215 protein-coding genes and 2 pseudogenes (2 of these 217 only partly in view) are annotated in these 224,095 nt (G+C 70.9%); 105 read left to right on the top strand and 112 right to left on the bottom strand.

From position 1 onward, the window contains the following. The 3 genes from ACIBEJ_RS31185 to ACIBEJ_RS31195 all read left to right on the top strand — a co-directional run. Positions 1-6, top strand: partial view of a Bax inhibitor-1/YccA family protein gene (locus ACIBEJ_RS31185; RefSeq protein ID WP_397186437.1) — the 3' portion only. It extends 777 nt beyond the left edge of the window; 6 of the gene's 783 nt are visible here — the last part of the coding sequence; the start codon falls outside the window, past its left edge; the stop codon is at positions 4-6. Between the two features lie 157 nt (positions 7-163). After that, on the top strand, positions 164-397 hold the full coding sequence (locus tag ACIBEJ_RS31190; RefSeq protein WP_157249374.1) for a DUF4287 domain-containing protein: 234 nt from the start codon (positions 164-166) through the stop codon (positions 395-397). Positions 398-487: 90 nt separating this feature from the next. Beyond that, positions 488-898 carry a PPOX class F420-dependent oxidoreductase gene (locus ACIBEJ_RS31195; protein ID WP_397186438.1) on the top strand — a complete coding sequence of 137 codons (411 nt, stop codon included), beginning with the start codon at positions 488-490 and terminating at the stop codon, positions 896-898. Between the two features lie 399 nt (positions 899-1,297). Here ACIBEJ_RS31195 and ACIBEJ_RS31200 read toward each other — a convergent pair whose 3' ends face one another. The 4 genes from ACIBEJ_RS31200 to ACIBEJ_RS31215 all read right to left on the bottom strand — a co-directional run bounded on the left by ACIBEJ_RS31200 (position 1,298) and on the right by ACIBEJ_RS31215 (position 5,421). Continuing rightward, on the bottom strand, positions 1,298-2,545 hold the full coding sequence (locus ACIBEJ_RS31200) for an acetyl-CoA C-acetyltransferase (protein WP_397186439.1): 1,248 nt from the start codon (positions 2,543-2,545) through the stop codon (positions 1,298-1,300). A 75-nt stretch (positions 2,546-2,620) separates the two neighbouring features. After that, a complete protein-coding gene (locus ACIBEJ_RS31205; protein WP_397186440.1) occupies positions 2,621-2,992 on the bottom strand; it encodes a hypothetical protein in 372 nt (123 codons plus the stop codon). Between the two features lie 44 nt (positions 2,993-3,036). Further along, on the bottom strand, positions 3,037-4,377 hold the full coding sequence (locus ACIBEJ_RS31210; RefSeq protein WP_397186441.1) for a PQQ-binding-like beta-propeller repeat protein: 1,341 nt from the start codon (positions 4,375-4,377) through the stop codon (positions 3,037-3,039). Positions 4,378-4,437: 60 nt separating this feature from the next. Continuing rightward, positions 4,438-5,421, bottom strand: a complete 984-nt coding sequence (locus tag ACIBEJ_RS31215; RefSeq protein ID WP_397186442.1) for an SGNH/GDSL hydrolase family protein — start codon at positions 5,419-5,421, stop codon at positions 4,438-4,440. A gap of 127 nt (positions 5,422-5,548) precedes the next feature. On the opposite strand from ACIBEJ_RS31215, the gene ACIBEJ_RS31220 reads away from it, so the two are divergent. Beyond that, positions 5,549-6,925, top strand: a complete 1,377-nt coding sequence (locus ACIBEJ_RS31220) for a cystathionine beta-synthase (protein ID WP_397186443.1) — start codon at positions 5,549-5,551, stop codon at positions 6,923-6,925. Here the strand turns inward: ACIBEJ_RS31220 and ACIBEJ_RS31225 are convergent. Next, positions 6,922-7,779, bottom strand: coding sequence for an NAD(P)-dependent oxidoreductase (locus tag ACIBEJ_RS31225; protein WP_397186444.1), 858 nt, complete (start codon positions 7,777-7,779; stop codon positions 6,922-6,924). The genes ACIBEJ_RS31220 and ACIBEJ_RS31225 overlap by 4 nt on opposite strands. 63 nt (positions 7,780-7,842) lie before the next feature. Between ACIBEJ_RS31225 and ACIBEJ_RS31230 the strand changes: the two genes are divergently transcribed. Next, positions 7,843-11,163 carry an AfsR/SARP family transcriptional regulator gene (locus ACIBEJ_RS31230; protein ID WP_397186445.1) on the top strand — a complete coding sequence of 1,107 codons (3,321 nt, stop codon included), beginning with the start codon at positions 7,843-7,845 and terminating at the stop codon, positions 11,161-11,163. 25 nt (positions 11,164-11,188) lie between these two features. Here ACIBEJ_RS31230 and ACIBEJ_RS31235 read toward each other — a convergent pair whose 3' ends face one another. Continuing rightward, the gene (locus ACIBEJ_RS31235; protein ID WP_397186446.1) at positions 11,189-12,331 is read right to left on the bottom strand and encodes a sensor histidine kinase; all 1,143 of its coding nucleotides are present in this window, start codon (positions 12,329-12,331) and stop codon (positions 11,189-11,191) included. A gap of 139 nt (positions 12,332-12,470) precedes the next feature. Between ACIBEJ_RS31235 and ACIBEJ_RS31240 the strand changes: the two genes are divergently transcribed. Together ACIBEJ_RS31240 and ACIBEJ_RS31245 are read left to right on the top strand one after the other, a co-directional pair. Continuing rightward, entirely contained in the window at positions 12,471-12,683 is a 213-nt protein-coding gene (locus tag ACIBEJ_RS31240; RefSeq protein WP_397186447.1) for a hypothetical protein, read from the top strand. 109 nt (positions 12,684-12,792) lie between these two features. Beyond that, positions 12,793-13,932, top strand: a complete 1,140-nt coding sequence (locus ACIBEJ_RS31245; RefSeq protein WP_397186448.1) for a cystathionine gamma-synthase — start codon at positions 12,793-12,795, stop codon at positions 13,930-13,932. Between the two features lie 44 nt (positions 13,933-13,976). Here ACIBEJ_RS31245 and ACIBEJ_RS31250 read toward each other — a convergent pair whose 3' ends face one another. Together ACIBEJ_RS31250 and ACIBEJ_RS31255 are read right to left on the bottom strand one after the other, a co-directional pair. Then, positions 13,977-14,405 carry a hypothetical protein gene (locus ACIBEJ_RS31250; RefSeq protein ID WP_397186449.1) on the bottom strand — a complete coding sequence of 143 codons (429 nt, stop codon included), beginning with the start codon at positions 14,403-14,405 and terminating at the stop codon, positions 13,977-13,979. 10 nt (positions 14,406-14,415) lie between these two features. Next, the gene (locus ACIBEJ_RS31255) at positions 14,416-14,541 is read right to left on the bottom strand and encodes a hypothetical protein (protein WP_397186450.1); all 126 of its coding nucleotides are present in this window, start codon (positions 14,539-14,541) and stop codon (positions 14,416-14,418) included. Positions 14,542-14,665: 124 nt separating this feature from the next. Between ACIBEJ_RS31255 and ACIBEJ_RS31260 the strand changes: the two genes are divergently transcribed. Next, the gene (locus tag ACIBEJ_RS31260) at positions 14,666-15,088 is read left to right on the top strand and encodes a DUF6292 family protein (RefSeq protein WP_397186451.1); all 423 of its coding nucleotides are present in this window, start codon (positions 14,666-14,668) and stop codon (positions 15,086-15,088) included. Position 15,089: 1 nt separating this feature from the next. Here ACIBEJ_RS31260 and ACIBEJ_RS31265 read toward each other — a convergent pair whose 3' ends face one another. Together ACIBEJ_RS31265 and ACIBEJ_RS31270 are read right to left on the bottom strand one after the other, a co-directional pair. Further along, entirely contained in the window at positions 15,090-15,302 is a 213-nt protein-coding gene (locus tag ACIBEJ_RS31265) for a hypothetical protein (RefSeq protein WP_397186452.1), read from the bottom strand. A gap of 113 nt (positions 15,303-15,415) precedes the next feature. Beyond that, entirely contained in the window at positions 15,416-16,180 is a 765-nt protein-coding gene (locus ACIBEJ_RS31270; RefSeq protein ID WP_397186453.1) for a GntR family transcriptional regulator, read from the bottom strand. A gap of 107 nt (positions 16,181-16,287) precedes the next feature. Between ACIBEJ_RS31270 and ACIBEJ_RS31275 the strand changes: the two genes are divergently transcribed. Continuing rightward, entirely contained in the window at positions 16,288-16,689 is a 402-nt protein-coding gene (locus tag ACIBEJ_RS31275; RefSeq protein ID WP_397186454.1) for a DUF6292 family protein, read from the top strand. Positions 16,690-16,749: 60 nt separating this feature from the next. Here the strand turns inward: ACIBEJ_RS31275 and ACIBEJ_RS31280 are convergent, their stop codons facing one another. The 3 genes from ACIBEJ_RS31280 to ACIBEJ_RS31290 form a co-directional block, all read right to left on the bottom strand. Further along, entirely contained in the window at positions 16,750-18,708 is a 1,959-nt protein-coding gene (locus tag ACIBEJ_RS31280; protein WP_397186731.1) for a VWA domain-containing protein, read from the bottom strand. A 163-nt stretch (positions 18,709-18,871) separates the two neighbouring features. Beyond that, the gene (locus ACIBEJ_RS31285; RefSeq protein ID WP_397186455.1) at positions 18,872-19,576 is read right to left on the bottom strand and encodes a hypothetical protein; all 705 of its coding nucleotides are present in this window, start codon (positions 19,574-19,576) and stop codon (positions 18,872-18,874) included. A gap of 58 nt (positions 19,577-19,634) precedes the next feature. After that, on the bottom strand, positions 19,635-21,062 hold the full coding sequence (locus ACIBEJ_RS31290; RefSeq protein WP_397186456.1) for a sigma 54-interacting transcriptional regulator: 1,428 nt from the start codon (positions 21,060-21,062) through the stop codon (positions 19,635-19,637). Positions 21,063-21,183: 121 nt separating this feature from the next. Between ACIBEJ_RS31290 and ACIBEJ_RS31295 the strand changes: the two genes are divergently transcribed. Beyond that, positions 21,184-22,353, top strand: coding sequence for an FIST N-terminal domain-containing protein (locus ACIBEJ_RS31295; protein WP_397186732.1), 1,170 nt, complete (start codon positions 21,184-21,186; stop codon positions 22,351-22,353). Further along, positions 22,350-23,297 (top strand): ROK family protein, encoded by a 948-nt coding sequence (locus tag ACIBEJ_RS31300; protein WP_397186457.1) that lies wholly within the window; start codon positions 22,350-22,352, stop codon positions 23,295-23,297. Before ACIBEJ_RS31295 ends, ACIBEJ_RS31300 begins: the two co-directional genes overlap by 4 nt. Here the strand turns inward: ACIBEJ_RS31300 and ACIBEJ_RS31305 are convergent. The 10 genes from ACIBEJ_RS31305 to ACIBEJ_RS31350 all read right to left on the bottom strand — a co-directional run bounded on the left by ACIBEJ_RS31305 (position 23,294) and on the right by ACIBEJ_RS31350 (position 32,329). Next, positions 23,294-24,097 carry a hypothetical protein gene (locus tag ACIBEJ_RS31305; protein ID WP_397186458.1) on the bottom strand — a complete coding sequence of 268 codons (804 nt, stop codon included), beginning with the start codon at positions 24,095-24,097 and terminating at the stop codon, positions 23,294-23,296. The genes ACIBEJ_RS31300 and ACIBEJ_RS31305 overlap by 4 nt on opposite strands. A gap of 14 nt (positions 24,098-24,111) precedes the next feature. Continuing rightward, positions 24,112-24,954, bottom strand: a complete 843-nt coding sequence (locus tag ACIBEJ_RS31310) for a hypothetical protein (protein WP_397186459.1) — start codon at positions 24,952-24,954, stop codon at positions 24,112-24,114. 11 nt (positions 24,955-24,965) lie between these two features. Further along, positions 24,966-26,144 (bottom strand): ABC transporter permease, encoded by a 1,179-nt coding sequence (locus ACIBEJ_RS31315; RefSeq protein ID WP_397186460.1) that lies wholly within the window; start codon positions 26,142-26,144, stop codon positions 24,966-24,968. Beyond that, positions 26,131-26,820 (bottom strand): ABC transporter ATP-binding protein, encoded by a 690-nt coding sequence (locus ACIBEJ_RS31320; RefSeq protein WP_397186461.1) that lies wholly within the window; start codon positions 26,818-26,820, stop codon positions 26,131-26,133. The genes ACIBEJ_RS31315 and ACIBEJ_RS31320 overlap by 14 nt, the downstream gene beginning before the upstream one ends. Continuing rightward, a complete protein-coding gene (locus ACIBEJ_RS31325; protein ID WP_397186462.1) occupies positions 26,813-28,513 on the bottom strand; it encodes a peptidoglycan-binding protein in 1,701 nt (566 codons plus the stop codon). Before ACIBEJ_RS31325 ends, ACIBEJ_RS31320 begins: the two co-directional genes overlap by 8 nt. Before the next feature lie 48 nt (positions 28,514-28,561). After that, complete coding sequence (locus ACIBEJ_RS31330) at positions 28,562-29,458, bottom strand: hypothetical protein (protein ID WP_397186463.1); 897 nt, start codon at positions 29,456-29,458, stop codon at positions 28,562-28,564. After that, positions 29,455-29,769: a PadR family transcriptional regulator gene (locus tag ACIBEJ_RS31335; protein WP_397186464.1), complete on the bottom strand. Its 315-nt coding sequence runs from the start codon at positions 29,767-29,769 to the stop codon at positions 29,455-29,457. Before ACIBEJ_RS31335 ends, ACIBEJ_RS31330 begins: the two co-directional genes overlap by 4 nt. A gap of 63 nt (positions 29,770-29,832) precedes the next feature. Further along, positions 29,833-30,717, bottom strand: coding sequence for a hypothetical protein (locus tag ACIBEJ_RS31340; protein WP_397186465.1), 885 nt, complete (start codon positions 30,715-30,717; stop codon positions 29,833-29,835). A gap of 131 nt (positions 30,718-30,848) precedes the next feature. Then, positions 30,849-31,775: a hypothetical protein gene (locus ACIBEJ_RS31345; RefSeq protein ID WP_397186466.1), complete on the bottom strand. Its 927-nt coding sequence runs from the start codon at positions 31,773-31,775 to the stop codon at positions 30,849-30,851. Continuing rightward, entirely contained in the window at positions 31,772-32,329 is a 558-nt protein-coding gene (locus ACIBEJ_RS31350; protein WP_397186467.1) for a PadR family transcriptional regulator, read from the bottom strand. The genes ACIBEJ_RS31345 and ACIBEJ_RS31350 overlap by 4 nt, the downstream gene beginning before the upstream one ends. A gap of 104 nt (positions 32,330-32,433) precedes the next feature. On the opposite strand from ACIBEJ_RS31350, the gene ACIBEJ_RS31355 reads away from it, so the two are divergent. After that, entirely contained in the window at positions 32,434-32,628 is a 195-nt protein-coding gene (locus tag ACIBEJ_RS31355; RefSeq protein ID WP_397186468.1) for a hypothetical protein, read from the top strand. A 53-nt stretch (positions 32,629-32,681) separates the two neighbouring features. Beyond that, a complete protein-coding gene (locus ACIBEJ_RS31360) occupies positions 32,682-33,776 on the top strand; it encodes an ROK family protein (protein ID WP_397186469.1) in 1,095 nt (364 codons plus the stop codon). Here the strand turns inward: ACIBEJ_RS31360 and ACIBEJ_RS31365 are convergent. Genes ACIBEJ_RS31365 through hppD form a run of 3 tightly spaced genes read right to left on the bottom strand, consistent with a single transcriptional unit; the run spans position 33,773 to position 36,809 of the window. Next, on the bottom strand, positions 33,773-35,185 hold the full coding sequence (locus ACIBEJ_RS31365; RefSeq protein ID WP_397186470.1) for a M1 family metallopeptidase: 1,413 nt from the start codon (positions 35,183-35,185) through the stop codon (positions 33,773-33,775). The two genes, ACIBEJ_RS31360 and ACIBEJ_RS31365, sit on opposite strands and share 4 nt — an antisense overlap. Positions 35,186-35,239: 54 nt before the next feature. Then, positions 35,240-35,674 (bottom strand): RDD family protein, encoded by a 435-nt coding sequence (locus tag ACIBEJ_RS31370; RefSeq protein ID WP_397186471.1) that lies wholly within the window; start codon positions 35,672-35,674, stop codon positions 35,240-35,242. A 34-nt stretch (positions 35,675-35,708) separates the two neighbouring features. Further along, positions 35,709-36,809: a 4-hydroxyphenylpyruvate dioxygenase gene (gene hppD, locus ACIBEJ_RS31375; RefSeq protein WP_397186472.1), complete on the bottom strand. Its 1,101-nt coding sequence runs from the start codon at positions 36,807-36,809 to the stop codon at positions 35,709-35,711. A 67-nt stretch (positions 36,810-36,876) separates the two neighbouring features. On the opposite strand from hppD, the gene ACIBEJ_RS31380 reads away from it, so the two are divergent. Both ACIBEJ_RS31380 and ACIBEJ_RS31385 read left to right on the top strand, forming a co-directional pair. Continuing rightward, the gene (locus tag ACIBEJ_RS31380) at positions 36,877-37,356 is read left to right on the top strand and encodes an Lrp/AsnC family transcriptional regulator (RefSeq protein WP_397186473.1); all 480 of its coding nucleotides are present in this window, start codon (positions 36,877-36,879) and stop codon (positions 37,354-37,356) included. Between the two features lie 186 nt (positions 37,357-37,542). Beyond that, positions 37,543-39,606 (top strand): transglycosylase domain-containing protein, encoded by a 2,064-nt coding sequence (locus ACIBEJ_RS31385; RefSeq protein WP_397186733.1) that lies wholly within the window; start codon positions 37,543-37,545, stop codon positions 39,604-39,606. Between the two features lie 105 nt (positions 39,607-39,711). Here ACIBEJ_RS31385 and nadE read toward each other — a convergent pair whose 3' ends face one another. Continuing rightward, positions 39,712-40,560: an ammonia-dependent NAD(+) synthetase gene (gene nadE, locus ACIBEJ_RS31390; protein WP_397186474.1), complete on the bottom strand. Its 849-nt coding sequence runs from the start codon at positions 40,558-40,560 to the stop codon at positions 39,712-39,714. A 9-nt stretch (positions 40,561-40,569) separates the two neighbouring features. After that, a pseudogene (locus tag ACIBEJ_RS31395) lies at positions 40,570-42,541 on the bottom strand (thioredoxin domain-containing protein). 92 nt (positions 42,542-42,633) lie between these two features. Between ACIBEJ_RS31395 and ACIBEJ_RS31400 the strand changes: the two are divergent. After that, positions 42,634-43,788, top strand: a complete 1,155-nt coding sequence (locus ACIBEJ_RS31400; protein ID WP_397186475.1) for a hypothetical protein — start codon at positions 42,634-42,636, stop codon at positions 43,786-43,788. On the opposite strand, the gene ACIBEJ_RS31405 is transcribed toward ACIBEJ_RS31400, so the two are convergent. The 3 genes from ACIBEJ_RS31405 to mca are packed head-to-tail and all read right to left on the bottom strand — an operon-like array spanning position 43,774 to position 45,159. After that, positions 43,774-44,055, bottom strand: a complete 282-nt coding sequence (locus ACIBEJ_RS31405; RefSeq protein WP_397186476.1) for a GNAT family N-acetyltransferase — start codon at positions 44,053-44,055, stop codon at positions 43,774-43,776. The genes ACIBEJ_RS31400 and ACIBEJ_RS31405 overlap by 15 nt on opposite strands. Next, positions 44,056-44,223 carry a hypothetical protein gene (locus tag ACIBEJ_RS31410; RefSeq protein ID WP_184967652.1) on the bottom strand — a complete coding sequence of 56 codons (168 nt, stop codon included), beginning with the start codon at positions 44,221-44,223 and terminating at the stop codon, positions 44,056-44,058. It lies immediately after the preceding gene. Positions 44,224-44,274: 51 nt separating this feature from the next. Next, entirely contained in the window at positions 44,275-45,159 is an 885-nt protein-coding gene (gene mca / locus ACIBEJ_RS31415; protein ID WP_397186477.1) for a mycothiol conjugate amidase Mca, read from the bottom strand. Positions 45,160-45,293: 134 nt separating this feature from the next. Between mca and ACIBEJ_RS31420 the strand changes: the two genes are divergently transcribed. The 12 genes from ACIBEJ_RS31420 to ACIBEJ_RS31475 all read left to right on the top strand — a co-directional run bounded on the left by ACIBEJ_RS31420 (position 45,294) and on the right by ACIBEJ_RS31475 (position 56,572). Further along, complete coding sequence (locus tag ACIBEJ_RS31420; RefSeq protein WP_397186478.1) at positions 45,294-45,713, top strand: DUF4307 domain-containing protein; 420 nt, start codon at positions 45,294-45,296, stop codon at positions 45,711-45,713. Between the two features lie 100 nt (positions 45,714-45,813). Beyond that, the gene (gene greA, locus ACIBEJ_RS31425; RefSeq protein ID WP_397186479.1) at positions 45,814-46,314 is read left to right on the top strand and encodes a transcription elongation factor GreA; all 501 of its coding nucleotides are present in this window, start codon (positions 45,814-45,816) and stop codon (positions 46,312-46,314) included. Continuing rightward, positions 46,311-47,579: a C40 family peptidase gene (locus ACIBEJ_RS31430; RefSeq protein ID WP_397186480.1), complete on the top strand. Its 1,269-nt coding sequence runs from the start codon at positions 46,311-46,313 to the stop codon at positions 47,577-47,579. The genes greA and ACIBEJ_RS31430 overlap by 4 nt, the downstream gene beginning before the upstream one ends. 74 nt (positions 47,580-47,653) lie before the next feature. Next, a complete protein-coding gene (locus tag ACIBEJ_RS31435; protein WP_397186481.1) occupies positions 47,654-48,160 on the top strand; it encodes a hypothetical protein in 507 nt (168 codons plus the stop codon). Positions 48,161-48,395: 235 nt separating this feature from the next. Then, positions 48,396-50,261: a phosphoenolpyruvate carboxykinase (GTP) gene (locus ACIBEJ_RS31440; RefSeq protein WP_397186482.1), complete on the top strand. Its 1,866-nt coding sequence runs from the start codon at positions 48,396-48,398 to the stop codon at positions 50,259-50,261. Between the two features lie 140 nt (positions 50,262-50,401). After that, positions 50,402-51,358: a TIGR04222 domain-containing membrane protein gene (locus ACIBEJ_RS31445; protein WP_397186483.1), complete on the top strand. Its 957-nt coding sequence runs from the start codon at positions 50,402-50,404 to the stop codon at positions 51,356-51,358. A gap of 43 nt (positions 51,359-51,401) precedes the next feature. Continuing rightward, positions 51,402-52,232: a DUF692 family multinuclear iron-containing protein gene (locus ACIBEJ_RS31450; protein ID WP_397186484.1), complete on the top strand. Its 831-nt coding sequence runs from the start codon at positions 51,402-51,404 to the stop codon at positions 52,230-52,232. A 52-nt stretch (positions 52,233-52,284) separates the two neighbouring features. Beyond that, the gene (locus ACIBEJ_RS31455) at positions 52,285-52,830 is read left to right on the top strand and encodes a hypothetical protein (protein WP_397186485.1); all 546 of its coding nucleotides are present in this window, start codon (positions 52,285-52,287) and stop codon (positions 52,828-52,830) included. A gap of 9 nt (positions 52,831-52,839) precedes the next feature. After that, complete coding sequence (locus ACIBEJ_RS31460; RefSeq protein ID WP_397186486.1) at positions 52,840-53,667, top strand: amidohydrolase family protein; 828 nt, start codon at positions 52,840-52,842, stop codon at positions 53,665-53,667. Between the two features lie 72 nt (positions 53,668-53,739). Beyond that, positions 53,740-54,240, top strand: a complete 501-nt coding sequence (locus ACIBEJ_RS31465; RefSeq protein WP_397186487.1) for a hypothetical protein — start codon at positions 53,740-53,742, stop codon at positions 54,238-54,240. Between the two features lie 49 nt (positions 54,241-54,289). Continuing rightward, the gene (locus ACIBEJ_RS31470; protein WP_397186488.1) at positions 54,290-55,057 is read left to right on the top strand and encodes an isoprenyl transferase; all 768 of its coding nucleotides are present in this window, start codon (positions 54,290-54,292) and stop codon (positions 55,055-55,057) included. Positions 55,058-55,252: 195 nt separating this feature from the next. Beyond that, a complete protein-coding gene (locus ACIBEJ_RS31475; protein WP_397186489.1) occupies positions 55,253-56,572 on the top strand; it encodes a PhoH family protein in 1,320 nt (439 codons plus the stop codon). On the opposite strand, the gene ACIBEJ_RS31480 is transcribed toward ACIBEJ_RS31475, so the two are convergent. From ACIBEJ_RS31480 to ACIBEJ_RS31490, 3 genes are read right to left on the bottom strand one after another with little or no spacing between them, the layout of a single operon-like run. Next, the gene (locus tag ACIBEJ_RS31480; protein WP_397186490.1) at positions 56,562-57,110 is read right to left on the bottom strand and encodes a hypothetical protein; all 549 of its coding nucleotides are present in this window, start codon (positions 57,108-57,110) and stop codon (positions 56,562-56,564) included. The two genes, ACIBEJ_RS31475 and ACIBEJ_RS31480, sit on opposite strands and share 11 nt — an antisense overlap. Beyond that, entirely contained in the window at positions 57,107-58,516 is a 1,410-nt protein-coding gene (locus ACIBEJ_RS31485) for an ATP-binding protein (protein ID WP_397186491.1), read from the bottom strand. Before ACIBEJ_RS31485 ends, ACIBEJ_RS31480 begins: the two co-directional genes overlap by 4 nt. Then, the gene (locus ACIBEJ_RS31490; RefSeq protein WP_397186492.1) at positions 58,516-59,190 is read right to left on the bottom strand and encodes a response regulator; all 675 of its coding nucleotides are present in this window, start codon (positions 59,188-59,190) and stop codon (positions 58,516-58,518) included. Before ACIBEJ_RS31490 ends, ACIBEJ_RS31485 begins: the two co-directional genes overlap by 1 nt. A gap of 322 nt (positions 59,191-59,512) precedes the next feature. Between ACIBEJ_RS31490 and ACIBEJ_RS31495 the strand changes: the two genes are divergently transcribed. Together ACIBEJ_RS31495 and ACIBEJ_RS31500 are read left to right on the top strand one after the other, a co-directional pair. Continuing rightward, positions 59,513-60,148 (top strand): lytic transglycosylase domain-containing protein, encoded by a 636-nt coding sequence (locus tag ACIBEJ_RS31495; RefSeq protein WP_397186493.1) that lies wholly within the window; start codon positions 59,513-59,515, stop codon positions 60,146-60,148. Positions 60,149-60,208: 60 nt separating this feature from the next. After that, on the top strand, positions 60,209-62,203 hold the full coding sequence (locus tag ACIBEJ_RS31500) for a glycosyltransferase family 2 protein (protein ID WP_397186494.1): 1,995 nt from the start codon (positions 60,209-60,211) through the stop codon (positions 62,201-62,203). Here ACIBEJ_RS31500 and ACIBEJ_RS31505 read toward each other — a convergent pair. From ACIBEJ_RS31505 to ACIBEJ_RS31525, 5 genes are read right to left on the bottom strand one after another with little or no spacing between them, the layout of a single operon-like run. Further along, entirely contained in the window at positions 62,193-63,332 is a 1,140-nt protein-coding gene (locus ACIBEJ_RS31505; RefSeq protein ID WP_397186495.1) for an alpha/beta hydrolase family protein, read from the bottom strand. The genes ACIBEJ_RS31500 and ACIBEJ_RS31505 overlap by 11 nt on opposite strands. Beyond that, positions 63,332-64,327, bottom strand: coding sequence for an alpha/beta fold hydrolase (locus tag ACIBEJ_RS31510; RefSeq protein ID WP_397186496.1), 996 nt, complete (start codon positions 64,325-64,327; stop codon positions 63,332-63,334). Before ACIBEJ_RS31510 ends, ACIBEJ_RS31505 begins: the two co-directional genes overlap by 1 nt. Further along, entirely contained in the window at positions 64,324-65,595 is a 1,272-nt protein-coding gene (locus tag ACIBEJ_RS31515; protein ID WP_397186497.1) for an MFS transporter, read from the bottom strand. Before ACIBEJ_RS31515 ends, ACIBEJ_RS31510 begins: the two co-directional genes overlap by 4 nt. 31 nt (positions 65,596-65,626) lie before the next feature. Continuing rightward, positions 65,627-67,498 carry a helix-turn-helix domain-containing protein gene (locus tag ACIBEJ_RS31520; RefSeq protein ID WP_397186498.1) on the bottom strand — a complete coding sequence of 624 codons (1,872 nt, stop codon included), beginning with the start codon at positions 67,496-67,498 and terminating at the stop codon, positions 65,627-65,629. Next, a complete protein-coding gene (locus tag ACIBEJ_RS31525) occupies positions 67,498-68,247 on the bottom strand; it encodes a 3-hydroxybutyrate dehydrogenase (protein ID WP_397186499.1) in 750 nt (249 codons plus the stop codon). The genes ACIBEJ_RS31520 and ACIBEJ_RS31525 overlap by 1 nt, the downstream gene beginning before the upstream one ends. Before the next feature lie 269 nt (positions 68,248-68,516). On the opposite strand from ACIBEJ_RS31525, the gene trpD reads away from it, so the two are divergent. Next, on the top strand, positions 68,517-69,560 hold the full coding sequence (trpD, locus tag ACIBEJ_RS31530; protein WP_397186734.1) for an anthranilate phosphoribosyltransferase: 1,044 nt from the start codon (positions 68,517-68,519) through the stop codon (positions 69,558-69,560). On the opposite strand, the gene dnaE is transcribed toward trpD, so the two are convergent. Then, entirely contained in the window at positions 69,526-73,038 is a 3,513-nt protein-coding gene (dnaE, locus tag ACIBEJ_RS31535) for a DNA polymerase III subunit alpha (RefSeq protein WP_397186500.1), read from the bottom strand. The two genes, trpD and dnaE, sit on opposite strands and share 35 nt — an antisense overlap. A gap of 111 nt (positions 73,039-73,149) precedes the next feature. Here dnaE and ACIBEJ_RS31540 point away from each other — a divergent pair, with 111 nt between their 5' ends. Beyond that, complete coding sequence (locus ACIBEJ_RS31540; RefSeq protein ID WP_397186501.1) at positions 73,150-74,091, top strand: LysR family transcriptional regulator; 942 nt, start codon at positions 73,150-73,152, stop codon at positions 74,089-74,091. Positions 74,092-74,258: 167 nt separating this feature from the next. On the opposite strand, the gene ACIBEJ_RS31545 is transcribed toward ACIBEJ_RS31540, so the two are convergent. The 4 genes from ACIBEJ_RS31545 to ACIBEJ_RS31560 all read right to left on the bottom strand — a co-directional run bounded on the left by ACIBEJ_RS31545 (position 74,259) and on the right by ACIBEJ_RS31560 (position 78,929). Beyond that, positions 74,259-75,653 (bottom strand): class II fumarate hydratase, encoded by a 1,395-nt coding sequence (locus ACIBEJ_RS31545; protein WP_397186502.1) that lies wholly within the window; start codon positions 75,651-75,653, stop codon positions 74,259-74,261. A 27-nt stretch (positions 75,654-75,680) separates the two neighbouring features. Further along, the gene (locus ACIBEJ_RS31550; RefSeq protein ID WP_397186503.1) at positions 75,681-77,105 is read right to left on the bottom strand and encodes a serine/threonine-protein kinase; all 1,425 of its coding nucleotides are present in this window, start codon (positions 77,103-77,105) and stop codon (positions 75,681-75,683) included. A gap of 35 nt (positions 77,106-77,140) precedes the next feature. Beyond that, positions 77,141-78,250: a serine/threonine-protein kinase gene (locus tag ACIBEJ_RS31555; protein ID WP_397186504.1), complete on the bottom strand. Its 1,110-nt coding sequence runs from the start codon at positions 78,248-78,250 to the stop codon at positions 77,141-77,143. 70 nt (positions 78,251-78,320) lie between these two features. Continuing rightward, the gene (locus ACIBEJ_RS31560) at positions 78,321-78,929 is read right to left on the bottom strand and encodes a superoxide dismutase (protein ID WP_397186505.1); all 609 of its coding nucleotides are present in this window, start codon (positions 78,927-78,929) and stop codon (positions 78,321-78,323) included. A gap of 509 nt (positions 78,930-79,438) precedes the next feature. Here ACIBEJ_RS31560 and ACIBEJ_RS31565 point away from each other — a divergent pair. Further along, positions 79,439-79,627: a DUF5999 family protein gene (locus tag ACIBEJ_RS31565; protein ID WP_397186506.1), complete on the top strand. Its 189-nt coding sequence runs from the start codon at positions 79,439-79,441 to the stop codon at positions 79,625-79,627. Between the two features lie 423 nt (positions 79,628-80,050). Here ACIBEJ_RS31565 and ACIBEJ_RS31570 read toward each other — a convergent pair whose 3' ends face one another. From ACIBEJ_RS31570 to ACIBEJ_RS31615, 10 genes and pseudogenes are all read right to left on the bottom strand, one after another. Further along, positions 80,051-80,446 (bottom strand): hypothetical protein, encoded by a 396-nt coding sequence (locus tag ACIBEJ_RS31570; protein WP_397186507.1) that lies wholly within the window; start codon positions 80,444-80,446, stop codon positions 80,051-80,053. An 81-nt stretch (positions 80,447-80,527) separates the two neighbouring features. After that, the gene (locus ACIBEJ_RS31575; RefSeq protein ID WP_397186508.1) at positions 80,528-80,749 is read right to left on the bottom strand and encodes a DUF397 domain-containing protein; all 222 of its coding nucleotides are present in this window, start codon (positions 80,747-80,749) and stop codon (positions 80,528-80,530) included. A 174-nt stretch (positions 80,750-80,923) separates the two neighbouring features. Further along, positions 80,924-81,205, bottom strand: a complete 282-nt coding sequence (locus ACIBEJ_RS31580) for a hypothetical protein (protein ID WP_397186509.1) — start codon at positions 81,203-81,205, stop codon at positions 80,924-80,926. Further along, on the bottom strand, positions 81,202-81,456 hold the full coding sequence (locus ACIBEJ_RS31585; protein ID WP_397186510.1) for a hypothetical protein: 255 nt from the start codon (positions 81,454-81,456) through the stop codon (positions 81,202-81,204). Before ACIBEJ_RS31585 ends, ACIBEJ_RS31580 begins: the two co-directional genes overlap by 4 nt. Positions 81,457-81,610: 154 nt before the next feature. Further along, a complete protein-coding gene (locus ACIBEJ_RS31590) occupies positions 81,611-82,150 on the bottom strand; it encodes a DUF5753 domain-containing protein (protein WP_397186735.1) in 540 nt (179 codons plus the stop codon). Positions 82,151-82,261: 111 nt separating this feature from the next. After that, positions 82,262-82,465, bottom strand: a pseudogene (locus ACIBEJ_RS31595) (helix-turn-helix transcriptional regulator); the annotation flags it as partial. A 20-nt stretch (positions 82,466-82,485) separates the two neighbouring features. Next, positions 82,486-82,932 (bottom strand): DUF6879 family protein, encoded by a 447-nt coding sequence (locus ACIBEJ_RS31600; RefSeq protein ID WP_397186511.1) that lies wholly within the window; start codon positions 82,930-82,932, stop codon positions 82,486-82,488. A gap of 40 nt (positions 82,933-82,972) precedes the next feature. Beyond that, positions 82,973-83,200, bottom strand: a complete 228-nt coding sequence (locus ACIBEJ_RS31605) for a hypothetical protein (protein ID WP_397186512.1) — start codon at positions 83,198-83,200, stop codon at positions 82,973-82,975. Between the two features lie 1,340 nt (positions 83,201-84,540). Beyond that, a complete protein-coding gene (locus tag ACIBEJ_RS31610) occupies positions 84,541-86,187 on the bottom strand; it encodes a fumarate hydratase (RefSeq protein WP_397186513.1) in 1,647 nt (548 codons plus the stop codon). A gap of 22 nt (positions 86,188-86,209) precedes the next feature. Further along, positions 86,210-86,821 carry a DinB family protein gene (locus ACIBEJ_RS31615; protein WP_397186514.1) on the bottom strand — a complete coding sequence of 204 codons (612 nt, stop codon included), beginning with the start codon at positions 86,819-86,821 and terminating at the stop codon, positions 86,210-86,212. Between the two features lie 36 nt (positions 86,822-86,857). On the opposite strand from ACIBEJ_RS31615, the gene ACIBEJ_RS31620 reads away from it, so the two are divergent. Continuing rightward, complete coding sequence (locus ACIBEJ_RS31620) at positions 86,858-87,490, top strand: maleylpyruvate isomerase N-terminal domain-containing protein (protein WP_397186515.1); 633 nt, start codon at positions 86,858-86,860, stop codon at positions 87,488-87,490. Between the two features lie 100 nt (positions 87,491-87,590). Further along, positions 87,591-88,430 (top strand): SDR family oxidoreductase, encoded by an 840-nt coding sequence (locus ACIBEJ_RS31625; protein WP_397186516.1) that lies wholly within the window; start codon positions 87,591-87,593, stop codon positions 88,428-88,430. Here the strand turns inward: ACIBEJ_RS31625 and ACIBEJ_RS31630 are convergent. Genes ACIBEJ_RS31630 through ACIBEJ_RS31640 form a run of 3 tightly spaced genes read right to left on the bottom strand, consistent with a single transcriptional unit; the run spans position 88,420 to position 91,637 of the window. Further along, a complete protein-coding gene (locus ACIBEJ_RS31630; RefSeq protein WP_397186517.1) occupies positions 88,420-89,280 on the bottom strand; it encodes a deoxyribose-phosphate aldolase in 861 nt (286 codons plus the stop codon). The two genes, ACIBEJ_RS31625 and ACIBEJ_RS31630, sit on opposite strands and share 11 nt — an antisense overlap. 15 nt (positions 89,281-89,295) lie before the next feature. Beyond that, positions 89,296-90,225, bottom strand: a complete 930-nt coding sequence (locus ACIBEJ_RS31635; RefSeq protein ID WP_397186518.1) for a Gfo/Idh/MocA family oxidoreductase — start codon at positions 90,223-90,225, stop codon at positions 89,296-89,298. A gap of 47 nt (positions 90,226-90,272) precedes the next feature. Then, on the bottom strand, positions 90,273-91,637 hold the full coding sequence (locus ACIBEJ_RS31640) for a PLP-dependent aminotransferase family protein (protein WP_397186519.1): 1,365 nt from the start codon (positions 91,635-91,637) through the stop codon (positions 90,273-90,275). A gap of 68 nt (positions 91,638-91,705) precedes the next feature. Here ACIBEJ_RS31640 and ACIBEJ_RS31645 point away from each other — a divergent pair, with 68 nt between their 5' ends. Further along, a complete protein-coding gene (locus ACIBEJ_RS31645; RefSeq protein WP_397186520.1) occupies positions 91,706-92,569 on the top strand; it encodes a DMT family transporter in 864 nt (287 codons plus the stop codon). Here ACIBEJ_RS31645 and ACIBEJ_RS31650 read toward each other — a convergent pair. The 3 genes from ACIBEJ_RS31650 to ACIBEJ_RS31660 form a co-directional block, all read right to left on the bottom strand. Beyond that, positions 92,535-92,660: a hypothetical protein gene (locus ACIBEJ_RS31650; protein ID WP_379610684.1), complete on the bottom strand. Its 126-nt coding sequence runs from the start codon at positions 92,658-92,660 to the stop codon at positions 92,535-92,537. The genes ACIBEJ_RS31645 and ACIBEJ_RS31650 overlap by 35 nt on opposite strands. A gap of 70 nt (positions 92,661-92,730) precedes the next feature. Beyond that, positions 92,731-93,312, bottom strand: coding sequence for a DUF1772 domain-containing protein (locus ACIBEJ_RS31655; protein ID WP_397186521.1), 582 nt, complete (start codon positions 93,310-93,312; stop codon positions 92,731-92,733). A gap of 273 nt (positions 93,313-93,585) precedes the next feature. Continuing rightward, positions 93,586-94,746 (bottom strand): MFS transporter, encoded by a 1,161-nt coding sequence (locus tag ACIBEJ_RS31660; RefSeq protein WP_397186522.1) that lies wholly within the window; start codon positions 94,744-94,746, stop codon positions 93,586-93,588. Positions 94,747-94,987: 241 nt separating this feature from the next. On the opposite strand from ACIBEJ_RS31660, the gene ACIBEJ_RS31665 reads away from it, so the two are divergent. Further along, positions 94,988-95,584: a TetR/AcrR family transcriptional regulator gene (locus ACIBEJ_RS31665; RefSeq protein ID WP_397186523.1), complete on the top strand. Its 597-nt coding sequence runs from the start codon at positions 94,988-94,990 to the stop codon at positions 95,582-95,584. Positions 95,585-95,605: 21 nt separating this feature from the next. On the opposite strand, the gene ACIBEJ_RS31670 is transcribed toward ACIBEJ_RS31665, so the two are convergent. Continuing rightward, positions 95,606-96,271: a DUF998 domain-containing protein gene (locus tag ACIBEJ_RS31670; RefSeq protein WP_397186524.1), complete on the bottom strand. Its 666-nt coding sequence runs from the start codon at positions 96,269-96,271 to the stop codon at positions 95,606-95,608. 619 nt (positions 96,272-96,890) lie between these two features. On the opposite strand from ACIBEJ_RS31670, the gene ACIBEJ_RS31675 reads away from it, so the two are divergent. Together ACIBEJ_RS31675 and ACIBEJ_RS31680 are read left to right on the top strand one after the other, a co-directional pair. Then, positions 96,891-97,439, top strand: a complete 549-nt coding sequence (locus ACIBEJ_RS31675) for a hypothetical protein (RefSeq protein WP_397186525.1) — start codon at positions 96,891-96,893, stop codon at positions 97,437-97,439. 59 nt (positions 97,440-97,498) lie between these two features. Next, positions 97,499-98,149, top strand: a complete 651-nt coding sequence (locus tag ACIBEJ_RS31680; RefSeq protein WP_397186526.1) for a DUF1707 domain-containing protein — start codon at positions 97,499-97,501, stop codon at positions 98,147-98,149. Between the two features lie 96 nt (positions 98,150-98,245). Here the strand turns inward: ACIBEJ_RS31680 and glpX are convergent, their stop codons facing one another. Continuing rightward, positions 98,246-99,280: a class II fructose-bisphosphatase gene (gene glpX / locus ACIBEJ_RS31685; protein WP_397186527.1), complete on the bottom strand. Its 1,035-nt coding sequence runs from the start codon at positions 99,278-99,280 to the stop codon at positions 98,246-98,248. Between the two features lie 82 nt (positions 99,281-99,362). Between glpX and ACIBEJ_RS31690 the strand changes: the two genes are divergently transcribed. Together ACIBEJ_RS31690 and ACIBEJ_RS31695 are read left to right on the top strand one after the other, a co-directional pair. After that, complete coding sequence (locus ACIBEJ_RS31690; RefSeq protein WP_397186528.1) at positions 99,363-99,944, top strand: TetR/AcrR family transcriptional regulator; 582 nt, start codon at positions 99,363-99,365, stop codon at positions 99,942-99,944. An 11-nt stretch (positions 99,945-99,955) separates the two neighbouring features. Further along, positions 99,956-100,486: a DUF4245 domain-containing protein gene (locus ACIBEJ_RS31695; protein WP_397186529.1), complete on the top strand. Its 531-nt coding sequence runs from the start codon at positions 99,956-99,958 to the stop codon at positions 100,484-100,486. Position 100,487: 1 nt separating this feature from the next. Here the strand turns inward: ACIBEJ_RS31695 and ACIBEJ_RS31700 are convergent, their stop codons facing one another. After that, on the bottom strand, positions 100,488-101,087 hold the full coding sequence (locus tag ACIBEJ_RS31700) for a TetR/AcrR family transcriptional regulator (protein WP_397186530.1): 600 nt from the start codon (positions 101,085-101,087) through the stop codon (positions 100,488-100,490). 86 nt (positions 101,088-101,173) lie between these two features. Between ACIBEJ_RS31700 and ACIBEJ_RS31705 the strand changes: the two genes are divergently transcribed. After that, entirely contained in the window at positions 101,174-101,581 is a 408-nt protein-coding gene (locus ACIBEJ_RS31705) for a nitroreductase family deazaflavin-dependent oxidoreductase (protein WP_397186531.1), read from the top strand. A gap of 270 nt (positions 101,582-101,851) precedes the next feature. Here the strand turns inward: ACIBEJ_RS31705 and ACIBEJ_RS31710 are convergent, their stop codons facing one another. Beyond that, positions 101,852-102,100 (bottom strand): exodeoxyribonuclease VII small subunit, encoded by a 249-nt coding sequence (locus ACIBEJ_RS31710; RefSeq protein WP_397186532.1) that lies wholly within the window; start codon positions 102,098-102,100, stop codon positions 101,852-101,854. Positions 102,101-102,162: 62 nt separating this feature from the next. Here ACIBEJ_RS31710 and ACIBEJ_RS31715 point away from each other — a divergent pair, with 62 nt between their 5' ends. Then, on the top strand, positions 102,163-102,642 hold the full coding sequence (locus ACIBEJ_RS31715; RefSeq protein ID WP_397186533.1) for a GNAT family N-acetyltransferase: 480 nt from the start codon (positions 102,163-102,165) through the stop codon (positions 102,640-102,642). Here the strand turns inward: ACIBEJ_RS31715 and xseA are convergent. Both xseA and ACIBEJ_RS31725 read right to left on the bottom strand, forming a co-directional pair. Continuing rightward, positions 102,639-103,976 carry an exodeoxyribonuclease VII large subunit gene (gene xseA / locus ACIBEJ_RS31720; protein WP_397186534.1) on the bottom strand — a complete coding sequence of 446 codons (1,338 nt, stop codon included), beginning with the start codon at positions 103,974-103,976 and terminating at the stop codon, positions 102,639-102,641. The genes ACIBEJ_RS31715 and xseA overlap by 4 nt on opposite strands. Before the next feature lie 26 nt (positions 103,977-104,002). Further along, complete coding sequence (locus ACIBEJ_RS31725; protein ID WP_397186535.1) at positions 104,003-105,028, bottom strand: hypothetical protein; 1,026 nt, start codon at positions 105,026-105,028, stop codon at positions 104,003-104,005. 114 nt (positions 105,029-105,142) lie between these two features. On the opposite strand from ACIBEJ_RS31725, the gene ACIBEJ_RS31730 reads away from it, so the two are divergent. Then, a complete protein-coding gene (locus ACIBEJ_RS31730) occupies positions 105,143-106,108 on the top strand; it encodes a 4-hydroxy-3-methylbut-2-enyl diphosphate reductase (protein ID WP_397186536.1) in 966 nt (321 codons plus the stop codon). Positions 106,109-106,216: 108 nt separating this feature from the next. Here the strand turns inward: ACIBEJ_RS31730 and ACIBEJ_RS31735 are convergent, their stop codons facing one another. Together ACIBEJ_RS31735 and rmuC are read right to left on the bottom strand one after the other, a co-directional pair. After that, positions 106,217-106,708 carry a DUF6542 domain-containing protein gene (locus ACIBEJ_RS31735; protein ID WP_397186538.1) on the bottom strand — a complete coding sequence of 164 codons (492 nt, stop codon included), beginning with the start codon at positions 106,706-106,708 and terminating at the stop codon, positions 106,217-106,219. Between the two features lie 41 nt (positions 106,709-106,749). Further along, positions 106,750-108,015 carry a DNA recombination protein RmuC gene (gene rmuC / locus ACIBEJ_RS31740; RefSeq protein ID WP_397186539.1) on the bottom strand — a complete coding sequence of 422 codons (1,266 nt, stop codon included), beginning with the start codon at positions 108,013-108,015 and terminating at the stop codon, positions 106,750-106,752. 87 nt (positions 108,016-108,102) lie between these two features. Between rmuC and ACIBEJ_RS31745 the strand changes: the two genes are divergently transcribed. The 13 genes from ACIBEJ_RS31745 (at position 108,103) to ACIBEJ_RS31805 (ending at position 124,326) form a co-directional block, all read left to right on the top strand. Further along, positions 108,103-108,852, top strand: coding sequence for a hypothetical protein (locus tag ACIBEJ_RS31745; protein WP_397186540.1), 750 nt, complete (start codon positions 108,103-108,105; stop codon positions 108,850-108,852). An 82-nt stretch (positions 108,853-108,934) separates the two neighbouring features. Continuing rightward, positions 108,935-110,011, top strand: coding sequence for a redox-regulated ATPase YchF (gene ychF, locus ACIBEJ_RS31750; protein ID WP_397186541.1), 1,077 nt, complete (start codon positions 108,935-108,937; stop codon positions 110,009-110,011). Positions 110,012-110,084: 73 nt separating this feature from the next. Continuing rightward, positions 110,085-110,429: a hypothetical protein gene (locus ACIBEJ_RS31755; RefSeq protein WP_397186542.1), complete on the top strand. Its 345-nt coding sequence runs from the start codon at positions 110,085-110,087 to the stop codon at positions 110,427-110,429. A gap of 607 nt (positions 110,430-111,036) precedes the next feature. Beyond that, on the top strand, positions 111,037-111,804 hold the full coding sequence (locus ACIBEJ_RS31760; protein ID WP_397186543.1) for a conjugal transfer protein: 768 nt from the start codon (positions 111,037-111,039) through the stop codon (positions 111,802-111,804). Positions 111,805-111,869: 65 nt separating this feature from the next. Then, positions 111,870-112,145: a hypothetical protein gene (locus ACIBEJ_RS31765; protein ID WP_397186736.1), complete on the top strand. Its 276-nt coding sequence runs from the start codon at positions 111,870-111,872 to the stop codon at positions 112,143-112,145. Positions 112,146-112,204: 59 nt separating this feature from the next. Then, on the top strand, positions 112,205-114,799 hold the full coding sequence (locus ACIBEJ_RS31770) for a TcpE family conjugal transfer membrane protein (RefSeq protein WP_397186544.1): 2,595 nt from the start codon (positions 112,205-112,207) through the stop codon (positions 114,797-114,799). 47 nt (positions 114,800-114,846) lie between these two features. Continuing rightward, positions 114,847-117,324, top strand: coding sequence for an ATP-binding protein (locus ACIBEJ_RS31775; protein ID WP_397186545.1), 2,478 nt, complete (start codon positions 114,847-114,849; stop codon positions 117,322-117,324). After that, the gene (locus ACIBEJ_RS31780; protein ID WP_397186546.1) at positions 117,321-119,585 is read left to right on the top strand and encodes a type IV secretion system protein; all 2,265 of its coding nucleotides are present in this window, start codon (positions 117,321-117,323) and stop codon (positions 119,583-119,585) included. Before ACIBEJ_RS31775 ends, ACIBEJ_RS31780 begins: the two co-directional genes overlap by 4 nt. Before the next feature lies 1 nt (position 119,586). Beyond that, positions 119,587-120,213, top strand: a complete 627-nt coding sequence (locus ACIBEJ_RS31785; protein ID WP_397186547.1) for a hypothetical protein — start codon at positions 119,587-119,589, stop codon at positions 120,211-120,213. Continuing rightward, positions 120,210-121,307 carry an NlpC/P60 family protein gene (locus ACIBEJ_RS31790; RefSeq protein ID WP_397186548.1) on the top strand — a complete coding sequence of 366 codons (1,098 nt, stop codon included), beginning with the start codon at positions 120,210-120,212 and terminating at the stop codon, positions 121,305-121,307. The genes ACIBEJ_RS31785 and ACIBEJ_RS31790 overlap by 4 nt, the downstream gene beginning before the upstream one ends. After that, positions 121,304-121,693 carry a (deoxy)nucleoside triphosphate pyrophosphohydrolase gene (locus ACIBEJ_RS31795; RefSeq protein WP_397186549.1) on the top strand — a complete coding sequence of 130 codons (390 nt, stop codon included), beginning with the start codon at positions 121,304-121,306 and terminating at the stop codon, positions 121,691-121,693. Before ACIBEJ_RS31790 ends, ACIBEJ_RS31795 begins: the two co-directional genes overlap by 4 nt. A gap of 60 nt (positions 121,694-121,753) precedes the next feature. Continuing rightward, a complete protein-coding gene (locus tag ACIBEJ_RS31800) occupies positions 121,754-123,091 on the top strand; it encodes a hypothetical protein (RefSeq protein WP_397186550.1) in 1,338 nt (445 codons plus the stop codon). Between the two features lie 113 nt (positions 123,092-123,204). Further along, positions 123,205-124,326, top strand: coding sequence for a hypothetical protein (locus ACIBEJ_RS31805; RefSeq protein WP_397186551.1), 1,122 nt, complete (start codon positions 123,205-123,207; stop codon positions 124,324-124,326). Positions 124,327-124,575: 249 nt separating this feature from the next. On the opposite strand, the gene ACIBEJ_RS31810 is transcribed toward ACIBEJ_RS31805, so the two are convergent. The 7 genes from ACIBEJ_RS31810 to ACIBEJ_RS31840 form a co-directional block, all read right to left on the bottom strand. Next, entirely contained in the window at positions 124,576-125,325 is a 750-nt protein-coding gene (locus ACIBEJ_RS31810) for a succinate dehydrogenase/fumarate reductase iron-sulfur subunit (RefSeq protein WP_397186552.1), read from the bottom strand. Continuing rightward, on the bottom strand, positions 125,322-127,199 hold the full coding sequence (locus tag ACIBEJ_RS31815) for a fumarate reductase/succinate dehydrogenase flavoprotein subunit (protein ID WP_397186553.1): 1,878 nt from the start codon (positions 127,197-127,199) through the stop codon (positions 125,322-125,324). The genes ACIBEJ_RS31810 and ACIBEJ_RS31815 overlap by 4 nt, the downstream gene beginning before the upstream one ends. 9 nt (positions 127,200-127,208) lie before the next feature. Further along, entirely contained in the window at positions 127,209-128,000 is a 792-nt protein-coding gene (locus ACIBEJ_RS31820) for a hypothetical protein (protein ID WP_397186554.1), read from the bottom strand. 185 nt (positions 128,001-128,185) lie between these two features. Next, on the bottom strand, positions 128,186-128,626 hold the full coding sequence (locus ACIBEJ_RS31825; RefSeq protein ID WP_397186555.1) for a response regulator: 441 nt from the start codon (positions 128,624-128,626) through the stop codon (positions 128,186-128,188). Continuing rightward, a complete protein-coding gene (locus ACIBEJ_RS31830) occupies positions 128,623-129,789 on the bottom strand; it encodes an ATP-binding protein (RefSeq protein WP_397186556.1) in 1,167 nt (388 codons plus the stop codon). The genes ACIBEJ_RS31825 and ACIBEJ_RS31830 overlap by 4 nt, the downstream gene beginning before the upstream one ends. Beyond that, complete coding sequence (locus ACIBEJ_RS31835) at positions 129,786-130,916, bottom strand: PP2C family protein-serine/threonine phosphatase (RefSeq protein ID WP_397186557.1); 1,131 nt, start codon at positions 130,914-130,916, stop codon at positions 129,786-129,788. Before ACIBEJ_RS31835 ends, ACIBEJ_RS31830 begins: the two co-directional genes overlap by 4 nt. Positions 130,917-130,953: 37 nt before the next feature. Next, a complete protein-coding gene (locus tag ACIBEJ_RS31840; protein ID WP_397186737.1) occupies positions 130,954-131,910 on the bottom strand; it encodes a LysR family transcriptional regulator in 957 nt (318 codons plus the stop codon). Positions 131,911-132,032: 122 nt separating this feature from the next. Here ACIBEJ_RS31840 and ACIBEJ_RS31845 point away from each other — a divergent pair, with 122 nt between their 5' ends. Genes ACIBEJ_RS31845 through ACIBEJ_RS31855 form a run of 3 tightly spaced genes read left to right on the top strand, consistent with a single transcriptional unit; the run spans position 132,033 to position 135,507 of the window. Next, complete coding sequence (locus ACIBEJ_RS31845; protein WP_397186738.1) at positions 132,033-132,848, top strand: succinate dehydrogenase cytochrome b subunit; 816 nt, start codon at positions 132,033-132,035, stop codon at positions 132,846-132,848. Continuing rightward, positions 132,845-134,770 carry a fumarate reductase/succinate dehydrogenase flavoprotein subunit gene (locus ACIBEJ_RS31850; protein WP_397186558.1) on the top strand — a complete coding sequence of 642 codons (1,926 nt, stop codon included), beginning with the start codon at positions 132,845-132,847 and terminating at the stop codon, positions 134,768-134,770. Before ACIBEJ_RS31845 ends, ACIBEJ_RS31850 begins: the two co-directional genes overlap by 4 nt. Then, a complete protein-coding gene (locus tag ACIBEJ_RS31855; RefSeq protein WP_397186559.1) occupies positions 134,770-135,507 on the top strand; it encodes a succinate dehydrogenase/fumarate reductase iron-sulfur subunit in 738 nt (245 codons plus the stop codon). The genes ACIBEJ_RS31850 and ACIBEJ_RS31855 overlap by 1 nt, the downstream gene beginning before the upstream one ends. Before the next feature lie 38 nt (positions 135,508-135,545). Here the strand turns inward: ACIBEJ_RS31855 and ACIBEJ_RS31860 are convergent, their stop codons facing one another. The 5 genes from ACIBEJ_RS31860 to ACIBEJ_RS31880 are packed head-to-tail and all read right to left on the bottom strand — an operon-like array spanning position 135,546 to position 142,537. Beyond that, entirely contained in the window at positions 135,546-136,178 is a 633-nt protein-coding gene (locus ACIBEJ_RS31860; RefSeq protein WP_397186560.1) for a phosphotransferase, read from the bottom strand. Continuing rightward, positions 136,175-136,855 carry a respiratory nitrate reductase subunit gamma gene (gene narI / locus ACIBEJ_RS31865; protein WP_397186561.1) on the bottom strand — a complete coding sequence of 227 codons (681 nt, stop codon included), beginning with the start codon at positions 136,853-136,855 and terminating at the stop codon, positions 136,175-136,177. Before narI ends, ACIBEJ_RS31860 begins: the two co-directional genes overlap by 4 nt. Next, positions 136,852-137,406, bottom strand: a complete 555-nt coding sequence (gene narJ, locus ACIBEJ_RS31870) for a nitrate reductase molybdenum cofactor assembly chaperone (protein ID WP_397186562.1) — start codon at positions 137,404-137,406, stop codon at positions 136,852-136,854. The genes narI and narJ overlap by 4 nt, the downstream gene beginning before the upstream one ends. Next, the gene (gene narH / locus ACIBEJ_RS31875) at positions 137,403-138,998 is read right to left on the bottom strand and encodes a nitrate reductase subunit beta (RefSeq protein WP_397186563.1); all 1,596 of its coding nucleotides are present in this window, start codon (positions 138,996-138,998) and stop codon (positions 137,403-137,405) included. Before narH ends, narJ begins: the two co-directional genes overlap by 4 nt. 8 nt (positions 138,999-139,006) lie before the next feature. Then, positions 139,007-142,537, bottom strand: coding sequence for a nitrate reductase subunit alpha (locus tag ACIBEJ_RS31880; protein WP_397186564.1), 3,531 nt, complete (start codon positions 142,535-142,537; stop codon positions 139,007-139,009). 45 nt (positions 142,538-142,582) lie between these two features. Between ACIBEJ_RS31880 and ACIBEJ_RS31885 the strand changes: the two genes are divergently transcribed. The 3 genes from ACIBEJ_RS31885 to ACIBEJ_RS31895 are packed head-to-tail and all read left to right on the top strand — an operon-like array spanning position 142,583 to position 147,241. Further along, positions 142,583-143,728, top strand: coding sequence for a nitrate/nitrite transporter (locus ACIBEJ_RS31885; protein ID WP_397186565.1), 1,146 nt, complete (start codon positions 142,583-142,585; stop codon positions 143,726-143,728). Between the two features lie 39 nt (positions 143,729-143,767). Further along, entirely contained in the window at positions 143,768-145,456 is a 1,689-nt protein-coding gene (locus ACIBEJ_RS31890) for an ABC transporter ATP-binding protein (RefSeq protein WP_397186566.1), read from the top strand. Positions 145,457-145,489: 33 nt separating this feature from the next. Further along, on the top strand, positions 145,490-147,241 hold the full coding sequence (locus ACIBEJ_RS31895; RefSeq protein WP_397186568.1) for an ABC transporter ATP-binding protein: 1,752 nt from the start codon (positions 145,490-145,492) through the stop codon (positions 147,239-147,241). Between the two features lie 140 nt (positions 147,242-147,381). Here ACIBEJ_RS31895 and ACIBEJ_RS31900 read toward each other — a convergent pair whose 3' ends face one another. Beyond that, positions 147,382-148,035 (bottom strand): DUF998 domain-containing protein, encoded by a 654-nt coding sequence (locus ACIBEJ_RS31900; protein WP_397186569.1) that lies wholly within the window; start codon positions 148,033-148,035, stop codon positions 147,382-147,384. Between the two features lie 74 nt (positions 148,036-148,109). Between ACIBEJ_RS31900 and ACIBEJ_RS31905 the strand changes: the two genes are divergently transcribed. From ACIBEJ_RS31905 to ACIBEJ_RS31935, 7 genes are all read left to right on the top strand, one after another. Next, a complete protein-coding gene (locus tag ACIBEJ_RS31905; protein WP_397186570.1) occupies positions 148,110-148,427 on the top strand; it encodes a YciI family protein in 318 nt (105 codons plus the stop codon). Then, positions 148,424-150,358 (top strand): sigma-70 family RNA polymerase sigma factor, encoded by a 1,935-nt coding sequence (locus ACIBEJ_RS31910; protein ID WP_397186571.1) that lies wholly within the window; start codon positions 148,424-148,426, stop codon positions 150,356-150,358. Before ACIBEJ_RS31905 ends, ACIBEJ_RS31910 begins: the two co-directional genes overlap by 4 nt. 49 nt (positions 150,359-150,407) lie before the next feature. Beyond that, positions 150,408-151,097 (top strand): TetR/AcrR family transcriptional regulator, encoded by a 690-nt coding sequence (locus ACIBEJ_RS31915; RefSeq protein WP_397186572.1) that lies wholly within the window; start codon positions 150,408-150,410, stop codon positions 151,095-151,097. Positions 151,098-151,159: 62 nt separating this feature from the next. Continuing rightward, complete coding sequence (locus ACIBEJ_RS31920) at positions 151,160-151,897, top strand: SDR family oxidoreductase (RefSeq protein WP_397186573.1); 738 nt, start codon at positions 151,160-151,162, stop codon at positions 151,895-151,897. A 516-nt stretch (positions 151,898-152,413) separates the two neighbouring features. Beyond that, positions 152,414-153,787, top strand: a complete 1,374-nt coding sequence (locus tag ACIBEJ_RS31925) for an MFS transporter (RefSeq protein WP_397186574.1) — start codon at positions 152,414-152,416, stop codon at positions 153,785-153,787. A gap of 9 nt (positions 153,788-153,796) precedes the next feature. Continuing rightward, positions 153,797-154,864 (top strand): SDR family oxidoreductase, encoded by a 1,068-nt coding sequence (locus tag ACIBEJ_RS31930; protein ID WP_397186575.1) that lies wholly within the window; start codon positions 153,797-153,799, stop codon positions 154,862-154,864. A gap of 2 nt (positions 154,865-154,866) precedes the next feature. Continuing rightward, the gene (locus ACIBEJ_RS31935; protein ID WP_397186576.1) at positions 154,867-155,568 is read left to right on the top strand and encodes a DUF2306 domain-containing protein; all 702 of its coding nucleotides are present in this window, start codon (positions 154,867-154,869) and stop codon (positions 155,566-155,568) included. 401 nt (positions 155,569-155,969) lie between these two features. On the opposite strand, the gene ACIBEJ_RS31940 is transcribed toward ACIBEJ_RS31935, so the two are convergent. After that, a complete protein-coding gene (locus ACIBEJ_RS31940) occupies positions 155,970-156,650 on the bottom strand; it encodes a hypothetical protein (RefSeq protein ID WP_397186577.1) in 681 nt (226 codons plus the stop codon). Positions 156,651-157,138: 488 nt separating this feature from the next. Between ACIBEJ_RS31940 and ACIBEJ_RS31945 the strand changes: the two genes are divergently transcribed. Next, positions 157,139-157,543 carry a hypothetical protein gene (locus ACIBEJ_RS31945; RefSeq protein WP_397186578.1) on the top strand — a complete coding sequence of 135 codons (405 nt, stop codon included), beginning with the start codon at positions 157,139-157,141 and terminating at the stop codon, positions 157,541-157,543. Between the two features lie 3 nt (positions 157,544-157,546). On the opposite strand, the gene ACIBEJ_RS31950 is transcribed toward ACIBEJ_RS31945, so the two are convergent. The 3 genes from ACIBEJ_RS31950 to ACIBEJ_RS31960 are packed head-to-tail and all read right to left on the bottom strand — an operon-like array spanning position 157,547 to position 163,306. Continuing rightward, positions 157,547-158,950 carry an alpha/beta fold hydrolase gene (locus ACIBEJ_RS31950; RefSeq protein ID WP_397186579.1) on the bottom strand — a complete coding sequence of 468 codons (1,404 nt, stop codon included), beginning with the start codon at positions 158,948-158,950 and terminating at the stop codon, positions 157,547-157,549. Positions 158,951-158,988: 38 nt separating this feature from the next. After that, a complete protein-coding gene (locus tag ACIBEJ_RS31955) occupies positions 158,989-161,202 on the bottom strand; it encodes an ATP-binding cassette domain-containing protein (protein WP_397186580.1) in 2,214 nt (737 codons plus the stop codon). Positions 161,203-161,233: 31 nt separating this feature from the next. Beyond that, positions 161,234-163,306, bottom strand: a complete 2,073-nt coding sequence (locus ACIBEJ_RS31960; protein WP_397186581.1) for a prolyl oligopeptidase family serine peptidase — start codon at positions 163,304-163,306, stop codon at positions 161,234-161,236. A gap of 45 nt (positions 163,307-163,351) precedes the next feature. Here ACIBEJ_RS31960 and mshB point away from each other — a divergent pair, with 45 nt between their 5' ends. Then, positions 163,352-164,245: an N-acetyl-1-D-myo-inositol-2-amino-2-deoxy-alpha-D-glucopyranoside deacetylase gene (gene mshB, locus ACIBEJ_RS31965; protein ID WP_397186582.1), complete on the top strand. Its 894-nt coding sequence runs from the start codon at positions 163,352-163,354 to the stop codon at positions 164,243-164,245. 11 nt (positions 164,246-164,256) lie between these two features. Beyond that, positions 164,257-164,658, top strand: coding sequence for a DUF6113 family protein (locus ACIBEJ_RS31970; protein WP_397186583.1), 402 nt, complete (start codon positions 164,257-164,259; stop codon positions 164,656-164,658). A 76-nt stretch (positions 164,659-164,734) separates the two neighbouring features. On the opposite strand, the gene ACIBEJ_RS31975 is transcribed toward ACIBEJ_RS31970, so the two are convergent. Continuing rightward, entirely contained in the window at positions 164,735-165,655 is a 921-nt protein-coding gene (locus tag ACIBEJ_RS31975; RefSeq protein ID WP_397186584.1) for a hypothetical protein, read from the bottom strand. 114 nt (positions 165,656-165,769) lie between these two features. Between ACIBEJ_RS31975 and ACIBEJ_RS31980 the strand changes: the two genes are divergently transcribed. Next, entirely contained in the window at positions 165,770-166,162 is a 393-nt protein-coding gene (locus ACIBEJ_RS31980; protein ID WP_397186585.1) for a hypothetical protein, read from the top strand. 31 nt (positions 166,163-166,193) lie between these two features. After that, on the top strand, positions 166,194-167,132 hold the full coding sequence (locus tag ACIBEJ_RS31985) for an MBL fold metallo-hydrolase (protein ID WP_397186586.1): 939 nt from the start codon (positions 166,194-166,196) through the stop codon (positions 167,130-167,132). Positions 167,133-167,137: 5 nt separating this feature from the next. Here the strand turns inward: ACIBEJ_RS31985 and ACIBEJ_RS31990 are convergent, their stop codons facing one another. The 3 genes from ACIBEJ_RS31990 to ACIBEJ_RS32000 form a co-directional block, all read right to left on the bottom strand. After that, positions 167,138-169,627, bottom strand: a complete 2,490-nt coding sequence (locus tag ACIBEJ_RS31990; protein ID WP_397186587.1) for a penicillin acylase family protein — start codon at positions 169,625-169,627, stop codon at positions 167,138-167,140. A gap of 70 nt (positions 169,628-169,697) precedes the next feature. Continuing rightward, the gene (locus ACIBEJ_RS31995; RefSeq protein WP_397186588.1) at positions 169,698-170,450 is read right to left on the bottom strand and encodes an SDR family oxidoreductase; all 753 of its coding nucleotides are present in this window, start codon (positions 170,448-170,450) and stop codon (positions 169,698-169,700) included. A gap of 59 nt (positions 170,451-170,509) precedes the next feature. Beyond that, positions 170,510-170,905, bottom strand: a complete 396-nt coding sequence (locus ACIBEJ_RS32000) for a winged helix-turn-helix transcriptional regulator (RefSeq protein ID WP_397186589.1) — start codon at positions 170,903-170,905, stop codon at positions 170,510-170,512. A gap of 62 nt (positions 170,906-170,967) precedes the next feature. On the opposite strand from ACIBEJ_RS32000, the gene ACIBEJ_RS32005 reads away from it, so the two are divergent. The 8 genes from ACIBEJ_RS32005 (at position 170,968) to ACIBEJ_RS32040 (ending at position 176,077) form a co-directional block, all read left to right on the top strand. Beyond that, positions 170,968-171,621, top strand: a complete 654-nt coding sequence (locus ACIBEJ_RS32005; protein WP_397186590.1) for a DsbA family oxidoreductase — start codon at positions 170,968-170,970, stop codon at positions 171,619-171,621. Between the two features lie 92 nt (positions 171,622-171,713). Beyond that, on the top strand, positions 171,714-172,085 hold the full coding sequence (locus ACIBEJ_RS32010) for a hypothetical protein (RefSeq protein WP_397186591.1): 372 nt from the start codon (positions 171,714-171,716) through the stop codon (positions 172,083-172,085). Then, positions 172,085-172,789 carry a hypothetical protein gene (locus ACIBEJ_RS32015; RefSeq protein ID WP_397186592.1) on the top strand — a complete coding sequence of 235 codons (705 nt, stop codon included), beginning with the start codon at positions 172,085-172,087 and terminating at the stop codon, positions 172,787-172,789. Before ACIBEJ_RS32010 ends, ACIBEJ_RS32015 begins: the two co-directional genes overlap by 1 nt. Further along, positions 172,782-173,639, top strand: coding sequence for an ATP-binding cassette domain-containing protein (locus tag ACIBEJ_RS32020; RefSeq protein ID WP_397186593.1), 858 nt, complete (start codon positions 172,782-172,784; stop codon positions 173,637-173,639). Before ACIBEJ_RS32015 ends, ACIBEJ_RS32020 begins: the two co-directional genes overlap by 8 nt. Further along, the gene (locus ACIBEJ_RS32025) at positions 173,636-174,367 is read left to right on the top strand and encodes a hypothetical protein (protein ID WP_397186594.1); all 732 of its coding nucleotides are present in this window, start codon (positions 173,636-173,638) and stop codon (positions 174,365-174,367) included. Before ACIBEJ_RS32020 ends, ACIBEJ_RS32025 begins: the two co-directional genes overlap by 4 nt. A gap of 2 nt (positions 174,368-174,369) precedes the next feature. Then, entirely contained in the window at positions 174,370-174,708 is a 339-nt protein-coding gene (locus tag ACIBEJ_RS32030; RefSeq protein WP_397186595.1) for a hypothetical protein, read from the top strand. After that, positions 174,699-175,583: a hypothetical protein gene (locus ACIBEJ_RS32035; RefSeq protein WP_397186596.1), complete on the top strand. Its 885-nt coding sequence runs from the start codon at positions 174,699-174,701 to the stop codon at positions 175,581-175,583. Before ACIBEJ_RS32030 ends, ACIBEJ_RS32035 begins: the two co-directional genes overlap by 10 nt. Beyond that, positions 175,580-176,077, top strand: coding sequence for a hypothetical protein (locus ACIBEJ_RS32040; RefSeq protein WP_397186597.1), 498 nt, complete (start codon positions 175,580-175,582; stop codon positions 176,075-176,077). Before ACIBEJ_RS32035 ends, ACIBEJ_RS32040 begins: the two co-directional genes overlap by 4 nt. 1 nt (position 176,078) lies before the next feature. Here ACIBEJ_RS32040 and ACIBEJ_RS32045 read toward each other — a convergent pair whose 3' ends face one another. The 8 genes from ACIBEJ_RS32045 to ACIBEJ_RS32080 all read right to left on the bottom strand — a co-directional run bounded on the left by ACIBEJ_RS32045 (position 176,079) and on the right by ACIBEJ_RS32080 (position 186,255). Continuing rightward, complete coding sequence (locus ACIBEJ_RS32045) at positions 176,079-176,492, bottom strand: TIGR03668 family PPOX class F420-dependent oxidoreductase (RefSeq protein ID WP_397186598.1); 414 nt, start codon at positions 176,490-176,492, stop codon at positions 176,079-176,081. Positions 176,493-176,627: 135 nt separating this feature from the next. Beyond that, complete coding sequence (cysS, locus tag ACIBEJ_RS32050) at positions 176,628-177,998, bottom strand: cysteine--tRNA ligase (protein ID WP_397186599.1); 1,371 nt, start codon at positions 177,996-177,998, stop codon at positions 176,628-176,630. Between the two features lie 14 nt (positions 177,999-178,012). Next, complete coding sequence (locus tag ACIBEJ_RS32055) at positions 178,013-179,857, bottom strand: sigma factor-like helix-turn-helix DNA-binding protein (RefSeq protein ID WP_397186600.1); 1,845 nt, start codon at positions 179,855-179,857, stop codon at positions 178,013-178,015. Between the two features lie 47 nt (positions 179,858-179,904). Beyond that, the gene (locus tag ACIBEJ_RS32060) at positions 179,905-181,725 is read right to left on the bottom strand and encodes a UvrD-helicase domain-containing protein (protein WP_397186601.1); all 1,821 of its coding nucleotides are present in this window, start codon (positions 181,723-181,725) and stop codon (positions 179,905-179,907) included. A 4-nt stretch (positions 181,726-181,729) separates the two neighbouring features. After that, complete coding sequence (locus ACIBEJ_RS32065) at positions 181,730-183,958, bottom strand: hypothetical protein (protein ID WP_397186602.1); 2,229 nt, start codon at positions 183,956-183,958, stop codon at positions 181,730-181,732. 112 nt (positions 183,959-184,070) lie between these two features. Further along, positions 184,071-184,874, bottom strand: coding sequence for a class I SAM-dependent methyltransferase (locus ACIBEJ_RS32070; RefSeq protein ID WP_397186603.1), 804 nt, complete (start codon positions 184,872-184,874; stop codon positions 184,071-184,073). 74 nt (positions 184,875-184,948) lie between these two features. Continuing rightward, positions 184,949-186,007, bottom strand: a complete 1,059-nt coding sequence (locus ACIBEJ_RS32075) for an ABC transporter substrate-binding protein (protein WP_397186604.1) — start codon at positions 186,005-186,007, stop codon at positions 184,949-184,951. A 17-nt stretch (positions 186,008-186,024) separates the two neighbouring features. Then, complete coding sequence (locus tag ACIBEJ_RS32080) at positions 186,025-186,255, bottom strand: hypothetical protein (protein WP_397186605.1); 231 nt, start codon at positions 186,253-186,255, stop codon at positions 186,025-186,027. 105 nt (positions 186,256-186,360) lie between these two features. Between ACIBEJ_RS32080 and fdxA the strand changes: the two genes are divergently transcribed. The 3 genes from fdxA (at position 186,361) to ACIBEJ_RS32095 (ending at position 188,704) form a co-directional block, all read left to right on the top strand. Beyond that, a complete protein-coding gene (fdxA, locus tag ACIBEJ_RS32085) occupies positions 186,361-186,687 on the top strand; it encodes a ferredoxin (RefSeq protein ID WP_305923991.1) in 327 nt (108 codons plus the stop codon). A 204-nt stretch (positions 186,688-186,891) separates the two neighbouring features. Beyond that, on the top strand, positions 186,892-187,962 hold the full coding sequence (dapC, locus tag ACIBEJ_RS32090) for a succinyldiaminopimelate transaminase (RefSeq protein WP_397186606.1): 1,071 nt from the start codon (positions 186,892-186,894) through the stop codon (positions 187,960-187,962). Positions 187,963-188,038: 76 nt separating this feature from the next. Next, positions 188,039-188,704 (top strand): DUF4178 domain-containing protein, encoded by a 666-nt coding sequence (locus tag ACIBEJ_RS32095; RefSeq protein ID WP_397186607.1) that lies wholly within the window; start codon positions 188,039-188,041, stop codon positions 188,702-188,704. Between the two features lie 280 nt (positions 188,705-188,984). Here the strand turns inward: ACIBEJ_RS32095 and ACIBEJ_RS32100 are convergent, their stop codons facing one another. After that, positions 188,985-189,809, bottom strand: a complete 825-nt coding sequence (locus ACIBEJ_RS32100; RefSeq protein ID WP_397186608.1) for a hypothetical protein — start codon at positions 189,807-189,809, stop codon at positions 188,985-188,987. Between the two features lie 37 nt (positions 189,810-189,846). On the opposite strand from ACIBEJ_RS32100, the gene ACIBEJ_RS32105 reads away from it, so the two are divergent. The 4 genes from ACIBEJ_RS32105 to ACIBEJ_RS32120 all read left to right on the top strand — a co-directional run bounded on the left by ACIBEJ_RS32105 (position 189,847) and on the right by ACIBEJ_RS32120 (position 193,600). Continuing rightward, positions 189,847-190,680 carry a 2,3,4,5-tetrahydropyridine-2,6-dicarboxylate N-succinyltransferase gene (locus ACIBEJ_RS32105; protein ID WP_397186609.1) on the top strand — a complete coding sequence of 278 codons (834 nt, stop codon included), beginning with the start codon at positions 189,847-189,849 and terminating at the stop codon, positions 190,678-190,680. Positions 190,681-190,692: 12 nt separating this feature from the next. Next, positions 190,693-191,745: a succinyl-diaminopimelate desuccinylase gene (dapE, locus tag ACIBEJ_RS32110; RefSeq protein ID WP_397186610.1), complete on the top strand. Its 1,053-nt coding sequence runs from the start codon at positions 190,693-190,695 to the stop codon at positions 191,743-191,745. Positions 191,746-191,970: 225 nt separating this feature from the next. Further along, positions 191,971-192,735 (top strand): TIGR00730 family Rossman fold protein, encoded by a 765-nt coding sequence (locus ACIBEJ_RS32115; RefSeq protein ID WP_397186611.1) that lies wholly within the window; start codon positions 191,971-191,973, stop codon positions 192,733-192,735. 280 nt (positions 192,736-193,015) lie between these two features. After that, a complete protein-coding gene (locus ACIBEJ_RS32120; RefSeq protein WP_397186612.1) occupies positions 193,016-193,600 on the top strand; it encodes a TIGR00730 family Rossman fold protein in 585 nt (194 codons plus the stop codon). A gap of 10 nt (positions 193,601-193,610) precedes the next feature. Here the strand turns inward: ACIBEJ_RS32120 and ACIBEJ_RS32125 are convergent, their stop codons facing one another. Next, the gene (locus ACIBEJ_RS32125; RefSeq protein WP_397186613.1) at positions 193,611-193,892 is read right to left on the bottom strand and encodes a hypothetical protein; all 282 of its coding nucleotides are present in this window, start codon (positions 193,890-193,892) and stop codon (positions 193,611-193,613) included. A gap of 28 nt (positions 193,893-193,920) precedes the next feature. On the opposite strand from ACIBEJ_RS32125, the gene ACIBEJ_RS32130 reads away from it, so the two are divergent. Further along, a complete protein-coding gene (locus ACIBEJ_RS32130; protein ID WP_397186614.1) occupies positions 193,921-194,580 on the top strand; it encodes a hypothetical protein in 660 nt (219 codons plus the stop codon). Continuing rightward, positions 194,577-195,134 (top strand): DNA-3-methyladenine glycosylase I, encoded by a 558-nt coding sequence (locus ACIBEJ_RS32135; protein WP_397186615.1) that lies wholly within the window; start codon positions 194,577-194,579, stop codon positions 195,132-195,134. Before ACIBEJ_RS32130 ends, ACIBEJ_RS32135 begins: the two co-directional genes overlap by 4 nt. Here the strand turns inward: ACIBEJ_RS32135 and ACIBEJ_RS32140 are convergent. From ACIBEJ_RS32140 to ACIBEJ_RS32160, 5 genes are all read right to left on the bottom strand, one after another. Then, positions 195,115-196,995, bottom strand: coding sequence for a DUF2264 domain-containing protein (locus ACIBEJ_RS32140; RefSeq protein WP_397186616.1), 1,881 nt, complete (start codon positions 196,993-196,995; stop codon positions 195,115-195,117). The two genes, ACIBEJ_RS32135 and ACIBEJ_RS32140, sit on opposite strands and share 20 nt — an antisense overlap. Then, complete coding sequence (locus ACIBEJ_RS32145) at positions 196,992-199,319, bottom strand: polysaccharide lyase 8 family protein (RefSeq protein WP_397186617.1); 2,328 nt, start codon at positions 199,317-199,319, stop codon at positions 196,992-196,994. The genes ACIBEJ_RS32140 and ACIBEJ_RS32145 overlap by 4 nt, the downstream gene beginning before the upstream one ends. Next, entirely contained in the window at positions 199,316-200,650 is a 1,335-nt protein-coding gene (locus ACIBEJ_RS32150) for a M60 family metallopeptidase (RefSeq protein WP_397186618.1), read from the bottom strand. The genes ACIBEJ_RS32145 and ACIBEJ_RS32150 overlap by 4 nt, the downstream gene beginning before the upstream one ends. An 89-nt stretch (positions 200,651-200,739) precedes the next feature. Continuing rightward, complete coding sequence (locus ACIBEJ_RS32155) at positions 200,740-201,828, bottom strand: LacI family DNA-binding transcriptional regulator (RefSeq protein ID WP_397186619.1); 1,089 nt, start codon at positions 201,826-201,828, stop codon at positions 200,740-200,742. A gap of 17 nt (positions 201,829-201,845) precedes the next feature. Next, positions 201,846-202,844: a hydroxyacid dehydrogenase gene (locus ACIBEJ_RS32160; protein ID WP_397186620.1), complete on the bottom strand. Its 999-nt coding sequence runs from the start codon at positions 202,842-202,844 to the stop codon at positions 201,846-201,848. A 158-nt stretch (positions 202,845-203,002) separates the two neighbouring features. Between ACIBEJ_RS32160 and ACIBEJ_RS32165 the strand changes: the two genes are divergently transcribed. Genes ACIBEJ_RS32165 through ACIBEJ_RS32185 form a run of 5 tightly spaced genes read left to right on the top strand, consistent with a single transcriptional unit; the run spans position 203,003 to position 210,091 of the window. Beyond that, on the top strand, positions 203,003-203,998 hold the full coding sequence (locus ACIBEJ_RS32165; protein ID WP_397186621.1) for an ABC transporter permease: 996 nt from the start codon (positions 203,003-203,005) through the stop codon (positions 203,996-203,998). A gap of 13 nt (positions 203,999-204,011) precedes the next feature. After that, the gene (locus ACIBEJ_RS32170; protein WP_397186622.1) at positions 204,012-204,875 is read left to right on the top strand and encodes a carbohydrate ABC transporter permease; all 864 of its coding nucleotides are present in this window, start codon (positions 204,012-204,014) and stop codon (positions 204,873-204,875) included. 25 nt (positions 204,876-204,900) lie between these two features. After that, positions 204,901-206,559 carry a hypothetical protein gene (locus ACIBEJ_RS32175; RefSeq protein WP_397186623.1) on the top strand — a complete coding sequence of 553 codons (1,659 nt, stop codon included), beginning with the start codon at positions 204,901-204,903 and terminating at the stop codon, positions 206,557-206,559. Continuing rightward, complete coding sequence (locus ACIBEJ_RS32180; protein WP_397186624.1) at positions 206,556-207,902, top strand: M1 family metallopeptidase; 1,347 nt, start codon at positions 206,556-206,558, stop codon at positions 207,900-207,902. The genes ACIBEJ_RS32175 and ACIBEJ_RS32180 overlap by 4 nt, the downstream gene beginning before the upstream one ends. Then, positions 207,899-210,091 (top strand): right-handed parallel beta-helix repeat-containing protein, encoded by a 2,193-nt coding sequence (locus ACIBEJ_RS32185; protein ID WP_397186625.1) that lies wholly within the window; start codon positions 207,899-207,901, stop codon positions 210,089-210,091. Before ACIBEJ_RS32180 ends, ACIBEJ_RS32185 begins: the two co-directional genes overlap by 4 nt. Here the strand turns inward: ACIBEJ_RS32185 and ACIBEJ_RS32190 are convergent. From ACIBEJ_RS32190 to ACIBEJ_RS32205, 4 genes are all read right to left on the bottom strand, one after another. Beyond that, on the bottom strand, positions 210,078-210,770 hold the full coding sequence (locus ACIBEJ_RS32190) for a hypothetical protein (protein WP_397186626.1): 693 nt from the start codon (positions 210,768-210,770) through the stop codon (positions 210,078-210,080). The two genes, ACIBEJ_RS32185 and ACIBEJ_RS32190, sit on opposite strands and share 14 nt — an antisense overlap. Continuing rightward, on the bottom strand, positions 210,770-211,759 hold the full coding sequence (locus ACIBEJ_RS32195; protein WP_397186627.1) for a hypothetical protein: 990 nt from the start codon (positions 211,757-211,759) through the stop codon (positions 210,770-210,772). The genes ACIBEJ_RS32190 and ACIBEJ_RS32195 overlap by 1 nt, the downstream gene beginning before the upstream one ends. Before the next feature lie 77 nt (positions 211,760-211,836). After that, the gene (locus tag ACIBEJ_RS32200; RefSeq protein WP_397186628.1) at positions 211,837-212,613 is read right to left on the bottom strand and encodes an enoyl-CoA hydratase-related protein; all 777 of its coding nucleotides are present in this window, start codon (positions 212,611-212,613) and stop codon (positions 211,837-211,839) included. Continuing rightward, complete coding sequence (locus ACIBEJ_RS32205; RefSeq protein ID WP_397186629.1) at positions 212,610-213,392, bottom strand: PaaX family transcriptional regulator C-terminal domain-containing protein; 783 nt, start codon at positions 213,390-213,392, stop codon at positions 212,610-212,612. Before ACIBEJ_RS32205 ends, ACIBEJ_RS32200 begins: the two co-directional genes overlap by 4 nt. Positions 213,393-213,572: 180 nt before the next feature. Between ACIBEJ_RS32205 and ACIBEJ_RS32210 the strand changes: the two genes are divergently transcribed. Then, a complete protein-coding gene (locus ACIBEJ_RS32210; protein WP_181019706.1) occupies positions 213,573-213,740 on the top strand; it encodes a DUF3117 domain-containing protein in 168 nt (55 codons plus the stop codon). A gap of 80 nt (positions 213,741-213,820) precedes the next feature. Next, on the top strand, positions 213,821-215,227 hold the full coding sequence (locus ACIBEJ_RS32215) for a leucyl aminopeptidase (protein ID WP_397186630.1): 1,407 nt from the start codon (positions 213,821-213,823) through the stop codon (positions 215,225-215,227). Between the two features lie 98 nt (positions 215,228-215,325). Here the strand turns inward: ACIBEJ_RS32215 and ACIBEJ_RS32220 are convergent, their stop codons facing one another. Beyond that, on the bottom strand, positions 215,326-215,964 hold the full coding sequence (locus tag ACIBEJ_RS32220) for an O-methyltransferase (RefSeq protein WP_397186631.1): 639 nt from the start codon (positions 215,962-215,964) through the stop codon (positions 215,326-215,328). 161 nt (positions 215,965-216,125) lie between these two features. On the opposite strand from ACIBEJ_RS32220, the gene sigE reads away from it, so the two are divergent. The 4 genes from sigE (at position 216,126) to ACIBEJ_RS32240 (ending at position 219,909) form a co-directional block, all read left to right on the top strand. Next, a complete protein-coding gene (gene sigE / locus ACIBEJ_RS32225; protein WP_181019707.1) occupies positions 216,126-216,743 on the top strand; it encodes an RNA polymerase sigma factor SigE in 618 nt (205 codons plus the stop codon). A gap of 2 nt (positions 216,744-216,745) precedes the next feature. After that, positions 216,746-217,249, top strand: coding sequence for an anti-sigma factor family protein (locus tag ACIBEJ_RS32230; RefSeq protein WP_397186632.1), 504 nt, complete (start codon positions 216,746-216,748; stop codon positions 217,247-217,249). A 153-nt stretch (positions 217,250-217,402) separates the two neighbouring features. Next, complete coding sequence (locus ACIBEJ_RS32235) at positions 217,403-219,130, top strand: S1C family serine protease (protein WP_397186633.1); 1,728 nt, start codon at positions 217,403-217,405, stop codon at positions 219,128-219,130. 413 nt (positions 219,131-219,543) lie between these two features. After that, positions 219,544-219,909 (top strand): sec-independent translocase, encoded by a 366-nt coding sequence (locus ACIBEJ_RS32240; RefSeq protein WP_397186634.1) that lies wholly within the window; start codon positions 219,544-219,546, stop codon positions 219,907-219,909. A gap of 440 nt (positions 219,910-220,349) precedes the next feature. On the opposite strand, the gene ACIBEJ_RS32245 is transcribed toward ACIBEJ_RS32240, so the two are convergent. Then, positions 220,350-221,489 carry an Mrp/NBP35 family ATP-binding protein gene (locus ACIBEJ_RS32245; RefSeq protein WP_397186635.1) on the bottom strand — a complete coding sequence of 380 codons (1,140 nt, stop codon included), beginning with the start codon at positions 221,487-221,489 and terminating at the stop codon, positions 220,350-220,352. Between the two features lie 107 nt (positions 221,490-221,596). Here ACIBEJ_RS32245 and ACIBEJ_RS32250 point away from each other — a divergent pair, with 107 nt between their 5' ends. Next, positions 221,597-222,058 carry a MarR family winged helix-turn-helix transcriptional regulator gene (locus tag ACIBEJ_RS32250; protein ID WP_397186636.1) on the top strand — a complete coding sequence of 154 codons (462 nt, stop codon included), beginning with the start codon at positions 221,597-221,599 and terminating at the stop codon, positions 222,056-222,058. Here the strand turns inward: ACIBEJ_RS32250 and ACIBEJ_RS32255 are convergent. Next, positions 222,042-222,506: a DUF1003 domain-containing protein gene (locus ACIBEJ_RS32255; protein ID WP_397186637.1), complete on the bottom strand. Its 465-nt coding sequence runs from the start codon at positions 222,504-222,506 to the stop codon at positions 222,042-222,044. The genes ACIBEJ_RS32250 and ACIBEJ_RS32255 overlap by 17 nt on opposite strands. Continuing rightward, positions 222,496-223,710 carry a magnesium transporter MgtE N-terminal domain-containing protein gene (locus ACIBEJ_RS32260; RefSeq protein ID WP_397186638.1) on the bottom strand — a complete coding sequence of 405 codons (1,215 nt, stop codon included), beginning with the start codon at positions 223,708-223,710 and terminating at the stop codon, positions 222,496-222,498. Before ACIBEJ_RS32260 ends, ACIBEJ_RS32255 begins: the two co-directional genes overlap by 11 nt. Before the next feature lie 96 nt (positions 223,711-223,806). On the opposite strand from ACIBEJ_RS32260, the gene ACIBEJ_RS32265 reads away from it, so the two are divergent. Then, on the top strand, positions 223,807-224,095 hold the 5' portion of the coding sequence (locus ACIBEJ_RS32265) for an EamA family transporter (RefSeq protein WP_397186639.1). 650 nt of this gene lie beyond the right edge of the window; the window shows 289 of its 939 coding nt (coding positions 1-289); the start codon lies at positions 223,807-223,809; its stop codon lies off the right edge, out of view.

The following is a 224,095-nucleotide window of genomic DNA, read 5'->3' on the forward strand; positions in this document are numbered from 1 at the left end:
GACTGATCCGCCAGCTCACAGCCGATCACCGAAGGCCCCGCCACCCGGCGGGGCCTTCTCTGTGCGCAACCACAAAGTCACAAAACGCTTCCGATTTGGGGGTTGCACTTCACGACCTCGTCATGCAGTGTCAAGCAAAGGACCCGAATCCGTGGAGGTGCCCATGTCCTTGAACCACTCACCGGAGACGCAGACAAAGCTCATCGCCAGGGTCCCGACGATAACGGGACGCGAACTCCCAGAGTGGTTCCAAGCCATCGACAACGGCCCGGCTTTCCTCAGGTGCGACGAGCGGGCCAACTGGCTTGCCGACGAGCACGGGCTGACCCACGGCTACGCCGCCGCGATCGTGTTCGAGCACGAGCGGCACCGCCGTAACCGGATGGGCTTCATCTAGAGAGCCCGAACCCCAACCTTCGCGCCCGTGCCTCCGGTACGGGCGCGCGAACGTGCGGACACGGGGCCGTGCAGGCGCGATCATGTATCCATGGACCTGGACCAGGCACGTGACTTCCTCCGCAGCCACCACCACGCCGTACTCCTGACCCGGCATCGCGATGGGCGCCCGCAGATGTCTCCGGTGACCGTGGGCGTGGACGCGGACGGCCATGCCGTCGTCAGCACCCGCGAGACCGCCGCCAAGACCCGCAACATGCGCCGCGACCCGGAGGTCGCGCTGTGCGTGTTCACCGACCGCTTCTATGGCGACTGGGTGCAGATCGAGGGGCGAGCGGAGATCATCTCCCTCCCGGAGGCCATGGACTCCCTGGTCGCCTACTACCGCGACATCTCCGGCGAACACCCCGACTGGGACGACTACCGCGCCGCCATGATCCGCGACCGCCGCGTGATAGCCCGCATCACCCTGAACCGAGCCGGCCCCGACACCCACGGCTGACCAGCCAGCCCAGGCCGAAACAGGCCGACCAGGCCGTCCGGCTGAGAGGGGCTGACCGGATTGTCCGGCACGGCGGGCTGGCCGAGCCGCCCGGGTGAGACGGGCCGCGCGGCTGAAACGGGCTGACCGGGCCGTCCGGGTGAGAGGGGCTGGCTGGCTTCGGCACCGCAGGCGGGGTGTGGCTGTGGGGTTAGGGGATTGTGGCCGCAGGGTTAGAAGGCCGTAGGTGTCGGCTCACGTGGCCGTTGCGGTGGGGACCACGTCCGACGTGAGAAGCGACCCCCACGATCGGCGCCCGCCGACGGCGGCGGGTGGCGTGGGGGTGGCTTCGCCGTAACGGAATCTGCGGGTTGTGAGAACCACAACGGATCCGAGGAGTGGAGAGCCGCAGCAGATCCGCTACGAGAGGCGCTCCAGGAGCATGGCCATGCCCTGGCCGCCGCCGACGCACATGGTTTCGAGGCCGATGGACTTGTCGTGGTGCTGGAGGCTGTTGATCAGGGTGGAGGTGATGCGGGCGCCCGTCATGCCGAACGGGTGGCCGACCGCGATCGCGCCGCCGTTGACGTTGAGGCGGTCCAGGTCGATGCCCAGGTCCTGGTACGAAGGGATCACCTGGGCCGCGAAAGCCTCGTTGATCTCGACCAGGTCCACGTCCTCGATGGCCATCCCGGCGCGCGACAGCGCCATCTTGGACGCCTCCACCGGCCCCAGTCCCATGATCTCGGGCGACAGGCCCGTGACGCCGGTGGAGACGATGCGGGCCAGCGGCGTGATGCCCAGTTCCGCGGCCTTGGTGTCGCTCATGACGATCACCGCGGCGGCGCCGTCGTTGAGGGGGCAGCAGTTGCCCGCGGTCACCGTGCCGTCGGGGCGGAAGACGGGCTTGAGGGCGGCGACCGCCTCGTAGGTGGTCCCGGCGCGCGGGCCGTCGTCCTTGCCGACCACGCTGCCGTCGGGGAGCGTGACCGGGGTGATGTCCTTCTGCCAGAAGCCGTCGGCCAGCGCCTTCTCGGCGAGGTTCTGGGAGCGGACGCCGAACTCGTCCTGCTCGCGCCGGCTGATGCCCTTGAGCTGGGCGAGGTTCTCGGCGGTCTGGCCCATGGCGATGTAGATGTCGGGGATCGTCCCGTGGTGGCGGGGGTCCTCCCAGGTCTGGCCTCCGGCGGCGAACGTCGCGGTCCTGCCGCGCGCCTCGTCGAAGATCGGGTTCTCGAGCCTTGGCCGGGGCTGCTCGGTGTCCTGGGGCCACGGCACCGAGTCGGAGTTGCCGTTGACGAAGCGCGAGACGGCCTCGACGCCCGCCGAGACGAACACGTCGCCCTCGCCCGCCTTGATCGCGTGGAAGGCCATCCGCGTCGTCTGGAGGGAGGAGGAGCAGTAACGCGTGATGGTCGTGCCGGGCACGTTGTCCAGGCCGAGCATCACCGACACGACGCGGCCCATGTTGAAGCCCTGCTCGCCGCCGGGCAGGCCACAGCCCAGCATGATGTCGTCGATCGTGGCCGGGTCGAGCTGCGGCACCTTCGCCAGCGCCGCCTTGATCATCTGCACGGTCAGGTCGTCGGGACGGATGTCCTTCAACGACCCTTTGAAGGCACGGCCGATCGGCGAGCGTGCGGTCGCGACGATGACAGCCTCAGGCATGGGAGCCCCTCCTCGGTTGGCATTCCCTAGAACTATATTTCAGTCCCGGTCGGAGGGGCTTGTAGGGTCGGGTCGTCAGAAGGCGCAGGCGCGGGTGACGACCTGCAGCGAGGCGGTGGTCTCGGAGCGCACCTTCTGTACGGCCGCCGCCGGGTCCGTGACCTCGATCTCCTGGTAGGAGCGGGCCAGCGAGCCCAGGGCGTCGTTGAGCGTGGCGTTGCCCGACTCGACGCCGAGGTTCTTCAGCCGGTCCGCCGCCGCGTCGAGGGCCTTGTCCAGCGCGGGCGGATCGCCCGTCAGGCTCGGGATCTTCGTCAGGAGCTCGTCGGCGACCTTGGCCGCCTCGTCGCACGCCTCCGTGGCGCTGAGGATGGCTCCTGCCTCCTGGATCGTGCTGCACCCGGAGCAGAGGACGACCGCAGCGAGAACGGCCGTGAGTCGTCTCATGCGTGTGACCCTACCCAACGGGCGACAGGAGCCAGCCCGGGGATTTATCCGTACATGCCGGGGGCGTCGGGGGTGCCGTCGTTGACGCCGTGCGCGGCGCCCTTCTCGTCACGCCACATGCGCCACCCGTCCTGGCTGCCGGTGAACCAGGACGGCGGGGCCGACGAGCCGGGCACGCGCTTGCCCGCCGCCAGGTCGTACTCGCAGACCGCGGCCACCGAGTAGAAGCCCGTCGCCTGCCCGCGCAGCGGCAGCGGCTTGGGGTCGGTGACGCAGAAGCTCCAGCCGGTCGCGTCCTCGACCGGCAGCGCCCTGCCCGAGGCCAGGTCGTACGTGGTGCCCTTGGTGTTGTGCTTGAGGAAGCCGAGCTTGTCCATGCGGTCGGGGAAGGCCAGCCACCAGCCCGATCCCGGCACCTGGGCGGTGGTGATCTGGCCGACGACGCGGCCGCTGGCGGAGTCGAGGCGGGCGAACCCGCCGTAGGCGCCCTGCTGGTCGACCGGGCGCACGACCGGGGCGTAGCCGGGGTTGCCGCTCGGGTAGACGCGGACGACCGAGGGCCGCATCCAGTTGACGGTGCCGTCGCTGATCCGCATCGAGAACAGCCCGAACGTGGAGACCTTCTTCGTGCGCGGGTCGGTGTAGGGGGCGACGTAGCCCGTCAGGTTGTCACCGGTGGCGCCGAAGGCCCAGCCGCCCGACATGTCGATGCCGGGGCCGAGCGCCTGCTCAAGGGGCTGCTGCCACTGGAGCTTGCCGGTCTTCAGCTCGTAGGACTCGATCATGGGGTTGGCCGCGAGCCTGAGCAGCAGGACCCGGCTGGCGTCCGACCACTCGACCTCGGCGAGGCCGGGCAGCTTCCACATGGTCTTGCCGCTGCTCGGGTCGAGCACGACGAAGCGGGCGCCGCTCAGCGCGGTGTGCTCGGACACGCAGACGTACGGCCCGCAGCGCTGGGCCCCGAACGTCGAGTGCACGGGCCGGGCCCACTTCTGCTGGCCGGTGCGCCCGTCGCGGGCGACGAGGGTGGCGTTCCACCGGGACTTCTTGGCCGGGTCGAGCGCGACCACCACCGGGCGGCCGTCGGCGGCGGGCACGATCGCGGGGGCGGAGACGCCCATGCCGGGCAGGCGGCCGGCCATCGTGGCCGGGTACTGCCAGAGCTTCTTGCCGGTCTTCTGGTCGAGTGCGACGGTCTCAAGGCTGCCGTCGGGCTTCATGGAGGTGGTCGTGACGACGCCCGCGGCGGCGGCCATGCGGCTGACCGCGTTGACGTCGGTGTTGTGCCACGTCGGGAATTCGGCGGTGGCCGCGTCGCTGCCGGAGCATCCTGCGGCGGCGAGCACGGCGAGGGCGAGGGCCGGTTTCGTGAGAGGTCGGAGCACGGGCTATCCATCTCCAGCGGGGACGGGGAGTGGCGGCTCGGCCTCGGAGGGTGACCGGGGTCAGGCGTCGTTGAGCAGCTCTCCCAGCCGCCGGCGGAACAACGTCACCCACTTTCCGTAGGGGCCGGTCGCCCGCCCGGCGACCCGGGTCGCGGTGACCTCGGTCCCGGGTTCCTCCGCGGCCGTGGCCGCCGCAAGGTAGATCGGTTGCAGTTCTTCGCCACGGACGGGTCGCGGCTCGGGCCACAACGCCAACGCAGCGCATACAGAAGGTAGCACCGCGTAAGCGGCCTGTGCGTAACCTCGGTCAGATGGATGGAAACGATCCGGTCCGAACATTTCGCCCGGATTTGTTGCGAATTCGGGACCGAGGATGTCGGCGAAGGCGACCGTCCTGCCGCCCGCCTCCACCACCGCCACCGTCTGCGCCGCGGCGAGCTGGCGGCTCCACCGCCGGGTGACCCAGCGCAACGGCTGCGCCAGCGGGCGTACGGTCCCCAGGTCCGGGCAGGTCCCCACGACCACCTCGGCCCCCGCCTCGCGCAGCCGGCGCACCGCCTTGGACAGATGCCGCACCGCCACCGCCGGCGGCGTCTGGGTGGTGACGTCGTTGGCGCCCACGAAGACGACCGCGATCTCGGGACGGACCCGCAGCGCCTGGTCCACCTGCTCGCCCAGCTCCGCGGAGGGCGCGCCGGAACGGCCGAAGACGTCGAGCCGCACCGGGCGCTCGGCCACTGCGGCCAGGCCATGGGCGAGCAACACCCCCGGCGTCTTGGCCGCGTCGGTCATGCCCAGCCCGACGGAGGTCGAGTCGCCGAGCATGACGAGCCGGACCGGCTCGCCCGAGAAGTCCCCGTACACGCCGTCGGACGGCGGCCCCTCCATCCCGTGCGGGCGGCCGATCATCCTGCGCGCGACCAGGCTCTCCGCCATGAGCAGCCCGTAGGCCGTGGCTCCCAGCGCGGTCAGCCCGCCGCCGCCGAGCGCGGCCGCGGCCGCGATCTTCCGCGCCGCCCGCGCCACCCCCGGTGTCCAGATCACGTAGCGTGCCCCCCTCGAGCCCACTGGCGGTAGCGTTTGTCTGAAACTAGCCGAGCGCCCGCCACCCCCTGGGGATCTCGGCGCCTGGCAAGCTGACCAAGCTTCGGTAAAGAAGGTGAACACCTCGGTGCGCGTTTACGATTCCCTGGTCGAGCTCATGGGGAACACCCCGCTCGTCCGGCTGCACAAGGTATCCGCGGGACTGCCTGCCCAGGTGCTCGCCAAGGTCGAGTACTTCAACCCCGGCGGCTCGGTCAAGGACCGCATCGCCGTACGCATGATCGAGGCCGCCGAGCGCTCGGGAGCGCTGCGGCCCGGCGGCACCATCGTCGAGCCGACCTCGGGCAACACCGGCGTCGGCCTGGCCATCGTGGCCCAGACGAAGGGCTACCGGTGCGTCTTCGTGGTCCCTGACAAGGTCGCCCAGGACAAGATCGCGGTGCTGCGTGCCTACGGCGCCGAGGTCGTGGTCTGCCCGACGGCCGTCTCGCCCGACCACCCCGAGTCCTACTACTCGGTCTCCGACCGGCTGGCCAGGGAGATCCCCAACGCCTGGAAGCCCGACCAGTACTCCAACCAGAACAACCCCGACTCCCACTACCACTCCACCGGGCCGGAGCTGTGGGAGCAGACCGAGGGCCGGATCACCCACTTCGTCGCGGGCGTGGGCACGGGCGGCACGATCAGCGGCACCGGCCGCTACCTCAAGGAGGTCTCCGGCGGCCGGGTGAAGATCATCGGCGCCGACCCGGAGGGCTCCGTCTACTCGGGTGGGTCGGGCCGGCCGTACCTGGTGGAAGGGGTGGGCGAGGACATCTGGCCGGCCACCTACGACACCACGATCTGTGACGAGATCATCGCGGTCTCCGACAAGGAGTCCTTCAACATGACCCGCCGCCTGGCCCGCGAGGAAGGGCTGCTGGTGGGCGGTTCGTGCGGGATGGCGGTCGTGGCGGCGCTGCGCGTGGCGGCCAAGGCCGGTCCCGAGGACGTGGTGGCGGTGCTGCTGCCCGACGGCGGGCGCGGCTACCTGTCGAAGATCTTCAACGACGACTGGATGGCCGACTACGGCTTCCTGACCACCTCCTCCGACGAGGGGCTGGTGGCCGACGTGCTGGCCCGCAAGGGCGCCGGGCTGCCGGAGTTCGTGCACGTGCACCCGCACGAGTCCGTCGGCGAGGCGATCGCGATCATGCGCGAGTACTCGGTGTCACAGCTCCCGGTCATGAAGGAGGAGCCGCCGGTCATGGCGGCCGAGGTGGTCGGCTCGATCGTGGAGCGCGACCTGCTGGAGGCGCTCTACCGGGGCCGCCTCAAGGCCGAGGACCCGATCGCCGAGCACATGTCGCAGCCCCTGCCCACGATCGGCGGCGGCGAGCCCGTGGCGCGGGCGGTCGAGGCGCTGGAGAAGGCCGACGCCGCGGTGGTCCTGGAGGACGGCAAGCCCGCCGGGCTCCTCACCCGGCAGGACCTGCTCGCCTTCCTGGCCAACTCCGCCCACTAGGGCTTCTTGATCGATTCGATCACGGCGCCGAGGCCCTCGGCGCCGTGCCCTTCCCTGTCCGTGCGCGCGAACAGCTCCTTCAGCGCCGCCGGGACGGAGGTCTCCAGCCCGGCGTCGCGGAAGGCGTGCAGGGCGTGCTCCATGCCGACGGCCTGCATGTGGAGGCTGTTCTCCGCGCCCGGGTAGACGCCGGCGTCGATCTCCTCGCTGAGGATCTTCAGGTAGCCCATCGGGCCGTCGCCCGCCATCGAACCGATCAGTCCCTGGAAGAACGGCAGGAACTCGGCCGCCTTCGCACCCGCGCTGCCCAGGAGCGCGGCGGAGTGCATGAACGCGGTCAGCGTGGACCAGAACACGTAGAGCTGCGACTGGTAGTACATCATCGCCAGGCTCTCGTCGGCGCCCACGTGGACCACCTCGCCCAGCGCCGCGAGCGTCGCCCTGTGCCGGTCGAGCACCTCGCGCGGCCCGCTGTAGAAGGCGAACGAGCCGGGCTCGCCGATGCCGGGCGGCGGCACCATGATGCCCGCCGTGATCAGCACGCCGCCGCGCGCAGCCACCCACGCCGCGGCCGCGCGCAGCCTTTCCGGGGTGTCGGAGCTGAGGTTGACCAGCACCTTGCCGTCGAGGTCCACGCCGTCGAGGCTGTCGTACATCGCCTGGTAGTCGATCTGGCTGATCACCATGAGGTCGCCGGTCGGCCGCTCGGCCCGCCTGGCGCCGAGCGCCACCAGGGGGTCGGCCTTGGCGGCCGTCCTGTTCCACACGGTCACGTCGAAACCGGCCTTGAGAAAGGTACGCGCCATCGTGGCGCCCATCGGCCCGAGGCCGACCACTGTCACCTGAGTCGTCATGGCTCCACCCTGCGAGGACCCGCCACGGAATCTCCACGGACCGGCTACGGGTTTAATCGGTACGTGGTGAGATTCGGGGTGCTGGGCCCGCTGGCGGTGTGGGGCGACGACGGTGAGCCGCTGCACGTGGCCGAGCCCAAGGTACGCGCGCTCCTGGCCGACCTGCTCGTCCACCAGGGCCGCCCCGTCTCGGCCGACCGGCTGATCGACGACCTGTGGGGCGAGCGGCCCTCGCGCAACCCGACCGGCACCCTCCAGGCCCGCGTCTCGCAGCTCAGGCGGGCGCTGGGCGATCCCGGCCTGGTCGTGCTCGGGCCCGGCGGCTACCGGATCGTGGCCGCGCGGGTGGACGCGGCCCGCTTCGAGGAACTGCTCGACCGCCGTGCCGTCCCGCCCCGCGAGCGGGCCGCCTTCCTGGGGGAGGCACTGGCTTTGTGGCGCGGGCCCGCCTACGCCGACGTCGCCGACCTCGCCTTCGCCAGGCCCGCGAGCGCGCGCCTCGAAGAGCTGCGCCTGGCCGCCGTGGAAGAACTGGCCGAGGTACGGCTGGCCCTCGGCGAGCCGGTCGAGGTGAGCGACCTGGTCGCCGAGCACCCGCTGCGCGAACGCCTGCGGGCGGTGCACATGCGCGCCCTGTACCGCCAGGGCCGTCAGAGCGAGGCCCTGGCCACCTACGCCGACCTCCGCGACCGCCTGGCCGACGACCTGGGCCTCGACCCCTCACCCGAACTGGCCGACCTCCACACCAAGATCCTCCGCCAGGACCCCGGCCTCCACCCCACCCCACCCCCCGAGCCCCACCGAGACCTGGGACACGCACAACCCCAGAACCCGGAGGCACGCGCGGGGCGCGAGGACCCGGAGGCGCGCGCGGACCAGGGGGTGCGCGCGAGACGCGAGAATCCGGAGGGGCGTGGGGTCCCAGGGGTGCGCGCAGGGCGCGAAGACCCAGAGGCGCGCGAGGACCAAGGGGCGCGCGAGGACCAAGGGGCGCGCGCGGGGCGCGAGGTTCCGGAGGGGCGCGCAAGGAGCCAGGAGCCGGAGGCGGGCGCAGGGCGTCAGGACCCGGGGGAGCGCGCGGGGCGTGCGGGCTCCGAGGGGCGCGCAGGGCGTCAGGGGTCGGGAGGTCAGGAGCCTGAGCAGGTCGGGGTGGGGTTGCCTGCGGCGCTGGTTCCGCTGGTCGGCAGGGATGCGGAGCTTGCCCGGGTCGCCGCGCTGCTGGGGCGTGATCGGCTGGTCACGTTGACGGGTCCAGGTGGGGTCGGCAAGACCAGCCTCGCCTTGGAGGCGGCCCGTCGCCACCCCGACCCGGTCTACCTGGCCGAGCTGGCCGGGACCGCCCACCCGGCCGACGTGCTGGCGGCCGTGGTCGGGGTGCGGGACGACTCCTCGCAGCCCCTGGAGCCGAGGATCGCGCGGGCGCTGAGCGGCAGGCGGGCGCTGCTCCTGCTGGACAACTGCGAGCACCTGGTCGACCAGGTGGCCCAGCTCGCCGCCACCCTGCTGAAGGCCGCGCCCGAACTGCGCGTGCTGGCCACGAGCCAGGAACCGCTCGGCGTGACGGGGGAGCGCGTCCACGTGGTGCCGCCGCTGGCGGAGGACGACGCGGCACACCTGTTCGCGGCACGGGCGGGCATCGAGCCCGGACCGGCGGTGCGCACGATCTGCCGCAGGCTGGACGGCATCCCGCTGGCCCTGGAGCTGGCCGCGACCCGGGTGCGGGCGCTCGGGGCGGAGGAGCTGGCCCGGCGGCTGGACGACCGGTTCCGGCTGCTCAACACCGGCATGCGGGACGCGCCCGCGCGGCAGCGGACGCTCCGGGCGATGATCGACTGGAGCTGGGAGCTGCTGAGCGAGCCGGAGCGGCTGGTGCTGCGGCGGCTGGCCGTACACGCGGACGGGTGCACGCTGGAGGCGGCGGAGCAGGTGTGCGCGGAGCCCGGCCACGACGTGCTCGACCTGCTGGCCAGGCTGGTGGACCGCTCGCTGGTCACGCCTGGGCCGAGGTTCCGGCTGCTGGAGTCGGTGGCGGCCTATGGGATGGAACGGCTGCGGGAGGCGGGCGAGTACGAGCTGGTCAGGGAACGGCACGCGCTCTACTACACGGCGCTGGCCGAACGCGCCGACCTGCGCGGGCACGGCCAGCGCGACTGCCTGGAACGGCTCGACCAGGAGAGCGGCAACCTGCGCCTGGCGCTCGAAGGGCCGCGGCCGCTGCGGCTGGTCAACGCGATGGCGTGGTACTGGTTCCTGCGCGGACGGCTGGGCGAGGCGCGCAGGTCGCTGGCCTACGCCCTGACCAGGGGCGGACCGGCCGGGGAGAGCGCGATGGCGGCCACCTGGCTGGCCGGGTTCACCAAGGTGATCGGCGAACGGCCGGAGGCGGTGCCGTACGCGGACCTGGACCCGCTGGGGCGGGCGGTGCACGACTGGTTCCTCAGCCACGTGGCGTGGGCCTATGGCGACCTGGCCGTCCACGACGACCAGGTGGAGAAGGCGCTGGCGGCGTTCGGCGCGATGGGGGAGCGCTGGGGCGTGGCCGCGGCGCTCGCGCTGCGGGCCAAGCTGGCGGTCGGACGCGGCGACCTGGCGGCCATGGAGCGTGACGGCGCCCGCAGCCTGGAGATCTTCCGCGAGCTCGGCGACCGCTGGGGCCAGGCCGAGGCCATGGACGCGCTCGACATGGCGGCCGAGATCCGCGGCGACTACGCGCGGGCCGCCCGGCTGCGCGAGGAGGAGCTGCGCCTGGCGGCCGAGCTGGGCATCGCCTCGCCGTTCAAGCTGTCGGGACTGGGCAGGGTGGCGCTGCTGGAGGGCGACTACGCGCGCGCCGACGACTACCACGAGCGGGCCCGCGCGCTGGCGGTCGAGCAGTCGGTCAAGGCCGCGGAGGAGCACGCGGTGACCGGGCTGGCGATCAGCGCGCGCCGCCAGGGCCGCTTCGCCGACGCCGAGGACCACCTGCTGCCCTGGCTCGCCTGGCTACGGCAGGTCGGCGGCACCGCGGGCACCGCGTTCGCGCTGGCCGAGCTGGGTTTCGCCGCCGAGCAGCGCGGTGCCGCAGAGACCGCGCTGGCCAGGCAGAAGGAGGGCTACGCGGCCGCCGTCGCCACCGGTGACCCGCGCGCGGTGGCGCTGGCGCTCGAAGGGCTGGCGGGCGCGCTCTCCCTGGCCGGCCGCGCCGAGCAGGCCGCCCGTCACCTGGGTACGGCTGCCGCCATGCGCGAGTCGGTCGGCGCTCCACTGCCGGAGGGGGAGCGGCTGGACGTCGACCGGGTCACCGCCAGGATCAGGACCACCCTGGACGCGAGCGCCTTCGCCGCCGCCTTCCGCGCGGGCGAACGGGAACTCCCCGACCACCTGGGCGAGAAGCCGGTGAGCTAGAGAGAAACCGGTCCCGGAGCGCGGGTCAGCCGAGCGGGAACTCGGCGATCACTTCCCAGTAGCCCTCCGGGGTGGGGCCGGCGAACAGCCTGCCGCCCAGCGCCTCCACCCGTTCGGCCATCCCCACCAGCCCGAAGCCGCCGCCCAGCCGGGCCACCCTGGGGTCGGCGGCCGAGCCGAAGTTGCGTACCCGCAGCCGGACCAGCCCGGGGAACGCGCGCAGGTCGGCCTCGATCCAGGCCGCGCCGGGGGCGTGCTTGCGCACGTTCGTCAGGGCCTCCTGCAGCACGCGGTGCAGGGTGGTGACGACCTCGGGCGGCAGCGTGCCGTCGCCGACGCCCTGGCCGATCTCGAAGGCCACCTTCGGCCCGCTGGCGGAGAAGCGCTCGGTGAGCAGGCGCAGGTCGGCCAGCGAGGTGCCGGGCCTGCGCTCGGCCTCGTCCTCCGCGCGCAGCACGCTGACCAGGCGGCGCATCGACGTCAGCGCCTCCGCCCCGGCGCCGGCGATCGCGTCGAGGGCGGGCACGACGGCCTCCGGCTTCATCTCGGCGACGGTCTTGGCGGCCTGGGCCTGGACGACGATGCCGGTGATGTGGTGGGCGACCAGGTCGTGGAGCTCTCTGGCCAGCTCCAGGCGCTCCGCGCGGCGTACGGAGAAGACGGCCTCGGACCGGCGTTCCTGCTGGAAGCGCAGGTAGCCGCCCACGCCGGCGGCCAGCGACCACCCGGCGAACAGCACGAACGCGAAGACCAGGCCGGCGTTCTGGTAGTCGCGGCCGAAGGCTTCGGCCAGCAGGACCACGAGGGAGAGCAGCGCGAGGGCGGCGGCCTTGCGCACCGGCTCGACGTTGCGCAGCACGCCGATCGTGAGCAGGAGCAACGCCCCCGACTCCGTCATGCCGGGCAGCCCGTCGAGGTGGGTGCCGCTGATGAGCGTGGAGGTGACGAAGCTGAAGGCCAGCAGGAACGTGAAGCCCTGGACCCGGTAGTCGCGCCTGGTCAGGACGGCGGCGATGCCGGCGATCCCGCAGAAGGGCACGAGCCACTGGGCGCCGCCGACGCTGACGGCGGCGACCACGTCGATCAGGAGCATCAGGCCCAGCCAGCCGATCATGGCGATCTCGCTGAGCCTGCGGATCCAGTAGACGAAGCGCTTGTTGTCCCCCACGGCACCGAGCCTAAGCCGGAAGTCGGAGCACCCGTATCAACCGTTCGGCCGAGTGCGGACGCCGCAGACCAGACCTTCAGCGGAGGCGGAATGGGGGGTCTGTCGCCGATGCTGAACATGTCGGAAGGGAGACGGGGAAATGGTCGTCATCGGATTCGTGTTGCTGGGAGTGGGACTGGTCGTGGGTGTGCTGCTCGCGCTGGCCGACCCCGTGATGCTCTCCCGGATCAACGGGGAGCCCGCAGAGGGCGGCAGCGGCCGCCACATTCAGGCGCCGCCGCTGGCTCGCGAGGGCGAGGTGGTCCGGCTGCCGGAGCGCACCGGCGACCTGCGCCGCCCCAAGGCGGCCTGAGACGGGGCTCGCGGCGGCGGGCATGGCGCCTGCGAGCCTTGGGGGAGGGATCGGCCCGCGAGACCGTTGGGGGACGGAATCGCGGGCCGGTTCCGTTACCGTGGCGGGTATGAGCAACGGATTCGAAACGCTGGCGATCCACGCAGGTCAGGAGCCCGACCCGCAGACCGGCGCGGTCGTCCCGCCGATCTACGCCACGTCCACCTACAAGCAGGACGGCGTGGGCGGGCTGCGCTCGGGTTATGAGTACAGCCGCTCGGCCAACCCGACCAGGACCGCGCTGGAAGAGGCGCTGGCCGCGGTCGAGGGCGGCGTGCGGGGACTGGCGTTCGCCTCCGGCCTGGCCGCCGAGGACACCGTGCTGCGCACCGTGTGCAAGCCGAACGACCACGTCATCATCCCGAACGACGCCTACGGCGGCACCTACCGCCTGTTCGCGAAGGTCAACGAGCGCTGGGGGCTGCGCTACGACCCGGTGCCGCTGGGCAACCTGAACGCCGTGGCCGGGGCCATGACGCAGAAGACGAAGATCGTCTGGGTGGAGACGCCGACGAACCCGCTGCTCGGCATCGCCGACATCGCGGCGCTGGCCGAGCTGGCCCACGACAACGGCGCGCTGCTGGTCGTGGACAACACGTTCGCCTCGCCGTACCTGCAGAGGCCGCTTGAGCTGGGGGCCGACATCGTCGTCCACTCGACGACCAAGTACGTGGGCGGGCACTCCGACGTGGTCGGCGGCGCGCTGATCGCGCGCTCTAAGGAGCTGGCCGACGAGCTGGCCTACCACCAGAACGCGATGGGCGCGGTGGCGGGGCCGTTCGACGCGTGGCTGACGCTGCGCGGGCTCAAGACGCTGGGCGTGCGCATGGACCGCCACTGCGACAACGCCGAGCGCGTGGTCGACCTGCTGCTGGCGCACCCGAAGGTGACCCAGGTGCTCTACCCGGGCCTGAGCGAGCACCCCGGGCACGAGGTCGCGGCCAAGCAGATGAAGCGCTTCGGCGGCATGGTCTCGTTCCGCGTGGCCGGGGGCGAGGAGGCGGCGGTGGAGGTGTGCAACCGCGCCGAGCTGTTCACGCTGGGGGAGTCGCTCGGCGGGGTCGAGTCGCTGATCGAGCACCCGGGCAGGATGACCCACGCGTCGGCGGCGGGCTCGCCGCTGGAGGTCCCGGCCGACCTGGTGCGGCTGTCGGTGGGCATCGAGACGGTCGACGACCTGCTCGCCGACCTCACCAAGGCGCTCGGCTAGGACGCCCCGACCATGCCCGGCTGGGACGGCATGACCATGCCCGGCTAGGACGGGACGACCATCAGGAACAGGATCGCCAGCCAGATCAGCGTGACCACGCCGGCGATGGCGGCGATCCGTCCTGTCTGCACCTTCGCGTCGTCGTCCGGGGTCTCGCTGGAGAGCACCCGGACGGCGGTGCGCAGGTCACGTTCGACGAGCACGATCAGCACCGCGGCCACGATGAACAGCGTCATGGACGCGGTCATGTTCCACTTGCCGAGGGTGCCGTTGCCGGCCATGACCCCCGCCCCGATGCCGAAGATCAGCACGCCGAGCGAGAGCAGCGCGTAGAGCCGGGTCGAGCCGTGGATGAACTTGACCAGTGAGGCGTTCTTGTTACGGATTGCGCGGGGGGCGGCGTGCGTCAGCGCGGTGAGCGGCCCGACCGCGAAGATCGCGAAGGCGATGTGCAGCCAGATAAGCAGGGACATGCCGGAGAGACTAGTCCCCGGCGATCTCGGCCTGTGGCTCGACACTCTCTTCGCTCTTACGGGAGCACCGCATGCACAGCTCGAAGGCCGCCACGGTGACGACCATCGTCAAGATCAGCAGGATCATCGCGAACATAGCACTCCCTCCTTCCCCGAATATCCTCCGTAATGACTAGACGCCCTGGCAACGGAATAAGTTCAGCCCGGGTATCGTTGCGTACCGCCGTTTTCTTACCGATCAGGCACGAGGGGGTGCCGTCGTGGCCGTCAGGCACGTCGAGCCGTACACCGATGAGTGGCAGCATCATCCGCGCTGCTACGTGAAACAGGTGGTCGAAGTGCTCGACGCCGAAGTGGCCGAGTGGTGGGAGGGGCCCGGCGAGCCGCGTGCGGCGACGGTGCTGCTGTCCGGCGGCTCGGCGCTGGTGTGGGACGAAGAGAGCGGCTGGCGGCTTGGCCGCTTCCTCTCCGGGGCCCGTGGTGAGCACACCGAGCTGGCCGATGTGCGCTATCTGGGTGGCGGGCTGCTGCCCCGGCCCGAGCGGGTTCCCGCGGCCCTGTCGGACGCGCGGCTCGGGGTCGGTGCGAGCAGTGCCTGGCGGCCCTGCTACCGCTCGCACCGCAACTGCCGGGACGGGTTCGATGTCGCGCTGGACTTCTGGTCCGGGCTGGTGCGTGCCTAGCTCAGGCGGGTGTGACGGTGTGGCGTTCTTGCTGGGCGGCGCACTCCGTGCAGTCGGTGTGGTTCACGTGGAGGCCGAGGATCCCGCGGGTGCAGCGGGAGAAGGGCCCGGGGGCGCGGTGCTTCGGTGATCCGCGCCAGTCCTCCCTGAGGACGTTGAGCACGATCATGACGAACGTGCCGGTGGCTCCCCCGATCAATAAGATCGGGATCATCAGATACAAATCCATGAGTAATTATGGCAGTGCCGCCCGGCCCGCCATCAATAGATGGACACAGAAGAGAAACCACCTGGTGATCTGGGTTGGCGGAATACAATTGACTACACTTATTGGGATAAGTGGGCCGAGCCTGCATAATTGATTTCGTAGGCCAGGTGGGTCATATCGCCGGCGTAGATCGCCACCGTGAGCCGGATCGGCCGCTCGGTGGAGTACGCCGTCCTGATCACCTCGATCACCGGCACCCCGGCCCTGCGGCCGAAGAACGGCACCTCCTGCGGCGTCGGCATCCTGGTCAGCACCACGTCGCGGTGGCGCACCTGCACGTGGCCGTGGTCGGCCAGTTCCCTGATCGTGCCGCGCTCCAGGTCCACGGGCAGCATCAGGCCGGTTCCCTCGGCCACGTCGAGGGGGTAGAAGGAGTCCTGCAGCGACCAGCTCTCGCCGTCGACCAGGCGCCGCGACAGCCGTACGACGACCACGGAGCCCTCGGGGATCTGCAGGTAGGAGGCGACTTTCGGGCTGGCTTCCCGGAACTCCATGGTGAAGCCCTCCTGGCCCGGCTGGCGGCCCTGCTCCTCCACCACGGAGGTGAAGGCGTCCTTGCCGCTCGCCGTGCGCAGGCCCTCCCTGTTGGACATGACCATGGTGAAGGTCAGCCGCGTGTTCACGTACGTGCCCAGCCCCTGCCGCGACTCCACCAGGCCCTCGTTGGCCAGGACAGCGATGGCCAGGCGGACGGTGTTGGTGGAGACGCCGAAGAGCTGTTCGAGCTCGGATTGGGACGGCAGGCGCTGACCTGGCTGAAGGGACCCGGCGGTTATCTTTTTCCGCAGGTCGTCGGCCACCTTGCGGTAGAGCGGCTCGGACATGCTCTCATTGTCCGCTTATTGGTATGAGCGGTCTAGGTCCCGGCTTTACAGCGCCCTCCGCCGGGGAGACTATTTCCTTCCGCCCCATTTTCGAAAGGCAGGAACGGATGCCGGTTCCCTATAGCCAGGAATGGCTGAGGTTGCCCCTGGGTTACGTGTCGTCGGTAGCGGCCGCGGTGGAGCATGTGATGTGGTGGGACGACCCCTTCGACCCGCGGGACGCCACGATCCTGCTGGCCGGAGGCGACGCCCTGGTGTGGGACGAGGAGGGCGGGTGGCGCCGCGGCCGGTTCGTCTCGGGTGAGCAGGGGGTGCGCACGGTCCTGGCCGAGGTGCGCTACCTCGGAGGCGGGGTGCTGCCCGAGCCCGCCGAGGTGCTCGCGCTGATGGCGCGGGGCGGCAGCCGTACCAAGGTCGTCTACCGCTCCTTCCGCGACCTGCACGACGGCTTCGACGCGCGCCTGGCCCGCCACGCGCTCGTCCAGCGAGCCAGCGGGCCATCGAGCTAGCGGGCGATCGAGCTAGCGGGCCAACGGGCTAGCGGGCGATCGGGCCAACGGGCGATCGGGTCAGCGGGCCCTGCGCAGGCGCAGGAAGTCGCTGACCACGTACTCGCCCAGCCGTTCCGCGCTGGGCGAGAACACCCGGCCGCCGTTGCGGCGGGCCACCTCGTCGACGAACTCGCGCAGCCGGTCGTCGGCGGCCAGCATGAACACGTTGATCGTGGCCCGCCGCCTGGTCATCTTGTCGACCTCGGCCAGCGTCAGCTCCAGCGTCTCGTGCGAGGGCGGCCACTCGAAGGCCGAGCGGCCGTTGCGCATGAGGTGCGCGGTGGGCTCGCCGTCGGTGACCACGAGCACGACCGGCTCGAAGTCGGGGTGGCGGTCCAGGTGGCGACCGGCGATCAGCAGCGCGTGGTGCAGGTTGGTGCCCTGGACCATGTCCCAGTCGAGCCCGGCCAGCTCGTCCGGCTGCAGCACCCGGGCGTAGTTGGAGAAGCCGATGATCTGTACGGCGTCCTGCGGGAACTTCGAGGCCACCAGCGCCTGGAGGGCCAGCGCGGTCTGCTTGGCCGCCGCCCACGTGCCGCGCAGCGCCATCGAGTACGACAGGTCCACCAGCAGGCAGACGGCCGCCGCGGTCCTGCGCTCGGTCTCGGCCACCTCGAAGTCGTCCACCGACAGCCGCAACCCCCCCGAGGGGGTACGCCCGCTGCGGTGGCGTATCCCGTTGACCAGCGTGCGCACCACGTCGATGGGCTGCTCGTCGCCGAAGTGCCACGGCCGCGAGGATCCGGTCAGCTCGCCGGCCGAGCCCGCGTCGTGCTGCTCGTGGTCCCCGCGCCGCCCGGCGTCCAGTGAGGCGAACACGCGGCGCAGCGCGGTCTCGCCGAGCCTGCGCACCGCCTTAGGCGTCAGCTCCAGCTTGCCGCGCCTGCGCAGGAGGTAGCCCTGCTCCTCCAGTTCGCGTTCGATGCGCCGCAGCGCCTCCAGGTCGTCGACGGCCGAGCGGCCGAGGGCGCGGCGCACGGCGGCCTCGTCGATGTCGTCGAGCCGGGCGCCGGGGTAGTCCTGGCGCAGCGCGGCCTCCAACTGGGTGAGGTCGGCCAATTCCTCCAGGGCGGTGACGGCGTCGCCCATGCCGAGCGGCTCGTCGCCGGTGAGGCGTTCCGGGGTGTTCCAGGCCAGGTCGGGGCGGCGGGCGGTGAGGGCGTCGCCGAGGCGGCGCATCTGGTCGCCGATCCCGGCCTGGTCGAGGGTCTGGTTGATGAGGCCGGCGAGCTCCTCGCGCTGGCGCGGGGTCATCGAGGCCAGCATGCGCTGGGTGGCGGCGGCACGGCGGGCGAGGATGTCGACGAGTTCGTCGAGGTCGCGCGGCTTCTCGGGGAACATGTCCCCATAGGCGGCCATGAAGGCGTCGAAGTCGGCCTGGGTGTGCTCGCCCCGCGAGTCGCGCTCCAGCATCTCGTTGAGCGCGGCGACCATCTCGCGCACACGCTCCATGGCCGCGGGGTCGGGGTTGGCCAGCGCGTCGCGCAGGCCGCGGAACTGGGTGTCCAGCACCTCCCTGCGCAGCAGGTCGCGCAGCTCCTCGAAGGTGCGCCTGGCCGCCTCGGAGCGCCACTCGTAGGAGCTGAGCTGCTGGATGGCGCTGGCGGTGTCCTCGGGCAGGCCGTCGAGCTCGGCCTCGCGCATCCTGGCCGCGTCGGACGGGTCGGGGAACAGCTCCGCGCGCTCCTGGCCGATGGCCTTGTCGAGCAGCGCGCGGGCCCGCTCCAGGGTGCCGTCGAGCCTGCCGCTCTCGCGCAGCTCGCGGCGGCGGCGCCGTACCTCTCTGAGCATCTCGTCGAGGCCGCGGCGGTCGCCCGCCCCGGGCAGGCCCTTCTTCAGCAGGTCGCGCAGGGCGTGCACGGGCGTGGAACCGGACAGGATCGCATCGCCCATCTCGTCCAGAGCCGCGCGCACGTCATACGGCGGAGCCAGCGGATCCGGGCCGTCCTGATACTCGCCATAGCGATATGCCACGATCTCACGCTAACTCGTCTTTTGAGCTTCTGTTACGGCAAGCCGCCCCCACGCCACCCGCCGACGCTGGTTCCCGCCGATCGTGGGGGTCGCTTCTCACGTCGGACGTGGCGCCCACCGTCACGGTCAGGCGTCACGGTCAGGCACCACGGTCAGGCGGCACCGGTCAGGCGTCGCCGAAGACCTCCCAGACGCTGAGCAGCTCGTCGCTGAACGGGTTGTAGTGGACCACGGCGAGGTTGCCGCCCTTGAAGACCTTGGAGAAGTCCTTGTTCGCGCAGCCCTTGGTGCCCAGGCCGTCGTCGTCGGCGTTGACGGGCCTGCCGCTCAGCCAGGCGTCGCCGCACTTGGCGGTGACCCGGTTGAAGGTCAGGCGCCAGGTGTAGGTGAGGTGGCGGCCGCCGTAGGCGACGGTGTCGGCGTCCACGCGCTTGATGACGCCCTTGGCGGTCTTGGTGTACCACTTGGCGGGCTGGAACTCGCTGACCCTGATCGCCTTCGACCCCGAGTAGACGATCTTCACGGGGTTCGGGCCGAGCTGGAGGGTGAAGGCGAGGTGCTTGGGCGTGCAGCGGGTCCTGCCGAGGCCGTGGGCGTCCTGGGCCAGGCGGCCCTCGGTCTCCTTCAGGCCGCAGGCGACGGTCAGGCGGCGGAAGTCGGCGGCGCCGTAGCTCAGCCTGAGCTGCTTGGCGCCCTTCTTGGCGGCCAGCCGGTACTTGTTGCCGTCACGGGTGGCGGTGATCGGCGTGACGCGCAGGGTGCCGGCTCCGTCGGCCCAGGCGTAGCCGTACACGGTGGACGTGGCGGTGAAGGTGGCGGACGGAGTCAGCGGAGCCGCGGCGACGAGCGCGGCGACGAGAAGAGAGTGCATTGGGCGGTCCCCCGGTGTCGTGAACTACCTCGTTGGACGCGCGGGACCGCCCCGATGTTCACGTGCGGTAGACGTTGACCCCGTCGAGGTCGTCCTTCGACAGCCGGCGCATGAGGTAGAGGCCCTCCAGCGCGAACTCCAGGGCCGCCGCGGCGTGGCCGGGCGACTCGTCGCCGGCGCCCATGCCCAGCTTCGCCATGATCTTCGCCAGGCCGTTGACCGGGCCGATCCTGCGCAGCAGCTCGGCGGCGGGCACCATCTCGCCCGACTCGACCTGGCTGCCCTCGGCGAACTTGTCGGTCAGCGGGGCGAGGTCGGCGCCGCCCAGGCGGTTTCTGAACGTCTCGGCCGTCGCCCGGCGCAGCAGGTGGGCCAGGATCTCGGTCTCCCTGCCCTCCTCGCTGACCTCGAACTCGACCTTGCCGCGCAGCGTCGGCACCATGCTCGGCAGGTCGCAGACGCGGGCCACCGCGTGCTCCTCGCCGGTGATGGCGGCCCTGCGCACCGCGGAGGCGGCGGCGGTCTCGGCGGCGGCGATGGAGAAGCGGGCCGAGACGCCCGAGCGGGCGTCCACCGCGGTCGACTCGCGCACGAGACGGGTGAAGCGGGCGATCACCTCGATCAGGTGCTCGGGGATGTCGGCGCCGATGTCCGGCATCGACTCCTGGCGGATGAGCGTGAGCTCGTCCTCGACCGTCTGCGGGTAGTGGGTGCGGATCTCGGCGCCGAAGCGGTCCTTCAGCGGCGTGATGATCCGGCCGCGGTTGGTGTAGTCCTCGGGGTTGGCGCTGGCGATGAGCAGGATGTCCAGCGGCAGGCGCAGGTTGTAGCCGCGAACCTGGATGTCGCGTTCCTCCAGGACGTTCAGCAGCGACACCTGGATGCGCTCGGCCAGGTCGGGCAGCTCGTTGACCGAGAAGACGCCGCGGTTGGTGCGCGGGACCAGGCCGTAGTGGACGGTCTCGGGGTCGCCCAGCGTGCGGCCTTCGGCGATCTTGATCGGGTCGACGTCGCCGATCAGGTCGCCGACCGAGGTGTCGGGGGTGGCCAGCTTCTCGCCGTAGCGCTCGTCGCGGTGCTTCCAGGCGACGGGCAGTTCGTCGCCCATCTCCCGCGCCTTGCGCAGGCAGGTGGTGCACACCGGCGCGAAGGGGTGGTCGTTGATCTCGCAGCCCTCCACGACCGGGGTCCACTCGTCGAGCAGGCCGGTGACGGTGCGGATGAGCCGGGTCTTTCCCTGGCCGCGCTCGCCCAGCAGGACCAGGTCGTGCCCGGCCAGCAGAGCGCGTTCGAGGTGGGGCAGGACCGAGTCGTCGAAGCCCACGATGCCGGGAAAACGGGGCTCGCCTGCCCGCAGCTTGGTCAGCAGATTATGGCGGACCTCTGCTTTGACACTGCGATGAACGTGATCGCTCGCTCGCAGCTCGCGGAGAATTCGAGGCTGATGCACGGGAACGAGACTACGTCGCCGGAGAGCCGTTCGCATCGTGGTGAGATTTCGGATCTTGACTATTGCGTGACGGTTCGTACGAGTGCTTGTTGTTCCAGTGGGGAGAATCGGGCCTAGGGAACGAGCGACAGCAAGGGAGGCGAGACGCGTGGCCCTGATGACGAGCCGCTTCGCTGATGGCCTCGCCGTGGGATCCGACCTGGGCGCGACCGCCGAACGCGCCGTGGGGCAGGCCCTGTCGAGGCTTGCCGGCAAGGCCGACCTGGTCTGTTTCTTCATCTGCGGCGATGACCCCGACGACGTGGCGGAGGCCGGCCGCCGGGCCATGGCGCTCGCGCCGGACGCGCACGTGATCGGCTGCAGCGCCACCGGCGTGATCGGCGACGGACAGGGGGTCGAGCTCGCGCCGTCCGTCAGTGCCTGGGCCGCCACGCTCGACGGCGCCAGGCTCACCACCTTCGCCCTGGAGACGCTGACCGCCGAGGACCGATTCGTCGTCGTCGGCCTGCCGGAACGCGGCGCCGACGACCACGTGGCCGTCCTGATGGCCGACCCGTACACCTTCCCGACCGACGCCTTCGTCGAGCGCTCCGTGGACGTGCTCGGCGACCTGCCGATCATCGGCGGCCTCGCCAACGGGATGAGCGGCAGGGGATCGGTACGCCTGTTCGCCGACGGCCAGGTCTACACCGAGGGCGCCATCGGCGTGCTGATCAGCGGCCAGGTCAACGTCAGCACCGTGGTCAGCCAGGGCTGCCGCCCGATCGGCCCGACCATGGTCGTCACCCGCGCCGAGGAGAACCTGCTGCTGGAGCTGGCCGGCCAGCCCGCACTCGCCCGCCTGGAGGACATCGTCAGCGACCTCGACGAGGACGACCGCGACCTGGTCGCCTCCGGCCTGCAGATCGGCCTGGCCATGGACGAGTACGCCGAGCGCCACGAGCGCGGCGACTTCCTCATCAGGGGCGTGCTCGGCATCGACCCCGACAGGGAGGCGGTCGCCATCGGCGATGTGGTCGAGGTCGGCAGGACCGTCCGCTTCCAGGTACGCGACGCCGCCACCGCCGACGAGGACCTCTACGACCTGCTCGACGCCCACCGCGAGGAACTGGGCAAGGTGGACGGCGCGCTGCTGTTCGCCTGCAACGGCCGCGGCTCGGCCATGTTCGGCACCGCCGACCACGACGCCGTCGCCCTGCGCGACACCCTCGGCCACATCGGGATGGCCGGCTTCTTCGCCGCCGGCGAGGTGGGCCCGGTCGCCGGGCACAACCACGTCCACGGCTTCACCGCCTCGGTCCTCGTCTTCTCCTCGGCCGGCCGGTGATCCTCGCGATCGACGTCGGCGGCACCAAGATGGCCGCCGCCCTGGTCGCCCCCGACGGCGCCGTACGGCGCGCCCGCCACCTCGCCACCCCGCAGGAAGCCGACGCCGAGACGCTGTGGACGACCCTGCTCACCCTGATCGAGCCCTACGACGACGGCTTCGGCGGCGTCGGCGTGGGCTGCGGCGGTCCCATGGCCTGGCCCTCCGGCGAGGTCTCGCCGCTCAACATCCCCGGCTGGCGCGGCTTCCCCCTCGGCGAACGGCTCGCCGCCCGCTTCCCCGGCAAGCCCGTGCGCGTCCACAACGACGCGATCTGCCTGGCCGTCGCCGAACACTGGAAGGGCCACGGCCGGGGCAGGGCCAACATGCTGGGCATGGTCGTCTCCACCGGCGTCGGCGGCGGGCTCATCCTGGGCGACCGGCTGGTCAACGGCGGCACCGGCAACGCCGGGCACGTCGGCCACGTCATCGTCGAACCCGGCGGGCCGCCCTGCGGCTGCGGCGGCCACGGCTGCCTGGAGGCCGTGGCGCGGGGGCCCGCGCTCGTGCGATGGGCTCAGGAGAAGGGCTGGACGCCTTCCGGGGCCGAGGGCGCGGCTGGGCCGTACCGGGAGGATCGGGAGGCGACGGGACAGATGCTGGCGGCCGACGCCCGCCACGGCGACCCGATCGCCCGTGCCGCCCTCGCCAGGGCCGGGCATGCGCTGGGCCTGGCGATCGCCTCCGCCACGCACCTGTGCGACCTGGACGTCGTGACGATCGGCGGCGGGATCTCGCAGTCGGGCGAGACGCTGTTCGGGCCGCTGGAGCGGACGCTGCGCGAGCACGCGCGCATGGACTTCTCCCGGCGCCTGTCCGTCGTGCCCGCGCTGCTCGGCCAGGAGGCCGGCCTGGTCGGCGCGGCGGCGCTGCTCCTGGGCGGCGACAGGTACTGGACGGCCTAGTCCAGGGCCCACTCCGCGGCGACGCGCCGGCGCACCTCCTCCTGCAGCTGGCGGGTCTTCCTGAAGGTGCGGACCGCGCACGTCAGGTCGGCCAGCGCCGCCTCGGTCTCCCTCTCCAGGTACGGCCCGGCCTGCGCGGCGGAGAGCGTCGGCAGGTACTCCACGCCCTCCTCCATGTCGGTGTCCAGGTACTCCGCCCTGGCCAGCCGGGTGCGTTCGGCGACGAACGCCTCCCTGACCTGCCCGGTGATCCGGCTGGGCAGCGCCGAGCGGACCGTGATGCCGTGGTCCTCCAGGCAGGCGGCGTACTTGCGGGCCGACATCCGGGCCGGCGGATGGCCGTCGAACTCCCGCACCAGGGCGTCGCGCAGCGCCTTGTCCCGCTGGCGGTCGAGGTCGAAGCGCCCGGTGACCACCCTGCCGGTGAGCCGCCGCACCGCCGCCGAGAGGCAGAGGTCGTAGGCGCGGCTGTAGGCGCGCCACTGGGTGAGGGACAGCGCCGCGGTCAGCCGGTCGTTGGGGTCGCCGGTGGGCACCGCGAGCCCGTCCGCCGCCGGGTCGTAGGGGTGGACGTACATGGAGAAGACCTTGAAGCCGTACCTGGCCCGGCTCTCCCGCTCCTGCTGGGGGCTCTGTGGCCGGTCCTGCCGATCGGGGCGCCGGAACGGGATGTACCTGAACCCCTGGTCCTTCATGCAGGCGGCCATGAGGGTCTCGCGGCTCTTGGCCGCGGGCGTCGTCCTGGGTGCGGGCACGGGGGCGGCCGGGCCCGCGACCATCACCGTTGCCAGGGCGAACACGAGCGACCCACGCACTACTCGTACCCCCACTCGCGGTTGACACGGGCCTCGACGGCGTTGGCCCGCGGCAGGTAGACGGGGTTGAAGTCCTTGCCGCACTCCAGGTCGTCGAGCGCCGCCCGCCGCTCCTCCGCGAAGTACGGCGCCGCCTCGGCGCGCGTCAGGTCGGGCATCACGTTGCCCACTATCCGGGGCCACTGGCGGCGGCCCAGCTCCCAGAGTTGCTCGGAGAAGGGCTTGCGCGCCTGTCCGGTGATCTGGCTGGGGCGCTGGTCGGTGACGGGGCGGCCCTTTGCCCTCAGACAGGCGGCGTAGTCCCGCGCCTTCGCGACCAGCCAGGGGTCGTCGTCGAACGTGTGCTCCTGGGCCGCGCGCACGGCGGCCTCCCGCTGCCGGTCCAGATCCTCCAGGCCGGTCACCTTTTTGCCGAGCGCCGTCTGCGCGGACCAGGCGTGGCAGGACGCCTGAGCCTCGAAGTACGCCTGCGCCTGGGTTCGGGACAGGGCCCTGATGGTCGCGTTGTTGGGATGCTCGCTGTAGGCGGCGACGCCTCCCGGGCCGGTCTCGGCCGGGAACACGAAACGGGCGAACAGCCGGAAGCCGTTCTTCGACCGTTCGGCCAGCAGCGGCGCGTACTCGCCGTCGGCCAGCGCCCGCTCCGCCTCCGTGGGCGGCACCGGTTCGCGGCCCTGGACGTAGCGGAAGCCGTGCCGCTCCATGCAGGTGGCCATCAGGCTCTCGATGAGCTGCTTGGGCGAGGACGGCGGGGCGGAGGCGGCCGGTGGCGCGACGGGGAGCGTGCCTGAGCCGCCGACCAGCAGGATGGTCAGCACGGTGGCCAGTCGCTGGAATCCCATCTCGGCGGACACTATCTCAGCGCGTCCACAGGTTCCATCCTGGCCGCCCGCAGCGCCGGGTAGAGCCCGGCCAGCAGGCCGACCACGGCGCCCGCCAGAGGGGCGGCCAGCGCCAGCCGTACGTCCAGGAGGGGTGTCCACTGCTTGGCCGCGGAGACGGCGACGATCGTCACCACCCCGAGCGAGGCGCCGATCACCCCTCCGGTCAGGCCGGTCAGCGTGGACTCCAGCAGGAACTGCGCGGCGATGTGCCGGCGGGCGGCGCCGAGCGAGCGGCGCAGGCCGATCTCGGCGACCCGTTCCATCACCGTCACCAGCGTCACGTTGGCGATGCCGACCGCGCCGACCACGAGCGAGACCAGGCCGAGGATGAGGAACAGGGCGTTGACGTCGTCCTGCGCCTTGTCGCGGGCCCTGGTCGGGCTGGGCGGGGCCATGACCTGGAGCAGGTCGCCGTTCCCCGGGCTGAGCGCCGTCGGGGCCTGGCGGGCGATGAGGTCGGCGGCCCCGAGGCTGGTGTTGACCAGGACCCGGGTCACGTCGCGCAGCCCGAACCGGCGGCCCACGGTCGGCGGGACGATCACCGCCATCGACAGGCTCCGCTCGCGGCGCAGCTCGCCGAGCACCCCGATGACCGTGTACGCGTGCCCGCCGATGAAGACGGCCGGCGCGCGTTCCAGGCTGCCGATGCCCAGCAGTTCGGCGGCCTGGTCGCCGATCACCGCCACCCGGTCCTCGCGCCGCACGTGCCCGGCGTCGAAGAACCGGCCCGACACCATGCGGCCCCGCGCGGCCTCCGGCAGGCCGGTGGTCGCGGCCAGGACGCTCAGCGACTGCGAGGTCACCCGGGTGGGGTCCACCAGGTCGTTGGAGCGGACGGGCACGTTGGCGCCGTCCTTGCTCTCGGACACGGCGGCGGCCGAGGTGACGCCGCGCAGCCTGGTCACCCGGGCGACGGCGTCCCAGCTCACCAGCGGCGCCTGCTTCCGCTCGGGCACCTCGACCGTGACGGCGGTGGCGACCAGTTCGTCGAAGCGGCCGACGATCTGGTTGCCCGCCGTGGCCGCCACGCCCAGCGTGACGACGAGCGTGGTGATGCCGAGCACGGTGCCCAGCGTGGTCAGCGCGGCGCGGACCGGCCTGGCCAGCAGGCCGGCGAGCGACTCCGTCCACAGGTCACGCGTCTTCACTGAGCACCCCGTCGGTGATCCTGACCCGGCGCCCCGCGCGCCGGCTGACCTCGTCCTCGTGGGTGATGACGACGATCGTCAGACCCTGCGCCCGCAGCTCGTCGAACAGGGCGAGCACCGAGCCGGTGTTCCGGCTGTCGAGGTTGCCGGTCGGCTCGTCGCACAGCAGCAGCGACGGGCCGCCCATGAGCGCCCTGGCGATGGCGGCGCGCTGGCGTTCGCCGCCGGACAGCCGTCCGGGCGGGAAGCCGGTCCTGTGGGACAGTCCGACGCGGTCCAGGGCTTCGAGCGCGCGTTCCCGTCGGCCCTTGCGCGGGTGCGCGCCGTAGACCTCGGCGAGCATCACGTTCTCCACCACGCTGCGGTGCGCGAGCAGGTGGAAGGACTGGAAGACGAAGCCGATGCGCTCGCCGCGCAGCCTCGTCCGCGCGCCGTCGCGCAGGGCGGTGGTCTCCGTGCCGTCCAGGCGGTAGCTTCCCGAGGTCGGACGGTCCAGCAGGCCGAGCACGTTGAGGAGGGTCGACTTGCCGGAGCCCGACGGGCCGGCGACGGCCACGTAGTCGCCCCGCGCCACCCGGAGGCTGACCTCGTCGAGGGCGCGGACCGGCGGGTCGGCGCGGAACCGCCTGGACACCGCCGCCAGCTCGATCACCGGCTCGATCACCGGCTCAGGCACCGCCGATCACCACCCGGTCGCCCTCCTTGAGGTCGCCGGTGACCTCGACCTGGCCGTCGGCGGTCAGCCCCGTGCGTACCTCGACCTCTTCGGTCCGGTCGGGCGCGGTCTCGACCCGCACCCGCGCCCTGCCGTCGGCGGCGGTGACGACCGCGGCGACCGGCACCACCAGCACCGGCTCGTCGGTCGCGCCCACGGTCACCTTGGCGGAGACGACGGTGCCCGACAGGCCCTTGAGCCCCTTCATCGAGCCGGGGGTGATCAGCACCGGCAGGGTGCCGGGCGGCGGGTCCTCCTGGCCGGGGAGCTTGGCCTTCTCGCCGACCGCGGTCAGCGTGGCCGGATAGGTCCGGCCGGAGTCGAGCTCGATGCCGGCCTTGAGCCCCTCGCGCAGCAGGTCGGCCTCGGCCGGCTCCACCGAGCCCGACACCGTGAACGACGAGCTGGTCACGGTGGCCACCTCGTCCTCCACCATCTGGCCCGCCTTCACCTCCGTCTTGTGCACCCGCGCGGGCAGCGCGGGCAGGAACACCAGCTCCCCGGGCGGGATCGACGTTCCGTAGGTGCGCAGAAACTCGGCCAGCAGCGACGCCGCCGCGGCCACGTCCTTCTTCGCGTTGGCGACCTTGAGCTTGGCGGGGGAGACCTGCCGCGCGTGGCGCAGGGCCTGCTCGGCGGTGACCAGACCCTCCTGCGCGGTGCGCACGGCCGCGCGCAGCTCCCGCAGGCGCTTCACGCGGGCCTGCGCGCCCTCGTCGGTGAGCCGCTCGCGGGCCCGCCTGGCCGCGTCCAGCTCCGCCCTGGCGTTGGCGACCCTGAGCTCCAGCAGCCGGGTGTCGGCGCCGGGAGAGGGCGACGGCGTGGGCGCGGGCCGGCTCGCCTCGGCCAGCGCCTGCTCGGCTTCGAGCAGCTTCTCCCCGGCCGCGCGCACGGCCGAGTCGGCCGCGTCCGCCCTGGTCTGCTCCTCGGGCGTCAGCCGCCCGTCCTCCGCCTCCTCCAGCGCGCTCTCGGCCGCGCGCAGCTCCTCCTCGGCGTTGCCGAGCTTGATCTTCAACGGGAGCACGTCGCGTCCCTGGTCGAGCGCGCGTTGTTCGAGCGCGAGCGTCTCCTTCGCCGTCTGTACGGCCCTGCGCAACGTGTCATGCGCCTGCCGGTCGGCCAACGCGGGCCGCTGGGCCTCGTAGCCGCGCTTCGCGTAGAACCGGGTGACCGCCGCGACCGTGGCCCGGTCGAACACGCCCGTCACCGGCGCCCCGAACCCCAGCCTGCGCAACGCCCGCTGCACCTGCTCGACGTCCTCGCCCTTGGTGCCGGGCGCGATCGTGCGATGCATCGGCACCTTGCCGCGCAGCGCGAACACCGGCCGCCCGTTGACCTCCATCAGCACGCCGCCCTCGCGCAGCCTGCCCTGGCGCGGGGCGCGCGTGGCCCGCTGCAGCTCCGCCGCGCCGCCGACCACCCCGGCGAGGGTGATCGGGAACGGCGAGCCGTACATGAGGGTGCCGCTGACGGCGACGGTGCTGACGAGCGTGCGGCGCTCGACCGCCGCCGTGACGAGACTGGCCTTGGGCGGCGTACGGCGGGCCGCCTCGTCGGCCGGCGAGCGCAGGCGGGTGCTCAGGAACCAGCCGGCGCCCGCGACGGCCAGGACGCCCGCCAGGACGGCGGCGAGAAGCTTCCGCGGCGACTTCATGGGAACTCCAAAAGGGCATGCTGAAGAGAGCCGGTGGCGCCGGCGAGGTCAGAGCAGGGCGTTGCGCCTGGCGCGGACCGGCAGCAGCGCCGCGAGCAGGGTGAGCAGGAGGACCAGCGCCCAGTGCGCGCTCTCCTGCCTGGCGACGGCGACGAGCGTGAGACTCTCGGCGAGCACCACCGAGCTGTGCAGGGCGTAGACCGCCGCGGCGACCGACCAGCGGTGGTCGGCCGTCACGTGGCCGGCGTAGCACGCCGCCAGCAGGAGCGCGGTCTCCAGCCCGACGCGGAGCATCGCGGAAGGGGTCGCTTCGACGATGTCGCGCCAGGCTGGATCAGCGCCCGCGACCACGGGCACCGCGGCCAGCCACCACCACGAACGGCGGTGGAGGGTTTCGCCGCGAATGGCCAATGCCACGAGGCCGAGGATCAGGAGGCCGTTGGCGACGGCGGGGGCGATCGGGCCGCCGCTGGCGTAGAGCGCGGGCATCGGCTGCCACGGCTGGTCGGGGAAGACCGGCAGCAGCGTGTGGTCGAGCCACGGCTTGGCCAGCGTGATCGCCAGCGTCTTGACGGCGAGCAGGGCGGTCAGGGGGATCGCCAGGCGTACCCGGCCGAGCAGGGTGGCCAGGAACGCCGCCGCGGCCACGCCCGTCCACAGCGGGAGGCTGCCCGCGTACGGGATGAGCACCGCCAGGTTGAGCAGGCTCAGCGCCGTCACCGCGAGGTGCAGCCCGTCGGCCCAGGCGGGGCCGTGCGCCGACTGCAGGATGCGGGCCCTGATGCCGCCCCTGACCAGCGCGGCGGCCTCGCGCAGCGGGGGCAGCGCGCGGTCGGGCTCGGCCGTGGTCAGCAGGACGTCGAGCAGTTCGTCGCCGTAGTCGGCGCGGTAGCCGTCGGGGTAGGCGCGCAGCAGTAATCGGTAGCGGCGCTCCAGGCGGCTCATGAGAAGGTCGTCCCGAGCGTGCGTCTGGTGACCACCGCGGCGGCCTGCTGCATGCGCAGCGCCTCCTCCTCCACCAGGCGGCGTCCGTCGTCGGTGATGCGGAAGTAGCGGCGCTTGCGGCCGTTGACGATCTCTTCCTTCTCGACCATGATCACGCCGTTGGCGGTGAGGCGGTCGAGCGCGCCGTACAGGGTGCCGACGGCGAGCTTGACGCGGTCCTGGGAGAGCTCGACGACGCGCTTGAGTATCGCGTGCCCGTGGAGCGGACCGTCCAGGAGGGCGGCGAGTACGAAATACGTCTGCTCACTCACCGACGATCCCCTAGACATGCCAGAGAAGATACTTCGAGGCGCGAAGCATGGTCAAGGTTCCCCTCACCGCATCGGGAACTCGGCGAACAGAGTGTTGTTGATCTTCTCGTTCATGGGGTTGTAGGCGGCGTAGAAGTCCTTGCCGCACTCCAGGTCGTCGAGGGCGGCCTTGATCTCCTTCTGGAGATAGGGCTTGGCCTGGCCGGCGGTGAGCTCCGGCATGACGATCTGCTTCGAGCCGGGCTCGATCTTGATGCCCTGCTGTTCCGCGCCGATCTTGGTCGCCATGGCCTCGATGCTGTCCATGGTGCTCCTGGAGATGTCGCGCGGGGTGGTCTTGGTGACCTTGTGGCCCTTGCCGCGCAGGCAGTCGGCCATCGCCGAGGCGAGCGCGACGATCCGCTGGTCGCCGTCCACCTCTCTGGCGACCATCAGCTTCTTGGCCTTCATGAACTGGTTGTAGTAGTCCATCCGCTTCGAGATGGTCTTGCCGAGGACCTCCTTGGCCGCGCGGGAGAAGCAGGCGTCGAACGCCTTGTTGTAGGAATCGAGCTGGGCCGTGGAGAGGTCCTCGGTGATCTTCGCGTTCGGGTCGTTTTTCCGCTCGTCGATCGCCTTGCTGATGCCGACCTCGCCCGGGTAGACGAACTCGGCGAACACCTCGAAGCCGTATTTTTCGCGATGTTTCCGCATTTCTTGGTAGTCGCCGTTGTCGCGGTTGACCTCGGCGGCGGTCTTCTTCTCCTCTGGCTTGACGTAGGCGACGTACTTGAAGCCCTTCTGCTTCATGCAGTCCGCCTGGACCGACTCCATGCGGAGCTTCTTGTCCGCGCTCGCCGTGGTGGACGCAGCCGAAGCCCCCGCTTTCGGCTCACTCCCCGCCTCGGCGCCCCCGCAACCGGCCAGCACGGCCAGCGCCGCCACGGTCAGGCTCATCTGCTTGATCATGACCGGCGCCTCCCGTCACTGACCGGTCGGGTGCGGTCGGCGGTCTTCGTGGTGCTCGCGGCCTTGGGGCCCGCGACAAGAGTTGATCTCCTGGGCATGCGGGAGACCATAGTCCGTTCAACGGAGTATCGTCAATCCAGGGCGTGCCTCCGGTGCCGCAGGGGCAGCAGGGCCGTGGTCGCCGTCAGCAGCCCCAGCAGCGCCCAGTACGCCAGATGCTGGGACGACAGGGTCACGCCGCCCTCCGGCAGGCTCAGCGCGCCCAGCCCCACCGTGGTGACCGTGAGGTAGAGCGCGCAGCCGAGCGCCCAGCGCAGGTCGCGGGTCAGGTGGCCGGCCGCGGCCGCGCCGGTCATCAGGGCCAGCTCCAGCCCCATCCTGCTCAGGCTGATGGGCAGGTCGTTCTCCTCGATCATCCAGGCGGGGCCGTCCCATGCCAGGAACGGGATCGCCGCCCACCACCACCACGAGCGCGCCCGCAGCGACCTCGCGTGCGGGCCCAGCGCGAGCAGGCCGACCGTCACCAGCCCGTAGGCGACGGCCACGTTGACCGGCGAGCTGTCGGAGAACAGCGGCCGGGTCGTCAGCAGCCCGGGATAGACCGGCAGAAGGGTCAGCTCCGCCACCTGCCAGCCGCCCGCGACGGCCACCGCCTTGACGCCGACCGCCCCGGTGAGCGGGATGGCCGCCCAGACCCATCCCCGCAGGACGGCCAGCACCGACAGGGCCGACAGCGCCGTCCACAGCGGGATCGCGCCCGCGTACGGCACCAGCGCCGCGAAATTGGCGACGGCCACCGCGGTGACGCCCAAATGCAGCCCGCCCCGCCAGACGCTGCCGCCCGCCAGGTGGGCGACCCGCATGCGGAGGCCGCCCGACACCAGCCCGGCGGCCTCGCGGGGCGGCGGGACGGTCCGCGCCGCGTCCGTGGACTCCAGCAGCACGTCGAGCAGTTCGTCACCGTGCGCCTGCCGGTAGCGGCGGGGGTAGGCGAGCAGCAGTCTGCGGTAGCGCCGTTCGAGCACGCCCGTGACCGGGCTCTCCAGCGTGGCCGTCATCCGCCCGCGATCCCCAGCACCCCAGGCCCCCCGAGCCCCCGACCCCCGAGCCCACGACCCCCGAGCCCACGACCCCCCAGCCCGAACCCACCGAGCCCGGCCCCACCGAGCCCGGCCCCACCCAGGCCAGATCCATCCGGTCCGGCCCCACTCGCGCCGGACCCACCCAGACCGGTTCCGCCCAGCCCGGATCCGCTCAGGCCGGGGGTGGCGAGGCCCCAGGCTTGGGCCTGGCCCGGAGACAGTCGCAGGACCAGCGCCGCCGCTTCCTGCATCCGCCTGGCCTCGGCCTCGACGAGGGCCTGGCCGTCGTCGGTGATGCGGAAGTAGCGCCGGTTGCGCCCGTTGACCGTCTCCTCCCGGTCGACGGCGATCACGCCACGCTCGTGCAGGCGCTCCAGGATGCCGTACAGCGTGCCGACCGACGGCTTGACCCGGCCGTTGGACAGCTCCTGGATCAGCTTGCTGATCGCGTGTCCGTGGAGCGGTCCGTTGAGCAACGCGGTGAGCACGAAGAACATCGGCTCACTGACTTCGGAGGTTCCTCTGGGCATGGGGAAGACCGTATTCCGTTCAACGGAGTGTCTGCAACGCTTGTAACGCTTCGCGGCGGGCCGTCCGTCCCGACGGCGCGGGCGTCCTGATCAGGCCCGAGTTCGTGGGCGCCGGCCAGACCGTCCTGATGCAGTACACCGAGAACGCCGACCAGACCTCGGGGCCGGACAGGCCGCGTGCGCTCTGGTCGTTCACCGGGTTGCTGATCGAGGGGCCGGTCAAGCCGTGCGCGGTGGTCGACGACCCGGCCTGGGACGACCTGGGCGGTCCCGAAGGGCAGCCGCCCGCGAGCAGCTAGTGCCCTTTTTGGGTCTTGTGTCCGGTGATGGGGAGATTAGTTTCGTTCTCACCATGACCAATACAGCCCGCGGCCTCGTGCTGCGTCTCCTGCGTGACGCCGGACCGATGCCGAGGGCGGAACTCGCCCGCAGAACCGGGCTGTCGGCCACCACGATGACCAAGGTCGTCGCCCAGCTCATCGCGGACGGCTGCCTGGCCGAGGGGCCGACGGCCACGCCCCGGGTCGGGCGGCCCGCCACCGACGTGGCCTTGCTGCCGGAGGCGTTCTGGGTGGTCGGGGCGCACTCCGGGGCCGGAGGGGTCCGGCTGGGGTTGCGCGACCTGCTGGGCCGCTCGCGGGGCGGCGCCGTACCGGCTTGCGGGCCTTTGGCGGAGGAGATCCCCAAGCTCGTGGCCGCGTCCGGGGTGGACCCCGCGCGGGTGCTCGGCGTCGGCGTGACCGCCCCCGACGGGCGGGTGGCCGAGCGGCTCGCGGTCCCGCTCGGGCCGGGCGCCGTGACCGGCCACGACGCCTGCGCCATGGCCCTGGCCGAGGCGAGGTACGGCTGCCGCGCCCGCGACCTGGTCCACGTGCACGTGGACGGCGACGTGAGCGCGGGGGCGGTGCTCGACGGCCGCCCTTTTCGGCCCGCGGACCTGGGCCACCTCCGCGTGACCGAAGACGGCCCGCGGTGCTGTTGCGGCGGCACGGGCTGCCTGGCGGCCGTGCTCTCGGAACCCGCCCTGTCCGCCCGCCTGCCGGTCAGGGCCGCTCCTGGCCAGGACGTGCCGCCGGTCAGGGCCGCTCCTGGCCAGGACGTGCCGCCGGTCAGAGCCGCCCCTGACCAGGACGTGCCGGCGGGCAGGGTCGTTCCTGACCGGGACCTGATGGCTGCCGTCGCGGCCGATCCCGTGCTCGGCGCCGAGGTCGCCGGGTGGCTGGCCACCGCCCTGGCCGCCGCCGTCGCCCTGCTCCGCCCGGAGCGGATCACGCTCGGCGGCATGCTGGCCCGCGCGCCGGAGGACCTGCTCGACCGCGTCCGCGCCGCCCTGGGCGAGCGGACGCGCGAGCCCGTACCTCTCGGTCGTTGTGGTCTGGGCCCCGACCCGGGGGTGGCGGGGGCCGCGGCGCTCGCCCTGGACCGGTTCTTCTACGGGCAGGACTAGGCCGCGGGACGCCTGGGCTGGAAGAGCCACGCGTCGAAGAGCCGGTCAAGCTGCTTGCCCGACACCTTCTCGGCCAGCGCGACGAACTGCGCGGTGGTCACGTGGCCGTAGCGGTGATCGGCGTTCCACTGCCTGATCAGGCGGAAGAACGCGCCGTCGCCGATCTCGGTGCGCAGCGCGTGCAGTGTCATCGCGCCCCGCGTGTAGACCGACTCGTTGAACAGGTCCTTCGGCTTGGCCCTGCCGGGCGGGTAGCCCCACAGGGGATCGGTGGCCGGGCGCGCGTAGAAGTTGTCGAAGACCTGCTGGGCGCGGGACTTGCCGCGGTGCTCGTGCCACAGCCACTCGGCGTAGGTGGCGAAGCCCTCGTTGAGCCACAGGTCGCGCCAGCGCCGGACGCTCAGGCTGTTGCCGAACCACTGGTGGGCCAGTTCGTGGGCGATGATGCCCTCGTCGGGGTCGAAGCCGCCGTACATGGGCTTGGTCTGGTTCTCCAGCGCGTATCCGGCGGGGAAGTTGTCGACCACGCCGCCGGTCGAGGAGAACGGGTAGGGGCCGAAGACCGTGCTCCAGTAGTCGGTGACCTGGCCGGAGACGGTGTAGAGGCGGTCCAGCGAGGAGCGGAACTCGGGGTCGACGGCGACGAGGTTCGCGATGCCGCTCGTGGTCCTGCCCTCGCGCAGCTCGAAGCGGCCCAGCGTGGCCGTGGCCAGGTAGGTCACCATCGGGTGCTTCTCGCGCCAGGTGAAGGTGGTCTTGCCGCCCGAGGTCTCCGGCTTGGCGGTCATCTCGCCGTTGGCCAGCGCGGTCAGGCCCTGCGGGACGGTGATCTCGAAGTCGAAGCGGGCCTTGTCGGCCGGGTGGTCGTTGGCGGGGAACCAGGTCTTGGCGCCGTTGGGCTCGCAGACGACGAAGGCGCCGTCGGAGGTGGTGATCCAGCCGTAGGTGCCGAGGTTGGTGGCGTCCTTGATCGGCTGCGGGCTGCCCGAGTACGTGATCTTCACGGTGAACTTCGCGCCCTTGGCCAGCGGCTGCGCCGGGATGACGGTCAGCTCGTCGCCGCTGCGCGAGTACGTCGCCTCGCGCGCGTCGACCGACACGCCCCCGATGTCGAACCCGGCCAGGTCGAGGTTGAACCTGCTGAGCCGCTGCGTGGCCTTCGCCTGGATGGCGGCGGCGGCGTTGAGATGCCGCTTGCCGGGGTCGTAGTCGAGGCGCAGGCCGTAGTGGGCGACGTCGTAGCCGCCGTTTCCGTCGAGCGGGAAGTCGGCGTCGCCGATCCCGGGCGCGCCCGCGTCCTCCGCCACCGGCTTGGCCGGGGTCGGCGCGGCCGCGCCATCGGACGGCGAGCAGGCGATCACGGCGAGAAGCGCGGTGAGCGACACCGCGATGCGCCGGGTGGACCCCATGGCCACGTCTCCCTTCGAAGCGTGACCAGAAGCCTACGATAGGTGAGGCCCTGTTCAGGCATCTACGACGAGGGTCTTGCCCGCCTTGTCGTGCAGCGCCTGCTTACGGCTGTCGAAGAGGATCCACCCGAGGTCCAGAAGGGCGCCGATGCAGCACAGCCAGCTCAGCACGGTGCGCACCGCCTCGCGGATGGCGAGCTGGCCGACCGTGGCCTTCCCGCCGCTCTCCTGCACGACCCGCATGCCGAAGAGCTTCTTGCCGACCGTCTGGCCGTTCCAGTAGGAGTGCAGCAGCCAGAAGTACAGGAAGGCGATCACCGACTGCAGGAAGACGTGCTGCGTCGGGATGCGCTCCCAGATCCCGCGGCTGGAGTCCCAGACGTAGCTCCAACTGGTCCAGCTGAACGGTATCGAGACGATCGCGATGATGATCTCGTCCAGGATGCCCGAGAACAGTCGCCGCCAGCGTCCCGCCAGTGGTGGTGTCATGCAGGCAAGATCACCACCACCGGGTCAGGACAAACTAAAGGTTGCCCCTGAGTTCCTGCTCGCGCTCGATGGCCTCGAACAGCGCCTTGAAGTTGCCCTTGCCGAAGCCGAGCGAGCCGTGGCGCTCGATGAGCTCGAAGAACACCGTCGGACGGTCCTGCACGGGCTTGGTGAAGATCTGCAGCAGGTAGCCGTCCTCGTCGCGGTCCACGAGGATCTTGCGCTTCTTCAGCTCCTCGATCGGCGCCCTGACCTCGCCGATGCGCGCGCGCAGCTCGGGATCGTCGTAGTAGGAGTCGGGCGTGTCGAGGAACTGCACGCCGGCCGCGCGCATGCTGTCCACCGTGGCCAGGATGTCGTTGGTGGCCAGCGCGATGTGCTGGACCCCGGGGCCCCCGTAGAACTCGAGGTACTCGTCGATCTGCGACTTCTTCCTGCTGATCGCGGGCTCGTTCAGCGGGAACTTGACCTTCCTCGTGCCGTCGGCGACGACCTTGGACATCAGCGCGGAGTACTCGGTGGCGATGTCGTCGCCCACGAACTCCGCCATGTTCGTGAAGCCCATCACCTCGCGGTAGAACTCCACCCACTCGTCCATCTTGCCCAGCTCGACGTTGCCGACGCAGTGGTCGACCGCCTGGAAGAACCGCTTCGCCGGAGGCGCCGTGATCGGCTCGCGGGCGGCGTATCCGGGCAGGTAGGGACCGTTGTAGTTGGAGCGGTCGACCAGCGTGTGGCGGGTCTCGCCGTAGGTGGCGATCGCGGCGACGATCACCTTCCCGTGCTCGTCCTCCATCGTGTACGGCTCCGCCAGCCCGCGCGCCCCATGGGCGACGGCGTAGGCGTATCCCGCCTCGACGTCGGGCACCTCGATGGCCAGGTCGATCACGCCGTCACCGTGTTCCGCCACGTGGCGGGCCAGGTCGTGGCCGGGCCGTACCGCGGCCCTGAACTCGAAGACGGCGCCGCCGGACTTGAGCACGTAGGCCACCTCGTCCCTGCTGCCGGTCTCCGGGCCCCGGTAGGCCACCAGCCGCATGCCGAAGGCGGTCGAGTAGTAGTGGGCGGTCTGCTTGGCGTTGCCCACCGCGAAGACCACAGCGTGCATGCCGTTCACCGGAAATACGTCGCTCATACCGGTAACTGTTGAATTTGGTGGGCTTGCTGCGCAACAGTGACTTGTTTTAGTGGACAATCTGTCTATGGCCATCGACGAACTGGACGCCAAACTGCTCAGTCTGCTAACCGCGGAGCCGCGGCTCGGCGTCCTGGAGTGCTCGCGCCGGCTCGGCGTGGCGCGCGGGACCGTCCAGGCGAGGCTCGACCGCATGATCGCCCGGGGCGTGATCACCGGCTTCGGGCCCGACGTGTCGCCCGCCGCGCTCGGCTACGACGTCATGGCGTTCGTCACAATGGAGATCCGGCAGGTGGCCGGGCACGACCCCGTGGCCGACCGGCTGGCGCACATTCCGGAGGTGCTGGAGGTCCACACGATCACCGGCGGGAGCGATCTCATCTGCCGGGTCGTCGCGCGCACGAACGCCGACCTCCAAAGGGTTATCGACCAGATCGTGGAAGTCCAGGGAGTGCTCAGAACATCCTCCGTAATCGCACTCGACACCCCTGTCCCATACCGTGTGCTGCCCTTGGTCGCGGATGTCCCGCGTCGTGTGGCGAGGTAGACGTACCATCGGGTTCAGGGTCGAGGCACCGTTATCGATCGTTTACCCTTGACATTCGCCCAGGTCGCGAGGGCGGAGCAGAGGGCGATCGGGGGGTTGCGCGTGCGGAGTGATGGGGAGAAGGGCATGCGAAAGCGGCGGATTCTCCGCTATTTCCTAATCGCCGGTGGTGTGGGAATCGTCGTGATGATCGGGCTCTTCGGCATCGCGTGGGCGATGACTCCGATTCCCGACAGCACCCAGAAGCAGGCCACCGCCCAGGGCTCGGTCATCTACTACCGCGACGGCAAGACCGAGATCGCCCGGCAGGGCGTCGACCGTAAGAACGTTCCACTGTCGACCGTGCCCAAGCACGTGCGCGACGCGGTCATCGCCATCGAGAACCGCTCCTTCTACACCGACAGCGGCGTGTCCGTGAAGGGCACCGCCCGCTCGGTCTGGTCCACGGTCACCGGCCAGCAGTTGCAGGGCGGCTCCACGATCACCCAGCAGCTCGTCCGCAACTACTACAGCGGGCTCAGCCAGGAGCGCTCGGTCACCCGCAAGTTCAAAGAGATCCTGATCGCGATGAAGGTCGATCAGTCCAAGTCCAAGGAATGGGTGCTGGAGCAGTACCTCAACACGATCTACTTCGGCCGCGGCGCCAACGGCGTGCAGGCCGCCGCGCAGGCGTACTTCGGCAAGGACGTCGGCAAGCTCACCGTCTCCGAGGGCGCCTACCTGGCCTCCGTCATCCAGCAGCCCAGCCGCTTCGCCGACCCGCAGGGCGGCGACCTCGACGCGGCCAGGTCCCGCTGGACCTCGGTCGTCAACGGCATGCGCGAGATCGGCGCGCTCACCCCGGAGCAGGCGGCGGCCGAGAAGTTCCCCACGCTCAAGGCGCCCAAGAAGCCCTTCGAGTTCAAGGGCCAGAGCCAGTACATGGTCGACCAGGTACGCGCCGAGCTCAACCGGCGCGGCTACACCGACGAGGCCATCAACGGCGGCGGACTGAAGATCGTCACCACCTTCGACAAGAAGCTCATGGACGCCGCCGCCCGCGCGGTCAAGCAGGTCATCCCGGCCGGCACCCCGAAGAAGATCCGCGTCGGCCTGGCCGCGGTCGAGCCGTCCACCGGCGAGGTCATCGCCTTCTACGGCGGCAAGGCCTCGCAGTACAAGTACGACAACGCCTTCTCCTCCCAGGTGCAGGCGGGCTCGACCTTCAAGCCGTACACGCTGGCCGCCGCGCTCAACGACGGCATGGGCCTGTCCACGCGGGTCGACGGCAACTCGCCCATGCGCGTGGCCTCCGACCCCTCGCACCCCATCCCCAACGACAGCGGGCGCTCCTACGGCCACATCAACCTGATCCGCGCCACCCAGAACTCCGTCAACACCGCCTTCGTCGACCTCGGCCAGAAGGTCGGCCTCGACAAGGTCGCCGCCACCGCCGAGGCGATGGGCATCCCCGCCGCCCAGCTCAAGCAGCACCAGGGCGCCGCCTCCTTCCCGCTCGGCGTGGCCTCGCTCAGCGCGGTGCAGAACGCCTCGGGCTTCTCCACCTTCGCCAACGGCGGCGTCCACGTGGAGGCGCACGTCATCAAGTCGGTCACCGACGCCCGCGGCAAGAAGACGACCATCAAGCCCGCCTCCGCCCAGGCCATCAGCAAGGAGGCCGCCGGCGACGCCACGTACGCGATGCAGCAGGTCGTCAAGTACGGCACCGGCACCGCCGCCCGCCTCTACGACCGTCCGGTCGCCGGCAAGACCGGCACCACCGACGACTCGGGCGCGGTCTGGTTCAACGGCTTCACCGCCCAGATGGCCACCGCCGTGAACATGTTCCGCGACGACAACAAGACCGTCCAGATCCCCGGGTACGGCGTGCAGTTCGGCGGCCAGCTCCCGGCCCAGATCTGGCGGGCCTTCATGACCGAGGCGATGGCCGGCAAACCCGTCGTCCAGTTCCCCGAGCCCACGGACTTCGGCTACGGCGTCTACGACTCCGAGCCCGACGAGGACCGCGGCCTGCGCGACGACAGCACCCGCGACCCCGACGACTGGTCCTACGAGGACGAGACCCCCTCGCCCGACCCGACCCTGTCGCCGCCCACCGAGCCGGAGCCCACGGACACCCCGAGCGACGAGCCCACGGTCCCAGAGGAGCCGGAGAGCGGCCCGCCCACCGGCGACGACGGCTCCGGCCTGCCCACCACGGGACCGGGCGAGGGCCGCGACAACGCCGGCCGCCCCGCCAACGGCCGCTAGCCAGCCGTCCGCTGGCTAGCCGTCCGCGCGCCAGCCGTCCGCTGGCTAGCCGTCCGCGCGCAAGCCGTCCGCTGGCCAGCCGTCCGCGCGCCAGCCGTCCGCTGGCTAGCCGTCGGCGCGCCACCAGTCGTCGAGCGGCGTGACGGGCAGCGCCCGCTTGTGCCGGGTGGCGAGGTAGGCGGCCTCCACCTTCGCCGCCACCTCGGGCGTCACCTCGGCGCCTTCGAGGTAGTCGTCGATCTGGGCGTAGGTCAGGCCGAGCGCCACCTCGTCGGGCAGCGCGGGCCGCTCGTCCTCCAGGTCGGCGGTGGGCACCTTCTCCCAGACGCTCGGCGGCGCGCCCAGCTCCTGCAGCATGGCGGCGCCCTGGCGCTTGGTCAGGCCGGTCAGCGGCGTGAGGTCGGCGCCGCCGTCGCCGTACTTGGTGAAGAAGCCGGTCACGGCCTCGGCCGCGTGGTCGGTGCCCACGACGAGCATGCCGAGCTGCCCGGCCAGCGCGAACTGGATCACCATGCGCTCGCGCGCCTTGGTGTTGCCGCGCACGAAGTCGCGCAGCGTGTCCGCGCCGTCCAGCAGGTCCCGCACGCCGAGCGCGATCTGCGCCACGGTGGCATCCGCGCCCGGCTTGACGTTCACCGCGATCGAGTGGTCCGGCCTGATGAAGTCGAGGGCGATCTGGGCGTCGTGCTCGTCGGCCTGCACGCCGTACGGCAGGCGCATCGCTACGAACGTGGCCGCGTGGCCCCCGGCGCGCAGTTCCACGGCGGCGAGCTGGCACAACCGGCCGGTCAGCGTGCTGTCCTGGCCGCCGCTGACCCCGAGGACGAAGCCCTTGGCCGGGGTCGAGCGCAGGTAGTCCTTGAGGAAGTCGATCCGTCGCCGGATTTCGACTTTGGGGACAATGGCGGACTTGACCCCAAGTTCGGAGAGAATCTGCTCCCGTAGGTTAGCCATCCCGGTACTTTATGGCGAAAGCTCCGCCCGCAGGTCATCAGGGGTGGTCACCGGCAGCCGGCAGGCGAAGTTCCTGCACACGTAGGCCGCGGGCGCGCCGTCGACCTCCGTCCGGCCCGCCAGCAGCGGCACCTCCTCGCCCGGCCCGAGCGCGATCACCAGCCCCGGCGAGCCCGACAGCATGGCCTCCCGGTGCAGCGCCCGCGTCCGAGGGTCGCCCGGGTCGCCGACGACCGCCACCTCCACCGGCCCCGCCAGCGCGGCGGCGGCGACCGCCAGCCCCCAGCCGGCGAACCTGGCATGGCCCACCGCGAGCACGGAGACGGTCCCGAGCGCGTCGTAGGCCGCCTCGCGATGGCGTGCGGAGCCGGTCAGCGCCGCGTACGACAGCAGCGCCCCGGCCGCCGCGAACTGCCCGGAGGGCACCGCGTTGTCCGTCGGGTCCTGCGGGCGCTGGAACAGCCGCTCGGCGTCGTCGGCGGTGTCGTAGAACCCGCCCGAACCGTCGGCGAACCGCTCCAGCACGGTCTCCAGCAGCCTGCCCGCCAGCGTGAACCAGCGGGTCTCGCCGCCGGCCGAATAGAGGGCGAGCAGGCCCTCCGCCACGTCCGCGTAGTCCTCCAGCACCCCGGCGTTCGCGCCCGCCCCGCCGTCGCGGGAGGTGCGGGTCAGCCGGTCGCCGGTGACGTGCACCTCCTCCAGCAGTACGGCCGCCGCCCGCGCCGCCTCCAGCAGGTCGTCGCGCTCGAACACCATCCCGGTCTCGGCCAGCGCGGCGATGGCCAGGCCGTTCCAGGCGGCGACCACCTTGTCGTCGCGGCCGGGCCGTACCCTCAGCTCGCGGGCGGCGAGCAGTCGCTCGCGGACCCGCTCCCAGCGCGCGCCGTCGGCGGGGTCGTGGGGCAGTTGCAGCACCGACGTGCCGTGCTCGAACGTGCCGGTGACCTCGAACAGCTCCGTCGCCCACGCGCCGTCCTCGGCGCCGAGCACGTCGGCGAGCTGGGCGGGCGTCCAGACGTAGAACCTGCCCTCCTCGCCCTCGCTGTCGGCGTCGAGCGCGGAGGCGAAGCCGCCCTCGGCCGTGCGCATCTCGCGCAGCAGCCACTGCGCGGTCTCCAGCGCGATCCTGCGGGCCAGCGGCTCGCGCGAGACCCGCCACCAGTGGGTGTAGACGCGCAGCAGCAGGGCGTTGTCGTAGAGCATCTTCTCGAAGTGCGGCACGACCCAGCCGGCGTCCACGCTGTAGCGGGCGAAGCCGCCGCCGAGCTGGTCGTAGATGCCGCCCCTCGCCATCGCCTCCAGCGTGCGCTCCGACATCTCGCGCTCGCCCGCGCGCAGCAGGAACTCCAGCACCATCGACGGCGGGAACTTCGGCGCGTCCCCGAACCCGCCCCGCTCGTCGTCGAAGCCCGCGCGCAGGTTCAGCACGGCCCGCTCCAGCGTCCGCACCTCCGGCAGCGGCCCGTTGGGCAGCGACGTGTGGGAGTTGAGCGCCTGGACCACCTTCGACCCCTGGGCCAGGACCTGCTCGCGGTCGGCCGCCCACGTCTGGTGGACGCCGAGCAGCAGGCGGCGGAAGGTGTCGCGGGGGAAGTAGGTGCCGCAGTAGAAGGGATGGCCGTCGGGCGTGGCGAACACCGTCATCGGCCAGCCGCCCTGGTGGGTCATGGCCTGGGTCGCGCTCATGTACACCGCGTCGACGTCGGGCCGCTCCTCGCGGTCCACCTTGACGCAGACGAAGTGCTCGTTCATCAGCCGGGCGGTGGCTTCGTCCTCGAAGCTCTCATGCGCCATCACATGGCATCAGTGGCGGTCAAGAAGCGGGTAACCAATGGCAGGATGAGTAACCCACACTGATCAGTAGGGGTACGTCCCGCCGTCTCGCTTCTTGCATCGCCTCCTCTCCCCAAGGCCACCAGTCCACGGGATTGGCGGCGTGCTGGAGGAGGTAGGGAGAGGTCTCACTACCCAGCCGGTTCATGTGACCATCCTGTCAGAACCGACCAACCAGGTCACCGGGACGAAGCATGCGGTTCAGGACGGGCCGCCGCCGTGGGGCGTAGGTTACGGAGCGTGGATCTGGATTTCGTCAGCAGGCACGCCGGCCGCCCCGCCGCCGCCCTCACCCGCAGGGACGTGGCCCGCGCGCTGCTCGCCGTACCGTCGGGAGTGGCGCTCGTGGCCATGCCCGACCTGCGCCGCGCCCTCGTGGGCGCGGCCAACCCGCTCTCCCTGCCCTTCTGGGAGTCCGCCAAGGCGATGCTCAGCTCGATCGAGTCGGGCGCGGCCACCGTCGGTGAGGTGCAGCGGTGGCTGGAGGCCACGGGCAGCGAGCCGATCCTGCTCACGCCCGGCTACTTCGTCTGGCCGGAGGAGGACGAGCGCGGCCCGGTCGCGGCGGAGATGTACGACCTGATGGTCGCCTTCCTCGAAGAGCGGATCGCGGCGGGGGAGATCGACCCCGACGCGCTGGCCCGCGACGAGCCGGCCGCCCGCCGCGCCTACGAGGACCTTCAGGAGCTGTGGCTCAACTCGCCGCTGCCCGACGGGCGGGTGCCCGCGCACGCGGTCAGTGACGAGCAGGACGAGGAACTGTTCGCCGCCTGGGACGAGGAGGAGGCGTTCGCGCTGTCGGAGCTGCGCAGGATCGTGGCGCAGTTGCCCGAGCGGCCCGAACTGCCCGAGACCGACCTGGAGCGGGCGGCGCAGCGGCTGCGGGAGATCCTCGGCCTGCCCGGCTATCCGGGCAACGTGCTGCGCGCCTGCGCGGGGCTGGACGAGCGGCCGCTGCCCGACGACGACGCGGAGCTGTGGACCGCGGTCGCGGCCGGCATCGCCGGGCCGATCTCCGACCTGGCCGACGTCGAGGACCCCGAGGAGTTCGGCGACCTCGACGCGGAGCTGGGCCACGAGGACACGGTGCTGGCCAACCTCTGCGCGATCCAGCACGCCGACTGGCTGGCCGCCGTCGCCGCCCTGGCCAGGCTCGGGCCCGGCGTGCTCGCCTCGCCCGAGCGGATCGCCAGGCTCATCGCCGAGTCCGAGGACATCGACGTCGAGGGGCCCGAGGGCGACGAGGAGGACCTCGCCACCACCGAGGGGCTGTTCCTGCCGGTGGTGTTCCTGTGGGGCTACCTCGGCATCGTGGACCAGGACGAGGTGCTCACGCCTCTCGGCTGGTGGGGCCTGCCGAAGGCGCTGGAGCGCGCCTGGTCACCCGCCGAGTAGGTCCTGGTACTCCGGATGCCGCTCGATGTAGCGCTTCACGTACGGGCACACCGGCGAGACCTTCAGCCCGGTGTCGCGGCTGGCGTCGAGCGCGTGCTTGACCAGCTTGCCCGCCAGGCCCTGGCCCTCGAACTCCGGCTGCACCTCGGTGTGGGTGAAGACGATCTTCGTGGGCAGCAGCTTGTAGTCGGCGAACCCGGCCACCCTGCCGTCCACGAGGATCTCGAAGCGGCTCTCGGTCGAGTTGTCGACTATCTCGATCGGCATCTACTCGGCTTTCTTCTCGTCGGGCACGTCACCGTCGCGCGGCACCGTGATCCTGCCCATCTGCTTGTTCATGGACTTGATCAGAAGGTAGAGGGCCGCGCCGATGGCCGCCACGACGAGGAAGCCGAGCAGGCCGGGGCTGACTTCGCCAGCTGCCAGAACTGTCACCCTTCCAGTCTGCCATCAGGGTGTGGTGGTCGGACCGGCGCCCGCCGCCGTTCAGTGGCAGGCGGGAGTGGGGTCGTCGGCGTGGATGCCGGCGAACAGGTCGTCCTCCGGCAGATCGGTGTCGACCAGCGAGCGGGCCAGGTGGTAGTCCTCGGTCGGCCAGATCTCCTGCTGCAGCTCGCGCGGGCAGCTGAAGAACCAGCCGTCCGGGTCGATCTGCGTGGCGTGGGCGATCAGGGCCTGGTCGCGGACGTCGAAGTACTCGGCGCACGGCACCCGGGTGGTCACCGGCCACTTGGCGGGCCGGTCCTCCCAGCGGGCGATCCAGTCGGCGTACGGCGAGCCGATGCCGCGCTCGGTCATCGCCTCGTGCAGCGCCTCGAAGCGTTCCTTGGTGAAGCCCATCTGGTAGTAGAGCTTCAGCGGCTGCCACGGGTCGCCGGTGCCCGGGTAGCGGTCGGGGTCGCCGGCCGCCTCGAAGGCCTCCACGGAGACCCGGTTGGTCATGATGTGGTCGGGGTGCGGGTAGCCGCCGTCGTCGTCATAGGTGATGATCACGTGGGGGCGGAACTCGCGCACCGCGGCGACCAGGGGCTCGGACGCCTTCTCCAGCGGCTGAAGGGCGAAGCAGCCGTCGGGCAGCTCCTCCTCCTCGCTCTCCGGCAGCCCCGAGTCGATGAAACCGAGGAAACGCTGCTGGACGCCCAGGATCTCGCGGGCGCGGTCCATCTCCGCCCTGCGGATCTCGGCGATGTTGGCGACCACCTCGGGACGGTCCATCTTCGGGTTGAGCACGGAGCCGCGCTCGCCGCCCGTGAGGGTACAGACCAGGACCTCGACGCCTTCGCGCACGTAGCGCGCCATCGTGGCGGCGCCCTTGCTCGACTCGTCATCCGGATGGGCGTGGACGGCCATCAGCCTCAGCGGTGCACTCACGGGCTCGATGTCTCCTCAGTTGGACCGATCAGGTGCCCAGAGAGGTTAGTTTCTGCTGGGCGGTCGCGAGGGCGGGGCCCCCGCGGGCGACAATTGTCTCGGATAACGCTTAGGGAGTGCAGGGAGATTCCGCCATGGCCACCAGAGATGTCGAGAACGGGCCCGTTCTCGGCACACCCGACGACTTCCCCGATCCGCAGAGGCGCGGGGGCCGCATGGTTGTGCACCTGGTGATCGGCGTGCTGGTCGCCATCGTCGCAGGTGGATGGGGCTATGTGATGTGGTCGATGACCGGCAGCGCCACCGGCGCCAAGCCTCAGGTCATCACCTTCTCCGTCGAGCGCCCGGACCAGGCCGAGATCACCTTCACGGTGAGCAAGCCGGCCGACCGGATGGCCGTGTGCCGCCTGCGGGCCACCGACGTCAACCACGGAGAAGTAGGCAGCAAGGAAGTAAGAATTCCCCCAGGTGAGGGTAGTAAGCAGCTCAAGGAGCGGCTGGACACCACTGCCCAAGCCACTTCCGTCCACATCCAGTACTGCAATCTCGTATAGTGAGACATTTGGGGAAGCGTTCGAGCAGGTAAGTTGTTAGCCTTTCGCAATTCGTAACCCCAAGTGAACTCAGGGCCCCCTAAGTAAGCAAGGAGATCCCGTGGCCGACTCTCGCGATGAGAACGTCACCTGGCTGACGCAGGAGGCGTACGACCGCCTGAAGGAGGAGTACGACTACCTCTCGGGCCCGGGTCGCGTCGACATCGCCAAGAAGATCGAGGCCGCTCGTGAAGAGGGCGACCTGCGGGAGAACGGCGGCTACCACGCCGCGAAGGACGAGCAGGGCAAGATAGAGGCCCGGATCTTCCACCTGCGGCAGCTTCTCGACAACGTCAGGGTGGGCGAGGCGCCCAAGACCGAGGGCGTGGTGGGCCCCGGCATGACGGTGACGATCCGCTTCGAGGGCGACGACGACGAGGTGACCTTCCTGCTGGCCTCCCGCGAGGAGACCGGCGCCCCCATCGACGTCTACTCGCCCAAGTCCCCGCTGGGCGCCGCGATCAACGGCAAGAAGATCGGTGAGCGGGCCACGTACTCGCTGCCCAACGGCCGTCAGAACACGGTCGAGATCCTCGAGGCCGTGCCGTACATCGGCAATTGACGACCCAGAACGACAACCTCCGCCGGGCCGTGGGCCCGGCGGACCCCGGGCATGCCTCGGGAATCCGGCAGGACCTGGCGTTCCTGGTGACCTCGCGCAAGCGCCGCGACTTAGGCCGGCTGATCCCCTTCATCGTGGTGACGCTGGTCGCGGTGCTCACCGCCGACGTGCTGCTGCTGGGCGAGCTGCAGAGCACGCCGGAGCCCGAGGTGAAGACCGCCGAGTCGGTACGCCGCCGGCCGGCCCCGCCGCCCAAGGAGAACCTGGTGGCCCAGACCAGCCCCCAGGATCCGGGCGTGAAGCCGCTGGGCCGCCTGCACAAGCCGAACCTGTTCGTGGTCACGAAGAAGCCGTTCACGAACCCGCTGCTGGGCAAGGTGGCCAAGGTACGCGGCATCAGGGCGCTGGAACTGGCCGACGCGGCCTCCGTGATGATCGACGGCAAGCGGGTGCAGACGCTCGGCGTCGACCCCTCCACCTTCCGCGCCTACACCCCCAAGGTCACCGCCGCCTCCGACGGCCTGTGGACCAACGTGGCCCGCGGTGACGTGGCCGTCTCCTTCGTGCTCGGCAACGACGGCGGCCTGACCCTCCACCGGCAGGTGAGCGGTCCCGGCGGGCCGCTGCGGGTGGGCGCCTACGCGACGACCGGCTTCGGCGCGGTGGACGCGGTGGTCTCCAAGCAGACCGCGCGGACGCTGGGCCTGCCCCAGGACAACGCGCTCATCGTCAGCGCCCCCAAGGCCAACTCGGCGAACCTGCGCGACAAGCTGCTGGACATCCTGCCCAAGGGCACCCAGATCGCTGAGATCAACCCGGTTGGCCCACCGCCTGTCCAGAACGTGACCTACCAGGGCAACTCCTTCATGTCGGGCGAGCAGATCACCGTCGCGCTGAAGGCTGCGCTGTCGAAGCTGGGCCGGCCGTACGTGTGGGGGGCCGAGGGGCCGGAGACCTTCGACTGCTCGGGGCTGGTCCAGTGGGCCTACGCCCAGGCGGGCATCAGGGTGCCGCGGGTGACGCACCAGCAGTGGGTGGCGGGGCCCCAGATCCCGTACGCGCAGGCGCAGCCCGGCGACCTCATCTTCTGGCGGCACGACCCGACCAACCCGGGATACATCTCCCACGTGGCCATCTACCTGGGCAACGGCAAGATGCTCCAGGCGCCGCGTACCGGTGACGTGGTGAAGATCTCGCCGGTGGGCATGCGCAACTTCGCGGGCGTGGTCCGCATCGCGCCCTCGGTCGCTGCCCGCGTCCGCTAGGGCGTTCTTCTTTCCCGTTTTTCGGTCTGAGCAGGACCCTTGGCTACAGCCTGCAAGTGTGTAATGTTGATTACATGGAAAGCGAGATTCGCGGCTGGTTCACCGGCCGCATGCCGGAGGGCTGGTTCTCCGGACCGCCGGAGATCGTGCTGGACCGCGAGGAGATCGCCGTCCTCGGCACGCTGCCCGACCCGCCGGCCGAAGGCGGCGAGGCCGAGCGGGCCGCGCTCGTCGACGGCCTGATCAGGCGCTTTCGCGAGGAGACGCGCGAGCGGCGGATCGAGATCGCCAGGGAGGCCGAGCGCAGGTTCCGCCAGAAGGTGTCCTGGGGCGTGGTCTGCGGCGGCGAGACCGTGATGTTCACCACTCTGTCGGTCCCGGTGATGACCCGGCTCCGCCAGTCCGAGCGGCAGGTGCTCGACACGCTCGTGGCGGCCGGCGTGGCCCGCAGCCGCAGCGACGCGCTGGCGTGGTGCGTGCGGCTGGTCGGCAAGCACACCGACACGTGGCTCGCCGATCTGCGCGACGCGCTGCAACACGTCGACCGCGTCCGCTCCTCCGGGCCTGACGTCAATTCCTAGTACTGCGCAGCGGAAACGCTCCGGCGAAAGGACTAAACCTCTGCCGCTATTGGTTTAGACCATTCACATTGGACTGAACCACTGAATCGGGAGTTTTCTTTAGAACGCGTTCGTGTGGGTAGGCTTCCCCAATCACCAGGGCCTCTGCCTGCGACAACAGGTCTATGCCAATTGGCGAAAACCGGTCGTCGTCGTTAATGATGTTTTGGCCCTGAGAAGTGGAGGAGTCGCTGCCGTGTCCGTTTCTGTAGAAGTACCCGCCCCGACGAGCAATGCCGAATTGGTCGCCTGGGTGAACGAGATCGCCGCCCTGACCCAGCCTGATCGGATCGAGTGGTGCGACGGTTCCGAGGAGGAGTGGACGCGCCTGACCAACCTCCTCGTCGAGCAGGGCACGTTCACGCGTCTGGCCAAGCGCCCCAACAGCTTCTACGCCAAGTCCGACCCCAGCGACGTCGCCCGCGTCGAGGACCGCACCTACATCTGCTCCGAGCGCGAGCAGGACGCCGGCCCCACCAACAACTGGATCGCGCCCGACGAGATGCGCGCCACCTTCGGCGAGCTGTTCAAGGGCTCGATGCGCGGCAGGACCATGTACGTGGTCCCCTTCTGCATGGGCCCGCTCGGCGGTGAGATCTCTCAGCTCGGCGTCGAGATCACCGACTCGCCCTACGTCGCCGTCTCCATGCGGATCATGACGAGGATGGGCGAACGAGCTCTGCGCCTGATCGAGGAGCGCGGAGCGGCGCGAAAGGCCGGAGAGAGCGAGGAACGAGCCAACGGAGGCCGCAGCAAGCGCGACCATGAGCACAGTGAGTTCGTCAGGGCCGTCCACAGCGTCGGCGCGCCGCTGGAGCCCGGCCAGGACGACGTGCCGTGGCCGTGTAGCAGCACCAAGTACATCAGCCACTTCCCCGAGACCCGCGAGATCTGGTCCTACGGCTCCGGCTACGGCGGCAACGCCCTGCTGGGCAAGAAGTGCTACGCGCTGCGCATCGCCAGCGTCATGGCCCGCGACGAGGGCTGGCTGGCCGAGCACATGCTCATCCTCAAGCTCACCCCGCCCAGCGGCGAGACCCGCTACATCGCCGCCGCCTTCCCGAGCGCCTGCGGCAAGACCAACCTCGCCATGCTCCAGCCGACGATCCCCGGCTGGAAGGTCGAGACGGTCGGCGACGACATCGCCTGGATGCGCTTCGGCGCCGACGGCCGCCTCTACGCGATCAACCCCGAGGCCGGCTTCTTCGGCGTGGCGCCCGGCACCGGCGAGGTCACCAACGCCAACGCCATCAGGACCCTCTGGGGCAACAGCATCTTCACCAACGTCGCGCTCACCGACGACGGCGACGTGTGGTGGGAGGGCCTGACCGACATCCCGCCCGCGCACCTGACCGACTGGAAGGGGCGCGACTGGACCCCCGACAGCCCCGAGCCGGCGGCCCACCCCAACGCCCGCTTCACCACCCCTGCCTCCCAGGCGCCCACGATCGCGCCGGAATGGCAGGACCCCAAGGGCGTGCCCATCTCGGCGATCCTGTTCGGCGGCCGCCGCGCCACCGCGGTGCCGCTGGTCACCGAGTCGCTGAGCTGGCAGCACGGCGTCTTTCTCGGAGCCAACGTCGCCTCCGAGAAGACCGCCGCCGCCGAGGGCAAGGTGGGCGAGCTGCGTCACGACCCGTTCGCGATGCTCCCGTTCTGCGGCTACAACATGGGCGACTACTTCGGCCACTGGCTGGAGATCGGCCGCAGGGAAGGCGCCAGGCTGCCGCGCATCTACTACGTCAACTGGTTCCGCAAGAACGCCGACGGCAAGTTCATCTGGCCGGGCTTCGGTGAGAACAGCCGCGTGCTGAAGTGGATCGTGGACCGGCTCAACGGCGAGGCGCAGGCCGTACCGTCGGCGATCGGACTGCTGCCGAAGGAGCTCGACACCGAGGGCCTGGAGATCGCGGAGGAGGACCTCCAGACCCTGCTCAGCGTCGACAAGGACATCTGGCGCGAGGAGGCCGAGCAGATCCCGCCGCACTTCGCGAAGTTCGGCGCGCAACTGCCCAAGGAGCTGTGGGAGGAGTACGACGCCCTGCTCGACCGGCTTTCGTAGGGTCACTTCCCGACCAGGAGCGCGTCCGGCGCCGGCTGTCCACGTGACGGCCGGCGCCGCTCGTTCGTTTCGCCCGGCGGATCGGGAAACTTTCCTCGCGGCGCGTGCGTCTATCGGGTACGAGCCAGAGGAGGCCGCGCATGGACCTGATCCTGTTGATCGTTTCCGTCTTCCTCGCGGTGGCGGCCGGCGCCACCGTCTCCGCGCTCAAGCGCGAACATCTCCGCGTCCGCTCCACCGCCGTGAACGGCAACGTGCGCGCCCTCGGCCACTACGAGCTCGCCTACCTCGCGGGCGGGCCGCGCCGGGTCGTCAACGCCGCCGTCGGCCTGCTGGCCAAGTCCGGCGACCTGCGCGTCTCGCGCGGCGGCTCGCTGCACGCGGTCTCCACGATCGCCGGCGACCCGATCGAGGAGGCGGTGCTGGCCGCCGTCGCCGCCCGGCCGGGCGGGGTCTCGGTCGCGGTCGTCAGGCACGAGGTGGGCAACGGGCCGGCCATGGACTCGCTCAAGCACCACCTGTCGGCGCTCGGGCTGGTGGTGCCGGACAGCGAGCTGGCTTCGGTGCGGGCGTACGTGAAGAGGCTGACCGCGCTGGAGGTCGGCGCGCTGCTCGTCTCGATCGGGCTGGCGATCTACCTGGTGTTCGGCGGGGGCGGGCTGCTCGGGGTGGTCGCGCTGGCGGTCACGGCCGGTACGTGGATCGGCGGCATCGTCGTGCGCAGGCGCCACCGCAGGCTGCTCGGCAACGACATCACGCACGCCGGTCGCGAGCAGGTCGAGTACGCCGAGCGCCAGCACATGCCCGGCGCCTACCTCGCCACCGGCGCCGCGGCCGGGGCGGTGGCCATGCCGGTCGCGCTCTACGGTCTCGGCGAGCTGGGGGACCCGGAGCTGGAGGCCGAGCTGGCGGCGCAGCGTCAAGGGGCGGGCGGCGCCGGCGGCGGGTCCTGCGCGGCCGGTAGCTGCGGCGGCGGGAGCAACGACTTCGGCGGCGGCGACTTCGGCGGCGGCTCCGGCGGCGGCTCGGACGGCGGCGGCGGGTCGAGCTGCGGAGGAGGCGGCGGCTGCGGCGGAGGCTGTGGCGGCGGCGGCTGAGGCCCGGGTGTGTGGTCTTCGCGGTGGGTGAGAGGGGGCGGTGGTGGCGGACTTCGAGCTGGGTGTGGGGATCGGCTGGCGTTCCGAGATCGACCTGACCGTCGAGCGGATGGCGGGGGTGGACTTCGTCGAGGTGATCGCGGAGAACATCAAGCCCGCCGCCGGGCTGCCCGAGTCGCTGCGGGTGCTGCGCGGGCGCGGCCTGCCGGTGGTGCCGCACGGTGTCGGGCTGGGCGTCGGCGGCGCCCGTCCACCCGATCCCGAACGGCTGGCGCACCTGGCCGCGTGCGCCCAGGCGTTGGACTCGCCGCTGGTCAGCGAGCATCTGGCGTTCGTGCGGGCAGGCGGGGTGGAGGCGGGGCACCTGCTGCCGGTGCCGCGTACACGGGAGGCGCTCGGCGTCATCGCCGACAACGTCCGCCGCGCCCAGGACGCGCTGCCGGTGCCGCTGGCGCTGGAGAACGTGGCGGCGATCTTCGGCTGGCCGGACGACGAGATGACCGACGGCGAGTTCCTGGCCGAACTGGTCGAGCGGACCGGCGTGTACCTGCTGATCGACGTGGCCAACCTCTACACCAACCAGGTCAACCTCGGACTGTCCGCGGTGGCGGCCCTCGACGCGCTGCCGCTGTCCCACCTGGCCTACGTACATGTCGCCGGGGGCCACGAGCACGGGGGCATCTGGCACGACACGCACACCGCCGCCGTGCCCCAGGAGGTCCTCGACATCCTGACCGAGCTGTGCGCGCGCACGACGCCGCCGGGGGTGCTGCTGGAGTGGGACGACGACTACCCCAGCGACGCCGCCCTGGCGGGCGAACTGGACCGCGTCAGAACCGCGATGTCGCAGGGAACCGCCCACCATGCCCCCTGACCCCCTCCCCGGTACGGCCGGCACCCCCGACCACCCCCTTGGCCCGGACGCCGTGAGATCCCGTCTGCGGGGGACGGGCGCCTCGGTCGCGCAGGAGGGCGTCGGCGGGGATGGGGGCGGGTGGGTGAGGGCGGAGGACCGGCGGCGGCTGGAGGAGGCTCAGGAGCGGGTCGTGGCGGCGCTGGTGGCGGGAGCGCCGGTGCCCGAGGGGTTCGATGCCGATCGGTTCAGGGTGCAGGCCGCGAGCCTGGTGGCCAAGCGGCGCAGTGTGGTGGCCAGGCTGCGTCCTGACGCCGCCCGCGCGGCGGGTGCGGATCTGCGGGCCGAGTTCGCCGCCTACACCGCCGCCCGCGCCACCCCGCCGAAGGGCTACCGGGAGGACGCCGACGCGTTCGCCACCTGGCTGGAGGAGCGGGGCAGGCTGCCGAAGGGGTCCGGGCGGTTGGAGGAGCGGGGGAGGCTGCGCAAGGGGTCCGGGCGGTTGGAGGAGCGGGGGAGGCTGCCCAAGGGGTCCAGGTGGGTGGAGGAACGGGGCGCGCTGGCCATGTGGTTCAGGGGGTGGCAGGACCTCTTGCCGTGGCGGCGCGAGACATCCTAGGTTTGCGAGGTGATAGTCGACGCGCACCAGCACTTCTGGAACCTTGAGACCGGCGACTACCCGTGGCTCACCCCGGAGGCGGGCGTCCTGTACCGCAGCTACGCGCCCGAGCACCTTGCCCCCGAGCTGGCCGTCACCGGGGTCCAGGCGACGGTGCTGGTCCAGGCGGCCGACAGCGTCGCGGAGACCGAGTCGATGCTGGCCCTGGCCGACGCGCACGACTTCATCGCCGGCGTCGTCGGCTGGATCCCGCTCACCGACGCCGACGAGGCCGCGAAGGCCCTGGAGCGCTACGGCAGTCATCCGAAGTTTGTCGGCGTCCGCCACCTGATCCACGAGGAGCCCGACCCGGACTGGCTGGTCAGGGAGTCCGTGCTGGAGTCGCTGGGCGTGCTGGCCGACAGCGGGCTCGCCTTCGACGTGGTCTCGCTGCTGCCGCGCCACCTGGAGCACGTGGCCGCGCTGGCCGCCAGGCACCCCACCCTCAAGATCGTCGTCGACCACCTGTCGAAGCCGCGGATCAAGTACGGCGCCTGGCAGCCGTGGGCGGAGCAGATGGTGGCGGCGGCGGCCTTCCCCAACGTGTTCGCCAAGGTCTCCGGTCTGGTCACCGAGGCCGACCACGCCGAATGGACGGTCGAGGACCTGCGGCCGTACGTGGCGCACGCGGTCGAGGCGTTCGGGTACGAGCGGCTGATGTTCGGCAGCGACTGGCCGGTGGCGCTGCTGGCCGCCGACTACCGGACCGTGTTCGAGACGGCTCTCGCCCTGGTGGGGGAGGACGGGAGAGATCAGGTGTTCGGTGGCACTGCTGGGCGTTTTTACGGGTTTAGCTGAGTTTCGGGGGGAAACTCTCTAGGCGTGGGGGGACTACGTTGTGTTGATGGGTCTTACCTGACCGTGACGCCTGTGGCCTGTCGTGACAGTGTGGGCCGGCCGTACGAGGTCACCCTGGAGCTTTGGCGGGACGGCACGCCGTACGGGATGGTGGGGGAGCGGTGCGGCTGGCTGCTCACGCGGCTGGCGCGCGGGGTGGCCGAGGCGCGCCAGGGGCGCGGCGAGGCCGGGCTCTGGCCGGATCCCGACGACAGGTTTCCCGAGGACGAGCCGGACAGCGAGCTGTTCTCCTTCCGGTACCGCACGCGGTCGGGCGCCATGGGCGGCGGCGAGCTGCGCTGCCAGCTCCGCACGATCCCGGTCTGGATGCCGGGCCAGGACCATCGCGGCGAGTGGCGGCTGACGCGCAGGGCCTACGTCGAGGCGTGGGGTCCCGGCGGCGTGGGCATGCGGGCGGTGCTGACGTCCGCGGAACTCGCGGTGTTCGTGGGGGCGCTGGTCACGGAGGCGGAGGGGTGCCTGGGCGGGCGGGATCTCGCGAGGAATCCCGTTGAGGGGGCGGGCAACGCCTAAACGCGGTGATAATTGCCTCTTACAGGCACAGCACCGCTGGGAGGGCTCCGTGGGCCTGCGCGACCTGGTCTACCGGGTGTACGAACACCGGCTGGAGGCCAAGCTCAAGCTGTCGAAGGGCAATGGCCCCCGGCACGTAGGCGTGATCATCGACGGCAACCGTCGCTGGGCCCGTTCGATGGGCCTGGAGGACGTCAGCAGAGGGCACCGCAAGGGCGCCGACAAGATCTCCGAGCTGCTCACCTGGTGCAGCGAGGCAGGGGTGGAGGTCGTGACCGTCTGGATGCTGTCCAGCGACAACCTCAACCGCCCCAAGGACGAGCTGGAGCTGCTCCTGCGCATCATCGAGGACGTGGTACAGGAGCTGGTCGAGGAGGGCTGGCGGATCAGCCCGGTCGGTGCGCTCGATCTGTTGCCGGATAGGACGGCAAATGTCCTGAAAAACGCAAAGGAAGTCACATCACACCGTCCAGGGTTGATTGTGAACGTTGCGGTTGGGTATGGAGGAAGACGTGAGATTGCCGATGCGGTGCGCTCACTCCTCCAGGAGCAAGCAAGCAAGGGAGCCAGCATCGAGGACCTCGTCGAGGTTCTCGATGTCGAGCACATCGCCGAGCATCTCTACACTCGCGGCCAGCCCGACCCGGACCTTCTCATCCGGACCTCGGGAGAGCAGCGGCTTTCCGGGTTCATGCTCTGGCAGAGCGCTCATTCCGAGTTCTACTTCTGCGAGGCCTACTGGCCCGACTTCCGCAGGGTCGACTTCCTGCGGGCGCTGCGCGACTACGCCGCGAGACACCGGCGTTACGGTTCCTGATCCCGCATGGGGGTATCTGGTACGTAACGTTGAAAGTGACCGGCCGAAGGCCGATCACTTCGGAGGGGGCCCGCCTTTGCTGCGCTATTCGCTGAGGGGGGCCGGACCCCGGCGCCCGTCGGCGGGTGCGGGTCCGGTCCGATTCCCACCTCGTCTGCAGGGCGCCCGTCCCCATGGGCGCCCGGGGGAGAACGTGTGGCAGTGTCCTCGAGCAACCCTTCGACCAACCCCGGCAAGCGCACCTACGTGCTGGACACGTCGGTCCTTCTAGCCGACCCGGCGGCGATGACCAGATTCGCCGAGCATGAGGTCGTCCTCCCGATCGTCGTGATCACGGAGCTGGAGGGGAAGCGGAACCATCCTGAACTCGGCTACTTCGCTCGCAAAGCGTTGCGCTACCTCGACGACCTGCGCGTGCAGTACGGCAGGCTGGACGAGCCCATGCCGACCGGGGACGGCACCATAAGGGTTGAACTCAACCACAGCGACCCGTCCATCCTGCCCGTGGGCTTCCGCCTGGGCGACAACGACACCCGCATCCTCACCGTGGCCCGTTCGCTGGCCGCCGAGGGACGCGACGTCGTGCTGGTCTCCAAGGACCTGCCCCTGCGGGTGAAGGCGGCCTCGATCGGCCTGTCGGCGGAGGAGTACCGCGCCGAACTGGTCGTGGAGTCGGGCTGGACGGGGATGGCCGAGATCCAGGTGACCACCGAGGACGTGGAGTCGCTCTTCGAGCACGGCGCCGCGGACGTGGAGGAGGCCAGGGACCTGCCCGCGCACACCGGGTTGCGACTGCTGTCGAGCAAGGGCTCGGCGCTGGGCAGGGTGCTGCCCGACAAGTCGGTGAAGCTGGTGCGGGGCGACCGCGAGGTGTTCGGGCTGCACGGCCGCTCGGCCGAGCAGCGCATCGCGCTGGAGCTCCTGATGGACCCCGAGATCGGCATCGTGTCGCTGGGCGGCAGGGCGGGCACGGGCAAGTCGGCCCTGGCGCTCTGCGCGGGCCTGGAGGCCGTCCTGGAGCGCCGCCAGCACCGCAAGGTCGTGGTCTTCCGCCCGCTGTACGCCGTCGGCGGCCAGGAGCTCGGCTACCTTCCCGGCACCGAGGGCGAGAAGATGGGCCCCTGGGCCCAGGCCGTCTACGACACCCTGGGCGCGGTGACCACGCCCGAGGTGATCGAGGAGGTCATCGACCGCGGGATGCTGGAGGTGCTGCCGCTCACCCACATCAGGGGCCGGTCGCTGCACGACGCGTTCGTGATCGTGGACGAGGCGCAGTCGCTGGAGCGCGGGGTGCTGCTGACGGTGCTGAGCCGCATCGGCGCCAACTCCCGCGTGGTGCTCACCCACGACATCGCCCAGCGCGACAACCTGCGGGTGGGCCGCCACGACGGCGTCGTGGCCGTGGTGGAGAAGCTCAAGGGGCATCCGCTGTTCGCCCACGTGACGCTGACCAGGTCCGAGCGCTCGCCGATCGCGGCGCTGGTGACGGAGATGCTGGAGGACATCAACCTTTAGCCGCCTCCAGTTCCCCGCAGATGTGCTGCCCCTCGTCCTGGGGCGCCCTGCTGGGGAACTGGCGGATGATCTTCACCTTCACGAAGGTCGTCTCCTGCTGGGCGGTGCAGACGATCTGCGCCTTGCCCAGCGGGGGCAGCGTCCCGGTGCCCTTGATGTACACGGTCAGCGTGGACGTCCTGGGCAGCCGGGTCTCGTCGCGGGTCACCGGGCTGAGCGAGTCCTGGATGCCCTCGTAGGTGAAGCCGCGCAGCGCGGTGTGCAGGCCGTTCAGTTGCCGCTCGTTGGCCTGGAACAGCGCGGTGAGCAGGCTGTCCACGGTGTCGTTCTCGACGTCGGCGGGCTCCCTGGTCAGCCGGAAGCGCGCGCGTCTGCTGTCCTGCCGCGCCTCGGTCGGCTTGAGCAGGTAGATGGTCTTGGACGGCGGCGGGATCTTGACCGTGGGCGGTCCCGCCACGTCCACGACGTTCGTGGGCGTGATCCCGCAGCCCGCCGCCGCGAGCAGGAGCCCGGCCGCCAGCGCCCGCCCGCCCTTCACCGGCTCGGCAGCCAGACCGTGAACAGGGTGCCCGGCCCCTGCCTGCGCACCGAGATGGTGCCGCTGTGCAGGTGCACGTTGGCCCTGGTGATGGCCAGGCCCAGCCCGCTGCCGTGGCTGCGCGAGCGTCCCGCTCCCGCCTTGAAGAACCGGTCGAAGACGTACGGCAGCGCCTCCTCGGGAATCCCGGCGCCATGGTCGCGCACCTTCATCTCCAGCCCGTTCTCCGTGCCCCTGGCCGACACCTGGACCGGCGGGCCGCCGTGTTTGATCGCGTTGCCCACCAGGTTGGCGACGATCACGTCGAAGCGGCGGGGGTCCAGGGTGGCCGCCAGTCCCTTGGCCACGGTCACCTCCACGGTCTCGTTCCAGCCGCGCGTCTCCAGGCTGTCATGGATCGCGTCGTGGACGTTGACGGATTCCACGTTGAGCGTGGCCGTACCGGCGTCGAAGCGGCTGACCTCGATGAGGTGCTCGACGAGGTGGCGCAGCCGGTCGATCTCCGAGAGCACGAGCCTGACGGCCTCGGCGGGCGCGGCGGGCAGCCGCTCGGCCTCCTCCATGAGCATGTCGGCGACGGCGGTCATCGCGGTCAGCGGCGTGCGCAGCTCGTGGGAGACGTCGGCGACGAAGCGGCGCGACAGCGCCTCCAGCGCGCGCAGCTCGGAGACGCTGAGCTCCAGCGCGGCGGCGGCGTCGTTGAACCGCGCGGTCAGCGCGGCGAGCTCGTCCTGGCCGTGGACGGGCAGCCGGGTGTCGAGCCGGCCCTCGCCGAGCGCCTGGGCGGCGGCGCTGAGACGGCGCACGGGCAGCAGCACGCTCCTGGCGGAGACCAGCGCGACGCCGAGCGCGATCAGCACGATGACCGCGCCGCCCTGCACGAGCGAGCCCTTGAGCGTGGTGAGCTGGTTCTCCTCCTCGCGCATGGAGAAGAAGACGAACGCGCGCAGGCCGCTGGCCTCGGGGATGGGCCCGTCCTTGCGGTAGACCTCGGCGCCGACGATCAGCACGATCCCGCCGCGGATCACCTGGCGCTGCTTGACCACGCCGCCGCGCGCCCTGCCCTGCAGCTCGTGCGGGACGTTGGCCATCGACAGCGGGCCCTCCGAGTAGCTGAGGTGGCCGTACTCCAGCGCGACGCTGCGGCCGGGGCCGTTGAGGGCGTCGGCCAGTTGCTGCAGGTCGCGGTAGTCGGGCGCGGCCTCGCCCTGGCGCAGGGTGCCGACGGGGAAGGTGATCTGGCGCAGCTCCCTGGTGACCAGGTCCACGGCGCCGTCCTCGGCCCGGCCGATGAGCGCGGCCTTGGCCAGCTCGTAGCCGATCGTGGCGACCATGACCGAGGCGGCCACGGCGACGAGGGTGAAGGTGATGATCAGGCGGGCGCGCAGGCCGGTGGGCGCCCGCATCACGGCGGGCTGAACCGGTAGCCGAAGCCGCGGACGGTGTGGATGAACACCGGCTCGGCCGGACGCGGCTCGATCTTCGCCCGCACCCGCTGGACGCACGCGTCGACCAGGCGGGAGTCGGCGACGTGGGTGTGGTCCCAGACGACGCGCAGCAGGTAGCGCCGGTTGAGCACCTGGCCGGGGTGGCGCACGAGCTCCAGCAGCAGCCGCAGCTCGGTGGGGGTCAGGTGGATCTCCTTGTTGGACAGCGTCACCTTGAGCGCGCCCCGGTCGATCATGAGCTCGCCGAAGGAGATGCGGTCGGAGGAGGCCGACTCGGCGCGGCGCAGGATGGCCCTGATCCGCGCGTCCAGCACCCGGGGCTCGACCGGCTTGACCACGTAGTCGTCGGCGCCGGCCTCCAGCCCGACCACCACGTCGAGGTCGTCGCCGCGGGCGGTGAGCAGGATGACCGGCAACTGGTCCAGGCGGCGGATGCGGCGGCACACCTCGACGCCGTCGATCCCCGGCAGCATCACGTCGAGGATGGCGATCTCCGGGCGGCGGGACCTGATGTGGTCGAGCGCCTCCTCGCCCGTGGCGTAGGACGTCACGGAGTGCCCCTGCCGCGTCAGCGCCAGCTCCAGAGCGGTGCGGACGGAGGGGTCGTCTTCGACGAGGAGGATGCCAGCCACGCGCACATTATTCTTCCACGTCGCGAATATCCGTGTTCTGTCATAAAAATGTGACATCCCCGGGAACCACGGGCGGAAGTCTGTAATGAGGGCTCTCCCTTCGGTGAGCGGGGCGCGAGGGGCGGGCCTTACACGTGTGACAAAAGTCACAGTCGTGAAAGAAAGACCTGTGTGGCCTGCTGGTCAGTCAATGGAACCCCAACCGGATGTCGCGTTTTGGTTGCGGACCACCCCCCGGGACAGGGCATTCTCATAGGTCGTGAGCCCTGGTCCGGAGTTGAAGGAGCGCGAAGCGCCGACCTCTCGCCGCAAGAAGAAGGCGATGAGCCCGAAGCGCGTGCTGATCTTCGGTCTGGCGGCCGTGGTGGTGGTCGGCGGCGGCGGTTTCACCGCCTACACCGCGATCCAGAACTCCAAGGCCGTCCACACCCCGATCTCCCCCGAGGAGTGGAGCAGGATCGCCATGGGCGACTTCTACTCCCCGGATCCCAAGGCCGACTCCTACAAGGCCGCGGCGGTCACGGCGTACCAGAAGGACAAGCTCAAGAAGGAACGCAAGGGCGTCGCGGGCCTCGACCCGGTCATCATCAAGAAGCGCGGCCCCGGCGGCGACGGGTTCCCGCCCGCCAACTTCCCGCCCGGCAGCAATCCCTCGCCCGGCAGCAACAAGGCCGTCGCCAAGGGGATGCTCGGCGAGTTCGGCTTCGGCGAGGACCAGTGGGGCTGCCTGGAGAAGCTCTGGCACAAGGAGAGCGGCTGGAACGAGCGGGCCATGAACCGCTACTCCGGCGCCTACGGCATCCCGCAGTCGCTGCCCGGCAGCAAGATGGCCAGCGCGGGCTCCGACTGGCAGACCAACGCCGCCACGCAGATCAAGTGGGGCCTGGGCTACATCAAGGGCCGCTACGGCACGCCTTGCGGCGCTTGGGGCCATTCCCAGGCCAAGGGCTGGTACTGACCCGCTATTCGATCGGCAAGCCGTCACGCCTGATCGGGTAGGACGGCGCACGCTGGCGGCATGGCTGTGAAGGTCAGCGTGATCGTCAGTGTCCATAATCCGGGTGGCGGCGCCGATCCGTGCATCCGATCCGTGCTGGAGCAGACGCTCCCACCCGAGGCGTATGAAGTGATCTTCGTGGACGACGGGTCCACGGACGGCATCGCCGAGCGGCTCGACACCGTGGCCGCGGTCCGCAGGAACGTGCGGGTCCTGCACCTGCCGCACACCGGCTCGCCGATGTGCGGGCGCAACATCGGGCTCGCCGCCGCCAAGGGCGAGTTCGTCTACCTCCTCGACCAGCGCGACCGCCTGGAGCGCACCGCGCTGGAGCACCTGTACGCGCGCGCCGTCGAGACCGACGCCGACGTGCTCGTCGGCCGCCTGGTCCGCGACTCCGGGCCGCCCATGAACGCCTTCGAGACCGGCACCGCCCGCGCCGACATCCTGCGTGACCGGCTGCTCAACCTGCTCACGCCGCACAAGCTCTTCCGCCGGGAGTTCCTGGAGACGCACAAGCTCGGCTTCGCCGTACCCGGTGGGCGGATCGCGGAGCAGACGTTCGTGGTACGCGCGTACCTGCTGGCCAAGGTCGTCGCGGTGATGGCCGACCACGTCTGCTGCCATCTCGGCGAGCGCGAGGAGGCGGAGGAGGACCTGGGCACGCTCGCCCGCGAACTGCTGGCGCTGCTGGACGTCGTCGACGAGCACACCGAGCCGGGCCGCAGGCGCGACCGCATGTACGTCCACTGGCTGCGTTCGGTGGTCCTGCGCCCGTTCCTCAGCGCCCGCTTCGCCGGATCCTCCGTGGACCGGGGGAAGATGTTCACCGCCAGCCGTGAACTCGTGCTGGAGCGCTTCCCCGAGCGGCTCGACCGGCACCTGCCCGTGCACCTGCGCGCGGTCGCCGCGCTCCTGCGGGCCGGCCGCCTCGACCAGCTCGTCAGCTACGCCAACGTGACCCGCCGCGCGGACCTGCGCGCCGACCTGCTCGACGTGCGCTGGGACGGCCCCGTGCTCGCCCTGGGCCTGGCCGTCGAGGTGCTGGCCGCCGACGGCGAGCCCGCCCGCTACCGCGAGCAGGACGGACGGCTGCGCTGGCTGCCGCCGGGCTCGCTGGACGACCGGGCCATGCCCGACGGCGTCACGGACGTCACCGACGCCGTGGCGCGCGCCCGCATCGAGGTCTACGTACGCCAGGCCGACACCGGCGTCGTCTACTTCCTGCCGGTCACCTTCCACCTGGAACGCGTGCCGGAGGGCGCGGACGTCCGGCTGCGCATCGTCGGCGAGGCCCAGCTCGACGTGGCCACGGCCGCGCTCGGCGGCCCGCTGGACTCCGGCCAGTGGGAGGTCCACGTCCGCATGTACGGCGGCGCCCTCCAGGCCAGGACCCGCATCCGCCGCCCCGACGGCCCTCTCAACTGCCTGGGCATCCTGTCCCAGCGGCCAAGGCGCCGCCTGGTCGTCCCGTGCTGGACCGACGCCGGCGAGCTCGGCCTGGCCATCGAGCCGCGCTCGTTCTCCGAGTCGATCGCGCTGGTCTCGCCGGGAGCCAGCATCCGCAGGCAGCACAACCACGTCTACGTCGTCGTGCCCGTGCCGTACGTGCCGCCGAGCGGTGGCCCGCCGCTGGAACTGGTGCTGCGCAACACGGCCGGGCGGCTGCGCGAGATCTCCGCGCCCGCCCTGGTGGAGCCGGGCGTGCCGGGCAGGATCGCGGGCCAGCTCGTGGCCAAGGTGCCGGTCAAGCGCCTGCTGCCGGGCCGTGACCGGCTCGGGCCGGGGGCCTGGTCGTCCTCGCTGCGCGCGGAGGACGACGAGGTGGGCCTGCGGTTCGGGCTGGAGATGCGCGGCAGCAGGGTGGAGGTGTGCGCCTCGACCGAGGTGGACCCGGCGCGGCGCTCGCCGATGGGACGCGACACGATGCTGCGCCGGCTGGGCCGGCGCGTGCCCGGCGCCCGCCACCTGGTCCGCCTGGCCCGCGCGGGCAAGCACCGCTACCTCAGGGACTGACCCAGTCCTCCAGTTCCTCGAAGGCGTTCCTGAACTCGGGCAGGATCGGCCTGAGCCGGTCCGGGTAGGCGTCGACCAGGGCGTCCAGGTGGTTGCCCGCCTCGACGCGGTGGTAGCGGAAGGGCCGGTGCGGGCCGACCATCCTCGCGTAGACGTCGGAGGAGCGCGCGATGGGCAACAGGGCGTCCAGGGTGCCGTGGAGGGTGATGAGCGGCTTGGTGATCCGGCCGGTCAGCGCGATCTTCGCCACCGCCGCGTACGGCCGGCGCTCGGCGTAGACGTAGTCGGCGGGGGCGCCGGTGTAGGACGGGTCCAGTTCCTGCTGGTAGAGCCGCTGGGTGAGTTCCCAGTAGTACTGCCGGTGGAAGGGCCACAGGAACTCCGACTCCGCCGGGAATCCGGCCCGCGCCGGGCCGTGCCTGAGCGCAGTGGGCAGGAAGTCGAGCAGGTTGTCGCCCTTGAGGCGCCAGAGCGTGCCCTCCCAGTCGACGCCGCCGTCGTAGAGGTGGCCGCGGTTCTCCAGTTGCCACCTGACCAGGTAGCCGCCGTTGGAGATGCCGGCCATGAGGGTGCGGGCGGGCGGCCTGCCGTACCGCTGTCTGACGACGGATCTGGCGGCCAGCGTGAGCTGGGTGACGCGGTGGTTCCACTCGGCGATGGCGTCGCCGGGGCGCCGGCCGTCGGTGTGGAAGTCGAGGCCGACGTTGCCCTTGTCGGTGGCGGCGAAGGCGTAGCCCTTGGCGAGGACCCAGTCGGAGATGGTGAAGTCGTTGGCGTACTGCTCCCGGTTGCCCGGGGTGCCGGAGACGACCAGGCCGCCGTTCCAGCGGTCCGGCAGGCGGATGACGAACTGGGAGTCGTGGTTCCAGCCGCGGGTCCTGTTGCCGGTGGAGGTGTCGGGGAAGTAGCCGTCGATCTGGGTTCCCGGTACGCCGGTCGGGTTGACCGTGGCCGCGGAGTGCAGGCCGGCCCAGTCGGCGGGGTCGGTGTGGCCGGTGGCGGCGGTGCCCGCGGTGGTGAGGTCGGCGAGGGCGGCGGTGATCGTGTGCTCGGCGCCGGGCACGGTCAGGTGCGGCGGGGTGGCGACGAGCAGGCCGCCGAGCAGCGTGAGCGCGGCTAAGGCGTGCATCAGGCCCGTCCGAGGTGGTCGAGGAGCAGGCGGCGGAACTCCTCCGGGTGCTCCAGGTGGGGGCTGTGGCCGCAGTCCGGCAGGACGGCCTCGTGGTAGCGGCCGTAGCGTTCGAGCACGGCCCTGGTCTGGGCGATCATCGGCTGGGCGGGCGTGCCGGGAGAGCCGGGCACGACGCCGATCGCGCCGAGGTGCGCCAGGTCGAACGGCGAGGCGTCGGCGACGATCACGTCGTCGGTGCCCCTGATCCACAGGATCGGCGGCTTGTCCGGCAGCTCGTGGAGGTCGTCGAGCCGGAAGTGGGTGGGCGCCAGGGCGTTCAGGACGCCGCTCTTGCCCGGCGCCACGCCCGGCCAGCGGTCGGAGGTGACGGCCTCGCCCGGGTAGTTGTGCTCGCCGATCCTGGTGGTGAGCATCGCGGTCACGTAGAAGTCCTCGTCGGGGACCGGGGCGGCGACGTACGAGCCGCGGAAGACGGATCGGGGCGAGGCCGGGGACTCCTCGGAGGTGTCGCCGGCCCGGAGGCGGGCCACGAAGTCGGGGTTGACCGCCCCGGCGCCCGATCCGGTGCCGTCCTCGTGGGTCAGCCGGCCTTCCGGGCCCTCGGTGCCGCTGTAGCCGTAGGGGGAGACGGGGTTGACCAGGGTGATGCTCCTGACCAGGTCCGGGTGGTCGCGCAGGAGCTGCAGGACGATGCCGCCGCCCATGCTCCAGCCCACGAGGTGGACCTTGGGCAGGGCGAGCGTCGCGATCAGCTCGGTCAGGTCGTCGGAGAAGTCGCGCAGGCCGCGGGTGGCGTCCACGGGGGCGGGGTCGGTCTCGCCGAAGCCGCGCAGGTCGGGCGCGAGCGGGAGGTAGGGCTCGGGCAGAGCCTTCAGGGTGTCGCGCCAGAAGGCGCTGGAGGAGATGTTGCCGTGGACGAACAGGACAGGCTCAGCGCCGTTGTCCCGAAATTTCAGGACGTGCTGGGTCAGGCGCGGGGTGGTGACCTTCACGCGTGGATCCTCTCAGCCAGGTCGCGGCCCTGGGTCTCCCTGGCCTTGTAGACGGCGAACAGGGTCAGCAGGGCGGCGACGCCCAGGTAGATGGAGATCGGCAGCGAGCTGCCGTAGTCCCTGAGCAGGGCGACCGCGATCACCGGGGCCAGCGCGCCGGCCACGATGGCCGACAACTGGGCGCCGATGGACACGCCGGTGTAGCGGGAGCGGGTGGCGAACAGCTCGGCGAAGAAGGCGGCCTGCGGGCCGTACATCATGCCGTGGAACAGCAGGCCGACCGTGACCGCCAGCGTGATCGCGAGGAAGTTGCCGGTCCCGACCAGCGGGAAGAACGCGAAGATCCACACGCCGATGCCGGCGGCGCCGGCGAGGTAGATCGGGCGGCGGCCGACGCGGTCCGACAGCGCGCCCCACAGCGGGATCGTCGCGAAGTGGATGGCCGAGGCGATGAGCACCGCGTTGAGCACGGTCGAGTTGTCGATCCTCTCGGCCTTGGCGTAGGTGATGACGAAGACCGTCAGCAGGTAGAAGGAGATGTTCTCGGCGAGCCGGGCGCCGATCGCGATCAGCACGTCACGCCGGTGGTGGCGCAGGACGGTCACGATTGGGAGCGTCTCCTCCTTCGGCGCCCGCTCGAAGACGGGCGACTCGGTGATCGACAGCCGGATCCACAGGCCGATCAGCACCAGCACGCCCGACAGCAGGAACGGCACCCGCCAGCCCCACGACAGGAAGTCCGCCTCCGACTGGACCGCCGCCAGCAGGGCCAGCACGCCCGTCGCCAGCAGGTTGCCGCCGGGGGCGCCCGCCTGCGGCCACGAGGCCCAGAAGCCGCGCCGGGCGGAGTCGCCGTGCTCGGAGACGATCAGCACCGCGCCGCCCCACTCGCCGCCGAGGGCGAAGCCCTGCACCAGGCGCAGCACCGTCAGCAGCAGCGGCGCCGCCGCCCCGATCGCGGCGTGCGTGGGCAGGCAGCCGATGAGGAACGTCGCCGCGCCCATCAGCAGCAGGCTGACGACCAGGAGCGTCTTCCTGCCCACCCGGTCGCCGAAGTGGCCGAAGACCAGGCCGCCGAGCGGGCGGGCGACGAAGCCGACGGCGTAGGTGAGGAAGGCGAGCAGCGTGCCGGTCAGCGGGTCGCTCTCGGGGAAGAAGAGCTTGTTGAACACGAGTGCGGCGGCGGAGCCGTACAGGAAGAAGTCGTACCACTCGATGGTGGTGCCTATCAGGCTCGCGCCGACGATCTTCTTGATGGAAGTGGCCATGCCGGTCACGCTAAAGAGTGACCGGCGTCACTCATATGGGGCCGTTCTCCACACTCTGGGGAGAGGTTGTGTGGCCGAGCCGGTGCAGCCGGAGCGCGAGCTGGAGCTCAAGGGCGCGCTCCGGCTCCTGCCAGCCGTCGCCCAGGAGCTTGCCGATCCGGTCCAGGCGCTGGGTGACGGTGTTGACGTGGATGTGCATGGCCTCGGCCGTACGCGAGGGTGAGCCGCCCGAGGCGAAGTAGGCGGCCAGCGTGTCGCCGAGCGCGGTGCCCCGCCTGGCGTCGTAGCCGGTCACCGGGCCGAGGACGGAGTCCACGTAGCCGGGCACGTCCTGGCCGTCGCCGATGAGCAGGCCCACGAACCCCAGCTCGGCCGCGCCCGCCCCGTCGCCCGCGCGGCCCAGCGCCACCAGCGCCTGCGCGCACCGCTGCGCCTCCCGGTAGGCCGCCGTGACCTCCCCGCTCCTCGGTACGGCCGCGCCCGCCGTCGCCGGATGCCCCAGCGAGGCGGTCAGCTCGGCGGCGATCCTGCGCGCGATCGCGCCGGGGTCGGCACCCGGCAGCAACAGCACGACCTCCTCGCCACGCGCCGCCGCCAGCCCGTGCCGGATCGCCGCCTGCGAGGAGGCCCAGAACGCCGCGCGCTCGCGCTGCCCGTCGTGCCTGGCCACGACCAGCACGTGCGGGGTGTCCAGGTCCAGGCCCAGCCTGCGGGCGCGCTCGGCCAGGCCGGGCGAGCCGGGCCTGGAGATCAGGTCGTCCAGCAGCTCGCCGCGCACCCGGCCCTCGGCCTCGGCCACGCTGCGCCGGAACAGCAGCAGCAGCGCGCACACCTGTGCCCCGCGTTCGAGGATGCGCTCGTCGGCGTCGTCGCCGCGCAGCACCAGCGTGCACAGCGGCTCGCCGCCGACGTCGACGCTGGCGATGAGCAGGTCGCCGCGCCGTACGGTCCTGCCGAGCGCGCGCGAGTCCTGCGCGGCCTCGAAGACGCCGGGGTCGAGCCCGGCCGCGTCGGCGTCACCGGCCAGCGGGCGGCCGAGGTCGTCCAGGACCCACAGCCTCCCGCCCAGCACCTCCGTGATCACCGCGGCCACGTTCTCGATGCCGCCGCCGCGCAGCACCACCGAGGTCATCCGGTCGTGCGCCAGCGCCGCCCGCTCGACCGCCGCCGCGTGCTCGCGCGCGGTCCGGTGGGCCTGCGACAGCTCGTCGAGGGCGTTGCGCGTCTCCTGGAGCAGCCGCGCGTTGTCGATGGCCACCGCCGCGTGCGCGGCCAGCGACGCCAGCAGCGCCTCCTCTTCCTGCAGGAACGGCCGCGCGCTGCGGTTGGCCGCGAACAGCACGCCGATCACCCGGCGCCCCAGCCTCAGCGGCACCCCGAGGATGGCCACCAGGCCCTCCTCCTTGACCGCGAAGTCGATCGTCCCGGTGTGGTGGAAACGCGAGTCCGCCGGATAGTCCGCGGTCGAGTACGGCCGCGCCGTCTGCGCCACCAGCCCGCCGAGCCCGTCGCCCATCCCGAGCCTGAGCGCCTGGAAGGCGGCCGAGATGGAGCCGTCGGTGACCCGCATGTAGGTGTCGCCGCGCTCGGGGTCGTGCAGGGTGAGGTAGGCGGTGTCGGTGCCGAGCAACTGCCTGGCCCGGTGGACGATCGCCTCCAGCACGGCGTCGAGGTCGCGCAGCGCGGCCAGGTCTCCCGCGGTGTCGAACAGCGCCGACAGCTCCGCCTCGCGCCTGGCCCTGCGCCGCAGCAACTGCCTGACCCGCAGCGCCTCCACCTTGGCCAGTTCGAGCCGCTCGATCTCGGCCGGTCCCGCGCCCGCCGCCCGCGCCTCGATGATCGGCCCCTCGAACTCCACCGCCGAGGCTTCTCTGGCGAGGAGTTCGAGGAAGCGCGTGACCACTAGCGGGCCGTCCAGCCGCCGTCGACGGTCAGCGTGACGCCGGTGATGAACGACCCGCTGGGCCCGCACAGGTACGCGGCCAGGTCGGCCACCTCCTCCGGCTCGATCAGGCGCTTGATCGCCTCGGGGGCGAGCATGACCTCGGTGAGCACCTGGCTCTCCGGGATGCCGTGGGCCCTGGCCTGGTCGGCGATCTGGCGTTCGACCAGCTCGGTCCTGACGTAGCCGGGCGAGACGCAGGCCGAGGTGACGCCGTGCGGCGCGCCCTCAAGGGCGATCACCTTGGACAGGCCCTCCAGCCCGTGCTTGGCCGCCGTGTACGCCGACTTGAACGGCGAGCCGCGCAGCCCGTGCACCGAGGTGATGTTGACGAAGCGGCCCCAGCCCCTGGCGTACATGCCGGGCAGCACGTGCCTGGCGATCAGGAACGGCGCCTCCAGCATCACCCTGAGCATGCTCGCGAACGTCTCCGGCGGGAACTCCTCGATCGGGGCGACATGCTGGAAGCCCGCGTTGTTCACCACGATGTCCGCTTCTTCAGGAAATTTCGTGATGAAGTCGGGCTGGGTGAGGTCGGCCACCACGGCCACCCCCCGCGTCTCGGCCGCCACCTTCTCCGCCGACTCACTGTCGCGGTCGGCGACCAGCACCCTGGCCCCCCGCGCGGCCAGCTTGAGCGCGCACGCGCGCCCGATCCCCGCACCCGCCCCCGTCACCAGGGCGGTCCGCCCGCTCAGCTCGTTCCCCATGCTCCCGACCATAGGCGCTCCCCGATTCCGTACGCATGGGTGCCACCGACATACCTGGGTGATGATCTATGTGGCCGGGACGTGGTGCTAGGGTTTGCCCCATGAACGCTTTCTCGTACTCCTGGTGGTCCGTCTCCTAGGCGGACCCCCTAGCGTTCATCTCAACGGCCGCCTCGACGAGGCGGCCTTACGTGTTCTCCCTCCGCCTTGCCGAGCAGACTCGACACCGGAGGCGTCACGTGAACACCACCTGGCCCGCACTGCTCACCATGCTGCTCGGCGGCGGTTCGCTGTCCGCCCGCGACAGCGCCTGGGCGATGGAACAGATCATGTCGGGCGCCGCGACCGACGCCCAGATCGCCGGCTTCGCCGTGGCCCTGCGCGCCAAGGGCGAGAGCGTCGAGGAGGTGGCCGGGCTCGCCGACGGGATGCTGGCCCGCTCGGCCGCTATCCGCATCGCCGGCGACCCCGTCGACCTGGTCGGCACCGGCGGCGACCGGGCCAACACGGTCAACGTCTCCACCATGGCCGCGATCGTGGCCGCCGCGGCGGGCGCCAAGGTGGTCAAGCACGGCTCCCGCTCGGCCAGCTCCGCCTCGGGCGCGGCCGACGTGCTGGAGGAGCTCGGGGTCGCCATCTCCCTGGACCCGGCGGCGGTGGCCGAGGTGGCGGAGGAGGTGGGCATCACGTTCTTGTTCGCCCCGAGGTTCCACCCGTTCCTGCGCCACGCCTCCAAGGCCCGCGGCCAGCTCGGCGTGCCGACCGTCTTCAACTTCCTCGGCCCGCTCACCAACCCCGCCCTGCCCGCCGCGCAGGCCGTCGGCGTCTTCCACCCGCGCATGGCCGAGGTCATCGCGGGCGTGCTCGCCGAGCGCGGCGGCTCCTCGCTGGTCTTCCGCGGCGACGACGGGCTCGACGAGCTGACCACCACCGGCCCGTCCACCGTCCACGTGGTACGGCGGGGCGCGGTCCACACCACCGCCTTCGACCCCGCGGACCTGGACATCCCCCGCGCCACCGTGGCCGACCTGCGCGGCGGCGACCCGGCCCACAACGCCGGCGTCGCCAGGCGGCTCCTGGCGGGGGAGCGGGGGCCGGTGCGCGACATCGTGCTGCTCAACGCCGCCGCGGCCCTGGTCGCCGCCGATGGCACGCCGCCGGTCGCCGACCTCACCGAGGCGCTGGGCAAGGCGATGCGCCGGGCCGCCGACGCCGTGGACGCGGGCGCCGCCGCCGACCTGCTGACCCGGTGGGCGGCGGCCACGCGGGCGGCGTACCTCAGGAGAGAGCGAGCGGACCAAGCAGCGCCTTGACGTCGGCGTGGAAGGCGGGCGTGGGCGAGACCGCGTAGGCGGGCAGGCTCAGCAGGACGTCCTTGCCCGCCTCGCGGCGCACCCGCAGGTGGACGGCGGTCTGGCCGGGATGGGTGTCCAGGACGCGCCGGAACTCCCGCACCAGCCGCAGCGTCAGCCTCTCTTCGTCCAGCCGGATGACCAGCGGCGGGTCGGGCACCGTCAGGAACGTGACCTCCTCGCCGTAGACGCTCAGCGTCTCGTCGCGCACGTTGACCCGCCCGCCGATCGAGACCACGTCGTCCTGCGCCAGCGACTCCCCGCACAGCGCATAAACCTTGGGGAAGATCAGACACTCGACCGCGGCCTCGTGGTCCTCCAGCGTGACGACGGCCCAGGGATGCCCCTGCTTGGTCACCTTGCGCTGCAGGCCGGAGACGATGCCGCTGACCCGGGTCCTGGCGTCCTGGCGGCCCGAGGACAGGAGGGCGGCGATCGTGGTGTCGCGGTGGGCGCGCAGGAGTTCCTCCGCGCCGTCCAGCGGGTGGCCCGAGACATACAGGCCGAGCATCTCCCGCTCGTAGGCCAGCAGCGTCGGCTGGTCCCACTCCTCGTCGGTGATCGGCGCCGACAGCGCGCTTCCGTCGAACAGCGCGTCCTGGCCGTGGCCCTCGTTGCGCTTGACGCCCACGACCGCGTCCACGGCCTGCTCGTGCACGGCGACCAGCGCCTTGCGGCCGTGTCCAAGACTGTCGAACGCCCCCGCCTTGGCCAGCGACTCGATCACCCGCTTGTTGCAGACCGCGGCCGGCACCTTGGCGAGGAAGTCGTTGAAGCCGGTGTAGGCGCCCTTCTCGGTGCGGGCGGCGACGATCGCCTCGACGACGTTGGCGCCGATGTTGCGCACCGCGCCGAGGCCGAAGCGGATGTCGGCGCCGACCGCGGCGAAGTCCAGCCGGCTCGCGTTGACGTCGGGCGGCAGCACCTTCAGGCCCACCCGGCGGGCGTCGGCCAGGTAGACGGCCATCTTGTCCTTGTCGTCGCCGACCGAGGTGAGCAGCGCGGCCAGGTACTCGCTGGGGTGGTTGGCCTTGAGGTAGGCGGTCCAGTAGGAGACCAGGCCGTATCCGGCGGTGTGCGACTTGTTGAAGCCGTAGCCGCTGAAGGGCACCAGGACGTCCCAGACGGCCTTGATCGCGGCGTCGGAGAAGCCGTTGGCGCGCATGCCCGCGCAGAAGCGGTCCCACTCGGCGTCCAGGACCTCTTTCTTCTTCTTGCCCATGGCCCTGCGCAGCATGTCGGCGGCTCCGAGCGAGTAGCCGGCGAGCTGCTGGGCGATCGCCATGACCTGCTCCTGGAAGACGACCAGGTGGTAGGTGTCGCCCAGGATCGGCTCCAGGGCCGCCTCCAGCTCGGGATGGATCGGCTCGACCGGCTGCCTGCCCGTCTTGCGCAGGGCGTAGTTGGTGTGGGCGTTCATCTCCATCGGGCCGGGGCGGTAGAGGGCGTTCACCGCGGCGATGTCGGTGAACGTGGTGGGCCGCATGAGCCGCAGCAGCACCCGCATGCCCCCGCTGTCGAGCTGGAAGACGCCGAGCGTGTCGCCGCGGGCCAGCAGCTCGTAGGTTCTGGCGTCGTCGAGCGGCACGTCGAGGATGTCGACGTCCAGTCCCTTGTTCGCCTTCACGCCGGCTGTCGCGTCCTGGATGACGGTGAGGTTGCGCAGGCCGAGGAAGTCCATCTTCAGCAGGCCCATGTCCTCGGCCTGGGTGAACGGGAAGGCGGTCACGACCGGGCCGTCGGCCTTGGGCTTGGCCAGGGGGAGCACGTCCAGCAGGGGCTCGCTGGACAGGATGACGCCGGCGGCGTGGATGCCGGTGCCCCTGACCAGGCCCTCGACGCCGGTCGCGGTGTCGATCACCTGGCGGACCTCGGCGTCGGCGGCGTACATCTGCCGGAGTTCCGCGGCCTCGCCGTGGCGTGGGTGGTCCGCGTCGTGGATGGCCTGGAGCGGGATCTCCCTGCCGCCCACGGCCGCGGGGAAGGACTTGGTGATCCGGTCGCCGAGCGCGTACGGGTGGCCGAGCACCCGGCAGGCGTCCTTCACCGCGGCCTTGGCCTTGATCGTGTTGAAGGTGACGATCTGGCAGACGCGGTCGTCGCCGTACTTGCGGGTGACGTAGTCGATCATCTCGTCCCTGCGGCGGTCGTCGAAGTCGAGGTCGACGTCCGGCATGGTGATCCGCTCGGGGTTGAGGAACCGCTCGAAGATCAGCTTGTGCTCGATCGGGTCGAGCTCGGTGATGCCGGTGCAGTACGCGACCATGGAGCCCGTGGCCGAGCCCCTTCCCGGCCCGAGGCCGATGCCGTTCTCGCGGGCGTGGCGGCAGATGTCGGAGACGACCAGGAAGTAGCCGGGGAAGCCCATCATGTCGATGACCGACAGCTCGTAGTCGATGCGGTCCAGGACCTCCCGCGGCGGATCTCCGGCGTAGCGGCGGCGGGCGCCGCGCAGCGACTCCTCGCGCAGCCAGCTCGACTCGCTCTCGCCCTCCGGCACCGGGAACCTCGGCGTCAGGTCGCGGTGGGCGAAGACCTCGGCGTAGTCGCCGACGCGCTCGGCCACGAGCAGGGTGTTGTCGCAGGCGCCCGGCACCTCGGCGTCCCACTGGGCGCGCATCTCCTCGGCGGGCTTCAGGTAGTAGCCGCTGCCGCCGAACCTGAACCGGTCGGCGTCGGCCAGCCGCCTGCCCGTGCCGATGCACAGCAGCGCGTCGTGGGCCTGGGCCTGTGACTCGGTGACGTAGTGGGAGTCGTTGGTGGCCAGCGGCGGCAGGCCGAGCGCGGCGCCGATGCGCAGCAGGTCCGCGCGGACGCGGCGCTCGATGGCAAGGCCGTGGTCCATGAGCTCCAGGAAGTAGTTCTCCCGGCCGAAGAGGTCGCGGTGGCGGGCGGCGGCGGCGAGCGCCTGGTCGTACTGGCCGAGGCGGAGCCGGGTCTGGACCTCTCCCGAGGGGCAGCCGGTCGTGGCGATGATCCCTTCGTGATACTCCGCCAGCAGTTCATCATCCATGCGCGGATATTTCTGGACATGACCCTCCAGCCAGGCCCGTGACTGGAGCCGGAACAGGTTTCGCAGCCCCGCCGCGTCCGCCGCCCACATCGTCAGGTGGGTGTACAACCCGCGCCCCGACACGTCGCCGCCCGCCCCGCTCTCCTCGTCCGAGCGGCGCAACGACAGGTCCTCGCTCCAGAACACCGGCCGCCGGTCCCGCCGCGAGCCCGGCGCCACGTACGCCTCGATCCCGATGACCGGCTTGATCCCCGCCCTGCGCGCCGCCTGGTGGAACTCGTAGGCGCCGTGCACGTTGCCGTGGTCGCTCATGGCCACGGCCGGCATCCCCAGCCGGACCGCCTCCGCCATCAGCGGCGCGACCTTGGCGGCGCCGTCCAGCATGCTGTACTCCGTGTGGACGTGCAGGTGGGCGAAGGACCGCATGCCACTCCTCCTGGTTGTACGCTCGCGTCGGAACCCGAGTATTCGACCCGAGGCCGATCCGGGTTGTCCAACAAACGACACGCGATAGCCCACAACGAACGGTTGTACTCAATGGAAGGCTCAGAGCTTGACCTCGGCGCGGTACGCGCGTTCGCCGTGATCGCGGAGGAACGTTTCTTCGGCGAGGCCGCCGCCCGCCTCGGCATCAGCCAGCAGGCCGTCTCCAAGCGGATCGCGAAGCTGGAGTCCGAGCTCGGGCTGACGTTGTTCTACCGGACGCGCGGCGGCGCCGACCTCACCCGGGACGGCGCCGCGTTCCTGCCCCACGCCCGCGCCCTTGTCGGCCTGGCCGACCAGGCCGTCGAACTGGCCAGGCGGCGGCACCGCGCGCTGCGCGTGGACGTGCTCGACACCCGGGTGGCCTCGATCGAGCTGGTCAGGTCCTTCCACCGGGCGTGCGGCGAGGCCGACATCGACGTCGTCACGTCCAACGGGCTCAGGAGCGCTCGCGACAACCTCGGCCTGGGGCACGTTGACGCCGTCTTCGCCCGCGCCGCCGGGGCGCTGCCGGAAGGTCTGGAGGTCGTCCCCGCCTACCTGGAGCCGCTCCACCTTCTGGTCGGCAGGACACATCCGCTGGCCGGGCGCAGGCGGATGGAGACCGCGGAACTGGCCGGGATGACCGTGTGGATGCCGGGCAACGAGGAGGGCAGCGAGTGGGCTGCCTTCTATGCGGAGATGGCGGAGGTCTTCGGGTTCACCGTGGACACGTCGGGGCCCGATTTCGGGTGGGAGCACTTCGTGGAGACGGTGGCGGAGGGGGAGCGGGTCAGCTTCGCCGGAGAGCGCACCCGGCTGCCCTGGCATCCGGACACCACCCGGATTCCGCTGGTGGGGCCGTCACCTGCCTACCCTTGCTCGCTGATCGTGCATCGGCAGAATCGGCGGGGGGTTCTGCGGGCGTTCGTCAGGCATGTGAGGGAGGGGTACCGGGCCTTCAGCCCGGCCCGGCACTGGCTGCCGGCCGAGGACCGCGAGGTGTTCGGCCTTTGACCTGTTGGGATTGGGTGACCGGCGGGGTTTCCGTGCCGGGGGTCAAGGGTGGCCGTTGCGGTGGGGCGTTTGTCCGACGTGAGAAGCGACCCCCACGATCGGCGCCCGCCAAGGTCGGCGGGTGGCGTGGGGGTGGCTTTGCCGTAATGGAGAAGGGGTTGGGTCTGTCACGAAGTGGCGGGTTTTGTCATGGAGAGGACGTCCAGCAGCGCGTCGAGCTGGGGCTCGGTGAGGGCGCCGTTGGCGATGTGGCCACGTTCGATGACCACCTGGCGGATGGTCTTGCGCTCGGCCAGCGCCTGCTTGGCGATCTTGGCCGCCTCCTCATATCCGACATACCGGTTGAGCGGCGTGACGATCGACGGCGACGACTCGGCGTACTCGCGCAGCCGCTCCACGTTCGCCGTGATGCCCGACACCGTCCGGTCGGCGAGCAGCCGTGAGATCGCCGCCAGCAGCCGGATCGACTCGAGGATGTTGCGCGCGATCACCGGGAGCTGCACGTTCAGCTCGAACGTGCCCGACGCCCCCGCGAACGTGATCGCCGCGTCGTTGCCGATGACCTGCGCGGCGACCATGGCCGTGGCCTCGGGGATCACCGGGTTCACCTTGCCCGGCATGATCGACGAGCCGGGCTGCAGGTCGGGCAGGTTGATCTCGCCGAGCCCCGCGCGCGGACCCGAGCCCATCCAGCGCAGGTCGTTGGCGATCTTGTTGAGGGAGACGGCCACGACCTTGAGCTGCCCGGACAGCTCGACGATCGAGTCCTGCGCGCTCTGCGCCTCGAAGTGGTCGTCGGCCTCGCGGAAGGCGATTCCGGTTGCCTCGCGCAGCTTCGCGATCGCCTGCTCGGCGAAGCTCGGCGGGGTGTTGATGCCGGTGCCGACCGCGGTGCCGCCCAGGGGGAGTTCGAGCACGTGGGGCAGCGCCGAGCGGACGCGCGCCAGCCCGTGCTCGATCTGCGACGCGTAACCGCCGAACTCCTGGCCCAGCGTGACCGGCGTCGCGTCCATGAGGTGCGTGCGGCCGGACTTCACGTGGTCGGCGAACTCCGCCGCCTTCACGCGCAACGCGGCCGCCAGGTGCTCAAGGGACGGTAGCAAGTGGAAGGTGACCTCGGTCGCGGCGGCCACGTGGATCGAGGTCGGGAACACGTCGTTGGACGACTGCGAGGCGTTGACGTGGTCGTTCGGGTGCACCGGACGGCCCAGCCGCTCCTCGGCCAGGCTGGCGATCACCTCGTTGGCGTTCATGTTGGACGAGGTGCCGGAGCCGGTCTGGAAGACGTCGATGGGGAAGTGCGCGTCGTACTCGTTGTCGGCCACGTCCGCGGCCGCCTGCGCTATCGCCTCGGCCAGGTCCTTGTCGATCACGCCGAGCTCGCCGTTGACCTCCGCGGCCACGGCCTTGATCAGGCCGAGCGCGGCGATGTGCGCGGGCTCCAGCGGACGTCCTGAGACCGGGAAGTTCTCCACGGCGCGCTGGGTCTGCGCCCGCCACCGGGCGCCCGCGGGCACCCGGACCTCGCCCATGGAGTCATGCTCAATCCGAAACTCGCTCATGGCTCCCAGTCTGTCTCATGGGTGCGGCTAGCTGACGAGCGCCACGATGAGGATCGCGATGATGACCGCGGTCGCCGCGGCGACGGCCATGAGGATGAGCATGCCGCGCTTGTTGCCGGTCTGCGGGGGTTCCTGGGCGGTTCCGGCGATGGCGAACAGGTCGGTGCCCAGGCCCTTCTCCTCGAACACCGGCGGTGGCGGCTGCTGTTGCGGGTGCTGGGGTGGCTGCTGCTGGGGGCGCAGGTGCGGGGGCGGCGGGTAGACCTGCTGGCCGGGCGGGTAGACGCGCATGGTGTTGACGTCGCCCTCGTCGACCGGCCGGTGCGGCTGCGGCCTGGAGGTTGGGTGCGGCCTGGCCGGCTGGGGCGGGGGGCCGGTAGGCGCTGGGTGGGGTGGCGGGGCGGGGTGGCGCGGGTTCGCCGGGGTGGGGTGTGCGGCGGTGTTGGCGGAGGCCGGGTAGGCGGGCTGCGGCGGTTGCTGGGCGGCGGGAGGCTGGGCGGACGTGGGCAACTGGGGTGGTTTGGGGACCCGCACGGCGATCGTCCGGTCCGGGTCATAGCCCTCGGCGGGCCGCGGTGGCCGCGGCGGCGCCTTCGGCTGCTCGTCCTTGATGATCGGGATCTCGCTGGTCGGCGTGTCCGCGACCATCCTCAGCATGGTCTCGGCCTGCGCCGCGCTCAGCCGCTGCTTGTAGTCCTTGTTCAGCAGCCCGGTCAGCGCCGGACGCAACGGCCCCGCCTGCGTGGGCAGGTCGGCGTTCTCGCTGAGCAGCGCCGCCAGCGTCTCGGCGATCGACGCCCGCTCGTACGCCGGACGCCCCTCGACCGCGAAGTAAAGGGTCGCGCCCAGCGACCAGATGTCCGATTCCGGGCCGGTGTACTCGCCTCTGGCGCGTTCCGGAGCCGTGTAGCCGGGCGAGCCGATCACCATGCCGGTCTTGGTGAGCTTGCTGTCGCCCTCCTGCTTGGCGATGCCGAAGTCGGTCAGCACCACCCGCCCGCTCGCGGTGATGAGCACGTTGCCGGGTTTGACGTCACGGTGGGTGATGCCCTGGGCGTGGGCGGCACGCAGCGCGCCCAGCAGGTCGACGCCGATCTCGGCCACGAGCCGCGGCGGCAGCGGCCCCTCCTCGTCGATGACCTGCTCCAGCGAGCGGGCCTCGACCAGCTCCATGATGATCCACGGGCTGTTGTCCTGGATGAGCACGTCGTGGATCGAGGCGACCGAGGGGTGGTTGATCCTGGAGGCCGTCCTGCCCTCCCTGACCATGCGTTCGCGCAGCTCGGCTCGCTGCTCCTCGCTGAGCCCGGGGTCCTGGCGGATCTCCTTGACCGCCACCTCCCGGCCGAGGGCGCGGTCGCGGGCGCGCCACACGGTGCCCATGGTGCCCCGGCCAAGCGGGGCGATCAGCTCGTAGCGCTCCGCGAGCAGGCGTGTGTGCTGTTCCGGCATGGATAGAAGATATCGATTCTCGCTTAGGAAGTGCTTTACCCTCGCTTGCGAAGTTCCCGCGGCCAGAACCGCCGAGGAAGGCACAACTTTATCACCGCAGCTTTAAATCGGGCATAAGCCGACAAAGTGGGGCGGGGTTCCACGCGCTTGCGGTGCACGCCCTCGCCCTGCCTGCGTTCCATTCTCGGTCCAGGTACGGCCAGCGCCGCCTGCGTGGCCTCCGCCCGATGCAGCCCGCGATGCGCGGGCCGGCGCGCGAAAGACGGGGTGGTGATCACCGGCGTGGGCCGCGCGCCCCTTTTCACCGGCAGCGGTTCCTCGGCCGAGCCGCCGGCCGCGACACGGGCCAGCATCAGCGAGGCGCGCACCGAGTCGAGCCGGGTCTCCGGGTCGATGCGCAGAAGGGCGTCGAGCACCGGCGCCAGCGGTCCTGCCTTGGCCATCGGGATCGGTTCGCCGCTGGTCAGGGCGGCCAGGGCGGCGGCAGCCGTACGTCGGCCGTGGAGACCTCTGCCCTCGACGGCGGTGTAGAGGGTCGCGCCGAGCGACCACAGGTCGGCGGCGGGGCTGGCCTTGGCGCCGAGCACCCGCTCGGGCGCGATGTAGCCCGCGGACCCCAGCACGATGCCCGCCTGGGTGATCGAGACGTCACCCTCCAGCGCGGCCAGGCCGAAGTCGGTGAGCACCGCGCGGTCCTCGGTCACCAGCACGTTGCTGGGCTTCACGTCGCGGTGCAGGATGCCCTTGGCGTGGACGGCGCGCAGCGCGCCCAGGATCTGCCGGCCGATCTCGGCGGCCTTGCGCGGGTGGAGCGGTCCGTCCTCGAGGATGAGCTGCTCCAGGGACTTGGCCTGAAGCAGCTCCATCACGATCCACGGCCGGTCGTCCTCGGTGACCACGTCGAACACGGTGATGACCGAGGGGTGGGCGACCATCGCGGTGGCCCGGCCCTCGCGCTCGGTGCGGGCGCACAACTCCGCGCGCAGCTCTTCGTCGAGTACGGCGGGCAGCCGCACCTCCTTGACCGCCACGTGCCGGTCAAGCAGTTCGTCATGCGCTCGCCAAACGGTGCCCATACCGCCGCGGCCGACCGGCTCCAGCAACCGGTAGCGCGCGGCGAGGAGGTAACCGGCGGGCGCACGCATGGCAGGCAGCTTACCTATTTGTGTAAACCGACCAGTAGAGGCCGGGCCGATAAAAAGTTGCGAACTTTGGTCAACCCGCTTGACTTGTGACGTCAGCGAACCTACGTGCCACGTCATCCCAGTTGATCAGGCTCCACAGCTTCTCCACGTAGTCCGGTCGGACGTTGCGGTACTGCAGGTAGTACGCGTGCTCCCAGGCGTCGAAGACCAGGAGCGGCGTGCTGTTCATGCCGACGTTGCCGTGGTGGTCGTAGACCTGCTCGACGATCAGGCGCTTGCCGAGCGGTTCCCACGCCAGGATGCCCCAACCGGAACCCTGCACTCCGGCGGTGGCCGTCGTCAACTGCTTCTGGAAGGCCTCGAACGTGCCGAAGTGCTCGTCGATGGCCGCCCGCAGCGCGCCGTCGGGACGGTCGCCGCCGTCGGGGGAGAGGTTCTCCCAGAAGATCGAGTGCAGCACGTGGCCGGAGAGGTTGAACGCGAACGTCTTCTCCAGTCCGACCAGCCCGCCGAACTCGCCCTTGTCGCGGGCCTCGGCGAGGCGCTCCAGGGTGTCGTTGGCGCCCTTGACGTACGCCGCGTGGTGCTTGGCGTGGTGCAGTTCGAGGATCTCGCCGGTGATGGCGGGCTCCAGCGCCGCGTAGTCGTAGGGCATGTCAGGAAGGGTGTACTCCCCCATGTGTCCTCCAATTCGATCACTGGCCTCCGACACTATTGCAACTAGCTCGCAGGTGCATCAGACCTGCGACCTAGGTCCACCTCTTCTTGCGAGTTACTTGCAACTAGGACATTATGGCAAGAGTCAGTTAGGTCCTGGTCGTGCGGGCGAACGGTCACCGTTCGCCCGCACTGCCGTTTTCACCCCCAACTCCCGTTGTAGGGGAACCCCTGAACCCGCTTACGAAACCCTTGTCGCGTCCTGTCAGTGGGTTGTAGGCGCGCGGTAAGAGGTACGGCGCAGAGTGAAGCCATGAAGCAGGCAGGCAGCCCCCGAAACTGTCGGTCCCGATCGTCAGAATGAGGGCAAGCGCCCAGACCTAAGGGACGTGATGAAGATGCGCCAGACCCAGATCCGGCCCCGCCCGAGGAAGCCCGCAGGGACCGCGCTGGACCTCCGCACTCCGTCAGGGCGCAAGCTGCCCTTCTGAACACCACAAGCTTTTCCAGGAGTCACCTGAGAGGTGCACCATGTGCAGTCACCAGCCCACCTGCCCCACTGCCTACTCCGCCGACCGTGAGGCGTCGCACGTGATCTCGGCCCACCCTGACCAGGGCTGGAGCCTGCTGTGCAACGGAGTGGTGCTGTTCGAGGACACCGGGTTGCTGCTGCCGGACGGCACGATCGTCGCCCCCCACCGGCAGCCGATCGCCGCCTGACAGGACACGGTCTTCCACCCTTGGCGCGCAGGGCACGGTCCTTCACTTTGGCGCGCTTCGCGCGTGGGGGTTCCGGGCGTTTGGCCAGTCGAGCTGAAGCTCGACCCCTGGAGGTCCTCGCTCCGCTCGGGCGGCCCTTCCAAGCGCTTGCGCCCCTGTCTTGGCCGGATCGTCTCGCGGCCGACAGGCATGGTCCTTCACTTTGGCGCGCTTCGCGCGTGCGGGTTCCGGGCGTTTTTCCAGTCGAGCTGAAGCTCGACCCCTGGAGGTCCTCGCTCCGCTCGGGCGGCCCTCCCAAGCGCTTGCGCCCCTGTCTTGGCCGGAGGGCTACTTTTGCGACCGGCGATCCGGTTGGCCAGCCGCGGGAAGGACCGTTGGCGATGCTCGCCGTCCTGCCTCACGCCTATCGGGGCCAGCGCGGCATTACAGTGCTTGTCTGGCAGGGCACGGATGGTTCACGTGGTGGTTGGGGCAGCAGATCATGCCGACTGTGAGGAACCGGCCCCCAGGCAGCCATGAACCCCACTGCACATCGACGCCACGCGGCAACAGGTCGTGTGCCTGGTCCAGTCGGTCGCGCATGGGGATCGGGTCGTGGGCTGCGGCCGGCGCGTACTGAGACCGCATCCACTCAGCCGCCTTGGTCACGTCGTCGAACGTCTCGGCGATGCGTGAGGCGGGTTTGGCCAGCCACTCGCCCGTGCGCATGGGTGGCAGTACAGAGCTGATGAAGTCCGGTGATGTAGGCCGCCGCTCCGCCTCACGTGCTAGATCTTGGCCGTTGCCGTTCCAGGTGTAGCCGTGCCAGTGCAGCGCCATCAACAGGTCCCCATGCAGTCGAAAGAAGAGGGCGGTCCACACCTGCTGCGGGCGGACAGGGACCGCCCTCGTGGAGGCGCGTCAGATAGTCGTCAGTCCGGCCGCGCGAAGCTCGTCACCGGTGAAGCGGAGTGTCCCGGCATCCGGGTTCTTGGAGTCACGCAGGGCGAACGCGTCGGCTACGCCCGCGAGCGGGGCGATCTCCACACAGGACTCGCCCTCGCCGTCCTCGTTGTTGCTTCCGCCGCACATGCGGCGGAAGGCCAGCGGGCCGAGATCGTTCGCGTACAAGTCCACAGCCATGCTGAACAGACCTCCTGGCAGATTGGTGGATGGAGTTGACGGCCCCGCCGTCTCTCGGGCGGGGGCCATCTTCATGGCCGGCCCTTCCCTGGTGGTGTGGTGTTCCTTGGGGCAGGCCGTGTGCCAGGCGCGCCGGCTACCGCGGCGCCGGAGACGCCAGCTTGAACAGCGTGATCACGACGTCTTCCTGGTCGTGCCGATGGCGGCAGGCTTTGCAGGTGGCGCCTTGGGCAGAAAGTCCTTCAGGAACGCCGTCAGCATGTGGTCAGCTCGGGCCTTGGCTTCCTCGCGAGTGCGGAAGCTCTCCGACATCGGGGTCATGCCCTTCCGATTCGGCAGCCGGGGCCAGAGCGTGAACTCCTGGCAGTGATCAACGATCGAGAAGACTTTGATCTCCCCGACCATTCCGTACTCGGTGTCGGTGAAGTGCGGCTGCCAGCGGATCTCCAGCTTCACTGATCCGCCTCCCGCTGCACGAGCAGCAGGTCCCACGGCTCGGTGTTGGGACGCTTCTCCAACAGCCCGTGCCCTTCGGCCAACTCCAGGTATCCGCTGTACCCGGCCGAGATGGCGTATGTGCCGTCCTGCACCCCACGCGCGACCATCAGCGCCAGGTACTCCTCCCACGTCCACCTCGGAGGAGGCCAGAACTCGGGCTCGGCATCCGGCCCCAACGCCTCCAGCTCCTCAGGCGCAAGATCACCCACGTAGGCCGTGCGCCTATGCACGATGTCGGGACCCGACTGGCAGGTCAACGGCTTTGCCCGGTGTCTGCATGATCTCTGTGCGAGGGCCATGCATCGACGGTAGGAGGGGCTGCGAGCCAGGCTCAATGAGTGTGGCAATGTGTGGCCCACAAGTTCATCGTCGCTGGTAGGCCGTAAGAGCCTTGGCTATGAGTTCGCGGGCTCTAGCTCCATAGACAGCCATGTCAGCGAGGCGTCCGAACTCACGGACATAGCGAGCGATCTCTCCAGGCGCGGTGACAGTGATCGACGCGGTCACCAGTTCCACGCTGACCTGAGTGTCGTCGAAGACCGTGAAGTTGTGAGGAACATGTGCGCTTCGGATGATCCCAGTCGGGACAACGCCCAGGGACACGGACGGGAAGGACATCGTTGTGAGTAGATGCTCCATCTGGGCGGCCATCACGTCAGGCCCGCCAAGCTGGTAGCGAAGTACGGCTTCTTCAACGACGAACGCGAAGCGGTGCCCCGGCTTCATCAGCACTGCGGCGCGCGCCACACGTGCATCTGCGGCTGCTTCAACATCATCGATGAGTTGATGGCCCGCTGCGATGCCACGAAGAAGTGCGACGGCATAACCGCGTGTCTGGAGCAGGCCGGGGAGTACCTGTGAGAGGTAGGCCCGCATCAACTCCGTGCGCTCGTAGAGCGGCACGCGTGCCTCTTGCAGTTTGCGCAAGCCGGTCCTCTGCTGGCGCTTCCACTCAACGTAGGCGCTTTCGACCGTGAGGAGTGCGGCGACAAGGTCATCCGTCTGCTCATCAGCGCCACAGAGCCGGCACCACGTACGTATGTCGGCCACTGATGGCGCGCGTGCCGCGTGCTCAATCTTGCTGATCTTCGTACGTTCCCACCCCGCCGCCCGAGCTAGATCAATCGCGCTCAGCTCAGCGTTTAGGCGTAGGTCCCGAAGTCGGTTAGCAAGGGCGCGCCTGGCTCCCTGGACAGAAGAAGATGGCGAGGTGGGCATGTGGTACCGGTTGGCTAAAACTACGAGAGTTTGAACTCTGCGTGGTCAGTAGCACGGGCCCATACCGCCTCGAACGCTCTCCGGCATGAACGAATGATGTCCGGGTCCTCACAGAGTTCGTCTTCGACGATAGAGCCGTCACCGGCGAAATGGTGAAACCTGATCACGCGATCGTCGAACAGCCAGAAGTCATTGCCAGGCAAAGCAAGATCAGATGTCTGCCGCCGGGGAAGCCAGCGGACACTTTCACCGGCGGCAATGTTCATGGAATCGGTTACCGCGTGCTCAAAGCGGATGTAGTCGCTCGCGGGTAGTGATACGACTCTCGCGCGTCGCACTGTGACACCACGAGAACGAGCGGTGTCGATTAGCCTATGCCAGCGCTGTTCCCGCTCGGTTCGGTCGAAGGCCGGTCCGCCTTGGAAGGCGAGGAATGAAGGATCGTCCGGCGTGTACGCGTCTCGCATCTCGAGGTGGAGTGCTGCGTGAGTGGTCTGAGCAAGGAGCTCAGCGAACGGCGGGACCGTCTGAGTCACGAAGCGCCTCCAGGATCAGTGCCTTCATACGGGCTGGCACCCGTACCGCCGACTCGTGAGACGCTAGCCCAGACGTTTCGTTCATGTGCCTCAGGTCGCCGGGGTCGGTGACTGTTTCGCCAACGAACACCAGATCGCCGGTCTCCTCGTCCATATGCAGGGCGGGGCAGTGGTCGCCGTCGGTCTCGGGGTCGATCACCAGAAAGCGTAGCCGCATGGGTTTCTCCGGTGTTGAGATGTGACTGTCTGTGGCGCACATGTGAGCTCGAACTGGAGTGGAGCCCCAGGCTCGCTACCTAGCGTGAACTGGGGCTTTGTCTCCTGTGGCCAGATCGGACCTGGTCTGCCATGAAGCGTGGTGGACGATAGCGGGATCGAACCTGTGACCTCTTCGGTGTGAAAGAAGAGGTCTCTGTGTCCTCATCCCTGAATACAGCCGGGCGGGCGTTCGGATCGCTATGACCGCTTCCGCAATCGGGGCTTGCGGTTCTTCATGCATATGACTGAGCGTGAATGAAAATACGCATACAGTCAACCCTTGGCGCTCAGTGCACATCTGACCATGACCAAAGCCCCGGACATTGACAAACGCCCTGTGGAGACCGAACGGGGAGAGGTTTGGTTGTGGCAGTCACGTAGCGGCCTTTGGTCAGCTCGGGCCTTGGCTTCCTCACGAGTGTGGAAGCTCTCAGACGGCGGCACGTCGAACAGACCGACGGTCGCAGCTTTATGGCTGTGGCTACCGGGCACTGTCCTAGAGCAGTGTGGCCAGGACGAGTGGTTGATCCTCGTTGAGGTGCCTGTCCTGGCCGAACCCGGCCCTGCCGTATCCGACGACGCCGCTCCGGGAGTTTGCTCTACCCGGCATGTTTCCGCGACCCGACAGAGCTCCGCGCCTGCGTTCAGGAGTGGTTGCGAGCGCGGGGCATTACCTAGCGCTGAGCAGTCATGTTTCAAGCAGCGAACACCTTCTCGCCATGATGGGTGAAGGGTCTTCGTCGCATGAGCAACTTTAGGGGTGCTCCCGATTTCCGCCTGGCACTGGGAAATCAAGCCTTCATTGGCGCACCTCCATGGGCGTGAGGAACCGGCTACGACCTCACCAGTCCCGGCAAGCTCTCCGGGTCACCCCCACGGGCGTCGCGACGAGGGCAAGTCGGCACCGGAGTTACCGCGACCACACGGGTGATCCCCACGGGCGTGGGGACGAGTGGGCCCGGTCCTGCAGGCGCTGCTGCTTGGACGGATCACCTCCACTGGCATGGGGACGAGTCACGTCGGCGGGCAGCATCCGCGTCTCCGATCGGATCACCCCCACGGGCGTGGGGACGAGGAGCCCCACGCCAGCCAGGCCTAGGATCAGCGCCAGCAGATCAACCCCACGGGCATGGGGACGAGCTGAACACGTGCTCGCCGCGCAGCTCAGAAACCGGATCAACCCCACGTGGGGGTGAACCGCTGGCGCGCGCGTCAGCACCCTGGTGTGCAAGACCACAAGCCCCGGATGTCGGCCGTCCGAGGCGCAGGCGGGGCCGGGGCTCAGCGTGGGGCGCGGGTGATGGTCAAGGCGGGGCCGGTGCGGTCGGTGAAGAAGTCGTCGCCCTTGTCGTCCACCACGATGAACGCGGGAAAGTCCTCCACCTCGATCCTCCAGACCGCCTCCATCCCCAACTCCGGATATTCCAGCACCTCAACCTTCTTGATGCAGTCCTGAGCCAACCGAGCCGCCGGCCCACCAATGGACCCGAGGTAGAACCCGCCATACTGCCGGCAAGCCTCGGTAACCTGCTTCGAGCGGTTGCCCTTGGCCAGCATCACCATGGACCCGCCGGCAGCCTGGAACCGCTCGACATAGGAGTCCATCCGCCCAGCGGTGGTGGGCCCGAAGGACCCGGACGCATAACCCTCGGGCGTCTTTGCAGGCCCGGCGTAGTAGACCGCGTGATCTTTGAGGTACTGCGGCATGGCGCCACCGCCGTCCAGCAGTTCGCCGATCTTCGCATGCGCGATGTCGCGCGCGACGACAAGCGGCCCGGACAGCGACAACCGCGTCTTGACGGGATACTTGGTGAGTTCGGCAAGGATCTCGTGCATGGGCCGGTTGAGGTTGATCTGGACGACGTCGTCGGACAAGTGCTCGTCCGTGGTGTCGGGCAGGAAGCGGGCCGGGTCGGTCTCCAGCTTCTCCAGGAAGACGCCCTCCGGCGTGATCTTCGCCAGCGCCTGCCGGTCCGCCGAGCACGAGACCGCGATCGCGACCGGGCAGGACGCCCCGTGCCGCGGCAGCCTGATCACCCGCACGTCGTGGCAGAAGTACTTGCCGCCGAACTGCGCCCCGATGCCGAGCTTCTGGGTCAGTTCGAACACCTTCCGCTCCAGCTCCACGTCACGGAACCCGTGCCCGGCCGCCGAACCCTCCGTGGGCAGCGCGTCCAGGTAGCGGGCGCTGGCGTACTTGGCGGTCTTCAGGGCGTACTCGGCGCTGGTGCCGCCCACGACGACCGCCAGGTGGTACGGCGGGCACGCCGCCGTACCGAGCGAGCGGATCTTCTCCTCCAGGAACGCCAGCATGCGCTTCTCGTTGAGCACCGCCTTGGTCTCCTGGTACAGGAACGACTTGTTGGCCGACCCGCCGCCCTTGGCCATGAAGAGCAGCTTGTAGCTGTCGTCGCCCTCGGCGTACAGCTCGATCTGGGCGGGCAGGTTGCTGCCGGTGTTCTTCTCCTCCCACATCGTCAGCGGCGCCATCTGCGAGTAGCGGAGGTTGAGCTTGGTGTAGGCGTCGTAGACGCCGCGGGAGATGTGCTCGGCGTCGCGCCCGTCGGTGAGCACGTGGCGGCCGCGCTTGCCCATGACGATCGCGGTGCCGGTGTCCTGGCACATGGGCAGGACACCGCCGGCCGAGATCGAGGCGTTCTTGAGCAGGTCGAGCGCGACGAAGCGGTCGTTTCCACTGGACTCGGGGTCGTCGACGATCTTCCGGAGCTGGGCAAGGTGGCCGGCGCGCAGGTAGTGGGAGATGTCGTGGATCGCGGTCTCGGTCAGCGACCGCAGCACCTCGGGGTCGACCTCGAGGAACGTCCGCCCGGCCGCCTCGACCTTCCGCACCCCCTCCGTGGTGATGAGCCGGTACTCGGTCTCGTCGGCGCCAAGCGGAAGCAGGTCGGTATAGTCGAACTCGGGCATTCTCTCGATCCTTTCGGTCCCCCTAGAGGGTACGCCCACCGGAGGTCATCGCCCGCCCGCCCGCCTGCCGTGCGGCGGCCTCGATGCGGGCGTGCTGTTCCTTCCACCAGCCGGGGTCGTTCGAGGCGAGGTTGTCGCGGGTACGGCGCAGCCCGGCCGCCCCGTCGAGCATCTCCCTGACGATGTCGGCGTGCCCCGCGTGCCGGTTCGTCTCGGCGGTCATGTGGACGAGCAACCAGTGGAGGTCAGGGTGCCGCCGCTCCTCGGGCCACCAGGGCACGGTGCCGGTGGCGTCCAGGTCCAGGGTCTCGATGGTCTCGTCGGCGTGGGCGCGCGCCCGCTCGTAAAGGTCGAGGAGCTCTTCGCGCGACTGCTCCGGTGTCGCCCACATGTCGGAGTTGAGCTCGGCGTCGTCGCTGATCCACGGCACCGGCTCGGGGAAGGGCCGCCCGAACACGTCGCCGAAGTACCCGACCTCGACACCCGCCAGGTGCTTGATGAGTCCGAGCAGGTTGGTCCCGGTCGGCGTCATCGGCCGGCGGATCTCGTACTCGGGAAGCCCTTCGAGCTTCCACACGATGGAGTCGCGGGCGTCGCGCAAGTAGCGGTGGAGCAGTGCCTTGTGATCGGTCATGCTCGAAGTCTCCCGCACGGAAAGAGGTGGTTCGCCATGGTCAGGGATGACTTCCTCGCCGCCGCCCGCTCGGCGGCCGGTCTGTTGCGCGCGCCGGAGGTGGCCGCCGCGTGGCCGGGTCCGAGCGCGCTGGCCGGCTTCAGCGTGTCCGGCCTCGCCGGGCATCTCGCCTATCAGGTCCTGGGTGTACGGCAGGCGCTGGCCGCCCCGGTTCCGGAGGAGGAGACGGTCACCCTGCTCGGCCACTACGAGCGCGTGGAGTGGATCGGCTCGGCCCACGAGGACCCGGTGAACGTGCGGATCAGGGACGGCGGCGAGCAGGTCGCGGCGGACGGGCCGCAGGCTCTGGTGGCGGCGCTCGACGCGGCGGTCGCCGAGCTGGCCGGGACGCTGGCCACGTTGCCCGAGCGGGCGGTGCGCATCCCGCTGTGGGGCCCGTGGTCGTTGTCGCTGTCCGACTTCCTGGTCACGCGGATGATGGAGCTGGCGGTGCACAGCGACGACCTGGCCGTGAGCGTGGGGGTGCCGACGCCGGTGCTGCCCGACGAGGTCATGGAGACGGTGCTCGATCTGCTGGCGCGGCTGGCCGTACGGCGTCATGGGCAGGTCGGGGTGTTGCGCGCGCTGTCGCGGGCCGAGCGGGCGCCGGGGAGCATTGCCGCGTTCTGAACGAGACGAGACGGTTCGTATTGACAGAGGCGGGAGGCCGCTGCATACTTCTACTCATGCGAGACGGACCGTCTCGGTTCACTGACTGAGGAGAACACTTATGCGCACGTGGTTCATCACCGGTGCAAGCCGCGGCCTCGGCCGCGCGTTCACGGAGGCGGCGCTGGAGCGTGGCGACAGGGTGGCCGCCGTGGCCAGGAACGTCGGGACATTGCGTGACCTGGCGGACAAGCATCAGGACCGGCTGCTGGTGCGGGAGCTCGACGTGACGGATCGGGAGGCGGTGTTCGCGACCGTGAAGGCGGCGCACGAGCACTTCGGCCGCCTGGACGTCGTGGTCAACAACGCCGGGACCATGTCGTCCGGCATGATCGAGGAGTTCACGGAGGAGGAGGCCCGGGCGCAGTTCGAGGTCAACTTCTTCGGGGCGTTGTGGGTGACGCAGGCGGCCATGCCGTACCTGAGAGAGCAGAGGTCGGGGCACATCGTGCAGATCTCCAGCATCGCGGCGCTCGGCGGCTTCCCCACGACGGGCCTGTACAGCGCGAGCAAGTTCGCGCTGGAGGGCATAAGTGAGGCGCTCGCGATGGAGGCCGCCCAGTTCGGGGTGAAGGTCACGATGGTCCAGCCGGGCGGCTACTGGACGGATCTGTACACGAGCATGTCCGCCTCCGAGCCGCTGCCGGAGTACGCGGAGCTGCGGGAGGAACTGGCCAGGCAGTGGGCGGAGGGTTCCGTGGACAGCGAGCCGAGGCTGGCCGCGGAGGCGCTGCTCAAGCTCGTGGACAGTCCCAATCCGCCGTTGCGGCTCCTGCTCGGCAGCATGGTCTACGACCTGGCGTTCGGCATCTCCCGGCAGCGTATGGAGACGTGGGCCGCCTGGGAGGAGGTCAGCCGGGCGGCGGAGAAGGCGGTGCCCGCGCCCGAGGTCACGGCGTGAGCATGGCGACGGCGGTGTCCACGGCGCCCGCCACGTCGTCGTCCTGCGGATACAACAGTGCGCGGCCCACGACCAGGCCGCGCACGCCGGGCAACTTCAGCGCCCTGCTCCACGCCGCGTACGCCAGGTCGGGCGCCTCGCCGGGGTCGCCGCCCAGCAGGAGCGTGGGCAGGGTCGTGGCGGACATGACCCGCTCCATGTCCGCCACGACCGGGAGCTTCAGCCAGGTCCTGGCCGAGGTCGCGCCGAGTCCCTGGGCGACGTTGACGGCCTTGATCACGCCCTCGGGCGACAGGTCGTGGCCGGCCCGCGCCGACCAGAAGGGCTCGACCATGGCGATCAGGCCGCCGGCCGCGAGTTCGGTCACCGCCCTGCCGCAGGACTCCAGCGTGGCGGCGGTGGCCGGCTCGTCGAGGGCGATGCGGCAGAGCATCTTGCCGCCGTCCAGCCGCATGCGGGCGATCGTCTGCACGTCGTAGGCGGTGAAGCGGTCGTCGAACTCGAAGGCCGAGCCCTGGATGCCGCCCCGGTTCATGGACCCGATCACGATCTTGCCGTGCAGGGCGCCGAGCAGCAACAGGTCCTCGACCACGTCGGGAGTGGCCAGCAGCCCGTCCACGCCTGGCCTGGCCAGTGCGATCACCAGGCGGTCGAGCAGCTCGATCCGGCTGCCCATGGCCAGCGGGCGCGGGCCCGCGCCGAGCGCGCCGCGGGCCGGATGGTCGGCCGCGATGATCATGAGCTGGCCGCGCGAGCCGGTCGGCGGACGGCGCCGCCGCGAGGCCGCCGCGTCCGCGATGCGCTCTGGGAACAGAGCCCTGATCTGCCGGATCTCGCGGTAGTCAGCCAATGCCCGCCCCGTCCATCACGACACCTCCGCGATCTCCACCGGCCGCCGCTCGCGCCGCGACAGCTCCGCGGCCTCGGCCACGTACAGGGCGGCCAGGGCGTCCTCGATCGTGCACCGGCCGCTCGCCCCGCGCAGGAAGGCGTCGATCTCGTTCGCGTACGCCTCGGCGAACCGGCTGACGAAGTCCGGCCACGGCGGCCCCTCGAACCCGGCGATCGGGGCGCGCGGCCCGAGCCCGACCGCGTGTGTGCCCTTGCTGCCCGCCAGCTCCATCCGCACGTCGTAGCCCGCGCCGTTGTAGCGCGAGCCCTGCACGGTGGCCAGCGTGCCGTCGTCCATGGTGACCAGCGCGGCGCTGGTGTCCACGTCCCCGGCCGCGGCGAAGAAGTCCGCGTGGCCCAGGTTCGAGCCGGTCGCGTAGACGGTGGCGACCTCGCGCCCGGTGATCCAGCGCAGCAGGTCGAAGTCGTGGATGTGGCAGTCGCGGAAGATCCCGCCCGAGGTGGCGACGTACTCGGCGGGCGGCGGCGCAGGGTCGGCGGTGATGAGGTGCAGCCGGTGCAGCTCGCCCAGTTCGCCCGCGCGCAACGCCCGCGCGGCGGCGGCGAAGCCGGGGTCGAAGCGGCGCTGGAAGCCGATCTGCACCTGCGCGCCCGTCCTGGCGGCGAGTTCGGCCAGCGCGCGGGTCTCCCCGACGGTCGCGGCCACCGGCTTCTCGCAGAACGCCGGCAGCCCGCGCTCGACGGCCGTCCTCAGCAGCTCGGCGTGGGTTCCCGTCGGGGTGGCGATGACCACCGCGTCGGCCTCGAACGGGTCACCCGGCCGGCCGTACGGCGACGTGCGCACCGGGTCGGCGACGATCAGCTCCTCGACGAGCGGGTGGGCGGCCAGCGTGGCCGCGTGGAAGGCTCCGATCCTGCCCAGGCCGAGCAGTCCGACGCGCATCGCGCCTCCAAGGGTGTCGGCTTCCTTTTCTAGGCGACGCCTCTGTCTCAGTCAATCCTTTGTCCTGACATTCTGACCTTTAGCTCCCGTACGGCTCCCGCCGCCCGATGGGCCGGCAGCCGGGCGAACCCGACGACGATCGCCGGCGGCCCCGGGCGGAACCGCATCGGCCCCACCGGCTCCGCGGCCAGCCCGAGCGCCTGCGCGGCGGCGGCCGCGGCCGCCTCGTCCCCATCGCCGGGCAGTTCCAGGTACACGTGCAGACCGGCCTCGATGCCGCGCACCCGGATCTCGGGCAACTGCTCGTTCAGGGCGGTGACCAGGGCGTCCCTGCGCCTCCTGTACTCCCGGCGGGTGCGCCGCAGGTGCCGGTCGTAGCCGCCGGTGCGCAGGAAGTGGGCCAGCGCGTACTGCTCGATCACCGGGGAACCCAGGTCGAGCTCGCCGCGCGCCTGCCGTACCGCGGAGGCGAGGTCTTCCGGCGCGGCCACCCAGCCCAGCCGCAGTCCGGGCGCCAGCGACTTGCTCACGCTGCCGGAGAGGATCACGCGGTCGGGCGCGAGGCCCTGAAGGCAGCCGACGGGGTCGCGGTCGAAGCGGAACTCGGCGTCGTAGTCGTCCTCCAGGACGATCCCGCCCCACTCGATCAGCTCGGCGCGGCGGCCGGGGGAGAGCACCACGCCGGTCGGGTAGTGGTGGGCCGGGGTGAGCAGCACCGCCTCGGCACCGCTGGCGGCCAGCGCCTTCACGTCCAGCCCCTCGTCGTCGCAGGGCACCGGGACCGGCGTCGCGCCCGCCCGCCGCAGCAGCGGGAACTGGCGTGAGCTGCTGGGGTCCTCGATCGCCAGCCGTTCGACGCCCAGGACGTGCAGGCTCAGGCTGAGTCCCTGCGCGACGCCGCCGACGATGATCAGGTTCTCGGGACGCACGCTGGCGGCCCTGACCCGCTTGAGGTATCCGGCCAGCTCCTGCCTGAGCTCAGGAACGCCGCCGGGGTCGCCGTAGTCGAACGCGTCGGAGGGCAGCGTGGACAGCACGTGCCTGACCGAGGCCAGCCAGCGCTCGCGCGGGAATCCACTGAGATCGGGCGAGGTGGGGCGATGGCCGTAGAAGGGGGCACAGACGGTGTCCTCGCGCGGTGGCGGCGGGGCCTGGCGCGGGGCGGAGACGGCGGCGGCCACGTGGGTCCCCTTGCCCACCCGCGAGACCAGGAACCCCTCGGCGACCAACTGCTCATACGCTTCGACCACCACCCCGCGCGAGACGGCCAGGTCGGCGGCGAGGTCGCGGCTGGCGGGCAGGCGGGTGCCGGGCGCGAGGCGGCCGTCGCGGATCGAACCCCGCAACTCGGCGGCGAGCTGCGCGGCCAGTCCGCCCTGCTGCCGATCGAGCGGAACATGAAGGTCGGTCACATTGGTCCCCGTTTAGCGCCGGATATTGGACTGTTTCGGCAAGCCATTGCCTTTCTAGCATGCTGCGCATGAGAAACGGAGCGCTGGGCGCGGCCACGGCGATGTTCCTGGTGGGAACGCTGGCCGCCGTGTCCGGCCTGATCAAGGACTATCCCGTGTACGGCGGGCAGTTCGTCCGCTACCTCCTGGCGGCGGCGATCCTGCTGGGGGTGACCAGGGTGCTCGGGCTGCGGTTCGTCCGGTTGACGCTCCGGGAGTTCTGCTGCCTGGCGGGGCTGGCCGTACTGGGACTGGTGGTCTTCAACGTCTGCGTGATCGAGTCCACCCGCGACTCGGGACCGGCGCTGGTCGGGACCGTGCTCGGGACCGTGCCGCTGGTGCTCGCGCTGGTCAGCGGGCGGCCGGCACCCCGGTTGCTGGCCGGGGCCGTCGTCGTGGTGGCGGGGGCGACGCTGGCCACCGGGCTCGGGACGGGGAGCGCCTCCGGGCTGCTGTGGGCGCTCGGGGCGCTGGTGGGGGAGGTGAGCTTCTCGCTCCTGGCCATTCCGTTGCTGCCGAGGCTGGGGGCGATCCGGGTGTCGGCCTATTCGACGGCGCTGGCCGTACCTTTGCTGGCGGTGGTCGGGGTGACGGTCGAGGGCACGTCGATGTTCCGGGCGCCCACGTTGCCGGAGGCGCTCGGGTTTCTCTATCTGGCCGTCGTGGTGACTGTGGTGGCGTTCTTCCTGTGGTACTCGGCGTTGCCCAGGCTCGGGGCGGGGCGGGCGGGACTGTTCGCCGGGATGATCCCGGTCGGTGCGATCGTGACCGGGGTGCTGCTCGGTGTGGCCACGCCCTCCGTCTATGACCTGCTGGGCGCCGGACTGGTGATCGCCGGCATCGTGGCCGGGCTCACCGCTACCGTTTCAGAGTCGGCCACTGTCCGCTCTTGATGCCGCTCAGCACGATGAACACGGTGGCGACACCGATGCCGCCCACGACGAGCAGGCCGATGGCCATGACGACGATGTATCCGACTTCCATGGCGGCCTCCCTCCTCCTTACATGGTGAAACGTCGGGAGGCGGGAGGGCGGTGTCCGGATATTTCGCGTTTTACTGAGATTTTGCGCCATGAATCACGAGGGCCCACATAAAGCAGCCGAACGACCCCGTAGCGGCCAGGGCGCGCACGACATTCCACGTCACCCAGCTCCCCTCGAAGGCCGCCCGCACCGCCCCCAGATCGGGGATCTTGTCCGGGTCGCCCGCCTTGGCGAGCTGGTCGTTCAGCGGAACGTTGACGCCCGCGGTCACGAAGAACATCACCAGATAGAGCACGAACCCCGCGATCACCCAGGGCAGCACCGGCCGCAGATCCCCCCGCCAGTGCAGCACCACCGCGGCCAGCATGAACAGCAGGCCGCCCATGAAGGCGCTCATGAACACCGGGTTGATGATGGCGACGTTGATCCGCTGCATGGCTTCGACCAACGTCCTGTTACTGCTCTGCCTGAGCCCCGGCATCACCGAGTAGGCGAACGCCGCGAACAACCCGGCCATGAGACCGGCGCTGAGCGTGGACAGGAGCAGGGCGAGCGTGCTGAGTGCTTTCAAGCTGTTCTCCGAGGTGCGGTACGGCAGGCGAACGCCACCCTGACGCACCCCCACCTGAAACGCCAGCCCAGCACCCTTCATGTTGCTGCACCCCACCCCTGCAACAACGTGCAACCCCACCCCGGCCCGCCCACGCCCCGGGCTGTCCACACCCCGGCCCGCCCACGCCCGAGTCCACCTACTCCCGGCACGCCACACCCACGTCTCCACCCGGCCCCCACCCCCGGGTCCACCCACTCCCGGCGCCGCTACCCCACATCTCCGCCTGGCCTTCCATGGGCTGCCGCCGGTGCGCATCGGCGACCCCGTCGCATGCATGCGCGGTCTTGGCGGAGCCGGGGTCAGGGGAGGGGGTTAGGAGGTTTGGGCGGGGAGTTTGGGGTGGAAGCCGGGGGCCAGGGCGATGATGGCCGCCGCCAGGACGAGGGGTGCCGCGAATGCCACCTGCATGCCCGCCGCGTCCGCCAGCCCGCCCACCAGTGCGGCGCCCACGATGAAGCCCACGTAGTTGAAGAGGTTCACGCGGGCGATCGCCACCCCGGTGCCCGCCGGGTCCAGGCGGCCGGCGGCGGAGAAGGACTGGGGGGCCACCACCGAGAGTCCCACTCCGGTGAGGCCGAAGGCGATGATGGCGACCGGCTGGTTCGGGGCCAGGACGATGCCCAGGAAGCCCAGGGCGGCGATCGCGCCACCGATCCGGACGATGGCCGCGGGGCCGTACCTTCTGACGGCGAAGTCGCCGCCGAGGCGGACGAGGAGGGTGGTCGCCTGGTACGCGGCGTAGGCCAGCGGGATGACCGTGGCGCCGGCGGCCAGGACGTCCTTCATGTAGACGGTGGAGAAGTTGGAGATGGCGGCGTCACCGACGTACAGGAAGGCCATGGCGAGGCAGAGCGGGATGATCGGCTTCCACGGGAAGCGGGCGGCGGCCGTCGTGGTCTGCTCGGGCTTCTCCTCCTCGATCGTGCAAAGCAGCGGGCCGGCGATCAGCGAACCTGCGACGGCCAGCACCATGGGCAGCGCCATCGTGAGCCACAGTTCGAGGACCGTGGCCGTGGCCGACGCCCACAGCGCGCCGAGGAGGCTGGCGACGCTCCACACGCAGTGGAAGCCGTTGAGGAGCGGCCGGCCGTACCGGCGCTCGACCGCGACGCCCTGCATGTTCATGCCCGCGTCGACCGCACCGACGCCCAGCCCGAACGCGAGGAGGGCCACGAGCAGGACGGGCACGCTGGGCGCCAGGCCGGTGAGCACGACGGCGGCGGCGACCAGCGGCTGAGCCAGCCGCAGCAGCCACTTGCTGCCCAGGCGCGCGGCCAGCGAGCCCGCGCCGACGCTGCCGACCCCGGCCAATACCGGGACGATCAGCAGCAGGAGGGTCAGTTCGCCCTCGTCGAGCCCGTGCCGCACCTGGATGGCGGCGACCTGCGTGAGCAGGGTGGCGAAGGACAGTCCTTGCACCGCGAACACGACGAACGTGCCGGTGCGGGCCAGGCGGTTTCGGGGGGTGTTCACCGCTTGCCTCCTGCGGTTAAACGTGAGGTGGCGTCAGGTTAGTGCCTCGCCCTCTCTCCTGACCAGGTCCCTGCACGGCCGAACCAGGGCCGTCGTGACGCCAGTGGCCCAACCCCCAGCCCTCGGCCACTCGCGCAGCACCTACCGTGCGACATCCCGCGCCGCGGGGTGGATATCTGCGCCTGGCCGGATGACCGCTTGGTAGGTTTGTTGCCATTATGTGACCTGGTAAAGTGCCGGGGTGAAACGCCGGGGATATGCCACTGGGGAGGCACGGCGCGAGCGCATCCTCGCCATCGCCCTGCTCGAGTTCGCCGAGAACGGCTATCGCGGCGCGTCGCTGGCCCGCATCGCCGAACGCGCGGAACTCACCCAGGCCGGCCTCCTCCACCACTTCAAGAGCAAGGAACGCCTGCTCCTGGCCGTCCTCGACTACCGGGACGAGGTGGACACGCGGCGCTACGGGTTCGATGCCTGCGACGGCCAGGAGATGCTGAAGGCGCTGGTGGACGTGGTGGACTACAACTCCCGAGTGCCCGGCCTGGTGCAGTTGTTCTCCGTGATCAGCGGCGAGGCGGTGACCGCCGACCACCCGGGTCACGAGTGGGCCAGGAACCGCTACCACCGCCTGCGCGAGGGCGTCGCCGGCGCTCTACGCCGGAGCGCGGAGAACGGCCAGTTCCGCGCCGACCTCGACGCCGAGGCCCACGCCGACCGCCTCATCGCGATGATGGACGGCCTGCAAACCCAGTGGCTCCTCGACCCGGACAGGGTGAACATGCCCGAGATCTTCCGCAGCTACGTGACCGACCTCGCCACCACCCTCCGCCCCGCCTGACCTCCTCCGGCCGGGGCGTGCTCAGCCGGAGGCCGGAGCCGCGGTGGTGGAGCGGGTGGGGCCTCTGAGGCAGGCCCAGGCGCCCAAAGCGATGACGGCGGCCACCTCCGTGGCGGCCATGCCGCGTTCGACCAGGCCGAGCGGCATGACCTGCCACCAGGCGAGGCCGTTGCGGGTGGCCAGCATGATGACCGCGCCGATGCCCGCCACCCACAGCACCGACCCCAGCCCGAGCAGGAACGCCAGCCACGACACCCCGTGCCGGTGCCGCCACGGCCGGGCGATGACCAGTGCCGCGATCGGCAGGCTCAGGAAGGCGACGAAGCTGCCGACCCGGTGGATGCTGCCGCTCAGGCTCGGTCCGACCGCCCAGTCGTGCTTGGGGAACGACGCGGTGATCAGCAGCCCCACACTCCAGGCCAGGAGCGCGACGGTGCCGAACCAGCCGGCGATGCGCCGCTTGGCCAGCGACAGCCCGATCGCCGCCGAGCCGAGGGCGAGCGTGCCGACGCCGAGTCCGAAGATCCAGCCCTGGTCGCCGAGCCCATGCTCGCTGATCGTCCGGCGGAACGGGTTGATCTCACCCAGGTAGGCGAGGTCCAGCCCGATGATCACCGCCACCCCGGCCACGACCGCCCCGAGCCCCACCCGCGCCGCTGTCTCCATGAACAGGACAACGGCCACCATCCACCCCCGATTCCTTCCCACATCTCCAACACCCACAGGTCTTCGCACACCTCCAACACCCACAGCCAACGACCCCGGCTCGCCCAGCGGCCCATGGAAACCCCGGGCTACCTTGGCCGCCCGGTGGCGCCTGAACCATGGTGCGACCCGCCTGGGGTCCCAGGAAGGTGACCCACCCGGGTCCCAGGACGCCCGCTCCCCGGCGGCCTGGGCCGCAGCCGACGCCCTCGATCCCGCGGCGCGACGGCCTCGATCCGTGGCGCGACGGCCTCGATCCGTGGTGCGGCGGCCTCGATCCGTGGTGCGGCGGCCTCGATCCGTGGTGCGGCGGCCGGTGGCGGTTGGACCGCGGTGTGACCCCGCCCAGATCCGTGGCAGCCTGCCCAAAGCCGCCTGGACCGCAGTCGGCGGCTTCGGGTCGCGTTCGGTGAAGGTGTTGGCGATGTCGCGGCTCTCCAAAGTGAGGCGCCCCCGGGCCCATCGTCGAGGCGTCCGGGTAGCGCATAGCGCCATGAGGTCGGGCAATAGCGGTGGCAGGCGGTGCCGTAAGGGCAGATCTCGGGGGAGAGGAAAGCGGGAAGGGCTGCTCACACGGGCGACGGCGCGTTACGTTCTGAAGATGGACAAGGGGATGCTTGCCGAATGCCGTCACCTGCTGGATCACGGCATGCCGCAAGAAGTCCGCACCACGTTCGACGCCGACCGGAGGTACCTGCCGCTGGCCCTCGACCGGTCGGGTGAGGGCGGGGCGGTGGCGGTGCTGTCCGAGCGGAACGGCGGGCCCATGATCATGGTCCACCTGTTCAAGAAGCGGGGCGGCGACTGGGAGCACCGGGGCGGCGGAGGAGGCGGGACGATCGGGTATCCGCTCGCCGACCGGGCACCGGCCAAGAACCCTGAGGACTACCTGCGGTGCCCGGGTAACGGCGGGGTGCTGATGAACCCGGAGCACCGCCTGCCCTGGACCGGCTGGTACCTACGGCACGCCGAGCTGACCGCCTCTGCCGAGGTACGGCGGGTGCGGGTGCGCGGACGCCTCATCGATGTCCCCTTCCACGGCTTCCTGATCGTGGTCTGGTCCGGCGGCCGGGCGCCTGAGGTGGAGGCGCTCGGCGATGACGGGCAGGTGCTCACGACGCTGGACGTGAGCGGTCCGACCCTTCATTGAGACGAAACGATAGGCGTCGGCACCGACAGTTTCCGTCGTGCGCCGGATATCGTCGAAGTGTGAATGAACGTCCCGGATCCTGGCTGCCGAAACTGGCCGAGGTGGGCGAACGGCTGGCCGAGGAGTGGCAGTCGGCCCGCGGCCAGCAACGCGCCAGCGACCTGCCCCAGCCGCACGAACTCCGTGCCTCCGACGCCGACCGCGAGCGCGTCGCCCAGGTCCTCCAGGACGCCCACGCCGACGGCCGCATCACCCTCGACGAGCTGGAGGAACGCCTCGGCGTCCTCTACTCCGCCCGCACCCTCGGCGACCTGGCCGGTCTCACCGTGGACCTGCTGCCCGCCGACGAGCAACCGCTTCTCCTGGACGGGCGACCGGTCGCGGCGATCTTCAAGAAGGAGGAGCGCGGCGGCCGCTGGGTGGTTCCCGCCGAACTGGCCGTGACCGCCATGTTCGGGATGACCAAGCTCGACCTGCGCGACGCGATCCTGCAGAACCGGCGCGTCATCATCAACGCGACGCTGGTGCTCGGCGGGCTGGAGATCCAGGTGCCCGAGGGGCTCGAGGTGATCCGCGTGGCCAAGGACAAGACGGTGAAGCTCACCAAGCAGCCCACCGAGCCGGACGCGCCGGTGGTCGAGGTCCGCACCACCAACTTCATGGGCGAGGTCAAGGTCAAGGAGCCGCCCCGCCGCAAGCGCCGCCGCTGACTTCCGGTACGGCAGGCCGTACCGGAAGCAGGGGAACGGCGAGCCGTACCGGAAGAACGGAAGCGGCAGGCCGTACCGGAAGAGGAGGAGCGGCGCTCAGCCCGCGGTGTCGAAGTTGATCGCGGAGTAGGCCCGCAGCTTCCAGAGCTGGTGCTCGCTCTCGATCTTCCTGATCGTTCCCGACCGGCCGCGCATGACCAGTGAGTGCGTGACCGCCACGCCGCCGCGGAAGCGCACACCCTGCATGAGCTCGCCCTGCGTGATCCCGGTCGCGGCGAAGAAGACGTCGTCGGAGCGGACGAGGTCGTTGGTGGTCAGGACCTCGCCGAGGTTCAGCCCGGCGTCGAGGGCCTTGCGGCGCTCGGCCTCGTCGCGCGGCCACAGCTTGCCCTGGATGACGCCGCCCAGGCACTTCAGCGCGCAGGCCGCCACGATGCCCTCGGGCGTGCCGCCGATGCCGAGCATGAGGTCGATGCCGGTTCCCGCGCGCGCTGCCATGATGGCGCCCGCCACGTCGCCGTCCGGGATGAACTTGATCCGCGCGCCCGTCTCCCTGATCTCCTTGACGATCTGGTCGTGGCGCGGCCGGTCGAGGATGACCACGGTGACGTCGGCGGGGGAGGAGCCCTTGGCGCGTGCCACGGCCTGGATGTTGGCCGAGACGGGCGCCTCGATGTCCACCACGTCGGCCGCTTCCGGGCCGGTGACGAGCTTTTCCATGTAGAAGACGGCCGACGGGTCGAACATCGAGCCCCGTTCGCTCACCGCGATCACCGAGACCGCGTCCGGCATGCCGAGCGCGGTCAGCCGGGTGCCGTCGATCGGGTCGACGGCCACGTCGCACTCGGGACCGCTGCCGTCACCGACCTGCTCGCCGTTGAACAACATGGGCGCGTGGTCCTTCTCGCCCTCGCCGATCACGACGACGCCGTTCATCGACACGGTGTTGATGAGCTGGCGCATCGCGTTGACCGCGGCGCCGTCCGCGCCGTTCTTGTCGCCTCTGCCCACCCACCGCGCCGCGGCCATCGCGGCGGCTTCGGTGACGCGGACGAGCTCCATGGCGAGGTTTCGATCAGGGGCGTGCTCGCCCGTGGCCAGCGCTGCGGGTACAGACGTCTGATCGGACATGATGGTGGGGCCTCCTCGTGGACAACTGACTCGATCGTAGTTGCCCCTCTATCCCCGGTCAGCGGAGGATAATGTGCCTCTCATGAGCAGCGATGTGGAACGGGCGGTGACGGGCCGGGGCGCGGCCACCCGTGTCGGCCTCCTCACGGCGGCCAAGGAGGTCTTCGTCTCGAAGGGCTTCGCCGAGGCGGGCGTGACCGATGTGGTGGCGCGTGCCAACGCCAGCGTCGGCAGCCTCTACCACCACTTCTCCGGCAAGGCCGACCTCTACCTCACGCTGTTCGAGGACTTCCAGGGCAGACAGACGCAGCGGACCAAACGGGCCGCCCGCGAGGCGCGCGAGAGCGGCGAACAGGACCCGATGCGCGTCTTCCTGCGCGCCGCCCGCGCCTACCTGGACGGCTGCCTGGAGGAACGCGAGCTGGCGGCGCTGTTCCTGCGCGGTGACGGGCCGCCCGGCTTCGAGGTGGTCATGCGCGACCGGCTGCGTACGTGGGCCTCGCGCAACGCCGCGCTCTTCGAGGGCCAGCCCGCCCTGGTGGTGGCGATCACCGGCGCGCTGGCCGCGGCGGTCAACGAGGTGACGCTGTCGGGCGACCGCAAGCTGGCCGACGACGTCCTCGCCATCATCGGCCAACTCCGACCCGTCGCCCCGGCAGGGTAGCCTCATCAGTTGTGCGGTTGACCCGAACTTTCTACTCCTACGCGGTGGCCCTGCTCGTCTGCCTGGCGGCGGTGGGCCTGTTCCTGCTGATGACGCCCCAGAGCAGGACCGAGCGCATCCCCAAGCGGGACTACTCGATCACGTTGGCCAACTTCAACCGGGCCGTGCCGTACCAGGTGTGGGGGCCCGCCAAGGACCCCGGCGGCTGGGTACCCAACAGCAACCGCATCGCCAACGGCGCGAACGGCGCGAAGGTCCTCTATCTGGGGTACGCCACCGCGAAGCGCGAGCATGCCATGTTCGCCCAGTCGGGTGAGCAGCCCAGTGCCGGGTTCGGCAACCGCATGGCCAACAGCGACAAGTCCGTCGGAACCGAGCAGGTCAACGGCCAGCCCTGGGACAAGCGGTTCCGCGCGGACAAGAAGCAGCGGACCCTGATCAGGACGCTGCCCGGCGTCACCCTCGTGGTCACCGGCACCGCCGACTGGCCGGAACTGGCCCAGTTGGCCGCCTCGCTGCAGGAGCTTCCCAAGCCGTCCTGAGCTAGCGCGTGACCATCCTGACCAGTTCGTCCAGCCCGTCCTTGATCTGCTCGATCGTGAACCGCCGCTCGGTGCGCTGGAAGCTGAGCAGGCCCGCGTTCACCGGCGCGAGCAGGACGTCGGCGAGGAACCGCTGGTCGGCGCCCGGCCTGAGCTGGGCGAGCAGGGCCGTCACGTGTGTGTGGTAGACGTGGTACGGGCCGGTGAAGCGCGCCTTCGGTGAGCTTTTCTCCAGCAGGAGGAAGAGTTCCTCCTGCCCGAACAGGTGGTCGACGAGCGCGCGCAGGAACGCGGTGATCCGCTCGTCCGGGGCCGCTCCGGGGCCCAGCGGTGCGGGTCCGCTCAGGAACGCGGCCTGGAAGGCCCGCTCCCGCTCGTCGATGAGCGCGTAGATCAGCCCGGCGCGGTCGCCGAAGCGCCGGTAGACGGTCCCGACTCCCACGCACGCCTCGCGGGCGACCTCGTCGAGCGAGAGCTGCTCGGCGCCGCGTTCGGCGATCATGCGGGCGGCGCAGTCGACGATCTTCTGCCGGTTGCGTGCGGCATCGGCGCGTTCGGACGAGGGCTGCCCGAGAACAGGGAGTTGCTGGCGTTCGCGCACAGCTTGAGCATAGCCACTTGGAAAACGGAGAACTCTCCGGATATTCTGATCCGGAGAGTTCTCCGTTTGAGTTTCCGGGAGTGACCATGCCGAACGACATGAACCAGCAGGTGATCGACGAGTTCCGGGCCAACGCCGGAAAGGTCGGCGGCTACTTCGAGGGCCACGACCTCGTCCTTCTCACCACAAAGGGCGCCAAGAGCGGCAAGCAGACGACGTCCCCGGTGATGTTCTTCCCGGACGGCGACCGCTACGTGATCATCGCCTCGAACGGCGGCGCCGACCACCACCCCGCCTGGTACCACAACCTGCTCGCCCACCCGGAGCTCACCGCCGAGATCGGCACCGAGACCTTCGCCGCCAAGGCGCAGCAGGTGGACGACGCCGAACGCGACGCGCTGTATGCCCGCATGGTGGCCATCGCCCCGGGCTTCGCCGAGTACGAGGCCAAAACCACCCGCCGCATCCCCGTCCTCGCCCTCCACCGCGCCTGACCCGCATCGCGCTCGTCGCGCCCGCTTCGCGGTCTCAAACCCCCGCCCATCCCCTACGGCCCAGCCAAGCGAGCCCCACCCGCCGCACATGGCTGGGCCCCGTCCAGGGGCACGGCCGTCCAGCGTGCGTGGCGGGCCGCCGCAACGCCCGCCCGCAGACCACCCAAGTGGTCACCCCACTGACCGGCCCTCAAGGCAGCGGCCCGACACCATGACCAGGCGCGGTACCACGCCGACCAAGCGCAGAATCAGGCCGACCACCCGCAGAGGTCAGAACGGCGTGTCCTCCGAGGGCTCGGTGCGGCGGGCCATGGCGGCGGCGAGCTTGACCCGCGCCCCCTGCAGCCACTCCTCACACACCGCGGCCAGCTTCTCCCCCCGCTCCCACAGCTCGATCGACTGCTCCAAGGTCAGCCCCCCGGTCTCCAGGCGGCGCACCACCTCGGTCAGCTCCTCCCGAGCCTGCTCGTACGACGGCGTCCTGTCCGCGGAGGCCCCGGGTGCGTTCTCGTCTGCCACGCGACCCACCCTAGAGTCAGACACCGACAATCGCGCCCTGGCCCGCCGACGAAGGAGCCGATGTGACGACAGGCGAGGTGAAGGTACGGCCTGCCACGCGGGACGACATCCCCGAACTGGTCCGCCTGCGGGAGGTCCTGGCCGACCGGATGGCCGATGACGCCGGTCATCCGGCCGACGACGCCTGGCAGGAGCCGTACGCGAAAAGCCTGCACGAACGCCTCGGCGACCCCGACGTGGCCGTGCTGGTCATCGACGGCGACCGGGACGGCGAGCTGGCCGCCTGTGGAATCGGCTTCGTCTTCCAGCGCTTCCCCGGCCCGGGCCGCTGGGACGGCCGCTTCGGCTACATCCTCGGCATGGCCACCGACCCGCGCCACCGCAGGCGGGGCCACGGCCGCGCCATCATGGACGCCCTCATGCTCTGGTACCGCGACAACGGCGTCACCCGCGTCGACCTCCACGCCACCTCCGACGGCGAGCCGCTCTACCGCTCGATGGGCTTCACGCAGCCCTACCCGGCGCTGACCTGGTTCGCCTAGGGCTCGTCGAGCACGGGCTGGTCGGCCGTCGCCTTCTTACGCGGCTTCCTGGCCGGTTTCTGGGCGGGCTCCTGCTCGGGCGCGGACTCCTGCGCGGGTTTCCGCGCGGACTTCCGCGCGGGCTTCTGGGCAGCCCCCTCGGCACGTACGGCCAGCCGGTCGTCACTCAGCCGGATCGTCAACTGGTCGCCCGGCGAGACGTCCTTGGCCAGCCGTACCACGTCGCCGTCGGGACGCTGCACGATCGCATACCCCCGCTCCAACGTCGCCGCGGGAGACAGCGCCACGAGCCGGGCCCGCAGGTGTGACAGCGAGTCGGAGGCCCGGTCCAGCGAACCCGTCAGGCTCCGCCGCGTCCGCTCCCGCAACGCGTCGACCTGCTCGGCCCTGCGTTCGATCTCGCGTACCGGATCGGCCAGCGACGGGCGCGAGCGCACCGACGTCAGCCACGACATCTCGCGGTCGAGCCAGCCGTTGACCACCCTGCGGCCGCGGTCGCGGAGCTGCCGGACCAACGTCAGTTGCTCGCCGACGTCCGGCACGACCTTCTTGGCCGCGTCCGTCGGCGTGGAGGCGCGCACGTCGGCCACCAGGTCGAGCAGCGGGCTGTCCTGCTCGTGGCCGATCGCGCTCACCACCGGGGTACGGCAGGCCGCCACCGCCCTGACCAGGCTCTCGTCGGAGAACGGCAGCAGGTCCTCCAGCGAACCGCCGCCCCGCGCGACCACGATCACGTCCACCTCGCGGTCGGCGTCGAGCTTGCCCAGCGCCTCGGTGACCTCGCCCACGGCGTAGGGGCCCTGGACGGCGACCTCCTCGACCTTGAACCGCACCGCCGGCCAGCGGCGCCGCGAGTTCTCCAGCACGTCGCGCTCGGCCGCGGAGTCCCGGCCGCAGATCAGCCCGATCGTGCCCGGCAGGAACGGCAGCCTGCGCTTGCGGTCGGCGTTGAACAGCCCTTCGGCGGCCAGCAACTGCCGCAACCGCTCCAGCCTGGCCAGCAGCTCGCCCACACCGACCGGCCGGATCTCCAGGGCGGTGAACGCGAACGAGCCCCTGTTGACCCAGAAGTCCGGTTTGACGTGGACGACCACCCTGGCGCCGTCGGACGGCCTCGGCACGCTCGCCTCGTAGACGCCGCGAGGCGCGGTGACCCGGGCGCTGACGTTGGCCACCGGGTCACGCAGGGTCAGGAAGACCGTGCCGCCGCGGGCGCTCAGGTCGGTGATCTGGCCCTCGACCCAGACCGTGCCGAGCTTGCCGATCCAGCCGCCGACCATCTGCAGGACCGTGCGGATCGGCAAGGGCGACTCGGGAGAGGTCTTCGAGCTCATGGCGGCAGACTACGGTGCCCGGCCGACTATTCTCCGGCTTCGAGCTTGGCCAGGCGGTTCTCGTACATCTTCACGACCTCGGGACGCCCCTGCGTGGCCCGCTCGTAGTCGAGCAGCTCACCGATCTGCGCCGCGCTCTTCCCACGCATCCGCGCCCGGAGCGAAGCAACCGTCAGCTCCCCATACCCCACCAAAGGCTCAGCCAGTACGGCTCCCGCCTCCCCAGCAGCCTTGGCAGCGGCAGGCTTGGCGGTAGTCGTCCTCGCAGGCGCCTTCCGAGCGGGCTTCTTGACGGGGGCCTCCGCAGCGGCGGTGTCGGCTGCAGGGGCCGGGGTCGCGGTCTTCGGCTTGGCCGTCGCGCGCTTGGCAGCGGGCTTCGCCTTGGCCGCCACGGGCTCGGCGGGCTCCGCCACGGGCGCCACCGGCTCCGCCGACTCGACGACGGCCGCCTCGATGACCGCCTCCTTGGCGACAGCCTCCTTGGCCGGAGCCTTCTTGGCAGCGGGCGTCTCGGCAGCCGGCTCCTCCACGACAACCGGCTTGACCTCGACGGACTCGGGGGCCGCCGCAACCTCGGAAGCGGTGGTGGCCGCGGGCTTGGCTTCCGCGGTCGCCGGGCCGGCCGACGCGGCCTCGGGTGCCGCCGGGCCAGCCGGCGCGGTCTCGGTGGCCGCCGGGGTGGGCGGCTCGGGCGTGGGGTCGGGCTTGGTGGCCGGGGTGAAGATGACCGGTTCGACCTTGGCCTTCGGGGCGGTGCCGTTCGGCTCGGCGGCGCCCGTCGCGCTGGGCCGGGGCGCGAAGATGACCGGCTCCCTGCGCGCGGGCTTCTCCTGCGCGCCCTCGGCCAGTTGCTCGGCGGCGGGACGCGAGGTCTCTTCCACCTCTTCCTTCGAGGCCAGCCCCTTGATCGAGTTCTTGACCCGGTCCACGAGCAGCAACGCCTGCCCGGCGGCGCTCAACGTGGACTGGATGACGACGAGTGGCAGCTCCTTGGCCTTTTCCTTGTCGGTGATGGTCTTGGCGATGTTGCGTATCACGTCGCTGAGGGACATGAGGACTCCCTGGTTTACGCGGGGCGGGGGGCCCGTATTGGACGGCTAGTCTGGCAAACGCGTAACGGGCACGCACGCGCCTGCCGGTTCGCCGCTCCACGTAGCATAGGGAGCATGGAGCCGAAGACCCCCACCAGCCGACGCGTCCTCGTGGCCAAGCCCCGCGGTTACTGCGCCGGAGTCGATCGAGCCGTGGTCGCGGTCGAGAAGGCTTTGGAGCAGTACGGCGCGCCCATCTACGTGCGCAAGCAGATCGTCCACAACACCCACGTGGTCAAGACGCTTGAGGCCAGGGGCGCCATTTTCGTGGAGGAGACCGAGGAGGTCCCCGAGGGCGAGATCGTGGTGTTCTCCGCCCACGGCGTGAGCCCGGCGGTCCACGAAGAGGCCAAAAACCGGCAGTTGCGCACGATCGACGCGACCTGCCCGCTGGTGACGAAGGTTCACAACGAGGCCAAGCGCTTCGCCGGCCAGGACTACGACATCCTGCTCATCGGCCACGAGGGCCACGAGGAGGTGGAAGGCACCGCGGGCGAGGCGCCCGACCACATCCAGCTCGTCGACGGCCTCGACTCGGTCGACCAGATCCAGGTGAAGGACCCGAGCCGCCTGGTCTGGCTCTCCCAGACGACGCTGTCGGTGGACGAGACCGTCGAGACCGTCGCCCGCCTGAAGGAGCGCTTCCCGACGCTGCTCGACCCGCCCAGCGACGACATCTGCTACGCCACCCAGAACCGCCAGGTCGCGGTGAAGGAGATCGCCGCGGAGTCGCAACTGGTCATCGTGGTCGGCTCGGAGAACTCCTCCAACTCCAAGCGCCTGGTCGAGGTGGCCAAGGACTACGGCGCCGATGCCTCCTACCTGGTCGACTACGCCAGCGACATCCGCGACGAGTGGCTGGAGGGCGTCGAGACGGTCGGCGTGACCAGCGGCGCCTCGGTCCCCGAGGAACTGGTCGAGGAGGTGCTGGTCCGCCTGGCCAAGCACGGCTTCGACGACGTGCGCGAGGTCCAGCCGGTCGACGAGCGCATGCGCTTCGCCCTGCCGCACGAGCTGCGTAAGGACCTGCGCGCCTCCTGAGCCTGCGGTTCGTGAGCCTGCGGTTCGTGAGCCTGTGGGTCGCAAGCCTGAGGGTCCCGAGCCTGCGGGCCGATGATCAAAGCTCGCCCCGGACGGGGCGGGCTCCGGTCAGGGCTCGTCGCGGCGGGCGGTGCCGTACACGCGAGGCTCGAAGTAGCCCTCGGGCTCGGGCGCGAAGGCCTGCTCCCTGCGCGGGCGCGGCACGTCGGCCACCGACCGCAGCTCCTCGCGTAGGTCGCGCACGTTGTCGCGCAGGCCGCGCCGCCAGGCGACGGCCAGCACGATCGCCGAGCCCGCGAACAGCCACGGCGCGCCCGCCGACATCGAGGTGTAGAGGCCGAGCGCGAGCGAGCCGAGCACGGACGCGGAGCTGAAGGCGCGCAGCAGTTCGACCAGGAACGTGGCGCAGAAGAACACCAGCGGCGGCGTCACGACCAGCGACAGCAGCTCACGCCGGTTGACCAGCATCGCGCCGAACAGGTTCCCCGCGATGAAGACCACGCCCATCAGGAACCCCAGGCCGAACACCGATGCCAGGACATATCCCGTCACGGTGGCCACGAAGGCGAGCGCGACCGCGCCTCTGGCGGTCAGCTTCACAGCCGAACGCCTGCCTTTCCCACTCACCGGTCCCGCCCCCCTTACTGCGACCCGTTGGCCAACTTACCGTTCGCCTGCGAAATCAGAGACGAGGTTTCCAGTAGTTCGGGGGAGGCGAGGGGCCGCGGCAGCCCCTCAAGCATCTCGGGCGCGTCGAGGTCGCCGTCGACGACGCCGAGATCGTGAAGCTTGCGCGCCGTGACCAGAACACGGCTTTCGAGCGAACCGACCGTCTTGTTGTACGCCTCCACCGCCCGCGTCAGAGACCTGCCCAGCGAGTCAACGTTACGCCCCAGCGACGACAGCCGCTCGTACAGTTCCTTGCCCAGCTCGAAGACCGCCCGCGCGTTCTCGCTCAGCGCCGCCTGCTGCCACGCGTAGTGCGCGGTGCGCAGCATCGTGATCAGCGTGGTCGGGGTGGCGATGTGCACCCGCCTGACCATCGCGTACTCCAGCAGCCCCGGGTCACGTTCCAACGCCGGCGCCAGGAACGCCTCGCCCGGGATGAACAGCACCACGAACTCGGGCGACGGGTTGAACCCCTGCCAGTACGCCTTCCCGGCCAACTGGTCGATGTGCTGGCGCACGTGCTTGGCGTGGGCGTCGAGGCGTACCGAGGCCAGGGACTCGTCGGCGGCTTCGGCGGCCTCCAGGTAGGCCGCCAGGGAGACCTTGGAGTCGACGACGATGTTCTTGCCGCCGGCCAGCCGTACGACCATGTCGGGCCGGTGGGCGCCCTCGGTGACCTGCTCGTCGAAGTCGCAGTGGCGCTGCATGCCGGCGATCTCGGCCACGCGGCGCAGTTGGAGCTCGCCCCAGCGTCCGCGCGCCTCCGGCCGTTGCAGGGCGCGTACGAGCGAGGTGGTCTGGGAGCGGAGTTGCTCGTTGCTCTGCCGTACGAACTCCATCTGCTTGGACAGCTCGGCGCGGGCGGCGCGCGCGCCGGACTCGCTGTCGCGTAGCTGCGTCTCGACCCTGGCCAGCAGGTCCTTCAGCGGCTCCACCAGGTGCTCGACGGCCTGCTTGCGCTGTTCGAGCTCGCCGCTGGCCTCGGCGCGGGTGGCGGCGAGGCGGGTCTCGGCGAGTTCGAGGAAGCGGATGTTGTTGACGTCGAGCGCGCGGGTGGACAGGGCCTGGAAACGCTCGGCGAGCTGCCCCTCCACGTAGGCGAGCTTGTCGCCGGCCGACTTCGCCCTGGCGTCCGCCTCGGCCACCCGGACCGCCATCCTGGTCCGCGCCAGCAGGAAACCGATGGCGACACCCACGGCCAGTCCGATGAGAAGCGAGACGACATCCACTCCACGCATGGTCGCATGACTTGGGTCAGTGGATCTTCCCGACACGCTTGTGCATTCCGCTTGTGCGGCACATCTCGCGTAACTCAGAGTACTTGTATGGCTACGGGATCGCGGTTGATCGTCTCGCTCGCCGCCACCGTCGGGGTGGCAGCCGTGGTGGTCGCCGCGGCGGGCACAGTCATCGCGGGCCGTTCAGAGCCGCCACCGACGCCTGCGCAGGCGCCACGCCAGACGCTGATGTGGTCGCCGGGCGCCTGCGTGAGCCGGGACGGCGCCCGGTTCGCGCTGGCGCCGTGCGTCCGGGGCGAGGCCGAGGTGCTCACGCTGGCCGCCGACCCGCCCGGCCGCGGTCAGTGTCCCGACGACACCGACGAGGTGGTGCGGGTGGGGCGGGGCCGTACCGCGTGTGTGCGCGCCTTCCTGGAGCCGCACCGGGGCCGCGCGGGCGCGGGCGGCGGGGTGCTGCGCGCGGGCGACTGCGTGGCCCTGGACGGCCGCGAGCGTCCCTGTTCGAGCCCCGGCTGGTACGGCAGGGCCGTCGCGATCACCGGCGTGTCCGGCGGCTGCCCGGCGGGCACCCTCGACGCCCTGACGCTCAGGGACGGCGTGGTCTGCCTCGGCAGGGGCGGCGGCGTCCTGGCAGAGGGGATGTGCGTGGCCAGGCCGGGCAGGGGAGTGGTGATGCGGTCGGCGATCGCGGGCGTGCCGTGCTCGTCGGCGCGCGCCTGGGCCAGGGTCACCTCGTTAGAGACCTCGGCCCGGGGCTGTCCCCGGGGCTCCGACCGCTATCTGCGCGCTCGCGGCGCCTTTCGTCCCGTGACCTGCTTGCACCTTGTGAGCAAGTAAACTCGGCCGACGTGAGTGAGCGCAGCGAGCGAACCATCAGACACAGCAGTCAAAGACTCGCGCGAACGACGGAGTCGGTCGCGTGAGTCTCTCCATCGGCATCGTCGGGTTGCCCAACGTCGGCAAGTCCACGCTCTTCAACGCGCTGACCAAGACCGGCAACGCGCTGGCGGCCAACTACCCGTTCGCCACCATCGAGCCCAACGTGGGCATCGTGGGCGTGCCCGACGACCGGCTGCCCAAGCTGGCCGAGATCTTCGGATCGGCCAAGATCCTGCCGGCGAAGGTCGAGTTCGTCGACATCGCGGGCCTGGTGCGGGGCGCGTCAGAGGGGCAGGGCAGGGGTAACCAGTTCCTGGCCAACATCCGCGACACCGACGCGATCTGCCAGGTCATCCGCGTCTTCGCCGACCCGGACGTCACCCACGTGGACGGGGAGATCTCTCCCAAGCGCGACATCGAGACGATCAACACCGAGCTGATCTACGCCGACCTGCAGACGGTGGAGAAGGCGATCCCGCGCCTGCAGAAGGAGGCGCGCACCAACAAGGACAAGAAGGGCGCGCTGGAGGCCGCCGAGGCCGCCGCCAAGGTGCTGGAGACCGGCAAGACGGTCTTCGAGAGCGGCCTGGACCTGGAGGGGCTGCGCGAGCTGCACCTGCTGACGGCCAAGCCGTTCCTGTACGTGTTCAACCTCGACGCCGACGAGCTGGTCGACCCGGCTCTGCGCGAGCAGTTGTCCGCGCTGGTGGCGCCGGCCGAGGCGGTCTTCCTCGACGCCAAGATCGAGTCCGAGCTGGTCGAGCTGGACGACGAGGAGGCGCTGGAGCTGCTCCAGTCGGTGGGCCAGGAGGAGTCCGGTCTGTCGCAGCTTGCCCGGGTGGGCTTCGAGACGCTGGGTCTGCAGACGTACCTGACGGCCGGTCCCAAGGAGACGCGGGCCTGGACGATCAAGAAGGGCGCCACCGCGCCCGAGGCGGCCGGAGTGATCCACACCGACTTCCAGCGCGGCTTCATCAAGGCCGAGATCGTCTCCTTCGACGACCTGGTCGATACCGGTTCCATCGCCAATGCCCGGTCGGTGGGGAAGGCCCGGATCGAAGGTAAGGACTACGTCATGCGCGATGGTGACGTCGTCGAGTTTCGCTTCAACGTTTGACCATCTACGTCAACCCCTCCCGGCGCTCATGCGTCGAATCGTCACGGCGTTCACGCTGACTCGGGAGGGCCTGATGATCCGTCGCATACTTCGCAAACGACGTTCCACCCCGTCGCTGACCGGCATCAGCACGGAGGAGGAGCTCGCCCTGCTCAGGGTCGAGCTCATGTACGGCCTGCGGGTGAACCGCGAGGCCTATCTGCGCAGGAAGGTCGACGAGCGGGCCGAGGCGGCCGCCCGTTTGCACGGCGCCGACGCCGCGGACATCCTGGCCGGCCTGCGCGACTCGCTTGAGCGCTCGCTGCCCCGGCACACGCCCATCGACCGGGCCTCGCGGCGCAACGTGATCGATCTTCGTGGACGTAACGTCGTGGAGTTGCACGGCCGCCGCCAGTCGGAGGATCCGGAACCCGCCTGACCAGCACGAAGATCGTCAGACCGCGCTCCCGCTCGGGGGTGCGGTTTGTCGCTTCTTATACCAAATGAGCAGATCGGGACAGTCCCCGCGCCATTTGGACAGCAATCTCTGGCCATCGGGTAATGGGCGGAGGGCATCGGGCCTGGTCGAATGCCAATTCCACAGGAATGGGACAGGAGGTGGCACTCCGTCCTGTCATGCGGACTCGGTTTGCCCCCGAGCGGCGATGCCTGCAGCATGGGCGTGGCTTTCCTGGAACAATTGGCGGGACCGGATAAGGTGACACCTTCACCACGGATGATGGGGATCGGCAACGGACGACACCGCGCCAGCCGGGGGGACGGGCGCGAGCGGAGGCGTGATGGCTCGTAGGTCAACCGTCCAGCACGGTCCTCGGACCTCTGGCGACCCTGACCTTTCCGCGCGCCCTGAAACGGCTGACTTCGCCGCGCCGGCCACCAGGCCGCGGCGTGGCCGCTGGTCGGGCGGCGGCGGACGCTGGCTGGTCTGGGCCGGCCGGGCCATTCTCTGGGCGCTTATCGTGGTTATCGTGGTGAATGGGGTTCGTGCCCTATTCGAGCGGGCCACCCAGTCGAATACGCCGGCCGTGAATGAGAGCTCCCAGGTCGCGCAGGGATTCCCCAGTGACCAGGCCGCCGCGTTCGCCGCGCAGTTCGCCGGCGTTTACCTGAATTTCACCGCGGCCGAGGCCGCGAGCAGGGCGGGCAAGCTCGCGCCCTTCCTGCCCGACGGCGCCGACCCGCAGTTCGGCTGGGACAGCTACGGCCGCCTCGGCGTGGTCGGCATCCAGCCATACGACATCGAGGTCACCGACGCGAAGAACGCGGTGGTCTCGGTGGTCTTCCAGACGGGCAGCCGCAGGCTGATGCTGTCCGTGCCGATCTACTACTCGGGCGACGACGGCGGACGCAGGTTCGTCGTGTCCGGCAGACCCGCGCTGCTGCCCGCTCCCGGCGCCGCCGACCTGCCCCAGGTGGCCGGCCCCGAGAGCGACGAGGCGGCGCAGACGGAGCTCAAGCCGCAGCTCGAAGCCTTCTTCAAGGCCTATGCGCAGGGCGACACCCAGTCGCTCAGGCGCTATTTCGTCGCCGGTGAGACCCTTCCCGACCTGGGCGGGGCGCTGACCTTCGGCGAGCTCAAGAGCGTCGTGGTGCCTGTGGGGGGTGCCACCAGAGAGATCAAGGCCGAGGTGGTGTGGGTCGTGCCGACCGGCGCGACGCCGTCGGCCGACCCGACCGCCGACCCCAACGCGGTCGGCGGCCGTCTCGAGCAGGCCTATCGCCTCACTGTCGTGAAGCAGGGCGACAAGTGGTACGTGCAGGACATCCGTGGCGCCGGTCGGGCCGTTGGATAGACGCACACACCCGCGTTGCTGATCGGCACCCCCCGGGAGGACAAGAAGTGATCGTGAAGACCGTAATGCTCAACCTGATCGACCTGGCGTCGGCGCTCACGCCCTCGCCCGCACCCACGGGTCCCGACACCTCGGGGCTCGCCAACTTCCTGCGCGGCTTCTTCGCCCCGCTCTTCCTCGTCGTCGTGTCCGTGGTCGCGCTCTTCTTCCTCTTCACCCGCGAGATCACGAGATTCGTGCAATTCCTGATCTTGGCCGTGGCGATCGGCGTGATCTTCTACGTTCCCAACATCATCGAAGTCACGGCCAAGGCGATCGCTGGGGCTCTGGGTATCAAGTAAGGGTTGAAGCCGCGCCCTGGCGGTCATTGAACGAGCGAGCGGGTGGAGAGGAGGACCGCGTGGACCTGCCCACGTATACCAATATCTGGCGAATTGAGAAGCGGCTCTACAAGCTGTACGACCTACGGTTGCCGACGCCGCTCCCCATCGTCTGGATCGGGATCTTCGCCGGTGTACTGGCCCCGTGGTCGTTCCTGCTCTACATCGTCGGCCTGCCGTTCGAGACGCCGTGGCACGTCGTCTACCTCGTGCCGCCCGGCGTCGTCACCTGGCTGTCCACCCGCCCCGTCATCGAGAACAAGCGCCTGACCGAGGTCATGCAGTCGCAACTGCGCTACATGGGCGAACCGCGCGCGTGGACCCGCATGGCGCCCGCGACCGAGCCCGAGGCGGTGACGTTCTCCGGGCGGGTGTGGCGGGTGCTGCCCGTGCGCGCCAAGGCGCCCAAGAAGGCGCGCCACGCGATGCGCAAGCCCGCCACGGCCGCCGCGCCTTCGGCCCGCGCCGTCCGCCCCGCCGTCGCCGCGGCGGCCGCCGCCGCGACCTCCGCCCCGGTCGCCACCCCGCCGACCCGCTGGGGCGCCGCCGCCCCGGGCCGCCGCGGCACCGCCCCGTCCCTGGCCACCGCCGCCGCCCAACTCGCCCCACCCCCAGACCACGACCTTCCGGTACGGCCAGCCGACCCGTCACCCACCGACCACCCCGAAGCCACCCACCTCGACCCCGCGCACCTCGACCCGACTCGCCTGGACCCGACTCGCCTGGATCCGGCTCGCCCGGAACCGGCCCGTCGGGAGCGTGAACGCGTGGCGCGTGAGCGTCCGGAGCCGGTGCGCCTGGAGGTGGCGGGCACGGACGTGACGCATCGCCCCGAAACCGCGCGGCCGGAGGCGGCTGGTGCCGAAATGGCGCGTTCCGAGACCGTGCGCCCAGAAGTGACGCGGCCAGAGCTGGTGCGTCCTGAGGTGATGCGTCCGGAAGTGGCGCGGCCACCCGCGGGGCGTTCAGAAGCGGGGCGTTCGGAGGATGCGCGGGCGGAGGCGGCGCGTTCTGAGGGGGGCCGGTCGGAGAAGGGTGTCTCGGCGGGCAAGCCGATCGATGCCGAGGCGTTGCGCAGGCTCAGGCGGCTCGCGGCCACCGCGGATCCCGGAGCCGCCAGGACCGAGGGCCCCGCGGTTCAGGGGCCGTCCGAGGCGCCGGGGGGCCAGGAGGCCGCGGCCCGGGTGCCGGACGAGGCGCGGTCGCAGCACCGCAAGGGACAGCCGCCCAAAACGGGCGCTCCGGCGCCCCTGCCGGGAGGCCAGCCCACCTGGCCCTCTGCCGTGGAGCCCAGGAAGCCGGTCACGAACCCCGTCGCCAAGCCGGTCACCGAGTCCGCCAAGCCCGTCGCGCAGCCGCGTGCCAAGCCGGTCGCGGACCCTGGCGCCAGGCCGGTCGTGCACCCCGTCGCCAAGCCTGCCGCGAGCCACATGCCCAAGCCGGTCACAGAGCCCGGCGCCAAGCCTGCCGCCGGCCCAGGGGCCAAGCCGGTCGCGGAGCCGCGTACCAGGCCGGGCGTGGAGCCCGGTGCCATGCCGGTCGTGAACCCCGGGGCCACGCCGGTCGGCGGGGCTGGGCCTGGGGGTAGGCGGGCCGAGGTGGTGCGGCCGGGGGACGGGCAGGACGAGCGGGTGCCGGGGCCCCGGGCCGGTGAAGGAAGGGTGCGCCGGGTCGAGTCGGTCGTCGGCAGGGACTCGGGCGGCTGGCGGCGGATCGCGCAGGTCGTGGTCGGCGGCGGCGGGCCCAGGACCGACGGGTCGGAGATCGACGAGGCACGGGCCAGGGCGGTGTTCGGCGGCAGCCGGAGGATCGTGGTGCTCGGGTGTACGGGTGGCGCTGGGCAGAGCACGACCGCCCTGATGCTCGGCCACACGCTCGCCAAGATCCGCGACGACCGGGTGGTGGCCGTCGACGCCAACACCGGCGCCAACACCCTGACCAGCCGCATCAAGGCGGAGTCCCCGGAGACGCTGGCCAGCCTGTTGTCGGGGCTCGACCGGGTCAGCGGATACCTGACGATGCGCGGCTACACCAGCCGTACCTCGTCGGGGCTGGAGGTGATCGGGGCCGACACCGACGCGGGCGCCGAGCAGCGGCTGTCGGACCGGACGTTGTTCTCCGACCACCGGCTCGGACAGGTGGTCCACCTGCTGGACCGCCACTACAAGCTCGCCGTAATCGACCCGGCGGCGGCGCTGGCCGCCCGCGTCCTGCCGTACGCCGACCAGCTTGTCCTCGTCGTCCCCGCGAGCGAGGAGGCGTCGGAGGCGGTGGCGATGACGTTCGAGTGGCTCGACGGCCACGGCTGCGCCGACCTGCGCAGGCGCGCGGTGATCGTGGTCAACGGCGTGAGCAGGCGTTCGATGGCGGATGTCGAGCAGGCGGAGGCGGTGGCCCGTGGCAGGTGCCGGGCGATCGTCAGGGTGCCCTGGGAGGACGAGCTGGCGCCGGACGGCGTCGACGCCGTCGATCCGGGGCAGTTGCGCGCGGCCGGGCGGCGGGCCTATCTGGCCCTCGCGGGGGTCGTGGTGGCGGGCTTCGCGGCACAGATGGTCCGAGCGAGCGAAGAGGAGTTGGCGAGTGACCCCCCGGGCACGAGAATCGGTGAGCGTTAAGTGAACATGCGTGCAGGTCAGGCCCGTTCATGCGCCGAGGGGGCGGCATGAGCAGGGCGTCGCGAGCGCACCAGCGTCTTGCGGTCCGCTACTTCGACGACCGCATCCTGCTCACCGACACCTGCGCATGGGCCTATTTCCGGCTTCCGACGGTCAGCTACGAGTTCGTCACCCCCGAGGAGCGCGAGGCTCTGGCGACCAACATCACGATCGCGCTGGCGGCGATCAGGATGCCCGACGCGGAGGTGCACCTGCGCGTCACGCACCGCGCCTACCCCGCGGCCGAGTGGGCGATGGCCCTCAACGGCACCTCCGACGAGGGGGCGGGCTGGCGCGACTATCTGGAGGAGATGTACCGGCACGTCTGGGCGAAGGACTTCTGGTCGAAAGAGGTCTACATCGGCGTACGGCTGGGCTCGCGCGGCCGCCAGTTGGGGCAGGGAGTCCTGGCCCAGTTGTTCGGCTTCTACCAGCGCACCGAGAAGGTGCTTGGCCTCGACGACGACCACGTGCCGGACGGCGAGATCAGCAGATGGACCGAACAGGCCGAACGCCTGGGCAGAGCACTCGCATCCAGCGCACTCTACGCCCGGCACGCCACCTCGACCGAGGTGGCGTGGTTGTTCCAGCACGCCGCCTCCGGCTCCCTGGGCGACCCGCCGCCGTCGGCCAGCCCGCGCCGCCGGTGGGGCCGGGGCGAGATCGAGTCGCTGGTCGAGGGCGAGATCCGCAACGGCAGGTCGTTGCTGCGCATGGTGCAGCCGCAGGGTGACTCTTATGTGGCCTACCTGTCGTTCGCCCGCTTCCCCGACCTGATGCCGTTCCCCGACGGCGAGCCGTGGATGCACTTCTCCGACCAGTTGCCCTTCCCCGTCGAGATCTCCAGCAGGATGCGGCTGATCCCGCCGGTCAAGGCCTCGAAGGACGTGGCGCGCAAGCTCGCGCACGCCCGCGACATGGACATCCACATCCGCGAGGCGGGCGCGGAGGCGCCGATCGCGCTGGCCGAGCAGATCGACGCCGCCCGCATGCTGGAACACGGCATCACCAAGGAGCGCCTGCCCTTCGTGTACGGCTGGCACCGCCTGATCGTCAGCGCCCCCACCGAGGAGATCTGCGTGCAGCGGGTCGAGGCGGTCGTCGAGCACTACCGCGACATGGGCATCGACGTGGTCAACTCCACCGGCGACCAGTTCTCGCTGTTCTGCGAGACGCTGCCGGGGGAGAAGGTCAGGGTCAACGCGTACGCCCAGCGCCAGCCCCTGCGCACGATCGCCGGCGGCATGGCCACGGCCACGGTCGACCTGGGTGACCGGATGGAGGATCCGGCCAGCGGCTGGCTGGGGCCGTACATCGGGGAGACGGTCGGAAGGGCGCGCAGCATCGTGCACTTCGACCCGCTCGTGGCGGCGATGCGCAACCGCCCCACGGCGATCGCGATCACCGGCGAGCCCGGCGGCGGCAAGACCACGCTGGCGCTGCTGATGATCTACCAGATGGCCCTGCGCGGCGTCACGGTCGCGGTGATCGACCCCAAGGGCGACGCCGACTCGCTGGTGCAGCTGCTGCAGAAGCGCGGGCGCAAGGCCCGGGTGATCCCGCTGGGCTCGGCGGCGCCGGGCCTGCTCGACCCGTTCTCGTTCGGCGACGACATCGCGGCCAAGAAGACGATGGCGACCGAGACGCTGCGGCTGCTGCTGCCGCGCATGTCGGAGGAGCGGGAGTCGGCGATGATCCAGGCGGTCGCCGCGGTCTCGAACGCGCCCGACCCGTCCCTGGGCAAGGTCGTGGACTACCTGGAGCAGTCCGACGACGCCGCGTCCAAGAACCTGGGCGCGGTGCTGCGCTCGATGTCGGAGATGCATCTCGCGAGGCTCTGTTTCGACCCGTCCGGTGGCGAGCAGATCGACACCGAGGGCTGGACGACGGTGTTCACGCTGGGCGGGCTGACGCTGCCCGACGTGGCCACCGGCCGCGACGACTACTCCTACGAGCAGCGGCTGTCGGTGGCCCTGCTCTACCTGGTCTCGCAGTTCGCCCGCAGGCTCATGAACGGCCTCGACCGGAGGGCGCCCAAGGCGATCTTCCTGGACGAGGCGTGGGCCATCACCTCCACGCCCGAGGGGGCCAAGCTGGTGCCCGAGGTCAGCCGTATGGGCCGCTCCCGCAACACGGCGCTGGTCCTGGTCTCGCAGAACGCCGGCGACCTCCTGAACGAGCAGGTGACCAACTGCCTCTCGTCGGTCTTCGCCTTCCGGTCCACAGAACGGGTGGAGGTCGACCACGTGATGGCACTGCTCGGCGTGGACCCCTCGGAGGAGCACAAAGCCGTGCTGCGCTCCCTGGGCAACGGCGAATGCGTATTCCGCGATCTGGATGGCAGGGCGGGGCGCATTGCAGTAGACCTGATCTCCGAAGAGCTGCTGCGCTGGCTCGACACGAATCCGACGCATGACAAACCCGGCGACAGCGGGAATGATCTTCAAGGGGGAGTGGGCAGCAGGGCGCAGGAGGTGCGGTCATGAAGGTCCGGCTAGCCAGGCGGCTGGCGGTTGCATTGGCGCTGCTCGCGGGCATCATCGTGCTGCCCGCGATCGCGGGCGCCGCGTCACCGGCGGCCGCGGCTCCGTGTGACCTTTCCGGCACGCTCGCACCCGAGCTGGTCGGCGGCGGCGTGGACGGGCTGCTCATGCCGCCCGCGCCCACCGGTACGGCGCCCGCCGCGCCGGCCACCAACTACCAGCAGTTCGGCACCAGCGGCCAGTTCTGGCACACCTACGACATCGGCTGCGACTTCGGCTCCTTCATCGGCAACTCGTGGGCCAACCAGGTGTTCCTGTGGGCCAAGGCGATCGACCGGCTGACGATCACCACGTACCAGGCGGCCGCGACCGAGGGGCCGCTGGAGGCGATCAAGGACGTCGTCGACGACATCGTCACGAACCTCTCAGAAGCCATGTACTGGCCCTACCTCCGGCCGATCGTCATCCTCGGCGCGATCTGGCTGGCGTGGTACGGGCTGATCCGCAAGCGGGCCACCACGACCACCGAGGGCATCATCTGGATGGTCCTGGCCGTCACCGTGGCGACCTGGTTCTTCAGCCGCCCGCAGGACTTCACCGGCCTGGGCAAGGTGGTCACCGACAAGACCGGCGAGGTGGTCAACTCCGCGTTCTCCGGCCTGCCGGGCTCCGGCGGCACCTCCTGCCTGCCCGGACCCGGCCAGACAAGCCCGCAGGTCAAGGCCGGCGGCTACGCCCACACCGGCACGCCCACGGTCGACCAGAACGCCGACGCCCTGTGGTCGACGCTGGTCTGCAAGCCGTGGCTGATGGGCATGTTCGGCACCGCCGACCCCAACCAGCCGATCGTGCGCGACTACGGCCGGGCGATGCTGGAGATCCAGACGATCGACGCGGCCGAGATGGCCAGCGGCAGCCGTGACAACGGCGCCCACCAGGCCAAGTACGCCGAGTACGCGGACAAGCTCAAGGGCGACCCCCGCTACTTCGTCTTCCAGGGCAAGGAGTGGACCAGCCGGGTCGGCGTGGCCATCGGCGCGCTCATCGCGGCCCTGGTGGCCGGTCTGCTGATCTTCCTGGTGGCGGTCTCGCTGCTGGTGCTCAAGGTCAGCTTCCTGCTCCTGCTCATCCTCGGGCCGATCTTCCTGCTGATCGGCGTGCACCCGGGCAGCGGGCGCATCATCGCCATGCGCTGGGTGGAGATGCTGATCGGCACGCTGCTGCGGCAGGCCGTACTGGCGCTCGTGCTCGGCGTCCTCGTGTACGGCTACGCCCTCATCATGTCCTCGGCCCTGCCCTGGGGCATGCAGATCCTGTTCATGGCGCTGCTGACGCTCGCGGTCTACTTCTACCGCCGGCCGTTCCAGCACCTGTTCGCCTCCATGAACGGGCACACGCTGACCACCCGCATGCTCGGCGACGCCACGACCGCCCCGGTCCTGAACCAGGCGGCCAACGTGCTGCCTCCGGTCGCGGCCAACAAGGTCAAGAACTGGGGCGTCCGCAAGGCCGAGCCGGTGCTCCAGGCGGCGGCGACGGCGGGATCCGCGGGCGCGGCGGCCGGGGTGGCGGCACGGGCGGCCGCGGGCGGCGACGGCACTGGAGGCACGGCGTCGGGCAACCGGATGCCCGCGACCCCGGCCCCGCTCAACCCCGACCAGCCCGGCACCAAGGGCGGAGCCCGTACGGCTCCCGCCGCCAGGACCGGCTCGGCGCCCCCGCTCAACCTGGGCGGCACGCCCACCCGCACCCCGCGTCCCGGCGGACGCGGCGGTGGCGGTGGCGGCGGTGGCGGCGGTGGCCAGGGCGGCGTGAGCGGTTCGGGCGGCTCGGGAGGGCCGGCGTCCGGCGGTGGTGGCGGCGGCTGGTTCGGCGGACGGTCAGGTGGCGGATGGGCGCCGCGCGGCGGCTCGCGCTCCGGCGGCTCGGGCACCCGGTCGGGCGGCTCGCGTACGTCCTCGGGCGGCGGTGGCGGCCTTTTCGGCGGCGGCTCCTCGGGCGCCAGGCGCGGCTCGTCCGGCGGCGAGCGCCGCTCGTCGGGCGGTGGCGGCATCTTCGGCGGTTCCGGGCGGTCCGGCGGTTCGTCGGGCGGCGGCATCTTCGGCGGCGGCTCGTCCGGCCGGAACTCGGCCGACGTGCCCAAGGCGCGCGGCTCCGAGCCGCCCCCGCTCTGGCTGCCGACGCGGCAGAGTGGCAGCGGCCGGGGCGGTGACGAGCCGCCGGTGCCGTTCTGGTTGAAGCCCAATAGTCCCGACAAGGATTGAGATGGCGCAGTCAGGTGACAAGCGTGGGGTGGTCTTCGCCGCGATCGTGGCCGTGGTGGCCGCGGTAGGCCTCTACGTGACCATGTGGCCGAGCGACCCCGAGCCGGCGCCCGTGACCGGCGCGACCGGCAGCGCGGCGCCGAGCGCCCCCGTCTCCAGCAAGCCGCTGGCCACCGCCAGCGACGCGCCGTTCGACATCTACGACTACCTGCCGATGTCCAGGCAGCAACTGGCCGCCGCGGCCGACCTGGCCGAGCGGTTCACCGCCACGTACGGCTCCTTCCGCTACGACGAGGACCCGGCCGCCTACGCCGACCGGGTCAGGGCGTTCACCACCGGCGAGCTGGCCGGATTCCTCACCAAGGCGCTCACCTCCCCCGGCACCATCGAGCAGAACAAGACCGAGCAGACGGTCGCCACCGCCACGGCCAAGATGAAGGAGATCAGGCAGGTCGGCGCCACCTCGATCGTCTTCGTGGTCACCAGCACGCAGAAGCTCAGCGGCAGGTCCGGCACCAGCGAGCGCGCCGAGGACCTCGCCGTCACGCTCACCCCCGTGGGCAACGACTGGCGCGTCTTCGACGTGCAGCCGGCCGGGGACGGCCAAGACGGGGACCCGGAAGGGTGAACATCTCCTCCCGCGCCCGCATCGGCCTGGCCGTCGGCCTGGCGGGCCTGCTGCTTCTCGGCGTCATCATCGTCTCGCCGATGCTGATGATGCCGGGCATGCCGTCCTTCATCGGCAACACCACGACCACCGACTGCGAGGACGACGTCCAGACCGAGGACGTCTCCGACTCCGGCGCCTCCGACATCCCGCCCAACCTGCTGGAGCTCTACAAGAAGCACGGCAAGAAGATCGGCGTCCAGTGGAACGTGCTGGCCGCCGTCGGCAAGCGGGAGACCGACCACGGCCGCTCCGACCTGCCCGGCGTCAAGAGCGGCACCAACTACGCCGGCGCCGCCGGGCCGATGCAGTTCCTCATCAGCACCTGGGGCGGCAAGGCCAGGATCCCGATCCCGTCGAAGTTCAACGGCTACGCCTCCGACGGCGACGACGACGGCATCGCCGACGTCTACAACCCCGCCGACGCCATTCTGGGCGCGGCGCGGATGCTGAAGCGCAACGGGGCTCCGGAGAACGTACGGCGGGCGCTGTTCGTCTACAACCGGGCCTGGTGGTACGTGGACCAGGTCGAGGTCATCGCCAAGAGGTACGCCAAGTCCGGCGAGGTGAAGCTGCCCCCGCAGGCCGACCCCCAGTGCGACGAGCCGCTGGTGGAGGCGGCGCCCACCGACGTGGTGGCCAAGATCCTCTCCTACGCGCTGGCCCAGCGCGGCAAGCCGTACCTCTGGGGCGGGACGGGACCCGACGCCTACGACTGCTCGGGGATCATCTTCATGGCCTACCGCAGCGTCGGGCTGTCGATCCCGCGCACCACGTTCGGGCAGTGGCCGTTCGGGATCAAGATCCCGCAGGGTGAGGAGCAGCCCGGGGACCTGGTCTTCTTCAACGCCGGCCCCGGCACCGGCCCGAACAACCCCGGCCACGTCGGCATGGTCGTCTCCAAGGGGAAGATGATCGAGGCCCGCTGCCGGCTGTGCGGGCCGATCAAGGTGACCGGCTACCAGACGCGCGACACGCTGATGGGCTTCACCCGGCCGCTGCAGAACCCCGCCGTCCTGGAGCAGTTGAAGAAACTGGAGAATGCGGCCCTATGAGCATCATCGTGGTGGCCGCCGTCATCGTGTCCGACGGGCGGGTGCTCGCCGCCCAGCGCGCCGAACCCCCGGCGCTGGCCGGAGGCTGGGAGTTCCCCGGCGGGAAGGTGGACCCGGGGGAGGGCGAGGAGGAGGCGCTGGTCCGCGAGTGCCGGGAGGAGCTCGGGGTCGAGATCTCCGTCGGCCGCCGGGTGGGCGGAGACTGGCCGCTTTCGCCCGGGTACGTCATGCGGGTGTGGCTGGCCACGCTGGAGGCGGGGACGCCGGTGGCCAAGGAGCATCTCGCGTTGCGGTGGCTGGGACCGGAGGCGTACTTCTCCGTCGACTGGCTGGGCGCCGACCTGCCGGTCATGGAGGCTGTGGCCGATCTGCTCCGACAGGGTTAGCCGACTCCGTTCTGTGACATAACCACTACTAGGTGTGTCCGCATTCGGGGGAAAACGGCAATGTTCGAGCGGAAGCGGGCCCTTGGGGTCGTGGTGGGAACCGGTGCCCTGATCCTGGGGACCCTGACGGTGGCGTCGGCGTCGGTGGCGGGTGAGATGGCTCTGGTCTTCGACCGCGTGGGCGATCCCGACGACATCGGGGCCTGGGTGCGGACGGGGGACGTCCTGCGTTTCCGTGTACGGCTGGCCGGCGAGGCCCAGGACGCCCGCCTCGCGGTGGCCACGAGTCCCGGCGAGGCTCTGTCCACGGTCACCTGCACGCCTCAGAGCCTTGCTGCCGGGGTGCCGGTGGCAGCCGGTGCGCCACTCCCCATCCCAACCCCGAGCACCCCGCCAGGCGCCGCGGAGAGCGCTCTGACGGACGCCGCGGGGAGCGCCCGGACGGACGGCGGTTCGGCGGACGGTCCCGGCTCGGCTGATGGCCGGGCGGCGGGGGCGTTGGGGGTGCCCCAGGTGGACGGGACGTTGTTGCCCGGTGCCGTGCCGACGCCCGGGGTGGGCGTGGCGGCGCGGGGGGCCGAGGTGTGCCGGCTGGGCAAGGTGTCGGGGGAGCGGGCCGTGGACGTGCGGCTGACGGTTCCGCAGGGGGTGAACGAGGTCGTCCTGGCCGCGGTCGCGCAGGTGTGGGGCAACACCGGGGTGTCCACGCTCAGCAGAACCGCCCGCACGCCCGTGGGGTCAGGCCCGATGCCCAGGCCAGGCGAGACCGTGGTGCTCCCGCTGCCCACCCCCGCGACCGCACCCGCCCCGGCCCAGGAGCCGGGCAAGCCTGTCCAGATCCAGCAGCCGGGCAAGTTGACCAGGCCGAGTGGCGACAGCTCGTACACCGGACCGCGTGGAGCCCTCACCAACGTCGGCCCTCGCAGCGCCCGCGGCCCGCAGGGCACTGACGCCGGCACGCGGGACACGGACGCCGGAACGCGCGCAGGCACCACCGGGCCACGTCCGCGCGACAACGCAGCCCCGCGCAACAACGCCGCTCCGCTCAACTACGGTGCCCTGCCCGGTGACGCTGCGCCTCGCGGTGGCGCTGTTTCGAGTGGTGTGAGTGCCGATGCCCGGCAGCCGGGGAGTGGGCAGGGGGTGTGGGATGACCCGAATGTTCGGCTGCCTCATGTCGCTCCCCTGGCCGCCGGTGTTCAGGAGGGGGTTGGGGCGCCTTGGCCGCGGCACGTCGCGGTGGCGGGCCGGACGTTTGGGACGGCGGCTAAGCCGATGAACATGCTGACCGGGTATCGCGGCCTGTCCGTGGCGGCGGGTGGGATCGCGCTTCTGCTGGTGGCGCTGTGGTTCGTGGCCCGTGCCCAGCGGCGCAGAATCGCCGGAAATCAGGATTGAACCGTTCCAGCCCAGGTCACAGCGTGACAACATCGGAGAACGGGGCTTTACTGTTACTTTGACCTGACTAGTATTCCCTTGACCATGGTTCCGGGATGGCGCGGAGGGCACCGGTGGCACGCACACGAGCGACGGCCGTGTCCGCGCTGATCCTCGCCGTCGGGCTCACCGGGGTGGCGGTCTCGCCGTTCGTGATCCAGGCGGCCAGCGCATCCTCGTACGTCCTCGACCCCCCGCCCGTCGAGGGCTGTGAAGCGGGCGAGGTGTGTGACCCGGAGGTCACCATCACGCAGACCGTGACCGAGGCGCCGGAGCCGGAGCAGCCGGAGACGACGATCACCAAGACGATCACCAAGACTCCGAGCGCCAAGCCCACCACGAGCACCCCCAAGCCGAAGAACACGCCGCCCAAGACGTCCAGCGCCCCGATCCAGCCGCAGCCGGTCGTGCCCAGTTCGAACATCCCGGTCCCGACGCCTTCCTCGGATCCGCCGACGACCGAGGCCCCGGTGCAGCTCCCGACCGTCGCGGGCTCGCAGCCGCCGTCGACGACCCCGATGACGCCGCTGGCGTCGGAGGAGCCCACGGAGGAGTCGCAGGCGCTCGAACTGCGGAACGCGGCCCCGGAGTTCGACCAGCGGACGCTGACGCAGAAGCTCAGCATCCCGGCGCTGGTCCTGGTGCTGCTGACCCTGTTCGCGGTACTGATCTTCGAGGGCCGGCTCCGCCGCATGGCGCACGCCGCCGCCGTACGCAAGGCCGGTCCGGCCACTCCCGACCCCCACCAGGGCTACCCCGCGGGGCCCGCCTACACGGCCCACCCCGGCGGCTACCCGCACCCGCAGCATCCCGGTTACCCGGGCGGCACGGCGTATGCGCCGATCATCAGCTTCGTGCCGGTGCAGACGTATCCGACCGGCCAGCCCGCCTACCCGGAGCCCTACGCCAACAACTACCCGCAGCAGCCCACCATGCCCGAGGCGCCCGCCGCCGAGCCCGTGGTGCTGCACCCGGACGAGTTCGACTCCTACAGCCACGAGCCGGACATCCCCTACGACGTTCAGCCGGAGGAGGAGAAGGTGCGGGGCGCGTTCGAGCCTTTGGTCCCGCCGGAGGCCCCGCCCGCCGACATCCCCTCGGGTGGCTCCGGCCCGTACGACGCGACCCGCGAGATGCCCCTCTCACCCGGCTCCTCCGCCGAGCCCGGCGACGACGACCTCTTCAGAAGCAAATAGCTTCTTCCCGCCCCTCGACCGGGTCAGGCGAGGTCGGCAGGGCGCTGGGTCAGAGGGGCCACTTGGTTGGGTGACGTGGGCCGTTGCGGTGGTGCGTTCGTCCGGCCTGAGCAGCGATCCCCCCGACACGTGAGCGCACGGCGGCGGGTGGCGGTGGGGTGGCTTGCCGTAAAGGATCGTGGGGGTTTGGGGGCGAAGAGGCGGGCGCGCCCGCCGTCACGGGTGTGACGGCGGGCGGGGCGGCGCGGGTTACTTGCGGCGGAGGATCTTGTTGCCCAGCCACACCAGCGGGTCGTACTTGCGGTCGACGACGCGTTCCTTCATGGGGATCAGGGCGTTGTCCGTGATCTTGATGTGTTCCGGGCAGACCTCGGTGCAGCACTTGGTGATGTTGCAGTAGCCCAGCCCGTGCTGCTCCTGTGCCGAGTCCTTGCGGTCCGCCACGTCATACGGGTGCATGTCCAGCTCCGCGATTCGCATCAGGAAGCGCGGCCCGGCGAAGGCGGGCTTGTTCTCCTCGTGGTCGCGGATCACGTGGCAGACGTTGTTGCACATGAAGCACTCGATGCACTTGCGGAACTCCTGCGAGCGCTCGACGTCCACCTGCTTCATGCGGTACTCGCCCGGCCGGACGTCGGCGGGCGGGGTGAAGCTGGGGATCTCGCGGGCCTTCTGGTAGTTGAACGACACGTCCGTCACGAGGTCCTTGATGACGGGGAAGGTCCGCATCGGGGTGACGGTGATGGTCTCGTCCTCCTCGAAGGTGGACATCCGGGTCATGCAGCCCAGGCGCGGCTTGCCGTTGATCTCCATGGAGCACGAGCCGCACTTGCCCGCCTTGCAGTTCCAGCGGACCGCGAGGTCGGGCGCCTGGGTGGCCTGGAGGCGGTGGATGATGTCGAGGACGACCTCGCCCTCGTTCACCTCGACGGTGAAGTCCTCGAGCTTGCCCTCGCCGCCCTCACCGCGCCAGACCTTGAACTTCGCCTTGTAACTCATTGTGGGTTCCCCAGCTCTTCTTCGGTGAGGTACTTCTTCAGCTCGCCCAGGTCGAACAGGTCGAACAGGTCCCTGCGCATGGCCGGCTGGACCTTCTCCTCGACGGCGACGGATCCGCCGCCGTCCGGGGTGGAGCAGACGAGGAGCTTGCGGCGCCACTCGGGGTTCATGCCCGGGAAGTCGTCGCGGGTGTGGCCGCCGCGGCTCTCCTCGCGCAGCAGCGCGGCGCGGGCCACGCACTCCGAGACCAGCAGCATGTTGCGCAGGTCGAGCGCGAGGTGCCAGCCGGGGTTGTAGATGCGCGATCCGGCGGCGCCGACGAGCTGCACGCGCTCCTTGAGCTTCTCCACGACCTCCAGCGCCTCGGCGACCTCCTCGGCCTTGCGGATGATGCCGACCAGGTCGTTCATCGTCCGCTGGAGCTCGTGGTGGACCTCGTAGGGGTTCTCGCCGCCGCGCTCCAGCGGGGCGAGCGCCTCGGCCCTGGCGGCCTCGACGGACTCCTGCGCGACCTTGGGGCGGGCCGGGAGCGAGTTGACGTACTCGGCCGCGCCGAGCCCGGCCCTGCGGCCGAAGACCAGCAGGTCGGACAGGGAGTTGCCGCCGAGGCGGTTGGAGCCGTGCATGCCGCCCGACACCTCTCCCGCCGCGAACAGCCCGGGTACGGCCGCCGCCCCGGTGTCCGCGTCAACCTCGACCCCGCCCATGATGTAGTGGCAGGTGGGGCCGACCTGCATGGGTTCGGCGGTGATGTCGACGTCGGCCAGCTCCTTGAACTGGTGGTGCATCGACGGCAGCCGCCGCTTGATCTCCTCGGCGGGCAGGCGGGTGGAGACGTCCAGGAAGACGCCGCCCTGGGGTGATCCGCGGCCCGCCTTCACCTCGGCGTTGATGGCGCGGGCGACCTCGTCACGGGGCAGCAGTTCCGGGGGGCGCCGGTTGTTGGCCTGGTCGGTGTACCAGCGGTCGCCCTCTTCCTCGGTGGTGGCGTACTTGTCCTTGAAGACCTCGGGGATGTAGTCGAACATGAAGCGCTTGCCCTCGGAGTTGCGCAGCACGCCGCCGTCTCCGCGGACCGACTCGGTGACCAGGATGCCGCGCACCGACGGCGGCCAGACCATGCCGGTCGGGTGGAACTGGATGAACTCCATGTTGATGAGGTTGGCGCCGGCCAGCAGGGCCAGGGCGTGGCCGTCACCGGTGTACTCCCAGGAGTTGGAGGTGACGACGTAGGACTTGCCGATGCCGCCGGTGGCCAGGACGACCGCGGGGGCGTCGAACAGGATGAAGTTGCCGGTCTCGCGCCAGTAGCCGAAGGCGCCGGAGATGGCGTCGCCGTCCTTGAGCAGGCGGGTGACGGTGCACTCCTGGAAGACCTTGATGTAGGCCTCGTAGTCGCCGTGGGTCTCCTGGTCCTCCTGCTGGAGGGCGACGACGCGCTGCTGCAGGGTGCGGATCAGCTCCAGGCCGGTGCGGTCGCCGACGTGGGCCAGGCGCGGGTACTCGTGGCCGCCGAAGTTGCGCTGGCTGATCTTGCCGTCCTTGGTGCGGTCGAAGAGCGCGCCCCAGGCCTCCAGCTCCCAGACGCGGTCGGCGGCCTCCTTGGCGTGGAGCTCGGCCATGCGCCAGTTGTTGAGGAACTTGCCGCCGCGCATGGTGTCGCGGAAGTGCACCATCCAGTTGTCGTCGGAGTTGACGTTGCCCATCGCGGCGGCCGCGCCGCCCTCGGCCATGACCGTGTGGGCCTTGCCGAACAGGGACTTGCAGACGATCGCCGTGCGCTTGCCCTGCTGCCTGGCCTCGATCGCGGCCCGCAGCCCGGCGCCGCCCGCTCCGATGACGACGACGTCGTATTCGTGACGCTCGATTTCCACAGGTTTTCCTTATGCGAACGGGAAGTTGACGATGCCCTTGGCCACGAGCCTGACGTAGAGGTCGGCGCCCATCACCGAGAACATCGAGGCCCACGCGAGGGGCTGGTGCTTGGCGTTGAGCTTCGAGACGAATGTCCAGGCCTTGTAGCGCACCGGGTGCCGGGAGAAGTGGTTCAGGCGGCCGGCGGTGATGTGCCGGCAGGAGTGGCAGGACAGCGTGTACAGGTTGATCAGCACCGCGTTGAGGATGAGGATCCAGGTGCCGAGCCCGGTCGGCGTGTGGACCAGCGCGAGGACCGCGTCGTAGGCCAGGACCAGGCCGATGAGGATCGCCGCGTAGAAGAAGTAGCGGTGGACGTTCTGGACGATCAGCGGGAACCGGGTCTCGCCGGTGTACTTGCCGTGCGGCTCCTGCACCGAGCACGCCGGAGGCGAGAGCCAGAACGAGCGATAGTAGGACTTGCGGTAGTAGTAACAGGTGAGCCGGAACCCGCCGGGCAGGCCCAGGATCAGCAGGCCGGGCGGCAGGGTGTACCAGTCGCCGAAGGGGGCCAGCCCGAGGAAGCGGGCGCCCTCCGGACAGGATGTCGCCAGGCACGGCGACGAGAACGGGGCTATGTACTCGCTCGGCGCGTAGTAGTAGCTGCCGTCGAAGATCGCCCATACGCCGTAGACAAGGAATGAGCTGAGCCCGAGGAACGTCAGCAGCGGGGCCAGCCACCAGTTGTCGGTGCGAAGCGTGCGCACTTTGATCTGCGCGCGCTGTCTCCTTACCGGGCTTTCAGGCGTCGTCTGGGTCATCGCGGACCTCTCCACCTCCCGCGGACCCTGCTCGCCTGGGGTCCGGGTTCGAGTCACTGAGCGCGCGGCGTCTCCGCTCGGGCGCGCATTTGGTGGGGGATACGTTACGACGACGGCATCACGTTTTGTGAGAAGGGTCACTCACTTTTTCGATGGCTCCGTGTGATTCCTGTCACGTCCGCACGTCAGGACCGGTGTCCGTGGTTCGGCAGCTTCACTACCGTGACGAAAAAATTGTCAATCTGCCGGACAACCCGGATAAATTGGTCAAAATCTACCGGTTTGGTGACATATGCGTTTGCGTGGAGCTGGTAGCTGCGGACGATGTCCTCCTCCGCCTCGGAGGTCGTCAGGATCACCACCGGGATCGAGCGCAACGCGGCGTCCGCCTTCACCTCCTGCAACACCTCCATGCCGTCCATACGGGGCAGGTTGAGGTCGAGCAGGACCAGATCGGGGCGGGGCACGTTCTCGTAGCCCTCCTCGCGCCGCAGGAAGGCCAGCGCCTGCTCGCCGTCGTTGACCACGTGCAGCCGGTTCTGGACCTTGTTCAGCTCGAAGGCCTCCCGCGTGAGCAGGATGTCGCCCTGGTCGTCCTCGACCAGCAGCACCTCGATCGGGATCATGCGTCCTCTTCCGCGTCGGGCAGGGTCCAGCGGAACGTCGCGCCGTGAGCCTCCGCGCCCTCCGAGTTCTTCGAGCGCTCCGAGTCCAGCCAGAGCATTCCGCCGTGGTACTCCACGATCTTCCTGCACAGCGCCAGTCCGATGCCCGTGCCCGGGTAGACGTCGCGCGGATGGAGGCGCTGGAAGATCAGGAAGATGCGCTCGGCGTACTTGGCCTCGACGCCGATGCCGTTGTCGGAGCAGCTCAACTCCCACATGCCGTTGTCCGCCCGTTGGGCCCCGATGTGGATGCGCGGGGGCAGCTCGGAGCGGAACCTGATGGAGTTCTCCACCAGGTTCTGGAACAACCGGACGAGCTGCGACCTGTTGCCCACCACCTTCGGCAGCCGGTCGGAGGTCACCACCGTCCCGGTGTCCTCGATGGCCGCCGACAGGTTGTCCAGCGCCGACTGCAGCGCCTCGCCGGTGTCGGTGACCACGCGTTCGCCGTGGACCCGGCCCACGCGGGAGAAGTCGAGCAGGTCGTTGATGAGGACCTGCATGCGCTTGGCACCGTCCACGGCGTAGCCGATGTACTGCTTGGCGCGGTCGTCGAGCTGCGGGCCGTACCTCTGCTCCAGCATCTGCGTGAAGCTGGCCACCTTGCGCAGCGGCTCCTGGAGGTCGTGGCTGGCCACGTAGGCGAACTGCTCCAGCTCGCCGTTGGAGCGCCGCAGCTCGTCGGCCTGCTCCTCGGCGGTGCGCCAGCCGTCCAGGATGCGCGCGCGCATCGAGTCGACGTGGGAGGCCAGCTCGGCGAGCTCGGCGGGGCGGTCGACGCGCAGCCTGCGGTTGAAGTCGCCCGCCGCGACCTCGCGCACCTGCCCGGCGAGCTGGGCGATCGGCTTGAGTACGGCGTAGCGGATCACGAACGTCAGCGCGACCCCGGCCAGGAGGATGATCGTGAAGACCAGGATGAGGATGAGGTTGAGCTGGTCGAGCCTGGCGACCACGTCCGGGCGCGGCCGGATCGCGCGGACCTGTTCCACCATCGTCAGCGTCGCGCCCACCCCGGCGGCGTAGGCCAGCGCCGTGACGACGCCCGCGGCGATGAACCAGCGGGCGACGGGCAGTCTGCCGACGCCGGTGGGCGCCTTGGCCGGCGGCAGCGGATGGAGGTTCACGGTGTTCTCCTCTGGACGAGGACCACGGCCAGGTCGTCGGTGAGGGTTCCGACGTGCCGGATCAGCCGGTCGAGATCGATGTGGCCGTGCTCGCGCACCAGTTCCACCAGCCCGTCCACGCCGAGCCGGTCCTGCTTCACCGCGGCCTCGATGAGCCCGTCGGTGTAGAGCATGAGGGACCACTCCTCACCCAGGCTCACGTCGATGGCGTGCCACTCGGCGTCGTGGAAGATGCCCAGCGGCGGCCCCGACGGGCCCTCGCCGACGGCCTCGACCACGCCGTCGCGGATCAGCAGCGGCGGCGGGTGGCCGACGACGCGCAGCTCCGCGTGGGTGAGGTCGGGGGTGAGCGTGGCCGTGCAGAGCGTGGTGAAGATCTCCGGCGCCTTGCGCTCGACCCTGAGCAGCGCGTCCATCGCGCGCAGCATGACGTCACCGGTCTGCCCGGCCAGCACCAGCGTGCGCCAGGCGATGCGCAGCCCGACGCCGAGCGCGGCCTCGTCGGGCCCGTGCCCGCACACGTCGCCGACGACGATGTGCACCGAGCCGTCGGGGGTCTGCACGGTGTCGTAGAAGTCGCCGGCGAGCAGGGCGCTCTGGCTGCCGGGCAGGTAGCGGGTCGTGTGCTCGATCGTCTCCGCGCTCAGCAGCGGTACGGGTAGCAGCCCGCGTTCGAGCCTGGCGTTCTCCTGGGCGGTCGCCTCGGCCTTGACCAGCATCCGCTGGGCGTGGTCGGCGCGCCTGCGTTCCATGGAGTAGCGGATCGAGCGGGCCAGCAGCCGGGCGGTGATGTCCTGCTTGACCAGGTAGTCCTGGGCGCCGGCCTGCACCGCGGCGACGCCGACGTGCGCCTCGCTGATCCCGGTCAGCACCAGCACCGCGGCGTGCGGGGCGGCGGCCAGCACCTGCTCCAGCGCCTCCAGCCCGCTGGCGTCCGGCAGCGACAGGTCCACGAGCACGCACTGCACGTCGGCGGTGAGCTTGGGCAGGCCCTCGGCCAGGCTGCGCGCCCAGGTGATGCGCGGGGGCGCGTCGGCCTCCTTGAGCAGCTCCTCGACCAGGAAGGCGTCACCGTCGTCGTCCTCGATGAGGACGAGCGTGAGCGTCTCAGATAGTGAAGCCGTCACACACTGCCCTCTCCCTACCCTCGTAGCGATCGCTGGTTCATTCTGCGATGAGCTCCACCCCTTGCGGAAGCGTCCCGTCGTGAGCGGCCTCGACCAGAAACGTTCGCAGGGTGGTCCCGAACGCCTGGGCGGCGCGGGTCGGCTCCACGTCCTTGCGGTTGGCCAGCGCGATCGTGCGGCTGAGGCCCGGCGGGGCCAGCGGCGTGCCGGTCAGCCCAGGACGTCCGTCAAGCACCATGGACGGCACCACCGCCACACCCAGACCCGCCTCCACGAACCGCAGCACCGCGTCCATCTCCCCGCCCTCGACCGCGAAGCGCGGCTCGAAGCCCGCGTGCCGGCAGGCCGCGATCGTGGCTTCACGCAGGTCGTAGCCGCGCCGGAACATCACCATAGGCCGTCCGCGCAGGTCCTCGATCCGCACGTACGGCCGGCGGATCGCCGTCCCGTCATCGCCCTGCCCGGTGCGCCGGTGGCTGGGGGAGACGACGACCAGGTTCTCCCGCAGGATCTCCTCGGTGACCAGCGAGGGATCGTCGTGCTGGAGCGGCGTGATGATCAGCGATAGGTCGATCTGCCCGCGGGCCAGCGCCCTGACCAGGTCGCGCGAGCCGCCCTCCTCGACGTGGAGCCGGATGCCCGGGTAGTCGCGGTGGAAGCGGGCCAGCGCGTCGGCCAGCAGCCCGGCGCACAGGGACGGGGTGGCGCCCAGCCGTACGCGGCCGCGGCGCAGCCCGGCCAGCTCTGCCACCTCCTGCCGGGCGGTGTCGGCGTCGGCGAGCATGCGGCGGGCCAGCGGCAGGAGCGCCTCGCCCGCGGGGGTGAGGGTGACGTTGCCGCGGGCGCGGGAGAACAGCGGCGCGCCCAGCTCGGCCTCCAGCGCCTTGATCTGCTTGCTCAGCGACGGCTGGGCCACGCGCATGCTCTCGGCGGCCTGGGTGAAGTGCCGGGTCTCGGCCACCGCGACGAAATAGGCGAGCTGCTGCAACTGCATGATCTCCATAGCTTACGGCTATCGCCAGGTTGTGATTTTGCTCGCATGCGGGCTTCGTGGATTTTGCGGTAGCCGTACGAAACCAAGGGTCATAGCCCGTGGCTATGGAAACCAGATCCGTGATGACTTGGACGGATCATCCCTGGATACCTAGCGTCTCGTCTGTGACTGCCACGATTGAGCGCGGGGCCGCTACGGCACCCGTGAGTCCCCCCAAGACGGGAGCCGGCAAGGCTCCGGTTCCTCCGACAACGCCCAAGAGGTCCCGCGGGTTCCTGAGCTCGTCGAACGGCAGGAAAGTCGTCATGGCCGTCACGGGCGCCGTGATGGTGGGCTTCCTGGCCCTGCACATGCTGGGCAACCTGAAGATCTTCTTCGGCCGGGAGTCGTTCAACGAGTACGCGCACTGGCTGCGGACGCTGCTTGAGCCGTTCTTCCCCTACCGGACGGTGCTGACCCTGCTGGAGGCCGGCCTCGTCCTGGCCGTGGTCCTGCACATGTGGGCGGCCATCACGCTGACCCGGCGCGCCCGCAAGGCCAGGCCGGTGAAGTACGTGGCCAAGAAGTCGCAGGCCACCGGGTACGCCACGCACATCATGCGCTGGGGCGGCGTCACCATCGCGCTCTTCATCGTCTGGCACCTGCTCGACCTGACCTTCGGCGTGGTCAACCCCGCCGGATTCGACTCGGCGCCGGCCGACCGCATGATCGAGGGCTTCCAGCCGGGGCGCTGGTGGGTCACGGCCGTCTACCTGATCGCGGTCGTCCTGGTCGGCCTGCACCTGCGGCACGGCCTGTGGTCCGCCTTCCAGACGCTGGGCTGGGCCAAGGGAGAGCGCCGGCAGGCGGTGAAGCTGGGCGCGGCGGCGTTCTCCGCCGTCCTCGTGCTCGGGTTCCTCGCGCCGCCGCTGGCCATCATGTTCGGAGTGATCAAGTGATCGAGTACACCGAGGGCGAGCCGCTCAGGGACACCAAGGCCCCCGAGGGCCCGATCGAGGAGCGGTGGGCCAAGCGGAAGTTCTCCGCCAAGCTCGTCAACCCCGCCAACAAGCGCAAGCTCAACGTCATCGTGGTCGGCACCGGCCTGGCCGGCGGCTCGGCCGCCGCGACCCTGGGCGAGCTGGGCTACAACGTCAAGTCGTTCTGTTACCAGGACTCGCCCAGGCGGGCCCACTCGATCGCCGCCCAGGGCGGCATCAACGCCGCGAAGAACTACCGCGGCGACGGCGACTCGATCTACCGGCTCTTCTACGACACCGTCAAGGGCGGCGACTTCCGCGCCCGCGAGTCGAACGTCTACCGCCTGGCCGAGGTCTCGGTGAACATCATCGACCAGGCCGTGGCCCAGGGCGTGCCGTTCGCCCGCGAGTACGGCGGCCTGCTCGACACCCGCTCCTTCGGCGGCGCCCAGGTCTCCAGGACCTTCTACGCCCGCGGCCAGACCGGCCAGCAACTCCTGCTGGGCGCCTACCAGGCGCTGGAGCGCCAGGTGAAGGCCGGAACCGTCGAGATGTTCACCCGGCACGAGATGCTGGAGCTGATCGTCTCCGGCGGCCGGGCGCGCGGCATCATCGTGCGCGACATGGTCACCGGCGAGATCGAGCGGCACACCGCCGACGCGGTCGTGCTGGCCACCGGCGGCTACGGCAACGTGTTCTTCCTGTCCACCAACGCCAAGGGCTGCAACACCACGGCCATCTGGCGGGCGCACGAGCGCGGCGCGTACTTCGCCAACCCGTGCTACACGCAGATCCACCCGACCTGCATCCCGGTCTCCGGCGAGTACCAGTCGAAGCTCACGCTGATGTCGGAGTCGCTGCGCAACGACGGCCGGGTGTGGGTGCCGGTGGCCGCCGGCGACGACCGCGCCGCCGGTGACATCCCGGAGGACGAGCGCGACTACTACCTGGAGCGCATCTACCCGGCCTTCGGCAACCTGGTCCCGCGTGACATCGCCTCGCGCGCGGCCAAGAACGTCTGCGACGAGGGCCGCGGCGTCGGCCCCGGCGGCCTGGGCGTCTACCTCGACTTCCGCGACGCGATCGCGCGCCTCGGCCGCGACGCCGTCGAGAAGAAGTACGGCAACCTCTTCGAGATGTACGAGCGCATCACCGGCGAGGACCCCTACACCCAGCCCATGCGCATCTACCCGGCCGTGCACTACACGATGGGCGGCCTGTGGGTGGACTACGACCTGCAGTCCACGGTCCCCGGCCTGTTCGTGATCGGCGAGGCCAACTTCTCCGACCACGGCGCCAACCGCCTGGGCGCCTCGGCGCTGATGCAGGGCCTGGCCGACGGCTACTTCGTCCTTCCGACGACGCTGGGCGACTACCTGGCCAACGGCCCGTACGGCGAGGTCGACGAGGAGGCCGTGGCCGAGGCCGAGATCAAGGTCCGCACCAAGATCGACCGGCTGATGGCCGTCAACGGCACCCGCACCCCGGACTCCTTCCACCGCGAGCTCGGCAAGATCATGTGGGACTACTGCGGCATGGAGCGCACCGAGGAGTCGCTGCGCAAGGCCCTGGAGCTGATCCCCGGTCTGCGGGACGAGTTCTGGCGCAACGTGAAGGTCAGCGGCACCCCGGAGGAGCTAAACCAGGTGCTGGAGAAGGCCGGGCGGGTCGCCGACTTCTTCGACCTGGCCGAGCTGATGTGCCTGGACGCGCTGGTGCGCACCGAGTCGTGCGGCGGCCACTTCCGCGCCGAGTCGCAGGACGCCGACGGTGAGGCGCTGCGTGACGACGAGCACTTCGCGCACGTCTCGGCCTGGGAGCGCACCCCCGACGGCCCGGTGCTCCACAAGGAAGCGCTCGAGTACGACTACGTCAAGATGACCCAGCGGAGCTACAAGTAATGGATCTCACCCTCAAGGTCTGGCGCCAGAGCGGTCCCGACGACGCCGGGCGCATGGTCACCTACCTGGCCAAGGACGTGTCGCCGGACATGTCCTTCCTGGAGATGCTCGACGTCGTCAACGAGAAGCTCATCCTGGACGGCGACGACCCGATCGCCTTCGACCACGACTGCCGCGAGGGCATCTGCGGCATGTGCGGCATGGTCATCAACGGCGTGGCCCACGGCGAGCAGCGCGCCACCACGACGTGCCAGCTCCACATGCGCCACTTCGAGGACGGCGCCGAGATCACCATCGAGCCGTGGCGGGCCGCTCCCTTCCCGGTCATCAAGGACCTGGTCGTGGACCGCAGCGCCTTCGACCGCATCATCCAGGCGGGCGGGTTCGTCTCGGTTCCGGCCGGTTCCGCGCCGGACGCGCACGCGGTCCCGGTCCGCAAGGAGGACGCCGACGACGCCTTCGACGCCGCGACCTGCATCGGCTGCGGCGCCTGCGTGGCGGCCTGCCCGAACGGCTCCGCGTCGCTGTTCACCGCCGCGAAGATCACCCACCTGTCGCTGCTCCCGCAGGGCCAGCCCGAGCGCCTGAGCCGCGCCAAGGCCATGGTGGACCAGATGGACGCCGAGGGCTTCGGCGGCTGCACCAACACCGGCGAGTGCACGGCGGTCTGCCCGAAGGGCATCCCGCTGGACACCATCGCGCAGATGAACAGCGACTACCTGAAGGCCAGCAGGTAGCGGCCGCGAACAGGCCGCACACCGCGGCCTCTTCGCGCTCAGCCGGTGAAGGCCGCCGTCGCCGCGATCCGCTCCCGCCACAGCTCCTCGCCGTCGGGGCCCCAGCCGGCGGCGAAGGCCAGCAGCGCGTGGCAGCGTTCCAGCATCGCCGCGTGCCGCTCCTGCCACTCGGGCACCGCCCCGCCGTAGGACTCGAAGAAGTACGGCAGCGCGTCCACGTGCTCGGGATGGTGGGTCCTGATGATCCACTCGCACCACGCCAGATCCTCGACCGGCTCGCCGCGGTGGGCCCACTCCCAGTCGAGCACCGCCGCGGTCTCGTGCGTCATCGGATCGATGATCAGGTTGTTGGGGCCGTAGTCGCCGTGGACCAGGACGCGGCCCCGGGCGGCGGGCATGGCGTGGATGGCGGCCAGCGTCCGCCCGCAGGCGGTCATGACCTCCTTGGCCAGGCCCTCGTCGAGGAGATCCTGGCCGTGGACGCCCGGCACGAACCGGGTGGTCAGGCTGGTGTCGCTGACCGACTGCACGGCGGGCACGGGCACCCTGCCGCGCATGCGGCGCAACATCTTCCGCTCGGTTTCCAGCCGTTCCGCGGCGCCCGGACCCAGGTAACACTTCACGACCAGAGCGCCGTCGCCGAACGTGCTGTTGGTGTAGCCATGCCTCACAGGGATTGATTCTGGCGCAGACGGCTCCGGTAGACGATGTAAGGGCGGAACAAGTACCCGACGGGCGCCGAGAGCGCGTGCACGAGCCGGGTGAACGGGAACAGCCCGATCATCACCATCCCGGCGATGACGTGCAGCTTGAAGAAGACGGTCGCGTGGGCCATCGCCTCGGCGTCCGGCCGCAGCACGAAGACGCTGCGGAACCACGGCGAGACCGAGTCGCGGTACTCCGCCCCGGTCAGCGTGGCCACCAGCCCGGCCACCACGGCCAGCGCGAGCGCGACGTACATGACCTTGTCGTTGACGGTCGTGGCGCGGAAGACGGGCCCGGAGTGCCGCCGCCGGTAGACGAGCAGGGCCAGGCCGACCAGCACCGCCAGCCCGGCCAGGCCGCCGAACACGCGGGCCAGCAGATGGTAGGCGTGGTCGGACAGGCCGATCGCCTCGGTCCACGAGACCGGGACGAACAGCCCGATCACGTGCCCGGCGATCACGAACAGCAGCCCGTAGTGGAACAGCGGCGAGGCGATCCGCAGCAGCCGCGACTCGTAGAGCTGGGAGGAGCGGGTCGTCCAGCCGAACTTGTCGTAGCGGTAGCGCCACAGCAGCCCGCCGATCAGCACCACCAGCGTCACGTAGGGCGCGATCACCCAGAAGAAGGTCTCGCCGAAGTTCATCGGTACACCCCCACGGACTCGGCGGGCGGGCCGTCCTGCGCCAGCCGGGCCGCCGCCGCCCGCTGCGCCGCGGTCGGCTCCGGCAGGGCGCGGCGCACGCCGTCCAGCACGATCGTGTACGGCGAGCCGTACCCGTCCAGCGCCGAGCGCAGCAGCTCGATCCCCACCCGGTGCTCGGCCAGCAGCGCCTCGCCCGCGGCGTCCAGCGCGGCGAACTCCAGCATCACCGGCAGGAAGTCCGGCAGCTCGTCGTCCATCAGCTCCCACCCGGCGGCCCGGTAGCGGCCCTTGAGCGCGGCCAGCGACTCGCCGCGCCGCCGCGTGTCGCCGTCGGCGTAGTAGGTGAGGTAGAGGCAGCAGCGCCGCTTGAGGTCGAACAGGTCCACGTAGTGCGCGGCCAGTTCGCCCGGTCCCATGGCGCGGATGGCGGCGGCGAAGCCGGGGAAGCACGGCGCGGCGGCCTGCTCGATCAGCGGCAGCCGTCCCCAGAAGCGCTCGTCGGGGTAGGCGAGCAGGTGCGCGGCGGCCTGCCAGGTCACGGCCTTGTTCATGACGGCTCGCCCTTCTTCGGCGGGAACAGGCCGGCGGGTTTGCCCCTGCCGTCCCAGTTGAGGAGGTTGACCCGCTCGCGCGTGGTCTCCTCGCCGGTCTGGCGCTGCTTCAGCCCGTGGAAGCTCTCGATCGAGACCGGCACCGGCTGGCCGGAGCCCTCCCCGAACGGCCCCGCCATCCCCGGTCCGCCGTCGTAGTCGAGGCTGCAGCCGATCTCCTCCACGGCCCCGGGCGTCATGCCGTAGGCGGTGGGAATGACGTAGCGCTCGTCGTAGCGGGCCAGGGCCAGCAGCCGGTACATGCCCTGGATGTCCTCCGCCGACAGCCCGGAGAGCGGCAGCTCGGGCTCCTCGCCCAGGTTGACCGAGCGCATGTACGAGCGCATGGCCGCCAGCCGCCGCAGCGCCGCCGTCACGGGCACCGGGTCGCCGGCGGTGAACAGCTCGGCCAGGTACTCCACCGGGATGCGCAGCGCCTCGACGGCGGCGAACAGGTTGCCCGCGTCCTCGCCGTCGTACCCGCCGTTGGCCAGCGCGTCCACGACGGGCGACAGCGGCGGCACGTACCAGACCATCGGCAGCGTGCGGTACTCCGGGTGCAGCGGCAGCGCGACCCGGTAGCGCGTGATCAGGTCGTGCACGGGTGAGCGGCGGGCCGCCTCGATCCAGTCGTCCGGCAGCCCGGAGTCGGCCACGGCCGGGTCGTCGGGGTCGACGAAGAGCGAGAGCTGCGCCTCGTACAGCTCCTTGTCGTCGGCGATGCTCGCCACCTCGCCCACGCGGTCGGCGTCGTAGAGCATGACGCCCAGGTAGCGCAGGCGCCCGACGCACGTCTCCGAGCACACGGTCGGCAGCCCGACCTCCACCCGCGGGTAGCAGAACGTGCACTTCTCGGCCTTGCCGGTGCGGTGGTTGAAGTAGATCTTCTTGTACGGGCAGCCGGTCACGCACATCCGCCAGCCGCGGCAGCGGTCCTGGTCCACCAGGACGATGCCGTCCTCCTCACGCTTGTAGAGGGCGCCGGACGGGCAGGAGGCGACGCAGGACGGGTTCAGGCAGTGCTCGCAGATGCGCGGCAGGTAGAACATGAACGCCTGCTCGAACTCCAGCCTCACCTGCTCGCCGACCTTGCGCAGCACGGGGTCGGCCGACGGGTCGCCGCCGAGGTTGTCGTCCCAGTTGGCGCTCCAGCGGATGGCCATGGGTTCGCCGCTGATGAGCGAGCGGGGCGGGGCGACCGGGATGTCGTCGCCGAGCGGGGCGCGGGTGAGATTCTCGTAGTCGTAGGTCCAGGGCTCGTAGTAGTCCTGGATGTTCGGCATGAGCGGGTTGGCGAAGATGCCGAGGAGCTTGCGGAGCCTGCCGCCCGCCCGCAGGCGCAGCCGTCCCTTGGCGTCGACCTCCCAGCCGCCGCGCCACCGGTCCTGGTCCTCGTAGCCACGCGGGTAGCCCTGGCCTGGGCGGGTCTCGACGTTGTTGAACCAGGCGTACTCGACCCCCGCCCGGTTCGTCCACGTCTGCTTGCAGGTCACCGAGCAGGTATGACAGCCGATGCACTTGTCCAGGTTCATCACCATGGCAAGTTGCGCCATGATCCGCACTAGTAGATCACCTCCTGCGAGCGCTTCCTGATCACCGTGATCTCGTCGCGCTGGTTGCCGGTGGGGCCGAGGTAGTTGAAGGCGTAGGAGAGCTGGGCGTAGCCGCCGATCATGTGGGTGGGTTTGATCAGCACACGGGTGAGCGCGTTGTGGATGCCGCCCCGCCGCCCGGTGGCTTCCGACTTAGGCACGTCGATCACCCGGTCCTGGGCGTGGTGCATGTAGACGGTGCCCTCGGGCATCCGGTGGGAGACGATCGCCCTGGCCACGACCACGCCGTTGCGGTTGACGGCCTCGACCCAGTCGTTGTCGGCCACGCCGATCTTCGCCGCGTCCTCGACCGACATCCAGATCACCGGGCCGCCGCGCGAGAGCGAGAGCATGAGCAGGTTGTCCTGGTACTCGGAGTGGATGGACCACTTCGAGTGCGGCGTCAGGTACCGCACCACCAGCGCGCCCTCGCCGCCCTCGTCGCCGAACAGGGCGGCGATGTCCAGCGGCGGCCGGTAGATCGGCAGGGCCTCGCCGTACTCGTGCATCCAGTCGTGGTCGAGGAAGAAGTGCATCCGGCCGGTGAGCGTGTGCCACGGCTTGTCGTGCTCGACGTTGATGGTGAAGGGCGAGTAGCGCCGGTCGTGCGACTCCTTGCCGGACCACTCCGGGCTGGAGGCCACGTGCGTGGGCCTGGCCTGGGTGTCGGCGAAGACGATGCGGTGGTCGCCGTGGACGAGGTCGCCGAAGTCGGTGCCGGTCCGCTCGGCCAGTTGGGCGAACCCCTGCGCGGCCAGTCGCCCGTTGCTGACCCCCGACAGCGCCAGGATCGCCTCGCACGCCTTGGCCTCGGTGTCGAGCATCGGCCGTCCCTTGCCGATCCCGCGCGGCACCAGCCCGCACCGCTCGCCGAGCCAGACGATCTCCTCGTCGGGCGTGAACACCACGCCCTTGACCGGCAGCCCCTTGCCCTCGGCCAGCGGGCCGAGCGCCGCCATCTTCTCGGCGACCGCGCCGTAGTCGCGCTCGACCACCACGAGGTTGGGCCTCACCCGGGCGGGCGCGCGCCCGCCCGGCTGGGCGATCTCGCCCGGCGTGTCGTGCTGGTACGGCAGCGCCACCACGTCCTTCCTGATCCCGAGCCGATCCTTGGCCATGGCGCTGAACGCCCTGGCGATCGCGTGGAAGGCGTGGAAGTCGCTCTTGGTCTCCCAGGGCGGCGTGATGGCCGGGTTGAACGCGTGCACGAACGGGTGCATGTCCGTCGAGGACAGGTCGTGCTTCTCGTACCAGGTCGCGGCGGGCAGCACGATGTCGGAGAACAGCGTCGAGGACGTCATCCTGAAGTCGAGCGTCAGCAGCAGGTCCAGCTTGCCGCGCGGCGCCTGCTCGTCGGGCCGCGGCAGGTTGGAGCGCGCGCCGAGCAGGTGGTGCAGGAAGTACTCGTTGCCCTTGGCGCTGGACCCCAGCAGGTTGGAGCGCCACAGCGTCAGCACGCGCGGCCAGTTGCGCGGGTCGTCGGGGTCCTCGGCGGCGTAGCGCAGGGTGCCGTTGGCCAGTTCCTCCTGGGCGTCGGCCACCGGGTCGGCCGCGTCGCCCAGGTCCAGCGGGTTGCGGTCGAAGGCGGGCGCCATTGGCATCCAGCCGTTCCTGACCGCCTCGGTGACCAGGTCGGCGGTGTGCCTGCCGTGGAAGAGCCCGGGGCCGAGCGGGGAGCTCAGCTCGCCGGCGTCGAAGCGGTCGTAGCGCCACTGGTCGGTGTGCAGGTACCAGAACGGCGTGCCGGGCGTCTGCCGGGCCGGGCGCGACCAGTCCAGGCCGCCGGCGAGCTGCGCCCAGCCGGTCTGCGGGCGGCACTTCTCCTGGCCCACGTAGTGCGCCCAGCCGCCGCCGTTGCGTCCCTGGCAGCCGGTCAGCATGAGCAGCGTCAGGAAGGAGCGGTAGATCGTGTCGCCGTGGAACCACTGGGTGGTTCCGGCGCCCAGGATGATCATGCAGCGGCCGCGGGTCTGCTCGGCCGTCGCGGCGAACTCTCTGACGATCTTGATGGCGCGCGCCGCCGGGACCCGTGTGATCGGCTCCTGCCAGGCCGGTGTGTACGGCTCGGACGCGTCGCCGTACCCGTGGGGCCAGCGGCCCGGCAGCCCGCGGCGGTGCACGCCGTACTGGGCCAGCATGAGGTCGAAGACGGTCGTGACCAGGTGCCCGCCGACCCGCCTGACCGGGACGCCGCGGGTCAGCGGGCCGCCGCCGTCGAAGCGGGGCAGCGCGATCTCCACCGACTCCCCGCCGAGCAGGGTGAGCAGAGGCTCGGTGTCGAGCCGGAGGTTCCAGCGGCCCTTGCCCCGCTCGCCCCAGCGGAAGCCGACCGACCCGTTGGGCACGACCGGCTCGCCGTCGGCGCCGAGGAAGACGGTCTTCCACTCCGCCGACTCCTCCTGCGAGCCCAGGTCGGCCGCGGTCAGGAACTTGTCCGGCACGTGGCGGCCGTCGCGCTCGGTCAGCCGGACGAGGAAGGGCAGGTCGGTGAACCGGCTGACGTACTCGGTGAAGTACGGCACCTGCCGCTCGACGAAGCACTCCTTCAGCAGCACGTGGCCCATCGCCATGGCCAGCGCGCCGTCGGAGCCCGGGTTGACCGCCAGGAACTCGTCGGCGAACTTGGCCGCGTCGTTGTAGTCGGGCGCGACCACGACCACCTTCTGGCCCCGGTAGCGGGCCTCGGCCATCCAGTGGGCGTCGGGCGTGCGGGTGACCGGGACGTTGGCGCCCCACAGCATCAGGTACGCCGCGTCCCACCAGTCGGCCGACTCGGGCACGTCGGTCTGGTCGCCGAAGACCTGCGGGGAGGCGACCGGCAGGTCGGCGTACCAGTCGTAGAAGCTGAGCATGGTGCCGCCGATCAGCGAGACGAACCGGGCGCCGATCGCGTGGCTGACCATGGACATCGCGGGGATGGGGGAGAAGCCGGCCACGCGGTCGGGGCCGTAGGTCTCGATGGTGTGGACGTGGGCGGCGGCGATCATCTCGGTGGCCAGGTCCCAGGTGATGCGGACGAGGCCGCCTTGGCCGCGGGCGCTCTGGTAGATCTCCCGCTTTTGCGGATTTGTCGTGATTTCGGCCCAGGCGGCTACCGGGTCGAGGCCGTCGGCGCGGGCTTCGCCGTACATGCTGACCAGGACGCCGCGCGCGTACGGGTAGCGGATGCGCGTCGGCGAGTAGGTGTACCAGGAGAAGGCGGCGCCGCGCGGGCAGCCGCGCGGCTCGTACTCGGGACGGTCGGGGCCGACGCTCGGGTAGTCGGTCTGCTGCGTCTCCCAGGTGATGATGCCGTCCTTGACGTAGACCTTCCACGAACACGAGCCGGTGCAATTCACGCCGTGCGTCGAGCGGACCACCTTGTCGTGGCTCCACCGGTCGCGGTAGTAGGCGTCGCCCTCGCGGCCGCCGGACAGGTAGACGGTCCGCAGGTCCCGGCCCGTGACCGATCTGCGGAAGAACCGGCCGGTCTTCAGAAGGATGTCCTCCGCCTCGCTCATACCCCCAGTGCATCACACTCTGTAGTGATCTGTTACACAGGGTGCATGCGTGCGCGAAATCTGGTGCTGGCGACCGTGGCCTTCGCCGTCACCTTCTGGGCGTGGAACCTCATCGGTCCGCTGTCCGGCAGCTACAGCAAGGCGCTGAACCTGTCGGCGACCGAGACTTCCATGCTGGTCGCGATTCCCGTGCTGGTCGGGTCGCTGGGCCGGATCCCGGCGGGAATGCTGGCCGACAAGTTCGGCGGGCGGCTGATGTTCGCGGTCGTGTGCTTCGTCTCGATCGTGCCGGTGCTGTTCCTGGGCTGGTCGAACTCCTACGGATGGCTGCTGTTCTGGGGATTCATGCTGGGCATCCCGGGCACCTCGTTCGCGATCGGCATCCCGTTCGTCAACGCCTGGTACGAGCCGGCGCGGCGCGGGTTCGCCACCGGCGTGTTCGGGGCCGGAATGGGCGGCACCGCCTTGTCCGCATTTTTCACGCCACGGCTGGTCGAATCGCTGGGCCGTTCCACCACACACGTGATCATGGCGGCGGCGCTCGCCGTCATGGGCGTGATCATGCTGCTGGCCAGCCGCAACTCGCCCGCCTGGAAACCCTCCACCGAACCCGCGCTGCCCCGCATGAAGGACGCGATGAAGATCAAGGCCACCTGGCAGTGCGCCTTCCTGTACGCGGTCGCGTTCGGCGGTTTCGTCGCCTTCTCCACCTACCTGCCGACGCTCCTGCAGAACGTCTACGAGTTCGCCCAGACCGAGGCCGGCCTGCGCACCGCCGGATTCTCCATCGCCGCCGTCATCGCCCGCCCGCTCGGCGGCATCTCCTCCGACCGCATCGGCCCCGTCCGGGTGCTGACGATCTCCTTCGCCGGAGCCGTCGCCATGGCCGTCGTCCTGTCCTTCAACCCGCCGCTGGAGATCCCCGCCGGGGTCAGCTTCGTGCTCATGGCCTTCTTCCTCGGCCTCGGCACCGGCGGCGTCTTCGCGCTCGTCGCCCAGCTCGTCGAGGGCTCGCGGGTCGGCACCGTCACCGGCCTCGTCGGGGCCGCGGGCGGGCTCGGCGGATACTTCCCGCCGCTGGTCATGGGGGCCGTCTACACGGCGACCGGCGCGTACACGATCGGCTATCTGCTGCTCGCGCTGACCGCCCTGGTGGCACTGCTTTACACCCTGCGCGCGTTCAGAAAATGATTTGCCTGGTCAGGGCGGCTTTGGCAGCCTGGTCAGGCTATGCGCTCCCTGCCTGAAGCCGATCCCGGCACCCCTGACATCCGCACGCCCTTCCGCTACCTGCTGTGGAACGCGCGGCGGCAGAAGACCGCGCTCGCCATCGGCATCGGGTTCGCCACCCTCTGGTGGCTCGGGCAGGCGCTCGTTCCCGCCGTCCTCGGCAAGGGCATCGACGCCGTCACGGCCAAGGACACCCGGGCGCTGGTGACCTGGTCGGCGATCATGCTCGGGCTGGGCCTGCTGCAGGCGTTCGCCGGCATCATGCGCCACCGCTTCGCCGTCTACAACTGGCTGGCCGCGGCGTACCGCACCGTGCAGCTCACCACCCGCCACGCCGCCCACCTCGGCGCCACGCTGCCCAAGCGGCTGTCGACCGGCGAGGTCGTCAGCGTCGGCAACTCCGACATCGCGCACATCGGCAACTCGCTGGACATCCTGCTGCGCGGCACCGGCGCGGTCGTGGCCATCGTCACCGTCACGATCTACCTCATCTCCGCCTCGCTGCCCCTCGGCCTGCTCGTGCTGTTCGGCGTGCCGCTCATGGCCGTCGCCGTCGGCCCGCTGCTCAAGCCGCTGCACCGGCGCCAGAAGGCGCACCGCGACCTCCAGGGCGAGCTGTCCACGCGCTCGGCCGACATCGTCTCCGGCCTGCGCGTCCTGCGCGGCATCGGCGGCGAGCAGGTCTTCTCCGGGCGCTACCGGGAGGAGTCGCAGCGCGTACGCCACGCCGGCGTCCGGGTGGCCGGGATCGAGTCGCTGCTCGAAGGCGCGCAGATCCTCCTGCCCGGCGTGCTCATCGCCGTCGTCACCGGCATCGGCGCCTCCTTCGCGCTCGGCGGCCAGATCACCGCCGGCCAGCTCGTCGCCTTCTACGGCTACGCGGTCTTCCTCATCGGACCCATGCGCACGCTCACCGAGGCCGCCGACAAGCTGACCAAGGGCCACGTGGCCGCGCGCCGCGTGGTGCGGATCCTGTCGATGGAGCCCGAGGTCGAGGGCGGCGACGGCACGTCGGAGGGCGGCGTGCTGCGCGACTCCTACAGCGGGGTCACCCTCCAGCCCGGCACGTTGACCGCGCTGGCCGCCGCCACCCCCGAGGAGGCGATCGAGGTCGCCGACCGCCTGGGCCGCTACGCGCCCGGCGACGTCACCTTCGGCGGCGTCGAGCTGGCCGAGCTGCCGATCCCCGAGGTCCGCGAGCGCATCCTGGTCGCCGACAACGGCGCCCGGCTGTTCTCCGGCCGCCTGGCCGACGAGCTCGACGTGCGCGGCAACGCCTCCCCCGACGAGGTACGCGACGCGCTGCGGGCCGCCTGCGCGGAGGACATCGTGGACGCGCTGCCCGACGGCCTCGACACCGTGGTCGCCGAGGGCGGCCGGGAGTTCTCCGGCGGCCAGCAGCAGCGGCTGCGCCTGGCCCGCGCCCTGGTGGCCGACCCGGAGGTGCTCATCCTCGTCGAGCCCACCAGCGCCGTCGACGCCCACAGCGAGGCCCGCATCGCCGAGCGGCTGGCCAAGGCGCGCGCCGGCAAGACCACGCTGATCTGCACCACGAGCCCGCTCGTGCTCGACCGCACCGAGCACGTGGTCTACCTGGAGGACGGCCGCGTCCTCGCGGAAGGCCCGCACCGCGAGCTGCTCGCCACCTCCAGCGCCTACTCGGCGACCGTCACGAGGGGCGAGGACTGACATGAGCGCACACAACCGATGGGTGAGTCACAGATGAGCAGGGAGATCCTGCCGGTAGCCGACCTGAAACAAGTACGCGCCTACGCGCGCAGGCTGACGCTGAAGTATCCGCGCCAGCTCTCCGTCGCGCTCGCGCTGCACGGACTGGCCGCGGTGTCGGGCCTGGCCGTGCCGTGGCAGCTCGGCAAGCTGGTCCAGGACGTCCAGGACGGCGCGCGGGTCAACGTGTGGCTCGTCGGCCTGGCCATCGGCGGCTTCCTGCTCGTGCAGGCGGCGCTGGTGCGCTTCGCCGTGCTCGCCTCCTCCCGGCTGGGCGAGCGGGTGCTGGCCGAGCTGCGCGAGGAGTTCGTCGACCGGGTGCTCGGGCTGCCGCTGTCCACCGTCGAGCGGGCGGGCTCCGGTGACCTGATCACGCGTACGTCGCGGGACGTGGACTCCTTGTCCAGGACGGTGCGGCACGCCGTACCGGAGACGCTGATCGCGGTGGTCACCTTCACGATCACCGTCGGCGCGCTGCTGCTGGTCAGCCCGCTGCTCATGCTGCCCATGCTGATCGCCGCGCCCATCCTGTGGATCGCCACCCGCTGGTACCTCAACCGGGCCCGCGACGGCTACCTGCGGGAGAACGCAGCCTACGCCGACATGACCGAGGGCCTGGCCGAGACCGTCGAGGGCGCCCGTGCCGTGGAGGCGCTGGGCCTGCAGCGGCGGCGCGCCGCGCGTACCGACCGCGACATCACCGCCTCCTACGCGGCCGAGCGCTACACGCTCGGGCTGCGCACGGTCTGGTTCCCCGCCGTGGAGCTCGGCTACGTGCTGCCGGTCGTCATCAGCCTGCTGGTCGGCGGCCTGTTCTACATCAACGACTGGGTCACCATCGCCCAGGTCACCGCCGCCACCATCTACGCCCAGCAGCTCATCGACCCGCTCGACCGCTTCCTCATGTGGATCGACGAGCTCCAGGTGGGCGGCGCCGCCATGTCCCGCCTGCTGGGCGTGGCGAACGTGCCCGAGGACCGCGCCGCCACCGGCGAGCGGCCCGAGGGCGAGGACCTGGAGGCCGACGAGGTCCGCTACGCCTACCGGGAGGGCAGGGACGTGCTGCACGGCGTCTCGCTGACCGTCGCGCCGGGCGAGCGGCTGGCCATGGTCGGACCGTCCGGCGCGGGCAAGTCCACGCTCGGCAGGCTGCTGGCCGGCATCCACGGCCCGCGCACCGGCGCCGTGACCGTCGGCGGCGTCCCGCTGGTCGACCTTCCCCTGGACGACCTGCGCGGCCACGTCGCGCTCGTCACCCAGGAACACCACGTCTTCAAGGGCACGCTGCGCGACAACCTGCTCATCGCCCGTCCCGACGCCACCGACGACCGGGTACGGCAGGCGCTGGCGGCCGTCGACGCCCTCGACTGGGCGCTGGCCCTGGAGGACGGGCTCGACACGGAGGTCGGCTCCGGCGGCCTGGCCGTCTCGCCGGCGCAGGCCCAGCAGCTCGCGCTGGCCCGCCTCGTGCTGGCCGACCCGCACACGCTGGTGCTCGACGAGGCGACCTCGCTCATCGACCCGCGCGCCGCCAGGAACCTGGAGCGGTCGCTGGCCGCCGTGCTGGAGGGACGGACGGTCATCGCCATCGCCCACCGGCTCTACACGGCCCACGACGCCGACCGGGTGGCGGTGGTGGAGGACGGGACGATCAGCGAGCTGGGCAGCCATGACGAGCTGGTGGAGCGGGGCGGCTCCTACGCGGCGTTGTGGTCGAGCTGGCACGGCACCCCGGCCTCCCGCTGACCCCGCTTCCCGCCTGCCCGGGAAAAGGGACGGCCCCGCTCCGGATTCCGGAGCGGGGCTCGGCGGGCCGTACCGCCTGAGGGACGGCCGTGTCGCCCGTGGCCTGGCCTCGCCTGAGGCGCGGCCGTGCCGCACGGGGGTCAGGCGTGGTGGCGCAGGCGGTAGGCGACCGTGGAGACCCAGGCCAGTGCCAGCGACACCCCGATCGCCAGCGTGAGCGAGCCCATCCGGCCCCCGCTCATCGCCCAGCCGTTGCCCAGGATGACGGCGACGCCGGCCAGCCGGGAGACGATCGCGCAGGCGCGGTCGCCGGTGCGGGCGAAGTGACGGCCCAGGACGAACCCGGCCGCCGCCAGCGCGAAGAACGTGATCGATCCGGCCGCCATGTGCGCGACCGCGTGCCAGCTCATCTCGGCCGGCGGGCCCGCCGGGGTGCCGACCGGGAAGCCGTCGCCCGCGTCCATGGTGAAGGCGCCGGCGGCGATCATGCCGATGCCGACCGTGCGGATCAGGCGGGGCGTCCAGACGCCGCCCGGCTGCCCGGCCAGCGCGCGCCGCAGGCCGCTCGCCCCGGCGATGAACAGCACCCCGACGGTGGCGAAGGTCGCGATCTGGATCCAGCCCAGCTCGCCGGTCGCGAGCTGGCTGAGGGGGTGGCGGGTGAGGTCGAAGCCCTCCCGGGTGAACGCCTGCGCCAGCGAGACCACCACCCAGACCGGCGCGGCGAGCGCGGCGGCGGTGAGCAGCGTGCGGGTGGTGGCGGGGCCGGCGACGGTGACGGTGGTGGTGGTCATGTCCGTGGTTCCTTTCGGTGTCTTTGTCTACGCGTCGTCGGAGGCATGTGACAGGGAACGCTAGGGTGTGCGCCATGAAGTTTCTGCTGACGAGCGTGGGCCGGCCGCGGGCCGATGAGGCCCTTCAGATGGAGATGGGCGAGTTCATCAAGGAGCTGACCGAGGCGGGCGTGCTGATCGCCACCGGCGGCATGGAGCTGGGCGGCACCCTGATCAAGTCGGTGGGCGGCGAGATCACGGTCATGGACGGCCCGTTCGCCGAGGCCAAGGAGATGGCGGGCGGGTTCGCGCTGATCGAGGTCGGCTCCCGGGAGGAGGCGCTGGAGCTCTCCCGGCGCTTCTTCGCGATCATCGGGGACGGTGAGGGCAGGATGCAGCAGATCTACGGATGACGGCCGCCGCGGTCGACGCGGTCTGGAAGGCCGAGTCCGCGCGGATCGTCGCCGGTCTGACGCGGATGGTCCGCGACGTGGGCCTGGCTGAGGAACTCGCCCAGGACGCCCTGGTCGCCGCCCTGGAGCAGTGGCCCACGCAGGGCGTACCGGACAATCCGGGTGCTTGGCTCATGACGGCGGCCAAGCGGCGGGCCGTCGACCACCTGCGGCGGGGCGAGCGGCAGGAGCGCAAGCACGCCGAGATCGCCCGCACGCTGGAGCAGGAGCCGTCCGAGACGGTCGGTCTCGACGACGACGTGCTGCGGCTGATGTTCATCTCCAGCCACCCCGTCCTGCCCGCCGAGGAGCGGGCCGCGCTGACCCTGCGCCTGCTCGGCGGGCTGACCTCCGAGGAGATCGCGCGGGCCTTCCTCGTGCCGGAGCAGACCGTCGCCCTGCGCGTCGCCAAGGCCAAGCGCACGCTGGCCGAGGAGCAGATCCCCTTCGAGCTCCCGCCGGGCCCGGAACTGGCCACCCGCCTGGCCTCGGTTCTGGAGGTCATCTACCTGATCTTCAACGAGGGCTACTCCGCCACGGCCGGCGACGACCTGACCCGGCCGGCCCTCGCGATGGAGGCGCTCAGGCTGGGCCGCCTGCTGGCCGGCCTGGCCCCGGACGAGGCGGAGGTGCACGGCCTCGTCGCGCTGATGGAGATCCAGCAGTCGCGCTCCGCCGCCCGCACCGGGCCCTCCGGCGAGCCCGTCCAGCTCCACGAGCAGGACCGCGCCCTCTGGGACCAGGAGCTGATCAACCGGGGTTTCGCGTCGATGCTGCGCGCCCGGCAGGCGGGCGGGCCCCTCGGCCCCTACGTGCTGCAGGCCGCGATCGCCGTCTCCCACGCCCAGGCCGCGAGCGCGCAGGAGACCAACTGGGTCCAGATCGCCGCCCTGTACGCGGCGCTGGCCCGCCTGATGCCGTCCCCGGTCGTCCAGCTCAACCGGGCCGTGGCCGTGGGCATGGCCGAGGGACCCGCGGCAGGGCTGGCCCTGGTCGACGAGCTGACCAGGGACCCGGCGCTGAAGGACTACCACCCGCTGTCGGTGGTGCACGGCGACCTGCTGGCCCGGCTGGGGCGTGAGGAGGAGGCCCGCACCCAGCTCGAACGCGCCGCGTCCCTCACCAGGAACGCCGCGGAACGTGCCTTCCTCCTCAGGCGCGCCGCCACCCTCACCGCCGTCCTCGTCGCCGAGGGCGCGGGACGGGCGCTGGGGGAGGCGGTGGAGGGGTTCCTGTCGCGGGCCGACCTGGGGGCCGGGACGCTGCGGTCCTATGGGCAGACGTTGCGCAGGCTCCGGCTGGACCTGGGGCCGCGCACGCCGCTGGCCGCGGTGGACGCCGCGCGGGTGGCCGGGGTGTTCGCCCTCGCCTGGGGTACGGCCGCGCCCAAGACCTGGAACCGGCACCGCGCCGCCGTACGCTCCTTCTCGGCATGGGCCGGCCTGCCCGACCTGTCGGCCGACCTCGACCGCAGGGCGGAGAGCCGCGAACGCCGTCCCGCGGTGGACGGCCCCGGCCTGAGCGCCCTGTGGCGCCACCCGTCCCTGCGCGAGCGGACCCTGTGGCGGCTCGTCCACGAGTCGGGGGCCGGCGCGCGGACCGTGCTCTCCCTCGACGTCGAGGACCTGGACCTGGAGGCGCGCCGCGCCCGCGCGGGCCGGACGTGGATCACCTGGGGGGACGGCGCCGCCGAACTCCTGCCGGAACTGCTGGCCGGGCGGCCGAGGGGCCCGGTCTTCCTGGCCGACCGCAGGCCCGCGCCGGCCCGGATGCCGAAACCGGCCGACCTGTGCCCGGTGACGGGCCGGGGGCGGCTGTCGTACGAGCGGTCGGAGTATCTCTTCAAGCGGGCCTCGGGCGGTTTCACCCTTCACCAGCTCGCGTATCACTGACAACGTCTCTCAGTTGTCGGTGATACGGGTACGTGTTATCGTTGATTACATGGATACGAAAGCGGCGATAATCGAGGCGGTGGCGGACCTCCTGGCCCGCTCGCCCAGCGGTGACGTGTCCACCCGCGCGATGTGCGAGGCGGTCGGCGTCCAGCAGCCCGTGCTGTACCGGCTGTTCAACGACAAGGACACGCTGCTGGCCGCGACCGTCGACCATGTCTGGGGCAAGTACCTGGAGGTCAAGCGGGCGGCCAAGGAGTCCGACGACCCGCTGGAGGACCTGCGGGCGGGCTGGGACAGCCACACCGCGTTCGCGCTGGCCAATCCCAACATCTACCGGCTGATGTTCTCCCCGGCGCTGCGGGCCAAGTCCGAGGCGGCCGAGGAGGCCATGGGCATCCTGCGCGGGATGCTGGAGCGGCTCGCCGTGCTGGGACGGCTCCGGGTGACGCCCGAGGTCGGCGCACGGATGATCATGTCGGCCAACACCGGGGTGGCGCTCGCGCTCATCACCCATCCCGCCCAGTATCCGGACGCGGGCCTGTCGGTGCTGGTCCGCGACGCGATCCACCAGGCCATCCTGCTCGACTCCGCCGCGGCTGTCTCCGCGGGCGACGCCCGGCGGGCGGCGGCCACCACCCTGGTGGCCTCGCTCGACGGGCTGACCCCCGAGCCGTTCAACGCCGCGGAGGCCGGGCTGCTGGGGCACTGGCTCACCCAGATCGCGGAACGCCGCTGACCCTTCGCCATTCCCGGGCGCGGGGCCGTACCGGCATGCCATAAAACACGGAAGGACAGGACATGAACGACACCACCACCCGCGTCGCGCTCGTCATCGGCGGCTCAGGCGGCATCGGACGCGAGGTCGCCGAGCGGCTCGGCCGCGACGGCATCGCGGTCGCCGTGCACTACGCGGGCAGCAAGGACAAGGCCGACGAGACGGTCGCCGCGGTGACCGCGGCCGGCGGCAGGGCCATCGCGGTGAGCGGTGACGTCGCCGACGAGCAGGCCATGGCCGCCGCGTTCGACGCCGTCGAGCGGGAGTTCGGGGGCATCGACGTGGTCGTCAACACCGCCGGGATCATGCTCCTGGCGCCGATCGCCACCCTGGACCTCGACGACCTCGACCGCATGCACCGCACCAACATCCGGGGCACCTTCGTGATCTCCCAGCAGGCGGCCCGGCGGGTACGGCCCGGTGGCGCGATCGTCAACTTCTCCACCTCCGTCACCCGCCTCGGCTTCCCCACCTACGGCGCGTACGTGGCGAGCAAGGGCGCGGTCGAGGCCATGACGCTGGTCCTGGCCAGGGAGATGCGCGGCAAGGACATCACCGTCAACGCCGTGGCGCCCGGTCCCACGGCCACGCCGTTGTTCCTGGAGGGCAAGGACCAGGGCACGATCGACAACCTCGCCAAGGCTCCGCCGCTGGAGCGCCTGGGCACGCCGAGCGACATCGCCGAGGTGGTCTCGTTCCTGGCCGGACCGGCCCGCTGGATGAACGGCCAGATCCTCTACGCCAACGGCGGCATCGCCTGAACGTTTCTCGCGAAGGTGGTCGGTGGGGGTCCGGCCGCGCCTCTTCCAGCCGGCGGCCACAACTGCCGCACCGCCGCCCATTCCGGCCGCGCCATCGAGGCCCTGATCGGCGCCGGCATCCGGGGCGTGCATGCATGCGGCCGCACTTCGGCGACTGCCACGGCCTCCTCCGAGGCCGTTCTGCGCTGGTGGGCCGAGGGGCTGGTCGGCCCGTCCGTGACGTTCATCCACTGCACCGGCCTGACCGCCGACGCCTGCCGGGCCATGGGCGCGGCGGGCGCCACGTTGTCCTCGGCGTCGATCTGGCCGAGGTGCGCGAGTCGTGCGACCGCCTCCTGCGATCGCCCTCAGTGATGCTTGGCGGTGTTAGGTAAATCTAACACTGCCAAATTCTTCTCCCGCTCACTAGCGTGAGGCCGTGCTCGCTGGCCAGGACGTTTCCGGCGCCGGCGCACGGCAGCACCCTTGTCGCCGCAGCAGCGTGGCGCGGGGCCGTACCTGGAGGAGATCTTTTCTGTGGGCATCACGCAACCCCTGTCACGGAACGTCGCACGCGGCCTGGCCATGGCCGGGCTGGCCACCGCCGCCGGTGTCGTGATCCTGGACGCGTCGATGGTGAACCTGGCCACGCGCGCCATCCGTGCCGCACTGAACCTGTCCACGACCGAGCTGTCGTGGGTGGTGGACGGCTATCTGATCGCGTTCGCGGGGCTGCTGCTGCTCGGCGGCCGGCTCGCCGACGTGCTGGGCGGGCGGCGGGTGTTCATGGCGGGCGTCGTGGTGTACGCGGTCGCGTCCGTGGCGTGCGCGCTCGCCGTGAGCGGCCTCACGCTGATCGCGGCCAGAATCGTCCAGGGCGCGGGCGCGGCGATCCTGACACCCGCCGCCCTGTCGCTCATGCTCGGCCTCTACTCCGGGGCCGAGGAACGGCGTCGCGCGCTCGGCGTCTGGGGCGGGGTCGCCGGGGCGGGCAGCCTGCTCGGCGTCGCGCTCGGCGGCGTGGTGACCCAGGCGATGGGCTGGCCGGTGATCTTCTGGCTGCCGGTGCCCGTGGTGATCGTCACGGCCGCCATGGTCTGGTACGCGGTCCCGTCCTCCCCGGCCAGGCCCGGCCGGTTCGACCTGCCCGGAGCGGCGACGATCACCTTGGGCGCCTCGGCACTGGCCCTCGGGCTGATCTCCGCGCCGGAGGTCGGGTGGGGCTCGCCGCGTACCGTCGTGAGCCTGGTGGTCGGCGTCGTCGCGCTGGGCGCGTTCGTCGTCGCCGAACTGCGCTCCGGCCAGCCGCTCGTTCCACTCGGCGTCTTCCGGCAGGCGCCCGTGGTCGTCGCCAACGCCGTGATGCTCCTGCTGGGCGCGGTGTCGGTGGGTCTGTTCTACTTCCTGCCCCAGTTCCAGCAGCAGGTCCTCGGCATGTCGCCGATCACGACCGGCCTGAGCCAGCTCCCGATCGCGGTCATGATCACGCTGGGCGGGTTCGCCGCGCCCTGGGTGGCCAAGGCGGCGGGGCTCAGGACCGCGATGGCCGGGGCGCTGGTGGCGTTGCTCGCCGGGCTGGTCTGGCTGGCGGGCAACGGGGTGGGCAGCGAGTACGCGACCGGCCTGCTGGGTCCGTTCCTGCTGATCGGCGCCGGGCTCGGGCTTGGGTTCGTCTACGCGATCACGCTCGCCGTGTCCAGCGCCACCGTGGGGGAGACGGGCCTGCTCAGCGGGCTGATCAACGCGACCAGGCAACTCGGCGGCGCCCTTGGGCTCGCTGCCCTGGTCGCCGTGTCCACCGGAGGGTCGGGGCACGACGTGGCGTACACGAGCGCCTTTCTCGGGACCGCGGCGCTCACGCTGATCGCCGTCGTCCTGTCCCTCGTCCCGGCCGCCCACCGCAGATCCTGAAGGAGAGACATGATGGAGACTTCGACCGTCCTGGTGACCGGTGCGACCGGGGGAATCGGCTCGCTGCTGGTTCCGGCGCTGCTCGCGCGGGGCGTACACGTGCGCGCGATGACCCGCAGCGCAGAACGCGCGGTCGGCCTCCCCGACGGGGCCGAGACCGTCGTGGCCGACCTGGGCGAACCGGGTGCCGCGCTGGACGGCGTGGACACGGTGTTCCTGAACAGCCCGTCCGCCCCCGACGCCGCCGACCTCCAGATCCGCTTCGCGCAGTCCGCCCGCCGGGCCGGCGTCCGCAGGCTGGTCGTGCTGTCCCAGTACGCCGCCCGCGCCGACTCTCCGGTACGGTTCCTGCGCTGGCACGCGGCGGTGGAGACGTCCATCCGCGACCTCGGCCTGGAGTCGTGGACCGTGCTGCGTCCCAACCTGTTCATGCAGGGCGTCCTCGCCTTCGCCGGGCTGATCCGGGCGCAGGGGATGTTCGCCGCCCCGATCGGCGGGGCCGCCGTGAGTGCCGTGGACACCCGCGACATCGCCGACGCGGCGGCGGCCGTACTCACCGAGCCCGGCCACGCCGGCCGCACCTACACCCTGACCGGACCGCGCGCGGTCACCCACACCGAGATCGCCGAAGCGCTGTCGGCCGCCACCGGAACCCGGATCGCCTTCGCCGACACACGCCCCGAGGACTTCGCGGCCGCGCTACGCGGGATGCTGCCGGACTGGCAGATCGAGGGCCTGGTCGAGGACTACGCGCACTATGCCAGGGGCGAGGCGGCAGAGATCCACACCGACCTCCCCGCCCTCACCGGCCATCCGGCCCGCGACCTGACCGACTTCACCCGCGACTACGCCCGGCTCTTCACCCCGGCGCCCGCGAAGGAGACCTTCATCCCCGCGCTCGTCAAGGAGACCTCGACCCCCGCGACCACCGAGGAGACCCTCACCCTCGCGCCCGCCGAGGAGACCCTTACTCCCGCGCGCGCGAGGGAGACCTTCACCTCCGCGCCCGCCGGGGAGATCGACACTCCGGCGCCCGCCAAAGAGACCTTCATCCCCGCGCTCGTCAAGGAGAACTGAGGATGTCTGCCTTGGAACCTGGCGCTGCCGTGTCCGCCAGGGCCAACCGGCGCCGCTGGTGGTGGGTGTTGTGGGGGTTGATGGCCGTCTGCGCGATCGGTATCGCCGCCTACGCCGTGCCGCCGTACCTGACGGGGAACGAGGCCGACAGCAGCGTGCCGATCGACCCGGACGTGGCGCTGCACTACCTGTCGCTGTCCGTGCACGCCGTTCCCGGCGGGCTCGCGCTGATCCTCGGGCCCCTGCAGTTCATGTCCCGGCTACGGGCCCGCAGGCCCAAGCTGCACCGGGTGACGGGCCGGATCTACATGATCTGCATCCTCGTCGCCTCCGGGGCGGCGGTGTTCGCCGCGACGTTCTCGCTGGGCGGCTTCTCGGTCCAGATCGCGTTCTACCTGCTGGTCGTTGGCTGGCTGTACACGGTGACCAAGGCGTACCTGAGCATCCGCCGGGGCGACGTGCAACTGCACCGGATCTGGCTGATCCGCAACTACGCTCTGACGTTCGCCGCCGTCACCCTGCGGGTCTACCTGCTCGTCGGCCTGCAGTTGAAAAGTGGGGTCTTTCCCGGGCTGCCGTTCGAGGAGATCTACAACGCCAGCGTGTGGGCGTCCATCCTGGTCAACCTGGCGGTGGCCGAGTTCTTCATCATCCAACGCACGCTGGCGCCCCTGGCCCGCCGCCAAACGGCCACCACCGCCTAACCGCCGCAACACCCCCCGGCTCCCACCCCAGCCCCAGCCCCAGCCCCGGTCCCAGCTCCCGTCCCGGTCCCGGTGCCCGCCTCGGCTCCGGCGCCTGCCCCGGCTCCGCCTCAGCCTCCGACCTCGACCTCGGATCACTCACTCCCGTGTGGGGCCCCGTTCGGAACCAGTTCCGCAGTCGGACGCACGGCGGAGCGGTCAAGGTGGAGCGCAAGCCAGAGCGATCGGGGTTGGGGGCGAGGTGGGGCGGTCGGGGTGGAGCGTGGGGTGGAGGAGTCGGGGTGCGGCGTGGAGTGGACCAGTTGGGGTGCGGCGTGGGGTGGGGCGGTTGGGGTGGGGCGTGAGGCAGAGCGGTCGAGGTGGGGCGTTAGGTGGGGGCGGTTGGGGGGTGGAGGGGGTGCTTACCAGGTGAGGAGGCGGCGGGGGTGGGGTGGGATGGTGGGTGGGGGTTGGTGGCGGAGGGTTATTAGGCCCAGGGGGAGGAGGACTGCGGCCAGGAGGGCTGTGGTGACCAGGTCGGGGATGGTGGCGGCCTTCAGTACGCCCATCCAGGTCAGGCCGGGTAGCAACACGATCACGGCGCGGGCCGTGCCGAACAGGCCGGTACGCCACGCGGCCACCACCAGCAACATCGTTCCCGCGTACTGGCCCACCGAGCACCACACCGGAACCCGCCACGGCCCGTACGAGATGTCCACGTACTCGGCCATGACCGCCTGGGTGGCTCCGCCCACCCCGAGCGTCTCGGTCAGTTGGAAGGCGGTCTGGTCGGCGCCGGTGAAGTACAGGCGGGCGAACAGGCCCACGACGATCAGCATGGCTCCCCAGTACGCCAGCCGGGTGCCGATGAGCTGGCCCAGCGTGATGCAGGCAGGGAACATCAGTACCGCTCCCAGGGCGAACACCGCATAGGCGGCCGTCACCAGGCCGGGGTCGGCGTGGTAGGCGATCAACTGCCCCGGTCCGGCGAAGTCCTGCTGCTCGGCCCACGCCTGCTGGGCCGGTGTGAGGGCCGTCTCGGTGGCCAGATACCGCAGCAAAAAGCCCACAAACCAGACGACCGGCCCCAGGATCAGGGCCAAACCGCCGACAAAACTCCCAGGAAAGGCGGTCAGCCGCCCAAGGGAACCGCTGGGGCGATCGCGGGACCCGGTGAAGCCAGCCGAGGAACCTGTGGAGCTAGCCGAAGACCCGGTGGGGCTGGCCGAGGAACCTGTGGGACTAGCCGAGGACCCGGTGGGGCTGACCGAGAAGCTGGCGGAGGAATCGGTGGGGCGAGTGGAAGAGCTGGTGGAACGAGCGGGAGACCTGTCAGGTGGTGGAGTGGCCATGTCTGACAACCCTGGCCGACGCCCGCCCCCCGCCCATCACCCGAAAGTAACCCACCCACCCTTACTTTCGTCAGCCCCTTCCCCCGAGCGCCAAAGGGGCAGTGCAGGTCCCGTCAGAGCCGAAGGTAAAGCCCGGCGAAGAAATGAGGGCCGCAAAGGATATATCGGATCGATAATGAAAATAAATTGCGCGATTTTAGAGTGGGGGCCACAGGAAACAGCGATGGAAAGGGTGGTGCATGATGCGCCGCATCGTCACGATCAGCCTGGCGGCCGCCGTAGCCGCCGCGCCCGTTCTCGTCTTCCCCGGCCCGGCCGCGGCCAAGAGTTGCATCACCCAACGCCTCAAGGACGACGGCGACCTCGGTGGAATATCCGGCAAGATATTCTTCGCCTACGGTTCCCATCCCACCGACGGCCGCCAGGTCGTCGGCAGTTTCACGGCGCGCGGTGAAACGCTCAGAACCGACGTCCGGCTCAAGAAATACGAGTATCTCCAGCTACTCAAGAAGGACGGGACGATTATCGAGCAGATCGACCCCGGCCAGAAGTACCGGGATCTGGATCTGCCGGAGAACATCGACGTTTATCTGCAGTTTCTCGGCGGGCTCCATACCTGTAAGCGGACGAAGCTGCGCACCTGAGCGTCAGCATTTCGTGTCCGGGGCGGGGAGTTCGGTGTCGGTGAGGTAGCGGTCGATGTGGGCGCGGGCGCAGGTGTTGAAGATGTACAGCGTGTGACCGGGCCCCTCGTGCCGGACCACGGCGCTGCCGGGCACCTGGCTCACCACGCGCCGCACCGCGTCCGACTCGCCCCACGCGCCGCTGCCCAGAAGCGGGGGGACGCCCTTGGGCAGCGGCTTGGGCGGGTTGGTCACCCCGACCGGCCAGCCCACGCAGGCCAGGGTGCCGCTGGCCAGGGTGCCCGCGGTGCCGACGTTGGGGGCGAGCTTGCGCAGGCGGCGCAGGCTCGCCTCCATCGCGGCGCGGTCGGCGAAGCGGGGCCAGTCGGTGCACTCGGTGACGCCGGTGGACTGGTCGGGGTAGCGCAGGCCGCGTTCGGGGACGAAACCGGAGGCGTCACCGGCCACGGCGTTCTTGACGGCGGCGGCGACGGCCGGGAAGTCGTTGCCCCGGCGGACCAGGCCGAGCATCAGGTCCTGGAGGTCGGTGCCGTTGTAGGCGACGCCGGGCGCCTTCTTGGCCGGGATCGGCTTGCGGTTGGCCGACGCCACCAGGGCGCGCCACTCGCGGGCGGAGCCCGCGCCCTTCCAGGCGAAGTAGCGGGCCATGAACTCCTCGTTGGTCCTGGCCATCGCGTCCAGCTCGGCGGGCCAGTCGGCGGTGCTGTGGTTCCAGGTGCCGTCCAGGGCGATGGCTCGCACCCTGTCGGGGAACAGGCGGGCGTAGTCCTGGCCGTAGAAGCCCGCGTAGGAGGCGCCGTAGTAGGTCAGGCGGGGTTCGCCCAGGGCCTTTCTGATGGCTTCCATGTCGCGGGCGTGGTCGGCCGAGCTCATGTTCGCGAACAGCTCGGGGTCCTTGCTCCGGCACGGCTCGGCGTAGCCCCGGTTGGTGTCGTGCAGGCGGCCGAACTCGGCGTCGTCGCCCGGGAAGGCGGCGATCGGGATCCTGGTCCAGGTGCAGGGCAGGCCGGTGCTCAGGCCGCCGAACTGCTCGCCGTAGCCGCGGGTGTCCCAGGTGACGAGGTGCATGCGCTTGCGCAGGCCCGCCCAGGTGGCGGCGGTCTGCTGGGTCATGGCGATGCCGGGTCCGCCCGGCCCGCCGTACGCGAGGAGGGCCGAGCCCTTGGCGTGGCCGGTCGACTTGAGACGGCCGAGCTTCAGCGTGATCGTGCGCCCGGCGGGTTTGCTCCAGTCGACGGGCACCTTGAGGTCGGCGCATTCCATGCCGACCTTGTCACCGGGGCAGGGGCTCCAGGCCAGCGGGTCGGGGGCAGGCGCCGGGGTCGCCGTCAGCGTCAGGGTCAGGGCGAGGGAGGTCCACATGGCGTACAGGATCGTGGGGGAGGGGCGGGTGGCGCGTCGGACCACGGTCTGATGATGGAAGGCCGTGGTCCGACCCTGGTATGTCAGCCCACGGTACGGCGCAGCGCCTCGCCGGTCAGCGACCCGGCGAACCCCACCAGCTCGGCAGGCGTGCCCTCGAACACGATCTCGCCACCGTCCTTGCCCCCGTCGGGCCCCAGATCGATGATCCAGTCGGCGTTCATGATCACGTCGAGGTTGTGCTCGATGACCACGACCGTGTTGCCCTGGTCGACCAGGCGGTTGATCAGCGCCAGCAGCGTGCCGACGTCGGACATGTGCAGGCCGGTGGTCGGCTCGTCGAGCACGTACACGCCACCGGTGCGCTGGAGCTGCGTGGCCAGCTTGATGCGCTGCCGCTCGCCGCCGGACAGGCTGCTCAGCGACTGGCCCAGCGACAGGTACTCCAGGCCGACGTCGATCAGCCCCTGCAGCTTCGGACGCACGGCCTTCTCGGTGAAGAAGCCGACCGCCTCCTCCGCGGGCATCTCCAGCACGTCGGCGATGGACTTGCCGCGCAGCTCGTGCGCCAGCACCGACTCCTTGAACCTGCGCCCGTCGCAGGAGTCGCAGTGGGTGGTGACCGGGTCCATGTAGGCGACCTCGGTGATGATCACGCCACGGCCCTGGCAGCCCTCGCAGGCCCCGTCGGAGTTGAAGCTGAACAGGCCCGGCGCCACCCCGTTGGCCTTGGCGAACAGCGAGCGGATCGTGTCCATGACGCCGATGTAGGTGGCGGGTGTGGACCGGGTGGAGGCCCCGATCGCCGACTGGTCGACGAAGACCGACTCGGGGTAGGTGTTCATGAACACGTCGGCGATCAGGCTGGACTTGCCCGAGCCCGCCACGCCGGTGACCACCGTGAGCACCCCGGTCGGCACGCTGACCGAGACGTTCTTGAGGTTGTGCAGGTCGGCGCCCTCGATCGGCAGCTTGCCGTCGGGGGTCCTGACGTCCGTCCTGAGCGTGCCGGAGGCGCGTAGCCCCGCGCCGGTGCGGGTGTCGGCCCGGCGCAGCTCCTCGACCGTGCCCTCGAAGACGATCGTGCCGCCGTGGGCGCCCGCGCCGGGACCGACGTCGACCACGTGGTCGGCCACCGCGATCACGTCGGGGTCGTGCTCGACGACCAGCACGGTGTTGCCCTGGTCGCGCAGCGCGGCCAGCAGCGTGTTGAGCCTGCCCACGTCGCGCGGGTGCAGGCCGGTGCTCGGCTCGTCGAAGATGTAGGTGACGCCGATCAGCGTGCTGCCGAGGTGCTTGACCAGCTTGAGCCGCTGGCCCTCGCCGCCCGACAGCGTGGCCGTGGCCCGGTCGAGGCTGAGGTAGCCGAGGCCGATTCCGGCCACCCGCTCCAGCGCCACCCGCGCCCCGTCGGCCAGCGGGGTGCCCAGCTTGGCCAGCTCCTCGATCAGGTCGGTGATCTGCATGGCCGCGTAGTCGGCGATGTTCCTGCCGTTGACGCGCGGCGCCAGCGCCTCGGGGCTGAGCCGGGCGCCGTGGCAGAGCGTGCAGACGCCCTCGGTGATGAACGGCTTGATCTGCTCGCGCGTCTTCTCGCTCGTCTCCCTCTTGAGCTTGGTACGCACGAAGTTGTCGAGCAGCCCCTCGTAGGTCATGTTGAACATGCCGCCCACCGAGACCTTGCCCGACCCGTGCAGGAACGCGTGCTCCTCCTCGGGCGAGTAGTCCTTGACCGGCTTGTCCGGATCGAGCGGCTCGTGCTTGGCGTAGACCTGCCAGGCGGCGCTGCCCACCTTGTAGCCGGGCAGCAGGATGGCGCCCTCGTTGAGCGACTTGTCGCGGTCGACCATCCGCTCCAGGATCGGCTGCACGGACCTGCCGATGCCATCGCACTCAGGGCACATGCCCTTGGGGTCGTTGAAGGAGAAGAGGTTGACCGGCAGCCCGCTCTCGCGCGAGAACAGGCCGCGGATCATCGGCATGATGTCGGTCATGGTGCCGACGGTGGAGCGGGCGTTGCCGCTGACCGGCTTCTGGTCGACGATGACCGGCGTCGTCAGCCCGCTGATGGCGTCGGCGTGCGGCCGCTCGTACTTGGGCAACTGGTTGCGGATGAACCAGCTGAAGGTCCCGTAGAGCTGACGCTGCGCCTCGACCGCGACGGTGTCGAAGACGATCGACGACTTCCCGGAGCCCGAGACACCGGTGAACACGGTGATCTTGTTCTTGGGGATCTCCAGGGAGACGTCCTTGAGGTTGTGCTCCCTGGCCCCGACAATCGTGATGTTTTCCTGCACCGGCGCAGCTTAGCCACCGGCACCGACAGGTTCAGACCTCCAGCGCCCGCTTGAGGAAGTCGACCTGGAGCAGCAGCAGGTTCTCGGCCACGACCTCCTGCGGCGTCATGTGCGTGACCCCCGACAGCGGCAGCACGCTGTGCTGGCGGCCCGCGGCCAGCAGCGCGGACGAGAGCCTGAGCGTGTGCGCCGCGACCACGTTGTCGTCGGCCAGGCCGTGGATCAGCAGCAGCGGGCGCTCCAGCTTGGCGGCGTCGCCGAACAGCGAGGACCGGTCGTAGACCTGGGGCCGCTCGTCGGGATGGCCGAGGTAGCGCTCGGTGTAGCAGGTGTCGTAGAGCCGCCAGTCGGTCACCGGGGCCCCGGCGATCGCGGCGTGGAAGACGTCGGGACGGCGCAGCACCGCCAGCGCCGCCAGGTAGCCGCCGAACGACCAGCCCCTGATCGCCACCTTGGTCAGGTCGAGGTCGCCCGAGTACTGCTCGGCCACCCCGTGCAGGGCGTCGATCTGGTCCTCCAGCACCGGCCCGGCCAGGTCGTCGAGCACGGCCCGCTCGAACGCCGGGCCGCGGCCCGGGGTGCCGCGGCCGTCGGCCACGACCACCGCGAAGCCCTGCTCGGCGAACCACTGGCTGCCCAGGTAGGCGTTGTGGCTGGACAGCACCCGCTGGGCGTGCGGCCCGCCGTACGGGTCCATGAGGACGGGCAGCTTGCCGGAACCCCGCTCGTACCACGAGGGCAGCACCACCGCGGTGGACAGTTCCCGCCGGCCGGAACGGCCGAGCGAGACGCGCAGGTCGAGGCCGGGGCGCTCGGCCAGCGAGGCGATCGGGATCGCCATGCCGTCCCGCCTGACGACGGTGGTGGAGACGCCCTCGCTGTCGAGGGTCTGCTCGCTCAGCACGCCCACGCCGCCGGACATGCGGCCGCTGAAGACGCCGGAGCGGGTGGAGACGGGCAGCAGGGAGTTGCCGTCCCAGGTCCAGAGCTGGATCTCGCTGGGGTCGCCGCCGCTGGCGCGGAACAGCACGCTGTCGTGGTCGACGTCGAGGACCTCGCGCACCTGCAGCGTGGGCGGGGTGACGGCGCGCTCGCCGACGAACAGCCGGTTGCCGCCCTCCAGCGCGGCGACCCAGACCAGCGAGCCGTCGTCGAGGTGGGCGGGGACGCCGCCGAAGACGTCCACCCAGGCCGGGTCGGTGTCCTCGCGCACGAGCGTCGTGGCGCCGCTCAGCGGGTCGACGGAGAACAGCCGCAGCGCCTTCTGGTCGCGCGGCATGGTCACGATCGACAGCGCGTGGGCGTCCCAGGCGGCGGCGGCCAGGTACTCCTCCGCGAACGGCACCGCCACCCGCGAGCCGTCCAGGCCCAGCACGAACAGCTCGACCCGGGCGTTGGGCGTGCCCGCCGACGGATAGCGCTGAGGTACGGCCGGCCGTTCCGGATTGGCCGGATCGGCGATGAACCACTCCTGGACCGGAGCCTCGTCCGCCCGCTCGACCAGCAGCTTGTCACCGGTGGGAGCCCACCAGTAGCCGCGCATCCTGTCCATCTCCTCGGCGGCGATGAACTCGGCCAGGCCGTAGGTGACGGTCGGCGACTCGGGGGCGGCCAGCACGCGGTCGCGGCCCGAGGCCAGGTCGTGCACGTGCAGGGCGCCGCCGGTGACGTAGGCGACGCTGCGGCCGTCGGGGGCCAGACGCGGGTCGATCACCGCGCCCGCGGTCTCGATCCTGCGGGTGCGCCCGGCGGCCACCTCGGTCAGGTAGAGGCCGCCGGACAGCGCGAAGACGACCAGCGCGGCCTCGGCGTCGGCGGAGTAGGAGACCACGCCGCCGGCCTGCTCGCGGCTGCGCTCGCGCCGGGCCTTCTCCTCCGGCGGCAGGTTCTCCTCGCCGGCGTCGGCGAGCTTGCGCGGGTCGACGACCAGGCGTTCGACGTGGGTCTCCGTGTCGAGCTCCCACAGGCACGTGACCGGGTCCACACCCGACTGGGTGCGCAGGAAGAGCACCCGCCCGCCGTCGGGGGAGATCGTGAAGCCCCTCGGCACTCCGAGGGTGAAGCGTCGGGTCCGTGCGGACATGCGCGGGTAACTCTCACTCATGGCCTCAATCCTGCCAGCATGGCGCCTTTGGTTAGGCTCGGGGACATGACTGATCGGCGGCTGCTGCTCGTGCACGCGCACCCGGACGACGAGACGATCAACACCGGGGCCACGATGGCGCGTTACGTGGCGGAGGGCGCGCACGTCACGCTCGTGACCTGCACGCTGGGCGAGGAGGGCGAGGTGATCCCGCCTGAGCTGGCCCATCTGGAGGGCGATCCCGAGCTGGGTGCGTACCGGGCCAAGGAACTGGTCGAGGCGCTGCGGGCGCTGGGCGTGGACGACCACCGCTACCTGGGCTACCGCGACTCCGGCATGATGGGCGCCGCCTCCAACGACGACGCGGCCGCCTTCTGGGGCGCCGACGTGGACGAGGCCGCGGCCAGGCTGGTCAAGGTGATCCGCGAGGTGCGCCCGCAGGTGCTGGTCACCTACGACGGCAACGGCTACTACGGCCACCCCGACCACATCCAGGCCCACCGCGTCTCGGTGCGCGCCTTCGACCTGGCCGCCGACCCCGCTTTCCGCCCCGAGGACGGCGAGCCGTGGCAGGTCGCCAAGTTCTACTTCACCGCCACCGCCAGGTCGGTGATGCGCAGGGACGCCGAGGCGCTGGCCGAGTCCGGCACCGGCTTCCTCGTCGAGAACCCCGACGACCTGCCCTTCGGCAGCGCGGACGACGAGATCACCACCGAGGTCGACGCGCGGCCGTGGCTGGTCAACAAGCTGGACGCCATGCGTGCCCACGCCACCCAGATCACCGTGAAGGCGCCGTTCTTCGCGCTGTCCAACAACATCGGCCAGCGCGCGGCGGGGGTGGAGCACTTCATCCTGTTCCGTGGGGCCATGGGCAAGGCGATCCCCGGGGCCCCGGTCGAGGCGGGCGGGATCGGCGAGCCGTACACCCGCGAGAACGACCTGTTCTCCGGCATCCACTAACCTCGTTCGCCATGGAGCAGTCGGCGCTGGGCGGCGCGGCCTACGGCATGTTGCTGGTGCTGGGCCTCGCGATGGGCCTGGTCGGCGGGTTCACCCATGCCTGGCATCTCGGGCAGATCCCGGTCGCGGCGGTGGTGTGGGTGTTGCTGCTGTTCGGCACCTGCTGGGGCGCGGGGCTGATGATGCGCTCCAAGCTCGGCGCGGGGCTGGTCGCCGTCGGCTGGCTGCTGGTGTCGATGGCGTTCTCGCTGAAGTGGTCGGCGGGCGACCTCGTGATCGCCGGCGACGTCGCGGGCTACATCTACCTGTACGGCGGTGCCGTGGCCGTGGTCGTGGCCTTCCTGCTGGCCCCGTCGGCGCCTGCGTCGCGATCGTGGCTCCTCTACGGCCAGGAGCCCGGCAACCCGGGCTGAGGACGCGGAACGAGGGGGCAGCCGGTCTGCGGGCGGCTGCCCCCTCGCGGTCATCCGTGTTTTGCTGGATGAAGTCCTACTGGATGGGTGTCGTCGGGTCGGGGGTGTCGGCCGGCGGCTCGGTCTCCTCAGGAGGCTCGGTGTCCGTCGGCGTGGGGGTTCCCGGGTCCGTGGGCGCCGGGCAGATCGGCACGCCGGGGTCGGTCGGTGTCGGGGTTCCCGGGTCGGTGGGCGTCGGAGTCCCTGTGCCTGTCGGCGTGGGCGTGCCCGGATCCGTGGCGGTCGGCGTCACGGTGGGGGTCGGTGTCTCGGTTCCGGCCAGCGGTGAAGGCGTGTCCGTCGGGGTCGGCGTACCGGTCGGAGTCGGCGTGCCGGTCGGGGTCGGGGTGCCCGGATCGGTCGGCGTGGGCGTGACCGTGGGCTCCGGCGGCGCCGGCTGGCAGGTGAACGTCACCGTCACCGTCTCGGGCGGCGGCGCGGGGGCGGTCTCGGTGACCGTCGCCGTGACCGTCTCGGCGGGGGCCGTGACGGTGACCGTCGTGGTCGGGCCGTCGGTCGGCGTCGCGGTGACGGTGATCGTCGGCCATGGCAGCGGCGTCATGCTGACCGAGGGCTTGCCCTTCTTCTTGAAGAAGCCCTTGCCGATCTTCTTGGTGGTCTTGCCCGCTCCGGTCGTCACGGGGAGCTCGGCGGTCGCCGTCTTGCAGCGCTTGGCCTTGCACACCTTCTGCTTGACGGTGAACCGGGCGGCTCCGCCGTACTTGACGGCGACGTCCAGGTAGGAGACGCCCTTCTTCTTGACGACCTTCGTCCTGGCGGTGTACTCCGCAGAGGTGGGAGTGGGGCTCGTGGTCGGTGTCGCTAAGGCGACCTGGGCGCCGACGGGGTGGCTCGCGTCTCGTAGGGGGTCCGATGCTGACGTCTGGGTGACCGCGACGCCGCCTACTGTGGCGAGTGCCATCGTTCCGACAACCGCGGTCAAGATGGTGAATCGCATGATCCTGCTCTTGTGGGAGATTTCAGGACGTGGATCATTATTCCGACTTGTCAAGATTGGTCAAGGGTGACTCGACCGGAAACCCTCTACCGAATCCGCCGGGCGGTAAACCTCGTGAACCTGGCGACGCCCCTCGGCCTGCTCATCTCCGTCGTGGGCGGCGCGACCCGGCAACCCGGTCCCGACGGGCTGATTCTCGCGTACGGCTACCGCTACCGATTTCCGATCGCGGGCGCCTTCACCGTGGGTAACGTCGTCCTGACCAGGCACCACAGCCTCGACGAGCGCCTCATCCGGCACGAGGCCCGCCACGCCACCCAGTGGGCCTGCTGCGCCGGGCTCCCCATGCTCCCGCTCTATCTGCTCGCCATGTTCACTTCCCTGCTCATCTGCGGACACCAGGCCTCCTACAACGTGTTCGAACGGCTGGCCAACCTGGATGACGGCGGCTACCCCAGGAAAGCCCCCTGGTGGAGAAGACGCCCACATGGGGATCATTTAGGGTGATCGCTCAGTTACTCAGGGCAGGGGACCGTTCATGACGCAGACCGTTCACGCGCCGCAATGGCCGGAGGACTTCCGTGATCGACTCACCGCGCCCCTGCCCGACTTCCGCGAGTTGCTGAGCGCCGCCTGGCACGGCGGCTTCCGTCCCGACATCGGGGACGCCGACCAGATCCCCGTACTGCGCGGCGGCGGTCTGCCACGCGCCGAGACTGGCCAGACCGTGGTGACCTGGGTCGGCCACTCCACTTTCGTGGTGCAGGTCGGCGGCCTGACGGTCCTGACCGACCCGGTGTGGTCGCGCCGCATCCCCGGCACCCGGCAGCGGCTCACGCCCCCAGGCGTGGCCTGGAGCGACCTGCCCAGGATCGACGCCGTCGTGATCAGCCACAACCACTACGACCACCTCGACGCCCCGACCATCCGCCGGCTGCCCCGCCACACGCCCATGCTGGTCCCCGCGAGGCTCGGGCCCTGGTTCACCCGCCGCGGGTTCAGGCAGGTGTACGAGCTGGACTGGTGGGACTCCACGAAGATCGGCGACGTGCGCTTCGACTTCGTGCCCGCCCACCACTGGAGCCGGCGGACCATCTGGGACACCTGCAAGACGCTGTGGGGCGGCTGGGTGATCGGCGGCTCGGTGTACTTCGCCGGCGACACCGCCTACGGTGAACGGCTGACGCAGATCGGCGAGCGTTTCCCGGGGCTGGACCTGGCGCTCATGCCGGTCGGCGCGTACGAGCCCAACTGGTTCATGAAGGTCTCCCACGTCAACCCGGCCGAGGCCGTCCAGGGGTTTCTGGACGTCGGGGCGCGCCGGATGGCGACCATGCACTGGGGCACGTTCCTGCTGTCCGGAGAGGAACTCCTGGCCCCCATCACCGGCACCCGCACCGCCTGGGCCTCCCTGGGGCTGCCCAGGGAGAGCCTCTGGGACCTGGCCGTGGGCGAGTCGCGCACCTTCACGGCCTGACCGTCCTAAGGGCGCAGGCGCAGGGTGTGGACGGTGGCGCCCAGCATCGGCAGCAGCCTGCCCTGGGCCCACAGCTCGGACTGGTCCCAGTAGTTGGCGTGGAAGGCGTGCCCCGAGGCGCCGGTCAGGTTGATCCACTGCGATTTCGCCAGGTCGCCGAGGTCGATGACCATGCGCATCGAGGGGACGGCGTTGATCTCGTAGCCGTTCTGCACGTTCCAGCCGGTCGCGTCGACCGCGTCCTTGCCGCCGGCGACGCTGATCGGGCCGCGGTTGAACAGCATCTCGATCGGGGCGATGCCCGAGGTGCCGAACGTGGCGTTGGTGAGCGTGAGCGTGTGCAGGTCGCCCCAGCGCCACTGCCGCACCTGGTCGCCCAGCCGGCCGGACAGCTCCTGGTAGGCGTCGGCCATCGCCTGGCGCAGCACGTCGTCGCGGGTCTCCGTACGGCCCGCGGTGGTGGTCACGTCCCAGAACGGGTCGTCGGGCGCCTGCAACAGGTTGCCCACGACCTCGAACCACCGGTCGCCGCCCGCCGGGCGGGCCTGCTCGGGCAGGTCGTCGTCGAACAGGCCCTTCAGCAGGTGGCGCCAGACGGCGTTGAAGTAGGCGGCGGGGGCCGAGTCGAGGGTCTGGGCGCCGTCCCAGTCCTTCAGCAGCCCGCGCGCCTCGGTGGCGGGTCCGGCCAGGCCCACTTGCATGAGGGCGGGGACCAGCGTCTCGGCGAAGCCGTTGCGGGTGTCCTGCTGGATCCTGGACATGGCCGCCGCGTCCAGCTTGCCCTTGCCGATCTCGGCCTTCAGCAGGTCGAGGATGCGCTGGGAGCGGTAGCCGTACGCCCAGTCCTTGGTGAGGAGGGGCTGGTAGCGGGCGGGGTCGATGACGGCGTTGTTGGCCGTGACGATGTAGCCCTCGGTGGGGTCGGCGACGCTCGGGAGCCGGTCGTAGGGGATGGGGGCGGTCTTCCACTCGTACTCGCCGGTCCAGCCGGGCACGGGCCAGGTCCCGTCGCCCTTCTCCCGGACCGGGATCCGGCCGGGGGCCTGGTAGCCGATCCTGCCGGTGGTGTCGGCGTACACGAGGTTCTGGGCGGGCACCTCGAACAGCGCCGCGGCCGCGCGGAACTCGTGCCAGTCCGCGGCCTGGTTGAGGTCGAAGATCGCGTCCGCGCTACGGCCCGGCGTCAGCGCCGTCCACTGCAGGGCCACGGCGGTGGCCTCGCCGGAGGGTTTCACGCTGGCCATGACCTCGTCGACCAGCGGCCCGTGCCGGGTCGAGCGCACGGTGATCTTCACCGGGGCGGCGCCGGCCACCTTGATCTGTTCCTCGCGGGTCTCCAGCTTGGTCCAGTCGCCCTTGAACAGGTAGGAGCCGTCCTTGACCTGCTCCAGGAAGAGGTCGGCGACGTCGGGACCCAGGTTGGTGAAACCCCAGGCGATCTTGTCGGTCTGCCCGATGATGACGCCCGGCACGCCGGAGAAAGTGAACCCCGTCACGTCATACATGCAATTTTCGGATTTTTTCCGGCAATGGAGGCCGGCCTGGTACCAGACCGACGGCATCGCCGGAGAGAGGTGCGGGTCGTTGGCCAGCAGCGGCTTGCCCGACTTCGTGTGCTCGCCGGAGACCACCCAGGAGTTCGACCCGATGCCCTCGCGCTCGGCCGTGCCCATCGAGCTGGGCACGGCGTCGAACGCCTGGGCGGCCCTGCTCAGCGCCTCGGCGCCCTCGTCACGCGGCTGCGCGGTCTCGTCGAAGCGGTCCTCGGAGATCGCGCCCTGGGTGACGATCGGCTGGTGCTTGCCGTAGGGGTAGCCGGGGTAGAGCTGCTCCACCCGCTCGCGGGGCAGCCTGGTGGCCGCCAGCGCCCGGTCGATCTCGTCCTCCATGTTGGAGCGCAGGTCCCAGGCCATGGCCTTGAGCCAGGCGACCGAGTCGAGCGCCGACCAGGGCTCGGGCTTGTAGCCGGAGTTCTGGAGCTTCAGGACGGAGTACTCGAGGCTGCGCTGCGAGGCGTCGGGGTTGGCGGCCAGCCAGGCGTTGACGCCCTTGGCGTAGGCGTCGAGGTAGCGCCGGGTGCGCTCGCTGAGCATCGGCAGCTCCTGCTCGGCGACCCTGCGCCAGCCCATCGTCCTGATGGCCTTGTCGTTGTCGAGGGTGGCCGCGCCGAACATCTCCGACAGGCGTCCGGCGGTGAGGTGGCGCCGGAAGTCCATCTCCCAGAAGCGGTCCTGGGCGTGCACGAAGCCCTGGGCCGTGAACAGGTCCTCGGCCGTGTCGGCGTAGATCTGCGGGACGCCCTGGGCGTCGCGCCGCACCTCGACGCTCCCCGTCAGGCCCGCCATCTTGATCTCCCCTTCGACCTGGGGAAACGACTGCCGTACGAGCACCACGACGACTCCGGCCAGGACCAGGATCAGCGCCAGGACGACGGTCACGATCCGCGCGGTCCACCGCAGCGGCCACGGCAGCCCGGCATAGGGCCTAACCCTCACGAATACCTCCATCTCACCAGCTCGCACCAAGTGTGACACCAGCGAACCAGTGCGACGGTCCTCGCTCGGCTCAGGCGCGCTCTCCCAGGAACGCCTCCCAGGTACGCCCGCCCGTCGTGCCCCCCGAGAGCGTGAGGTTCTCCCCGGCCCGGTAGGCCCGCCCGGCCTTGCCCGGCATCCGCACCGGCAGCATGAGCCGCTTCCCGCCGGTCGTGGCCAGGTATCCGCGGACCAGGTCGCCCATCCCGTAGACCGAGGGCCCCGCGAGGTCGGCCACCAGCCCGGCGGGCTCGCCCCGGACCAGCTCCACCAGCCGCTCGGCCACGTCCCGCGCGTCCACGGGCTGGAAGCGCATTCCGCCGGGCACCGGCACGACCGGCAGCTTCGCCATCGCCCTGGCCGTCCTGAGCGCGAGGTCGTGGAACTGGGCGGCGCGCAGGATGGTCCACGGGATCCCCGACCCGGTCACCGCCCGCTCGGCCGCGAGCTTGTTCCTGAACCACCCGAGCGGCACCCGGTCGGCCCCGATGACCGAGATGAACACGATGTGGCGGACCCCGGCCGCGCGCGCGGCCTCGACGAGGTTCGCGGCGGCCACGTCGTCGCCCTTGGCCCCGCCCGCCAGGTGCAGGACGACCTCCGCCCCGGCCAGGGCCGCGTCCAGGCCCTCGCCGGCGACCAGGTCGCCCTTGACGTAGGCGACGCCGTCCGCGGGCGGGCGCGGCGCGCGGGTCAGCACCCGCACCTCCTCGCCGGTACGGCGCAGCAGCGGCAGCACGAGGCGGCCCAGGGTTCCGGTGCCACCGGTGATCAGGATGGTCATGACGTTCTCCTCCGTAGTGCGGTTCTGTCTCGTTGACGTACCGCGGCGGAGAAGTGTGACTAGAGGCCCGCGTCGTGCCGTCGCTGGGCGGCCATGACCTCGGGCGTGTGTTTCGCGATCCAGCCGAGCAACGAGCCCAGCGGCTCGGTCAGGCTGGTGCCGAGGCCGGTCAGCGAGTAGGTGACCTTGGGCGGGACCGACGGCTCGACCTCGCGCCGGACCAGCCCGTCGCGGACCAGGCCGCGCAGGTTCTGGGAGAGCATCTTCTCGCTGACGCCGCCGATGCGGTCGCGCAGCAGGTAGAAGCGCAGGGGGCCGTCGCGCAGCGCCACCATGATCAGCATGCCCCAGCGGCTGGTGACGTGGGTGAAGACCTCGCGTCCCGGGCAGTCGCTGTTGAACGCGTCACTCAGCGGATCGGGCAGCTCGCGTGTCTCCAGGTTTCCGACCTCCATGGCCGGAGCTTACCTTGAGGTACGTCCTTACGAAAAGTTAGCCCGGTTCCTATCGTGGCCGCATGACTGCCATCACCGTCGACATCTGGTCAGACCTGGTCTGCCCCTGGTGCTACATCGGGCACCGGCGCTTCGAGCACGCGCTGGCCGCCTTCGAGCACCGCGACGCCGTACAGGTGCGCCATCGCAGTTTCGAGCTCGACCCGCACGGCTCCAGGGAGCCGACCCTCACGCTGCCCGAGCGGATGCGACGCGACCTCGGCCTGCCCGCGCCGCAGGCCAGGGAGGGCATGGCCCGCGTGGCCGCGCTGGCCGCCGAGGTGGGCCTGGACTACCGGCTGGACCTGACGCACCCGGTCAACAGCTTCGACGCGCACCGCATCCAGCGCGCCGCCGCCGACCGGGGCGTGGGCGACGCGGTGCGGGAACGGCTGATGCGCGCCTACACCGGCGAGGGCGCCAACGTGGCCGACCACGCCACCCTGGTCCGCCTGGCCGCCGAGGCGGGCCTCGACCGGGACTTCGCCGCCGAGGTCCTGAAGGGCGACTCCTACGGCGAGGCCGTACGCGCGGACGAGGCCGAGGCGCGGCGCACGGGCGTGAGCGGCGTGCCCGCCTTCGTCTTCGCCGGCCACCGCATGGTCGCCGGGGCGCAGCCGACCGCCGTGTTCGCCCAGGAACTCGACACGGCCTGGAGGCAGGCTGAACACCAATAACCAATCAAAAGCCTCGTTCCCTAGCGTTTCCGGCGCCGGTTCCCAGCGGTCCGCATCCAGGAGCCGCTCCGGCATGACGCAGGGAGATGTTCGTGACTCCGAAAGTTCGCGCGCTGGCCATGCTGGCCGCCGCAGGCGCCATAGGAGCGGTCGTCGGCTTCGCCCCCGGCGCGCTGGCCAAGGCCACCACGGTCAGCGCCGACTGCTGGCGCCCGGTCGGCACCAGCTACCTGGAGTGGGGCTCGACCGCCACCTTCGACGTCGCCAAGGTCGACAACACGGTCGCGGCGGGCCTGTACTACCAGGGCGCCCAGAAGGACTACAACAAGAAGTCCGGCGGATGGACCCTCATGTCGGTCCGTGACAGCAGATACGGCGTCACCGGCGGCAAGAAGTGGCAGGTCGAAGGGTCGGCCTGGGTCGGCAGCGGCCCCTGGATCGGCAACGTCTGCCGCGTCACCTGATGAAGCGTGACGCCGCGGTGCACGGGTACTCGCCGAGGACCTTCTCGGCGGGTGCCCTGGCACTCCTGGTCGCCGCCCTGCCCCTCTTCGCGGCATGGTCGTCGGGCTACTACGGCACCCCGCCGCCGGGCGTCTCCGCGCTCGCGCTCGGCGCCCACTGGGTGTGCGGGTGGCTGATCCCGCTGTGCGCGGGCGCCGTCGTCTCCTACGGAACGGCAGGCCGCGTCCTCGACCGCAGGATCGTGCTGTCGGCCCCCGGAGACCCGCGTACCCGCTGGTGGCGTGAGCACGGCCTCGTGCTGGCGGCGGTGGCCGTCGTGTCGGCGGCGATCGTGGCCGGGCAGTCGCTCGCCTCGGGCGAGGCCGTGGCGCGGCTGGCCGTACCGGCGGTCAGCGGGCTGGTCGTGGCCGTCTGCACGGCGCAGCTCGTCGTGGCCAGGTTCGGGGCGGGGCAGGCGACGGCCTGCGGGATCACCACGACGGTCACCGCGGCGGTGCTGGTCGGCCCCTGCCTGAGCCCCGGTGCCCGGCCGTTCGCGGTGGACGCCACGCTGCACGCCTGGATGTCGGGCGACCCGGGTCTCGGCCCGCCGGTCTCGGCGGCGGCCCTGGCCTGGCCGGCGCTGGCGGTCGCGGCCGTCGTCGCCGGGCGAATCTTCCCTCTTGACGCGGCCGCGGTGAGTGGAGCGACGGATCATGATTGAGCTGGACGGCGTCACGAAGACCCACGCGGACCTCACCGCGCTGGACGACGTCACCCTGGAACTGGGCGCCGGACTGGTCGCCCTGCTCGGACGCAACGGGGCGGGCAAGTCGACGTTGCTGTCGATCCTGGCGGGGCTGCTGTTCGAGAGCTCGGGGCGGGTCAGCCTGGACGCGCGGCCGCTCGGCCGCCGCCGCGACGAGCTCCGGGCGCACACGACGCTCCTGCCGCAGGACCTGTCCGTCGACCCGCGCGCGCCGGCCGAGGACTTCGTGCGCTACCTGCTGGGCCTGCGCGGCCGGCCGGCCGATCTGGTGCCCGAGATGTTCGCGCGGTTCGGGCTGGACGGCGTCGCCCGCCGCCCCCTGGGCGAGCTCAGCGGCGGCACCCGCCGCCGGGTCGGCCTGGCCTACGCCTGCGCCGCCGACACCCCGATCCTGCTGCTGGACGAACCCACCCAAGGACTCGACCCGCTGGAACGGCTCGCGCTGGCCGACCACCTCACCGAGGCCGGCAGGACCAAGCTCGTCGTCTACTCCACCCACATCATCTCGGACGTCTCCTGGATCGCGCCCCGCCTGGTCGTGCTCGACCGGGGCCGCGTCGTCCACGACGGCTCGCCGGGCAAGCTCGTCGCCGCCACTCCGCCGGTGTTCGACGTGACCTGCGCGACCAGATCGGACCTCCAGCGGATCCGGGCCCAGGGCCTGGTGACCCGCCTGGCCCGCGGCGACGGGGACGGCTACGCCGTACGGTGGATCCCCTCGACGGCGGGGCCGCACGACGGCGCCGAGGTCGAGCCGACACTCGACGACGCCTACCTCGCGCTGTGCGCGCAGGGCGCGCGATGATCGGCCACCATCTGCGCCGTGCCGTCGGCGCCCGGTACCTTCTGGCGCTGCTGCCCGCCGGATGGCTCACCTGGGTGGGATTCCGTCCGGGCGGCACCGAGGTCGGCGACGCGTTCGGCCCGTGGGGGCTGGCCCGCTACTGGGCGGTCGTCACCGCGCTCCTCGCCGTCGCCGTCGTGCCCCTGCTGGGCCCGCTGTGGCAGGAACGGCGGCTGCGCGCGGGCTGGCGGCTGGCCGCGGCCTCGCCGTGGGCGGTGGGCAAGGACCGCTTCCGCGTGTTCCTGGCCGGCTTCCTCGTCTACGCGGCCGCGGTCGTAGTGTGCGCGCTGTTCGTCGGCAGGCGGCTGTACGGCGCCGGCGACTGGCTGCCCTCCTTGCTCGTCGTGACCGCAGTGGGCCCGCTCCTGGGCGGTTACGTCCTCCTGGCCTGCTGCTACGCGATCAACAGCCGGTGGGGTCCGGCGCCGGCGATCGGGCTGGCCGTCGTCATGGGCAGCCTGGACCTCGCCAACGTGCTGCCCGCGGTCCTGTCCCTGTCGGGGACCGGCGACGTCGCCCGGATGAGCGCGGCGTGGGCGATCACCTTCGAAGAGCCTTCCTTCACCCGGCTTCCGCTGCCCGCGTGGCCGTTCCTGGCCGCCCGCCTCGTCGCGGCCGTGGGAGGCACGGCGCTGGTGCTGTCGTGCCGGCGTCACGTTCTGTCCGATCACCACGAAGAAAGAGGATGATCATGAAGAAGTCCGTCGCGCTGCTGCTGGCCGGGTTCGCCGCGGCCGTGGCTCTCGGCTCCACGCCCGCCGCCGCCGCGGCCCCCGGCCGGCTCGTTCTCACGACCGACACCGGGCTCTCGCGCCTGTTCACCTACCCCGGGTGCGCGCAGCCGTCCAACGTCGCCGGCATGAACGGCCTGGCCACCTTCGACAACGCCCCCGCGCCCGGCTGCGCGGTCTCGCTGCGGAAGGGGACGGCCGCGCACGTCCTGTGCGTGGGACGCGGCACGATCCCCGCGGTCTTCCGCGACGGGGCCACGATCCGCGTCCAGCAGGGCTCCAGCCTCCCTTGCCGCTGAGACGGCGGGCGGCGTGGGCGGCGTGGGCGGTGCTGTGCGCGAGCCTGACCTCCTGCGCGCAGGAGCCCGCCCGCGAACTCACCGCGGCCGAGCACGCCGAGCTCGAACGGGCCGAGCACCTGCTCGTGCGGCGCTGCATGGCCGCCGCGGGCTTCCGCTACCACCCGCCCGCCGCCCCCGCCGGCGACGACGCCCGGCACCTGAGCCTCCTGGTCCTGGACGACATCGCCTGGGCCAGAAGGAACGGCTACGGCGGCCGGATCCAGCAGAAGGTCCTCGCGGCCCGCCCGCACGACCCCAACCGCCTCTACCGGGACAGCCTGGACCCCGCCCGGCGCGAACGCTACGACCTCGCGCTGGGCGGCGGCCGGGACACCAAGGTCCTGTCGGCCCGCCTGCCCGGCGGCGGAACGATCAACAACGCCCTCGGCGGCTGCCGCGGCACCGCCAAGGACCGGCTCTACGGCGACCGCGCCACCTGGTTCCGCCTCGACAAGATCGCCTCCAACCTGCAACCGCTCTACCTGCCGGAACTCACCAAGGACCCGCGGTTCGTCACGGCGCTCACGGCCTGGTCGGCCTGCATGCGCCGCGGCGGCCACGCCTACGCCTCCCCGCCCGAGATCCGGGCCGCCCTGCCCGGCCTCACCGCGGGCCTGAAACCCGACGACGCGCACGCCGCCGAGGTGCGGCTCGCCGTCACGGAGGCCACCTGCGCGCGATCCTCCGGCCTGCCCGGTACGGCTCGCGCGCTCCAACCCCACTACCTGGCCAAGGCCGCGCGGCCGTACGCGGAAGAGCTGGCCGAGCACGGCCGGATGCTGCGCGCGGCCCTGGACAGGGCCAGAAGACCACCTGAGGAGATCGCACCGTGAACAAGATCCGTTATTCGCTGGCAGCCGTCGTCCTGGCGGGCGCCACGGCGTCCATGACCGGCACCGCGTCGGCCGACCCCTGGCCGTTCCCCACCTGCAGCGAGATCCAGACCTCCACGGGAGACGGGTACGTCTACGCCTTCCCCAACCAGAACTGCCAGGGCAACCGGCTCGGCAGGTCGCAGGGCAACGACTCCGACTGGGGCCAGCCCGGCGGCGGGTTCACCGACTCCGCCACCGACCGGGCCCGTTCCGTGGTCAACAACGGCCAGGTGGATCCCAACGGCTACAACGTCGTCGCCCTCTACGACTACACCGCCTACTCCTGGCAGTGGGGCTACCGGTGCCTGGACCGTGGCGACTGGGTCACCGACCTGGTCGGCCACACCTACACCCCGAACCCCAACGGCACCCGCACGAAGATGGCGTACACCATCTCCTCCCACCAGTGGGTGAAGAAGTCGGCCTGCGCCGCCGGGAGCATGATCGGCTGAGCTAGCCGCCGGTGTAGGCCCAGCCGGTCCAGCGCCGTACCTCCACCACGAGGTACGGCCCGCCCGGCGGCACCCGCCGATACTGCTCGTACTTGGCCGCCAGCCCAACGGCGGCCGGGCACTCGGCCGTCACCCGCGCGAGCCCGTCGGCGCGCACCCACCACAGCCGGGTCCAGTCGTCGTCGTAGCGGTCGGCCAGCAGCGCCACGCGGGGGTTCTCACGGATGTTGCGGACGCGCCGTAGCTCGCGCGTCCGCTTCGGCTTGTGGTCGATCGCGATCACGACCTGGTCGTCCTCCAGGGCGAAGGTCACCGGGACCAGGTGCGGCTCGCCGTCCGCGCCGGTCGTGGCGAGGCGCGCCACGCGCTCCCCGCCGAACAGCCGCCGTGCTCGTTCCGCATCGATATCCACCATTATCGGCAACGTATGTGCAACCTCGCCATTCCTAGGCTGCCCGAGGCGCTGCCCCCGCCCTGGTGCGGCGCGCCACCGGGCGGACGGCCCCTGCCATGCCGTCCGCCCCCTTAAGCCCCTCACGCCCCGCGCGGGTCATGACCAGGTCTGGCCGTCCGGGGTGTCGGCGACCTTCACGCCCTTCTGGGCCAGTTCGTCCCTGAGCCGGTCGGCGGCGGCCCAGTCCTCGGCCGCGCGGGCGCGGGCCCGCTGGTCGAGCAGTTCGGCGGCGCCCGGCGGCAGCACGGGCGCCCTGCCGATCTCGCTGGACAGGTCGAGGGCGAGCACGTGGTCGAGGTGCAGGAACGTCTCGAACTTGCTCCCCGGCGCCACCGCGTCGTCCCGCTCCAGCTCGCGCAGGACGCGCAGCGCGGCCGGGGTGTCGAGGTCGTCGTCGAAGGCGTCCAGGGCGCGCTCGGCGTAGGCGGCGGCGATGGGCGCGCTGGGGCGCTCGGCCCACTCGGCCACCCGCTGCCGCCACCTGCGCAGGGTGCGCTCGGCCGCGCGCAGGGTGTCCCAGCTCAGGTTGAGCTGCTGGCGGTAGCGGTGCTCCATGAACGCCAGCCGCAGCGCCAGCGGGTCCACGCCCTGCTCGGCCACGTCGCTCAGCAGCACCACGTTGCCCGTGGACTTGGCCATCTTGCGGCCGTCGAACAGCAGGTGCTCGCCGTGGACCCAGCGCTGGACGACCTCACGCCCGGCGGCGGAGTTCGACTGGGCGCGCTCGTCCTCGTGGTGGGGGAAGCGCAGGTCGATGCCGCCGGTGTGGACGTCGATGTGGTCGCCGAGATAACGCAGCGACATGGCCGAGCACTCGATGTGCCAGCCGGGGAAACCGACGCCGCCCCACGGAGTCTCCCAGGTCAGCTCCCGCTCGGCGTGCTTCCACAGCGCCCAGTCGGCGTGGAAGCGCTTGCGCGGGTCCACGCCGTCGACGCGGTGGCCGGGCTTGAGGGAGTCCAGCCGGTTGCCGGACAGCTCGCCGTACGTGGGGAAGGTCTCGGCGGCGAAGAACACCGATCCGTCCGGCACCGCGTAGGCGTGGCCCTTCTCCATCAGCTTGACGATCAGCTCGATCATCAGGTCGACGGTCTCGGTGGCCCTGGGGGACAGGTCCGCGGGCCGGATGTTCAGGGCGGCGCAGTCGGCGCGGTAGGCGTCCTCGTAGAAGCGCGCCACGTCCAGCGTGGACTTCCCCTCGGCGCGGGCCTGCATGAGGATCTTGTCCTCGCCGATCTCCGCGTCGTCCACGAGATGGCCCACGTCGGTGATGTTCTGGCAGGTGCGCACGCGCACCCGGCGGGCTTCCAGCACCCTGCGGATCAGGTCCGGCAGCAGGTACGTGCGCAGGTTGCCGACATGTGCGTACCGGTACACGGTGGGCCCGCAGGAGTACATCCGGACGACGCCGGACGTGGTGGTGACGGGTTCGGCCTTCCTGGTCCGCGTGTCATAGATCCGCAACATGCCCCGAGCTTAGGTCACACTCCCAGGAAACCCAGGATGTCGCGGTCGCCTCGTTCGCGCAGCCGGCCGATCACCTCGTCCCGCGTCGCCGTCTCGGGCAGACCGATCCGCGCCCCGATGAGCTGCAGCCCCTCCATCTCGGTGTTCACCGGAGCGGTGTAGCCGATCAGGTGCAGCGCGCGGCCGAGCGGCGTCAGCGCCGGGTTGGCCGCGGGCAGGAACCGGGTGAGCAGCTCGCCGCCGTCGGAGACGGTCAGGAACACGTGGTCGCCCTCGCCGGCCTTGAAGTCGGCCAGCACGTTGCGGATCGAGCCCATCGTCGGCTGGTTGTGCCAGCTGATCACCACGTCCCCCGAGGGCGTCGCGGCGGTGAGCTGGCCGCCCGGCGCCATGCCCAGGTAGGCCGCGAAGCCCGTCGGCAGCGGCGAACCCGAGCCGCGCAGGTGCTCGGCGTTCACGTCCACCCGGTGCCACCAGCGCCCGTCCCGGCTGCGGAAGCTGCGCCGCGTCTCCGAGACGTCCTTGCGCGGCTGGTACGGCTCCGCCACCTCGCCGGGCGGGGCCGTACCCGCGACCCTGATCCACCCGCGCTGCGTGCGCTCGAACCCGGGACCGCCCGAGTAGGCGCGCACCGAGCTCTCGCTCACGTCGTACCTGGAGGTGAGGTTGGTGACGATCGTGCTCACCGACGCCTCGCCGCCGGCCCGCTCGATCTCCCTGGCGATCATCTCCCTGATCCCCAGGTACTCGTCGCCGCCCCAGCGCGTCAGCCCGTACTTGTTCCTGTCCACGCGCAGGAAGCGCTCGTCGGCGGTGAGCTGGTTGCGGATGCCGACGAGGCTGTAGTCCTCGCCGATGCGCTCCTGGATCTCCTCGGGCGACAGCGGCCGCCCGGCGACCGACAGGACGGCCTCGGCCTTCTCGTTGATGCTGCGCGGCCAGGGCACCACGTGCCCGTCGAGCACCCGGAGCTGCGGCACGGCCAGGATCCACCGCTCCGCCACGTCCTCGCGGACGCCGAGCTGGGTCACCATGGAGACCGCCTCGCCCATGGGCCGCGGCCCGTCGGCGAAGAGCTGCCTGGTCTTCTCCCGCAGCTCGTCGCCGCCGCCCGCGACCAGCCAGTCGTCGGACTGCTCGTAGCCGGTCAGCAGCGTGCGGATGAAGCGCCAGGTCGGGATGTTCAGCGTGGCGAGCTCGCCGCGGTGCCACGGCACCGCCGCAGTCAGGTCGTCGGCCGGTACGGCGGAGCCGAGCCGCCCCCGCAGCCACGTCACGTGCGCGACCAGCGGCGCCGCCTCCGGGCTTCCCAGCCACGCCTCCACGTGGTCGCGCAGGTCACGCTCGATCTGCCGGATCCGCTCGCGGGTCACCGAGAAACGCTGGGCCAGCTCGTCGAGCGTGGCGCGCTGCGCCGCGTACAGGCGGTCGCGGGCGATGGCGCGCTGGCGCTCGTCGAGCGCGGCGAACACCGCGTCGATGAGCTCGGGCACCGGCCGGTCGGCCCGCACCTCGGACGCGCGCTCGGCGACCGGCTCCAGCAGCCGCTCGAAGACGCGCACGAACATCTTCAGCACCGCGTCACGGCCCAGCGACTCGGGCGTGCGCTCGGCCTCCACGGGGTCGGAGAACCGCAGGAGGGGCAGGATGTCGCCCAGGGGGAGGTGCCCCCAGAAGGCCACGGCGAGGTCGGCGAGGTCGCCCGCGACGGTCTGCGTGCCCGCCAGCGCGCAGGCGCGGTCGATCGGGATCGCGTGCCACCAGGCCTCGGGCAGCTGTGGCTCTTCCGCGATCGGCGCGATCTGGCTGGGAGAGGTCCAGCGCAGGGGTGGCGCGAGGTCGCTCAGGCTGAGATTCATTGGGGTCCAACCGGCAAAGGGAAGTATCCGCAGTTCAGACTATGTGATCAGAGGGAGAGAAATGGGCTTCCTCTCCCTGAATGGGATATATAGAGCATCGAGCGGGCCCGGGTACAGGCCACGTAAAGCACGCTGCGCTCGCGTTGCAGGGCCCGCGCGCGCTCCGCCGGATCCTCCGGCGGGGTTTCCGGTACGACACCCTCCGTCACCCCGATGAGCGCCACACGTTCGAACTCCAGCCCTTTGAGGTGGTGGAACATCGCGACCGGGACGTCCAGCCCGCTCAGCGCCCGCTTGGCCGCCCGCACGAGCTTCATCGTCCGGGCCGCCACCGCGATCGCGCGGGCCGAGACGCCCTCGTCCAGCCACGAGCGCACCGTGGCGGCCAGACCGGCCAGTTCCGCCTCGGGCGTGTCGTAGGCCCTGACCATCGGGCGCTCGCCGTGTCCTGAGCCGCGCAGGCCGTACATGCCGGCCAGTCCCTTGACCAGCCCGTCCGTAGGCCCGCCGCCGCGCAGCCGGACGCCGAACGAGAGCAGCTCGTGCGGCAGCCGGTAGGAGACCCGCAGCCCGTGCTGGACGGCGGGAATCCCCACCGACCCCAGCGTCACCCGCGTGTCGGTGATCCGCTGGTGCGGGTCGCCGACGATGAAGAGGTCGTCGTGCGCGCGCGGCACCACCGCGCGCAGCAGCCGCCACTGCGCCGGGCTGACGTCCTGCGCCTCGTCCACAATCATGTGACGGTACGGCTTGCGCCCAGGATCCACGTCGTCGAGCAGATCTCCCGTGGCCTTCCCGAGCAGCCACAGCGCCCGCTCCGTGAGCTCGGCCAGCGTCCTGGCCCCCGCGCCCGCCAGCACCGGCCGGCGGCCCTCGGCGTCGGCCACGATCCGCACCGCCAGCCGCTCCGGGTTGTCCACCTCGATCCGCTTGCGGATCACCTCGTCCTTGACCAGCACGTCCAGCCGCCCCGACAGGTCCTCGCAGAGCCCCTGCGAGAACGTCACCAGCAGCACCCGGCCGCCGCCGTGGCTGGCCAGGTGGGCGGCGCGGTGCAGCGCCAGCAGCGTCTTGCCGGTGCCCGCGCCGCCGATGACCAGCACCGGGTGGTCGTAGCGGGCGGACCTGGCCAGCCGGTGCTGCGGCGGATGCAGGAACGTGCACCAGTGCGGCGCCTCCAGCACCCGGTCCAGCTCGTCGGCGTCGGCCGCGAACACCGCCCGGTCCGGGCTGCGTTCCAGGGCCGCGTGCAGGTCGTCCTGGTCGACGTGGCCGGTGTCGCCGTCCACGGCGCGGCAGCCGTCCAGCTCGCGCCAGGCTTCCGCCATCGAGCCGCCCCGGCCCAGCACGGCCAGCGGCAGATGCTGCGTGGGCGGCAGCAGCGGCTCCAGCGCGGCCACGTCCGCCTCGGTCGTGATCAGCCTGACCAGCGGCAGCACCCGCGGATCCAGCCCCAGCGCCAGCAGGTCGCCGTCGCAGATCGGGTCGAACAGCCTCGACGCCCCCGCCGAACGGCGTAGCGCGGGCTCGACCCTCTCCAGGGCCGCCGCGTCCCACTCCTCCAGGACGCCGATCACCGGGTTCACGCCGTAGCGGTGTCGCTGGGCGAACGACCAGGCGTCCGGATCGGGCAGGAGGGCGCGCAGCCAGTACACCTCGCGCTGGCGCACCACGACGCCCCGCCGGCCCTCCGCCAGCCTCAGCGTGGCCACCCGGGCGTCCCTGGCGCCCCTGACGCGTTCCGGGTGGGGGGCGCCGTTCTCGGTCAGCAGGAAGCGGCGCAGCGCGCTCACGGCGCTCTCACGCACCGGCGCTGCCAGTGCGCTGAGCTCCCGAGGGAAGTCGGGGCCGATCGCGAGCCGCGGCACGGGCTCAGTCCAGGAGATCGAGCAGGTCGCGGTCCCCGCGTTCGCGGAGCCTGGCGAGCACGTCGGGAAGGGCCACGGGCCCGGTCATCCCGATCCTGGTCGCGATCACCCTCGCGGCCACCTCCAGCCCCGCGTCCGGCGCGGTGTAGCAGACCAGCCGGAGCGCCCTCGTGATCTTGTCCGCGCTGGGCGCGGCCACCGGAAGGTGCCTGGCACGCAGCACGCCCTCGTCCGACAGCGTCAGGAACACGTGCCCGCCCTCCTTCGCGCCGACGTCCATCAGCAGGCGGGAGACCGACTCCAGCACCGGACGGCCGTGCCAGCTCATCGTCAGCTCACCGGCGGCGCTCCTGACCGTGCGGCTCTCGCCGGGCGAAAGCCCCAGATACGCGGCGAACCCCGTCGGCAACTGGCACTCCGCCCCGCCGAGGTGCTCAGCCGTGACATCGACCCGCAGGTACCACCGCCCGTCCGGCTGGCGGAAGCAGCGCCTGGTCTGCGAGACGTCCTTGAGCGGCTGGTACGGCTTGGCCGCCTGCTCGCCGTTCTGCTCGGCCGGGTCGTGCGGCGTGAAGGCCCCGAACCTGACCTGCTCCTCACTCGCCGAAACCTCGACCGGAGACACTCCGACCGGCGGTGCTCCGACCGGCGGCTCCTCGACCGGCGGCTCCTCGAACGGCGAAACCGGCACCGGCGGCGGCTCCTGGACCGCTGCCGGTCCCGCCGCCGGTCCTTGTCCGGCCTGGCCCGGCGCGGCCGCGGCCGTGGCGCCTGCGAGGGTCGCCTTCACGAACTGCCACGCCGGGACCTCCAGCGCGCGGATCTCCCTGGCGTGCCAGTCCGCCGCGCCGATCAACTGCTCGCGCGGGGCGGCCTCGCCGATCGTGCCGCGCAGCTCGTCCAGATGCGCCCGGTACGGCGCCGCCTCGTCGCTGGCCAGCCACCGCTCCAGCCTGGAGCGCAGGGCGATCTCGGTGGCGTTGATCTCGGCCGGGGAGACGGCGAACAGCTTGGCCAGTTGCTCCACGGCCGACGGCTGGTCGGTGAAGACCCGGTTCTGCGCGACCGCCCAGCTCTTGTCGTCCAGATCGGCGAAGGCAGACTCGATCAACGCCGGCAACCTGGGCCCAGAGCCCTCCACGGCCTTGGCAGGCGCAGCAACCGACTCCTCGTCCTCTGACCCCTCGCCCTCATCCGCCTCGGCCCCGCGCTCGTCAGCCGCAGCCTCCGGCTCGTCGGCCCCGGCCTCCGGCGCCTCCGCACCGGCCTCCTCGGCCTCGGCCTCCGCAGCTTCCGGCTCCGCAGCTTCCGGCTCCGCAGCTTCCGGCTCCGCAGCTTCCGGCTCCGCAGCTTCCGGCTCGTCCGCCCCGGGCTCCTCCTCCTGGGCGTCAGCTCCAGGCTCCTCCGCCTCGGGCTCGCCGGCCTCGGCCTGCTCCGCCCCGGCCTCGGGCTCCTCGGGCTCTGCGGCTTCCGGCGCCTCCGCCTCGGGCTCCTCAGCCTGGGCGTCGGCCTCCGGCTCGTCGGTCACGCCCGCTGCCCGGTGCTCCACGACCTCGTCCGGCTCCACAGGCTCCTCGGCCGGGGGCTCCGGTTCCGCGATGGCCACCACGACGGCGACGGGCTCGGCCTCGACGGCCTCAGCGGGCTCCGGTTCGGGTCCCGCCGCCGACTCGACCACGGGTTCGATCACGGGCTCGGCCACCGGCTCGGATGCCGGTTCGGCCACGGGCACGGCCACGGGCTCGGATGCCGGTTCGGACACGGGCACGGCCGCGGACTTGGCGGCGGGGTCGATCGCCGGGGGGTCGGTGGCGCGAGCGGGTCTGGGGGAGGGCGCGAGCCGTACCAGAACCGCGGAGAACAGCGTGTTGAGCACCGGCCGCGCCTGGATGAACGGCTGGTCCATCAGCTCCCGGCTGGTCAGCGCGAGCAGCCCCGTCCACGACCCCGCCCGGTCCAGCGCGATCGCCACCTGCGGCTCGTCGGCGTCGTCCGGGTCGAGCACGTGGAGAGCGGGCAGCACGTCGCCCACGGCCGCGGCGGGCCAGTGTTCCAGGGCGATCTCCGTCAGCAGCTCGCCCAGGGACTCCGGCCCGATCGCGGCCAGCACGTGCGGCATCGGCAGACTGCGCCACCATGCCTCGGGCAGGTCCGGCTGCCCGTGAAGTAGCGTGATCGCCGACGCGTCGCTCCACCTCAACGGTGGTACGAGGTCGCTCAGGCAGAAATTCATCCTGTTACGTTCACCCGTCCCTCACGCCGCCGTAGCGATCCAGCCATACGTTCGCAGCCCACGGAACAGACCATAGTCCGGCAAAACGCCCCTACGCATCATGGACTACGCATCAGCGCTTCACGGCAGCGAAGCGTAGACGCACGTAGTCGGCCATCCAGCCCGTTTCCCTGCGAAGGGCGGGAGCGGCCAGTTCGTCGACCCGCCTGAGCAGCGGGTCGACCACCTCGGGCGGCACGCCGTCCAGCACCGATCCGGCGAACATCCGCACCCAGTCGGCGGCCCCGCCCGGACACTCGTCGAGCGGGGTGGGCCGGTCGAAGTGCTCCAGCAGGCGGACCACGAAGCCCTCCTGCTCCAGCCGCGAGGCATAGGCGGCGGGCGTGGGGAAGTACCACGGCAGGTCCGGTTCCGGCAGGCCGTACTCGCGCCAGGCGGTGTGCATGGCGGCGGTGAGCTCCGCGCAGTTGCCCGCCCCGCCCATCTCGGCGACGAAACGCCCGCCGGGCGCGAGCGCCTCGCGGACGCTGGAGATCACCGCGCCCGGGTCGCGGCTCATCCAGTGGAGGGCGGCGTTGGAGAAGACGGCGTCGTAGGCCTGCGCGACGTTGAAGTCGTGGCCGTCGCCGACGATGAAGTCGATCCCGGGGTACTGCGCGAGCGCTTTCTCGATCATGGCGGGGGAGCCGTCGATGCCCAGCACGTGGGCTCCCCGTAAGGCGATCTCGGCGGTCAGCACGCCGGTGCCGCAGCCCAGGTCGAGCACGCGCTCGCCGGGCCGCGGATCCAGCAGGTCGACCAGAGGCGCGCCCCTGGCGGAAACGTATCCGAAGCTGCTGTCCAGGGTGCGACTGGTCCACCGCTCCAAACTCGGTGCGTCGTAGCGCAAGACGATCAGCTCACAATCATCAGACATCGGGCCCCCGCGGCCGTGCTGTCGCTCACTGTAGATGCTGAACGTCTCTCACGACATATCCCGTCACACGGGTCTCATCCCATACTCTGCGTCCATTCCCGCTTCAGGTACGACTTTGCGGCATCTGCCTGCGGAATCGTGAGAAGGAGTGGCGGGCCCGGTGCGACCGGAAGTGTCGCCGCCTGCTCGGTGTCGAGCGTGCCGCGCATGAGCATGGCCTCGCCGCGGGCCGGGCGGGCGTACCCCTTCTGGAGGAGGTTCTGGCCCTCGTCGGAGAAGAGGAACTCCTGCCACAGGCGGGCGGCGGCCGGATGCGTCGCGTCCTTGTTGATCGCCTGGACGTAGTAGCCGCCGAGCGGCGCGTCGCGCGGGATCGTGACCTTCCACGCCTCGGGGTCCTCGGCGGCGCGGGCGGCGTTCAGGTGGTCCCAGTCGACGACCACGTTCGCCTTGGCCGGATCGGTGAGCCTGCCGCCCTGCTTGAGCTTGACGAACAGGTCGACGCCGCGGGCCGCGTCCGGCGTGCCGCCGCGCATCGAGGCGGCGATCACGCCGTTGAACGCCGAGGCGGTCTTCAGCGGGTCGCCCGCCAGCGCCACCATGTAGCCGGGCTTGGTCAGGTCGGCGAAGGAGGCGGGCGCCGCCACCTTGCGCGGGTCGTAGCCGATGGACATGTAGCCGCCGTAGGCCGCGTACCAGGCGCCCTTGGCGTCCTTGACGTGGTCGGGCAGGTCCTGCCAGCCCTGGACCTTGTACGGCGCGAACCTGGCCGCGTTGGCCACCGCCACGTCCAGGGTGAGGTCGAACACGTCGGGCTTGAGCTGGGCGGCGGCCTGGAGTTCGCGGGCGCTGCTGGCGCGCGGTTCGAGCTCGTTGACCTTGATGCCGTACTTCTCGGAGAAGGTGTCGATGATCTCGCCGTAGTTCACCCACTCGCGGGGGAGGGCGACGACGTTGAGCGTGCCCTCCTTCTTGGCGGTCTCGGCCAGGCGGTCCATGGTCGTGAAGCCGTCCTTCATGGACAGGGCCTTCGCGTTGACCGGCGGCAGCGGCTTTTGCTCGGTCGTCGGGGAGGCGCCGCACCCGGCGCTGACGAGGATGGCGGCTACGGCGGCGCAGGTACGTACTGTCACACAACGAATACTTGCCGCTACATCCGTCCAGGTCGAGGAGGCGCGGCCGGGACCACCTTGGCCGCGACCAGGGATTCTTCGGCGATCTCCACGATCGTGCCGTCCCGTTTACGAACCCTGAGGACGCCGTCGTCCCACGATTCGAGAATGCCGACCGCATCACGGAACCCGCCGGGCACCCGCCTGCGCGTGGTGATCCGTACCCCTATATCCGCAGATGTGACCCTGATAGTCAGGCGAGCGGCCACGAGTTTGGCACCCTCCGTTCCAGCCACTTGGCTAGCACGGCAATACTAGGGCTTAGCAAACCGCGGTTGGAGTCGCGCCATGGTGCGGAGAAGAAGGAGCTCGAGGTGACCTACGTCATCGCGCAGCCTTGCGTGGACGTCCTTGACAAGGCGTGCATCGAGGAGTGCCCCGTCGATTGCATCTACGAGGGCGAGCGCATGCTTTATATCCACCCCGACGAGTGCGTGGACTGCGGCGCGTGCGAACCGGTGTGCCCCGTAGAGGCGATCTTCTACGAGGACGACCTGCCGGAGCAGTGGAAGGACTACTACAAGGCGAACGTGGACTTCTTCGAGGACCTCGGCTCGCCCGGCGGCGCCTCGAAGGTCGGCAAGATCGACAAGGACCACCCTGTCGTCGCCGCCCTCCCGCCCCAGGCGGAGGACCACTAGGCGTCTCGCTCTCCGAGACGCTCCATCCATGACGGCAAGCCACCCCCACGCCACCCGCCGACCCTGGCGGGCGCCGATCGTGGGGGTCGCTTCTCACGCCGGACGTGGCGCCCGCCGTCACGGCGTTTCGTCAACCCCTGGGCGCGGAACCCACACCTGGGAACGGGAATCCCCCGTGACCCGGGGCCACTAGTGTGGGGTTCTGTGAACAACCTGCCTGACTTCCCCTGGGACCGGCTCGTGCCGTACAAGGAGCGGGCCGCCGCTCATCCCGACGGGATCGTGGACCTGTCGGTGGGCACGCCGGTGGACCCGGTGCCGCCGCTGGTGCGGACCGCGCTGATCGAGGCGGCCGACAGCCCCGGCTACCCCCTGACCCACGGCACCAAGGCGCTGCGCGAGGCCGCCGCCGGATGGCTGGCCCGCCGCCACGGGGTGCGGGTGGACCAGCGGGACGTGCTGCCGCTGATCGGGTCCAAGGAGTTCGTGGCCTGGCTGCCCACGTACCTGGGCGCCAAGAGGGTCGTTTTCCCCGAACTCGCCTACCCGACCTACGACGTCGGCGCCCGGCTGGCCGGAGCCGAGGGCACCGCGGCGGACGGGCTGCTGGCCCTCGGTCCCGAGCGCGTCGACCTGGTCTGGGTCAACTCGCCGGGCAACCCCACGGGCAAGGTGCTGCCCGCCGAGCACCTGCGCAAGGTCGTGGCCTGGGCGCGCGAGCGCGGCGCCGTGGTCGCCTCCGACGAGTGCTACATCGAGCTCGGCTGGGAGGACAGGCCGGTCTCGATCCTCCATCCGGACGTGTGCGAGGGCTCGCACGAGGGGCTGCTGGCCGTTCACTCGCTCTCCAAGCGCTCGAACCTGGCCGGCTACCGGGCGGGCTTCGTCACCGGCGACCCGGCGCTGGTCGGGCGGCTCCTGGAGATGCGCAAGCACGCGGGCATGCTGATGCCGCAGCCGGTCCAGGCCGCGATGGCCGCCGCGTTCGCCGACGACGCCCACGCCGACGCCCAGCGCGAGCGCTACGCGGCCCGCCGGGCGGCGCTGCGTCCCGCGCTGGAGAAGGCGGGCTGGCGGGTGGACCACTCGACCGCCGGGCTGTACCTGTGGGCCACGAACGGCGAGCCCGCGTGGGAGCAGGTTGGGCGGCTAGCCGAAAATGGCATTTTGGTCGCGCCGGGTGAATTCTATGGATCCGCAGGTGAACGGCACGTTCGCATCGCGATAACGGCAACCGACGAACGCATCGATGCGGCCGTGCGTCGCCTCCAGTAGGATCGCGCGTCGTACGTAGACATAAGTAGATACAGGGCGTTTGCCGAGGCAGACCGCGAGTGGAGCGAGCTGGACGATGAGCATGACCTCCTGGGTCGTACTCGGGCTGAGCATCGCCACCGTCCTGTTGTTGCTTGGGGCTTTCGTCGCCACCATGCGCCAGGACAGGAGGGGCCGCTCGGCCACGCCCCCGTCCGAGGACGTGGTGGTCCAGAGCCCGATGCCGGCGCCGGTGAGCATGCCCGCGCCCGCCGCCGGCTACGACGATCCGCGCGAGATCCGGGTGGGCGACCGGATCGAGGTGCACGGGGCGCGTTCCGAGGTGCTCGGGGCCCTGCACGTGGCGCTCCAGGGGCAGCAGTGGACCGAGTACCTGCTGGACGACGGCTCGCGGCGGGCCCGGTGGCTGACGGTCGAGATCCGGCAGGGGCTGGTCTCCGGTGACCCGCCCCACCTGGAGGTTCTCGTCTGGACCGAGGTGCCCACGCAGGGCATGATCCCGGCCAAGAGCATGATCATCATGGAGGGCGTGGAGTTCTTCCCGGTGGACCGGGGCACGGCCGCCTTCCGCTCCGAGGGCGACACCGGCCACCCGGACCGCGGCCTGCTGGACTTCGCCGACTACCGGGCCGCCGACGGGCGCCTGCTCTCCTTCGAGCGGGTCCAGGGCTCACCCTGGACCGCCGCCTACGCCCAGCCCCTGCCGCCGGGTTCCATCGCCATCATCAGCCACGCTTCCTGACGTTTCGGGCCGTCCGCAGCGGGCCGCGTCGCCGGTCGATGGAACGTGCCCATCCTGCCGTTTCGCCGGGCCGGGATGTGGGATGTCAGGTTCGCGAAGGCCCGAAGTGGTGCGGGCCTGGCGGTTGCCGACAACCTTCCTGGAACACGCGATATTGCGGGCAATTTTCCGAGAATTCGTCGTTTGCCAGCAATACCGGCGCTCGTTCCAGCGATGCCGGGTTCAGGACAGAGTGTCATTTCCGCGCGCGGGTGGAACGGCTGGATCAGGTCTCGGGGGGTCAGGACAGGACGACCTCGGTGGTGGAGGACTTGCCGCCGGGCTTCCAGCCGTCGCTGACCTCCTCGGCCCGCCAGGACACCCCGTTGTAGTCGACGCGGCGCAGGCCGTACTCCTGGGCGTGGGCGACCGACCACGCGGCCACCAGCCACCCGCGGCGCTCGGTGGTGATGGCGGTGCTGCCCAGCGCGCGGGCGAGCTTGCGGCGGGCCTCCTCGGTGCGCGGGCGCGGCGTGGCGGCGGGGGTGGCGGTCGGGTCCGGGTAGGTGCAGTGGACGGACCTGGGGACGCGCCCCGTGAACGCGGCCGCGAGGATCTTGGCGTCGCTCTCGTGCGGCGCGTACGCGTAGCCGCCGGCCGAGCGCTGCACCTCCTGGGCCGCCTCGGCGAGGGGCATCTTGCGGTAGTTCTTCACCTTGACCAGGGCGGCGAAGAACTTGTTGGTGGAGTAGACCGGGTCCATGATCTGCTTCGGCTTGCCCCAGCCCTGCGAGGGGCGCTGCTGGAAGACGCCGAGCGAGTCGCGGTCGCCGTGGTCGAGGTTGAAGAGCTTCGACTCCTGCAGCGCCGTCGCGTAGGCGATCACGACCGCCCGCTCGGGCAGCTTGCGACGCGCGGCCACCGCCGCGATGGTCGCCGAGATCTGCGCCTGCTCGACGTCCAGGCTGAGTTCGCCGGTCGGCGTGCGTACCACGCATCCGGCCACGACCTGGCGGAACGGCTTGGCCTGCTTGAGCAGGTTGTACAGGCCCACGGTGATGGCCACCGCGAGCACGACGACGATGGCCGCGATGGTCAGGACCCCTCGGGAGAAGCGCACGCGCACCCTGAAAAACCTACCCGGCCAGATAGGCTCCGGGGCCATGAGCCACCAGAGCATGTCCTCGCCGCTGCCGGCCGCGGTCGACGAGTTGTGGGAGCGCAGGGCGGAGCTGTCGCCGGCCGACACCGACGCGCGCACGCTGATCGTCTCCGCCATCGACCTGCTGGACACCGGCAAGGCCAGGGTCGCCCGGCTGGAGGACGGCGAGGTACTGGTGGACGAGCGGGCCAAGCGGGCGATCCTGCTCAGCTTCAAGGTGCTCGGCATGGCCAGGTCGCAGGTGGGCGACTTCCAGCACCACGACAGGCAGCCGCTGAAGACCACGTTCGACGGCGTGCGCGTGGTGCCGGGCGCGATCGTCCGCTGGGGCGCCTATCTCGCGCCCGGCGTGGTGCTGATGCCGTCCTTCACCAACATCGGCGCCTACGTCGGCGAGGGCACGATGGTCGACACCTGGGCGACGGTCGGCTCCTGCGCCCAGATCGGCGACAACGTCCACCTGTCCGGCGGCGTCGGCGTCGGCGGCGTGCTGGAGCCGCCGAACGCGGTGCCCGTGGTCATCGAGGACGACGTGCTGGTCGGCAGCCGCGCGATGATCGTCGAGGGGGCCAGGGTCGGTCGCGGCGCGGTCGTCGGGGCGGGCACGATCCTGTCGGCCTCGATCCCGGTCATCGACGTGAACACCGGCGAGGAGCTGGGCCGCGGGCGCATCCCCGACTGGAGCGTGGCCGTCGGTGGAACGCGCCAGAAGGAGTTTCCCGGCGGCACCTTCGGGCTGCCGTGCGTGCTGGTGCTGAAGAAGCTGGAGCCGGGAGAGCGCCACGACAAGGCCGCGCTCAACGAGGTGCTGCGCGAGCACGGCGTCAACGCCTGAAGGGGAGTACTCATGCTTGATCTGAGCCAGGACGCGGGCGCGCTGACCGCCGCGATCGTGGACGTGGAGTCGGTGAGCGGGGACGAGAAGGCCCTTGCCGATCTGGTCGAGGGGGCGTTGCGGGCGCTGCCGTACCTGCGGGTGGACAGGCTGGGCGAGACGGTCGTGGCGCGCACGTCGCTCGGCCGCGCGGAGAGGGTGCTGATCGCCGGGCACCTCGACACGGTGCCGGTCGCCGCGAACCTGCCGAGCCGGGTGGAGGCCGGGCGCCTCTACGGCTGCGGGACCTCCGACATGAAGGCGGGCGTCGCCGTCGCGCTCAGGCTGGCCGCGCTGCTGCCCGCGCCCAACCGCGACGTCACCTACGTCTTCTACGACTGCGAGGAGGTCGAGGCCGAGCGCAACGGGCTCAACAGGGTCGCCCGCGAGCACCCCGAGTGGCTGGCGGCCGACTTCGCGGTGCTGATGGAGCCGACCGACGGGGTGATCGAGGGCGGCTGCCAGGGGACCTTGCGGGCGGAGGTCCACGTGGCGGGCAAACGCGCCCACAGCGCCCGGTCGTGGTTCGGGGTCAACGCCATCCACGGGATCGAGCCGGTGCTGGCCAGGCTCAACGCCTACCAGGCCAGGCTGCCGGTGGTCGACGGGCTGGAGTACCACGAGGGGCTCAACGCGGTCGGCGTGCGCGGCGGCGTGGCGGGCAACGTCATCCCCGACGCGTGCGTGGTGACCGTGAACTACCGCTTCGCGCCCGACCTCACGGTCGAGCAGGCGCAGCGGCACGTGCGCGAGGTGTTCGACGGCTTCGAGGTGAGCTTCACCGACGCCGCGCCGGGCGCGCGGCCCGGGCTGACCGATCCGGTGGCGGCGGCGTTCACCGCGGCGGTCGGCGGTGAGCCGCGGGCCAAACTGGGCTGGACGGATGTGGCCAGGTTCTCGGCGCTGGGCGTGCCCGCGGTCAACTACGGTCCCGGGGATCCGAACCTGGCGCATCAGCAGGGCGAGTACGTGTCGCTGGAGAAGATCGCCGACAGCGAGCGTGCGATGCTGAACTGGCTGGCCTGAAGGGGGACATACGTGAAAGTGGCTCTCCTCGCCGGCCATTTGGCGGGGAGAGCCACTTTCAGTCCCGAGCAGCACCCTCGCCGATTAGACGCAGGGTTCGCGAATTTCGGTTCCTCCTTCTTCGAAGATTTTTACAAGAGGTTTCACCGTCGGGCTGACCTGCGGTTTCGTAGCTGTAAGCCGGGATTCGCCCGGATGGCATGGACTGGGGGATAGCGTGACCGCATGAAGCAGTCACGTCCCGAGCGTCGCCAGGGTCAGGCGGTAGTGCGCGGAAAGCTCGTGCCCGAGTCCACCCACGACCAGCGCCTGCTCGACCGGCAGGGGTCCACCGACTGGCTGCACATGGATCCGTGGCGGGTCCTGCGCATCCAGGCGGAGTTCGTGGAGGGCTTCGGGCAACTGGCGGAACTGCCGCCGGCGGTCACGGTGTTCGGCTCGGCACGGACGCCGGACGACTCCGCCGACTACGAGCTGGGCGTGGAGCTGGGGCGGGCGCTGGCCGAGGCCGGGTACGCGGTCATCACCGGCGGCGGGCCCGGCGTGATGGAGGCGGCCAACCGGGGCGCCACGGAGGTGGACGGCGCGGTCTCGGTGGGGCTGGGGATCGAGCTGCCGTTCGAGCAGCGGATGAACGACTACGTAGACCTCGGGATCGAGTTCCGCTACTTCTTCGTGCGCAAGACGATGTTCGTCAAGTACTCGTGCGGGTTCATCGCGCTGCCCGGCGGGTTCGGCACGCTGGACGAGCTGTTCGAGGCGCTGACGCTGGTGCAGACGCAGAAGGTGACGTCGTTCCCGGTGGTGCTGGTGGGGACGTCGTTCTGGGGCGGGATGGTCGACTGGATCAAGACCACGCTCCTGGGCACGGGCAAGATCGCGGCGGCGGACCTCGACCTCATCCACCTCACCGACGACGTCCACGCCGCCGTCCGCATCATCACCGAGGGCGACACGCTGCGCTCCCAGCCGATCGTCGAACCTCAGTAGCTTCTGTCACGGCTGGTCTTTGTCACGGCTGGCTCTGCTACGGCTGGTTTCTGTCACGGCTGGTTCCGCCACGACCGGTTCTGTCATGACTGGCTTCTGTCGCGACTGGCTTTTGTTACGGCAAGCCCGCCCGGCGCCGCCCGCCGTCGTCGGCGGGCGCCGGTCGGGTGGTCGCTTCTCACGTCGGACGTGGCGCTCGCCGCCACGGCGATGCGTCGGCACGTCACCGTGGTTCGCCCGGGTGCGCCCGGTTTGGGTGGGGCGCATAGGGTGGCGTGTCGTGAATGTGTGTGTTTTCTGTGCCTCCAGCCTGAAGATCGACCGCAAGTACGTGGAGCTGGCCGCCGAGGTCGGGACCCAGTTGGCCAAGAGGGGTCACACGCTGGTCAGCGGCGGGGCCACGGTGTCGTGCATGGGGGCGGTCGGCGCCGCCGCCCGTGCCGCCGGTGGGCACACCATCGGGGTCATTCCGCAGGTGCTGGTCGACATCGAGGTAGCCGACCAGGACTCCGGCGAACTCATTGTCACCGCTGACATGCGTGAACGCAAAGGGCTCATGGACGCCCGCTCCGACGCCTTCCTCGTGCTGCCCGGCGGGATCGGGACCCTGGAGGAGCTGTTCGAGATCTGGACGGCCCGCGTGCTCGGCATCCATGACCGGCCGCTGGTGATCCTCGATCCCTGGGGGCTCTACGACCCTCTGCGGCAGCTCATCGAGAACATGTATGACCAGGGCTTCACCCGGGCCAACGTCTTCGACGCCATCGCCTGGACCGCCACCGTGGAGGACGCGATGGCCCATGTCGAGGGCGCCACCAAGCCGGTCCGGCCCTCCGTCGCCGAGCTCGGTGAGGCCACTCCCTGATTCTCTCTTGCTAGGCCAGGCCGCGGCGGGTCAGGGCTGGGGGGCGGCGGCCGGCCAGGGAGTCGGTCATGTCGATCGCCTGCCGTACCTCGTCGTGGTGGTGGGTGATGAAGATCTGGGTTCCGTGCCAGCGGTAGACGGCGGCGGCGGCCAGTGCGGGGTTGAGGTCGGCGGGTAGTTCGACCACCACGACCTTGCCCGTCGCCACCAGGTGGGCGGCTTCCGCGGGGGAGCCGGCGCGGGTCCAGGAGGGGTCGACGCGCGTGCCCGGGGCGACAAGTGTGGGCTGCATGTCTCGATCGTATGAGTACGATGCCAATGTGCTGGTCGTACTCGCCATCGCCGCGCTCGCCATTCTCGCCTGTGTGGTGCTGGTCTCCCTCGGTAAGGGCGGTGAGCTGACCGAGTTCCCGCCTGACGTCCCGCCGCTCGATCTGCCCGAGCCTGGGCAGCTCACGGCGGTCGACTTCATGGCGTTGCATCTGCCGGTCAACCTGGTCGGGTATCACACGCAGAGTGTCGATGAGACGCTGCGCCGCGCCGCCAGTGCCATCAGCGCGCGTGACACCAGGATCGCCGTGCTGGAGCAGCGGGTCTCGGAACTGCTGTCCAGCCGCCTGCAGGCCCGGCAGGAGATCTATGCCGCCCCTGGCGCCGCGCTCCGCACCGAGCACGAGCCGCCGGTGGTCGAGCGTGACCTGGCCGAGGAGGGCGATCCCGCGGCACCCGGCCTGGGGGCGCCTGCCGCGTCCCAGGCACCTGCCTCGTCTCAGGGGCCTGCCTCGTCTCTGGGGCCTGCTTCGGAGGTGCCTGCCGCGTCTCAGGCGCCTGCCGCGGAGGTGCCTGCCGTACCGCACGAGAGTGTGGTGCCGCATGAGCCCGCCGAGGCTGACGAGGATGTGGAGGACGCGGAGAAGCAGCCCACGCCCACCGACGTGCTCGTCCACAAGGCGAAGGAGCCGGAGGGCGGGAGCGCGTGAGTGAGGTGATCCGCTGCTGGTGGACCGGCATGGCGGACCCGATGTACATCGCCTACCACGACGAGGAGTGGGGGCAGCCGGTTCGCGGGGACGACAGGGTGTTCGAGCGGGTGTCGCTGGAGGCGTTCCAGTCGGGGCTGTCGTGGCTGACGATCCTGCGCAAACGGGAGAACTTCCGCGCCGCCTTCGACGGGTTCGCCATCGAGAAGGTGGCCGCCTACACCGAGCGTGACGTGGAGCGGCTGCTCGGTGACGCGGGCATCGTGCGCAACCGGGCGAAGGTCGAGGCGGTGATCGCCAACGCCAGGGCCGCGCTAGACCTGCCGGACGGGTTGTCGGAGCTGGTGTGGCGGCACGCCGACCCCGACTCGCCGGTGCCCAAGGCGATGAGCGACGTTCCCGCCATCACCCCGGGCTCCAAGGCGCTGGCCAAGGAGCTGAAGAAGCACGGGTTCCGCTTCGTCGGCCCGACCACCGCCTACGCCCTGATGCAGGCCATCGGCCTGGTCAACGACCACCTCGCCGACTGCGTCGTCAGGACCGGGCTACGCTGACCGTGTCGCCGTCGGGGAAGGTGATCTCGACGGCGTCCGCGCGCACCTCGACGCCGATGGCGTCGCGAAGGGCTCCAGGGTGTACGGCGTCGCCCGACAGCACCACCAGCGTCACGTGTGTCCCTGGACGGTCCGCCTCCAGGCGGGGTGTGGCCGAGTGGGGGCCGAAGGCGTTGGCCTCGACGTCGCGCACGACGGTGGCGCGCTGCCAGCCGTACAGGCCGACGAGCGCCGAGGTGAGCCCGTCCGCCCGCCGCGCCAACGCCCACCCGGGCCCGGTCGCCACCGCAGGCGGCGAAAAGTCGGCCACCGCGTAACCACCTTCCCGCACCACTGAGATGTCGGCCGCAGGGTGATCGCCCACGGGCACCGGCGGGGCGTCGGCGGCCGCGTGGTCGGCTTCGGGGACCGGTGAATCGTTCGGTGGGGTGATGGTGTGGACGCGGATTTCCCAGGGGCCGCGGACGGTCGAGGTGGTGGTGATCCGGGTGCCGTCCGGGGTTTCGTAGAAGGAGGAGGCGGTCCTGTCCTCGCAGGTCAGGGGGTGGATGGCGCCTCGGGGGGAGGCGGGGGCGACAGTGATGTGGTTGTCGGCGGACTGGCCGTGGTCCGGGCCGGTGCGGGTGGAGTAGGCGAGCCGGGCGTAGTGGGGGTCGTCGGGCGGGGCGCCGTGGTCGCTGCCGTGGTTGACCAGGCGGACCACGCCGTCGTGCCGGGTCCCGTGCAGCAGCAGGCCGGTCGCGGGGATGGCGGCCACGACGTCGTGCTCGTCCAACGGCAGGGGCTGCTCGCGCTCGGTCCACACCGGGTGGTCGGGCGGGAGGAGAAGACCCAGGAAGCCCTTCGAGGCCCAGTATGGGGAGGCGGGCCCCGAGTACGACTGGGTGGCGGGCAGGAACGTGCCGTACCAGCCGAGCGACAGCAGCCCCCGCTCGTCCGGCACCCCGCGCTCGGCGAAGTGCCTGACCACGGAGGAGGCCAGCTTGCGCGTCTGCCCGGCCGACAGGGGAGTGGCGTCGGCCAGCGCGCCCAGCCAGACGGGCGCGAGGGCGGCGAAGCGGTAGGTCAGCGACCGCCCCTGGTGCATGGGCGCGCCATCAGACCCGAAAAAATGCTGATAAGTCGTCAAAAAGGTGTGGAGGCGTTCCCGGTACACCCCACCCGACGCCCCCGACATCCGCGTCCACATCAGCGGATACAGGTGCAGCGCCCACCCGCAGTAGTAGTCGAAGTTGCGGGTGCCGCCGTCGGTGTACCAGCCGTCGCCGACGTACCACTCCTCGATGCGCGCGAGGCCCCGGTCGATCTCCTCCTGACGGTACGGCCCGCCGACCGACTTGAGAAACTCCTCCGACACCGTCTGGAACAGCATCCAGTTGTTGTCCCAGGTCCGCCTGCCCACGAACCCGCCCAGCCACTCGACCACCCGCTCCTGGACCGAGGAGTCGAGCCGGTCCCAGAGCCAGGCCCGCGTCTCGTGCAGGCCGATCGCGATCGAGGCGGCCTCGACCATCTGCTGCGAGCAGTCGGTCAGCTCCGGCCAGGAGTCGGGGGCCGAGGGGTCGGTGCCGGCGGCCAGGCCGTCGGCGTAGCGCTCGATCAGGCCGGGCGGCGCCGCGCCACCCGCCCCCGCGATCCGGAACGCCGCCAGCAGGAAGGTGCGGGCGAAGCCTTCCAGCCCGTCCGAGCGCACCCCTGACCAGGAGGCCCGTCCGGGCAGGTCGTAGCGGGCCTGCCCCGGCGAGGCGTAGGGCACGACCGCGTCGAGCAACTGGTCGGCCATCGCCTCCCAGTGGTCGCGGGTCCAGCCGGTTCGGGGGGAGAGGATGCGGTTGGTGGGTGGGAGGGGGGAAAACGTCATGTCCTGCCGATCGCCAGTTCTGCGGTGTGCGTCCGGCCGCCTGAGCCGGACAGGTTCACGGTGAGGGCCGCATTCTTTCCCAGGGTGACCGTGACCGAATCGTCGGCCCTGATCAGCCGGTGGGCCGGGCGGCCCAAGGCGAGCCGTACCGTGGGGGTCGTCCTGCCCGGGTCGGCGACGGCCACCCGGATGCGGCCGGCGGCCTGCCGTACCAGGACGGTGCAGGGGGCGTCGGCGCTCACCTCGCCCGCGGTGCCCGCGCTCCAGAACGTGGCGGCGAACAGCCGCCCGCCGCCCACCGACCGGCCGGACGCGGCCACCGCCTGCACCGCGGCGGTGTTGGACAGCACCCGCACCCGGTCGAACTCCTCGGTCTGCTCGCGCGTGGCGTTCGGCAGGACCAGGTAGGCGTAGGCGGCGTTCGCGGGGTTGGCACCGTGGTCCAGCCACAGCGTGGCGTAGTCGCGCGTGACCGGGTCCGCGGTGCCGCCGGTGCCGGGTCCGTCGTCGATGGCCCGCCAGGTGTCGGTCCTGCGCTCGCGCAGTGTGCGCAGCTCGCCGGGGGAGAGCAGGACATACCCGGCGACGCCGCTCAGGTGCGCGCGGTCGCCGCGCGTGGTGAGCCGGGCCGTCGTGCCGCGGTTCTCGACGACCGTCTCGATGGTCCTGTGGTCGGTGCTGGTGATCCCCGCGCCCAGGCAGACCACCGCGTCGTCCAGGCAGATCCAGCTCTTCCTGGCCGTCAGCGTGGTTCCGGCGGCCATGAGGTCGAGGCTCGCGACGCCGTAGCCGTCGATCGTGGTTCCGCCCGCCCAGGTGTTGGCCGGGCGGAAGGTGCCGGTGCCGCTGACCGAGACGGCGGGGTCGCGGTGGCGGGTGTCCACGGTGGTGCCGGCCAGGCGGTAGGAGTTCACGGTGGGCCAGTAGTCGGCGGTGTAGTGGTCCCTGCCGTCGGCGCCGTCGGTGTAGAGGTAGGTGGTGCCGTCGCCCTGGTACCAGGCGCGGTAGTTCTCGCCGTTGCCGCACTCGTACATGGCGATCCGCCTGGACGACAGGCTGATCGCGAACGACCACCCGGGCCGGCGGTGCACGATCCTGTCCATCGCGGCGAACACGTGGTGGCCGGACGGGCGCGGCGCCGCCACCACGGACCGGTCGGCCAGCAGCGCCGTGGCCCGCGCGGTCGCCGGGACGTCGGCCAGCTCCAGGAACCTGCCCCGGCGCACCCACCCCTTGGCCAGCTCCCGGAAACGCCCCGCGTAGGGGGCGGGCGCACCGGCGGCCAGTTGCAGCACGGCGTCCACGGTGTCCCGCCCGGCGTGCTGGTCGCGGCCGAACTGCCGGGTGACCGCCCGCCCGCGCACGCTGTCCATCATCAGCCCGTCGTGGATCCAGGGCGCGTAGGTGCGCTCGACCGCGTCCAGCACCACCGCCAGCTTCGGGTCGCGCACCTCCCACGCCGAACCGCCGAGCAGGCCGAGCACCGCGCTGACCGACTGCAGCAGCACCACGCCGTAGGAGCCGGTGTAGGCCACGACGTCGTGCTGGACGAACGAGCCGTCGGTGTAGAAGCCGTCGCCCGAGCCGACGTAGGCGAACAGCGAGCGCCTGCCGCCGTCGCGCACGTCGGACAGGCCGTCGCGGGCCAGCGCCAGCTTGGCCGCGTCCTCCCCGGCGATGCCGCGCAGGGCGACGATCAGGGCCTTGTCGGCGCGGTTCGCGCCGGTCTCGGCGAAGTCCGTGAGGTTGGTACGCCGGTCGGGGTTGGGGCAGAACCGGTCGACCGCCCGAATCCACGCGGCCCGCTGGCCGGCGCCGATGTGGTCGTGCAGCAGCAGGCAGGTGTCCATGAGGGCGCGCGGGGCGCCGATCTCCCAGTGCCACCAGTTGCCGGTCTCGCGTTTGGTCTCGTTGTAGGCGCGGGCGTACAGGAGGTCGAGGCCGCCGAGGATGTCGGTGGCGAGGGCGGCGTCGCCGTACTGGCCGGTGCCCTTGGTCGCCCAGGCGAGGGCGAGCGTGCGCAGCCGCTGGTAACTGGCGGCGATGTCGGCGCTGGCCCCGGTCAGCGGCAGGTCCGCCCACAGGAAGGTACGGCCCGCCGCCCGCTCCATGGCCGACCGCCACCCCGACGCGGCGGCGTCCAGCCGGGCGAGCGGCGCGGCGAAGGCCGGATCCGCCGGATCGAACGCCCCTCCGGCCAGCATGGCGACCGCCTTGGCCCGCAGCGCCGCGAACTCCGCAGCCGATCCCGCGGCGGCCGGGTTCGCGCGCATCAGCACGGGCGCCGCGACCGCGCCCGCCAGCAGCGCCCTGCGGGTGATCATTCGCTGAGCCCGGACGGGTCGGCGGCGGGCAGGCCGAGCGCCGCCACCTGGTCCAGCCACTCCCGCGTCAGCGGCGCCCCCCACCGGGTCCAGAACCCGCTCAGATCCCGCCCGGCGATCCGCGAGGTGTAGAGGGCCAGGTACCCCCAGCGCCGCGCGGTCTCGGTCCAGTCGGAGGGCGGGTTCTCCGCCCGTACGAGCCGGTGCAGCCGGGGCCAGAACGCCTCGGTGTAGGCCAGCTCCAACTGCCTGAACGGCACGAGCTTCTCGAACGCCCCGAGCTTGGTGAAGTCCGCCGCGGGCAGCTTCGGCAGCGCGCTCTGGTACGGCGTCAGCCCGGTCTTGGCGTCCGGCTTGGTGAGGTTGGACTGCTGGCCCAGCGCGCGCTGGGCGGCCAGCGAGTAGATGTTGACCGTCACCTCGGTCAGGTCGCCCGGCTTGTAGGCCATCTGCTGGTGCTGGTGGCCGAGCTCGTGGTAGACGCCCCAGCCTCGGGTGCGCAGCCCGTCCACGGTGAGCAGCCGGTCGAGGTAGGCGCGTGGGTAGGCGGTCCAGCCGTGGGTGGCGTAGGCGCCCGCGCCCGGGGGCATCCGCGGCGCCTCCACCAGGTGGAACGGCAGCGGGCCGCGCTCGTCCTGCCGCAGGCCGGAGATCGCGGCGTGCGAGTCGATGATCGATTCGAGCAGCCGCAGGTGCGCGGCGTGGTCCTGCTCACGCCACTGCAGGATGCCCTCGCGGGTGACGGTGACGATCGCGTGGCCTGAGACCAGCTCGGCCTGCGGCACGCCGGTGAGCCGGTCGAGCTGGGCCTGGAAGTCCGCCTCCGTCGTCCGGCCGAGCCGGAAGACCGGCGCCTCCAGTCCGCCGCTCACGAACCTGACCCTGGCCTGCTCGCCCGCGCCGATCATGGACAGGTAGACCATGCCGCCGCCGGCGTCCTCGACGGTGTTGGCGCCTGGGACGAGCGGGTAGGCGCGCGGGTTCTTGTAGGCGACGTCGGGGTGGGTGTCGGGGGCGCCGACGTGCAGGGTGGGCAGCAGCCCGTCCTTGGCGGCGACCTCGACGGTCAGCTTGGCGGCCGCGGGGAGGTAGACGCCGGTGTGGTGGAAGTCCGTGGTGCGCAGCGCCTGCTGCAGCCGCAGCCGCTCGCTCTCCGCCGCCACCCGCCCCCGCACGACCACGGTACGGCGGGCGGTCCCCGAGGCCCGCGCGGGAGAGGCCGTCGGGGAAGAGGCCGGCGAGGAAGAGGCCGGTGCGGGGGAGGCCAGTAAGGGGGCGGCGGCGAGGGCGCCGGTGAGGGTGAGGAAGCCACGTCTGGGGAGGTTTCGCATCGGGTTCTCCTTGGCAGGGCCGTATGCCGCCCGAGCTTGAAAGCGCTTACTAGGCTCCGTCAAGGCTTTCCGGAACTTTCTACCGGTTTCTATCGGCGACCTGCGGTTTTTCTGCCACGCGGGGTCGCAAGCGGTTTCGGCGCGGCGACCGATTCCCTGACCACGATGCTGGTCCCGACCCGGGTGCTCGTCTGCACGGGGGACAGGTAGTCGCTGCCGTCGGAGACGCCGAGGGCCAGCCGTACGGCCTGGCGGCCCATCTCCTCCAGCGGGATGCGCACGGTCGTCAGCCGGGGACGGAGCTCCTGGGCGAGCGGGACGTCGTCATAGCCCACGACGGACATGTCGCCCGGCACCGTGAGCCCGGCCGCCTCCAGCGCCTGCATCGCCCCGGCGGCGACGTTGTCGTTGGCCGCGAAGATCGCGGTGAAGTCGGCGCCCTCGGCCAGCAGTTCCCTGACCCGCTCGTAGCCGAAGCGGCGGCTGAGCGGGCCCGGCTGCACGAGGTCGTCCGCGTAGCCCAGCCCGCGCAGTTCCAGCGCGCGCCGGTGCCCGGCCAGGCGGGCGACCGTGGTGGAGAACAGGGCGGGGCCGCCGAGGAAGAGGATGCGCCGGTGCCCCTGGGTGATCAGGTGGTCGGTGATGGCGAAGGCGCCGCCCTCGTTGTCGTACTCGACGACCTTGGTCGGGACGTCGCCGCCCACCGAGGGGCGCCCGCACAGCACGAGCGTGGAACCGCTGGCGTGCAGCGCGCGGGCCCTGCGGCCGACCTGGGTGGCGTAGGCGCGGTCCTCGTAGGCGCCGCCGACCAGGATGACCGCGTCGGCCCGCTGCTCGTGCAGCAGGTCGATGAGCGCCAGCTCCTGCTCGTGGCTGCCCTGGGTGCAGCAGATGATGCAGAGCCGGCCCTGGGCGGTGGCCTCGCGCTCCACGCCGCGGGCGATGAAGGCGTAGAACGGGTCGATCACGTCGTTGATGATGATCCCGACGGTCCTGTTCGTCGCCCCGGCCAGGGCGCGGGCGTGCGCGTTGGCGACATAGCCCAGCTCGCTGATGGCCGCCTCCACCCGGGCGCGCGTCGACTCGGCCACCGGGTAGTTGCGGTTGATCACCCGGGAGACGGTCGCGCTGGACACCCCGGCGAGTCTGGCCACGTCGGCGATGGTCGCCTCGGTCACGTGCCCTCCCTTGTCGCTCACGCTATTCTGCCCAGTTCGTCGATGTGGATCTCGTGCCTCAGCGGGCGGCCCGAGCAGTAGCGTGCCACCTCGTCCAGTGCCGAGTCGGCCAGCCTGGCCAGTTCGCTGCCCTGGGCTCCGGCCAGGTGCGGCGTGACGAACACGTTGGGCAGCGCGAAGAACGGGTGGCCGGGCGGCAGCGGCTCGGGATCGCTGACGTCGAGTATCGCGTCGAGCCTGCCGCTCGTCACCTCCTCGGCCAGGGCGAGCGTGTCCACGAGCGCGCCGCGGGCGGTGTTGACCAGGACGGCGCCGTCGCGCATCAGCGCCAGCCGTTCCCGGCCGATCATCCGGTGCGTCTCCGGAGTGTCCGGCGCGTGCAGGGTCACCACGTGCGAGCGGCGCACCAGCGTGTCGAGGTCGGTCAGCCGCCCGCCGAGCGCCGCGGCCTCGCCCGGATCGGCGTACGGGTCGTAGACCAGCACCTCGGCGTCGAGGTTGCGCAGCAGCGCGAGCACCCGCCTGCCGATGCGGGACATGCCGACGACGCCGATCGTGATCCGGTGGGTGCCCAGCCAGGGCATGCCGGAGAAGTCCCGCTTGCTGCCCTCGGTGCGGTAGCGGTGGGCCATCGTGAACGCCCGCTTCGCCCCGAACACGATCGCCGCGAAGGTGAACTCGGCCACCGGGATCGCGTTCGCGTCGGCCGCGCTGGAGACGCGCACGGTGCGCAGGACCACCGGGTCCAGGAACGTCTTGACCGTGCCCGCGGCGTGGGCGATGAGCCGCAGCCCCGGCGCGGCCCCGAGCAGCCGCTCGTCGAACGGCGGGCAGCCCCAGCCGGTGACGAGCACCTCCGTCTCCGCCAGGACCTTCTCGTCCACCTCGTGCATGACCTCGTCGTGGAGGTCGACCAGGCGGGCCAGCCGGTCGAGGACGCCCCCGCTGAAGACCGACTCGCGCACGCCGGGCCCCATGGCCAGGGCGGCACGCGGTCTTCGGCTCTCTTCCCGCACGTGTTTCGCTCCCCGATAGTAAGCGCATTCTATGAACTTGAGGCCGCACGCTAGGCCCTGCCTGCTGCGCAGTCAAGCGATCTGGCCTTTTGCTCACCAGGGTCTTGACGAATGGGGAAAACGCTTACTACGGTCACGGCCAATCGGAGGGACGACGCATGACGACTTCATCGCAACCGCGTGCCGCCGTGACGCCCCGCCGTCCCGCGACCGGTACGGCGGGCGCCGCGCCACGCAGGCTGACCCTGCGCGAGCGGATCCGGCGTGACCGGGTCATGCTGCTGCTGACCCTGCCAGGGCTGGTCTACTTCCTGGTCTTCCACTACGCGCCGCTCATCGGCTACGTGGTGGCGTTCAAGGACTACCAGCCGTTCCTGGGCTTCATCGACAGCCCGTGGGCGGGCCTGGCCAACTTCGAGCTGATCTTCGGCGACGGCCGCTTCTGGAACGCCGTGGTCAACACGCTGAAGATCACGCTCACCCAGCTCGTGCTCTTCTTCCCCGCGCCGATCGCGCTGGCGCTGCTGCTCAACAGCGTGATCAGCGACAAGGTCCGCAGGTTCGTGCAGAGCGTGGTCTACCTGCCGCACTTCATCGGCTGGGTGATCATCGTCTCGATCTTCCAGCAGATCCTCGGCGGCGCCGGAGCGCTGCCCAACCTGCTGGAGAGCGCCGGCCTGCCCAGGGTCGACGTGATGACGAACCCGGACACCTTCCCGCTGCTCGTGACCCTGCAGGTGCTCTGGAAGGACGCGGGCTGGGGGACGATCATCTTCCTGGCCGCGCTGCTCTCCATCAACCAGGAGCTCTACGAGGCGGCGGCCATGGACGGCGCGGGCCGCTGGCGGCGGCTCTGGCACGTCACGCTGCCCGGCATCACGCCGATCATCGTGCTGCTGCTCATCCTCAACCTCGGCAGCATCCTGTCGGTCGGCTTCGAGCAGATCCTGCTCCAGCGCGACGCGGTCGGGGCCGAGTCGGCCGAGGTGCTGGACACGTTCGTCTACTTCAACGGCATCCAGGACGGCCAGTGGGGTCCCGCCGCGGCGGTGGGCCTGGTCAAGGCGATCGTCGGCGCGGCCCTCGTGCTCGGCGCGAACAAGGTGGCACACCTGCTGGGCCACGAGGGGGTGTACCGCGGTGCGGCCAAGTGAGCGTCCCGCCTGGATGGAACGGCCCAGCAGGGCCGGCCTCGCGGTCAAGGGCGCGATCCTGCTCGGCGTGAGCCTGCTGGTGATCTACCCGTTCGTCGGCGTGATCGGCACCAGCCTGTCGGCCGAGACCGACATCGCCAAGGCCGGCGGCTTCGTGCTGCTGCCGTCCGCGCCGCAGCTCGACGCCTACCGGGCCATCTTCGAGGGCGGCACGGTCACCCGCGCGCTGCTCGTCAGCGTGCTCGTGACCGCGATCGGCACGCTGGCCAGCCTCGCCGCCACGATCGGCATGGCCTACGGGCTCAGCCGCCGCGAGGTCACCGGCTCCCGGACGATCCTGGTCGTGGCGCTGTTCACGATGCTGTTCAACCCGGGCATCATCGCCAACTTCCTGACCGTCCAGCAGCTCGGCCTGCTCAACACCTTCGCCGCGCTCGTCCTGCCCAGCCTGGTCAGCGCCTTCAACCTGGTCGTCCTGCGCTCGTTCTTCATGAACCTGCCCGGCGAGCTGACCGAGAGCGCCCGCATGGACGGCGCCGGCGACCTGCGCATCCTCGTGCGGATCGTGCTGCCGCTGTCGAAGGCGGTGATCGCGGTGATCGCCCTGTTCTACGCGGTCGCGTACTGGAACGCCTTCTTCAACGCCCTCCTCTACCTCGACGACACCGAGAAGTGGCCGCTGCCGATGATCCTGCGCATGTTCGTGCTCCAGGGCCGGACGCTGGAGAGCCTCGGCGGCGCCGCGGAGGCCCCCGCCCCCGTCCAGGCCATCCAGATGGCGGTGCTCGTGGTGGCGGTCGTCCCCATCCTCATCGTCTATCCCTTCCTCCAGCGCTACTTCACCAAGGGCGTGCTCACCGGCGCCATCAAGGGCTGAACCCCCCACCCGAAGGAAGATCCACATGAACCTCTCCAGGCGCGGCTTCCTCGGCCTCGCCGCGGGCGTGGCCGTCACCTCGGTGGCCGCCGCCTGCGGCTCCGGCGGCGCGCAGGCGCCCGCGACGAAGGCCCAGGGACTCACGGTCAAGCTGCCGACCTACACTCCGCTCTCCTCGATCCCCAAGCCCGACCTGCCGGGGACCGCGGCGGGCGTGCCCGACGCGTACTTCACCTATCCGAAGGAGCTGTTCAGGTCGGTGGGCAAGCCGCCGATGTCCGGCGGCCAGGTGAAGATCGCGATGAAGACGTTCCTTCCGCCGCCGCCGGGACGCGAGCAGAACGCGGCCTGGCGGGAGATGGAGAAGCGGCTCGGCGGCACGGCCGACGTCATGATCGTGCCCACGGACGACTGGCCGACGAAGTTCTCCACGCTGGTCGCGGGCGGAAACCTGCCCGACATCTTCCCCTACATCTCCACCCAGGGCGTCAACAACCTGCCCGCCTTCGCCGCCAGCCAGTGCGCCGAGCTGACGCCGTTCCTGTCGGGGGACAAGGTCAAGGAGTACCCGAACCTGGCCGCGCTGCCCGAGGTCTTCTGGAAGCAGGGCATCATCGGCGGCAAGCTCTACGGCGTGCCCGTGCCGCGCAACCTCGTCGGCGGCCTCGGCTTCTACCGGCACGAGATGTTCGCCGAGGCGGGCGTCACCGACCTGGCCCAGATCGGCGACCTCGACCGCTTCGCCGAACTGCTCAAGGAGCTGACCAGGCCGCAGGAGCGGCGCTGGGCGATCGTCACCGCCACCGGCGGCGTCTTCGGCCTGTCGATCTTCACCCAGTTGTTCGGCGTGCCGCTGGAGTGGCGCCTGGACAAGGTCAGCGGCAAGCTCACCCACGCCATCGAGACCGAGGAGTACCGGGCCGCGCTGGAGTACGTGATCAAGCTGCGCGAGGCCGGCGTCGTCTACCCGGGCTCGGAGGGCTTCGACACCCTCAAGCGCAAGAACGAGTTCAACTCCGGCCGCGCCGCCATCACCTACGACGGCCTGCCCGCCTACCTGGGACCCGGCAACTACCTGCAGACCCAGAAGAAGATCGACCCCAAGGCCGACCCGCGCCCGCTGCTGCCCATCGGCGACAAGGCCGTGGTGTTCGCCAACAACATCGCCTTCTCCACCAACCTGCTGAAGAAGGCCGACGAGGCAAGGGTCAAGGAACTGCTGCGCGTGGCCGACTTCTTCGCCGCGCCGTTCGGCAGCGAGGAGTACACGCTCATCCAGTACGGCCTGGAGGGCACCGACCACACCCGCGACGACAAGGGCAACCCGGTCCTGACCGACCAGGGCGCCAAGGACATCACCGTCCCGTGGAAGTACATCGCCGCGCCCACCCAGGCGGTCTACGACCCGACCTCGCGCCAGGGCGTCGAGCACCTGCACGCGGCGCTGTCGAAGATGATCCCCCAGGCGGTCTACGACCCGACGACCGGCATGTTCTCACCGACCGGCGAGAACAAGTACGAGTCGCTCTACACCATGCGCAACGACAAGGTCACCTCGATCGTCGCGGGCCGGGCCAAGCTCGGCGAGCTGGACCAGCTCGTCAAGGACTGGCGGGCGCAGGGCGGCGACAAGATCCGGGCCGAGTTCGAGCAGGCGCTGCAGCAGTCGGGAGGTCCCCGGTGAAGGCGCTGGCCCTGCTGGTGGCGGGGACGCTGGCCGTACCGGGGGCTGCCGGGGTGGGCGACCCGCTCTTCCCCGACCTCGGCAACGGCGGCTACGACGTGCGCCACTACGACGTGAGCTTCGCCTTCACGCCCGTCACCTACGACTTCAGCGCCACCGTGAAGATCGCGGCCAGGACCACGCACGCGCTGTCGTCGTTCAACCTCGACACCGACGGCCACGAGATCGACGCCGTCACCGTGAACGGCAGGCCCGCCGCCTGGACGCTCTCCCCGGGCCGCACCGGCCAGGAGCTCACCGTCGCGCCGGAGCGGGCCCTGGACGGCCGCTTCACCGCCGAGATCTCCTTGCACGGCAACGGCAAGGCCCCGCGCAGCGGCCTGACCGGCTGGCGCTTCGGCCCCGACGGCGGCTTCGCGGCGGCGGCGCAGGCCAGCAGGGCCGACACGTTCTTCCCCGTCAACGACCACCCCTCCGACAAGGCCACCTGGACCTTCCGCGTCAAGGTCCCCGAGGGCTACGTGGCCACCGCCAACGGCGAACTGCGCTCGCGCCGGGGCGACCTGTGGACGTTCGAGGCCCGCGAGCCCATGGCGTCGGAACTGCTCGGCCTCGCCGTCGTCAAGGGCACCTACCTCTACGGCACGGGCCCGCGCGGACTGCCGCTGCGCCACGTCGTCCCCCAGGGCGAGGAGGCCCGCTACGGCCCCATCGCCGCCGAGACCGGCGCCCAGATCGCCTGGGCGGAGCGCCGCTTCGGCCGCTTCCCCTTCTCCACCTACGGCGTCCACATCTACCCCGGCTACACCGACGCCCTGGAGAACCAGACCCTGTCGCTGTTCGGCACCGGCTGGTTCACCAAGCCGACCTACTCCAACACGATGATCCACGAGCTCGTCCACCAGTGGTTCGGCGACTCGGTCACCCCCTCCACCTGGCAGGACGCCTGGCTCAACGAGGGCCCCGCGGTCTTCTACGCTGCCGTCTGGAACGAGGAGCAGGGCAGGGAGAAGCTCGCCGACAAGATGCGCACCGTCTACGGCAGGCTCGACGCCGTCCGCGCCCAGGACGGCCCGCCCGGCCGCCCGAAGGCCCTCGGCGGCTACAACATCTACGACGGCGGCGCCCTCGTCCTCTACGCCCTGCGCACCGAGGTGGGCGAGCGCGCCTTCGACCGCGTCATGCGCACCTGGGTCGCGCGCCACAAGGACGGCAACGCCTCCACCGAGGACTTCGTCGCCCACGCCGTCCGCACCACCCGCCACCCCGGCCTGGACACGTTCCTGCGCGCCTGGCTCTACGGCGAGAAGAACCCGCCCCTGCACGACTGGAGCGCCTCGTGAGGAAGCTGATCGCCGCGGCGACCGCCGCCGCCGCCATCGTCCCCGCCGCGCCCGCGCAGGGCCCGAAGGTCTACCACGTCGCCCCCGACGCCCGCGGCGGCGCCTGCTCGGCCGCGCGCCCCTGCTCGCTGGAGGCCGCCCGCGACAAGGTACGGCAGGCCGTGGCCGACGGCATGGACCGCGACATCGAGATCCGCCTGGCAGGAGGCGTCTACCGGCTGACCCGCCCGCTGACCCTGGACGCGCGCGACAGCGCCCCGCCCGGCCGCACGATCACCTGGACCGCCGAGCCGGGTGAGGAGCCGGTGCTGTCCGGCGGGGTCCGCCTGACCGGCTGGCGTCAGGAGGCGGGCCGCTGGGTCACCACGGCCCCGGAAGGGCTCTCGCCCAGGCAACTGTTCGTGGGCGGCGTCCGTGCGGTCCGCGCGCGCGGCGACGCCTGCCTCGCGGCGGTCTGCGACGCCACCAAGGACGGCATGACCGGCGCGCTCGCGTCCGGCGTGGCGGGCTGGCGGGATCCCGGCAACGCCTCGGCCGTCATCCGGGTGCGCTGGCGCAACTACCACTGCCGCATCGACCGGGTCGAGGGCGACCGCATCGTCTTCGCCCAGCCGTGCTGGGCCAACTCCGCCTCCGGCACCGGCCGCACCGGCCCCGCCTGGGACTCCACGACCGTGGACTCCGCCCGCTACGCCAAGGTCTCCTACTTCGAGAACGCCATCGAGCTGCTCGACCGGCCGGGGGAGTTCGTCTACGACCGCGCCGGCCGTACCGTCACCTATCTGCCGCGCGCGGGGGAGAGCCCCGAGGACGTCGTCGCGCCCGCGACCGAGACGCTGCTGCGGATCGAGGGGGCGGCGCGGGTGCGGGTGCGCGGGCTGGCCTTCGAGCACGCCGCCTACCCGCAGCCCGACACCGCGGAGGGCTACGCGGGCACGCAGGCCGGGTTCACGCTGACCGGCGCCACCGGCCCGGCCGGGCATGCCGGTCGCCACTACACCAAGCCCGCGGCGGCGCTCGTGGTCCGCGGCGGGCGCGGGGTCGTGGTCGAGGACTGCGTGTTCACGCGGCTCGGCGGCGCCGGAGTGATCTTCGAGGCGGGCACCAAGGACTCCTCGATCACCGGCTCCACCTTCACCGACCTGTCCTCGGGCGCCGTCTACGTCGGCGACACCGAGCCCAACCCGCCCGCCGAGCTGCGCGGCGAGCGCAACACCGTGGCCCGCAACGTGATCAACCTGGCGGGCGTGGAGTTCACCGACGCGGTCGGGATCTGGGCCGGGTACGAGAGCTCGCTGGTCGTGGACCACAACACGCTGGAGCGGCTGCCGTACTCGGGGATCTCGCTCGGATGGGGCTGGAACCAGCCCGAGGCCCAGAAGCCCGACATGCGCGACAACAAGCTGACGAACAACCGGATCGTGGACGTCATGCTCGTCGAGCACGACCAGCACGACGGCGGCGCCATCTACACCCAGGGCCCCCAGCCGGGCACGGTGATCAGCGGCAACTACGTCAACCGCTCCGCCTACGGCAACACCGAGCGCGACGGCAACGGCGTCTACCTGGACGAGCAGAGCTCCCACATCCGCGTCGAGGGCAACGTGATCACCCGCGTCGGCTACAAGTGGGTCTCCAACTGGGCCGAGTACGGCATCGACAACCTCGCCACCGGCAACTGGACCGACACGGACGCGCCCCCGCTGACCGGCCGCGGCTCGGCCGCTCGCGACAACCACACCGCTCTGGAACGGCTCCCGCGCGAGGCCCTGGAGGTGGCGGGCCGCGCCGGAGCCGCACCGGGCCCGGTCGAGCAGCTCGCCCCCGACCTGGCCCGCGGCAGACCCGCCACCCAGTCCTCCACCGAGGGGCCCGCGGGCAACGCCGTGGACGGCTCCACCACCACCGACAGCAGGACGGCGAGCGAGCCGGACGCCTGGTGGCAGGTGGACCTCGGCGCCGCCCACCCGCTCACCGAGGTGGAGATCTGGAACGACGCCGCGATGACGACGGCCGGCTTCGACGTCGTGCTGGCCACGCGCGCCGACCTGTCCGACGCCCGGCGCTTCCACGTGCCGGGCAAAGCCCTCCGGCCCACGTTCGTTTCGGTCACCGGCACGGCCCGCTACGTCCGCGTCCAGCGCGCGGGCACCGGCGCGATCGGCCTGTCCGAGGTCAGGATCCGCTAGGCAGGCGGCGCCAGTACTGTTTCTTCCCTTCCTCCCGCACCACCAGATCCAGCCTGGCCAGCTCCGCCCGCAGCTCGTCGGCGTCGGCCTTCTCACCCTTCTCCAGGGCCACCTGCCTGGCCCTGAAGAAGGAGTGAGCGGCGGCGTCCAGGTCGGGGTGCCCGTCGGCCCACCTCCTGAACTCCGCCCGCATGGGGTCCCCGGCGGTCCACGGGTAGCCGTGGACCACGAAGGCGCGCTCGATGTCGGCCCGCTCGGGCAGGTCGCCGCGGGTCCTGACCAGCACTTCCGTCCTGTGCCCCTGGACGACGAGGTGCGTTCCGTCGATGAAGACCGCGCCGACGTCGGCCCTGCGCGCCTCCAGGCGGTCGTCCCCGTGCGTGAAGACGGCCCGCTCGCCGTCCACCACGATCCCCACGTGGTCGGCGATGATCAGGAACGCCAGCACCAGCCCGCCCAGGGCCCCCAGCCCGATCGCCCCGGCCGTGGCGTACGGCTCGGCCAGCCCCGCCAGCAGCTTGACCGGCTTCTCGAACGGCGTCCACGTCCAGGTCGCCGCCCACTCGATGAGCGCCTTCACCAGCCACAGCACCACCGCCCCGAGCAGCGGCCCGCCCGCCCAGACCAGGACGAGCTGCACGGCGGGAAGTTTCACGACGGTCCGGTCGGAGGCGGTCATCAGCGGAGTCCGGCTTTCTTGCGAGCGAGGATGATCAGGAGGACGACGCCCAGGGCGAAGGCCACATTGTGCCCCAGCTTGGCCGTGGCCGAGACGTCCCCGAGCGGCTGGGTGACGAACGCCCCCGCCGCCTGGGCCAGCAGCGCGCCGCCCGCCGCGGCCAGCCGGTGGAGCTGTCCCCAGCCCGTCCGCCGCGACCACGTCACCAGGAGCACGGCCAGCAGCGCCAGCTGCCCCGCGTAGACGGCGAAGCCGGTCCAGTCGACCAGGGAGGTCGTCCACTCCAGCACCATCGAGACCGACATGAGGACCAGCGTCACCCCGCCGACCAGCCACGGGTTCGGCGCGGGCCGAGGATCCGACGGCACGGACCGCGACCGGACCGAGAACGCCACCGCCACCAGTGCCACGACCACCGCCCCCGCCCCGGCGAGCTGCGCCGTGGACGGGACGAAGTTCTCCGTCTTCAGATGCCAGGTGACCACGAACCAGGCGGCGCCCGCGAACGCCAGCGCCGTGACGACCAAGCCCGGCCACCCCAGCCACGGCGTCGTCCTGCGCTCCGGCTTCAGGAACGACTCCATGATCGCGATCGGCGCGCAGATGCTGAACACCACGTGCCCGGCCACCCAGTGCAGCGACAGGTACGCCCCGATGCCGAGCTGCGGGATGTAGGTCGGCTCCAGCATCGGCGCCAGGTAGGCGATGTCGCGGTAGGACGGGTTGAACATCGCCTGGTCGATCAGGCCCGGCTGCATCACGCCGAAGGCCGCCGCCAGCAGGAACATCGTCGGCCAGCCCCGGCCCGCCCTGCGGGCGCCCTCGCGGATGAGCAGGGCGGCGGCGCCGTACAGGGGGACGAAGACGAACAGGCCGCCGAGCAGCTCGGTGACGTCGCCCGTGGAGCTGTCGTAACCACTGAGGTACTCGGCGCAGACCGGGGCCAGCAACAGCAGCCCCACCGCCGGCGGCAGGCCTTTGAGTGACATGCCCCCGACGCTAGGGACGCGGACGGGCGCGGCGGATCGGTCCTCGGGCTACGGAGGACCTACCAAAGTCGATGGGGTCATCGACCCTCGAAGGTCGGACGCTCCTTGGCCAGGAAGGATCGGGTGGCGTTGACGTGGTCGTCCGTCGCGGCGCACTCGTCCTGGAGGACGGCCTCCCGCTCCAGGGACTCGGTCAGGGAATGAGTGCCGGCGTAGGCGAGCAGGCGCTTGGTGGCCGCGTACGCCTTGGTGGGGCCTTCCGCCAGCCGTACGGCGAGCTCGTGGGCGGTCTTCAGCACGTCGTCCGGCGGGACCACCCGCGTCACCACGCCCAGCTCCAGCGCCCGCTGGGCGTCCAGCGGCTCGCCCAGCAGCAGGAGCTCGGCGGCGCGGCCGGGTCCGACGAGGCGCTGCAGCGTCCACGAGGCGCCCGAGTCCGGCACCAGGCCGATGCCGCTGAAGGCCATCGCGAACTTCGCCTTCTCCGAGGCCACCCGCAGGTCGCAGGCGAAGGCCAGCGAGGCCCCGGCCCCCGCGGCCACGCCGTTGACCGCCGCCACCACCGGCTTGGGCATCGTGGTGATCAGCTCGACGATCGGGTTGTAGTGCTCGCGCACGGTCCCGGCCAGGCCGCGGCCCGCCTCCAGATTCTCGGCGTGCTCACGCAGGTCCTGGCCGGCGCAGAAGGCCCGTCCCGAGCCGGTCAGCAGCACCGCGCGGACCGCCGGGTCCCCGGCCGCCCGGCGCAGCGCGTCGAGAAGGGCCGTCTTCAGCTCGGCCGTCAGCGAGTTCATCGCGTCCGGGCGGTCGAGCGTGATGGTGGACACGGACGCGGTCACGTCGTAGCGGATCACAGGGTCTCCAGGTTCTGGTCGACGAATGCGGCGGCTCTGGGCAGCAGGCGGGCGGCCTCCTGCTCGAAATATGCCCGCGCCTTCTCGCCAGGCCACCCCGCGGGCAGCAGTTCCGCGGGCAGGCCGGGGTCGCGGAACAGGAAGTTGCGCCAGCCGTGGACCAGCACGCTCCTGGTGGCGAAGACGCGGTCGTCCGGCGCGTGCGCGGGCAGCGAGTCGACCAGCGACTCCGCCTCGGCCAGCCAGCGCTCGTAGGCCGCGGCGATGCCGTCGAGGTCCCAGGCGCGGGCCACCAGCTCACGCGGGTCGCCGTCCAGCGCGGCGTCGAACCGGTCGGCCACCACGCCCTCCCCGTCGAGCAGATTGTCCAGCTCGATGGAGGAGCGTGGACCGATCCAGGTGGTCTCGGACAGCGCCGCGTAGCCGAGGAAAGTGAGGTCGGCGCGCAGCCGCTCCCGCCTGGGGCGTTCCCGCACCGGGCCGAAGACGATCACGTGCCAGCGCCCACGCCAGCCGAGCGTCCCCGCTCGGTAAATTCTCAGTGCTGCCTCGTCCAGGCGCCTGACGCACTTCGGAGTCAGGCCGTATCCGGGGCCGCGCGGCAGCCGTACGGGGGTCAGCCAGCCCTGCCTGACCATGCGCGAAACGGCGGTGCGCACGGCGGGAGCGGCGATTTCCAGGGGTTTCATCAGCCGCACGAGGGCGGCAACGGACGCCTGTCCACCGCGTGATCGCAGGTGGTCTCCGTAGAGGTCGAACAGGCCGGCGCGTGCGTGCACGAAGTCCAGTTTGGCCGTCTTCGCACCCCCGGACAACGCATTCTGGGAGGAGATCGTTACCCATGAGGGCTCTCGATGCGGGAGAATAGGACATCACAGAAGACGTGAATGCGCCGACCACCCTCCTGGGGGGCCGGCGGTCGCGGGCCGCGGGAGCCCAAGGCAGGAAGGGATACACGCATGGCGGCGATGAAGCCGCGGACCGGCGATGGTCCGCTGGAGGTCACCAAGGAAGGGCGCGGCATTGTCATGCGTGTCCCCTTGGAGGGTGGCGGCCGGCTCGTCGTGGAGATTTCCGCCGACGAGGCGCAGGCGCTCGGCGAGGCGTTGAAGAACGTCGTCGGCTGAGCGCTTCCCGAGACAGCTTCGATCGACGGCCCTGGCGTGCCTCCGCGCCAGGGCCATTGACGTGTTTGGAGAGATGACCCGTGCCCATTGAGACCACGACGTCGGTGGTTTCCGAGATCCCCGACGGGGCCGAGCTGCTGGCGGTGCCGTACTCCTCCGGCCTGGACCCGGCGCTCCCCCTCGACCTGCACGTGCCCACGGCCGCCCTGCTGGCCCACTACGAGGCCAAGGGCGAGGCGGGCGAGATCGTCGAGGTGCCCGTGGCACGGGGTGAGGAGGTCGGGCGGGTCCTGCTCTACGGAGTCGGCGACGGCTCGCCCAAGGCGCTGCGCAAGGCCGCCGCCGCCCTGACCCGCCGGGCCAAGGGCCGCGAGACGCTCACCGTCGTCGTTCCCGACGGCGCCGGCGCGGCGTTCGCGGAGGCCGCGCTGCTGGCCGCCTACACCTTCAAGGTCGGTTCCGCGCCGGGCAAGAAGCCCGTCGCCGCGCTCGTGCTCGCCGGCGCCGACGAGCAGGAGGTACGGCGGGGCGAGATCGTCGCCCAGGCCGTCGCGCTCGCCCGCGACCTGGCCAACACGCCCTCGTCGGTGAAGACCCCGGCGTGGCTGGCCGAGCGTGCCGGCGAGCAGGGCGTACCGGTGCGCGTGTGGGACGAGGAGGAGCTGCGGGCCGGCGGGTTCGGTGGCATCCTCGCCGTCGGCCAGGGCTCGGCCAACCCGCCCCGGCTCATCCAGCTCTCCTACGACCCGCCGGGCGCCACCAGGCACGTGGTGCTCGTGGGCAAGGGCATCACGTTCGACTCGGGCGGGTTGTCGCTGAAGCCGTCCGACAACATGAAGGTCCAGAAGACCGACATGGCCGGCGGCGCCGTCGTCATCGCCGCGGTGTCGGCGCTGGCGAAGCTGGGCGCGCCCGTGCGGGTCACCGGGCTGGTCGCGGCGGCCGAGAACATGCCGTCCGGCAGCGCGCAGCGGCCCAGCGACGTCATCACCCACTACGGCGGGCGCACCGTCGAGGTCCTCAACACCGACGCCGAAGGCCGCCTGGTCCTGGCCGACGCCCTCGCCTACGCCGACGACACGCTCGCCCCGGACGCCGTCGTGGACATCGCCACCCTCACCGGCGCGATCAGCGTCGCCCTCGGCCGCAGCGTGGGCGCCGTCTACTCCACGTCAGAGGAGCTTGCCGGGGAGCTGCTCGGCGCCGGTAAGGCCAGTGACGACCGGTTGTGGCGGATGCCGCTGATCGACGACTACGCGCCCGCGCTGGAGTCGTCGGTGGCGGATCTGGCCAACGTGGAGACGGGTTCGCGCTTCGGGGCCGGGTCGATCACGGCGGCGTTGTTCCTGCGGGAGTTCGCGGGCAAGCGGCCCTGGGCTCACCTGGACGTGGCGGGGGTCGGACGGAGCACGGTGGACGAGGGCGTGCTGACCAAGGGCGCCACGGGCTTCGGCGTCCGCCTCCTCGTGCAGTGGCTCAGCCCCTGACCGGTTGCCCCCTGTTTCTCCTCAGCGACCATCCAACTGGCTGGGCCCCTGCTTTTCCTTGGCAACCATCTAGCCGGGGGGTGGGGGTTGGGGGTGGGTCAGTCGCTCAGTTTGACGGCGGCCAGCAGTCCGTCGCCCAGCGGCATCATCAGAGGTCGTAGCCGATCGTCACCCTGCACGAGCTTGCCCAGCTCGCGCAGGGCCACCGTGTCGGGGTCGCGCTGCGCCGGGTCGGCCACCCGGTTGTGCCACAGGGCGTTGTCGAAGGCCACGATCCCGCCCACCCGCAGCAGCCGGACGGCTTCGGCCAGATAGTCGGAGTACTCCTGCTTGGCGCCGTCGGCGAAGACCATGTCGTACCCGCCGTCCGACAGCCGGGGCAGCACGTCGAGGCCGCGGCCGATGATCAGCCGCACCCGCCCGCCGGAGAAACCGGCGTCGGCGAAGGCCTGCCTGGCCAGCCGCTGGTGCTCCGGTTCGACGTCCACGCTGGTCAGCGTGCCGTCGGGACGCATGCCACGCAGCAGCCACAGCCCCGACACGCCGCAGCCCGTGCCGATCTCGACCACGGACTTGGCGTTGAGCGCGGTGGCGAGGAAGCAGAGCGCCGCCCCGCCTCCGGGAAGGATGGGCACGGCGCCCATCTCCTGGCCGCGCTGCCGCGCCGCGAGAAGCACCTCATCTTCCTGATGGAACTGCTCCGCATAGGCCAGAGTGGCCTCTACCGGGCTGGTCATCGGCCCCCTCCCCCCACTTTCATGCGATTGGTCACCGATCGCAGCCTAGGGGAGGCACGCCCGGACGGGAACTCAAGACGGTCCTAACGCGTTGCAGGTTTAAACGGGCTTTGCCGGTCCGGAAGGCAGGCAGTGCGCATGAAGGGACGAAACCAGGCACTATGGCTGTAGCGGTGGTCCCAAAGAGAGGAGCCTTGGTGGACGGAAGCGACCACCAGGTGTCTGAGTGGACTCCTCCCACCTGGGAGGAGGTCGTGCGGACGCACTCCGCGCGCGTGTATCGGCTGGCGTACCGGCTGACCGGCAATGTCCACGACGCCGAAGACCTCACACAGGAGGTCTTCGTCCGGGTATTCAGGTCATTGTCCAGCTACACCCCCGGCACGTTCGAGGGATGGCTGCACCGGATCACGACGAACCTGTTCCTCGACATGGCGCGGCGCAAGCAGCGCATCCGGTTCGAGGGACTGGCGGACGACGCGGCGGAACGGCTGCGCGGACGTGAGCCGTCTCCGGCGCAGGCGTGGGACGACGCGCACTTCGAGGCCGACGTCCAGGCGGCGCTCGACGCGCTCGCCCCCGAGTTCCGTGCCGCGGTGGTCCTCTGTGACATCGAAGGCCTGTCGTACGAGGAGATCGCGGCCACGCTCGGCGTGAAGCTGGGTACGGTCCGGAGCCGTATTCATCGTGGCCGGGCACAGCTGAGGGAGGCGCTCGAACACCGAGCACCCCGAGGCGCTGAACTCCCCCCGACCGTGATCCGTGGGGAGGAAGGCTAGGAATGTCTCATCTTGGAGAGAGTGTTTCCGCGCTGGTCGACGGCGAGTTGAGCCACGTCGAGCGCGAGCGGGCCCTGGCCCATCTCACCTTCTGCGCCGAATGCAGAAGGGAGGTCGAGTCGATGCGGGCGCTGAAGTCGCGCCTGCGCTCACTCGACGGCCCGGCGATGCCCGCCGACCTGACCATGTCGCTGCTGCGCATGTCCGAACCCGGCGGGCCGCTGCCGCCTCGTGAGCGCCCTTTCCCTCCTACGTTCGGAGGGGTGCCGCTCCCTGGGCCACACAGCATCTCCCCTTTGGACAACCGGCCGAGAAGGGACGCCTTCGGTGGTTCTTCCGGCCCTGGACGGGGGAGTAGGCGCCGCGGCGCCTACGTGGCCGTGGGCGTCATGTCCGCCGCGGTCGCGCTCGGCACCTTCTTCGCCGTCAACAACACCACGGAAGTGGGCAACCCACCGCCGGTCGAGCTCTTCCAGGTCCAGCAGGCGCCGGGCAACACCCCGTGATGTCCCGGGCCGTTGGCCTGGGATACTCGAAGGATGGCGTAGTCGTCGGCGAGAGGGGCATACGATCGGGGTTCGGGCCTTACAGGGCTTACGACCCACGTATGCCGTTCACGCCAGGATTGCGGTGTCCGAGCGAGGAGTGGTGAGACTTAGATGACCGACGAGACGCGCCCCGACGAAGGACGCACGCCGTCGGACTCCCCCGAGTCGCAGGAGCGACCGGAGTTTCTGCCCGCGGGCGAGGATCAGGGCGCCTGGGGAGACCCGTCCGGCCGCTCCTACAGCCCGGCACCGCCGTACAGCGGTGCGGGAGAGCAGCAGCAACCGCCGCCGACGTTCGGCAGCACCGACCCCTACAGCTCCTACGACGCCGCCGCGGCCGCCTACGGCAGCCCGGCCGGCGAGCAGGGGCCCCGCTTCACCTCACCCGGCCAGCCGTCGTTCGGCCCGCCGCCCTACTCCGGCTCGTACGCCGGTCAGGGCGGCCAGCCCCAGCCAGGCGGCCAGCCCCAGCCGGGCGACACCGGCGGCTATGGCGGTTCAGGCGGCTACGGCGGCCAGTTCCAGCAAGGCGACACCGGCTCCTTCGCCGGCCGTGGCGACACCGGTTCTTATGGTGGCCAGCCCCAGCGTGGTGACACCGCCGTCTACAACTCCCCGCCTTATGGCTCCGAGCCCCCGCCGCCCCAGAGCGCCCTGGGCATGGGCACCGGCTGGGCCCCGCCGCCCGGCGCCGGTGCTCCCCAGCGCAAGGTCGCCCTGGGCGCCGGCGGCATGATCGCCGTGGCCGTGGCCATCGCGCTGATCGCCTCCGGCCTGGGCAGCGTCGGCACGTACCTGCTCACCAGGTCGGGCGGCGGCACCGACCCCTCCTACACGCTCGGCCCCGCGCCCAGCGGCGCGATCAACCGTCCTCCGGAGTCGGTGGCGGGCGTCGCCTCGCGCGTCCTGCCCAGCGTCGTGTCCCTGGAGGTCGGCAACGGCGGCGCCGAGGGCGCCAGCGGCTCCGGCTTCCTGATCAAGGACGGCTACGTGGTCACCAACAACCACGTCGTCGCGATGGCGGCCAGCGGCGGCGAGATCCAGATCATGTTCGCCAACCGCAAGACCACCACGGGCCGCATCGTCGGCCGCGACCCGGGTTCCGACCTGGCGGTGGTGAAGCCGGAGCAGACGTTCGGCACCCCGGAGATCACCCTGGGCAACTCCGACCAGGTCGTGGTGGGGGACCCGGTCATCGCGATCGGTTCGCCGCTGGGCCTGAGCGGCACCGTCACGACGGGCATCGTCAGCTCGCTGAACCGCCCGGTCATCGCCGGGGACGAGAGTGGCAGGTCCACCGAGGAGCCCGCCTACATCTCCGCCATCCAGACCGACGCCGCGATCAACCCCGGCAACTCGGGCGGCCCGCTGGTCAACGCCAAGGGCGAGGTCATCGGGGTGAACTCGGCGATCGCGACGCTGAGCCGTTCGTCGTCGAGCCAGGGCGGCAGCATCGGCCTGGGCTTCGCGATCCCGGTCAACCAGACCCGCCGGGTGGCCCAGGAGTTGATCACGACCGGCAAGGCCAAGCGCCCCAGGATCGGCATCGTCCTGGACAAGAACTACCGAGGACAGGGCGTCCGCATCGCCTCCGAGCCCGACCAGGGCAGGCAGCCGGTGGACGCGGGCGGCCCGGCGGAGAAGGCGGGCCTGAAGGCCGGCGACGTCATCCTGGAAATGGACGGCCTGCGCCTCCAGGACGGCAACGAACTGATCGCCCTGATCCGCGCCAAGGCCCCAGGCTCCAAGATCACGGTCAAGTACGAACGCGCCGGCCAAGAACGCACCGCCACCCTGACCGTCATCGCCGACGAGACGCCCTCTCCGTCCCCGTCGTGATCTGCTTGATTTTTGTCCGTTCGTGCGGCTTCTGTCGGTTCTAAGCTTTTTCGTCCTTTTTCCGGTACGGCGAAGCCACCCCCACGCCACCCGCCGACCCGGGCGGGCGCCGATCGTGGGGGTCGCTTCTCACGCCGGACCACACCCCACCGCAACGGCCCCCTTGACCGCCCGACCGGCCCACCCCTGACCACGCGAGCCGATACACCGTGACCGGTTGACCCGGCAACCTCGATCGGCCGGTTGGTGCGTGAGCCTGTTGCGTGGGGTTCGGAGGTGATCGCGCTCTGTCGTGGATGACCTTGGGAATCGTCTTGGCAGGTGGCTGGGCGTTCTAAGTGGCCTTGCGAACCCTTAGTCTGGGAGTGGCCGGGGTTGTCCCCGGAGCCAGTTGGACTGCGGTAGGAGTTCAGGTGTTCGGACTCGGGTGGGCGGAGATCGGGGCGCTCGTCGTCATCGGGTTGCTGGTGTTCGGACCGGACAAGCTGCCCCAGGTGGCGTCGCAGGCGGGCCAGACCCTGCGCAACCTCCGCCGCATGGCCACCAACGCGCGCGAAGACCTGCGGTCCGGGCTGGGTCCGGAGTTCTCGAACTTCGATCCGGCCGACCTCAACCCCAAGAACTTCGTCCGCAAGCACTTGCTGGACGACATCGAGGACACCTGGAACGACCGCCCCCAGCAGGAGCTGGAACCGGTCGCCGCCGCCCCTTACACCCCAGAGCCTCTGGAAGAGCTCGGATACGGCGAACTCCCGCCCTACGACTCCGAAGCCACCTGACCACCCCACACCACCCGGGCCCACACCACCCAGGCCCCACGCCACCCGGGGCCCACAGGGCCCACAGGGCCCACGCCGCAGGGCCCCGCGTCACTCCCGCTGGCCACGCACCTGCACCACGCCACCTGCGCCATTAGGCCAGGCCCCGCGTCATTCCCGCCTGCGCCACGCCACCTGCGCCACGAGGCTATGCGCCCGGCCCTCGCCTCACCGCTAGTCCCCGCACCCATCCGTGCCGCGCTTGCTTCCATGGGCCTCTGTCCCGGGGTCAGGGTGTTCTGACCACCTAGCGGGTCAAAGGTGGCCGTTGCGGTGGGGCGTTTGTCCGACGTGAGAAGCGACCCCCACGATCGGCGCCCGCCAAGGTCGGCGGGTGGCGTGGGGGTGGCTTCGCCGTAACGGATGGTTGGGGTTTGGAGAGCGCGCCGAACTGTGGGGGATCAGCGCGCGGTGGGGGAGATGCCGAGTTGCATGCCCTTGAGGCTGCTCGCGCGCTTGCTCAGAGCCCCGGCGATCGACCGCAGCTCAGCCGCGGCAGGAGAGTCGGGGTCGGTGAGCACCAGCGGCTTGCCCTCGTCGCCCCCCTCGCGCAACCGCATGTCCAGCGGCACCTGCCCCAGCAACGGCACCCGCGCCCCCAGCGTCCGCGTCAGCGCGTCGGCCACGCTCTGGCCGCCGCCCTCGCCGAACACCGGGATGCGCTCGTCGCAGTGCGGGCAGGGCAGCCAGGACATGTTCTCGATCACGCCGGCGATCTGCTGGTGCGTCGAGGCCGCGATGGAGCCGGCCCGCTCGGCCACCTCGGCGGCGGCCTGCTGCGGGGTGGTGACCACCAGGATCTCGGCCCCGGGCAGCCGCTGCGCCACCGAGATGGCGATGTCCCCGGTGCCCGGCGGGAGGTCGAGGAGGAGGATGTCGAGGTCGCCCCAGTACACGTCGGCGAGGAACTGGTGCAGCGCGCGGTCGAGCATCGGGCCGCGCCAGACCACCGGCGTGTTGCCCTCGGGCTTGAACATGCCCACCGAGATGACCTTGATGTCATGCGCCATCGGCGGCATGATCATGTCTTCGACCTTGGTGGGACGCTCGGAGGCCCCGAGCATGCGGGGGATGCTGTGGCCGTAGATGTCGGCGTCGACGATGCCGACCTTGAGGCCGCTGGCGGCCATCGCGGCGGCGAGGTTGACGGTGACGGAGGACTTGCCGACACCGCCCTTGCCCGAGGCGACCGCGAACACGCGGGTCAGCGAACCGGGCTGGTTGAACGGGATCTCCTTCTCGGGGCCCCGGTCGCCGCGCAGCTTGGTCTGGAGCTCCTTGCGCTGCTCGGTGCTCATCACGTCGAGCTCGAGCTCCACGCCGGCGACGCCTTCGACCTTGGAGACGGCGTTGACGACGTCGCGGCGGATGGTGTCCTTCATGGGACAGCCCGCGACCGTGAGGTAGACGCCGACGCGGACGGCGCCGTCGGGGGCGATGTCCACGCTCTTGACCATGCCCAGGTCGGTGATCGGGCGGCGGATCTCCGGGTCGATGACGGTGGCGAGGGCGGCCGTCACCAGTTCCTGCGTCGGTGCCATGGAAATCTCGGCACTCCTTTGTGGTTTATGGATGACGGGGTCCATCGTATGAACCCGGGGCAAGTCGAAGCTGTTTAGATGTGCGTGCAACGTTCTAAGGTTACTCCGTGACTGTTCTGCCCGACGAGGGACTCGACTCCCAGGAACTCGCCGTCTGGCGGGCGTTGCAACGGGCACAGGTGCGGGTGGCCCGCCACCTGGAGGCCGAGCTGCTCGTCGCCCACGATTTGCCGCTCGCCTCCTACGACGTGCTGATGCAGCTCGCCGAGGCCCCGCAGCGGCGGCTGCGCATGAACGACCTGGCCGACCGCGTCCTGCTCTCCCGCAGCGGCCTGACGCGGCTGATCGACCGTCTCCAGCGCGACGGCCTGGTCGCCCGCGAGGCGTGCGCGAGCGACGCGCGCGGCCTGTTCGCCGTCCTCACCCCCCAAGGCGAGGTACGGCTGGCCGACGCCACCCCCACCTACCTGCGCGGCGTCAGAACCCAGTTCCTGGACCCGCTCAGCGAGGAGGACCTGAGCCGCTGCCGGGCGATGCTGGCCAAGCTGGGCCTCATTGAGGAGTCCTGACCTGCTGGGCCTGCTGGAGCTCTGAGCGGATGAAGTCGCGCGTGGCCATCTCGCCGAGTGTGATCCTGAGCCCGGCGATCTCCCGGGTGAGGAACTCCAGCTCCGCCTGCCCCGCCTCCCGCGCCTGGCGGTCCTGCTCGCCCTGGACGCGGTCGCGGTCCGCCTGCCGGTTCTGGGCGAGCAGGATGAGCGGCGCCGAGTAGGACGCCTGCAGCGACAGCATCAGCGTGAGGAAGATGAACGGGTACTCGTCGAACCGCAGCGCGGCCGGGGCGAGCACGTTCCACGCCACCCAGCACAGCACGAACACCGTCATGTAGACGAGGAACCGCGCGGTGCCGAGGAAGCGGGCGATCCGCTCCGACAGCCGCCCGAAGTCCTCGGGGTCGTAGTGGGGCCGGATCGAGCGCCTCAGCTCGCGCGGCTGGTCGAGTCGCTCACGTGGCATGTCGTTCCCGCCAGTCGTCGGGCAGCAGGTGGTCGAGCACGTCGTCCACGGTCACCGCGCCGACCAGCCTGCCGCCCTCGTCCACGACGGGCGCGGCCACCAGGTTGTACGTGGCGAGGTAGGAGGTGACCTCGGGCAGCGTGAACCCCGGCCTGATCGGATCGATGGTGTGGTCCAGGGCGGCGCCCAGCAGCATCGAGGGCCGCTCGCGCAGCAGCCGCTGGAAGTGCGCGACCCCCAGGTACGCGCCGGTGGGCGTCTCGGTGGGCGGCCGCGTCACATACACCTGGGCGGCCACGGCGGGCGACAGATCGCGCTGGCGGATGTGGGCGAGCGCCTCGGCGACGGTGGCGCCGGGCGGCAGCACGACCGGTTCGCTGGTCATCATGCCGCCCGCGGTGTCCTCGTCGTAGTCGAGCAGCCGCCGCACGGGCGCGGCCTCGCCGGGTTCCATGAGCGCGAGCAGTTGCGCCGCCTGCTCGACGGGAAGGTCCTGGAGCAGGTCGGCGGCGTCGTCCGGGCCCATCTCGGCCAGCACGTCGGCGGCGCGGGTGGGGGCGAGCGCGGTGAGGATGCCGATCTGGTCGCTGTAGGGCAGTTCTTCCAGTACGTCGGCGAGGCGTTCGTCACCCAGTTCCGAGGCGACCTCGACACGTCGTTTGAAGGGCAGGTCGTGCAGCGCGTTGGCTAGGTCGGCGGCGCGCTCGGTCTCGAAGGCGGCGATCAGCCCGGCGGCGCCCTGGTCGCGCTGCATGGTGTCGAAGCCGCGCACCTCGCCCCAGTCGACGACGCGGGTCTCGCGGCGCTTGCCCTTCTGGTAGACGGCGACCTTGGTGAGCGTCCATTCGGTCCTGGCCTGGTCCATCGCCAGGTCGTAGACGATCCAGGGGCGCTCGTCGAGGGTGACGGTCTGGTCGAGCAACTGGCCGATGGTCAGCGTCTCGGTGACGCGCTGCTCGAACCTGCGCATGTTGAGCCTGCCGGAGAAGACCACGGCTCCGGTCTCGATGGCGCGTACCCGGGTGATGGGCAGGAACACGCGGCGGCGCGGCTGCACCTCGACGACCAGCCCGTGCACGCGCGGCGGCAGCAGGCCGTCGGCGGTGGGCCGCATGGCGACCACGACGTCGCGCACGCGCCCGATCTGGTCACCGGACGGGTCGAAGACCGGGGTCCCGGCCAGCCGGGCCACGAAGATCCTCACCTGAGCAGGCTAAACGAGCGAGGGTGGTGAGGCATTGCGCCTCGCCCACAGGGCATGTCAGTATCCATCGGACATAACACTCATTACTCTCAGGATGTGTTGACGTTGCGGTATGCGGGACTGGCGATCGCCTTCGCCTCCTCGTGTTGTTTCGCCTTCTCCGGGCCGATGGCCAAGTACCTGAACGCGGCCGGGCTGGCGCCGATCGAGGCCGTCTGGGTGCGGATGGCCGGCGCCGGGGTGCTGCTCGTGGCGGTGCTGGCCGCGGTCAAGCCGAAGGCGCTGCGCATCCCGCGCGACAAGTGGGGCTTCTTCGCGGCCTACGCGGTGATGGCGGTGGCGGGCGTGCAGGCGCTGTTCTTCCTGGCCATCACGCGGCTGCCGG

It is taken from the genome of Nonomuraea sp. NPDC050790, assembly GCF_044456745.1.
Classification (GTDB): Bacteria; Actinomycetota; Actinomycetes; order Streptosporangiales; family Streptosporangiaceae; genus Nonomuraea.

Bases quoted from the DNA above. Each gene is read 5' to 3' on its own strand.
- ACIBEJ_RS31190 (WP_157249374.1), top strand. From the start codon at position 164: ATGTCCTTGAACCACTCACCGGAGACGCAGACAAAGCTCATCGCCAGG.
- ACIBEJ_RS31195 (WP_397186438.1), top strand. From the start codon at position 488: ATGGACCTGGACCAGGCACGTGACTTCCTCCGCAGCCACCACCACGCC.
- ACIBEJ_RS31200 (WP_397186439.1), bottom strand. From the start codon at position 2,545: ATGCCTGAGGCTGTCATCGTCGCGACCGCACGCTCGCCGATCGGCCGT.
- ACIBEJ_RS31205 (WP_397186440.1), bottom strand. From the start codon at position 2,992: ATGAGACGACTCACGGCCGTTCTCGCTGCGGTCGTCCTCTGCTCCGGG.
- ACIBEJ_RS31225 (WP_397186444.1), bottom strand. From the start codon at position 7,779: ATGACGACTCAGGTGACAGTGGTCGGCCTCGGGCCGATGGGCGCCACG.
- ACIBEJ_RS31240 (WP_397186447.1), top strand. From the start codon at position 12,471: ATGGTCGTCATCGGATTCGTGTTGCTGGGAGTGGGACTGGTCGTGGGT.
- ACIBEJ_RS31245 (WP_397186448.1), top strand. From the start codon at position 12,793: ATGAGCAACGGATTCGAAACGCTGGCGATCCACGCAGGTCAGGAGCCC.
- ACIBEJ_RS31250 (WP_397186449.1), bottom strand. From the start codon at position 14,405: ATGTCCCTGCTTATCTGGCTGCACATCGCCTTCGCGATCTTCGCGGTC.
- ACIBEJ_RS31255 (WP_397186450.1), bottom strand. From the start codon at position 14,541: ATGTTCGCGATGATCCTGCTGATCTTGACGATGGTCGTCACCGTGGCG.
- ACIBEJ_RS31265 (WP_397186452.1), bottom strand. From the start codon at position 15,302: ATGATCCCGATCTTATTGATCGGGGGAGCCACCGGCACGTTCGTCATG.
- ACIBEJ_RS31270 (WP_397186453.1), bottom strand. From the start codon at position 16,180: ATGTCCGAGCCGCTCTACCGCAAGGTGGCCGACGACCTGCGGAAAAAG.
- ACIBEJ_RS31275 (WP_397186454.1), top strand. From the start codon at position 16,288: ATGCCGGTTCCCTATAGCCAGGAATGGCTGAGGTTGCCCCTGGGTTAC.
- ACIBEJ_RS31285 (WP_397186455.1), bottom strand. From the start codon at position 19,576: ATGCACTCTCTTCTCGTCGCCGCGCTCGTCGCCGCGGCTCCGCTGACT.
- ACIBEJ_RS31290 (WP_397186456.1), bottom strand. From the start codon at position 21,062: ATGCGAACGGCTCTCCGGCGACGTAGTCTCGTTCCCGTGCATCAGCCT.
- ACIBEJ_RS31295 (WP_397186732.1), top strand. From the start codon at position 21,184: ATGACGAGCCGCTTCGCTGATGGCCTCGCCGTGGGATCCGACCTGGGC.
- ACIBEJ_RS31310 (WP_397186459.1), bottom strand. From the start codon at position 24,954: ATGGGATTCCAGCGACTGGCCACCGTGCTGACCATCCTGCTGGTCGGC.
- ACIBEJ_RS31325 (WP_397186462.1), bottom strand. From the start codon at position 28,513: ATGAAGTCGCCGCGGAAGCTTCTCGCCGCCGTCCTGGCGGGCGTCCTG.
- ACIBEJ_RS31330 (WP_397186463.1), bottom strand. From the start codon at position 29,458: ATGAGCCGCCTGGAGCGCCGCTACCGATTACTGCTGCGCGCCTACCCC.
- ACIBEJ_RS31340 (WP_397186465.1), bottom strand. From the start codon at position 30,717: ATGATCAAGCAGATGAGCCTGACCGTGGCGGCGCTGGCCGTGCTGGCC.
- ACIBEJ_RS31345 (WP_397186466.1), bottom strand. From the start codon at position 31,775: ATGACGGCCACGCTGGAGAGCCCGGTCACGGGCGTGCTCGAACGGCGC.
- ACIBEJ_RS31350 (WP_397186467.1), bottom strand. From the start codon at position 32,329: ATGCCCAGAGGAACCTCCGAAGTCAGTGAGCCGATGTTCTTCGTGCTC.
- ACIBEJ_RS31360 (WP_397186469.1), top strand. From the start codon at position 32,682: ATGACCAATACAGCCCGCGGCCTCGTGCTGCGTCTCCTGCGTGACGCC.
- ACIBEJ_RS31365 (WP_397186470.1), bottom strand. From the start codon at position 35,185: ATGGGGTCCACCCGGCGCATCGCGGTGTCGCTCACCGCGCTTCTCGCC.
- ACIBEJ_RS31370 (WP_397186471.1), bottom strand. From the start codon at position 35,674: ATGACACCACCACTGGCGGGACGCTGGCGGCGACTGTTCTCGGGCATC.
- hppD (WP_397186472.1), bottom strand. From the start codon at position 36,809: ATGAGCGACGTATTTCCGGTGAACGGCATGCACGCTGTGGTCTTCGCG.
- ACIBEJ_RS31380 (WP_397186473.1), top strand. From the start codon at position 36,877: ATGGCCATCGACGAACTGGACGCCAAACTGCTCAGTCTGCTAACCGCG.
- ACIBEJ_RS31385 (WP_397186733.1), top strand. From the start codon at position 37,543: ATGATCGGGCTCTTCGGCATCGCGTGGGCGATGACTCCGATTCCCGAC.
- nadE (WP_397186474.1), bottom strand. From the start codon at position 40,560: ATGGCTAACCTACGGGAGCAGATTCTCTCCGAACTTGGGGTCAAGTCC.
- ACIBEJ_RS31405 (WP_397186476.1), bottom strand. From the start codon at position 44,055: ATGCCGATCGAGATAGTCGACAACTCGACCGAGAGCCGCTTCGAGATC.
- ACIBEJ_RS31420 (WP_397186478.1), top strand. From the start codon at position 45,294: ATGGCCACCAGAGATGTCGAGAACGGGCCCGTTCTCGGCACACCCGAC.
- ACIBEJ_RS31435 (WP_397186481.1), top strand. From the start codon at position 47,654: ATGGAAAGCGAGATTCGCGGCTGGTTCACCGGCCGCATGCCGGAGGGC.
- ACIBEJ_RS31445 (WP_397186483.1), top strand. From the start codon at position 50,402: ATGGACCTGATCCTGTTGATCGTTTCCGTCTTCCTCGCGGTGGCGGCC.
- ACIBEJ_RS31485 (WP_397186491.1), bottom strand. From the start codon at position 58,516: ATGCGGGCGCCCACCGGCCTGCGCGCCCGCCTGATCATCACCTTCACC.
- ACIBEJ_RS31495 (WP_397186493.1), top strand. From the start codon at position 59,513: ATGAGCCCGAAGCGCGTGCTGATCTTCGGTCTGGCGGCCGTGGTGGTG.
- ACIBEJ_RS31500 (WP_397186494.1), top strand. From the start codon at position 60,209: ATGGCTGTGAAGGTCAGCGTGATCGTCAGTGTCCATAATCCGGGTGGC.
- ACIBEJ_RS31505 (WP_397186495.1), bottom strand. From the start codon at position 63,332: ATGCACGCCTTAGCCGCGCTCACGCTGCTCGGCGGCCTGCTCGTCGCC.
- ACIBEJ_RS31515 (WP_397186497.1), bottom strand. From the start codon at position 65,595: ATGGCCACTTCCATCAAGAAGATCGTCGGCGCGAGCCTGATAGGCACC.
- ACIBEJ_RS31525 (WP_397186499.1), bottom strand. From the start codon at position 68,247: ATGGGGAACGAGCTGAGCGGGCGGACCGCCCTGGTGACGGGGGCGGGT.
- trpD (WP_397186734.1), top strand. From the start codon at position 68,517: ATGCTGCTCGGCGGCGGTTCGCTGTCCGCCCGCGACAGCGCCTGGGCG.
- dnaE (WP_397186500.1), bottom strand. From the start codon at position 73,038: ATGCGGTCCTTCGCCCACCTGCACGTCCACACGGAGTACAGCATGCTG.
- ACIBEJ_RS31540 (WP_397186501.1), top strand. From the start codon at position 73,150: ATGGAAGGCTCAGAGCTTGACCTCGGCGCGGTACGCGCGTTCGCCGTG.
- ACIBEJ_RS31545 (WP_397186502.1), bottom strand. From the start codon at position 75,653: ATGAGCGAGTTTCGGATTGAGCATGACTCCATGGGCGAGGTCCGGGTG.
- ACIBEJ_RS31550 (WP_397186503.1), bottom strand. From the start codon at position 77,105: ATGCCGGAACAGCACACACGCCTGCTCGCGGAGCGCTACGAGCTGATC.
- ACIBEJ_RS31555 (WP_397186504.1), bottom strand. From the start codon at position 78,250: ATGCGTGCGCCCGCCGGTTACCTCCTCGCCGCGCGCTACCGGTTGCTG.
- ACIBEJ_RS31560 (WP_397186505.1), bottom strand. From the start codon at position 78,929: ATGGGGGAGTACACCCTTCCTGACATGCCCTACGACTACGCGGCGCTG.
- ACIBEJ_RS31565 (WP_397186506.1), top strand. From the start codon at position 79,439: ATGTGCAGTCACCAGCCCACCTGCCCCACTGCCTACTCCGCCGACCGT.
- ACIBEJ_RS31570 (WP_397186507.1), bottom strand. From the start codon at position 80,446: ATGGCGCTGCACTGGCACGGCTACACCTGGAACGGCAACGGCCAAGAT.
- ACIBEJ_RS31575 (WP_397186508.1), bottom strand. From the start codon at position 80,749: ATGGCTGTGGACTTGTACGCGAACGATCTCGGCCCGCTGGCCTTCCGC.
- ACIBEJ_RS31600 (WP_397186511.1), bottom strand. From the start codon at position 82,932: ATGCGAGACGCGTACACGCCGGACGATCCTTCATTCCTCGCCTTCCAA.
- ACIBEJ_RS31610 (WP_397186513.1), bottom strand. From the start codon at position 86,187: ATGCCCGAGTTCGACTATACCGACCTGCTTCCGCTTGGCGCCGACGAG.
- ACIBEJ_RS31615 (WP_397186514.1), bottom strand. From the start codon at position 86,821: ATGACCGATCACAAGGCACTGCTCCACCGCTACTTGCGCGACGCCCGC.
- ACIBEJ_RS31620 (WP_397186515.1), top strand. From the start codon at position 86,858: ATGGTCAGGGATGACTTCCTCGCCGCCGCCCGCTCGGCGGCCGGTCTG.
- ACIBEJ_RS31625 (WP_397186516.1), top strand. From the start codon at position 87,591: ATGCGCACGTGGTTCATCACCGGTGCAAGCCGCGGCCTCGGCCGCGCG.
- ACIBEJ_RS31635 (WP_397186518.1), bottom strand. From the start codon at position 90,225: ATGCGCGTCGGACTGCTCGGCCTGGGCAGGATCGGAGCCTTCCACGCG.
- ACIBEJ_RS31645 (WP_397186520.1), top strand. From the start codon at position 91,706: ATGAGAAACGGAGCGCTGGGCGCGGCCACGGCGATGTTCCTGGTGGGA.
- ACIBEJ_RS31650 (WP_379610684.1), bottom strand. From the start codon at position 92,660: ATGGAAGTCGGATACATCGTCGTCATGGCCATCGGCCTGCTCGTCGTG.
- ACIBEJ_RS31655 (WP_397186521.1), bottom strand. From the start codon at position 93,312: ATGAAGGGTGCTGGGCTGGCGTTTCAGGTGGGGGTGCGTCAGGGTGGC.
- ACIBEJ_RS31670 (WP_397186524.1), bottom strand. From the start codon at position 96,271: ATGGTGGCCGTTGTCCTGTTCATGGAGACAGCGGCGCGGGTGGGGCTC.
- ACIBEJ_RS31675 (WP_397186525.1), top strand. From the start codon at position 96,891: ATGGACAAGGGGATGCTTGCCGAATGCCGTCACCTGCTGGATCACGGC.
- glpX (WP_397186527.1), bottom strand. From the start codon at position 99,280: ATGTCCGATCAGACGTCTGTACCCGCAGCGCTGGCCACGGGCGAGCAC.
- ACIBEJ_RS31690 (WP_397186528.1), top strand. From the start codon at position 99,363: ATGAGCAGCGATGTGGAACGGGCGGTGACGGGCCGGGGCGCGGCCACC.
- ACIBEJ_RS31705 (WP_397186531.1), top strand. From the start codon at position 101,174: ATGCCGAACGACATGAACCAGCAGGTGATCGACGAGTTCCGGGCCAAC.
- xseA (WP_397186534.1), bottom strand. From the start codon at position 103,976: ATGAGCTCGAAGACCTCTCCCGAGTCGCCCTTGCCGATCCGCACGGTC.
- ACIBEJ_RS31725 (WP_397186535.1), bottom strand. From the start codon at position 105,028: ATGTCCCTCAGCGACGTGATACGCAACATCGCCAAGACCATCACCGAC.
- ACIBEJ_RS31730 (WP_397186536.1), top strand. From the start codon at position 105,143: ATGGAGCCGAAGACCCCCACCAGCCGACGCGTCCTCGTGGCCAAGCCC.
- rmuC (WP_397186539.1), bottom strand. From the start codon at position 108,015: ATGCGTGGAGTGGATGTCGTCTCGCTTCTCATCGGACTGGCCGTGGGT.
- ACIBEJ_RS31745 (WP_397186540.1), top strand. From the start codon at position 108,103: ATGGCTACGGGATCGCGGTTGATCGTCTCGCTCGCCGCCACCGTCGGG.
- ACIBEJ_RS31755 (WP_397186542.1), top strand. From the start codon at position 110,085: ATGATCCGTCGCATACTTCGCAAACGACGTTCCACCCCGTCGCTGACC.
- ACIBEJ_RS31765 (WP_397186736.1), top strand. From the start codon at position 111,870: ATGCTCAACCTGATCGACCTGGCGTCGGCGCTCACGCCCTCGCCCGCA.
- ACIBEJ_RS31775 (WP_397186545.1), top strand. From the start codon at position 114,847: ATGAGCAGGGCGTCGCGAGCGCACCAGCGTCTTGCGGTCCGCTACTTC.
- ACIBEJ_RS31780 (WP_397186546.1), top strand. From the start codon at position 117,321: ATGAAGGTCCGGCTAGCCAGGCGGCTGGCGGTTGCATTGGCGCTGCTC.
- ACIBEJ_RS31785 (WP_397186547.1), top strand. From the start codon at position 119,587: ATGGCGCAGTCAGGTGACAAGCGTGGGGTGGTCTTCGCCGCGATCGTG.
- ACIBEJ_RS31795 (WP_397186549.1), top strand. From the start codon at position 121,304: ATGAGCATCATCGTGGTGGCCGCCGTCATCGTGTCCGACGGGCGGGTG.
- ACIBEJ_RS31800 (WP_397186550.1), top strand. From the start codon at position 121,754: ATGTTCGAGCGGAAGCGGGCCCTTGGGGTCGTGGTGGGAACCGGTGCC.
- ACIBEJ_RS31810 (WP_397186552.1), bottom strand. From the start codon at position 125,325: ATGAGTTACAAGGCGAAGTTCAAGGTCTGGCGCGGTGAGGGCGGCGAG.
- ACIBEJ_RS31820 (WP_397186554.1), bottom strand. From the start codon at position 128,000: ATGACCCAGACGACGCCTGAAAGCCCGGTAAGGAGACAGCGCGCGCAG.
- ACIBEJ_RS31825 (WP_397186555.1), bottom strand. From the start codon at position 128,626: ATGATCCCGATCGAGGTGCTGCTGGTCGAGGACGACCAGGGCGACATC.
- ACIBEJ_RS31840 (WP_397186737.1), bottom strand. From the start codon at position 131,910: ATGCAGTTGCAGCAGCTCGCCTATTTCGTCGCGGTGGCCGAGACCCGG.
- ACIBEJ_RS31845 (WP_397186738.1), top strand. From the start codon at position 132,033: ATGACTTGGACGGATCATCCCTGGATACCTAGCGTCTCGTCTGTGACT.
- ACIBEJ_RS31855 (WP_397186559.1), top strand. From the start codon at position 134,770: ATGGATCTCACCCTCAAGGTCTGGCGCCAGAGCGGTCCCGACGACGCC.
- narI (WP_397186561.1), bottom strand. From the start codon at position 136,855: ATGAACTTCGGCGAGACCTTCTTCTGGGTGATCGCGCCCTACGTGACG.
- narJ (WP_397186562.1), bottom strand. From the start codon at position 137,406: ATGAACAAGGCCGTGACCTGGCAGGCCGCCGCGCACCTGCTCGCCTAC.
- narH (WP_397186563.1), bottom strand. From the start codon at position 138,998: ATGGCGCAACTTGCCATGGTGATGAACCTGGACAAGTGCATCGGCTGT.
- ACIBEJ_RS31880 (WP_397186564.1), bottom strand. From the start codon at position 142,537: ATGAGCGAGGCGGAGGACATCCTTCTGAAGACCGGCCGGTTCTTCCGC.
- ACIBEJ_RS31885 (WP_397186565.1), top strand. From the start codon at position 142,583: ATGCGTGCGCGAAATCTGGTGCTGGCGACCGTGGCCTTCGCCGTCACC.
- ACIBEJ_RS31890 (WP_397186566.1), top strand. From the start codon at position 143,768: ATGCGCTCCCTGCCTGAAGCCGATCCCGGCACCCCTGACATCCGCACG.
- ACIBEJ_RS31895 (WP_397186568.1), top strand. From the start codon at position 145,490: ATGAGCAGGGAGATCCTGCCGGTAGCCGACCTGAAACAAGTACGCGCC.
- ACIBEJ_RS31900 (WP_397186569.1), bottom strand. From the start codon at position 148,035: ATGACCACCACCACCGTCACCGTCGCCGGCCCCGCCACCACCCGCACG.
- ACIBEJ_RS31905 (WP_397186570.1), top strand. From the start codon at position 148,110: ATGAAGTTTCTGCTGACGAGCGTGGGCCGGCCGCGGGCCGATGAGGCC.
- ACIBEJ_RS31910 (WP_397186571.1), top strand. From the start codon at position 148,424: ATGACGGCCGCCGCGGTCGACGCGGTCTGGAAGGCCGAGTCCGCGCGG.
- ACIBEJ_RS31915 (WP_397186572.1), top strand. From the start codon at position 150,408: ATGGATACGAAAGCGGCGATAATCGAGGCGGTGGCGGACCTCCTGGCC.
- ACIBEJ_RS31920 (WP_397186573.1), top strand. From the start codon at position 151,160: ATGAACGACACCACCACCCGCGTCGCGCTCGTCATCGGCGGCTCAGGC.
- ACIBEJ_RS31930 (WP_397186575.1), top strand. From the start codon at position 153,797: ATGATGGAGACTTCGACCGTCCTGGTGACCGGTGCGACCGGGGGAATC.
- ACIBEJ_RS31935 (WP_397186576.1), top strand. From the start codon at position 154,867: ATGTCTGCCTTGGAACCTGGCGCTGCCGTGTCCGCCAGGGCCAACCGG.
- ACIBEJ_RS31945 (WP_397186578.1), top strand. From the start codon at position 157,139: ATGATGCGCCGCATCGTCACGATCAGCCTGGCGGCCGCCGTAGCCGCC.
- ACIBEJ_RS31960 (WP_397186581.1), bottom strand. From the start codon at position 163,306: ATGAGTGAGAGTTACCCGCGCATGTCCGCACGGACCCGACGCTTCACC.
- mshB (WP_397186582.1), top strand. From the start codon at position 163,352: ATGACTGATCGGCGGCTGCTGCTCGTGCACGCGCACCCGGACGACGAG.
- ACIBEJ_RS31970 (WP_397186583.1), top strand. From the start codon at position 164,257: ATGGAGCAGTCGGCGCTGGGCGGCGCGGCCTACGGCATGTTGCTGGTG.
- ACIBEJ_RS31975 (WP_397186584.1), bottom strand. From the start codon at position 165,655: ATGCGATTCACCATCTTGACCGCGGTTGTCGGAACGATGGCACTCGCC.
- ACIBEJ_RS31985 (WP_397186586.1), top strand. From the start codon at position 166,194: ATGACGCAGACCGTTCACGCGCCGCAATGGCCGGAGGACTTCCGTGAT.
- ACIBEJ_RS31995 (WP_397186588.1), bottom strand. From the start codon at position 170,450: ATGACCATCCTGATCACCGGTGGCACCGGAACCCTGGGCCGCCTCGTG.
- ACIBEJ_RS32000 (WP_397186589.1), bottom strand. From the start codon at position 170,905: ATGGAGGTCGGAAACCTGGAGACACGCGAGCTGCCCGATCCGCTGAGT.
- ACIBEJ_RS32005 (WP_397186590.1), top strand. From the start codon at position 170,968: ATGACTGCCATCACCGTCGACATCTGGTCAGACCTGGTCTGCCCCTGG.
- ACIBEJ_RS32015 (WP_397186592.1), top strand. From the start codon at position 172,085: ATGAAGCGTGACGCCGCGGTGCACGGGTACTCGCCGAGGACCTTCTCG.
- ACIBEJ_RS32020 (WP_397186593.1), top strand. From the start codon at position 172,782: ATGATTGAGCTGGACGGCGTCACGAAGACCCACGCGGACCTCACCGCG.
- ACIBEJ_RS32025 (WP_397186594.1), top strand. From the start codon at position 173,636: ATGATCGGCCACCATCTGCGCCGTGCCGTCGGCGCCCGGTACCTTCTG.
- ACIBEJ_RS32030 (WP_397186595.1), top strand. From the start codon at position 174,370: ATGAAGAAGTCCGTCGCGCTGCTGCTGGCCGGGTTCGCCGCGGCCGTG.
- ACIBEJ_RS32045 (WP_397186598.1), bottom strand. From the start codon at position 176,492: ATGGTGGATATCGATGCGGAACGAGCACGGCGGCTGTTCGGCGGGGAG.
- cysS (WP_397186599.1), bottom strand. From the start codon at position 177,998: ATGTTGCGGATCTATGACACGCGGACCAGGAAGGCCGAACCCGTCACC.
- ACIBEJ_RS32055 (WP_397186600.1), bottom strand. From the start codon at position 179,857: ATGAATCTCAGCCTGAGCGACCTCGCGCCACCCCTGCGCTGGACCTCT.
- ACIBEJ_RS32065 (WP_397186602.1), bottom strand. From the start codon at position 183,958: ATGAATTTCTGCCTGAGCGACCTCGTACCACCGTTGAGGTGGAGCGAC.
- ACIBEJ_RS32070 (WP_397186603.1), bottom strand. From the start codon at position 184,874: ATGTCTGATGATTGTGAGCTGATCGTCTTGCGCTACGACGCACCGAGT.
- ACIBEJ_RS32095 (WP_397186607.1), top strand. From the start codon at position 188,039: ATGAGCATGACCTCCTGGGTCGTACTCGGGCTGAGCATCGCCACCGTC.
- ACIBEJ_RS32105 (WP_397186609.1), top strand. From the start codon at position 189,847: ATGAGCCACCAGAGCATGTCCTCGCCGCTGCCGGCCGCGGTCGACGAG.
- dapE (WP_397186610.1), top strand. From the start codon at position 190,693: ATGCTTGATCTGAGCCAGGACGCGGGCGCGCTGACCGCCGCGATCGTG.
- ACIBEJ_RS32115 (WP_397186611.1), top strand. From the start codon at position 191,971: ATGAAGCAGTCACGTCCCGAGCGTCGCCAGGGTCAGGCGGTAGTGCGC.
- ACIBEJ_RS32125 (WP_397186613.1), bottom strand. From the start codon at position 193,892: ATGCAGCCCACACTTGTCGCCCCGGGCACGCGCGTCGACCCCTCCTGG.
- ACIBEJ_RS32140 (WP_397186616.1), bottom strand. From the start codon at position 196,995: ATGACGTTTTCCCCCCTCCCACCCACCAACCGCATCCTCTCCCCCCGA.
- ACIBEJ_RS32145 (WP_397186617.1), bottom strand. From the start codon at position 199,319: ATGATCACCCGCAGGGCGCTGCTGGCGGGCGCGGTCGCGGCGCCCGTG.
- ACIBEJ_RS32150 (WP_397186618.1), bottom strand. From the start codon at position 200,650: ATGCGAAACCTCCCCAGACGTGGCTTCCTCACCCTCACCGGCGCCCTC.
- ACIBEJ_RS32165 (WP_397186621.1), top strand. From the start codon at position 203,003: ATGACGACTTCATCGCAACCGCGTGCCGCCGTGACGCCCCGCCGTCCC.
- ACIBEJ_RS32170 (WP_397186622.1), top strand. From the start codon at position 204,012: ATGGAACGGCCCAGCAGGGCCGGCCTCGCGGTCAAGGGCGCGATCCTG.
- ACIBEJ_RS32175 (WP_397186623.1), top strand. From the start codon at position 204,901: ATGAACCTCTCCAGGCGCGGCTTCCTCGGCCTCGCCGCGGGCGTGGCC.
- ACIBEJ_RS32190 (WP_397186626.1), bottom strand. From the start codon at position 210,770: ATGACCGCCTCCGACCGGACCGTCGTGAAACTTCCCGCCGTGCAGCTC.
- ACIBEJ_RS32195 (WP_397186627.1), bottom strand. From the start codon at position 211,759: ATGTCACTCAAAGGCCTGCCGCCGGCGGTGGGGCTGCTGTTGCTGGCC.
- ACIBEJ_RS32210 (WP_181019706.1), top strand. From the start codon at position 213,573: ATGGCGGCGATGAAGCCGCGGACCGGCGATGGTCCGCTGGAGGTCACC.
- ACIBEJ_RS32220 (WP_397186631.1), bottom strand. From the start codon at position 215,964: ATGACCAGCCCGGTAGAGGCCACTCTGGCCTATGCGGAGCAGTTCCAT.
- sigE (WP_181019707.1), top strand. From the start codon at position 216,126: ATGGCTGTAGCGGTGGTCCCAAAGAGAGGAGCCTTGGTGGACGGAAGC.
- ACIBEJ_RS32230 (WP_397186632.1), top strand. From the start codon at position 216,746: ATGTCTCATCTTGGAGAGAGTGTTTCCGCGCTGGTCGACGGCGAGTTG.
- ACIBEJ_RS32235 (WP_397186633.1), top strand. From the start codon at position 217,403: ATGACCGACGAGACGCGCCCCGACGAAGGACGCACGCCGTCGGACTCC.
- ACIBEJ_RS32245 (WP_397186635.1), bottom strand. From the start codon at position 221,489: ATGGCACCGACGCAGGAACTGGTGACGGCCGCCCTCGCCACCGTCATC.
- ACIBEJ_RS32255 (WP_397186637.1), bottom strand. From the start codon at position 222,506: ATGCCACGTGAGCGACTCGACCAGCCGCGCGAGCTGAGGCGCTCGATC.